Origin of the sequence: Sphingomonas sp. IC-11 (assembly GCF_021043365.1) — a bacterium.
Taxonomy (GTDB): domain Bacteria; phylum Pseudomonadota; class Alphaproteobacteria; order Sphingomonadales; family Sphingomonadaceae; genus Sphingomonas.
In genome coordinates this window covers 768,164-995,950 of sequence record NZ_JAJNDU010000001.1, presented here as the reverse complement: position 1 = coordinate 995,950, position 227,787 = coordinate 768,164, and the positions used below count along the sequence as shown (strand labels likewise).

Here is a 227,787-nt window from a genome sequence, read left to right as displayed (position 1 = left end):
GCCTGGAGGCCTGACAGCGGTCGTTGCTTCGCGAGATACAGAAAGGGTGGCTGACACAGGGTCAGCCACCCGTTTCCATATAGGCCTCACGGCCTTTCGCGCATCTGCAGTCCGGCTTTACCGTGCCATCAGCGGGCATTGTCGATGCCACGCCATCAACCTTGGCTGAGCGGACAACCACCCGGCCTCAGGCGTGCTGAGCATGCCTCCTTCGGCCGCACCGATCACCAGAAAATGTCGTTGATCACGTCCACGACTTCGCCGGAGTAAACGTCCACCAGCAGCGCATCATTGTAGTAGCGCACCCAGCGGAGGTCTCCGTCGGTCTCCGGCAAGCGATAGGACCATGGATCGTTGATCCAATAGCTCTGCGCGAACAGCAATGATGACAGGACGGCGCCTACCGAAAACCGCCGATAGCCCTGGTTCCAGCCATAAGGCGCATAATAGCGCGGCAAGCGGAAGGCATTGCGGTTCGACGCTCGCCACCGCCCCCAATCATAGCGCGAGTCGCGCCGCCAGTCGCGATTCCAGCCGCCCCGATCGTTGCGCCCATACCAGCGCCGCTGATCGCCCCAGTCGCCGCCCCGGCTGTCCCAACGTGCGTGGTCGTTCCAATCCGCGCCACTGCGGGCCCAGTTCCCCTGCGCATCGTTCCGGCGCTCCCGCGTGAAATCGCGACGATCCTGCGCACGATCACGACGAAATGCTTCGCCATCCCGCGCCCGATCACGACGAAATGCTTCGCCATCCCGCGCCCGATCCGCGCGGAAGGTTTCCCGCGTCACCGCGCCGGAGGTCAACGCTTGGCGATCACGCTGACGCTCGGCCGCAAAATCGCGACGTTGCTCGCGGCGCTCCTGCCGAAACTCTCGGCCCGCTTCCGTACCCGGAACCGCGCGCTGCTGTGCCCAGCCGCCCCGGTCCTGCGGCGCTGTACGCTGCCAGTTCCGTTCCGCGCCGCCTTGTACCTGTCGTTCAGGCGCGCGGCCCTGCGGAGCGGATCGCTGCCACCCGCCGCCCGGCTGGCGATGTCGCTGCTCGGCGCCGCCCCACTGGCGACCACCGCCGCGCTCCTGCGCAAGGCTGACACCGGGCACCAGCGCCGCCGCCGCCATCAACGCTGCCACCAATTTCCTGCCCATCTGCTGCAAACTCCACCGCCGGCGCACGAGCCGGCCCCGATGATGAAGCCCTTTTGCACCAACCGTCGAGAATACTGGCTGAATGCAACCGTCAGCATTGCGAAAGGAAAGGCGAACGTCGGACGTACCGTTTCCCAGTCGGGAAGATCACCAACCCCGTCTTGCTATGGGGAGCAGGCGTCAGGCGACCCCTGCGAGCCCCTTTGCCTTGGCATAGTCCGCCTTGCCATTAGGCGCACGGAGCGACTCGCCTGTTGCCACAATGAGCTTGGGAAGTTTGTACCCGGCCAGCTTGGTTCGCAGGACATCGCGAGCGGCGCCCTCGTCAAAGCCTTGTGCGGACTGAACAACGGCGGCGACTGCCTGGCCCCATTTCGGGTCAGGCATGCCGAATACCAAAGCGTCATCCACCTTGGGACACAGCTTGAGTGCTTCCTCCACCTCTTCCGGGAAGATTTTCTCGCCCGCGGAATTGATACAGGCTGAGCCGCGCCCGAGCAGGATGACAGAGCCGTCCTCAGCAACCTGCGCGAAATCGCCGGACACCGTATAGCGCACGCCGTCAATCAACCGGAAGGTGCGCTCGCTTTTCACCGGATCCTTATGATATTCGACCGGATTGGGGGGACCAAGCACCACCTTGCCGGTGACGCCCGAGCCGGGAACCACATCCTTGTCATCATCGTCCAGAACACGGCAACGCGGACCGACGACGAACTTGGCCGTTTCGACTGTTCCATCCTTGGTGGTCAGCGATACGCCCATACCGATCGCCTCGGACGAACTGAAATTGTCCTGGCAGGTAGCCTCCGGCATATGCCGAACCAGGCCTTCCTTCACGCCCTGCGTCCACATGACGCCCGACGAATTGATGAGACGCATCGAGGATACGTCCCACCGATCCGGCTCTGCGTCGAGTGCCTCAAGGATTGGACGCGCGAAGGCATCGCCGACAACGACCAGCCGGTTGGCCTGCCACCGATCAATCGCGTCCAGCGCTTCCTCCGGGTGGAAGCTCCGGCTGGGTAAAGTCGCAACGAACCCGCCCGCGAGCAGCGAGCCGTAGGACGTCAGGAGGCCCGTGCCGTGCATCAGCGGTGGGCCGCAAACGGTGCGCGGATAATCCGGATTGGCAGCGGCAAAAGCCGCCGCCTCTTCGACGGTCGTGGGCACCGGCAATCCGGCAGCCTCCGCTGCGGCATGGCCGATCGCGTTCAGATCGGCATGGCTCCACACCACACCTTTCGGCATGCCCGTGGTGCCGCCGGTATAAATAAAAAATCGGTCCTGCGGATCGCGCGGGATGCCGAGCGATGCGCCGTCACCCTGGACCAGATCCTCGAAGGATTCGGCAAACGCCGGCGCCGCGCCGTTGCCGCCGATCTCGACATAGCTGCGCACCAACGGGGAGCGATCGACGACTTCCTCGACGCATTCCCGAAGCCGCGCATCATAGACCAGGACCGTCGCGTCACTATCAGCAAGGATATAGGCAAGCTCGTCCGCGACATAACGGTAGTTGACGTTGACGTGGGTGCCGCGTGCCTTCCAGCACGCCATCAGCGCAACGAGATAATCCGCGGAATTATAGGCGTAAAAAGCGAAGCGGTCGCCGGGCTTGAGCCCCCGCTCCACCAATGCACGTGCGAGATTGTTCGAACGAACCCGCAGCGCGGCCCAGTCCACCACCTGATCGCCATGGGCGAGGGCCGGCCGGTCACCCGGGATCGCGGCCTCCACCGCTTCGATCAAGTCGCCGAAGTTGAAGCTCATGCGGCTTGCTCCGCGGGCGGAGCCGTCTCAGCCGGCTTCGCCTTGCCCCAATATTCGTCACGCAGCAGCCGCTTGTAGAGCTTCCCCGTGTCATGCCGCGGCAGTTCTTCGCGGAAATCCCAGCGACGTGGCGATTTCACGTGGCTGAGATTAGCGCGGGCATATTGGGACAGTTCGGCCGCCAGTGCCTCGCGATCCTCCAGTGGATCCTTCGGCTGGACCACGGCGACAACTTCCTCGCCCATTTCCTCGTGCGGTGCGCCAATCACGGCGACATCGGCAACCTTGGGATGCGTGATCAACAAATTCTCGATCTCGGCCGGGTAGATGTTCACCCCGCCCGAAATGATCATGAAGCTCTTGCGATCGGTCAGGTAGAGATACCCCTCCTCGTCCATCCAGCCCACATCACCGAGCGTCGTCCAGCCCTTGGCGTTGGTGCTGTCCTTCGTCTTCTCAGGGTCGTTGTGGTAGCTGAACGGCGCAGCCCCGGTGGGATTGAGCTCGGTCACCGGGGCTTCAAAATAGATCGTGCCCTCGGTCCGCGGTGGCACCTCCTTCCCGTCCTCGTCGCAGATATGGGTGATCGTCGTCAGATTGCGGCCGACCGACCCTTTGTGCGTCAACCATTCGGGCGAGAGGATGTTGTGGAAGCCATTACCTTCGGTCCCGGCGTAATATTCGCCGATGATCGGGCCCCACCATTCGATCATCGCCTCTTTGACGGGGATCGGACACGGCGCAGCGGCGTGCCAGACGGCCTTCAGCGACGATACGTCATATTTCCTGCGTACATCCTCGGGAAGTTTCAGCATCCGGATGAAATGCGTCGGCACCCATTGCGCATGAGTGACCTTGTAGCGCTGGATCGCCTCCAGCGCCTTTTCAGGATCGTAGCGCTCCATGACAACCACGGTACCGCCCAGCTGCTGCACCGCCATGGACCAACGAAGCGGGGCGGCGTGATAGAGTGGCGCGGGCGACAAATAGATCATGTCAGGGTTGAAGCCGTACAGCCCCTGCCCGATCATCATCAGCGGCGAAACATTCTCGCCATACGGCTCCTCCGGCAATGCGAAGCGAACGCCCTTGGGCTTGCCCGTCGTGCCGGAGGAGTAGAGCATGATCTGGCCCGGCGACGGATCGGCAATCGGCGTGGTCGGCTGCGCGGCGCAGGCCTCTTCCCAGCTCTGATATCCCTCGATCGTGCCATCGACCATGTAGCGGTCGAGATCGTCGATCAGCGGCAGCACCGCCTCCGCACAGGCAGCGCATCCCTTGGACGCGATGAACACGCGGCAGTCGCCGTCGCGGATGATATATTCCGCCTCGCCCGCCATCAGCTTGGACGAGATGCAGGTGAGATAGACGCCGGCGCGTTCGGCCGCCCAGGCGACCTCGAAATAGCGGGGCGAATTGTCCATCATCATCGCCATTGCGTCGCCACGCTTCAGGCCGAGCGAACGAATAAGATGCGCACCCTGGTTCGCGCGCGCATCGAGCTGGGCGAAAGTGACCGTCTCGCCACTCCCCGCCATGATATAGGCGGCTTTGTCGGGCGTGGCGGCGGCATGCTTGTACGGGTGCGTCATCATTCTCTCCGCCGCGGCGGGCGCTCTCGGCCCGCTCGCGGTCTTGCTTCAGCTTCGATCAGGCGGCCAAGCGCTCGACGATGATCGCCGGCGCCATGCCGCCTGCGGCGCACATGGTAACGAGGCCGTAGCGCTTTTCCTGACGCTCCAGCTCGTCCACGATGGTGCCGATCAGGATCGATCCGGTCGCGCCGATCGGGTGGCCGAGCGCGATGGAACCGCCATTCACGTTCACCTTGTCACGCGGCAGTTCAAGGTCACGGATGAACTTCTCGGAGACGACGGCGAACGCCTCGTTGATCTCCCAGAGGTCGATGTCTTCCTTCTTGAGGCCCGCCTTCTCCAGCACTTTCTTCGCGGCCGGCACCGGCGCGTTCAGCATGAGCGTGGGATCATCGCCGATGTTCGCCATGGCCACGATGCGCGCACGCGGCTTCCAGCCCATTTTGTCGGCATATTCCTTGGACGCCAGCAGCACCGCCGCCGCGCCATCCACCACGCCGGACGAATTGCCGGCATGGTGGAAATGCTGGATCTCAAGATCCGGGTACTTGCGATTGATCTGCTTGCGGAACGTGTCGCCGGACTTGTTGTACGGCATGTCCGCCAGCGCAGCGAACGACGGCTTCAGGCTCGCGAGCCCTTCCGCGGTGGTCTGCGGACGCGGGAATTCGTCATGGTCGAGAACGACATTGCCGTCATCATCGAGCACCGGCACGATCGACTTGTTGAAGCGGCCTTCGGCGATCGCCTTGGCGGCCTTCTGCTGGCTTTCGAGACCGGCCGCATCGAGCTGCTCGCGGGTGAAGCCCTCCATGCTGGCGATCGCGTCGCCGCACACGCCCTGGTGCGACTGCGGGTGGCTGAGGTTCAGCCGCTCGTTGCCCGAGCCCATGCCCAGCGGCGGCTTGCCGCTTTCCATGTCTTCCTGGCCCATTGCGGCAGTGAGGCTCATCATCTCGGTGCCGCCGGCGATGACGCAATCTTCCATGCCGCTCATGATCTGCGCCGCGGCAAAATTCACCGCCGTGATGCCGCCACCGCAGAAGCGATCCAGCGTGGTGCCGGATGCCTTGACGTCATAGCCGGCATCAAGCGCCGCCATGCGGCCCATGTCACCGCCCTGCTTGCCGCGCTGCGAGCTCGTCGACCAGATGATGTCGTCCACTTCGGCAGTGTTCAGGTTGTTGCGCTCCTTCAGCGCCTTCAGCACGGTGGCGGCGAGATGCTGCGGGTGCATGTGCGCCAGCGCGCCCTTGCCCTGCTTCCCGATTCCGCGCGGCGTACGAACGGCGTCGATGATGTAAGCGTCGGCCATTGCTTCAGAACCTCTCCAAGAATCCCACCCCAACCGGCCCTTTACCGGCGCGGATTTCCGGCATAACCTTCGTTATGGTAGAGGGGATGTCAAGCGTGCAGCCAGTAGTTTCGGGATCAACGACAGCTCCTCGAAGCCCGGACCTGACCCCGCGTGATTGGCTGGAAGCCGGCCAGTCACTCCTGAGGCGTGGCGGCTTGCGCGCGTTGAAGCTACGTCCACTCGCGGAGGAACTGAAGGTCTCGACCGGCAGCTTCTATCACCACTTTCGCGACTTCGATGACTATCAGGGCAAGCTGGCGGCCTATTTCGCCGAGGATCAGGTCAGCGACCTGATCGCCGCGCTGGGGCGCGCCACGCCCGATCCGATCGGGCGTATCCGCCTCCTGGGGCAGACGGTGCGCCGCAGGGGATCGTCCCGGATCGCAGTGGCTATGCGCGCTTGGGCGGAAAGCGACTCGCGGGCGCGCAGCGCTGTCGAACGTCACGATGAGCTCATGCTCAATTTCCTGGCCAGCAGCCTCATGGAGATCGGCTTCTCGCGCAGTGAGGCGGAGGTGCGCGCCTATGGGCTGATCACGCTGGGGCTGAGCAAGGTTCATGCGCCGCACCTCGACATGGCCACTTTGTTCGATTCGCTGCTCGACATCATGGTCGCGCGCCCGTGAAGGCCCTGGTCGTTTCCACCCTGTCGCCCGATCTTTCGGGAACTGCCCTGCTCGACTTGCCCGAGCCGACGGCTGAGCCCGGCAAGGTCCTGATCCGGGTGAAGGCCTCGGCGCTCAACTACCCCGACCTGCTGATGACGCGGGGAGAATATCAGCTGAAGCCGCCACTCCCCTTTTCACCGGGTATGGAAATTGCCGGCGAAGTGATCGCGGGCGACGGCTTCGAGCCGGGCCAAGCCGTCGTGGCAGGCACGCGGCTCGGCGGCTTCGCTGAGATCGTTTCAGTCGATGCGGCAGCCGTCCGGCATAAGCCCGCGCACCTGTCATTCGGGCAGGCGGCTGGCGTCGGCGCGGCCTACCTCACCGCATATGTCGCACTAGTGAGACTCGCAAAGGTGGAAGCGGGCGAGTCGGTGCTGATCCACGGCGCCACCGGCGGCGTCGGTCTGGCGGCGGTAGATCTTGCGACATCTCTGGGCGCCCGGGTTATCGCCACCTCCCGCTCGCCCGAAAAGCTCGCAGTTTTGATGGCGGAATATGGCGTCGAGGCCGGTCTACCCGCGCCGGGATTTCGAGAGCGAGTGAAAGAGCTTACTGGCGGTGGTGCCGACGTGATCTACGATCCCGTCGGCGGCGATGTCTTTGATGAATCGGTGCGGTCCATCGCGTTTGGCGGACGCCTTTGCGTCGTCGGCTTTACCTCCGGGCGTATCGCAACAGTTTCCACCAACATGCCGCTAATCAAGGGCTTTTCCGTGATCGGCGTGCGAGCGGGTGAGTATGGACGTCAGTTTCCAGACAAGGGACGCGAAAATCAGGACGCAATCTGGAGCCTCGCCGAGCAAGGCAAGGTCCGGCCGCGGGTTCACGCGGAATATGCGTTGGCGGACTGGCGCTCGGCATTCGAAGCCATGCAGCGCAGCGACATGGTCGGAAAGATCGTCCTGATCCCGTGAGCGGCGGCCCGCGCCGAACCAATAACATCGAATTAGCGCTGGCAATCGCCCGGTTCCCGCGCACAAGATCGCATCAACCATCCTCGGCGCGGGGATGAGAATGAGAAATGGAGAGGAAGATGGCTGGTTTCGATTACGTCATCGTCGGTGGGGGCTCCGCTGGATGCACGCTTGCGGCGCGGCTCAGTGAGGACCCGGCCGTCAGCGTCTGCCTGCTGGAAGCAGGTGGCGCCAACAAGGAGTTGCTGGTGCGGATGCCGGCGGGCGTCGGCAGCCTGATCAAGGCGAAGGGCAAACACAATTGGGGCTTCTGGACGCAGCCGGAACCACATCTAGACAATCGCCGCCTTTGGTGGCCCCGCGGCCGTGGGCTCGGCGGCTCATCCTCGATCAATGGCATGGTCTATACGCGCGGGCATCCCCAGGACTTTGACGAGTGGCGCCAACTGGGGCTCACCGGATGGTCATGGGAGGATGTGCTCCCCTATTTCCGCAAGCTGGAAGGGCATCATCGGATCCATGAGCTGCACGGGGCGGATGGACCGCTGAAAATCTCCGGGGGTGAGAGCGACAGCCCCTTCCACGACGCACTGATCGAGGCAGGACGCCAGGCCGGCTACCCCGTAACCGAGAACTTCAATGGCGCCGAGCAGGAAGGCTTCGGCCGATATGACCTGACGATCTCGGATGGTCAGCGCTGGTCCACTGCCGCCGCCTACCTGCGTCCGGTCGCCACCCGCAAAAACCTGACCGTGATCACAGACGCGCGGACCGCAGGCGTGTCGATCTCGGGCGGCCGTGCCGTGGCAGTTAGCTACATCAAGGACAATGAGATACAGCGCGTTGAGGTGGACGGAGAGGTCATCCTGTGCGCCGGCGCCGTGCAGAGCCCGCACATTCTTCAGCTCTCCGGGATCGGTAACGGCGCGTCCCTGCGCGAGGCCGGCGTGCGGCCGGTGCACGATCTGCCCGGTGTCGGCGAGAATCTGCAGGACCACCTCGACATCATCATGAGCTGGTACAGCCGTGGGCTGAAGACCGCTTTCTCCTCGACCAAAGGGCTGCGGCAGCTGCGCGTCGGCCTGGAATATCTGACCCGCGGCACTGGGCTGGGTCGTCAGCAATTCCTCGAATCTGGCGCGTTCATCTGCTCGCGCGAGGGCCTCTCGCGTCCGGACGTCCAGATCCATGGCGTGCTTGCGATCATGAAGGACCATGGCAAGACCCGGGTGAAAGCGGACGGCTTCTCCCTGCATCTGTGCCAGCTTCGTCCGGAGAGCCGGGGCCGCATTGCACTGGGATCGACCGATCCGACCGCCGATCCGTTGATCTACGCGAACTATCTGGCGAGCGAAGTCGACAGACGCGTGATGCGCGACTGCGTGCACATCGGGCGCGAAGTGGCCTATCAAGCCGCCCTCGATCCCTATCGCGGGGACGAATATGCACCGGGTCGCACGGTCCAGTCCGATGCCGAGATCGACACCTGGGTCCGCGCCAATGCGGAAACCATCTATCACCCGGTCGGCACCTGCAAGATGGGGGCCGACGGTGACAAGATGGCGGTGGTCGACGAACAGCTCCGCGTGCGCGGGCTCACCGGCCTGCGCGTTGTCGACGCGTCGGTGATGCCGACGCTGGTGGGATCGAACACCAACGCGCCGACGATCATGATCGCAGAAAAAGCGGCAGACCTGATCCGCGGAGTAGGGAAACCAGCCGCGCTGGCAGCCTGACACGAAATCGGCTCCCGCCTGCCTGGCGGGAGCCGTTCACGTCCGAATTCTCCAGGTGTTGCCCAGTGACGGGCATGCTGCCCTGTTACCGGAGGAGAGCGGCCACCCCAGGCAGTTCCCGTCCTTCCATCCACTCAAGGAAGGCGCCACCTGCGGTGGATACAAAGGTGAAGTCATCGGCAACGCCGGCGTGGTTCAATGCTGCAACGGTATCCCCACCGCCAGCCACCGAAACCAGGGTGCCCCCGATCGTCAATGCCGCCGCGGTCTTTGCCAGCGCCACCGTGGCCGTATCAAAGGGCGGCGTCTCGAATGCGCCGAGCGGCCCGTTCCACACCAAAGTGCGACAATTCTTGAGTACGTCGCCAAGCGCTTCAACTGCGGCTGGGCCGACGTCGAGGATCATCTCGTCAGCAGCGACTTCGTGCACGTTGACCGTGCGCGTTGGCGGATTGGCCTTGAACTCCTTCGCCACTACCACGTCGTACGGCAAGTGAACGGTGCAGTTCGCCCGGTCCGCCGCCTCCAGAATCTCCTCGGCCGTTCCGGTCAGATCATGCTCGCACAGGCTCTTGCCGACATCCACGCCGCGAGCCGCGAGGAAGGTGTTGGCCATGCCACCGCCAATGATGAGATGATCAACCTTGCCCACCAGGTGCTTCAGCACGTCCAGCTTGGTCGACACCTTCGCGCCGCCGACCACCGCTGCCAGGGGATGCTCTGGCTCGCCGAGCGCCTTCTGCAACGCAACTAGCTCCGCCTCCATCGCGCGGCCGGCGAATGCCGGCAGCCGGCGCGCCAGACCTTCCGTCGAGGCATGGGCGCGATGAGCGGCCGAGAAGGCGTCGTTGACGTAAAGGTCGCCAAGCGCAACGAAGCGATCGATCACTGCCGGATCGTTCTTTTCCTCACCGCCGAAGAAGCGCGTATTCTCCAGCACCGCAATGTCGCCGGGCTGCAGCGTCGCCACGTTCGCCGCGTCACCTTCCCAGTCGATGTAGCGCACCGGGCGACCAAGCACCGCTTCATAGGGCTTGGTGATCTGAGCGAGTGACATCTCCGGGCTGGGAACGCCCTTTGGTCGGCCGAAATGGGCCAGAACAAGCACGATTGCGCCCTTGTCCGACAGCTCGGTGACCGTTGGGATCGTCGCGCGCAGGCGCGTGTCATCAGTGACGGCACCGTCAGCGAAGGGGACGTTCAGATCCTCGCGGACGAGGACCCGCTTGCCGCGGACGTCGCCGATGTCGTCGAGCGTTCGGAATGACTTGGCCATGCTTCCTCAATCCTGATCTCATCACCGGCGGCGATCGCGCCGCCTTGTACAACCTTTGTGCACGCGCCCGCTCGCCAGTCCGGAGTCAGCGCCGCTTCAAGACCGGCGGCGATCGCCTCCATGCGACTGCACGGATCATTTTCGCCGGTCACTTCAAGTACGACGTCCGGGCCGATGCGGATCCTGGCTCCCGGTACCTGCGGCAGATCGACGCCATCGACCAACAGGTTGGCGCGGCGTTCCTGCCACGGGATCACCTGCCCGACCTCTTCGGTAGCGGCCTGCCAGTCGGCGCGCTCGATCAGTGTCACTTGGCGCTTGTACGGCTTGCCCCTCAGCCCACCGCGGTAATCGCCAGTGACGCCGCCTGCGAGCGTGATCTCGGCCGCCTCAATCACCTCCATGGATGCCCGGGGCCGCGCATGACGCGCGATCCCGAGAAGGCGGCCGATCTGGCTCACCCCAGCTTCGCCATCAGCGTCGCGGTGTCCACCATGCGGTTCGAGAAGCCCCATTCGTTGTCGTACCAGCTGACGACGCGAACGAGCTTGCCGTCGATCACCGCGGTTTCCAGGCTGTCGACGGTCGAGGAATATGGCGTGTGGACGATGTCGATGGAGACCAGCGGCTCGTCGGAATAGTGCAGCACACCTTCCATCGGACCTTCTGCCGCCGCCTTGAGCAACGCGTTCACTTCCTCGATAGTCGTATCGCGCTTCGGCGTGAAGGTGAGGTCGACAAGGCTGCCGTCCGGAGTCGGCACGCGAATGGCCGAGCCGTCCAGCTTGCCCTTGAGCTCCGGCAGCACTTCGCCGACGGCACGGGCAGCACCAGTGGTGGTCGGGATCATGCTCATCGCAGCCGCGCGCGCACGGCGCAGGTCCGGATGGATCTGATCGAGGATCTTCTGATCGTTGGTATAAGCATGAACGGTGGTCATCAGGCCGCGTTCGATGCCGATCGCATCGTTCAGGACCTTTGCGACCGGCGCCAGGCAGTTGGTGGTGCACGATGCGTTCGAGACGATCGCGTGGCCCGCCTCGAGCTTGTCGTGGTTCACGCCATAAACGACGGTGAGGTCCACGCCCTTCGCCGGGGCCGAGATCAGCACCTTCTTGGCACCGGCATCGATGTGCTTCTGCGCGCTGGCGCGGTCGGTGAAGAAACCGGTGCATTCGAGCACCAGATCAACACCCAGTTCCTTGTGCGGCAGGTTCGCCGGATCACGCTCCGCCGTGACGCGGATGTGCTTGCCATCAATGACGAGATCGTTGCCTTCGGCAACCACCGTGCCCGGGTACTTTCCATGGACGCTGTCACGGCTGAACAGCCAAGCGTTCGACTTCGCGTCGGCGAGATCGTTGATCGTCACCAGCTCCAGATCGCCGCCGCGCTCCAGCATCGCCCGCGCCACCAGGCGCCCGATCCGCCCGAACCCGTTGATCGCAACCTTCGTCATCTCGACCGATTCTCCCCTGATCCCGAACTATCTCGGGCGCCTTTGCGCGACGGATGCGCTGCGCGTCAACCGCACCGACCTGCCAAGTGTCGCAGCGGGGCTTGCCGATGAGCCGGCGCGATCCTAATCCGCAATCATGACAGAAAGCGACGCTGTGACGCGGATCGATGCCGCGATCAGGCGCATCGAGGAAGCAATCGAACGACGGGCGGATGACCATGCCGCCCTGCGTGAGCGCCATGCTGCCCTTCGGCAGGAGGTAGCCGATGCGATTGCCGACATGGACGCCCTTGCCACGAAAGCCACAGACTGATGGCGCGCGTAACGCTCGACGTTGGCGGCACGCCCTGGGTCGTCAACACCCGTGAAGGCGGCGAGGATGAGGTTCGACGCCTCGGGGCCATGCTGTCGGAACGCTGGCCCCAGGCGATCAGGGCGGCTGGAGATGGCGGCGTGCCACAGGCCCTGCTGCTTACCGCGTTGATGTTGGCCGACGAATTGCGAGAGGCGCAGGAAGCTGCCGCGTCTACTTCTGCCGCGGCGATGGACTCGGTGGCGCTAAGCTGGGTCGCTGAACGTCTGGAATCGTTGGCAGAGGCCCTTGAGCGTGCGCCCGGGAACGACTAGATTGTTGGTGACGGGTACTGCCCGGTACGAGCCTAGACTTATCCCTGAGGCTATTCATCATCCATGGGGGCTGTCCCTGCCCGGGCCCTGGCCCGACGCACATGGTCCCCACCTGACGTACTGGGCGTCAGTGGATATCCCGGCAAACGGCCATGGCGGTCCCGTCACCCTCCCCCGCCGCTGACAAGATCGCGGTGCGCGCCAGAGGCCGCGCTGCGAGGCGGGCGCTGCCCGAGCCGCGCCCGATCATCGCGCCGCGCCCATCGTTCTTGCAGATGCTGAAACCTGGCATGATCGTAGCAAGCTATGCGCCAGTTGGCGCCGAGGCAGATCCGGGCGCGCTGGTTGCGGCCGCACTCAAGCAGGGATGCCGCATTGCATTGCCCCATGTCGTGGATCAGCCCACGCCGCTTCGGTTTCTTGCATGGCATGACAATGCGACGTTGGTGCCCGGGCCGTTCGGACTTCTGCAACCGGACGATCACCCTGACGAGCTTGCGCCGGACTTGATCCTTGCTCCGCTGGTCGCCTTCGATCGGATGCTCGGGCGGCTTGGACAGGGCGGCGGACATTACGATCGCGCCTTTGCAGGTTTTCCGACAGCTCGCCGCATCGGGGTTGCGTTCTCTGTCCAGGAAGTCGATCGGGTCCCGACCGATCCGTGGGACATGCCGCTCCACGCCATCATCACCGAACAAGAGTGGATCGCTGCATGAGCCCGTCCTGGCGCAAACCGGCCGGCATGATTGCCATTCTGCTGCTGATCATGCTTTGGTGCGCAGTAATCTTGAGCTTTGCGGCGACCGTGAGTGGTTGGCATCCGTTGGCGCAGCTGGCGTTCTACTTGGTTACGGGGATCATCTGGATCACCCCGCTGAAGCCACTGCTACGTTGGATGGAAACCGGTCGCTGGCGGTAATTACGTAGCGTAAATCGAAGTACCTTGGACGCAGCTTGTCCTTTCGGGTCGATCAAGATTTGATTATAGTTGCCGCCCAATGCCTGTTCGCAAATTGACGGCATTCGAGAGGCCGGACGAAGATGGTTGACCAACCAGACCTATCCCGGATCGAGCACATCCTTGATAAGCTATCAAAAACAGTAGGCGAGCGCGGCCAGAACACTGAACGGCGCCCACGTACATCAGCCGAAACGAGAACAGCGTTACTCGTACGTAGCTGTATTCAGGCGCGACGTGCTCGTGACAGGGCGCTAGGGGCTGATCTATTCTCTGACCCGGCCTGGTGTATGCTGCTGGACCTGTACCTTCGGCATAGCGCTGGCGAGCCGAGCTCAGTATCGTCACTGTGCCTGGCATCTGGGATCCCACAATCGACCGGTTTGCGCTGGCTATTGATGCTGGAAAAGGCGGGCCTGGTAAGCCGCCGCTCGGACCCTGTTGATCGCCGCAGAACGCTGATTGATCTGACCAGCATCGGTGAGTCCAAGATTGAAGCAGTGTTTGCCGGAGTTGATAGCGTCAGGAGTCGAGAACGTCGGGCTTCATGAAATCGATGGCTTCGTGAACGCGAATGGCGGCAAACGAGAGGGCCCGCTGGGTAGCCTCGTCCGCCTCATTTGCGATGGCATCCAAACAGCCAAGTACCGCCACGAGTAATCCAAGGCACTCAGATGCCGTTTTGGGTCGATCGACACGTGGGGGATTGCTCATCATTGAGGCTCCATCGACCACGATCAGGGCAGCTTCGCCTGTCGGCGCCGCAAAGTCGCGGCGCAGTGCAACATGATACGCCGATCGCGTGAAAAGCCAATGACCCTCGCACGTGGCTGCTGCGCCCCTCGGACAATTGATGTTCTCCATTTGTTCGTATAGCTTAGCGTCCGCATCTGGGTGGAGACGCGGCAATGGGAACAGGACGGCCGCAACGTGGCGCGACGTCCAATGCTGTAAGCGGGCGCTTCAACCTGCCGCAGCGTGAATGGGACGGCGATTGGCTCGACGCGCGAAGCCAGATTGATGGCCCGCCATCCGCCGTGCGGACCAGTGTCGAACTTCTTCGCCCCAAGACCATCATCTCGTACAACAAGAGCCCGGACGTACCGTTCGACCGGAGTATCAACCCGATGGTTGGATGCGAGCACGGCTGCATTTACTGCTTTGCCCGCCCCAGCCACGCTTATCACGATCTGTCGCCCGGGCTCGATTTTGAAACCAGGCTGTTCGTAAAGCCCGATGCGCCGGTCTTGCTGCGGGCCGAACTCGCCAAGCCGGGCTATCGCTGTGCGCCAATCGCGATGGGAACGAACACCGATCCCTATCAGCCAATCGAATCCAAATGGCGGATCGTGCGTCAGATCATCGAAGTGCTATCGTCATGCGATCATCCGCTGATGATCACGACCAAGTCCGACCGGGTGGTGCGGGATCTGGATCTGCTGGCACCTATGGCGGCAAAGGGCCTGGTGGCGGTGGCGATCTCCGTCACGTCACTCGAGCCGAAGATCGCAATGACGGTTGAGCCGAGAGCGCCGCATCCGCAGCGCAGGCTGAAGGCGGTGCGCCAGCTGAACGAGGCGGGCGTGCCCACCTACGTGAACATGGCACCCGTTATTCCAGCCATCACCGATCACGAGGTGGAGGCAATCGTTGCCGAAGCCGCCAACGCGGGTGCCCGCGGGGTGTCGTTCATTCCGGTGCGCCTCCCCTGGGAGGTTGCGCCGCTGTTTCGCGCGTGGCTGGACGCGCACTTCCCCGATCGGGCCGCAAAGGTGATGGCTGCCATCCAATCGCTGCGCGGTGGGAAGGACAATGATCCCGGCTTCTTCACCCGTATGCGCGGCCAAGGGCCCTGGGCCGATCTGCTGCGGACGCGATTCCAGATCGCGCGACGCCGCCACGGTCTGCATGGTGGCGAGCGGGTGGCGCTGAGAACAGACCTATTTCGGCCACCGCCGGGCGCTCAAGGAGAGCTGTTCTGAACGTTGCCGGCGCGCCAGAGCTGAGGGCGCATCGGGCATAGCCACCATCAGAACCGGGTCGAAGCACCGACGAACAGGGCTGCCCGGTCCGAATTCCCGCTGAAACCAACCCGGCTACCGGCGTCCAGGATCAGGTTGTCCCGCACCTCCACGGTGAGACCAGCAGAGCCGATCGCCTGATAGTGGCTTTCCCGGCCATGGGGCGCACCAAATGGCGCCACGCCGACATATTCCACATAGCCGCTCACCGGCCCTGCAATCGAATGGCCGACGCTCGCACTGTGCACCAGATCGGTTCCATAGGCGCTTCGTGCGTCGTGGTAGACGAGATCTGCCTCCACCATGGCGTTAAAGGTGAAGTCGCCGGGAAGCTCGGCTTCCAGCGGCACGATCAGCCCTCCTTCAACATGATGGTTGGAGAGGCCGCCCGTACCGGTAGGAAGCTTCACATATGGCATGATGGCGAAGGCCGTGCCCTCGCCATCGTTACCCTGAAGATTGATCTTCAGGCGCATCAGGGTTTCGTCGCCGAAACCGCTTGAGATCGAGCCGCCGTCAGACACCCTCTGATAAGGGGTGAACAGCAGCTCCACATCGACATTGTCGAGCAAGCCAAGCTTCAGGTTCACCGGTAGCACGTCGAGGGTTCGGCTGCGGTCCCGCGCGATCGCGTACTCAGCGGCGCTCAGCTCAATCTGAACGTGCCCGGCATCCACGGTGTACGGGCTTTCGGTAACGCTCGGCCGATCGGGGGTGAATTCACGCATTGCTCCGGCCGGTACCGGATCACTTATGGAATACGTCGCGGCACGATCGGCCCCGTCTGCCTCCTGTGCGGCCGCGGCATCGGAAGTGGCGCCGGCAGCCGCAAGAAGTAGCAAGGCTGTGATCATCATGCTCTTACCCAACCAGCGCTAGCCGCGTTTCCGACTGGCGCAGGGTGACCTGCTGCACGCCGGGAAGATCCTCAATGCGCTGAACCAGTTCCAGGTCCAGCAGGAAGTCGCGTCCAAGGAGAATCTTGGCCTCGCCGCCGTCGAGCGGTGCCCGCACGATCACCTCGCCTCGTGCGCCACGCTGATGCTCGAGCAACGCCGCGAGCGCCGTCAGGGCGGTTGTTTCCGCAACCACGACCTCGATCACGAAGCGGGCCAGAGAGGCCAGCGTCTCGAACGGCTGAATCCGCTTCACTGTGACGCGGGGCGTTTCCTCGCCGGGGCGACGATCAAGCTCCACCGTGGCAAGGCCGCAGCCCCCGGCGCGCGCCGCTTCCTCGAGATCGGCAGCGACGGCATCATCGAAACAGGTCGCCATGAACTGCCCGCTCTGATCGCTCAGCGTGGCCATGAGATAGCGCTTGCCGCGCGCCGAGGTACGCCAGCGCGCCTCCTCCACCAGCACCGCCATGGTGGCTCCCGCGCGCGTACCATCGTCAGGGATCGCGAGTTCGGCGAGTGCGGTATAAAGCCGTGCCCCGTTCGCCTTTGCCAAATGAGCGTGGCGATCCACCGGATGAGAGGAGAAGTAGAAGCCGAACGCTTCCTTTTCCTGCTCCATTCTCTCCGCCATGCTCCAGCGAGCCGCCGCCGAAAGCTTGATTGCGTCGCCGGCAGGTTCCGCATCGCCGAACAATCCGCCCTGTCCGCTCGTCCGCTGCTCATGGGTTCGCGCGGCAACCGCGAGGATCGTCTCTGCGACACCATAGACGCCCGCTCGGTTCGGCTCGATCGGATCGAAGGCGCCGCCCGCGGCCAGCGTTTCCAGCTGCCGCTTGTTGATCAGGCGCGGATCCACCCGCCGGGCGAAATCGTCGAGCCTAGCGAAGGGGCCGCTCGCGTCCCGCTCCGCCACCAGCTTTTCCATCGCGCCCTCGCCGACTGACTTGAGCGCAGCGAGCGCATAGCGGACGGCAGGACCTTCTTCGTCCACCTCGACGTCAAAATCGGCCTGGCTGCGATTGATGTCGGGCGCGAGGCATCGAACGCCGAGCCGCCGCATGTCATCACAGAAGATCGCCAGCTTATCCGTCTGATGGATGTCGTAGGCCATCGACGCGGCGAAGAATTCGTGGGGGTAATGCGCTTTGAGCCAAGCCGTTTGGTAGGCGAGCAGAGCGTAAGCGGCCGCGTGGCTCTTGTTGAAGCCGTAGCCGGCGAACTTGTCGATCAAGTCGAACAGCGCATTCGCCCGGTCGGCCGGGATCTGATTATGCTCCGCACAGCCGGCGACGAAGGTGGCGCGCTGCGCGTCCATCTCCGCCTTGATCTTCTTGCCCATCGCGCGGCGAAGCAGGTCGGCGCCGCCCAGGGAATAGCCGGCAAGCACCTGCGCCGCCTGCATCACCTGTTCCTGATAGACGAAGATGCCGTACGTTTCGGCGAGGATCGGCTCAAGCAAAGGGTGCGGATAATCGATCGGCTCGGTGCCCTGCTTTCGGCGTCCGAACGATGGAATGTTGTCCATCGGACCGGGCCGATAGAGCGAGACGAGCGCGATGATGTCGCCGAAATTAGTGGGTCGTACGGCCGACAGCGTACGGCGCATGCCTTCAGATTCGAGCTGGAACACGCCCACGGTGTCGCCCTTCTGCAGAAGGGAATAGACTGCCTCGTCGTCCCAGGTCAGGGCATCCAAGTCGACATGAATGCCCCGCTTTTCCAGCAGTTGCAGGCCACGTTTCAGAACGGATAGCGTCTTCAGGCCAAGAAAGTCGAACTTCACCAGCCCGGCGCCCTCGACATATTTCATGTCGAATTGGGTGACAGGCATGTCCGATCGCGGGTCGCGATAGAGCGGCACAAGCTGGGCGAGCGGCCGATCGCCAATGACCACGCCGGCCGCGTGCGTGGAGGAATGGCGCGGCAGGCCCTCCAGCTGCATCGCGAGATCCAGCAGGTGACGAACCTGATTGTCGTTCGCGTATTCGCGATGGAGCTCAGCAACGCCGTCGATCGCGCGCTTCAGCGTCCAAGGATCAGTGGGATGATTGGGCACCAGCTTGGCCAGACGATCAACCTGCCCATAGCTCATCTGAAGCACGCGCCCGGTGTCCTTCAACACGGCGCGCGCCTTCAGCTTACCGAAGGTGATGATCTGCGCCACCTGATCGCGCCCGTATTTTTCCTGCACGTAGCGGATCACTTCGCCGCGCCGCGTTTCGCAGAAGTCGATGTCGAAGTCCGGCATCGACACGCGTTCTGGATTGAGGAAGCGCTCGAACAGCAAGCCGAGTTGCAGCGGGTCGAGATCGGTGATGGTCAGCGCCCAAGCCACCGCCGAGCCCGCGCCCGAACCACGACCGGGGCCAACGGGGATATCGTGGGACTTTGCCCATTGAATGAAATCGGCGACGATCAGGAAATAACCGGGGAAGCCCATCTGGATGATCACATCCAGTTCGAAGTCCAGCCGCTTGCGATATTCCTCCTGCCAACCGTCCGGCAGCGGCTCGGTCGCGAGTTCCTGTATGCGCTGCAGTCGTGCCGTCAGACCTTCGTGTGAGCGCTCACGCAGCATTGCGGCCTCGCCCTCGCGATCGCCGGCGAGGCTGGGCAGGATTGGCTTGCGCTTGGGTGCAGCGACGGCGCAGCGCTGGGCCACCACCATGGTGTTCGCGATCGCTTCTGGCAGATCTTCAAACAAGCGGCGCATCGCATCTGCCGGCTTCATCCAGGCGTCTGGCGAACTGCGCGGGCGATCGTCGCTTTCGACGTAGGTCGAATTCGCGATGCAAAGCATGGCATCATGCGCCTTGGCGAACGTCTGTTCGGCGAAACAACAAGGATTGGTGGCGACAAGCGGCAGATCGCGGTCGTAGGCGAGATCGACCAGCGCCTGTTCTGCGCGCTCCTCAATGTCGTCCCCGCGCCGGACCAACTCCACATATACCCGGCCCGGAAACAGAGCGGCGAGCCGGTCGGCATAAGCGCTCGCCCTGGCAGGCTGATCCTCCGCAAAAAGCCGCGCCAGTGCGCCCTCGCCGCCTGCCGTCAGCGCAATGACACCGTCCGTTTTTCCGATCAGCGCGTCAAAGCAGACGTGTGGCGGCAGGTCGATCGGCCGGTCGAGGTGAGCGGCGCTGACCAACCCGCAAAGATTGTCATAGCCCCGCTCATCCTGGGCATAGAGCGCGAGCCAGTCCACGACCGGCGCGACCCCTTCCGGCAGGTCCGGCCGCGCGATACCGAGCATGGTGCCGATGATCGGCTGCACGCCTTCGCCAAAGGCCGCGTCCGAAAAAGCCATGGCCGCATAAAGGCCGTTGCGGTCCGTCAGCGCGGCGGCCGGAAACCCGAGCTTCGCAGCTTGCTTCGCAATCGCCTTCGGGTCGATCGCCCCGTCGAGCATCGTGTACGAGGAGAAGATACGAAGCGGTACGAACCCGGAATGCGGCATCTTTTTCGCCTACCTTCCGGGGCGTGATTCGACCAGCGGAACTGCGCCATGTCCGATCCGTTTCGCGGCAGATTGACGGGAGGCTGCGCGATGACCGACACGGGCCGTGACGAAGCGCCGAGCACCGGCGCGGGATGGGGTTGGATCATCGCCTATGGCGTGAGCTCCGCGCTGTTCGGGCTGGCGGCCCTGCTCTGGCCATTCCCGGCGACAATCGCCGCCACCTTCGTCATCGGCATCGCCTTTGTGGTCACCGGCGTCTTCTCGCTCGTTGCCGGCCTTCGTGGGACCGGGGCGGAAAGCCGCGGCTATTCGCTTCTGCTCGGCGCTCTTTCGATCGTGGCCGGGGTGGTCATGATCGCGCGCCCGCTTACCGGCGCGATTTCGCTGACGATCGTGGTCGCCTCATGGTTGCTGTTGCGAGGCGGGCTGGAGATCATGCTTGGATTTCGGATGCGGAGACGCCGTTGGCTGATGGTGCTGCTCGGGCTGATCAACATTCTGCTGGCGCTGCTCATCATCGGCACCGTCCCGTTCTCGGCGCTGACGCTCCCGGGTTTCATCCTGGGTGTGAGCTTCCTGTTCGGGGGCGTCGCCGCAATCTTGGCCGGCATGGATCATCGCTCAGGCGCCTCGCCCTTTACCTTTCCGGCTTAGACGGCTCCCCAGAATTCTTCAGAGCAGCTTCTCAATGTCCTTGCGGATATCGTCCGGCTTGGTGGTTGGCGCATAGCGATCGACCACTTCGCCGTAGCGGTTGACCAAGAATTTCGTGAAATTCCACTTGATAGCTTTTGAGCCCAGTACACCCGGAGCGTCGCTCTTCAGTCGTTCGAACAAGGGATCGGCCTGCGCGCCGTTCACGTCGATCTTCGCGAACACCGGGAACGTCACATCATAGGTGAGCGAACAGAAGTTTGCGATCTCGGCTGCGTCGCCCGGCTCCTGCGCGCCGAACTGGTTGCAGGGGAAAGCGAGCACCTCAAAGCCACGGTCGCCATACTCGCGGTGAAGCGCTTCCAGCCCCTCGTATTGCGGCGTGAACCCGCATTTGGAGGCGGTGTTTACGATCAGCAGCACTTTGCCCCGATATTCCTCTAGGGAGGCTCGCCCACCGTCGGCGGTCTTCACTTGAAAGTCGGTGATCGCGGTCATGAACCCTCTCCCATTCTTCACTGGAGAGGTGTTGCCCTATATTCCATTGCGCGCAAGGCAATAACGCGCGCGCCACGCGCTGGAACACGCCCTCGCCTTTACGTCAGCACCCCGTCGTGGAGGCGCACGACCCGGTCCATCTTGGCCGCCAATCGCTCGTTATGCGTCGCGATCAGCGCGGCCGAGCCTTCCTCGCGTACTAATCGGAGAAATTCGGCCAGCACACGATCCGCCGTGCTTTCATCCAGATTGCCTGTCGGCTCGTCGGCGAGGACCAGAGCGGGGCGGTTCGCGAGTGCTCGGGCGACTGCGACGCGCTGTTGCTCGCCACCGGACAATTGGCTGGGACGGTGGGTCAGCCGGTGCCCTAGCCCCAGCGCCTGCAGCAGCGTCCGCGCACGTGCATCGGCCGCGTCGCGCTCCGCGCCATGGATGAGCTGCGGCAGGACCACATTCTCGATGGCGTTGAAGTCGGGCAGCAGATGGTGGAACTGGTATACGAACCCTAGATGATCCCGCCGAACGACGGTGCGGCCATGCGCATCAAGCCTTGCCGCTTCCTCGCCAGAAATGCGGATCGATCCTTCGAAGCCGCCTTCCAGCAGCCCGACAGCCTGAAGGAGCGTCGATTTGCCCGAGCCGGACGGGCCGAGCAACGCCACGATCTCACCCGGTGCGACGGACAGTTCAACGCCGCGCAAGACGTCGATGGTCTCCTCGCCCTGCGTGAAGCTGCGCGACAGTCCGTGTGTTTCCAGAACGGGCGTCACGACAACACCTCGCGACCCGACCACAGGATTGCGATCGCCTTATTCATAACGCAGCACCTGAACAGGATCCGTGCTCGCGGCCTTGTACGCCGGGTAGACGGTTGCCAGCAGCGTCATGAGCGCGGTGATGAGCACGATTGCGACGATCTCCACGGGGTCGGGCTTGGAGGGAAGCTCCGTGAGATAGCGGATCGATGGATCCCATAGCTCCTGCCCGGTGACGAACTGGACGAAATTCACCACTGCCTGACGATAGAACAGGAAGAGGGCACCGAGAATCAGCCCCGCAATGATCCCAAGCGCCCCGATCGTGACGCCCACCGTCATGAAGATCCGCATCATCGCGCCGCGTGTCGCGCCCATGGTGCGAAGGATCGCGATGTCGCGCGTCTTCGCCCGCACCAGCATGATGAGTGAGGAAGCGATGTTGAAGGCCGCGACCAGGATGATGATGCACAGGACAACGAACATTGCCACCCGCTCGACTGCCAGCGCCTCGAAGAGCTGGGCGTTCATCTGGCGCCAGTCGCTGACCACCGCGAACCGGCTCACCTTTTCAGCAAGGGGCGCGAGGATCTGGCCGACCTTGTCAGCGTCGACCGTTTCCAGCTCGATCATGCCGACTGCATCACCGAGCAGCAGGAGCGTTTGCGCATCCTCCATCGGCATGATCACATAAGCCTTGTCGAAATCGTAGACGCCGATCTCGAACACGGCGGCAACGGTATAGTTGACGTAGCGCGGCACCGTGCCGAACGGCGTCGTCTGGCCAGCCGGATTGATCAGCGTGATCTCCGATCCGACCGTCGCGCCGAGCGATTCGGCAAGCCGCGAGCCCAGTGCCACACGGTTCGAACCAGGCGTCAGCGAACTGATCGTGCCGGTGATGACCTTGTTGCCGATCGTCTGGTTGGAGCGCAGATCCTCCAAGCGCATGCCGCGAACCAGCACGGCCTCGACCCGACCGTTGTAGGTGGACATCAACGGCTGTTCGACCAGCGGCACCGCGCTGGTCACCCCAGGGGTCGCCTCCGCCTCGCGAACGACATCGCGCCAGTCGGTGAGGCGGCCGCCGATCCCCTGCACCACGGCATGGCCGTTCAACCCGACGATTTTGTCGAAAAGCTCGGCACGAAAGCCGTTCATGACGCTCATCACGATCACGAGCGCCGCCACCCCCAGCATCACCGCGCCCAGGCTGAAACCAGCAACAAGAACGATGAAGCGCTCGCCGCGCCCAGGAAGCAGATAGCGCCGCGCGATCATTCGTTCGTAGCGCGACAGGATCATGGCCCGCGTCTATCGACGGCTTCGCAAGCTGGCAACGGCGCTGTTGCGAAATGATCACATAGCGGGAGCAATCGGTTTAGCTGCGGTTCATTTTCGTGGACGGCCCAGTTTTGACCACCTAGCAATGATCGCACTGGCACACAGGCAAAAGGCCGTGGTTCGGGGAAAAGCTTCCAGCCCCGCCTCATAAATGAGGCGCGCGGGCGGAGGCACAAGGGGGCTGACGAGCAATCGTCACGCAGGCGCCCGGGTCGGAAACGATCCGGGCGTTTGCTTATCTACTTCCGAACTTCAACGAAAACAGCACGTTGCACTCGCACCATGCGGCCAAAGCCGATCCGGATCGTTGTTCGCTCATCGACAATTAGGTGTCTGGCATGAACGGCAAAGCTGCGATCCTCGTTATCGATCTGCTCAATACCTTTGATTTCACCGGTGGAGAAAAGCTGAAAGAGGCAGTGGCCGCCATGATCGATGCGATCAGGTCGCTGCGTCAGCAGGCCAAACACGCCGATGTGCCGGTCATCTTCGTCAACGACAATTACGGCCGCTGGCATGATGAGCCGAGCGAGCTCGTTGCGTTCGTGAGTGAAGGCGCCGGAGGAGAGCTGATTGAGCAGCTAAAGCCTGGCGGGGACGATTATTTTGTCATCAAACCGGAGTCTTCCGGATTTTACGCCACGACATTGCCGGCATTGCTACCGCGGCTCGGCGTCTCCCGATTGGTGTTGATCGGAGTCGCCGCAGACATCTGCGTGCTGTTCACGGCAGCTGATGCTCATATGCGCGAATATGATCTGTGGGTGCCTCGCGACCTCGTTGCATCCCAGCACGATGAGCGGGCAAGCTGGGCGCTCGAGATGATGGAGAACGGGATGAGCGCCGATACCCGGCCCACCAGTGAACTGACTCTGGCCGACTGGCTGGCAAGCGAGCCGAAGGTTCGCCCGGGCCGCGCCGCCTAGGTGCTGCAACGTCCCGGCTGCTGCCACGTTCACGATCGATGAACCGGCTCTCCCCCGATGAAGACGATGCCCGATATATCCGCCGATTGTTCCTGACACTCGGCGTTATTGCGCTAGCCGCGACACTGTATTTCACGGGCAACCTGCTGATCCTGGCTTTCGGTTCGATCCTGGGTGCAATCGTCATCCATGCCATCGCAGAGATCTACGAAGAGCGCCTGCATCTGCCCCCCAAGGCGGCGCTAGGCGCGGGCATTGTCACGGTTCTTGCCCTTATCATCTTCCTGGGCTGGCTGTTCGGCGTCGAGTTTCGGACTCAGGTCAACGTACTCGTCACCCGCCTGCCTGGCATATTGTCCGAGTTCGGCGCTCAGCTTTCCACCTCTCCAGTCGGCGCGAAGGTAGTGGATGCGGTGCGGGCGGCCTTCGCCGGCAGCCGCGTGGCGCAGGATATCGGAGGCCTTGCTGAAGGCGCGGGACAGTTCGTCCTCAATGCGCTCCTGGTCCTTGTCGGCGCGATCTTCTTCGCAGTGGATCCCAAGGTCTATGAACGCGGGTTCCTGCTGCTAATGCCGCCATCCAAGCGAGCCGTGATGGAAGACGCTCTGCTCGACACAGCCTCCACGCTCCGGCTCTGGTTGCGTGCGCAGTTGATCCAGATGACCACCATGGGTGTGCTCGTCGGACTCGGCCTGTGGCTGGTGGGCGTCCCCTCTTCCCCTGCGCTGGGGCTCTTGACGGGTTTGAGCGAGTTCATCCCCTATGTCGGCCCGCTCGCCGCGATGGTGCCGGCGCTTGGGCTCGCCGCAACCCAGTCGTTGCATCACGTGCTACTCACCGTGGCAGTATTCGCGGTCGTACGTGTGGTACAAACGAACTTCATCACGCCCTTTGTCACGAGCCGCGTCGTGGCCATCCCCCCGGCGGTCACTCTGTTCGCCATTCTTGCGATTGGCGCGGTGTTCGGGCTGTTCGGCCTGTTCTTCTCGGCGGCTATCCTGGTCGTAATCTACACATTGGTGCGCAGCCTGTATCTTCGGGATACCTTGGGCGAAGATATACCGCACGCCCGCCATCGGACCTTGTTCGACTCGAGCGGCACGCGGCGCGACTTTCCCGGATCCACGGATTAAGTCTCTGTTTACCTTTTACGTTCACATGTGTTTTGGTTAATGGATCGGTTGGGGCGTGACGGGGTGCCGCGCATGCTCGCAAACGGGAGGATGACGGATGCGCGTGCTGCTGATCGAGGATGAGCCGACGACCGCCAAGGCAATTGAACTGATGCTCTCTGCCGAGGGCTTCAATGTCTATTCGACTGATCTTGGCGAAGAAGGCTTGGATCTCGGCAAGCTCTACGACTACGACATCATCCTTCTCGACCTGAACCTGCCGGACATGCACGGCTATGAGGTGTTGAAGAAACTGCGCGTTGCGCGTGTCTCCACCCCGGTGCTGATCCTTTCCGGTGTGAACGAGATGGAATCCAAGGTGCGGTCGTTCGGCTTTGGTGCTGACGATTATGTGACCAAGCCGTTCCACCGTGAGGAACTGATCGCCCGCATCCAGGCAGTGGTTCGCCGCTCCAAGGGCCATTCCCAGTCAGTGATCCGCACCGGCAAACTGTCGGTCAATCTTGACGCCAAAACGGTGGAAGTGGACGGCGCACGCGTTCACCTGACCGGCAAGGAATATGCGATGCTGGAGCTTCTTTCGCTCCGCAAGGGCACCACGCTGACGAAGGAAATGTTCCTGAACCACCTTTATGGTGGGATGGACGAGCCGGAACTCAAGATCATCGACGTCTTCATCTGCAAGCTGCGCAAGAAGCTCAGCATGGCGTGCGATGGCGAGAACTATATCGAGACCGTGTGGGGTCGCGGCTATGTGCTGCGTGAACTCGACGAAGTACCGGCAAAGGTTGCCTGACGTCGTCCTGAAGTAGGGGGCGAGGCTGCGCGCGTCGGGGGGCGTCGCGTGGCTTCCAAATCAAAGGCGAGGCGCGCCTGCGCCTCTGCCATGCTTGGTCGCATATCAACGAAGCGACGACCGCGTCCTTGGGAGCGAGGCGGTATGCCATAGCCAATGCGATCTGCCCCCCTGCACCGAATTTGGGGGGAAACATGACGAGAATCGCTATTCTGATCGGCGCTGTCGCGCTCGCTACTTCGGCCGTACCGGCATCAGCCGCCCCAGAGCCCTCGCATGCGCCGACACCGAACACGCGTTGCACCGAGCAGGCGTGCTTCGTTCGCGCCCCTGCAACCTGCACGATCGATCGGGCGCAGCGCAGCATCGGCACTTGCGAGCACTCGGCTCGCGACGTGGAGGAACTTGGCCGCCGGCAACTGGATCAACTGATCGCGAGCCTGAACTGACGCTCAGCTTCCCTTCGCGACCAACACCTGCAGGTGGTCGCGCAGCGCCTCTGCGTTGGCGTCCCAAGTGAACGCCAAGGCGTGACGGCGCGTCGCTTCCGGTGCCGGTGGATCTCTAAGCAGATCGGCGATCGCATCGGCAAAGGCAGCGGCGTCGCGCGGTACGATGCGGCCGGCGGCGTCGCCTGTCACGACTTCGGCCGCACCGCCGGCCGGCGTGATCACAATCGGGGTACCGCAAGCCAGAGCTTCCACCCAGGCGTTCGCCAAGCCTTCAGAACCGGATGCGAGTGCCATAACGTCGGCAGCCGCGATCAGGCCCGGCAGATCTCCATGGGGCACGGCGCCCATCAAGCGCACTCGATCTGCCACACCGTTCCGCGCGACGGCAGCCTCGATGCTCGAGCGCGAAGGCCCCTCGCCAGCGATAAGAAGCGACACACCGGGGAGCCGGGCAATCGCCTCAACAACGATCTCATGCCCCTTTCGGTCGATCAAAGCGCCAACGGAAACGACCAGCGCCCCTTGGATGCCAAGCCGCCCTTTTGCGGTTGCGCGCTCGACCGGCGCAAAACGGGCGAGATCGACGCCGGTGTGATGCACACGAATCCGCTCGGCAGCGAGGCCGATGGCTGCCATGTCGGACTGCATCGAAGTCGAGACGGCCAGCAAGCCATCCGCTGCACGGCCTGCCTCCCGGACCTGCCCCGCCGTTGCACGCTGCCGACCCCAGAAATGAATGTCTGCCCCCCTCGCCTTGATCGACACGGGAACGCCGAAACGACGCCCGAGCGCTACGGCCGCTGGTCCATCCGGGAAAAAGAAGGACGCGTCGATCACGTCGAAGGGGAACGCGAGACGCATGTCATCAAGCACGGGGAAGAGCGCGCGCGTCAGCGACCGTGCATGAAAGCGCCCCTGCGTCCCAGGATAAACGGTGAAGCGCGGCCGCTCTACCGGCAGCCCCTTCCACAGCTCGCGGTGGGGAATGGCAGCTTGTTCGCGATAGTGCGCCAGGGAGGTCAACGGCCATGGCGGCATCCCAAAAGGGGCTACGACACGCACCTCCACATCGGGTTGCGCCGCTAGCCCCAGGGTTTGCCGTTCGACGAAGATCCCAAAGTTGGGCCGGGTCGAATCGGGAAAGAGGGTGGAAAGCGTGAGAACGCGGAGCATGACGGCGCGTGTAGCGGGAAGCTGGTTAAAGCGGCATGTCTCATCATTGAACCACTGCGGATTGTGGCGTTGCAGCCCACCTGCTGTTAACTGGCCTTCATGGCGCACGCGCATCATGGTCAGGGGCACCATCACGACCACGGCCACGATCATGGCCACCACCACCATCACGCCCCGCCCGACCGCTGGGATCGAGCGTTCGCAATCGGGATAGCGCTCAACCTCGCCTATGTGATTGCGGAAGCAAGTGCCGGCTTGTGGACCGGATCGGTGGCGCTGCTCGCCGACGCCGGACACAACCTTTCCGATGTTCTGGGGCTCGCAGTCGCCTGGGCGGGTGCAGCGCTGGCGCGCACGCCGCCATCGAAGCGCTTCACCTATGGCCTGAAGGGATCCACCATCCTTGCAGCGCTGGCCAATGCCGTGCTGCTGCTGGTCGCGCTCGGCGCCATCACGCTGGAAGCGGTGCAGCGCTTCACCGAGCCGAGCACGGTTCCGGGCCTCACCATTTCCGCCGTGGCGGCGGTAGGCATTCTGATCAACGGCGTGACCGCTTGGCTCTTTGCACGCGGGCGGGCCGGCGACGTGAACATTCGCGGCGCCTATCTTCACATGCTCGCCGATGCGGCCGTCTCTGCGGGAGTGGTGCTTGCCGGGCTTGGCATCTGGCTAACCGGGTTCGGCTGGATCGACCCGATCGTCAGCCTTGTCATCGCCGCGCTGATTTTTTGGCAGACGTGGGCCTTGTTGCGCGAGACCGTAGAGATGAGCCTGGCTGCCGTGCCTCGGGCGATAGACTATGATCGCGTCCACGCCGCGCTTGGCGGCCTTCCCGGCGTGGTCGAGGTGCACGATCTCCACATCTGGCCAATGTCGACGACCGAACCTGTGCTTACCGCTCACCTGCTGATGCCGGCGGGGCATCCCGGCGACAGGTTCCTCGTCGATGTGCAGCACATGCTTCAGCACGATTTCGGGATCGGTCACGCCACGCTGCAGGTGGAAACCGGAACCGGAACCTGCACGCTCGAGCCGGCCGACGCGGTCTGACTGGCGGTCACACCAGAGGTGCCACGCCTTCCTGATGCAGGATCAGCGGCGCTCTAAGTACCTCAGTAAACCCGCGCTACAGCAAATTCGACCGCTTCGATCATCGCGTCCTTGGCAGGCCCGTCGGCAAAGGGCGCGACTGCATCGATCGCGCGTTGCCCATAATGGCGCGCCCGAGCGATCGTATCGTCCACGGCGCGGCTGGACCGGACAAGGTCAACCGCGCGCGCGAAGTCAGCGTCGCTATCCCGGCGCCCTTCAACGGCATCCTTCCAGAACTGCCGCTCCTCCTCGTTACCGCGGGCATAAGCGAGAATTACAGGAAGGGTCATCTTCCCCTCGCGGAAATCATCCCCCGCATCCTTGCCCATGGTGCCCGCGTCAGATGTATAGTCGATTGCATCGTCGACCAGCTGGAACGCAATGCCGAGGTTGCGGCCATAAGCATCCAGCGCAGCCTCCTCGCTCTCAGGGCGGTCGGCCACCACCGCGGCAATCCGGCAAGCGGCTGCGAATAAAGCCGCCGTCTTGGCGTTAATGATCTCGAGGTAGCGATCCTCGCCCAGATCGACTCGTCGTGCGGCCGTCAGCTGGTTCACCTCACCTTCCGCAATCACGGCAGAGGCATTCGACAGGATCTTGAGCGCGCTGAGGCTGCCCGCCTCGACCATCAGTTCAAACGAGCGTGAGAACAGGAAATCGCCGACGAGGACGCTCGCCGGATTGCCCCAGATGATGTTGGCGGTGCGCTTGCCACGCCTGAGATCGGACCCGTCAACCACATCGTCGTGAAGCAGCGTCGCGGTGTGAATGAACTCAACCGCGGCAGCCAGGCCGTAATGGCGCGAGCCGTCATATTGCAGCAGGCGTGCGCTCGCGAGCGTCAGCATCGGTCGCATCCGTTTGCCGCCGCTGGCGATCAGGTGCCCGGCGAGTTCCGGAATCAGGGGGATCTGTGATTGCATGCGGCCGACGATCGCAGCGTTGACCTGATTCATGTCGTCCGCGACGAGTTGAATCATCGGGTCAAGCGAAGGCTGATGGCCGGCAAGGCGGTGGACGGTAGCGCTCATCTACAACTGCCTCTACGGACGCAGGCGCAAGGCCGCAATGGGAGGGCGTGAATGGCGGACGAGGTGTTGAAGGGTTATCGCAAAAGCATCGACAATATCGACGCCGCCCTGGTCTGCCTTCTCGCTGAGCGGTTCAAGGTCACTCAGGCGGTGGGACGCTACAAGGCCGAGTCCGGCTTGCCCCCGGCCGATCCCGGGCGGGAGGAGCAGCAGATCGCGCGGCTGCGGGCGCTCGCGGCAGAGGCCGAACTGGATCCGGAATTCAGCGAAAAGTTCCTGCGCTTCATCATCGATGAAGTGATCAGGCATCATCAGCAACTTCGCGGCTGATCCCCGCCCCCTTCCTGGGTTTCAGGAAGGGGGCCGGGCATTCACTTGCCGGTGAACTTCGCCGGACGCTTTTCGAGGAAGCTTGCCATTCCTTCGCGGAAATCCTGGCTCTGGAAGAGCGGCAGCAGCTGCAGATAGACGTGCTGCACATGGGTATCGAAGGTTTCTTCCATCCCCATGCGCATCAGCCGCTTGGCGCCCTGCACCGCCATCGGGGCGTTGGCCGCGATCTCCAGCGCGAGCTCACGCGCGCGCGCGGCGACCTGATCGGCCGGCACCACTTCGTTGACGAGCCGCTCCTTGAGGCAATCCTCCGCCGACAGCGTTCGGCCGGTGAAGACGATCTCCGCTGCCTTGGCCCAGCCGATCATGCGGGGCAGGAACCAGGTGCCACCCGATTCGGGCAAAACGCCGCGCTTCACGAACGCCGCGGCGAGCTTCGCCTCCGAGGCCATGACGCGGATGTCGCAGCCGAGCGCGAGATCCATGCCATAGCCGGCGGCCGAGCCGTTGAGCGCCGCGATCACCGGCTTGTCGAGCGCGTGGAGCACGGTGGGGGGCGTGTTGCGAAGGTCGATTGTCGCGCCGAAGGTGGCCGACGAAGATCCGATCCCCTCCCCCTTCGAGGCGGCGTTGAGATCGAGCCCGGCGCAGAAGGCGCGGCCGGTGCCGGTCAGCACGATCACGCGCACGTCGCGATCCTCGCCCGCCTTCACCAGCAGGCGGGTAAGCTCGTCCAGCATCGGGCCGGAGATGGTGTTCATCCGGTCCGGGCGGTTCAGCGTCAGCGTGGCGACGCTTTCGGAGACTTCGTAGGTTACGTCTTCGCTCATTCTTCCTCTCCCCTCACGCGGACCGCGGCAGGCGCGCGACCGTCGCTTCATATTCCGCCATCGTCTCGTCGAAGATCTGCGCGACCGGCTTCACCTCGCGGATGCGCCCCGCCACTTGCCCGGTGAGCGCAATGCCAGCCTCCAGGTCCCCACCGAAATAGACCGCCTGCGTATCGGCGAATTCGCCGAAGATGTTGGGCGTGCCTTCCTTCTCAATTCGGGTCGTCCGATCGGTGCGCAGCGCGCGGAGCGCCGGGCCAGGGCCGCTGCGGTTGAGGAACACGGTGTCGGTCGAATCCGCCTCGACGATCGCCGTCTTCCAGTTCTCGTGCACCGGGCTTTCGGCGGAGGAGAGGATGCGCGTGCCCATCAGCACGCCCTCGGCGCCGAGCGCGAAGGCCGCGGCCATGGTGCGGCCATCCATGATCCCGCCCGCGGCGACGACCGGCACGTCGACTGCCTCGACCACCTGCGGCACCAGCACCATGGTGGAGACGTCCTTGGCGTTCTTGAATCCGCCGCCCTCCCCGCCCTCGACGATCAGGCCGTCGACGCCGGCCTCGACCGCGCGGAGCGCCCCGGCCAGGTTGGGCACGACGTGGAACACGGTGAGGCCCGCTGCCTTCAGCATGGCGGTATATTTCATCGGGTCACCGGCGGAGGTGGTGACGAAGCGGATGCCCTGATCGATCACGAACTGGATGATGCCCGGATCGCGCACGAACGCCTGGGCGACGTTCACGCCGAACGGCTTGTCGGTCAGCTGCCGCATCTTGAGGATCTCGTCGCGCACCGCGTCGAGCTCACCCGACGATGTCTCGATGATCCCCATCCCGCCGGCGTTCGACACGGCCGACGACAGGTGCGACCGTGCGATCCAGCCCATCGCCGCCTGGATGATCGGCTTCTCGATCCCGAGCATCTCGGTGACGCGCGTCTTCAGCGCCATTTCCCTCTCCCGCCATTGCGATTCGAAGATCGGGTTCGCACGAGCAGCGCCTTGGCGCCAGCCCCTTTCAAACAGTGAGTGCGAGGAGCGCGTAGGTCGCCAGCCAGTGCGTCCCCATGTAATCGTCCGCGAGATGCGGCAGGCTGGCGGCGAGGTGATCGTCCGCCGCGGCGCGCGCCACCAGCGCGATCGGATGCGCCGGCAGCGCCGCGGCAATCGAGCGCCAGCACCATGCGCGGCTGAGATTGAGGCCGTCGAGATGCGCGATCTTCCCGTCGCTTCGATCCGATACCACGGCAGGGGTGAACAGGCTTTGCGGGCGACCGGCGACGGCGTCCGGCAGAAAGACGTCGAACCAGCCGGCGAAGCCGTCACCCAGCACGCGGCTCATCAGCAGCGCCTCGCACAAGGCGGGGGACAGGAACTCGTCGCCGCCCGGCTCCCATGCCTGGCAGCCGCGATCCTCGCCGAACCAGTCGCGGGCGCGGGTGTCGATCAGCGCCACCAGCGCGGGATCATGGTCGAGCGCCCAATCGCGCGCGAGCGTCAGCGCGAAGGCGGTGTTGTAATGGGTGCCGACGCGGATCGGGTAGGTGAGCTTGGGGAGGTGCTGGTGAAAACGCTCGGCAAAGGCGCGGGCCAGCGGCTCAAGCGCCGCGCCCCACGCGGCGTCATGCCGCACCGCTTCGCCATGCAGCGCTAGCGCCCAGGCCCAGCCGTACGGCCGCTCAAAACCGGCGGCGTACGGCCGCGCGAGCACCGCCAGTTCGCCGGCGACCTTGTCGGGCACCAGCATCTCGTCCGCGCGATGGCGGATCTCCGCCGCCTCGGGCAGATGGGGGAACAGCCGCGCGATCGTCAGCAGCTGCCACCAGCCGTGGACGCAGCTGTGCCAATCGAAACTGCCGTGGAAGATCGGGTGGATCTCATGCGGCTCGCGCAGATCATCGGGCCCGGTCAGCACCTGATCGAACTTGAAGGGATAACGCTGCCCGACATGGCCAAGCGTAAGCCGGGCAAAACCGGCGGCGACATCGGGCGTCAGGGTCATGCAACGATCCACCACAACAAGAGCACATTGAACACGAGCAGCGGCAGCGCCGTCGGCACCTGCGCACGGATCACGCCGTTGCGATCCTTCAGCTCAAGCAGCGCGGCGGGGACAAGATTGAAGTTCGCCGCCATCGGCGTCATCAGCGTGCCGCAGAAGCCCGCCAGCATGCCCACGGCGGCCACCGGTGCGGGATCGGCGCCATAGGCCTGGACCAGCAGCGGAATGCCGACCGCCGCGGCCATCACCGGGAAGGCCGCGAAGGCATTGCCCATCACCATCGTGAACAGCGCCATGCCAAGCCCGAAGGCAAGCACCGCGCCGAGCACGCTGCCGGTGGGGATGGCGAGGCCGACCAGCCGGCCGACCACCTCACCGACGCCCGCCAGCGCGAACACCGCGCCGAGGCTCGCCAGCATCTGCGGCAGCACCGCGGCCCAGCCGATATCGTCCATCAATGCACGGCCAGCGCGGAACGGCTCGGCGGGGGCGGGCCGGAGCCAGGCGTAGCAAAGCGCCAGCGCCAGCAGCACCCCTGCCGCGAGCGCCACCAGTGTCGCCTGCTTGCCGTCGAACACCGCCGGGAATTGCTTGAACACGAAGGTGCCGATCAGCGCGGTCGCCGGGATCACCAGCGCGGGCACGAACACCATCGCGCCGCGCGCGGCGGGCTCGCCGGCGGGTACGCGGCGCTTCATCCGCCCGCTCGCCGCGATCGCCACCAGCGCGAGGACGAGCACGCCATTGCCGATGTCGCCCAGCCAGTCGCCGGCAAGGAAGCTCGTCGCGACCAGCCCGTAGAAGCCGGTGTTCGCCCAGCGCCGCTCCGCGAGCGAGAGGATCGCGAAGGCGAGGAAGGTGAGCCCCGCGACGAGATAGACAAAATTCAGCCCGATCATGCGCGGCGCGCCTTGCGATCGAGCAGCCACAGCCGCGTGCCATGGATGGCGAAGGCGGCGATCGCGGTGGGGATCGCCCAGACCGACATGTGCAGCGGCTCGACGAAGATGCCGTAGCCTTCCAGCACTCCCTTCATCAGCAGGATCGATCCGATCGCGATGAAGATGTCCTCGCCGAAGAACAGCCCGACATTGTCGGTGGCGGCGGCCATCGCCTTCACCTTGTCGGGATCATGCGCCGCCCCCGCCGCGGCCTCCGCCATTGGCGCGATCAGCGGGCGGACGGTCTGCGCCGGACCAGCGACGGAGGTCAGACCAAGCGCGGCGGTGATCTGGCGAAAGGCGAGATAGGCCATCAGCAGCCGCCCTGTCGTCAGCCCCTTCAGCCCGCCCACCAGCGAGCGCGCGCGCGCCTGCAGGCCGTTGCGCTCCAGCAGGCCGATGACGGGAAGCACGATATAGATGGCAGTGACGTAGCGCGTGTCATTGAACGCCTTACCGAATGCGGCGAGGATGGCGAGCGGATCGATCCCGGCGGCCAGCCCGGTGACGAGGGCTGATGCCGCGATCACCAGCATCGGGTTGAAGCGCAACAGAAAGCCAAGCGCGATGATCGCGATGCCGGCGAGGACGAGCATCAGCCCATCCCCCGCGCGTCACTCCGCCGCCGCCCCGGGCGCCGCCATGTCATGGAAACCATCCGCCGATCTGTGCGGCAGCAACGGTGCGGGGACAAGTCTCAACCTAAAGCAGGCTCGTCGGATCTCCGTGCTGAAGTCACCGCAGCCTCACCTTCGATCTCATCCTCGCGTTGCCATCAGCTATCAGGTCAGCGCCATTGCCTCTTCCTCCTTCGCCAAGGTCTCGCCTGCAAAGGTGGCCACGGTCAAACCGGTCGACGCAACCTTGTCGCGTAGCAAAAATTCGCGGACCTCATGCAGCCATACTCGGCGACCCATGCGGTAATACCACCTGATGGCATGTCGTATCTTCGGTTCGCGGTTCCAGAGCAGGCGCCGCAGCGCCCTGGGCCTTAGCTGCATCGCAGCCTCGATAAACTTCACCCAAATAAATAAGCGCCAAGGCGGCATGCGCGCCATCCCGAGCACTTGATGCTTATAATCCCACTTCGTTCGATCCGATTGCACGACATCGCGTTCGGCCGCTTCCTCGAAGTACGGCGTCCAGCGGTGGGGCACGACATAGAGGGCCTGGATCTGATCTGGATCGTACGAAATGAGCTGACGAAGGGCATGCAGCATGTCGCGATCGGTCTGGTGCGAGAAGCCGGCAACCCAGGTCGCCATAGAAAGGATGTTATGCTTGCGCAGCAACCGGATCGCCTCGCGATCGGTGCTGACTGCACCGCCTTTCTTGATCAGCCGAAGAGTGTCTTCATCGGTGTTCTCGGTGCCCATTAGAAAACGCTCAAAGCCGGCTTGTTTATAAAGGTGAAGAAAGTCGGCATCGCGAACGATGTCGTCCGCGCGGGTCGACGCGACCAACGTGACGTTGATCTTCTCAGCGATCAGCGCTTCCAGAAAAGCGCGCCAGGCCTTGCGCCCGGCTGACGGGTTTTCGTCCGCGAAGTTGAAAACTTCCACTCCCTCCTCGCGATGTAGCCTGGCGATTTCGGCAGCGAAGAGTTTCGGATCGCGATGTCGCCAGCGGGTCCAAAAGCCGCGTTGTCCACAATAGGTGCAAAGATGCGGGCAACCGCGGGAGAACTGAACCACAACGGCGCGCTTGCCGCCCCAATAGCTATAGCGGCGATGGTCGATCAGCTCCCATCCGATACGATATTGGTCGAGATCTCGGATAATCGGTGCAGCCCCGGTCGCGACCGCACAGCCGGCGCGGCGAAAGGCCAAACCGCGGACGTCCTCGAGCGGCGTGTTGTCAGCAAGTGCACGCAGCAAACCGCGAGCGGTCTCCTCACCTTCCCCGCGAACGACAACATCGAGCCAAGGCTCCTGATCCAACAGATCGCGCCAGAAATAGGTCGGATGCACGCCGCCATACACGATGGTAGCCTTTGGCAAACGGGCACGTATCGCGCGTGCCATGCGGGTGATGACCGGCTGCCCCGACGATGAACCCGAATGGCCAAACATGATGACGTCGGGCGCCTTTGCCGCCGCCATCTCCACGATCTCGGCATCCGACAATGGACCCAGTTCGCCATCTATAAGGACGACCTCATGCCCATCGTCAATCAGCGGCCCCCCGACCGCTAGCAGGCCAAGCGGCGGCAGATGATCATCAGGAATCCGGCTACCGATTGCGGGATGAGGGATGTTGATAAGAACAACGCGCATCTAATTCATACCCCCATCCGCCCATTGCTACCGAATGGATCGACTGTGAATGAGCAGGCACGACTAATCTATTACACTGCGCAGGCAGCAAACCGTCGACACTTCCAAATCTTGTTCTTCGCGGTGAGCGGGTTCTCGTGGAGCTTTGCGCTGGCGCTCTTCGCGGTTCTGGCGCCCTTCGCCTTCATCGTCGGACTATCGGCGAGCGGGCTGCCGCTAATTGGTGGCAGCTTCATCGCGTGGCGGCTGCTTCTGCGCGAGCGGGCCGCTTTTGAGGCGATGATCGCTGCTTGGCGCACTATCTCGGGCCAAAAAGACACTGCCTCTGTGGGCCGCTCTAGACCCGGCGCAATGGCAATCGCCTGTGGCGCTCAGGCGATCGTTGGCTGCACCCTGATTGCTACGTCGTTGATGAGATGAGCGAGGCGATGCAGCCGATATGGATGCCTTTGAGGCGCCGGCCCACCTTGCTCGTTTGATAGCTGCGGTGATCCGTACGCCTCATCAGGATTTCCGGCAACAAGCGCCCTTATGCCGGCTGGAGCAGGCCTTCCTTGGCGATCTTCTCGCGCCAGACGAGCGGGGCGAGCTGGTGGACGTTGTTGCCCTCGCTGTCGACCGCGACGGTGACGGGGAAGTCCTCCACCTCGAACTCGTAGATCGCTTCCATTCCGAGATCCTCGAAGCCGACGACCTTCGATCCCTTGATGGCCCGGGCGACGAGATAGGCCGCGCCGCCGACCGCCATCAGATAGGCGCTCTTGGCGTCCTTGATCGCATCGGTCGCCGCTGGCCCGCGCTCGGCCTTGCCGACCATTGCGAGCAGGCCCTGGTCAAGCATCATGCGGGTGAACTTGTCCATCCGCGTTGCGGTGGTGGGGCCGGCCGGACCGACCACTTCCTCGCCGACCGGATCGACCGGGCCGACATAATAGATCACGCGGCCCTTGAACTCGACCGGCAGCTCCTCGCCGGCATCGAGCATGTCCTTGATCCGCTTGTGCGCGGCGTCACGCCCGGTCAGCATCTTGCCGTTCAGGAGCAGGCGATCGCCCTGCTTCCACGAGCGGACCATCTCGGGCGTCAGCGTATCGAGATCGACGCGGATCGCGGCCTTGTCGGGCGTCCAGTTGACCTTGGGCCATTCGTCGAGCTTCGGCGTCTCGAGATACGCCGGGCCGCTGCCGTCGAGCGTGAAATGCGCGTGGCGGGTGGCGGCGCAGTTCGGGATCATCGCCACCGGCTTGCCTGCGGCATGGCACGGCGCGTCGAGGATCTTGACGTCGAGGATGGTCGACAGCCCGCCCAGGCCCTGCGCCCCAATGCCGAGGGCGTTGACCTTGTCGAAGATCTCGATGCGCAGCGCCTCGATATCGTTCTTCGGCCCGCGTGCCTTGAGCGGGCCCATGTCGATCGGCTCCATCAGCGCCTTCTTGGCGAGGAGCACGCAATGCTCCGCCGTGCCGCCGATGCCGATGCCGAGCATGCCGGGCGGGCACCAGCCCGCGCCCATCTGCGGCAACATCTCCAGCACCCAGTCGACGATCGAGTCGCTCGGGTTCATCATCTTGAACTTGGACTTGTTTTCGCTGCCGCCGCCCTTGGCCGCGACGTCCACCGAAACCTTGCTGCCCGGCACCATCTCGACATGCAGCACGCAGGGCGTGTTGTCCTTGGTGTTGCGGCGCGTGAAGGCGGGGTCGGCGAGGACCGAGGCGCGCAGCTTGTTCTCCGGGTGAAGGTACGCGCGGCGCACGCCTTCATCGACGATTTCCTGCATCGAGCGGCCGGTGTCGTCGATGCGGCAATCCATGCCCCATTTGACGAACACGTTGACGATGCCGGTGTCCTGGCAGATCGGCCGGTGGCCCTCCGCGCACATCCGGCTATTGGTCAGGATCTGCGCGATCGCGTCCTTCGCCGCCGGGCCCTGCTCCGCCTCATAGGCGTCGCCAAGCGCACGGATGTAATCCATCGGGTGATAGTAGCTGATGAACTGGAGCGCATCGGCAACGCTCTCGATCAGGTCTGCGGCGCGGATCGTCGTGGTCATGACGCGCTGCACTATGGCGCGCTGGCGGGGAGTGCAACTGGTCTGCTTTCGCGCGCGAGCATCGTTGCAACGGCACGAGAAATCAGCGGGTGCCGGGTTCGGCTCACCGGAACATCAGGGCCGCAGAAAAATCGTCGGCCATAAACGCTTTTCCAATCCTCTTTGGACTAGCGCGGGCGGATGGGATCCGTTCGTCGTACCGCACCTGCAGCACCAGTTCGCTCCGCACGCCTGATCGAAGCATTGGGCTTGACCGCGTCGGATGACGATAGGCTGCGAGACTCGAGCAATGCCCGGCTTGCGGAAGCCGCGGCTCTGTGGCCGGTGGTGCTTGCGGTGCTTCTGCTCGGCTCGATCGCGATCACGGGTGCGCTAGCTATCTGGCACGAGCCGCTGGGCCCCGCGGCCGTTCTCGGCATCGCCATGTCCGGCGCTGGCATCGCCACTTGGGCATTGTTGTCGCTTCCGGCCGCATTAAGCCTGGCGCCACATCAGCGCATCTCGGTACTGGCGGGGCTGGCTGCGGTTCTGGCGATTACGCTGTCGCTTCAGCTGGATCTGTCGCCGGATCTCCCCAGCGGATCGTTGCGCGTCGCTGCGTTCGTTCTCGGGTTCGGCGCCATCATACTTGCCGCGATCGCGCTCCATCCGGTGCGCGCCGCCTCGCTGGCCTTCGCCGTTTCGCTGGCGCTGATGGTGCCGGTTACTGCCGGCCTCGGTATGGCGGCAATCGCAGCGGTGCTTCTGGCCGCATTGCTGGTGATCGGCGTGTTCCGCATCGCGGTGCGTGATCATGAACAACTCGCTGCCAGGGAGGCGCAGGAGCACGAGCGGCAACTCGCGACGCGGCTGGTGCGGGAATATGAAAGCCACGGAACCGGCTGGTTCTGGCAAACCGATCGCGCCGGCTGCCTCAACTATGTCAGTGCAAAGGTGGTGCAGGAGCTGACGGCGCTCGGCATGGCCCCGTCGGGACGACGGCTGGTCGACATTTTCCGGGTTGATTCCAGCATGGCGGACACGGAGCGGACGCTGACGTTCCACCTGTCGGCGCGGACAAGCTTTTCGGATTACTCGGTGCGACCGGCCTTTGACACGGGTGCAGACCGGTGGTGGTCGATATCCGGCCGGCCCATGCTGGATGATCTCGGCCGCTTTCAGGGCTTCATCGGCTTCGGTTCGGATCTGACGGAAAAGCGTCGCTCGGAAGCGGAAATCACCCGCCTGGCGCTGTTCGACAGCCTCACGGGCCTCGCGAACCGCCAGCGGCTGCGCCTGTCGCTCGATCAGGCGCTGTCGCCGGCGCAGGGGCCAAACACGACCACGGCATTGTTCCTGCTCGACCTCGATCGGTTCAAGGCGGTGAACGACACGCTTGGGCACCAATGCGGCGACGAGTTGCTGAAGCAGGTCGCGCAGCGGCTGCAGCGCACCGTCGGCGATGCCGGGCTGGTCGGCCGCCTGGGCGGCGACGAGTTTCAGGTCGTCCTGCCGCGAGAGGGCAATCGCGACCGGCTCGGCACGCTGGCGCAGTTGATCATCAACGCCTTGTCGCAGCCGTTCTTCATTGCGGGCTCCTCGCTGTCGATCGGCTGCTCGATCGGCATCGCGATCGCACCCGAACACGGCCAGGACAGCGAGACGCTGATCCGCAATGCCGATCTCGCGCTCTATGCCGCGAAAGCGGACGGCCGGGGCGTCTCCCGCTTTTTCCGTGACGAGATGCTGGCCGGCGCGCAGAAGCGAAAGCGGCTGGAGGACGATCTGCGTCGCGCGCTGGGCGAGGACGAGTTTCACCTGGTTTATCAGCCGGTGGTGTCCACCAGCGACCAGCGCATTGTCGGCTACGAAGCGCTGCTGCGCTGGGAGCATCCGACCCGCGGCGCAGTGAGCCCAGCGGATTTTGTGCCGGTCGCCGAGGAATGCGGGATGATCGAAGCGATCGGTGAATGGGTGTTGCGTACCGCCTGTGCCGAAGCCGCGAACTGGCCCGCCGATGTGCGCATCGCGGTAAACGTTTCGCCGATCCAGTTCGCCAACCCCGCCCTCCCCGCAATCGTGACGAGCGCGATCGCCTCGTCAGGTATCGCTCCGAACCGGCTGGAGCTGGAGATCACCGAGAGCGTCTTCGTCAATGACGATGCCTCGTCTAACCAGATGTTCAAGACGCTGAAGGGCATTGGTGTACGGCTGGCGCTCGACGATTTCGGCACCGGCTATTCCTCGCTTGGCTATCTCCGCAAGGCACCGTTCGACAAGATCAAGATCGACCAGAGCTTCGTCCGTGGCGCAATCCAGGCTGGCAACCGCAACGCGGCGATCATCAAGGCGATCGTCAGCCTGGCGAATACGTTGGGAATGGAAACCACCGCTGAGGGCGTGGAGCAGCAGGACGAGATCAAGCTGATCAGCGAGCTCGGGTGCAGCCACATCCAGGGCTTCGTCTATGGCCGCCCCGCCCGTGCGGAGGATGTCCGCGCGCAGCTCGCCAGCGGCCAGGGTAGTGCGACGCCGGTCGGCCATCGCTTTAGCCGGGCGAATCGCGCGACGGTGCTGCGATCGGCGCGCCTGGAGATTGGCGGCGAGTTCGGTGAGGTGCGCATCCGCAATCTCTCCGCAACCGGAGTGATGATCGACGGAGTCGACTTCACCGATGAGGCGGTCGGCGCCGAGGTGCGCATCGAACTGGTGGAAAACGAGCTGTTCCCGGCGACGATCCGCTGGATCTCGGAAGGCCGGGCGGGACTTGAGTTTACCCGCCACTTTGACATGGAGAGGCTGTCGCAAGCGCCGTCTCGGGTTGTTCGCCGCGTCAGCTGAGGCGCCATTCTCCAATCACGAAGCTCGCTATCAGCTCCGGAGCGAGCGCCAAAAGTACCAGCCCGGCCATTACTGGCGTTGCCGATTGCGAAACGGGAAAATATTTTTGCGGCGGCCGTGCCGTCTTGCAATTCATGAATCCCGCGGAAGTCCGCGCGTCGCTGCACTTAACTGGCGATGGGCCGCGCAGTCGTCGTGATGAACCGTTTCCTTGCTCAGGCGATTCACCTCTTGCCTCCGCGCGTCGCCTGCCACAATCTGTAGGGGTAATTCGCAGGGGCAGGCGCTAGCGCTGGTAAAACAGGAGCCGCGACACCGAGTGTCGGGGTATGGGGTCATGCCGCTCTTTGTTGAGAGATGGCCTCTTTTTGTTCTCACCAGCGGCCTTGCTCCGGTGTAACATGGAGGCTCGCCTCCTGATTCGAACAAGCAGAGCATTCAGGGACGGCGGCGATGGACTTTAGGGACGCAAACGAGGCGAACATGGCGACCGACGCACTGGAAGCGATCAACGGAACCGCAACGGAGCCAGCAGCCACGGAGACGACGGCAGCGGAGGCGAAGCGGCGCCCGTATCCGCTCGACGTCGATCATTCGCGCGACGCGCTGCTGACCGACTTCGGCAAGGACACGCTGAACGATCGTTACCTGCTGCCCGGTGAGACCTATCAGGATCTCTTCGTGCGCGTTGCCAGCGCCTATGCCGATGATGCGGCGCATGCGCAGCGCATCTATGATTACATCAGCCGCCTGTGGTTCATGCCTGCGACGCCCGTGCTGTCGAACGGTGGCACCGGGCGCGGCCTGCCGATCAGCTGCTATCTGAACTCCGTGCCCGACAGCCTGAACGGCATCGTCGACACCTGGAACGAGAACGTCTGGCTCGCCAGCCGTGGCGGCGGCATCGGCACCTATTGGGGCAATGTGCGCGGCATCGGCGAGCCGGTGGGCCTGAATGGCAAGACCAGCGGCATCATTCCCTTCGTCCGCGTGATGGACAGCCTGACGCTGGCGATCAGCCAGGGTTCGCTCCGCCGCGGCTCGGCCGCCTGCTATCTCGACGTGTCGCATCCGGAAATCGAGGAGTTCCTCGAGATCCGCAAGCCCTCGGGCGATTTCAACCGCAAGGCGCTGAACCTGCACCACGGCGTGCTGATCCCCGACGCCTTCATGGAAGCGGTGCGTGACGGCGGCGAGTGGGAGCTGAAGTCCCCCAAGGACGGCAGCGTCCGCGGCAAGGTCGATGCGCGCAGCCTGTTCCAGAAGCTGGCCGAAACCCGCCTTGCGACTGGCGAGCCGTACATCGTGTTCGCCGATCACGTGAACAAGAACATGCCCAAGCATCACCGCGATCTGGGCCTGAAGGTCTCCACCTCGAACCTGTGCAGCGAGATCACGTTGCCGACGGGCCGCGACCACCTCGGCAATGATCGCACCGCGGTCTGCTGCCTCTCGTCGCTCAACCTCGAGACGTGGGACCAGTGGAAGGACGACAAGCAGTTCATCGAGGACGTGATGCGCTTCCTCGACAACGTGCTGCAGGATTATATCGACCGGCACGAGCCGGGCATGGAGCGCGCGGCTTATTCCGCGGCGCGCGAGCGCTCGGTTGGCCTGGGCGTGATGGGCTTCCACTCCTTCCTTCAGGCACGCGGCCTGCCGATGGAAGGCGCGATGGCGAAGAGCTGGAACCTCAAGATCTTCAAGCACATCAACGCGCAGGTGAACCAGGCGTCGATGACGCTCGCCGCCGAGCGTGGCCCCTGCCCCGACGCCGCCGACATGGGCGTGATGGAGCGCTTTTCCTGCAAGATGGCGATCGCGCCGACCGCGTCGATCTCGATCATCTGCGGCGGCACGTCCGCCTGCATCGAGCCGATCCCGGCCAACATCTACACCCACAAGACGCTGTCGGGCAGCTTCGCGGTGAAGAACCCGTATCTGGAGAAGCTCCTCAACGAGAAGAGCAAGAATTCGGACGCGGTGTGGAATTCGATCCTCGAGCATGGTGGCAGCGTGCAGCACCTCGACTTCCTCAGCCCGGAAGAGAAGGACTGCTTCAAGACCAGCTTCGAGATCGACCAGCGCTGGCTGCTGGAGCTTGCCGGTGACCGTGCGCCGTACATCGACCAGGCCCAGTCGCTGAACCTCTTCATCCCCGCCGATGTGGAGAAGTGGGACCTGCTGATGCTCCACTTCCGCGCGTGGGAGCTTGGCATCAAGTCGCTCTATTATCTGCGTTCGAAGAGCGTGCAGCGCGCGGGCTTCGCGGGCGGCGTGGAAGCGGACAACACGATCGAGAAGCCGAAGTTCGATCTGGGCGAATCGACCGATTATGACGAGTGCCTCGCCTGTCAGTGACGGCGGCGCTGATGCAGCAGACGGGATCGTTGGAACGTCTCTCGTAGCGTTGGAATACCCGGCCGGATGACAGTCCGGTCGGGCCGATTCAGTCAGCGGCTCCTGCTCCACTCGCCTTCTTCAGCGGCGTGGCTGGGCGGGTCGGCACTGCTTCGGCCTTCAACCGCCGTGCCCGACACCAGCCAGGGTTGCGCGTGTGAATATGGGCGGGACGCTCGGTCTCCCCGAGGTCAATGCTGCTCCGTCAGGTCCAGCACGCCATCCTTGTTCTTGTCGGCGCGAGCGAAGGCCAAAGCGGCGCCTTTTTCGAGTTCCGCGCGGGTCAGCCGACCATCGTCATCAGCATCCATTCTCTTGTATCGCTTGGCGATCTTCTTCGGCAATTTGGTATATTCCACGATCTTGTCGCGGTTGTCGTCCCAACGGTTGAACTGTTGCACTTGTCCCTGGACATAAGTTTGCACCGTTGCGGACTGCCCGCTTGGACCTTCTCGTTCCGCACATCCCGAGGCAACGCCCGGGCTTACCGTCAGCGCCATGCCGGAGAGAAGCCGGGCGAGAACCCGACCGTTTGCACGTCCGCGCCCGGCGACGCCGCGGGAACTTCGCTCCGACCGGCTGCACGGCCTGCCTCTCTCCCGTTGGCTCCCTCGGTCAGAAACAGGCATTCTTTCCCCCAACATGTTGAGCCACATACGAAGCCTAACCTATCGGTTGTTCGAAGAGCGCTGGTAAGTGGTGCAAAGTGGGATCACGGGATACCCACAACGGCCGATCGGTTCGTAAGCCTTAATGCGGAAAAAAGCGGTGCCTTTCCTGCGCTTTCCCAATCACTCACGCTGAGCAGCTTCTTGGTCGCTCGCGTTCGCCCATTGAGACGCGACGCATGGGCCGCTGGAATGGGCGCGGTCTCGATCGAGAGCCTGCCATGCCGGCGGGAGACGTCCCCCACTGACTGGTTTACCAATCACAACCCGCTATCCCACGACCATGCACAACCACGCGGAGATTTCAGTGACCGCCATCCTCTACGGCATTCCCGCTTGTGACACTGTCCGGAAGGCGCGCGCCTGGCTGGAAGCGCAGGGCGTCACCTATCGCTTCCACGATTATAAAAAGCAGGGTGTCGACGCCGCCATGCTCGGCCGTGCCATTGACCGCTTGGGGTGGGAAAAGGTGCTCAATCGCCAGGGCACCACGTTCCGCAAGTTACCGGAGGCCGAACGCTCCGGGCTCGATCGGGACCGAGCGCTGGCGATCATGCAGGCGCATCCATCAGCCATCAAGCGCCCGCTGCTTGAACATGGCGGCGTGATCGAGGCGGGGTTTTCCCCTGAGCGCTACGCACAATTGTTCGATTGATTCGATCAAACCCGCGTCTCGGTTCGATCGGTCGAAGGCTGGCCGCCTGGTGGCGGCCCTTCTTACGGTTGTCGCAGCGTCTTGACAGCGACGGCCCGGTGCGGAACATTACAGGAACAACCGCGGATTGCCGGGATTGGCGCTTTTGTCAAGAACATACAAGATATGGGGGCATCACAACGTACAATATCTATATATTCGATATTGGGCGTAGTGCGCTCCTTCGGTCTGCGCTATTCTGAGCATGGCTTTACGACCCTGAATCAGGCTCAGGGAGGGGTGATGCCGGAACGGTCATGCTGGTGGGAGCGAGCGGATGGAACGGACGAAAAGCCGATGCGCCCCGTCGGCGGTCATCGAGGTGAAGGATGCCGACGCTCGCTCCCGGAACGAAGACGGACAGCGCCGGCGAACCGGCACTGTCCGCGCAATCAGGCGTCGTTCGACTGGCCCCGCTTCCCGATGGGAAGCTGGTGGTCGATCATTCCGCTTCTTCAAACATGTCGATAGCGTTTTGCGCCGTGGTGCTGAGGCGGACGGTGTCGCCTTCGATGCCAGCCACAAGGCCAGCGGGAAGGTAATGGTGCTTGGCGCCCTGTCCATCCTGCGTGGACGGACTGTCCTCCTTCGTCAGCTTGATTCGCTCGCCATCGACATGGTCCACCGTACCGACGTGGACGCCATCTGCGCCGATGACGGTCATATGTTCCTTGATGTTGCTATGGTCGTGCATGCTGGGCCTCCTTGGGGGTCGGCAAGAGAACGACACATGGCCGGAATGGATGCACGGGGAGACCTGTCGTGAGGACGGAGTGCGGGCCAACCCCTTATGACGAGCGCGTCATGCCCTTCTCGCTCGGACACCGGGCCAGTGTCGGCGCTTGCGGGGGCGACTTGTTGCGCCGGCTGTCGGCTGCGGCGGTTCGCGGCGGTCGCACGCTGGCGCTGCTGTCCCCTGCCCTCCTTCTTGCCGCATGCGCAAAGCAGGTGCCCTCTGCCGTCAACCACGCCGATGCTACGCCAGGGTTTCTGCTGGGACTGTGGCACGGCTTCATCTTCCCGGTGGCGTGGGTACTCAGCCTCTTCATGCCGGATGTCGCGATCTATGCAGTGCCGAACAACGGCGGCTGGTATGATTTCGGCTATTTCATCGGCGTGGTCTTCCTTGGCGTAGGTGCCCGCAAAACGCGGACCGTCTATGTGACGCGGCGGGCTGGCCGATGAGCTGGCAGATCATGGCCATGTACCTTGTGGCCCTGGTTTTTGCGGTAACGGGCGCCGGCCTCTTGCTCGCGCTCGCCCGCCCACGCAGCGAGGGGCAGGTCTACGCTTTCCGCATGATCGGGATCATGGCTCTCGCCGGCGGCGTCGTGCTGGCGATGAGCGCAACGGCCATGTGGCAGTGGAGCGTGGAAGGATGAGTGTCGCTGCCTTGCTTTTCCTGGCTGCCGTCGCACCGGTGTCACTGGCACTTGGCCTTTGGACTTTGCGTGCTGGTTCGTGGTACAGCGACCCACCGGCCGCGGAGATCGTGATCTTCCGTATCGGCAGCGTGGCCTTATCGGCACGCACCGCGACCGATCGCCATTTCGCCCGTCTTCACGCCTGGACGGCTGTCGTCCCGGGCGCATTGTTCCCGCCCTGCTTAACCGCAGTGTCAGTCTCGCTTCTGTCGGAGTAATCCATGCCCCTCCTCCAAGCATCCAAGCAGTACAAGCCGTTCGAATACCCCTGGGCGTTCGAATACTGGAAGCGTCAGCAGCAGCTCCACTGGCTCCCGGAAGAGGTACCGCTGGGCGAGGATTGCCGTGACTGGGCGCAGAAGCTGACCGATCACGAGCGCAATCTGCTGACCCAGATCTTCCGCTTCTTTACTCAGGCGGACGTCGAGGTGCAGGATTGCTACCACGAGAAGTACGGCCGCGTGTTCAAGCCGACCGAGGTCAAGATGATGCTGACCGCGTTCAGCAACATGGAGACGGTGCATATCGCGGCGTACAGCCACCTGCTCGACACGATCGGCATGCCGGAAAGCGAATATGGCGCCTTCCTCGAATATGCCGAGCTGAAGGACAAGCACGACTATCTGCAGCAGTTCGGCGTCGATAATGACGAGGATATCGCCCGTACGCTGGCGATGTTCGGCGGCTTCACCGAGGGCGTGCAGTTGTTCGCCAGCTTCGCAATGCTGATGAACTTCCCGCGCTTCAACAAGATGAAGGGCATGGGGCAGATCGTCAGCTGGTCGGTGCGTGACGAAAGCCTTCACTGCGAAGGCATCATCAAGCTGTTCCACGCGTTCGTGAAGGAACGCAACTGCCTGACCAAGGCGGTGAAGGACGATATCGCCGACCAGTGCCAGACGACGATCCGGCTGGAAGATGCGTTCATCGATCTCGCGTTCGAGATGGGCCCGGTGAACGGCATGACGCCCAAGGACATCAAGAAGTACATTCGCTACATCGCCGACTGGCGGTTGGGGCAGTTGGGGCTGAAGCCGATCTACATGATCGACGAACACCCCATTCCGTGGCTCACCCCGCTGCTGAACGGCGTGGAGCATGCGAACTTCTTCGAAACCCGCGCGACGGAATATTCCAAGGCCGCCACCAAGGGCCAGTGGAGCGATGTGTGGGATTCCTTTGACAAGCGCCAGAAGGCGAAGGGCGCACGCCCCGCCAACGAGGATGCCGGTGACGAAGGTGACATGTTCTCGCGCGCCGGCGTCGCGGCGGAATAAGATCGTGAGACTTCGCCGCCCCGAACACTGCCGGGGACGGTGACGGCAATTTCCGGCGACAGGGTGATGAGCAGCCTGTCGCCAAATTGCGGCCTGGAACGGAGCTAGTTACAAAGGTTACTATCTTGAAGCCCGGCTCGCCCGTGCTATGTCCGATTAATGGCTGACGCATCCAATGCCACTGTCCCGCCGCCCGGCGCCGCTGCCGACTGGACGATCCCGCAGGACTGGGCACATTATACGGCGGAGGAACATGCCACTTGGGACACGCTTTTCGCGCGACAGGCGAAGCTGCTGCCCGGCCGTGCTTCCAATGCATGGTTACGTGGGCTTGATGTCCTGAAGCTATCGAAGCCGGGAATTCCGGATTTCGCCGAATTGTCTGATCGGTTGATGGCGCTCACTGGCTGGCAGGTCGTTGCGGTGCCGGGCCTCGTTCCCGATGATGTATTCTTCGAACATATGGCAAACCGGCGGTTCGTCGCTGGCAACTTCATCCGGCGACCCGATCAGCTCGACTACCTGCAGGAACCCGACGTCTTTCATGACGTGTTCGGCCATGTGCCGATGCTCGCCGACCCGGTCTTCGCCGACTACCTGGAGGCTTACGGTCGCGGCGGCCTTCGCGCGATGGAACACGATGCGCTGAAGTATTTGGGCCGCCTTTATTGGTACACGGTTGAGTTTGGTCTGATCGCAGAGCCGGAAGGTTTGCGGATCTATGGATCAGGTATCGTTTCAAGTTATGCCGAAAGCCGCTTCGCGCTCGAGGATGCGTCTCCGCATCGACTGAAGTTCGATATCGCGCGCGTGATGCGAACTGCCTATCGGATCGACGACTTTCAACAGAATTACTTCGTCATCCCCAGCTTCGATGAGTTGCTGCGTGCGACTGTCGAGACCGACTTCGCGCCTTTGTATGAGGCGCTCAAGCAGCAGCCCGAGATCGCCGTCGCCGAGATTGTCAGCGAAGACGAGGTAATTACGCGCGGCACGCAGCAATATGCGGCGTCCAGACCAGGTGCGCTCGGCTAAATCCTGAATCGAGCGCACCCTGGGCGTTTAGATATCGAGCGCCCAGCCGTCTCGTCCCTTCGGGTCTGGCGGGCTTTGCGGCACGAAGCGCTCAGCGCCGGCCGTGAGACGCAGAACCGTCCAGTCCCCGCGGCGATCGATCTCTGCCAGCGAGCATCCGCAAGCGCCGAACGCCTCCACAACCTTTTCGCGCTGCGTCTCCAGCAGACCCGCAAGGACAATGGTGGCATTCGCATCGGCGATCGCGGCCAGCTCCGGCGCCATTGACACCAGCGGCCCTGCAAGAATGTTCGCAATGACCAGATCATAGGGGGCGCCATTGGTGATAGCCTCACTCAAGGCGCCGTCAGCGACGACGAGTTGCACCCCTTCAATGCCATTCGCGACGGCGTTCTCTGCCGTGACCTCAACCGCGGCCGGATCAATATCGGTCGCGATGATCGCAGCGCCAGGCCACAAATGGCCGGCGGCGAAGGCAAGCACGCCCGTGCCGGTGCCCACGTCAATGACGTTGTTGAAGTGACGGTCTGCCAAGCGGTCCAGCATGGCCAGGCAGCCACTGGTGGTCGCATGATGGCCAGTGCCGAACGCCCGCCCGGCATCGATCAACAGCGCTCTACCGCCATTCGGTGGAGCAGTTGGATGTGCGCTTGTATGAACAACGAAGCGGCCCTCCCGGATCGGCTCCAACCCTTCCTGTGACATCGCCACCCAGTCCTGGGGGCTCAGCGCGGTGACGACCGCGGCCGTGCCGCTCGAGCTAGGAACGAGAGCATGGAGTGCAGAAAGCATCTCCTCGTCCGGCTCACTCTCCATATAGGCGTCGAGACGCCAACGCTCGACATCGTCTTCCACTTCCTCGGTGGTCATCAGCACCGCGTCGATCGCCAGATCATCCGCAGCATCGATCGCCTCCGCTTCCGCACGCGTACACGGCAAGGTGACCCGCCAGCTGTCAGCGGACATAGCTGGCTCCATTCACGTCAAGCACAGCTCCGGTCATGGAAGCGGGCGCTTCAAGTGCCAACCAACGTGCCATTTCGGCAACTTCTTCCGGCATTGCCACCCTGCCGAGTGGAATGTCGGCCAACAATTTGTCGCCGCCGCGGCTGGCCAGATACTCATCCGCCATGCCGGTCATCGTGAAGCCCGGACAAATGGCGAAGGCCAGGATTTCGTCCTTCGCATAAGCGCGCGCAATCGTCTTGGTCATGGCGACCATGCCCGACTTGGACGCGGCGTAATGCCAGTGCGCCGGGCTGTCCCCGCGATATGCGGCGCGGCTGGCGACGTTGACGATTCGGCCGGGCACCCCGCGTGACTGCCAGTGGCGCACGGCCAGCCGACACAATTCGGCAGAGGCGGTAAGATTGATCCGCATGGTGCGCTCCCACCCGGCCAGCCAGTCTTCGTCGTTGCTGTCGATCGGGTTTGCTTCGAACACACCCGCGTTGTTGATCAGCACGTCGATGCTGCCGAGGCGTTCCATCGCGGCATGCCAGAGCGCCTGGGCGGCACCGGGCTGATCGAGATCAGCGGGAATGAGCCCATCGATTGCGCGAGTTGCCTGGCCAACAATGGACGTTGTCGGCGACAGGGTCGTCATGATCGCTGCGCCGATGCCGCGGGATGCGCCGGTGAGAAGGATGTTCGTCATGACCTCGCCATAGAAGGAGCGATGGCCGTGCTCAATTCACATGGTGCGGCGAGCCCTGTGCATTATACGCCGCCACGCACGAACAGCGGCGTGGGCGCATCAAAGCGGCTCTCATCATGCCATCTTCGCACTGAAATCCACTGCAGCATGGCGCAGGGCTGCCAATCGATCATCGATGGCGGCGAACTCGGAGCCCAGCAGCTCGAAGTCGCGAGCGAATGCCTGACCTTCCTGCATGATCGTTGCCATGTTCCCCGCGGTGGCGTCCGCCGCGAGCGCGGTCTGATCCACGGCGGCGGTGATGGCAGTGACGGTCTGCGCCTGCAGCTCCATTGCATGACGGATCCGCGTGGCGGATTGCTGCACGTCGCCAATGGTGGTCCGAATGCCAGCATTTGCGTCAACGGTGACACGCGTCGCGTTCTGGATGGCTGTAATCTGCGCGGCAATATCATCGGTGGCGCGTGCAGTCTGGCTGGCGAGGCTTTTCACCTCCTGTGCGACCACTGCGAAACCGCGCCCGGCCTCGCCCGCGCGTGCGGCCTCAATGGTGGCGTTCAATGCCAGAAGATTGGTCTGGCCAGCGATGTTTCGGATCAACGCCAGGATTGACTCGATCGATTTGGCATGCTCGCTCAACGCCTCGCTCACACCAACTGCGCGATCGGCCTGGGTGGCCGCGCGCGTTGCAATCTCGGCAGCAGCCTCCACTTCGACGCGTGCGTCCTCGATCGCACGGATCAATCCGGCAGCTGTGGAGGCAGCGTCACGCATCGCCAACGCAGATTGCTCCGCCGCTGCGGCGACCTCCGCGCCCCGCCCGATCATCGCGCTTGCCGACAAGGCGGCCTCGCTGGCCTGCGCGCGCACACGCTCTCCCAGCGAGGCGGCACCATCGATTGCGCCAGCGATATGTTGATGAAAGGAATGTGCGTGCGCGCCACGCTCTTCTGCAATCCGATGCTGGTCGGTGCGCGCGAGATGCGACGCCATCACATCCGCTTCGATCAGCGCGAGGCGCTGAACGATGTCCGCGAACCGGCGCAATCGGGCGGTATCGCCTGAAACGCGTTCTTCGATTACGGTTAGCGTCCGCGCATGGGCGAACGCCAGTGAGGCCAGCAGAGCGGCTAACGGAACGCCCGACTCGCACGAGACATCGGCATGTTTGGTGGCTGCCACCCGCCATGCCTCGTCGAACGGGGCGGCATATTTCATGCGGATGTAGCGAGCGCTGCGCGCATGTTGCCTTTCCAGCCACGCAAGATCATCCGCCATGCCCAAGTGCCGGGCGGCTGGTCCGTTCAGATAATGGGCCCAAAACTCCCGCGAGATCTGATCACAGGCATCCGGCGTGAGCAACGCAGCAATCTCGAGAGCAGCCGGCGCCATGTCGCCGTCCCAGTCATAGTCGCGGACGTGCGCGGCAATTGATCGGCTGGCATAGCTTCGCCCGGCTGCCCCGGAAGAGCCGCTATCCGTCATTTGATTCCCCCTCCCGCGCCCGTTGACGGAGCGCTCATTCTTTATCGTTCAGGCAGCCACACGCGCCGCGAAGTCGCCCGCGCTACCACTCAGCGCGCCGAGTCGTCCGGCGAGGCGATCAAAGCCGGCGCCGAGCGCGTCGATCTCGATCGCAACAGCATCGGTGTCAGCATGAATGGAAGCGATGGTGCCGGACATGGAATCAGCAGCCAACGCCGTTTCATCGACTGCCGCAGTGATGGCGGTGACTGTTTTCGCCTGGACCTCCATCGCGCTGCGGATGCGCGTGGCGGAGGCTTGGACATCACTGATGGTGGTGCGAATGCCTGCGTTTGCTTCCACCGTGACGCGAGTCGCGACCTGAATTGACCTGATCTTGGCGGCGATGTCGTCCGTCGCTCGGGCAGTCTGGTTCGCGAGGCTCTTCACCTCCTGCGCGACAACCGCAAAGCCGCGTCCCGCATCCCCTGCCCTGGCAGCCTCTATTGTCGCGTTCAACGCGAGCAGGTTGGTCTGCCCAGCAATCTCCCTGATCAGGCCCAGGATCGACTCGATCGACTTGGCATGGTCACTGAGCGCCTCGCTGACGCCCACTGCCTGATCCGCCTGATCAGCCGCGCGGGTGGCGATTTCTGCCGCGGCCTCCACTTGCACGCGAGCCTCCTCGATTGCGCTGATCAGGCCGGCCGCCGTGCCTGCGGCATCCCGCATGGCGAGTGCTGACTGTTCGGCGGCAGCCGCCACCTCGCTCGCCTTGCCCAAAACGCCGCGTGCGGAATGCGAGGCGCTGGAAGCCTGGGCGCGCAACTCTGCCCCTTCGACCGTCGCGTCCTCCGCTGTGGCCGCGATCCCGACGCGGAAATCCGCCGCGAGCCGATCTCGCGCAACCTGGGCGCTGTACAGCCGATATTCGTTGAAGATCGCACCCGTGATCTCCCCCTCCAGCGCTGACAACCGCATCAGCGTGTCGATCATGACGGGGAGCCGGGGGTCGGAAGCACCACAGCGGTTCATGAGGACGCCAAGGGCAGCACGGTCGCTAGCACTGATCATCGACAGCAGCGCGAGGGGAGACACCTGCGCCTCATAAGCCGCGGCAACGGAGCGCTCGATTGATTCGATCCAGGCCCTGCCCCGTGTTTCAAGGAACCGGTTGCGCAGGAATTCGCACCCCAGGTCGATCATCTTCGCTGTTTCGTGCGCGGCCCACACACGTCCATTGTCGAAGCAACGCTGCCATTGCTGCCAATAGGCTTCACTTATCGACCGTATCTCGGGTTCGATCAGCTCCCATGTGTCACGGCTGGAACGGCTCATGGTCCCGTCAAAGTCAAAAACGCGCAGCCGAGCCTCCAGGTCGATAGTGCGGGCGACCGTGCCCGCAGCTGGCATCTCGATAGACAAAGTGACTGCCCCCTGGGATTGAATGGTCATGACTCTAGCAGGGAGTGGTTAAGCCGCGGTTAGATTTGGGACTGGCGAACACCTGCAATCGATTCGCAGTAGGTGCCCTACGCTTGCAACATCGGCCCACCCGTCACATAGACCGCGCCAAACCGTCGGCTTACCGCAGGAAACCGTAGCCTTGGCCACAAAACGCGTCCGCCCCAGAAGTCCGCATCTCTTCAGCGGCCCGCTAGCCCTCCATTATCGATGGAGCGCCGCAATGACGGTGTCGATCCTGCACCGCGTCACCGGCAGCGGCATGGCCACCGTCGGCGCGATGCTGCTGGTCTGGTTCCTAGTCGCGCTGGCGTCCGGGGCGGAGGCCTATGCGACCTTCGTCGATGTGTTCACGCTTGCTGACGGGCGGCTCAACATCCTTGGCTGGATCGTCGGCGTCGGTCTGACCCTCAGCCTTTTTCAGCACATGATGAGCGGCATTCGTCACCTGGTGCTCGACACCGGGGCGGCGTTCGAGCTGAAGCTGAACCAGCGTCTCGCGCGGCTCACCTTCGTCGGCTCAACCATTCTGACGCTCGCCTTCTGGCTCTACGTGGGGACCAAGTGATGGGTACGGGAACCTCGATCGGCCGCGTCCGCGGCCTTGGCAGCGCGCATGAAGGCGCGCACCATTGGTGGCACCAGAAGATCACGGCGGGATCCAATATCCTGCTGATGAGCTGGCTGATGATCTCGCTCGCCCGCCGTCCGGCCTATGACTTCAGCACGATGCGCGAGTGGATGTCGTCGGCCTGGGTCGCGATTCCGATGATGCTGCTTGTCATCTCGGTCTTCTACCACTTCCGCATCGGCCTTCAGGTGGTGATCGAGGATTACCAGCGCCACGAGCGCCGAGTCGCCGCCATGGTGGTGCTGAACCTGTTCGTTGCCGCGATCGCCGGCACCGCCATCTTCGCGATCCTGAAGATCGCCTTCGGAGCAAATTGATGCCCGCCGCTTACCAGATCATCGATCATACCTATGACGCGGTCGTCGTCGGCGCCGGCGGCTCTGGCCTGCGCGCCACGATGGGCATCGCCGAGGCTGGCCTTAAGACCGCCTGCATCACCAAGGTGTTCCCCACCCGCAGCCACACCGTGGCGGCGCAGGGCGGCATCGCGGCGAGCCTGGGCAACAATTCGCCGGATCACTGGTCCTGGCACATGTACGATACCGTCAAGGGTTCCGACTGGCTCGGCGACCAGGACGCGATCGAATATATGGTGCGCGAAGCCCCGGCCGCGGTGTACGAGCTGGAGCACGCCGGCGTGCCGTTCAGCCGCAACGAGGACGGGACAATCTACCAGCGTCCGTTCGGCGGCCACATGCAGAACATGGGCGAAGGCCCGCCGGTGCAGCGCACCTGCGCGGCGGCCGACCGTACTGGCCACGCCATGCTCCACGCGTTGTATCAGCAGTCGCTGAAGTATGACGCGGACTTCTACATCGAATATTTCGCGCTCGATCTCATCATGGAGAACGGCGCGTGCCGCGGCGTGATCGCGCTGAACATGGAAACGGGGCAGATCCATCGCTTCCGTGCCCATGCCGTCGTGCTGGCAACCGGCGGCGGTGGCCGCGTGTACCAGTCGGCGACGTCGGCGCACACCTGCACCGGCGACGGCAACGGCATGGCGCTGCGTGCAGGCCTGCCGCTGCAGGACATGGAATTCGTACAATTCCACCCGACCGGCATCTACGGCGCGGGCGTGCTGATCACCGAGGGTGCGCGCGGCGAAGGCGGCTACCTCACCAATTCCGAGGGCGAGCGCTTCATGGAGCGTTATGCGCCGAGCGCAAAGGATCTCGCCAGCCGTGACGTCGTGTCGCGGTCGATGGCGGCCGAAATGCGCGAGGGCCGCGGCGTCGGCAAGGACAAGGACCACATCTTCCTTCACCTCGATCACATCGATCCGAAGGTGCTGGCGGAGCGTCTGCCGGGCATCACCGAGACGGGCAAGATCTTTGCCGGCGTGGACCTTACGCGTCAGCCGCTGCCCGTCACGCCGACCGTCCACTACAACATGGGCGGCATCCCGACGAACTATCACGGCGAAGTCGTCCAGCTGAAGAACGGTGATCCGGACGCCGTTGTGCCGGGCCTGTTCGCGGTTGGTGAGGCAGCCTGCGTGTCGGTGCACGGCGCGAACCGCCTCGGCTCGAACTCGCTCATTGACCTTGTCGTGTTCGGCCGCGCGACCGGCCTGCGCCTCAAGGAAACGTTGAAGCCGAACACGCCGCACAATCCGCTGCCCAAGGGCTCGGAAGAGATGGCGCTCGGGCGGCTCGACCACTTCCGCAACGCAAGCGGCGGCTCGCCCACGGCGAAGATCCGCGCCGAAATGCAGAAGACGATGCAGCGCCACGCCGCGGTGTTCCGCGACAGCGAGCTGCTGTCCGAGGGCGTGACCAAGATCGACGCGATCTACAAGTCGATGGAAGACGTCGGGATCAAGGATCGCTCGCTGATCTGGAACACCGACCTCGTCGAGACGCTGGAGCTGGACAACCTCATCAGCCAGGCGGTCGTCACGATGCGCGGCGCGGAAAACCGCAAGGAAAGCCGCGGCGCGCACATGCACGAGGACTATCCCGAGCGCGACGACGTGAACTGGATGAAGCACACCATCGTCACCTTCGATGGCTGGGGCGGCAAGGGCGGCAGCTGCTCGCTCGATTACCGTCCAGTGCACGATTACACGCTCACCGACGATGCCGAATACATCAAGCCGAAGAAGCGGGTGTACTGATCGCGGTGAATGATGCTCTCTCCGGGGCGCCGGCGCGCCTCGGACGCGCTCATGTGATCGCTCGCTGGTGGCGATCGCGCGTGGTTGGCGACGTCCACCACGAAGCCGTCATCACGAAGATCTCCGCCGAATCCGGCTGGAGCGGCGCATATCTCTTCGCGATCGTGATCTCCGCGGGGATCTCGATCCTCGGCCTTCTGCTGCCGTCGAGCGCGGTGCTGATCGGCGCAATGCTGATCTCGCCGCTGATGATGCCGATCATCGGCCTCGGCTTTGGCATCGCGACGTTCGACCTGAACGAGATCAAGCGTGCCGGCTGGGCCTTGCTGCTCGGCTCGCTGATCGCGGTCGGGCTCTCGGCGGCCTTCGTGGCGGTTTCCCCGATCCAGACGGTGACCAGCGAGATCGCGATCCGCACGCGGCCGAACCTGTTCGACCTGCTCGTCGCGCTGCTCTCCGCGGTCGCCGGCGGTTATGCCCTGATCCGCGAGCGTTCGACCACGGTCGTCGGCGTAGCCATCGCCATCGCGTTGATGCCGCCGCTCGCGGTGGTCGGCTTCGGCCTTGCGACGCAGAACTGGACGGTGCTGGGCGGATCGCTGCTGCTGTTCCTCACCAACCTCATCACCATCGCGCTGACTGCGGCGACGGTGGCGCGGCTCTATGGCTTTGGCGCGCACCTGTCCCCGGCGCAGACACGGCTTCAGGGTCTGTTTATCATCGTTGGGCTTGCCGCGCTGGCGATCCCGCTCGGCCTGGCGCTGAAGCAGATTGCAGTCGAGAGCCTCGCGCGCCGGCAGATCCGCGATGCCGTGCTGCAGCCGTTCGAACGCGATGCCCGGATCAGCCAGCTCGACATCAATTTCGATCGCAAGCCGGCGGTGGTTCGCGCCATCGTGCTGACATCCAAGGTGGTGCCGGGGGCGGATGCCGCGGCAGTTGCGCTGGCAAAACGGACGGTGAGCATTCCGCTGGACCTTCACGTCGACCAGATCCGGGTGGGCATGGAAAGCGGCGCGGGCGAAGCGGCGCAGATCGCCGCAGCGCAGGGCGGCACGGGCGCCAGCTCCGCCGCGCGCAACGATCGCAACGCGGTCGCCGAGCGGATCGGCCTGATCGTCGGGGTGCCGGAATCGAACGTGATCGCCGATCCGGTGCTGAAGCGCGCCACCGCCCGCCCGGCCGCCCTGCCCGGCGCAGGCTTCGCCACCTATCGCGCACTCGAACAGCGCGCCGGGGCCGCGGTGCCGGGCTGGAGCATCGAGCTCACGCCACCGGACGGAACGCTGCCGCCCGTGCCGATTGGCGAAGACGGCCCGGATGCCAAGGCGCTCGACGACGCCATCTGGGCCGCGCATCGGCTGGGCCGCGCGCTGACCGTGTCCGGCCCGGCCGAGGCCGTCGCCACCGCGATAGAGCGGCTGTCGAACGCCGGGGTGGCGGCGGAAGAAGGCGCGACGCGGCGCGGCGACACGCTGACGCTTGGGTGGCTGGAGACTCAGGCGGATCGCTGAGCCAGGATCGCCGCGCGCACCAGCGGCATCCGATCATTGCCGAAATACATGTCGTCGCCGCCAACAAAGATGGTGGGCGATCCGAAACCGCCGCGCGCGATCAGCTCGTCGGTGTTGGCGCGTAGCTGAACCTTAGGGCCGTCCCCCGCGATGGCGGCGAACAGCGCGTCCGCATCCAGGCCAGCGCGCGCCGCCACCTCGGCGATCACCGGATCCTGCGAAATGTCACAATCCTGCGTCCAGTATGCCTGGAAGGCGGCGCGCGCGAACGGCACGCAATCCTGCCCCAGCCAGCAACAGGCGCGCATCACCTTGACGCTGTTCACGGGAAACACCGCGGGTGGAAAGTTGATCGTCAGGCCCTGCAGCCGCGCCCAGTCCGCAAGGTCCTTCTGCATGTAGCGGGCCTTGGCGGGAACGGGATTCTTGCGGCCTTCATAGACGCTTGCATTCACCGCATTGAACACGCCGCCGACCAGGATCGGTCGCCAAGCGATCTCCACGCCCAGTTCTTCTGCCAGCGGCTGGATGCTTTCGAAGCCGAGCCAAGTCCACGGGCTCGAGCAGTCGAAGAAGAACTCGATCATGCCTGCTTCTCCCCGATCCCCATCATCACCCGCTTGGCATTGGCCGTGATCTCCTCCGGACGCGCCATGCGGCCCACGGCGGTACCAGCTTTGACCGCTGGTCTTTGTCGCACCTCGGCGAACCAGCGTGCCACATGGGGGAACTTGCCCATGTCGATGCCCTGGGCCTTGTGCGTGATAACCCATGGGAAGCACGCCATGTCCGCGATGGTATATTGCGCTCCGGCCACGTACGCGTTGGTCCACGCCAACTGCCGATCGAGAACGCCGTACAGCCGGTCCGCCTCGCGCCCATAACGATCGATGGCGTAGGGCAGCTTCTCCGGGGCGTAGAGCAGGAAATGGCCATTCTGCCCAAGCATCGGCCCCAGACCAGCCATCTGCCACATTAGCCACTCGGTTACCGAAATCTTTCCCCGCAGATCCTGCGGAAGAAAAAGACCGGTCTTCTCGGCAAGGTAAATCAGGATCGCTCCCGTCTCGAAGACGCTGATCGGCTCTCCCCCACCCGGTGGATCATGATCGATGATAGCCGGGATGCGGTTATTGGGACTGATCGCCAAGAACTCGGGCCGAAACTGCTCACCTGCCCCGATGTTCACTGGCTTGACGGTGTAAGGGAGCCCGCACTCCTCCAGCATGATCGTGATCTTCCAGCCGTTCGGCGTGGCGGCGAAATAGAGATCGATCATGCGGGCCCTCTCCTCTGGGCGCAGGCTAAACTCGCCGCGATCGCGCAATCAAGCAATTGACAGGTCCGCCCCGGCCGATTGTGATGCGCCCCGGGGAGGGTGCGGGGCATGAAGAGGCTGCTGACGATCCTGCTTGCGGGCCTGACGGGGGCCGCGCCGGCGCAAACCTTTCAACCACCGCAACACACACGTCCTGTGCCGCTGGTGGCCAGCGCCGGGGAGGCCGGACTGATCGACCTGGCGGATCAGGGTGGCGCCATCGAGCGTGATCGTGCGCCACATTGGCAACTTGCCGAGCATCGTCGGCTGCTCGGCGCCCTCAACGGTCTCGCTCCGCAGCGAAAAGGGACCGTGGACGCCTATGTCGTCGCGGCCGCGCTGGATAGCGATCCCGTATTCGGTCGAGAGGCGCGTGAGGCCAGCAAGGTCCTTGGTCGCCGCTACGATGCGGAGCGTCGGACTATCGTGCTAGCAGGAACAGATGGAAGCGCCCAGAGCACGCTCCCGATGGGCTCGCCGGCCAATCTTGATGCGGTTCTCGCGCGCGTGGCAGAGCTGATGGACCCAGCCGAAGACGTACTGATCCTCTACCTCACCAGCCACGGCGCGCGCTTCGGAATAGTCTACAACGACGCGGATCAGGGGTTTGGCGCTATCTCCCCGCGACGGATGTGGAGCACACTTTCGCAGTTGGGCATCCGCAATCGCCTGATCCTGATCAGCGCGTGCTATGCCGGCGTGTTCGTGCCGATCCTGTCGAGCGACACGACGGCGATTATCACCGCGGCTTCTTCAGAGCGCACGTCCTTCGGTTGCCAATCGGACAACGACTGGACCTTTTTCGGGGACGCCTTGATCAATCGAGCACTACGCAAGCCGCAGCCACTCGTCGCCGCTGCGGCGGAGGCGACGCAGACGATCGCCACCTGGGAGCGCGAGGCGAGCCTGGCCCCTTCGGAACCGCAAGTGTCGGTCGGAAAAGAGGCGATGCGGTGGCTGGCGACGCTCGATGCGCGTGCGCCGGCCGTGGTGAGCGCACCTGTCGGGCGCCCCGCCAATGCGATACTGTCTGGGTCAGGGCGGTAAGTTGGCGAAGAGCGCGGCACATATATTCGCGCCTGATCGGAACCCTCGTGCCTGCGCATGGTTCGCCGCGCCATGACCAACAGCAACGCCATCAATTATCCGCTGCTCGCCAGCCCGCAGATTCAGCTGCACGGGACGGTCGACGACGCGATGTACAACAACTTCAAGGGCCAGCTGGCTGCCGCGACCGGCGAAGGACCGCTTGTCGTGTCGATCACAACGCTCGGCGGTGATCCCGAGATGGCGCGCGCCATGGGGGACACTATTCGGCTGCTGCGCGAGTACACTGGCCGTGAGACGCTGTTCCTGGGCAAGGTCGCGGTATATTCGGCTGGCGCAACGTTCATGTCCGCATTCCCGGCCGACAAGCGTTTCCTGACGCGCGGCACGCGGCTGATGATCCACGAGCGCATCATGAACTCCACCGTGCAGCTCTCCGGCCCGCTCAACACGCTGGCGCCGGTGCTGCTGGCCAAGCTGAACGAGATCCAGGATTCGATTCGTATCCAGGACGAGGGCTTCGCGGCGCTGGTGGAGGGCACCAACGTGTCGCTCGACGAGCTGCGGGCGAAGGCGCCCTCCAACTGGTATATCGAGGCGGAGGAAGCCCGTACCCTTGGGCTGATCCTCGACATCATCTGACGGCTGCGGCACCAAGGCGGCAGAAAAGCCGAAACGAGGTGCTGCTTGAGGATCGAAGGCCCGACCCCGGGGCGCAAGTTCGGCATGGCGATCCTGATCGCCCTGCTGCTCGCGATCCCGCTCTTCGCCGTGTACCTGCTCGTGTACGATCGGCAGGAGCAGTCGAACACCGCCCGCGCCTCGATCGCGGCTGGATGGGGCGGTCCGCAGACGATCGCGGGGCCGGTGCTGATCCTCCCCTATCAGGCAGAGACGACCGAGACCGCCAACGAAGGCGGGCGACAGGTGGTGCGCACCAGCATGGTGTGGCGCGAATTGACGCTGTCGCCCGAGGTGGCCGATCTCAAGACGGAACTCACCCCGGAACGCCGGCGTCGCTCGATCTACGAAGCGGTGCTGTTCGAGGCACTGGCCAGCGGCACCGCCCGGTTCAGGCTGCCGAGCGATCTCGCGCGCTTCGGGATCACGGCGGACCGCTTGGCCTATGACCGCGCGGAGCTTCGCTTCGGCCTGAAGGATGCGCGCGGGCTGTTCGGCAAGCCGCCGGAGGTGACCGCCGACGGCCGCCGGCTGGCGTTGCAGCCCGGCAAGGGCACGCCAGCGACGAACGGCTCCGGCTTCTTCACCTGGCTCGATGCCGGCACGATCCAGAGCCGGCCGATGACGGTGAGCTTCCGCTACAGCTTCCGCGGCAATGGCTGGCTCGCGCTCGCGCCGCAGGCGGGCGATACACGGTGGCAGGTGACATCGGCATGGCCGCACCCGAGCTTCCAGGGCGGCTTCCTGCCGACCGCGCAGCAGGCAGGCGACAAGGGCTTCTCCGCCACGTGGCGAGTCGGCAACCTCGCGCTTGGCCGAAGCCTCGTCTCATCGGGAGATGTCGTTCCCGAGTCGCGCACAGAGGTGACGGATCGCTACATCACCGCCATTCCGGCCGGCGACTATGAGGCTCGGGTGGATCTCATCTCGCCGGTCGATCTCTACAGCCAGGTCAACCGATCGGTGAAATACGGCTTCCTGTTCATCGGTTTCACCTTCCTCGCCTTCCTGATGTTCGACGTGATCGGCGGCGTGCGCGTGGCAACGGTGGAATATCTGCTGGTCGGCGCGGGGCTGGTGCTGTTCTTCGTCCTGCTGCTCGCCTTTGCCGAGGTCATCGGCTTTGCCGCCGCCTATATTGTCGCGGCGGGCGCGATCATCGCCCTGTTGGCGGCCTATTCCGCCGCGGTGCTGCGCAGCTGGCGACGGGGCGGCTATATCGCCGCGCTCCTGGCCGCACTCTACGCGCTGCTCTACGTGCTCCTGAGCCTGGAGGCATATTCGCTGCTCATCGGATCGCTGCTTCTGTTTGCGGCCTTGGCCGGTGTTATGTATCTGACGCGCAACCTCGACTGGAGCGGCCTTCGTTCCCAGTCACCAACCGACTGAAGCGGGAACGGAAAATGGCCGAATTCACCCTGCCGGCGAACAGCAAGATCAAGGGAGGGCGCAAGATTCCCTCGCCCGAGCCGGGCGGGACGATGCGCAACTTCAAGATCTACCGCTACGATCCGGACAGCGGCGAGAACCCGCGCTACGACACGTTCGAGGTGAATCTCGACGAATGCGGCCCGATGGTTCTGGACGCGCTGATCAAGATCAAGAGCGAGCAGGACTCGTCGCTCACCTTCCGCCGTTCGTGCCGCGAGGGCATCTGCGGTTCGTGCTCGATGAACATCGACGGCAAGAACGGCCTCGCCTGCACCACCGCGATCGAGGACGTGAAGGGCGAGGTGAAGATCACCCCGCTGCCCGCGATGGACGTGATCAAGGACCTGGTTCCGGACTTCACGCATTTCTACGCGCAATATGCCTCGATCCAGCCGTGGCTGAAGACCGTCACCCCGCCCCCCGCCGGCAAGGAACGGTTGCAGTCGCCGGAGGACCGCGCGAAGCTCGACGGCCTGTACGAGTGCATCCTGTGCGCCTGTTGCTCCACCTCGTGCCCGAGCTATTGGTGGAATTCCGACAAGTTCCTCGGCCCGGCGATCCTGCTTCAGGCCTATCGCTGGCTGGCCGACAGCCGCGACGAGATGACCGGCGAGCGGCTCGACAGCCTGGAGGATCCGTTCCGCCTGTATCGCTGCCACACGATCATGAACTGCGCGAACACCTGCCCCAAGGGGCTGAACCCGGCGAAGGCAATCGCCGAGATCAAGAAGATGGAAGTCGAGCGCGTCCTCTGACGCGACTCGACGATCCCTCCCCGCTTGTTCCGACCGAAGTCGAGGAACGGGTTGCGAGCGCCCTGCCCTAACGCCGACTTCGCCTGCTATCCACGGAGCTGATGTGGCGGATATCGAGCCGAAGCCCGAATTCCTCTATGAGGAACATCCCGATCACCCCGGGTGGCATCGCTGGGGCCTGCGCAATTCGGATCGCTATAACACCTTCCTGGGCGATATGGTCGTCCGCGTCGAGGATGGCGTTTGCCGCGTGCGAATGCTGCCGGAACGGCGCCATTCGAACCTGGGCAACAATGTTCATGGCGGCGCGATGCTGGGGTTCATCGATGTCGCACTGTTCGCCGCCGCGCGCAGCTTTGGTCTGATCACGGCTGGAACGGCCGTCACCCTCGACCTCAACACTCATTTTATGGGCGCAGGCACGATCGGCGAGCCGCTGGAGGCACGCGTGGAATTGCTCCGCGAGACTGGCCGCCTGCTGTTCATGCGCGGCCTCGTGGTGCAGGGCGAAAGCCCGGTAGCGGAGTTTTCCGGCACGATCCGCAAGCCGACCAAGCGCTGACCTGGTTTTATCGCCCCCGGCCCTCTTGGGCACCAACAGCCTGCCGATGTGAGGCCTCGCCTTCCGCAGCGGCCTCTTAGGGTTTGAACACCCCTAAACGCTTGGCCGGTGGTGCCGATGTTCGCGCGTCAGGTGGCGGGGCCATCACGTCCCTCAATGGAGTTTGTCGTGGCCGCAGTCTTACATGCCTATGAAGCCCTGATTGCCGCGGGCGAGTTGCGCGCCGATCCGGAACAAGCGGCTGCCGCGGCACGGCTCGACGCGTTGGCCTTCGAGCTTGAAAATCCGAAAACGATCGGGTTCTTCCGCAAAAAGGTCATCCCGCCGCGCGGCATCTACATGTGGGGTGACGTCGGCCGCGGCAAATCCATGTTGATGGACCTGTTCTTCGCCAACGTCTCTGTCGATCGGAAACGCCGCGTACACTTCGGCGAGTTCATGCTGGAGGTGCACGAGCGGATCGCCGCGGAGAGGCGCAAGGAACAAGGCGATCCCATCCCGCCGGTGGCCGCGGCGCTCGCCGAGGAAGCCAGGTTGCTCGCGTTCGACGAGATGATAGTCAACAACTCGCCGGACGCAATGATCCTGTCCCGCCTGTTCACCGCGATGATCGAGGCGGGCGTCACAGTGGTGACGACGAGCAATCGAGTGCCAACCGACCTTTACAAGAACGGCTTGAACCGTGAGCACTTCCTGCCATTCATCGCACTCATTCAGGAGCGGCTGGACGTTCTCGCCCTGAATGGGCCGGTGGATTACCGGCGCGATCGCCTCGGACAGCAGAACACTTGGCTGGTCCCCAATGGCGCGGAAGCCACGGCACAGCTTTCTGCCGCGTTCTTCCGCCTCACCGACTACCCGCCCGAAGATCGCGACCACGTCCCCAGCGAGGAACTCACGGTGCAGGGCCGCGCGTTGCGTGTGCCGAAGTCGCTAAAGGGCGTGGCGGTGTTCAGCTTTAGGAAGCTGTGCGGCGAGGCACGGGGCAGCGCCGACTATCTCGCGATTGCACGTCGCTTTCATACCGTGATCCTGGTCGGCATTCCCGTTCTTGGGCCGGAGAACCGCAACGAGGCCGCGCGTTTCGTCAGCCTGATCGACGCACTTTACGAGCATAAGGTGAAGTTGCTGGCCGCGGCTGATGCAGAACCTGAGGCCTTATATCCTGCCGGCGATGGGCGGTTCGAGTTTCAGCGAACGGTCAGCCGTCTGGAGGAGATGCGCTCTGAAGACTATCTGGCACAGGGCCACGGGACCGGCTGAGCTTACTATTGCTATTGAGAACGGTTATCGTTAAAAAGGAACGAGCCTGCCTTTAGTGGCTTGTGCGGCTCGCTCAAAGGGCGTACCCGACCTCTCCAATCACGACCCACGTTACGGAAAGGGGATTGGATGGCCCGCAAGAAGATCGCGCTGATCGGCGCCGGCAATATCGGCGGCACGCTCGCGCACCTCGCTGCTCTCAAGGGGCTTGGCGACATCGTTCTGTTCGACGTGGTCGAAGGCGTGCCGCAGGGCAAGGCGCTTGACCTGTCGCAGTGCGGCCCGGTCGAAGGGTTCGACGCCAAGATCATCGGCTCGAACGACTACAAGGACATCGCTGGCGCCGACGTGATCATCGTCACCGCCGGTGTCGCCCGCAAGCCGGGCATGAGCCGCGACGACCTGCTTGGCATCAACCTGAAGGTGATGAAGGCGGTTGGCGAAGGCATTCGTGACAATGCGCCCGACGCGTTCGTCATCTGCATCACCAACCCGCTCGACGCGATGGTCTGGGCGCTGCGCGAATTCTCCGGCCTGCCGCACAACAAGGTGGTCGGCATGGCGGGCGTTCTCGACTCGGCACGCTTCAGCCACTTCCTCGCCGACGAGTTCAAGGTGTCGGTGAAGGACGTGAACACTTTCGTGCTCGGCGGTCACGGCGACACGATGGTCCCGGTGCTCGAATATTCGACCGTTTCGGGCATCCCGGTCAGCGACCTCATCGAAATGGGCTTCTCCACCAAGGAGAAGGTCGACGAGATCATCAAGCGCACGCGCGGCGGCGGTGGCGAGATCGTCGCGCTGCTGAAGACCGGCTCGGCCTATTACGCACCCGCCACCAGCGGCATCGCGATGGCGGAGGCTTATCTCTACGACCAGAAGCGCATCCTGCCGGCCGCAGCGCATCTGACCGGCCAGTATGGCGTTGACGACCTGTACGTCGGCGTTCCGGTCGTGATCGGCGCCGGCGGCGTCGAGAAGGTCGTCGAGGTGAAGCTGTCGGACGAGGCGAAGGCGAACCTTCAGGTCTCGGTTGACGCGGTTAAGGAACTGCTCGTCGCCTGCAAGGGCATCGACGAGAGCCTGGCGTAACGCCGGATTGATTACCCGGTGCGCGCCGGCATCCGGCAGCGCGCGCCGGGTTGAGGGATTGGAGAGCCAATGAGCATTCTCGTCGACAAGAATACCAAGGTCATCACGCAAGGCATGACCGGCAACACCGGCAGCTTCCACACCCAGGCGGCGCTCGATTACGGCACGCAGATGGTCGCCGGCGTTACCCCGGGCAAGGGTGGTGGCACGCACCTCGGCCTGCCGCTGTTCGACACCGTCGCCGAGGCGGTGGAGAAGACCGGCGCCGATGCTAGCGTGATCTACGTCCCGCCGCCCTTCGCCGCGGATTCGATCCTTGAGGCGATCGACGCCGAAGTGCCGCTGATCGTGTGCATTACCGAGGGTATTCCGGTGCTCGACATGGTGCGCGTGAAGCGTGCGCTCTCGGGCTCCAAGTCGCGCCTCATCGGCCCGAACTGCCCGGGCGTGCTGACGCCCGGCGAGTGCAAGATCGGCATCATGCCGGGCAACATCTTCAAGAAGGGCTCGGTCGGCGTCGTCTCGCGCTCGGGCACGCTGACCTATGAGGCAGTGTTCCAGACCTCGAACGCCGGCCTGGGTCAGACCACCGCGGTCGGCATCGGCGGCGACCCGGTCAACGGCACGAACTTCATCGACGTGCTCGAGCTGTTCCTGGCCGATGATGCGACCGAATCCATCATCATGATCGGTGAGATCGGCGGCAGCGCAGAGGAAGAAGCAGCCCAGTTCCTGCGCGACGAAGCAAAGCGTGGCCGCAAGAAGCCGATGGCCGGCTTCATTGCGGGCCGTACGGCGCCTCCGGGCCGCCGCATGGGTCACGCCGGCGCGATCGTCTCGGGCGGCCAGGGCGGCGCCGAGGACAAGATCGCGGCGATGGAAGCTGCCGGCATCAAGGTGGCGGCGAGCCCGAGCGAGCTCGGCTCCACGCTGCTGTCGGTCCTGGGCAAGTAAGGTAACATCCTCTCTCCTCAACGGAGAGGGGATACGAAGTCCCGGCAACTCGTTGCTTGGACGAACTTGGAGAGGGGTTGAGCGAGCCGCAGGCCCGCACGGCTTCTGCGATACCGTTCACCTCTCTCCCAGCTACGACCAGGGTCAGTCGGGTCCTGGTCTGCGCAACCCTCTCTCCTGCGTTCGGGAGAGAGGGAGTGGAGTAGGCAATGGGCTACGAAGGTCAGGATTTCTCGGACATCGCCGGCGGCGTATCGCCAGCGTTCATCGATGCGCTTTATGCGCGCTTCAAGGCCTCGCCCGACAGCGTCGAGCCGGGCTGGCGCGGGTTCTTCGAGGGGCTTGAAACTGGCACCTCGGGGCCAAGCTGGCGCAACGAGCGGTGGCCTTTGACCAGCACCGACGATCTGACCGCCGCGCTTGATCCGACGCAGATGGAGCCGGCGCCCAAGCCGTCAAAGGGCAAGCCCGCCCCTGCCCCGGCTGCCGCTCCCGCGCCTGCTCTGTCGCAGGAAGAAATCGTCCGCGCCGCCGGCGACGCCATTCGCGCACAGCTGCTGGTACGCACCTATCGCGTGCGCGGCCACCTTGCAGCGAACCTCGATCCACTCGGCCTGAATACGCAGCGCGAGTTGCCGGCTGACCTGCGCACCGAATACCACGGCTTCACCGAAGCCGACATCGACCGCCCTGTCTACATGGGTGGGACGCTCGGCCTGCAATGGGCCACGATCCGTGAGGTCGTCGACATCCTGCGCGCGAATTACTGCGGCAACGTCGGCCTTGAGTACATGCACATCGCCGATGTCGAGGAGCGCCGCTTCCTCCAGGAGCGCATGGAGGGCAAGGACAAGGCGATCGAATTCACGCCCCAGGGCAAGAAGGCGATCCTGAACAAGGTCATCGAGGCCGAGCAGTGGGAGAAGTTCCTCGGCCGTAAGTACGTCGGCACGAAGCGCTTCGGCCTCGACGGCGGCGAAGCGATGATCCCGGCGCTGGAAAGCGTCATCAAGTACGGCGGCGCGGCCGGCGTGAACGAGATCGTGTTCGGCATGGCCCACCGTGGCCGCCTGAACGTGCTCGCCAATGTCATGGGCAAGCCGCTGCGCGTGATCTTCCATGAATTTGCCGGCGGTTCGGCACACCCGGACGATATCGGTGGTTCGGGTGACGTGAAGTATCACCTCGGCACCTCCACCGACCGCGAGTTTGACGGCGTGAAGGTCCACATGTCGCTCGTGGCGAACCCGTCGCACCTCGAGGCGGCGGATCCCGTGGTGCTGGGCAAGGTGCGCGCAATTCAGACGATCGCAGGTGACCTTAGCGAACACAGCAAGTCCCTGCCGGTGCTGATCCACGGTGACGCCGCTTTTGCCGGCCAGGGCATCGTGTGGGAGTGCTTCGGCTTCTCCGGTATTCGAGGGTATAACACCGGCGGCTGCGTCCACTTCGTCATCAACAACCAGATCGGCTTTACGACGAGCCCGCAGTTCGCGCGCTCTTCGCCGTATCCCTCGGACGTTGCGAAGGGTGTCCAGGCGCCCGTCTTCCACGTCAATGGCGACGATCCCGAGGCCGTCACCTTCGCCACCAAGATGGCGATCGAGTTCCGCCAGAAGTTCCACCGCGATGTCGTGATCGACATGTGGTGCTATCGTCGGTTCGGTCACAACGAGGGCGACGAGCCGGGCTTCACCCAGCCGCTGATGTACAAGGCGATCCGCAATCACCCGCCGGTGAGCGAGATCTACGGCAAGCGCCTGATCGAGCAGAAGGTCGTGGACCAGGCGTGGGTGGATGAGAACGTCAAGCAGTTCACCACCGTTCTGGAGGGCGAATTCGAAGCTGGCGCCAATTACAAGCCGAACAAGGCAGACTGGTTCTACGGTCGCTGGTCGGGTCTGCATGCGCCTGCTGATGCCGAAACGGCTCGACGCAGCGTGGATACCGGTATCGAGCAGAAGCTGTTTGACTCGATCGGCCGGACGCTGACGAGCGTTCCGGAAGACCTGGCGATCCACAAGACGCTGGCACGCGTGCTTGAGGCCAAGCGGAACATGTTCACGACCGGCGAGAATTTCGACTGGGCTACCGGCGAAGCACTCGCGTTCGGCAGCCTTCTGTCGGAAGGCTTTGGCGTTCGCCTGTCCGGTCAGGATTCAGGCCGCGGCACCTTCTCACAGCGTCATGCCGTCTGGGTCGACCAGAACACCGAAAAGCGCCACGTGCCGCTTTCGAACATCGAGCACGGTCACTTCGAAGTGCTCGATAGTCCGCTGTCGGAATATGGCGTGCTCGGCTTCGAATATGGCTATGCCCTGGCCGATCCGAAGACCCTCGTGCTGTGGGAAGCGCAGTTCGGCGACTTCGTGAACGGCGCGCAGATCATGATCGACCAGTTCATCGCGAGCGGCGAGGCCAAGTGGCTGCGCGCCAACGGTCTCGTGATGCTGCTGCCGCATGGCTATGAAGGTCAGGGTCCGGAGCATAGCTCCGCCCGGCCGGAGCGGTTCCTGCAGCTTTGCGCCCAGGACAATATCCAGGTTGCGAACTGCACCACCCCGGCAAACTATTTCCACCTGCTGCGCCGGCAGATGCACCGCCCGTTCCGCAAGCCGCTCGTGATCTTCACGCCTAAGTCACTGCTGCGCCACAAGCTGGCGGTCTCTTCTGCGGCGGACTTTGTCGGTGACACGCACTTCCGCCGGATCCTCTCAGATCCGTCGGCACCGTCCGACGAAGCGACGAAGCGGCTGGTGCTGTGCACGGGCAAGGTCGCGTATGACCTGATCGAGGCCCGAGACGCTGCCGGCGACGAAACCACGCAGATCGTGCGCATCGAGCAGCTTTATCCGTTCCCGACGGAAGCGCTGGCGAAGCGGATCGCGCGGATGCCGAACCTGGAAGACGTCGTCTGGGCACAGGAAGAACCGCGCAACAACGGCTATTGGTTCTTCGTCGAACCGTTCATCGAGGAAGCGCTTGGTGACGCCGGCTGCTCGATCAAGCGTGCACGCTACGCCGGTCGTGCCGCCGCAGCTTCGCCGGCAACTGGCCTGATGAAGCGGCACCAGGCGGAACAGGGCGCGTTGATCGCCGATGCGCTTGGGCACAGCGTGCGCGAGGAGATCCGTCGCACGCGCTCCGCAGAGACGACGAAGAAGGCCGGCAAGGCGGCGAGCTGAGAGCGTCCTGTGCCGTGGCTTCCGGCGACGCCTGGAAGCCACGGAGGGCAGGCTAATGTTGATCTTGCGAGGCGTGATCCAAGACGCGCCTCGTAACTGGGCCCCAAAGCATGGCGGGGCAGAAGGAAACGGGAATGGCAACCGAAGTTCTGGTCCCCACACTGGGTGAATCGATCACCGAAGCGACCCTCGGCGAGTGGCTGAAGCAGCCGGGCGACAAGGTCGCTGCCGACGAACCGATCGCCAGCCTCGAGACCGACAAGGTTTCGGTTGAAGTGCCGAGCCCGATTGCGGGCGTGATGGGCCAGCATGCCGTCGCTGTCGGTGATACCGTTCAGGTCGGCGCGATGATCGCCACGGTGGAGGCTGGCGATGGTGCCGCCGCTGCTGCCCCGGCGGCACAGCCCGCCGCCGCGGAGAGCACCAAGTCGGAAGCCCCTGCCCCGGTCGCCGGCGGCTATGGTAATCACGGTGCAACCCCGGTCGATAGCGATGCGCCGGCTGCATTGAGCCCGTCGGTCCGCCGCGCGGTTCTGGAGCACGGCGTCGATCCCGCGACGATCAAGGGCACGGGCCGCGACGGCCGTATCACCAAGGAGGACGTCGCAGCTGCCGCGTCGTCCCGTCCCGCTGCTCCGCCGGCTGCATCTGCGGCTACGCCGACGCCGTCGGTCGCTGCATCGACGGGCCGCAAGGAAGAGCGTGTGCGCATGACGCGCCTGCGCCAGACGATCGCCAAGCGCCTGAAGGATGCGCAGAACACCGCCGCGATGCTGACGACGTTCAACGACGTCGACATGACCGCGGTCATCGAAGCGCGCGCCAAGTACAAGGACTTGTTCGAGAAGAAGCATGGCGTCCGCCTCGGGTTCATGGGCTTCTTCGTGAAGGCCGCGACGATGGCGCTGAAGGACATTCCGGCCGTCAACGCCTCGATCGAAGGCGACGAGATCGTCTATCACGATTATGCCGACATCTCTGTGGCAGTGTCGTCGCCGGGCGGCCTGGTCGTGCCGGTGATCCGTGATGCGCAGGACCTGTCGGTCGCCGGCATCGAGAAGACGATCGGCGATTTCGGCAAGCGCGCCAAGGAAGGCACGCTGAAGATGGATGAAATGAAGGGCGGCACCTTCACCATCTCCAACGGCGGCGTGTTCGGCTCGCTGATGTCGACCCCGATCATCAACCCGCCGCAGTCCGCCGTGCTCGGCCTGCACCGCATTGAGGATCGCCCGGTCGTGGTGAATGGCCAGGTTGTCGTGCGTCCGATGATGTATCTTGCGCTCAGCTACGATCACCGCCTGATCGACGGCCGCGAGGCTGTGACCTTCCTGGTCGCGCTCAAGAATGCCATCGAGGATCCGACGCGCATCCTGATCGATCTCTGATCTCCGATACCTCCCGCTGGCGCCAGTGCCAGCGGGAGTTTATGTCTGCCGGCATGTCGATGCGTCGTTTCGTGCCGTTGTTTGCCTCCGCTGCTCTCGCCCTTGCAGCAGCCGCTCCCGCCCAGATCCCGGCACCCATCATGGAGCCCGGCGCCATTGAGCGGTTGAAGCCTGGCCAGTTCTTTTGGGCGCCGCAGATCGCGCCAACCGGGCCAGTGACGATGATCGTCAGCCTGAAGACACAGCGCGCCTACGTCTATCGCAATGGCGTGCCGATCGGCGTCAGCACGATTTCCTCCGGCAAGCCGGGCCACGCGACGCCGACGGGCGTATTCACTATTTTGCAGAAGCGCGTGGATCACAAGTCCAACCTCTACAACAACGCGCCCATGCCCTACATGCAGCGGCTGACCTGGGACGGCATTGCGCTTCACGCAGGCTCGCTCCCCGGCTACCCCGCCAGTCACGGCTGCGTTCGTCTGCCGCTTGAGTTTGCCAAGCTGCTTTATGGCGTGACCGAACTGGGACTGACCGTGGTGATTACGAACGACGCCCTCGTGCCGGAGGTGTCGCCTGCGGCAAACCCGATGAAGGCGCCCGACGCAGACCTGCACGCGAGCCCGACCCGCTATAGCTGGAATCCGGAGCGAGCGCCGACTGGCCCCGTTTCCATCATCGTCAGCGGACGCGACAAAAGGATCATTGTGCTGCGCAACGGCAAGCAGATCGGATCAGCCACCGTTGTGCTTGATGAGCCGATTACGGCAACACAGGCCTTCACGCTGCGCGCCCTTGATACCGAGGGACCGCACTGGTTGCGCCTTCCGCTTCCGGGCGGTGGCTTGAACGCAACTGGTGAGCTGACCACCCACGATCTCACCAAAGGCCATGTTCCCGATGAATTTCGGTCAAAGCTGGAAGCGGTGCTGACTCCTGGTACGACGATGCTCGTTACCAGGGAAACCTTGGCAACCAGCGGGACCGGCAACAAGCTGGCCGTCCTAGTGACGGATCCCGAGTAAGTCCTTCCGCGGCGGCAACGCCCAGTTCTCACCAAAGCACGCGCCGACCCAGCGGCCAAGAGGCGACTGTTCAACCCGCTTTCGCAGGGCATTGCGCGTCGCTGCGCACGACGTAACAAGCAGTAAGTTTTAGGAGATTTCAATGCGCCATACCCTTGCCCTGATGCTCTTGCCGATGTTGCCGCTGGTGCAGGGGAATGCGCCCGCACCGGCCCCCGTCACCGCGCAGGCCGGCCAGCAGGATGCGGCGCTGCTGCAATTCCTCGATACGGCTTACGATGAACAGCTGGCGCTCAGCCCGGAGTCGCAGACCCAGTTGGGCTTCAAGACCAACTATGACCGGCTCGACGACTATACCGACGCCGCCGCGGTTCGATCGCGCGACTTGGCGGAACGCCAGCTCAAGGAAATGAAGGCGCGCTTCAAACCCGAGCAACTCGGCGAGAGTGCGCGCGTCAGCTATCGACTGTTCGAGTATGAGGTGCAGCGTGGACGTGAGTCCTTCCGCTTCCGCAAGCATCGCTTCCCGGTGTCGACAAATGGCAGCCCGGCCGGCGAGATCCCCGTCCTGCTGATCAACAATCACAAGATTGATACCGTGGCCGACGCCAGGGCCTATGTCGGCCGCCTGCGCGATACGGAACGTGTGATGGGTGAAGTGGCAGCCACCATGCGCGAGCAAGCCGCGGCGGGCATCGTGCCGAACAAGGTCAATTTCGCACCTGCTCGTAGCGACGCACGAAAGGTTATCACGGGAGCGCCGTTCGACAGCGGCGCCGACTCAACGGTGATGGCCGATTTCCGCAAGAAGGTGATGGCGCTGGACGCACCTGACGCGACGAAGCAGCAGCTCCTGTCTGAGGCGCAGGCGGCACTTACCGGCCCGTTCAAGCGGGGATACGACGTGCTCCTCGCGGCCCTGGATGAAATCGAGCCGAAGTCAAAGGGCAACTTTGGCGTCTGGAGCTTGCCCGACGGCGCCGCGCTCTACGAAGATCGCCTGAAGACCTCGACCACTACCAACCTGACCGCTGATCAAATTCACGAGATCGGCTTGAAGCAGGTGGCAGCCATTCGGCAGGAGATGGAGGCGATTAAGCGCCAGGTCGGATTCACCGGAACGCTGGAGCAGTTTTTCGACCACATCCGCACCGATCCGAAGCTGAAGTATCCGAACACTGATGCCGGGCGCGAACAATATCTCGCTGATGCGCGCGCCGTCATCGCATCAGTCATGGAGATGGCACCGCGCTATTTCAGCGTGCTTCCAAAGGCACCGCTCGAGGTACGTGCCGTGGAAAAATGGCGTGAGGGGACGGCGTCGACCGCCTTTTACAATCCACCTTCGGCAGACGGCACGCGCCCCGGCATCTACTACGTCAATCTAGTGGACATGAACCAGACGCAGAAGGTGCAGGTAGCCGGCATCTCCGTCCACGAAGGGGCGCCCGGCCACCACTTCCAGATCGCACGTCAGATGGAACTGACGGGCATTCCGAAGTTCCGTAAGTTCGGCGGGTATGGCGCCTACATGGAAGGCTGGGGCCTCTATACCGAGCGGCTTGGTGACGAGATGGGCGTCTACAAGGATCCGTACACCCGGTTCGGGATGCTTTCGCTGCAGGTATGGCGCGCGATCCGGCTTGTGCTGGACACCGGCATTCATTCCAAGCGCTGGACCCGCGAACAGGCGATCGCTTACTTCAAGAACAACAGCTCGGTATCCGATACAGATATCGCGCGCGAGGTAGACCGCTACTTCAACTGGCCGGGTCAGGCGACCAGCTACATGGTAGGCCAGCTCAAGATCGTGGAACTGCGCACCCGCGCGCAGCGTGAACTGGGTAAGCGCTTCGACATTCGCGAGTTCCACGAAGCGGTGCTGGGCCAGGGCGCGCTCCCGCTCGATCTGCTGGAGGAGCAGGTCAACCGCTACATCGCTGCCAAGCGCGGTTGAACGCAGAGTGGCTTGATCGAGGGACGTGCGTCGTTTGGATACGGCGTACGTCCCTGTCGGCGCGAACTGCTGCGCGGTTCGCAGCTCGCGCCCGCAAGTTCAATGGCTCGGCACCTTCAACCTTGGCGCTGATTGATGTCCGCGATCAGAGCCGGCAGGTCGCGCAGGTGTGACAAGCGCCGGTACCGGGGTGCGTCGGACGGCTCGGGAGCATGCTCGTGGCTCCACGCGAGGGGCTGCGGCACAAAGGCGGCCCAGGCGCCTGCCTCCAGCGCCGGCACAATATCGGAGCGCAGCGAGTCCCCTGCCATGATCGCCCCGGCGGGATCGACGCCGCGTCGGGCAAACAGGCGGTTAAACGTGTCCACCGTCTTGTCGCTCACGATCTCGACAGCGGCAAAGTAGCTACCGAGTCCAGAAGCCGCCAGCTTCGTCTCCTGATGCAAGAGATCGCCCTTGGTGAGCAGGACTAGGTCGCCCATCTCGGCAAGCTCTTCGATAGTCTCCCCCACTCCCTCGAGCAGCTCCACGGGATGACGGAGAAGTTCGCGTCCGGTCTCCAGGATCTTCGCGATGCTCTCGACGGGGAGCGCCGATCCGCCGAGCTCCACCGCTGCTTCGATCATCGACAGGGTGAAGCTTTTCGCGCCATAGCCGTAATGCTTCAGGTTGCGCTCTTCGACCTTGGCCAGTGTGGATCGCGCGATGCCAACATCGGCAAACGTCCCGATCATATCGGCAAAGGCTGCCTCGGCGACTTCGAAGTGCCGCATGTTGTGCCACAACGTGTCGTCGGCATCGAGCAGGATGAGCTTCATGGCCATGACATCTTGTAGGTGTGGCCCGGGCTGCCGGCCAAGCCTATCTGATGCGGGCCCAGCCGCTAAGGCGCGGGCTGCAGCTCACAAGCAAGGATGGCGCGGGCGCACAGCAGGGCAGCGGCGGCCAGAACGGCGCGCGCAACATCTGCGTAGCCAATGCTCTCCCAAGAAATCGAGTTACTTCGTCAGATACCTGCTCCAGACTTGGGCCTGGCTGACGTGGGTCTGACGGCAGGCCGATCGCACCCGTCAGTTCCCCGATGGATGCGCCTTGTGACCCAGGATCTCTCCGCAACGCACCGGGCCATTCCAGCCTTCCGCTCAAGTGCAACGACGACGCTGCATTTGGATTGACGCCGCCGCCCTGAACATGGCAGTGCCCTGCCAGAGCCGCTGATGAGCGGGTGTAGCTCAATGGTAGAGCAGAAGCTTCCCAAGCTTACGACGAGGGTTCGATTCCCTTCACCCGCTCCATTCCCTCGGTTCGCCCCCTTGTTTCTGCTGCATCTGGCCTGCTGAGGCGGCGATCGGTCTTGATTGACTTGCGCCTGTCGGTCGGATCTGAAAGGCGGCGCGCCTCGCTGCAGGCTGGCTTCAATGCCGGCTATTTGCCACACGCCACTTCGTCAGTCCCGATCCGCCCGAGAGATGCGCGACGAGCCGCAGTGGAAACGCCGCTGACATATATGGAGCATAGAGAAGTAGCGATGACGTCTTGCCGGAAGAAGATCGAGGTTCAGATTTTGGACCCGCGGCTGCGCGAGTGGGGCCTGCCTCGCTATCAGACGGACATGGCTGCCGGTGTCGATTTGCACGCCTGCATTGACGAGCCCCTCGTGCTTCAGCCGCAGGCTCCAGCGGTGCTTGTTCCGTCCGGCATTGCCGTGTTGATGAACGATCAGGAGATGGCGGCAATAGTCCTCGCTAGGTCCGGGCTCGGCCACAAGAAGGGGCTCATCCTTGGTCAGTCGGTCGGGTTGATCGATGCGGATTACACCGCTCAGATCTTTGTCAGCGCATGGCTTCGAACCCCACCCGGCTCGGAGACGCTCACCATCAATCCCGGGGACCGGATCGCTCAACTGGTGTTCGTTCCGATCATCCGCCCGGAACTCACCTTTGTTGATACGCTGAGCGCCACGACCGCTCGCGGCGGCGGCGGGTTCGGATCAACTGGTTTTGGCACGTCCTGACCGTCGCGCCGCGCACTGCTACGTCGCGAAGGCATCGGCTGACTTCGTGCGCCAGATCCTCGCGAAGGTCGGAGCGCAGGTGTGGAGATCGACCGTGATTGACGCTGAACCGACTGCCCTTCTGGACGAGCGCCATATCCTGCTTGATAAGACGGCGGGCGTGGGCGGACTCGGATCGTGAAGCAGTGATCGCAATTCCCCTGATGCTGGCGTTGGGCCAGACAGCTGCGGCAGTTGATGCGCCGGCGACGGCCGAACCTGCGCAGTCCGGCTCGTCGGCCAGCGGCACTGTCACGCCCCTGTCCTCACCGCCGGAGGATTGGTCGCAATTGCCCGAACTGAGGCTGAAGCGTCGCCAGCCCGATCCGGGAGCGCTGTCTTCCTACGTGCGCGACGAAGTTCGCGCCGGTCGATGCGCTGCGGAAAGTCCGCTGCGCGTCGATCTTGCCGTGTTGATCGCCCCAGCGGGTCAGTTGCGCCGGATCCGCCCCAATGCGATCGGCTGCCCGACGGTAGAGCAATATGCTTCGGGCCTCGTCATGCGCATGGCCCGCGGCAATGTGCCGCCTCCGCTGGAGGAGCGCTGGTATCGCATCTCGGTCACCTTTGCATGGCAGTGACGCTCAGCGAGGAAGAACGCGCGCGCTACGCCCGCCAGATCATCCTTCGTGAGATCGGTGGCCCGGGGCAGCGGCGGCTGAAGCGATCTACCGTGGCGGTGATTGGCGCTGGCGGCATCGGTTCGCCGGTGATCGCCTATCTGGCCGCGGCCGGTGTCGGGCGGTTGCTCCTGATCGACGATGATCGCGTGGACCTGTCCAATCTTCAGCGACAGATCCTCTTCGGCACCCCCGATGTCGGCACCCCGAAGGCGATTCAGGCGGCGAGCGCTGTTGCTCGACAGAATCCGTACGTCAGCGTGCAGACGACGGTCGCCAGGATCAGCGCGGAAAATGCTCCCGGCCTATTGGCGGGCGCAGATGTGGTGGTGGATGGGTGCGACAATTTCGCGACCCGTCTGGCGGTGGCTGATGCGGCGCTGGACGCGCGTATTCCGCTGATTTCTGCCGCCGTCGGACAGTTCGAAGGGCAACTCGCGACCTATCGGGGGTGGGAGGCTGATAAGCCCTGCTACCGCTGCCTTGTCGGCAGCGCGCCCGATCGGGACGGGGCGACTTGTGCCGAGCAGGGCGTGCTGGGCCCGGTGACTGGGATTCTCGGCAGTATGGCGGCACTTGAGGCGATCCGCGCCGTGGTACCATTCGGTCAGGATCCCGCTGGGCGCTTGACGTTGCTTGACCTTCTGGATCTCCGCTTTCGGACAATCCGCGTGCCAAAGGATTCCGGCTGCCCCGCGTGTGGGAGAAACCGGATCCAGCATATCCCGGTTTAGGCCGCCCTGATGGTGGGCTCAGCCCACCAGGCTCTTCGCGAAGGCTCTAACAGAGGGCCCGATGTCTTCACGGGCCAGCGCTAGCGCGAGGTTCGCCTGAATGAAGCCTGCTTTGTCGCCGCAATCGTAGCGCTGACCGGTGAACGTATAGCCGTGGAAAGGCTGTTTTCCGATCAGCTGCGCCATTGCGTCCGTGAGCTGGATCTCGCCCCCCGCCCCCGTCACCGGATTGTCGAGGATCTTCATCACGTCGGGTTGCAGAATATAGCGGCCCGGCGTCATGAGGTTCGACTTGGCGGTGCCCTGCTTGGGCTTCTCGATGACTTCGAGAACTTCGGTCAGCGGTCCTTCGACCTTGCCCGGGGTGATGATCCCGTACTTGTCCGTCTCTTCGGGCGCGACTTCAAGTGCGCCGATCAGGTTCCCGCCGACCTGGTGATAAGCCTCCACCATCTGCGCGAGGAAGCCCGGCGTCCCGACCATCAGTTCGTCGGGCAGCAGCACCGCGAATGGCTCGTCTCCCACAATCTCGCGTGCACACCAGACCGCATGTCCAAGCCCGAGCGGCTCCTGCTGACGAACATAAACGGGAGAGCCCGGCGTCTGCCGGATATTGTTGATGAGCGCGAGCGACTTGCCACGCGCCTTCATCGTGGCTTCGAGTTCGAACGAAATGTCGAAGTGATCTTCCAGCGCGCCCTTGCCGCGACCGGTAACGAAGATGATTTGCTCGATACCGGCCTCGATCGCCTCCTCCACCGCATATTGGATCAGCGGCTTGTCAACGACGGTCAGCATTTCCTTGGGCATCGATTTTGTAGCCGGAAGAAATCGCGTTCCAAGTCCCGCGACCGGGAAAACGGCCTTACGCAGCGGCTTGATCGGCATTGATGATCTTCTCCCGAGCATTTGCGCTGCGGGCTTAACGAGACGCTGCGTTGCGGCAAAGCAGGAATCGCGTAGATCTGCTTAGGTCGTCCTTAATCGCTCGTGTCCTATCCGTCTTGGCATGAAAACGCTGGTCATCTTTGGAACTCGCCCGGAAGCGATCAAGCTGTTCCCGGTCGTGCGCGCACTTCAGGCGACACCGGGGCTGAAGGTGCGCACCTGCGGCACCGCCCAGCACCGGGGACTTCTGGATCAGGTTCTGGCGATTGCCGGCCTGGCTCCGGACGTGGACCTCGATCTGATGGAGCCGGGGCAGACGCTTGACGGTCTTACTGCCCGGCTGCTGGTTGCGATTGGCGACGTTCTGGATAACGAGCGTCCTGATCGTGTCATCGTACAGGGTGATACTGCCACCGCCATGTGCGGCGCGCTGACAGCCTATTACCGCAAGATACCCGTCGCACATGTCGAGGCCGGGCTGCGCTCCGGCGACATTTACCACCCGTGGCCAGAAGAAGTGAACCGGCGCATCGTTGCGCCAATCGCCGATCTTCACTTTGCGCCTACGCAGACTGCGGCAGACGCCTTGGCACGCGAAAATATCCGCACAGGCGTGCACGTCACCGGCAATACGGTAATCGATGCACTGCACTGGACACGCAGCCGGATCGAGGCCGACCCGCGCCTTGCTGCACAGCTTGATGACATCGCCGAGCGCTTCTTTGGCAAGCGGATCGTGCTGGTCACCACTCATCGGCGGGAGAATTTCGGTGACGGCATGGCCGCGATCGCGCGCGCCATCGCACGCATCGGCTCACGCGAGGACGTGGCCGTCCTGTTTCCCATGCACCCAAATCCGAATGTCGCGTCGGTGATGGATGCCGTGCTGGGGAAGCAGGCCAATGTCGCCCGGATCGACCCGCTGGATTACCCGCACTTCATTCGCGCACTCGGCCTTTGCGACTTGGCGCTCACCGATTCCGGCGGCGTGCAGGAGGAAGCACCAGCGCTGGGCAAGCCCGTGTTGGTGATGCGCGATACGACCGAACGGCCCGAGGGCGTCGCCGCCGGAACCGCGAGGCTGATCGGTGCCGACGAGGACCGGATCGTTTCCGAAGTCTTCACGCTTCTTGATGACAAGGCCGCCTATGCCGCAATGGCCCGTGCCCACAATCCCTTCGGGGACGGCCACGCGAGTGAGCGGATCGCAAGGATCATCGCTGATGAAGTCGGATAACGAACTGAACGTTGTTGTGCTCGGGCTCGGCTATATTGGCCTACCCACCGCGGCCGTCATCGCGCGCACTGGCGCGCGCGTTCTGGGCATCGACGTCCACCAGAGCGTTGTGGACACGATCAACTCGGGCCGCGTCCATATCGAGGAAGTCGATCTCGATGGACTGGTCTCCGGTGTGGTGGCACGCGGGCACCTGCGCGCGTCCACGACGATCGACGTAGCAGACGTCTTCGTCATCGCGGTTCCGACACCCTTTTCGGACGATCGCTCCCCGGACATCGGCTATGTTCTCAACGCAGCCACCAGCCTCGCCACGGTACTGAAGGCGGGTGATACCGTGATCCTGGAATCCACGTCGCCGGTCGGCACGACGGAACAGGTGCGCGATTTGCTCGCGAAGCTTCGCCCCGATCTGCGAGCCCCCGGCCTGGGTGAAGGTGCGGATTATGCAGTCGCTTATTGCCCGGAACGCGTGCTTCCCGGCCGGATCCTCGTTGAATTGATCGACAATGACCGGGTAATCGGCGGGATCACGCCGCGTTGCGCTCGCAAGGCGCTGACCTTTTATCGCCGCTTCGTGCGCGGCGCCTGTGTCACCACCAACGCGCGCGCTGCGGAGATGACCAAGCTTACCGAAAACGCGTTCAGAGACGTCAACATCGCCTTCGCCAATGAGCTGAGCCTTGTCGCGGACACCATGGGCGTCGATGTGTGGGAAGTAATCCGCCTCGCCAATCGCCACCCGCGGGTGAACATCCTTCAGCCGGGACCTGGTGTCGGCGGGCACTGCATCGCCGTGGACCCCTGGTTCCTCGTTGCTGCAGATCCGGCGAATACACCACTGATCCGGACGGCACGCGAAGTAAACGACGGTAAGACGGATCATGTGATCGCGCGCGCGGCTGCTATGATCGAAGCCAATCCGGGCGTGCCGGTCGCCTGTCTTGGGTTGGCGTTCAAGGCGAACATCGACGACTTTCGCGAAAGTCCGGCGCTTAAAGTCGCAAGCGCGCTGGCAGAACGCTTTGGCAATCGCATTCGAATCGTTGAACCTTATGCATCGCAGCTCCCCGCCCCTCTGGCAGCCGCCGGCGCCTCGCTGATCGATATCGACACCGCGATTGAGCGCTGCCCCATGATGATCGTGCTGGTTGATCATGACGTGTTTCGCTCGGTGCCGCTTGAGGAGCGCAGCGAAAAGCAGGTTCTCGATACTCGAGGGATCTGGCCGGACCAGCCCCCCGCCCGATCTCCGCAGCCTCTCCGCTTAGCAGTCTGAGGGCGCGGAGATGTTGCGGGTGCGAGCGGCCTTGGATAGAGGGACCGCTCTTCCTAATATATCGGCCGCTTATGCTTTCGCGCCTTTTCACGCGCCGTCGCCCCGAACCGATCCAGGCAGAATTGCCTGAGGGCAGGCGCATCTACGCCATTGGCGATATTCACGGCCGGCTCGACCTGCTCGATCAGTTGCTCGCCCGCATCGATGAAGACGACGCGGCGCGTGGCGCAGCCGAAACTGGCATTATCTTCCTCGGCGATCTGGTCGATCGGGGCCCCGACTCGGCCGGCGTGGTCGAGCGTGTACGGAAGCTATGTGCGGAGCGCCTGGACACCCGTTGCCTCAGCGGCAACCACGAGGAGATCTTCCTCGGCGCGCATGAGGGCAACGGCGATCTGATCCGGTTGCTCCTGCGGGCAGGCGGTTTCGAGACATTGCTCAGCTACGGCCTTGATCCCGAGGAGATCGACGAGGCGAGCATTGCCGAACTCGCTGAAATGATCGAGCGCGCTGTACCAGCCGAGCACATCGATTTCTTACGCGCGCTCGACGACTACCTCGTCGAAGGCGATTATCTCTTCGTGCATGCCGGCATCCGGCCAGGTGTTCCGGTGGAGCAGCAGTCGCCGCGCGATCTTCGCTGGATCCGCCAGCCCTTTCTCGATTTCGCAGGGAATCATGGCAAGTTGGTTGTGCACGGCCACACCATCACCGACGATGTCGCGCAGCGCGATAACAGAATCGGCATCGATACCGGGGCTTATCGATCGGGCCGACTTACCGCACTCGGCCTTGAGGGGCGCGACCAGTGGTTTTTAGATACCACTGGATCTCCTGGCGGTGGCCTGGGTTGATCCGATAACGCGTTGAAATGTTGCAACACAGCGGAATTTTGCTGATCATCCACCAGTATAGTGCGCTATATGCGTTGCGTTGCGATGCGATCTCTGTCAGATCGCCGCAACGGACAAAAAAGGGAGTTCGTGATGAAGCTTCGTAACTATTTCGCGGCCGTTGCCGCTGCCTCGCTGGCGGCTGCTCCCGCCGTTGCCGCTCCGGCGACCGCCAAGGTTGCTCGCGCGAGCGCCCCGGCTGCCAAGGCTGAGCAGGCTGCTGGCGGCGGCGTGATCGTTGCCGTTCTCGCTGCTGCTGCAGTGATCGCCGGCATCGTCATCATCGCCGACTCGGACGATGAGGCCGACAGCAACTGAGCATCCGCTCTGTTGAATAAGAAATAGCGGTCTTCGGGCCGCTATTTTTTTGCCCGCGGCACGGGGGGTAGGCAGTTCGCGAGGATGGGAGAGGCGCGGCAACTCGGCGCATTCTCACCTGCAAATCGACTCAGACTCAAAAGGCGGCTTCGTCCGAATTCACGCTGTTGTGAGAATCACGACCCGAAGTGATGGCCTACGCGTCACGCGCCAAGGCCCGACACCTGCACACGCCTCATAAGAAAATTGGCAGATGCGTTGCTCAGCGCGGCGGGACCCATTCAAGCCCCATCTAGACTCTGAGGCGGGGAAGCTCCCTTCCCCGCCCGTCAACCATCAGTTGCTGTCCGCGCGGTCATCGTCGTCGTCATCAACAACCAGATAGATGCCGCCGGCGACAATCGCTGCCGCGAGGATTGCTGGGATCACGCCACCGCTCGCGGCCTTTTCCGACTGACCAACAGAGGCAGCTGCGCGTGTCGACTGCGCCACTGTCGGCTTGGCCGCAGTAGCTGCCGTAGCCGCAACTGGCGTGAGGACAACTGCGCTCGCCATCACGCCGGTGAGTAACTTTGGAACCATACCCTTTCTCCCGTTAAAGACACGCAGCGGTGCAACGCAACACTACCAACCGCCAGCAACCGAAAATACTGACTGCGCGTTCTGTTCCCTGGAGATCGTAAGAGGATCAACTGAACTTCGCCAAGTAACTGCACCAGCGAGAAGAACCAACATTAGATCGACCGGGTCACTGCAGCGCTTCACCACACCCGCAGAGCGGCCACGAGGATCGGCTGACCCTTTGGCTTTTTCGATCGCAGCTTCGCCATCGAGGATAAAACGCCTGCGACGTTTCTGCTGATCAGCCTCAGACGCGTTCCATTGCGCATCTCGCGCAATGTTTCCGCCGCCTTGTTCGTTTCACGCAAAGACTAGGCAACAACGGACAAGCGGAACTGGGCCGAGGCTCTCCCAAGCCCGGCTTGCTACTCGCCCAAGTTGTAAAACTGGCGCACCCGACAGGATTCGAACCTGTGGCCTCTGCCTTCGGAGGGCAGCGCTCTATCCAGCTGAGCTACGGGTGCCGGAAAGGAGCGCCTAGCAGCGGTCGGCGGCTGGCGCCAGCGCTTTTACGCGCTCATTGCCTCACTTCGTGAGCTTCACCGGCTGGAACGGTGCAAGACCACAGCTTGCACCCCGCATCGGTGGGTTCACCGTGAACACGGTGATGATGTCCTGCGCGCACAACTGGCTCAGCGACGTAGCGTAACTGAAGCGCCGCTCGAAGCCGAGCTGCGGACAGGATTGCGGCAGCGTCACGCGGTAATAGCGGTTTCCGTCGACGCGAAAGTCAATGACCCGATCGTTGCGAACGAGGCTCTCGCGAATGCTGCGGATTGGAATGCAGCTTTGCGGCTCGCCCGCGGGCGTCGCCGCAGGCACAGCGTTGCGGTCACGCGCGGCGCCCGGCGCGGCCACAGTCGCGATGGTGAGGGCAATGGGGAACAGGATACGCATCAACCTTCTCCTTCAGCCCTCACCTTCTTCAATCCCCCGCGAACGCATTCTTCAGGCGGGAAAAGAAGCCCTGGCTGGCGGGACATTCCTCGCCCGTCTCCGTTTCACGGAATTCCTCCAAAAGCGCCCTCTGACGCGTCGAGAGGCGGGTAGGAGTCTCAACGTCGATCTGTACCACCAGATCCCCGAAGCCCCTGCCCTGAAGCACCGGCATACCTGCACCGCGCTGACGCAGCTGCTTGCCCGACTGAATACCCGCCGGGATCCGCAGCTCATGAGTGCGACCGTCGAGCCCGGGTATGGTCAGCGATCCGCCGAGCGCCGCGGTGGTGAAGCTGATCGGCGCGCGGGCGAACAAGGTCGTGCCTTCGCGCTCGAAGAGACTGTGCCGCTTCACATGGAGGAAGATGTAAAGGTCGCCGGCTGGCGCGCCACGTGCGCCCGCCTCGCCCTCACCGGTCATGCGGACCCGCGTGCCTTCGTCGACACCCGGCGGAATCTCCACGCTCAGCGTCTTGGTGCGCTCAACCCGTCCGTCGCCGCGGCAATCCGGGCACGGATCGTCGATCACCTGGCCCGAGCCGTTGCAGACCGGGCAAGCACGCTCGACGACGAAAAAGCCCTGCTGGGCGCGCACCTTGCCGTGGCCCGCGCAGGTGTTGCAGGTGTGCGGATGGCTGCCGGCCCGTGCGCCCGAGCCATGACACGTATCGCACGCTGCCGTCACATCGACAGTGATCTCCGCGGATTTGCCGTGGTAGGCCTCCTCCAGCGTGATCTCCATGTCGTAGCGCAGGTCAGCGCCGCGGCGCACCTGCTGGCGCCCGCCGCCGCGGCCGCCCATGAATTCGCCGAACACGCTTTCGAAGATGTCGGAGAAGCCGGAGAAGTCCGCGTGCCCCTGCCCGCCGCCACCGCCGCCGTTGCGGAATGCGGCATGGCCGTAGCGATCATAGGCTGCGCGCTTCTGCGGATCCTTCAGGCAGTCATAGGCTTCGCTGACCGCCTTGAACTTCGCCTCGGAATCCTTGCACCCGGCGTTCTTGTCCGGGTGATACTTCATTGCAAGCTTGCGATAAGCGGACTTGATCGTCCCCGCATCGGCCGAGCGATCGACCTCAAGCAACTCGTAGAAATCGACTTCTGTCATTCAACGCCCCCGCGCAGCAACAGCCCGCCCATCATGCCCGGATACTCGGCACGATGGGCGGGCGACATTGCTTACGCCTTCTGGTTGTCGTCGACTTCCGAGAATTCGGCGTCGACCACGTCATCATCCTTCGGCGCGGCGCCGGCGTCCGCGTTCGGCGACGCTTCCGACTGCTGCTGCTTTTCGTAGATCGCCTGGCCGAGCTTCATCGCGACCTGCGCGAGCGCCTGGCTCTTCTCGTTCATCTGATCGACGTCACCGCCCTCGACCGCTGCCTTGGCGGCATCGATCGCGGACTGGATCTCGCCCTTCAGCGCCTCGTCCACCTTGTCGCCATTGTCGGCAAGCTGGCGCTCGGTGGTGTGGATCAGGCTCTCGGCGTTGTTCTTCGCCTCGGCGCCGGCCTTGCGCTTCTTGTCTTCCTCGGCGAACTGCTCGGCTTCCTGCACCATCTTCTCGATGTCGGCGTCGGACAGGCCGCCCGATGCCTGGATACGGATCTGCTGCTCCTTGCCGGTACCCTTGTCCTTCGCGGAGACGTTGACGATGCCGTTGGCGTCGATGTCGAACGTCACCTCGATCTGCGGCACGCCGCGCGGCGCCGGCGGGATGCCAACGAGGTCGAACTGGCCCAGCAGCTTGTTGTCGGCCGCCATCTCGCGCTCGCCCTGGAAGACGCGGATCGTCACCGCCTGCTGATTGTCATCGGCAGTCGAATAGGTCTGCGACTTCTTGGTCGGGATCGTGGTGTTGCGATCGATCATGCGGGTGAACACGCCGCCGAGCGTCTCGATGCCCAGCGACAGCGGGGTCACGTCGAGCAGCAGCACGTCCTTGACGTCGCCCTGCAGCACGCCGGCCTGGATCGCCGCACCCATCGCGACGACTTCGTCCGGGTTCACGCCGGTGTGCGGATCCTTGCCGAAGAAGTTCTTCACCGCTTCGCGCACCTTGGGCATGCGGGTCATGCCGCCGACCAGCACCACTTCCGAAATATCGCTGGCCTTGAGGCCGGCGTCGGCAAGCGCCTTCTTCATCGGCTCGATCGTGCGCTGGATCAGGCTGTCGACGAGACGCTCGAGATCCGCGCGGCTGATCGTCTTGACGAGGTGCTTCGGGCCGTTCTGATCGGCCGTGATGAACGGCAGGTTCACTTCGGTCGACGCAGCCGAGGACAGCTCGATCTTCGCCTTTTCGGCAGCTTCCTTCAGGCGCTGCAGCGCGAGCTTGTCCTTGGTGAGGTCGATGCCCTCGTCCTTCTTGAAGCTCTCCGCCAGGAAATCGACCAGCTTGTTGTCGAAGTCCTCGCCGCCGAGGAACGTGTCACCGTTGGTCGACTTCACTTCGAACACGCCGTCGCCGATCTCGAGGATCGAGACGTCGAACGTGCCGCCGCCAAGGTCATAGACCGCGATCGTCTTGCCGTCCTGCTTCTCGAGGCCATAGGCCAGCGCAGCCGCGGTCGGCTCGTTGATGATGCGCAGCACTTCAAGGCCCGCGATCTGGCCGGCGTCCTTGGTCGCCTGGCGCTGCGCGTCGTTGAAATATGCCGGGACAGTAATCACGGCCTGCGTCACGGTCTCGCCGAGATAGCTCTCGGCGGTTTCCTTCATCTTCTGAAGGGTGAAGGCGCTGATCTGCGAGGGGCTGTATTCCTTGCCGCCCGCCTGCACCCAGGCGTCACCATTGCCGCCCCGCACGATGTGATACGGAACCAGCTCCGTGTCCTTCTTGGTGATCGGATCGTCAAAGCGGCGGCCGATCAGGCGCTTCACCGCGAAAATCGTGTTGTCGCCGTTGGTAACCGCCTGGCGCTTCGCCGGCTGCCCCACCAGTCGCTCGCCATCCTTGGCGAAGGCGACGATGGACGGCGTGGTACGTGCGCCTTCCGCATTCTCGATCACCTTGGGCTTGCCGCCCTCCATCACTGCCACGCAGCTGTTGGTGGTGCCGAGATCGATACCGATAACTTTTGCCATGAGTGCTCTTCTAGCCCCTGCTCGAACAAAAAACGTGCCGCTTCGCCCCGTTACGGCGACGGAACAGCGTTGACGAAGCGCGATATAGGTGGCGGTTCCCCTGCCGCAAGACACCTGCCCAGCTTGCCGCTGGCGAGTGGGGGGCGTACCAATCTGGTATCGTTTCGCTTTGGGAGAGACCCATGTTCCGCGCCGCCGCCGCGCTCGCCATTGCCGCCGCCGCCCTCACTGGATGCGCGCCGGAAAAGCAACTGTACATCAGCGACGCGTGGGTGCGCCTCGCCGCGGTCGAAGGACGCCCGGCGGCGGGCTATTTCACCATTCACGGCGGCCCGGCAGAGGCAACTCTGGTAAGCGTCAGGACCGACATGGCCGTCCGGACGGAGCTTCACGAAAGCAAGGCGGCGGCCGGAGGCGGCATGACGATGGACTCGATCGATCAGGTTCCCGTGCCGGCCCTTCAGCAAGTGCGGTTCGTGCCTGGCGGTAAGCACGCGATGCTGTTCGGCGTGAACCCGGCGGTGAAGCCAGGAGGCACGCTCACCTTTACCTTCACGTTCGCGGATTCGACACGGATCCAGCAGAATGCGCGCGTCATCGCGGCAGGGGATCCGGCACCCGCCGGCAAGTGACGGCGCGCCGCCAGCGGTGCCGACTCACGGGTCCGTAACCTTTGCGCATCATCACGGCGCGCATGGGCAAGCTTTCAACATGGCGAAATGGGGTGATGCGACGCGTGGAGGGCCGCTCCGCGCGTGAGATCGCCACGCTCACCCTCAAGACCTTGCGCCACACTGCCCGCAGCTTCAGCCCCGCTGCCGCCCGCGCACGGCGCGCCGATCAGGCGTTTGATCGCCGTTGGGGCACCGACACAGGCGGCACAATGAACTTGTCCGCGCTGAACGTCGCGCGTGAACGTGCCTTGCTCGGCTTCGGGTATCAGGCCAGCAACGGCGTCGCGTTGAAGGACGCGATGAAGATTGCCGCCATTGATCCGGCACGCTTCACCTTCATCGACTACGGCTCTGGCAAGGGCCGGGTGGTGATGATCGCCGCCGCTACTGGATTCGGTCGGGCTATCGGCGTCGAGTTTGCTCCCGAGCTTCACGAGGTCGCGCTCACCAATGCCGATCGCTTTGCGGCTGCCGGCGGCGCAGCACGACGCTGCGAGATGGTGTTGGGCGATGCCGGCAGCTACGCGCCTCCCCGAGGTCCGGTGTTCGCTTATATCTACAACAGCTTCGGCCCCGTGATCCTGCGCGAAGTGCTGGAGCGGCTGGAACAGCGCGCCGCGGCCGGCGAGGAAATCATCGCCCTCTACGTCAATCCACGTCACCGCAACGCGTTCGAGGATGAAGACCGCTGGCATGTCGTCGCCGATCGCGAAGACTGGGTACTCTATCGCCCGGCTCCCGCCGCGCGCTGAACCGAGGCGACTAGATCGCCGGGCCGAAGTGCTTACCTAAGTCAATGATGACCATTCGGCGCCTGACCTCCGGCGAGAAGGACCTCGCCCGCTCCGTATACGGCAACGCCATCGATCTGGAGCAGGTGGAGATCTGCGACCGCCGCTGGTGGCCGCTTCAGCCGCGTCACGTCGTGATGGCGCCGCGCGGCCGCATCCACTTCCACCCGCATGGCGGCCTCTACCGTGACGATTTCGCCGCTGCGTCGCTGGGCGAGCAGGGGCTATTCATTCACGAAATGTGTCACGTTTGGCAGCATCAGCGCGGCATCTTCCTGCCGCTCGCCCGCCATCCCTTCTGCCGTTATCACTACAGCTTCGTGCCGGGTCGTCCGCTTGCCCGCTATGGGATCGAGCAACAGGCGGAGATCGTCCGTCATGCCTTCCTCCTGCGGGCGGGCGCGCGCGTCATCGGCGCCCCTGATCTTTCGGCTTACGAAAGCGTTCTGCCATTCGGCAACCGCTGAGCGGAACCCTGGTCGCCGCGACGGCTTACGCTCCTTGACGTACGATCGAGGAGAATGACCGATGGACAGGCGCAACGCGGCGATCGCCGGCGGCATCGTGGCAGGGATCGTGACCACGGCGGCAATGTGGGCAGGACGGCGCAGCGGCGTGCTTGGCAAGACGCTCGATCGCGACGCAGTGGACTGGATCGACCGCACCACCGGCTCGCGGGAGGTGATCGGGGAAGCGGGCACCAGCGCGGTTGAGTTCGCCAACCATCTCGGCGCCTCCGCGGCGTTCGGCGGCCTTTACGCACAGGTGCGGCAGTGGGCGCCCAGTATGTCGCCGGTTGCCCTCGGCGCCGCATTCGGCACTGCGCTTTACGTGGTCAACATCGCCGGCATCGCGCCGCTGCTTGGCATCACACAAGGGGAGCTCAAAGCCGGCCCGCGAAAGGCGTCCGAGCGTTGGGCAGTTCATGTGCTGCAGTCAGTCGTCGCCGCGCTGGTCGCCGAACGGCTCACGACCGAAGAGGCGGGCGCAACCGCCTGATGCAGAACGCCTGAGCTAAGACGCGGCAGCCTCCCCAGGGCCGCCACGTCCGCCCGGCCCTCACCTCACTTCATCAGCACCAGTTCTTCCGCCATGGTCGGGTGCAGTGCGACCGTGGCGTCGAACTGCGCCTTCGTGAGACCAGCCTTCACGCACACCGCCGCTGCCTGGATGATCTCCGGACAATCCGGTCCGATCATGTGAATGCCCACCACACGATCGGTCTCGGCATCGCACACCATCTTGTACAGTGACCGTTCGTCCCGGCCTGCCAGCACATTCTTCATCGGGCGGAAATCGGACGAGTAGATCCTCACGGAGCCGAGCTTCTGACGCGCCTCGCTCTCGGTCATGCCGACCCCGGCTATCGGGGGATGGCTGAAACAGGCCGCCGGCACACAATCATAATCCACCGTCACGCCGCCCCGGCCGAAGAGGTTCTCCGCGAAGGCCTGCCCTTCGCGGATCGCCACCGGTGTTAGCTGGATGCGATTGGTCACGTCGCCCACAGCGTAAATGGAGGGGCACGTCGAACGATTGTCATCATCCACCGGCACGGCGCCCTTCGCGTCCACCTCGACCCCGGCATTTTCCAGCCCCAGCCCTTCGGTGTTGGGTACACGTCCGGTGGCGTACATCACGCAATCGACCACTACGGGTTCATGGCCAGTCATGTGAACCTCCAGGCAGCCGTCGTCGCGCTTCTCGATCCTCTCGAACGTAGCGTCGAAACGGAATTCCAGGCCTTTCATCATGCTGATCTGCAACAAACGATCGCGGATCTGCAGGTCGTAGCCGCGCAGGATGTCCTTGGTGCGGTTCATGATGATGACGTGCGCGCCAAGCTGGTGAAAAATGCCCGCGAACTCATTGGCGATATAGCCGGCACCCGCGATCAGCACCCGCTTCGGAATGGCGTCGAGGTGAAATACCTCGTTGGAGGTGATGCCGTGTTCGGAACCGGGGAACTCCGGCACATGCGGCCGTGCGCCAGTGGCGACCAGGATGTGCTTGGCGGTCTTGGTGGTGCCATCCGCAAGCGTGACTTCATTCGGTCCGGTGATCGTCGCGCGCTGGTGAATGATTTCCGCGCCGTTCGATTCCAGCGTCGTCGTGTAAGCCTTGTTGATCCGGTCCACCTCGGCCAACACGTTTTCCTGCAGGCACTTCCAGTCGAAGGCGCAATCATCCGGGACGAGCCAGCCGAACCGCTTTGCGTCCTTCAGGTCCTCGGCGAAGTGCGCACCATAGACGAGCAGCTTCTTGGGCACGCAGCCGCGGATCACGCATGTCCCGCCGACGCGATATTCCTCTGCCACTGCCACGCGCGCGCCATGCGCCGCCGCTACACGCGACGCCCGGGTTCCGCCGGAGCCGGCACCGATGGTGAACAGGTCATAATCGAAATCGGGCATTACTTTACTCCACTGGCGCCGCACCGGGAAATGGGCGCACGGCGCCGCGCGGCAAATCGATCAGGATCAAAGGATCGTTCAGGCAAGCCCCGCACGACGGATCAGATCCTCCGTCGACGGATCGAAATCACCGCCGCCCTTGGCTGCTTCCTTCGCCATCTCCTTGCCCAGCTCGACTCCGAACTGGTCAAAGGAATTGATGCCCAGCAGCACGCCGTTCACGAATACGCGATGCTCGTAAAAGGCGATCAGCGCTCCCAGCGTGCGCGCATCCAACGTATCAAGCAGGATCGTCGAGGACGGGCGATCGCCCGGATACGCACGTGCGGGGTCATCGGCATTCTTGCGCCCCTTCATCAATGCTGCGCCCTGCGCGAAGGCGTTGAGCAGCAACTGGCGGTGATGCTCCTCCGCCAGCGTATCGCCAGGCTCGATCACCGCCAGAAATTCCACCGGCACCAGATGGGTGCCCTGATGCAGCAGCTGGAAGACAGCATGTTGCGCGTCCGTCCCCACCCCTCCCCAGGTGATCGGTGCCGTGGGGCGGCCGACTGGCTTGCCATCAACCGTCACGCTCTTGCCGTTTGATTCCATCTCCAATTGCTGAAGGTAGCTCGGCAGCAGGCGAAGCCGCTCGTCATACGCGAACGGTGCGCGCGTTTCGCAACCCCGCACCTGAGTGTAGTAAAGATCCGCGAAGGCGGCGAGGACGGGCGCATTTTCATGCAGCGCCGAAAGGCGGAAGTGCCGGTCCATCTCCGCGGCGCCTTCCAGCAATTCGGCGAACTGGTCCCAGCCCAGCTTGATGGCGGCCGGGAAACCGATCGACGACCACAGAGAATAGCGGCCGCCCACCCCTTCGGAAAACGGCAGAATTCGAGTTTCGTCCACGCCCCATTCGATCGCCTTCTCCGGCGACGCGGTGAGCGCGATCACACGGCCATAAGGGTCTTCGACACCATTTTCCTGCATCCAGCCGATCGCGCTGTCTGCATTCATCATCGTCTCGGTGGTGGTGAACGTCTTGGATGCGACCACCAGCAGGGTGGCCGACGGATCGAACCGGTCGAACACGTCTTCCAGGGCTACTCCATCCACATTGGATACGATCGCGACGTCATAGCGTTCACTATCGCGGCCCAGCGCATCGACCAGCAGGTTCGGTCCCAGAGCGGATCCGCCAATGCCGACGTGCAGCACGTGGCGCACCGGGCCAAATGCCTCCGCCTCGATGGCGTCGATCAGCATGCGCATGCGGGCATGATATTCCGCGGCTCGCTTCACGCTCTCCGGATTGCCCTCGCCGCGCTCGGCGGTGTGCTCCACCGGACGGTCCTCCGTTACGTTGACATGAGCGCCGCCGAACATCGCGTCGCGCTTGCCGGCAAGATCCGCTTCCTTCGCCAGCGTCTCGAACGCGGCAATCGCGTCCTGGGTCAGATGCGTCTTTGACCAGTCGAAGTGGATGCCCGACACATCCAGCGACAGCTTCGCCAATCGAACGGCATCATCGACGAAGAGCTGTTCCAGCCGGATCTGCGGAAGTGCCTCGATCCTCGACCAATCCGTCATTGTCACTTCTCCACGGTTCGAAGCAGGGCTGTTGCGGCCCGCTTGTTACGCGCCCGCGATAACACGGAACGCAGGCTTCACTACAAGCGTGACACGAACAGGAACGCACGGTGGATCGTTCCAGCGGCTTGACGCGCCGCACGCCATCGGCAACGCCGCGGGTCATGGCCGAACCTTCTCCCGCCAAGCCGGCGACCAGCCCCGCCAAACCGCGGTCTGAAACCAGCGAAACGCTCCGCTTCCTGCTGAAGCTCGCGTTGGTCGTGTGGCTGTTCCGCAGCTTCGTCTTTGCGCCCTTTTCGATCCCTTCGGAATCGATGCTGCCCCGCCTGCTGATCGGCGACTATCTGTTCATTTCCAAATGGAACTACGGCTATTCGCGCTGGTCGATGCCTTTCGGGGTTCCGCCCTTTTCGGGTCGCCTGTTCGGCAGCGTGCCGGCTCGCGGCGACACGGTGGTCTTTCGCTCAAAGGGCGAGGACGACCACGACGTGATCAAGCGGGTCATCGGCCTTCCCGGCGATACGATCCAGATGCGGCGGGGCCAACTGTTCCTGAACGGTCAGGCCATCGCCAAGCAGCGTATCGCCGACTTCGTTCTGCCGCTCTCGCCAAACTTCGATCAACGGCATTGCGATCCGAACTTCATCGCACCGGCGGCCGAAGGCCCAACCTGCCGCATTCCGCGCTTCCGCGAGACGCTGCCGGGGGGCCGCAGCTATGAGGTGCTGGACCAGCGGTATATTCCCGATGCGGACGACACGCAGGTCTTCACCGTACCGGCGAATCACGTCTTCCTGATGGGCGACAATCGCGATGACTCCGCCGACAGCCGCTTCCCGTCGGCGGACGAGGCCTTGCCGGGTCAGCCGCAGGGCATGGGTTTCATCCCGCTCGATCGTGTTCAGGGCAAGGCAGTGATCGTGTTCTGGTCCACGGATGGGTCTGCCAACTGGCTGCTGCCCTGGACGTGGTTCACCGCGGCACGCTGGGATCGGATCGGAGGCGGCTTTGACTGATCTTTCCCATTGGATCGAACGTACCTTCGGTCACCGGCCCCGCGACCTCAGTGACTGGCAGCGCGCCCTCACCCACGCCAGCCACGGCGATAATCATTACGAGCGGCTCGAGTTTCTCGGCGACCGCGTGCTCGGCCTCTCCATGGCGGAATGGCTCTACGAAACCTTTCCCGAGGAGCCCGAAGGCGCATTGTCCAAGCGCTTCAATGCGCTCGTGACGGGTGCAGTGTGTGCCGAAATCGCGCGAGAGATCGGCGTTCCCGCGCACCTGCGGCTTGGCAAACAGGCGCGCGACGATGGCGCCAGCGACAGCGACAATATCCTGGGCGACGTGATGGAGGCGCTGCTCGGCGCATTGTACCGCGACGCTGGCCTCGATCCCGCGCGCGCCGCCATCCGGCGCTTGTGGGCAGACCGGCTCCACGCCGGATCCGCGGCACCCCAGCACCCGAAGTCCGCGCTTCAGGAATGGGCGGCTGCGAACAACCGCAAGCCGCCCGTCTATGAAGTGATGGATCGCTCCGGCCCTGGTCATGCTCCGCGGTTCACGGTGAGGGCCGCGATTCCGAAGCTTGCGGAAAGCACCGCGGAGGGCGGCAGCAAGCAGGAGGCAGAAACAGCGGCTGCCGAGGCCCTGCTGCGCGAGGTACGGGTCGTTCCGGCAAAGAAGTCTCGCAAGGGATAAGGCCGGCCAGGGAGGATCGGGAACACGTCGCTGTGGCGGCTCGATCGCTCTGGCGGCTTTTCCTGTCCGTGGCCGACTTTATCCGGTATCTGGCCGAAAGTGGTTCTAAAGCGCCCCCTTCTGTCCTCGTACGGGCCGTTCGTGTCCGTTATTCGCGCCCTTGAAATCGCGTTCGGCGTTCGCTTCGCCGCGCTCACGTCAACAAAGGAAATTCGATGACCCGCTGCGGCCTTGTCGCCGTTCTCGGCGCGCCCAACGCCGGAAAGTCCACTTTGGTCAATGCCTTGGTCGGCCAAAAGGTCGCGATCGTCAGCCCCAAGGCACAGACCACCCGAACCCGCCTCTTGGGGGTCGCGATGGAGGATGACGCTCAGCTCCTCCTCGTCGACACTCCTGGCATCTTCGACCCCAAACGCCGCCTCGACCGCGCGATGGTAGCCGCTGCTTGGGGCGGCACGGAGGGTGCCGATCTGCTTGCGCTGGTGGTGGATGCAAAGGGTGGATTGGGCCCCAAGGTCACCGACATCGCAGAACGGATTTCGGATCGCCCCGAGCCTAAGTTCCTGATCCTGAACAAGGTGGATGTCGCTGACAAACCCAAGCTTTTGATCCACGCGGAAAAGTTGAACGCGCTGGTACAATTTGAAGCTACCTATTTCGTCAGCGCGTCGACCGGCGACGGCCTTCCCGAGCTCAAGCGCGCACTTGCGGCTAAGATGCCGGATGGGCCGTGGCACTTCCCGGAGGATCAGGTCTCCGATGCAAGCGAGCGGATGCTCGCTGCAGAAGTCACGCGGGAGCAGCTATATCTGCAGCTACACGCGGAGCTTCCTTATGCGGCCGCGGTGGAAACCGAGAAGTTCGTTGATCGTCCCGACGGCGCCGCCGAAATTCATCAGCAGATCCTGGTGGAACGTCCCACGCAGCGCGCAATCGTGCTCGGCAAGGGCGGTACGCGCATCAAAGAGATCGGGGCTCGCGCCCGTGCCGAACTGGCCGTTCTGCTTGACCGGCCCGTGCATCTGTACCTCCATGTGAAGGTGAAGCCTGGCTGGGACGAGGACCGCAGCGTGTATCGGGATATCGGCTTGGACTGGGTGGACTGAACCTCGCCTGGAGATAGCGGGCCCAAGCTGAGAACGGCACTGCGCCGCGACCGCGGCCCGCTATTCTAAGAGTTCATCAACCCAGTTCGGCACCAGGCTGCTGGCCGGCCCAAACCGGCTTTCCCCGAACAAATGACTGCCGGCGGAGGGTTCCAGATTGAGCTCCAGCGTCTCGGCACCATAGGAACGGGCGAACTGCACAAAGCCGGCTGCTGGATATACCGCCCCGGAGGTACCGATCGATACGAACAAGTCGCAGCCTGAAAGCGCGTCCTCAATCTGACTCATGCCATATGGCATCTCGCCGAAGAACACGATGTCGGGGCGCAGCGCGGGCTGATGGCAGGCCAGGCAGGAGCTGCCATGCGGCAGCGGATCTGACCACCCTACGCGCTCGCCGCAGGCCGCACACAAGGCAGATGTCAGTTCGCCATGCATGTGGAGCAGGCGCCGGGCCCCGGCACGCTCATGCAGATCATCAACATTCTGGGTAACGATCAACAGGTCACCTCTCCACATGTCGTCAAGGCGGGCCAGTGCCTGATGCGCCGCGTTCGGCTGCACCCCTCCCAAAGCAGCGCGACGTAGATCATAGAAGCGGTGGACCAGATCCGGATCTGCGGCCAGCGCCTCCGGAGTGCATACATCTTCGACCCGGTGACCCTCCCAAAGGCCGCCCGGTCCGCGGAAGGTAGCAAGCCCGCTTTCCGCGGAAATACCCGCACCCGTCAGGATCACAATGCTGCGAATGTCGTTCATATCGTCGGTCATAATCGATGCCGTAGAGACATGCGACGTTGATGAATGTGGCCCACTCGACGCGGGTGGTGTCGGGCGGTATCGGGGCGCTAACAAGCATTAAGGGAAACGCATGACCGCGATCGGCATCTACGGAAGCGCGGGGCGGATGGGACGCGTCATCGCTGCCATCGCCGGAGACGAAGGCGCCTCCATTGCCGGTGGTGTGGATGCCCGCGAGGATCCCGTTCCGTTGGCACATGATGCCGACGTTCTTGTGGATTTCTCGACCCCTGCGGCGCTCGAGGCTCATCTGGCCGCCGCGGTGGCGGCTGGTACCCCCATTGTGATCGGGACGACTGGCCTGAACGCAACCCATCATGCGCTCATCGATCGAGCGGCAGAAACGATCGCCGTGCTGCAGACCGGCAATACCTCTCTTGGCGTCACGTTGCTTGGCATTCTGGTGCAGCAGGCGGCGCAGCGGCTCGGCCCGGAATGGGATATTGAGATCGTCGAGATGCACCATCGGCACAAGGTGGATGCGCCCTCAGGCACCGCCTTGCTGCTCGGGGAAGCGGCCGCACGCGGGCGAGGCACCACGCTCAATGAAGAGCGTGTCGACGGACGCGCAGGGCTGGTCGGTGCGCGAACCGAAGGCACGATCGGATTTTCATCGCTGCGCGGGGGAACCGTGATTGGCGACCATCAAGTCGTTTTTGCCGGCGAAGGCGAGCGCATCGAACTTGGCCATCGGGGAGAGGATCGATCGATCTTCGCGCGTGGAGCGGTGAAGGCCGCCCTTTGGCTCGCTGGCAGGCCAGCCGGACGCTATGGAATGGCTGAGGTGCTGGGCTTTTGAAGAAGGCGGACGTCTTCGAGTTCTTCCGCCGCCTCGCCGAAGCCAATCCGCATCCCGAGACGGAACTGGAATCGGGCAATACCTATCAATTGCTGGTGGCGGTGGTGCTGTCCGCCCAAGCGACCGACGCTGGCGTCAACAAGGCGACGCGCCGCCTGTTCGCGGAAGTGACGACGCCGGCGCAGATGGTGGCGCTGGGCGAAGAGGGCCTGAAACAGCACATCAAGACGATCGGCCTGTTCAACAGCAAGGCCAAGAACGTGATCGCGCTGAGCCAGGCACTGATCGACGAGCACGGCGGCGAGGTGCCGGGCGATCGGGACGCGCTGGAGAAGCTGCCCGGCGTCGGGCGCAAGACCGCCAACGTCGTCATGAACGTGGCGTTCGGCGCGGAGACCTTCGCGGTCGACACGCATCTGTTCCGGGTGTGCAATCGCACTGGCCTTGCTAAGGGCAAGACGCCGCTCGCGGTGGAGCTAAAGCTGGAAAAGACGGTGCCGCAGCCGTTCCGCCTTCATGCGCACCACTGGCTGATCCTGCACGGCCGCTACATCTGCAAGGCGCGCAAGCCCGAATGCTGGCGCTGCCCGGTGGTTGACCTGTGCGCGTTCAAACCGAAGACGCCCCCGCCCGGAACCGAATGATGACCGAGGAGCTGCGCAAGCCCGTGCTGTTGACCGGCGGCAACCCGCAGATCCCGAAGGCGGACGGCGACGCACCGGTGCAAGCCTATATCGCCGCCATGCTTGGCTGGAAGCGCGCCGTGGGCGAGCGGATCGATGCGCTGGTCGTCGCGGCGCTGCCCGTTGTCGCAAAGGCGGTGAAGTGGAACACGCCGCTCTATGGCGTGCCCGGTCAGGGCTTCTTCCTCGGGTTCAACTGCACGACGAAATACGTGAAGGTCGCCTTCTTCCGCGGCGCCGCACTCGATCCCGAGCCGCCGGTCGGCTCGAAGGATCCGAATACGCGCTACCTGCACCTGTTCGAGGGCGAGCCGATCGACGCAGCGCAGTTCACCGCCTGGGTTAAGCAGGCGGCGGCGATCCCGGGATGGGTGCCAGGCACCTGACGCTGCGCCGTCAGGTCGCGAAAGCCGCCTTCATCCGCTTGCGCAGCCGGTTGGGCATGAAGCGGCGCGCGAAATTGGCCTGTCGCCCCGCCTTGCCGACGATATATTCGCGGTCGCGCCCGTGCGTCGCTTGCCACACGACGTTCGCCGCCTCGTCGACGGTATAGACAGGTGACTTGCCGATCGCATCGCGGATGGTGCGATTGCTGCCTTTCGAGCCGGCATCGAGGATCGGCGTTTCGACGAAGAACGGCATCACGCAGGTGACGTCGACGCCGTGGCGGGTGAACTCCGCGTCCAGCGCCTCGGAAAGGCCGCGAATGGCATGCTTCGTCGCCGAGTATACCGCCAGCCCCGGAGAGCCGACGATTCCCGCGACCGACGCGACATTCACCAGCCGGCCGCGGGTCTTCTTCAGATGATCGAGCGCGGCATAGGCGCCGTTGATCACGCCCTTCACGTTGATGTCGATCTGAAGATCGGATTCCTCGGGCGTCACTTCCTCGAACATGCCGTAGCGGGCGATGCCAGCGTTGTTCAGCAGCACGTCGATCTTGCTGGCGTGCTTCGCGAACGCCTCCAGCGCGGCCGCCCATTCCGCACGATCGCGCACGTCGAGCCGCGTCGTGAAGGCGCCCAGCTCCTCGGCCACGCGGCGCATGCCGGTGTCGTCGATGTCGCCGATGCCGACCGTCCAGCCCTCGCGCGCGAAACGGCGCGCGGCGGCGAGGCCGATGCCGGAGGCACCGCCGGTGATGAAAATCGCCCTGCTCATTTATCCTCTCCCGATATGGCTTAGGGCGGCTGGCGGAGCCTCTGGCGTGCTCCATCCACCGCCCTGCCTTTGTTGCGTGACGTCAGCCCGCGCGCACCTCGCGGAACGGTATGTTGCGATCGACTTCCGGCTCCTTGGGCAGGCCCAGCACACGCTCCCCGATGATGTTGCGCTGGATCTGGTCCGTCCCGCCACCAATCGAGGTGAAATAGGCGTTGAGGGTGAGGAAGTTCGCATCCTCTGCGCGGGGATGGTCCGGCCCTTCAAGCAGGCTTTCGGGCCCAAGCAGCATCGTGCGCAAGCGTGCTTCCTCGTGCAGGATGCGGCTCATCGCGAGCTTGCCCAGCGACATGATCGAGGATGAGGTGCCCTGCGCCAGTTCCGCCTTGGCGCGGGCGGTGTTGAGCTTGTTCAGCACGCGCCAGGCGATCACCTGCGCCACGTCCTGCCGCACGACGAGATCGTCAAGCCGTCCGGCCTCTTTCGCCAGACCGAGGAGCGAATAGTCGCCCTTCGGACCGCCGGCGCCCGAGCGCGGCCCGCGCGCCGCATCGCCCATCACGGAGCGTTCGTATGCCAGCGCAGTCTGCAGCACGCCCCAGCCGCCGTTCAGCGGGCCGAGCAGATTTTCTTCCGGGACGAAGGCATTGTCGATGAACACTTCGTTGAAGTGGGCTTCATCGGTGATCTGGCGCAGCGGGCGGACCTCGACGCCTTCCTGCTTCATCGGCAAGAAGAAGAAGCTGATGCCGCGGTGCTTGGGCACGTCCCAATCCGTGCGGGCGATGAGCATCCCATAATCCGCCACGCGCGCGCCGCTGGTCCACACCTTCTGCCCGGTGACGCGCCAGCCGCCATCAACCTTGTCGGCGCGCGTGCGCACTGCCGCGAGATCCGATCCCGCACCGGGCTCGGAATAGAGCAGGCACATGCCAACTTCGCCGGCGAGAAGTTGCGGCACGATCTTGCGCTTGAAGCTGTCGGTCGCATGCGCGAGCGCGGTGTTGGCCCAGAGGTTGGAGCGATCCTGCCCGGCACCGGGCGCGCCCAGCTTCGCAAAGGCGCGCTCGACGATCTTTGCCTGATCGTTCGTAAGGCCGCGGCCCTGCCATTCCGGCGCCCAACGGGGAACGGCCCATCCAGCGTCGCGCACTTTCGCCAGCCACTCGCTGCGCGGATCACGGCCGAAGCTTTCGTGATGCGCCGGCACGCCCTTCCAGTTTTCTGCGAGCCAGGCCTCGACCTCGGCCTGAAGCTGTTCGTCGGTCATGCTCATGCCTGCGCCTCCAGCGCCCGGATGTAGTTTTCGCGCCAGGTGTTGCTGTCACCGAACAGCTGCGCGCCCGATCGGGCACGGCGCAGATAAAGATGGGCGGGATGGTCCCATGTGAAGGCGATGCCGCCGTGCATCTGGATGCCATCCTTCGCTACGCGCACGAAGGCATCGGCGCAGGCGAAGGCGGCAAGGGCTACCGCGGCATCGACGGTGGCCGTCCCCTCCGCCAGCTGCCGCGCTGCGTCGCGCGCGGCGGAGGTGGCGGATTCGCTTTCTAGCAACAGGTCCGCCGCCATGTGCTTGATCGCCTGGAAGCTGCCGATCGCGCGGCCGAACTGGTGGCGATCAGTGGCGTAGGCGACGGTGATTTCCAGCATCCGGCGCGCACCGCCGGCCTGCTCGCCCGCCAGCGCCACGATGCCGAGATCGCGTGCCGCCTTGATGCGCGATGCGTCGCCGATCTGCGTCGCGGGGCCGCGGAAGGCGACATCCGCCATCCGCCGCGTGCGATCGAAGACGGGCAGCGGCGTCACCTCTACGTCGCTCCGCTCGACCGCGAACACGCCATCGTCGCTTGCCACGATGATAACGTCAGCAATTGCGGCATCGGGCACGAAGCGTGCCGTGCCCGTCAGACGATCGCCGTCTAGCCGGACATCGCTTCGCCCCGTCCAGTCATGACTGCCGGTGAAAGCGACCGCGGCGATGCGCGATCCGTCGGCGATCCCGGGCAGATCCGGCGCGAGGGTGATCGCGATGGCGGCGGAGATGAGCGGCGCGGGAAGCAATGCAGCCCCGGCCTCTTCCATCACCAGCCCAAGCTCGATCGGGCCCAGCCCTGCCCCGCCCGCGGCTTCGGGCGCGACCAGGCCGACGACGCCCAGGTCGGCAAGCGCCTGCCAAAGCGCGGGATCATGCCCGGTGTCACTATCCATGATCCGGCGCACGTCGGCTTCGGTGCAGCGGTCAGCCAGCAGCCGGCGGACGCTGTCGACCAGCGCAGCCCGATCGTCCGCGTCCAGCATGGTGGGTGATGCGGGGGGACGCACCAGCGTATCGGTCATGCAGCCTGCTTCCCTGTCTGCGCCTTCGCGCGGCGTTCGCCCTTGGCGATTTCCTTGTGAAGATCCGCGACATAGCGCGCAAAATCGACCTGGATCGTGTGCCGCTGCGACTTGTAGTAATCGCCGAGTTCGCGATCCTCGTCTTCCTTGGTGATCCGCTCCATGTCTGCGACCGAGGGAAGCGCGTACCGCCCAGTCATGAACCCGGCGACCAGCTTCGACTGCTGCTCCGCGAAGTTAACCAGCGTCGGCAGCGGCTGCGCCAACCCCATGAAGAACAGATCATGCACGCCGGGGATCACCATGCGTTTGAACAGCGGGAAGCGGTTCTGCGCATCGGGCAGCAGCTTGGGATCATCGAAGAACGGGAAGCTGATCCTGTAGCCGGTGGCGTAGATGATCGCGTCCACTTCCTCGACGCTATCATCTTCGAAGCGGACGCGCGTGCCCTCAAGCGCCTTGATGTTCGGCTTGAACTTGATGTCGCCACAGCTTGCCCGGGTCAGGAACTCGCCCGAGACGCTGGGGTGCGCGTCAAGCGGTTCGTGATCGGGCTTGGGCAGGCCGTAATCCTCCATCCGCCCGACCAGCTTCTTCACCGCGCGCCGCGCGAGTGCCTTGCCGATCTTGCGCGGGATCCAGGTGGGCATGGCCGATTTGTCCATCGGTTTGCCGCCCGCCATCTTGGGGAGAACCCACACGCCGCGGCGGGCTGAGACCCACAGGTTCCTGGCGAGGTGCCGCTGCGACAGTTCGCTCGCGACGTCCATCGCCGAATTGCCCATGCCAACGACGACGACGTTCTTTCCGCGAAGGTCCACCGGATCGTACGGATCGCGATAGCTGTGGACGTGGAAATGCGGGTTGTCGAAGCTGCCCGGGTAGCTCGGGACGTTCGGATCCCAATGGTGGCCGTTGCACACGAACAGCGTCTCGTATTCGCGCGTCTCGCCGGTCGACAGCGTCACCAGCCAGCCGCCGCCGGCCTTGCGCTCCGCCTTCTTCACTTCGGTGTTGAAGGTGATGAGCGGACGCAGGCCGAAATGATCGACATAGTCGCGGAAATATTGCCAAAGCTGCGCGTGGCTCGGGAAATCGGGCCAGTCGGCGGGCACCGCATAATCCTCGAACGCCAGCCGCCACTTCGACGTGTCGATATGCAGGGACTGGTAACAGGCTGATTTTCCGTTGGGATTCTTATAGTACCAGTTGCCGCCGATATCGTCCGACATCTCGAAGCAATCGAACGAGATACCTTCGTCCTTCAGCCGCTTTGCGGTCGTGAAGCCCGAGCAACCCGCGCCGATGATGCAGGCGCGTTTCCTCTCCACCATGTCCGTCTCCCCAGCCGCCCTCTTCCCGCGGCCATAACCAAAGTTATGATGGCCTGAAGCGAGCGCCGAATCAACCGGCCCGCACGAGGGGAGAGCAGGATGCGGTTCAAGGACAAGGTGGCGCTGATCACCGGTGGCGGCTCCGGCATCGGCGCCGCGACGGCGCGCCTGATGGCCAGCGAAGGCGCGCATGTCGTGGTGGTCGATCTCGTCCCGGAGGCGGCAGCGGCCGTTGCACGGGAAACCGGCGGAATGGCGCTCGCCGCCGACGTGGCGGACCGCAGCGCAGTAGAGAGTGTGGTGGCAAAGACCGTGGAAGCGCACGGCCGGCTTGACGTTCTCGTCAACAATGCTGGCATCGGATGCTTCGGACGGACGCCGGATCTCGAGCCCGAGACCTGGGAGCGGGTCATCGCGATTGACCTGAATGCGGTGTTCTACGCCTGCCGCGCGGCGATCCCGCACATGACGGGTCGGTCGACCGCGATCGTCAACACCGCGTCAATTTCCGGCATGGGCGGCGACTATGGCTTCACGGCCTACAATGCCGCCAAGGCGGGCGTGATCAATTACACCCGCAGCCTTGCGGTCGATCACGCGCGCGAAGGCATCCGCGTGAACTGCCTCTGCCCCGGCCTGATCGCCACGCCGCTCACGGCCAGCGCCAAGACGATTCCCGGCCTTGAAGCAGGCTGGCACGATACCATCCCCATGGGCCGCGCCGGCACCCCGGAGGAAATGGCCGAGGTGATCGCCTTTCTCGCCTCCGACGCCGCCTCCTACGTCACCGGCGCTGCGTTCGTCGCAGACGGCGGCCAGACCGCCTGGACGGGCCAGCCGAACCTGTATCGCTACGCCGCCGCCGCAGCGGAGGGAGCCGCCGCATGACCCCGAGCTGGAACCCGCCCGCCGATAGCGGCATCACCATCCGCGAGGTCGCCGCCAACGGCCGTGTCTTCGAGGTGGCCGAGGCAGGAAGCGGCGACCACCTGATCCTGTGCCTTCACGGCTTCCCGGAGCTGAACTTCTCCTGGCGCTACCAGATGCCGCTGCTGGCGGAGATGGGCTATCGCGTCTGGGCCCCCAACCAGCGCGGCTATGGCGCCTCCTCGCGCCCCAAGGGTGTTGCCGCCTATCGTTCCGACCAGATCGTGGAGGACGCGGCCGCGCTGTTCGACGCGAGCGGCGCCAAAAAACTGACGCTGATGGCGCACGATTGGGGCGGCGCAATCGCCTGGCTGTTCGCAATCGGCAAGAAGCGGCCGATCGAGCGGCTGGTGGTGATGAACCTGCCCCACCCCCTGTGCTTTGCGGAAGCGCTGAAGCACGGGCCGCAGCGCAAGCGCAGCTGGTATGTCGCCTTCTTCCAGCTTCCGTTCCTGCCCGAATGGTCGCTCGGGCGGAACGATGCGCGCGGCATCCGCGAAGCGTTCCGCGGCATGGCCGTCGACAAGAGCCGCTTCCCGGACGAGGTGCTCGACGTCTACGCCAAGGCGGCGCAGCGCCCTGGCGCCTTGACCGCGATGGTCAACTGGTACCGCGCTGCCCTGCGCAACCGCGGCGCGATGGAGCTTGGCGACGGCAACGTGGATGTGCCGACGCTGATCGTCTGGGGCGAGGAGGACAAGGCGCTCGGGCTTGAGACGCTCGACGGCACCGAGCGTTACGTGAAGGACCTGACGATCCGGCGCCTCCCCGGTGTTTCCCACTGGGTGCAGCAGGAAGCGCCCGAAGCGGTGAACGAGATCATCAAGGAGTGGCTGCCGAAGGCCTGACCCGCGCCGCAAGAGAACGGTCACTGAAAAACCTACGCCCGGGATAAGGCGTCAGGTCTTCGTTCGATCAGGCCCGTTCCCGGTGTGGCCGCCGAATTGCATTCCCATTCATTTGCTGCTCCCTTGCAGCCCCATAGCGGCGGGCGGCTGATCCATGCCCGCCGCGCCTTACCTCATGCCATCAATGCCAGCGCATCGCAGTCGATCGCTTGGGCGCAACCGCCACGGGCCATGGCCAGGAACATCGCATCACCGCGTTCCGTCCGCTTGGTGGAGGCGGAGGCGAAAACCGCGGTGGAGACGCCGGACAACAAGGTCAGCCGATAGTCGCGGTAGAGATCGTCATAGCCATAGTCGCCTACGCCATATCCGCGCAGCTGATCGAGGTAATATTCCAGCAGATGCCGCTCATGCGCCCGACGATCCTCGATCGATAGCGCGAGGCCAAGGAAATACGCGACGTCGACTGCGCCAAGGCCGATCGCCGGCGACTGCCAGTCGAGCACCGCCAGCGGCACCTCTCCGCCTCGCGCGTCGAACAGCATGTTGTCGAGCCGGAAGTCGCCATGCGTCAGCGTGAAGTTCGCCGGTTGGTGCGTCGGGGCACTGGCAATGAGCGCACCATAGCGGTCGCACACTGCCATATATTCTGGCTCCAGCACGCCATCGTAGCGGCGGTGAAACTCGGCCAGGCAATCCGGAAACACGCTGATAACGAAGTCGCGTGCGCCGCTTGTGTCTAAAAATGCATGCTGACGCAGCGTCGCATCATTCCACCGCGGCCCGTGCAAGGCTGCCGCCTGCTCCATCGCCCGCTCGGCGTCAGCCAGTCCGCAACCAGTCAGTTGGTTGCCCGCCCGTGCCGGCGTCAAATCCTCCAGCAGCAGCGCGAAGGTGCCATCGGCCGGATCATGCTCTGCGGACACACATTTGGGCGAACGGACCGCCACCGTATCAGCGACGTGACGGTAAAAGCCGACTTCGCGTTCGTAGAGGCCGAAGCCCGCACCCGTTTGCCGACTGGTAGGATCGGCGCTCGCAAACTTTCCGACGAATGACGCGGGCGCACCTTCTTCAATGTCATAATTCACCGCGAAGCGAATGGAATCTCCGAGCATGCCGACGCCGACCGGCGTAGCGTCGACCGCAATCACGCGTGCGTCCCTCAGCACGCCGGCATTGCGCAGCCGGGTGGTTAGCCATGCCGCATCAACGGCCCCTGCCTCCAGATCCGCCGCCATCAGCAGCCACCGTCACAGCGGATCACGGTGCCAGTGACGAAGCTCGACGCCGGGCTCGCGAGATATAGCGCGCTCGTCACGATCTCCTCGGGGCGCCCGGGCCGGCCTGCGGCGCTATCTGTCTTCTCGCGCGCTTCCTCGGTCCACGCTTTGGAGATGTCGGTAAGGAACGGGCCAGCGGCGATCGCATTGACGCGCACCTTTGGTCCGTATTCATGGGCCATGCTGGAAACCATCGCGTTCAGTGCTGCCTTTGCCCCGGCATAGGGCACCACCATCGGCGTCGGACGCAGCGAGGCGATTGACGAGGTCGCTAGGATTGTGCCGCCTTCCCCCTGCGCCATGCGGTGCGCAATGTTCGCCATCAGGCGGAACGGCCCTTTGAAATTCAGCCCGACGACACTGTCAAACAGCGCCTCGGACACCTCATGGCTCGGCACCAGCGGCCCCATGCCGGCATTCGCAACCAGGATGTCGATTTTGCCGAACGCCTCCCAGGCCGCGTCCGCCAGCCGATCCATTTCGTCCCATTTGGCCGCGTGCGCCGGAATGGCCGCAGCACGGCGGCCTTTCGCCTCGATCTCTGAAACCACCGCCTCGCACGCTTCTGCCTTGCGGCTGGAGACGATGACGTCCGCGCCGGCGTCTGCGAAGGCGAGCGCCATCTCACGACCCAGCCCACGAGAGCCCCCGGTAATCAGCGCGACCTTGCCCGTCAGATCGAACAAGGGGTGAGGTTCGGCCATGCATCTTCTCCTGGTGTCGCCGATCGTAAGCCGGCTGACTTAACCGTTGTTATGCCGATTGCGCCGCCCGCTGCAAGCGGCTGTCCAAGACACTACATGAAGCCTCGATGGGACGGGTCAAACGCAAGATCGCTATGGCTGCAGCGGAGGCTCGCATCGCTCCGCCACCTCCTGCGGAATGCGCGCTGTGCGGCCGCCTGTTTGGCGCGCGGGTCGAGTGGCACCATGTCGTTCCGAAAAGCAAGGGTGGCACTCAGACGGCGCCAGTCCACCCGATCTGCCATCGCGCTATTCACGCCGCGGCGGACAATAACACGCTGGCACGCCTTGCCGATCTGGAGGCGGTGCGAGCACTGCCGGCCATGTCCCGCTTTCTGCGCTGGATTGCAAACAAGCCGCCCGACTTCCACGCGCCGACCCGACGACCGCGCTAGCGCGCCTCGGGCGTTCGGGCGCGTGGCGATCTCGCCAGTCGCCACCAGCTGAAGCCAGTCACCGCCCCGCTCAGGGCTCCTAGCAACGCCGCCCATGTCAGGTCCGGGAGGTCGAACAGCAGCCCCAGAATCAACGCCACCAAGGCTCCCGAGCCGCCCCCGGCACCCGTATAGGTAAAGCCGTTCTCCTTGTTCCACCGCTTCAATAGGCGCGATGTGGGCAATCCGATCATGAGTCCGCCGGCTGTGACGATCGGAACAGCAACGATCATCGGAGAGGCAGCGAGCAAGAAAAGCGATGCGAACTCACGCATGCTGGTGAAGGCACGCGGAATGGCCACCAATGTGAACAGGAGCGACGCGAGCAGATAAGGCGCCGCGCCGGCCAGAGCGCCCAGCAGAACGGATTTGAGGAACGGGCGCATGAAGCGCCCTTACCGCACCGGCTGTCTCGGACAATAAGCGGAAGCAGGCACTAACACGCCGACGGGATCCCACCGTCATCCGCTTGCCAGCAAGGCATCTGCGCGCACCAGTGAACGCAGCGCCAATCCCGCCCCCTCCGCCCGCTCCACGGCAAGCCGGGTGGGAGCCGAAATGGTGGCGAGCATCGGACATCCGGCGAGAACCGCTTTCTCGACCAGTTCGAACGAACAGCGCGAAGTGAGCAGGGCAAAGCCGCCGCCCCACTCCTGCCGCGCAAGCAGCATGGACCCGATCAATTTGTCGAAAGCGTTGTGCCGGCCCACGTCCTCGTACACGGCCCGGATTGCGCCCTCGCGCGTGCAGGACGCCGCTGCGTGAACCGCGCCCGTCTCCGCATTGAGCGGTTGATGATCCCGCAGGGCGTGAAAGGCCGCGAAAACCGCCGCGTCGTCACCATCCCAAGGCTTTGCGGCAGGCAATGGCCGCAGCGCCTGCGCAAGCGTCTCCACTCCGCACAGGCCACATGACGCGTCCGAGCTCCTATGGCGAACCCGTTCGGTGATGCGTTCGGCCACCCGTCTGGCAAGACTGAGCCGGACGAGGATCCCCTCCCCTGTATCATGCACGTCGATACCGCGGAGGTCGTCCACGCCGTCGATCAACCGCTCGCCAAGAGCAAAGCCGGCGGCGAGTTCCTCCACGGCAGCGGGCGTCGCCATCAGCACCGCATAGGCAACGCCGTTGCACTCAATGGCGATTGGCACTTCATCCGCCAGCGCTCGCGACACCGGCACCGCAGGCCCGCTCGCAGGCACTCGCTTGAAGTGGCTTGTGATCGCCGCCGGTCGCACCTCGCTCGTCATGCGCGGCATCGTGCGGCGCGCATGCGTGAGGGACAAGCCGTTATTCGGTGAGTTCATCCTCCAGCGCAGCGATCAGCGCACGGTTGAATGCGGGGATATCGTCCGGCTTGCGACTAGTGATCAGGTTTTCGTCGATCACCACCTCCTCGTCCACGACATTACCGCCGGCATTTTCCAGGTCGGTTCGAACCGACGGCCAGCTCGTGACGCGGCGCCCGTCCACTACGTCCGCTTCCACAAGCAACCACGGGGCGTGGCAAATGGCGGCGACGATCTTGTCGTCATCCATGAACTCACCAACGATCGCTACGGCGCGATCCTCCATGCGCATCTTGTCGGGATTGCCGACGCCGCCGGGGAGCAGCAGCGCATCGTAATCCTCGGTGTCGACTTGATCCAGCGTGAGATCCGGCGTGATGGTGCGCGTCGGGTCCGTGTCCCCCTTCACGCCCTGGATCGGATCGGTCTTGATCGAGGCCAGCGTCACTTGCGCGCCGGCGTCGAGCAGCGCCTGGCGAGGCTCGAACAGTTCAGCATCCTCGAAGCCATCGGTTGCGAGGATGAGCACGCGTGCTTGAGATAGGTCGGCCATGTCGCTGGAACTCCGATATGCAGGTTTCCCTCCATAACCGGCGGGGGACTGGCCCGTTCCGGAACCCGCGCGGCTGCCCACGCATTTCCGGGGATATGTGGAGGTTGCCCAGTGGCGTCGACGAAGATCGTATACCACGACGATGAGGAGCCGGGGATTACCCGGAAGAAGATGCGCCATGGCTGGGCCTATTTCGATCCCCAAGGTAGCCGCATCACCGATCGTGATGAAATTGACAGGCTGAATGCCATCGGCCTGCCGCCCGCGTACCGCGACGCATGGTTCTGCCCGGACCCGGCGGGTCACATTCAGGCCGTCGGCTGGGACGAAAAAGGCCGCAAGCAATATCGCTATCACCCGGAATTCCGCGCCGCGCGGGAGGATGAGAAGTATAATCTGTGCGCCGCGTTTGGCAGGGCGCTTCCCCGGCTTCGCGAGCGGGTTGAGGCCGATCTCAAAACCCGCGGTCATTCCAAGGAAAAGACGATCGCGGCCATCGTCAAATTGCTAGACATCGCGCACCTGCGGATCGGCAACGAGACGTACGCCAAGAGCAACAAGAGCTTTGGGGTCACGACGCTGCGTGATCGGCACGCAAAGATCCGCGGCAGCACGTTGAAGCTTCAGTACAAGGCGAAGTCCGGCAAGCTGCGGATGCTAACCATTACCGATGGCAGCCTCGCCCGCTTTGTGAAGCGGTGCCAGGATCTACCCGGTCAGAAGCTGTTTCAATATGTCGATGACTGCGGGGAAGCTCGCCCGATCACGTCCTCGGACGTAAACGCTTATATCAAGGAAGCGATGGGCGAGGACTTCACCGCCAAGCATTTCCGCACTTGGGGGGCGAGCGTGATCGCGTTCGAAACCCTGGCGCATGCGAAAAAGGACATCAGCCTCAAGACCTTGCTTGCGCCCGTGACGGAACGGCTCGGTAATACCCCTGCTATCGCGCGCAAATCCTACGTCCATCCCGCCTTGATCGCGCTAATCAAGGATGGGCAGGAAGCCTTCCGGAGCGCCTTGCATCTTCCCCGTACCACTCGGTGGCTCAGCCGCGCCGAGCGAGGACTAATCGCCTTTCTGGAAACCGGCGAAAATGGAAGCGCGCGAGAGGCGGCGTGAACGCCGCATCCCGCGAAATCATGAGGGCGCCCGTTCCATGCACGTTCGCCGTCTGCGCATCGACTGACGTACCTCCGGGATCGACAGGACAATCTCCGCTGGCGCAGCGGCTATTTAAATATCGTAGAAGGATCGGATGACAGCGAAGAACAGCGCGGCACCCCTGCCGAAAATATCGGCCGACGACGTTCAGCAGCAGATATCCACCTTCTGGATCTCCAGCGTCGACTGGTTCGGCGCGCATTGGCTGCAAATCGCGATTGCATTGGCGATCGGCACCACCATCGCCCTTGCCCTTTTGTGGCTTCGCGGCCTCGGACCGCGGCTCGCCGGCCGGTCGCACACCGGCAAAGGTTGGTCAGCCGTGTTCGGCCGGGCGATCGAGCGCACCAGCACCTTCTTCATCATCATGGTCGCCGCCCAGTTGGTGGCAGGCTATGCCGATCCACCGGTTATAGTCGCGACCACGATCAACTTCCTCTTCACCCTGGCCGCCGTCTTCCAGGCGGCGACATGGGCACGCGAGTTGATCCTGGGCGCCATCGAGCATCGCACCCGGGCGGAAAACTACTCCGGCGAAGCGCTGATGAACGCGATGGGGCTCATTCGCCTGCTGGTGACCATCGTGGTCTTTGCCATCGCGCTGGTCGTCGTCCTCGACAATCTTGGCGTGAACGTCACCGGCCTTGTCGCTGGTCTTGGCGTCGGCGGCATCGCCATCGGCCTTGCGGCGCAAGGGATCTTTGCCGATCTTTTCGCGGCGCTCGCGATCATCTTCGACCGGCCATTCCGTCGCGGCGATTCGATCACCTACGATTCCAGTTCCGGCACCGTGGAGGAGATCGGCCTCAAGTCCACGCGCATCCGAGGTGTTAACGGGGAGCAGCGGATCATCTCGAACCGCAACCTTCTGGACAAGGAGATCGTCAACAATACGCAGCGCGATCGTCGCCGAACCAAGCTCGCCATCGGTGTCGCCTATGAAACCAGCCGCGATCTGCTGGATCGCCTCCCTCAAATCCTCAAGGAAGAGGTGGAGCGCAACGATCAGGTTTTCGTGCGCGCAGGTTTCGTCAGCTTCGGCGCATCATCGATCGACTTCGAACTCGAATTCGAATCAACGACTGCGGATTACCAGACCGCCTATGATGCCCGGCATGCCGTTGGCCTCGCCATTTACCGCCGTTTCGATGCCGAGGGGATTGCGATCCCCTATCCCACGCAGACCACGTTTACCGCGGCTCCGGACGGCAAACTGATCATGCCCTATCCCGAGGTGCAGGCCGTTCATGAGGTTGCGTCAGCTTCCCGGGATCGTAACGATCCCTGATCGCTGCCTCATCAACTAAGCAGGGCGTGCAGTAGGTGAATGGCCTCCGTTTCCTTCTTCACGCCCAGCTTGGAAAACAACGATCTTAGGTGGCTGCGCAGGGTCTCGCGCGTGATGGCACGCACCGCGCATATCGCTTCTCGTGTTCGCCCTGCCCTCAACAGCATCGCAATCTCCGCCTCGGCCACGGTCAACCCGTAGGCGTCGCGAAGAACCGCAACATCCGCGTCGCTCCCGCCCGGCGGGCGTTTGGCGATCAGGATGGCAAACGGCGCAAAGCCCATATTCCATTCGCGCGACGGCAGGCGGTGCACCTTCAGCATCAACATGCCGGCGGCGTCCGGCGCGGCGACACTGGCAGCGGCAGCCCGGCCCTCCATCACCGCTGTCGTAGCCGACCCGATCCGGCGCTGGGCGCCGGGAGATGAGGCAGTCACACGGCCATCCACCAACTGCAGCGTACCATCTGAAAGCAATTGTTCGGCCGCGCGGCTCATCGCCCGAACGGACATGGACCGATCCAGCACGAAACACGCGACGCTCATCACTTCGAAAGCGCCGGCCACTAGCTGATATCCCTCACGCTCGAGCCCCGCCTGAAGCGACACAGCGGCGGCGGCAGGTGCGCACGCGCTGGCGAATAAGGCGCGCGTCTCTGCGTCCGTGGGCCCGTTTCGATCCGACCGCAAAAGCGCAAAGCCGATCAATCCGTCTGCTTCGACAAGCAGATTGGTCTGGCAACCAAAGGGTATCCGCAGGTCGTTGCACATGTCGAGGTAAGCGTCGTCGGTCAGGTGCGGCTTGATCGCCTCGTATCGGTCTTCCCAGGAAATCGTCCGAGAGGATTGGGTGAGCCCCGCAGCGACACGATAATTGGTCGCCGGCGTCATCAATTCTGCGCGGTCGGCAACAGCATGGGCCGAAGCATCCATGTCGTTGACCCAGTTGAACTCAAGTGAAAAGCTTGGCCCCACACCGATGATCTGAGCATGATCGGAGCCGGTTTCATGCGCGAGACGCTCCAGCACGTCCATCCAACGTGCCGGGTCGACTGCGGCCTCCAGGAACTGGTTCGTTATGTCCTTCGTCCCGGCCACTCACTGCGACTCTGTTGCTTCAACAGAGCGTTACCGTAGCGTCTGCCACTTAGGAAGCGGCGGCGCTGACGTTTCCCTCAGCGCTGTGTGACTACTTTTGGCCGAAGATCCGGTTCATGAACGCGTTCGCCGCCTCACCGATGGCGTCTGCTACCCGGTTGGCGTCCGTGCCACCGGCGCCCGGCCCTTCCTTGGCGGAGTCCGACTTAGAAGAGCTATCATGGTGACGCGTCTGCCGCGCCGCCGCTGCCGCGGCAACGGTCGCCGCCATCGCGAGACCCGAGGCGAGCGCCTGACGCCCTGCGGGGCTGTTGGCCCTGTCGATCAAGGCTTCACCGGCGCGGCGCGCCTCTTTCGGCACTTTCACGCCGCCGATTTCCTTCGGAATTCGGAAGCCGCTCTTCTTGCCTTTTTTCGCCATTGCCGTCCCGCCAGTAGGTGTGTGGGCGATATAATACACGGCGCGACGCGTTCAATAGTCGCGGATCTTCCCGCGTCCCGCCTTCACCGCACCGCGGCCTTTCTTCTCATCGAGCCGCTTGGCCTTGGCCGCGCGCGTCGGCTTTGTCTTCACCCGCCGCGCGTCGCGCTCCTCCGCCTTGGCGAGCAGCTCCGCCAACCGTTCGCGAGCGTCTGCGCGATTGGCTTCCTGCGTGCGGTACCGGCGAGCGGTGAGAACAAGCGTGCCTGACGTCGTAAGCCGGGATCCCGCCAGCAGCTTCAGCCGCCGGTAAGTCTCAGGATGCAGGCCCAGCCGGAACACGTCGACGCGCAGCTGGCACGCTGTCGCCACCTTGTTGACGTTCTGCCCACCGGGGCCGGTCGCCGCGAGGAAACGCTCTTCCAGCGCGTCCTCGGGTACATCAATCATCGAAGCCTACGTCCCGGAACCGAGACGGCCAGGGCGCCTGCGCAGCGGCATCAGGCTTTCCGGGCCGGGGCACGATTAACTCGGCTGCGTGCAGCATCATGCCCGAACGATGACTGCTCCCATAGGTCGGGTCACCCAGGACGGGTATGCCCAGCCCTTCGAGCGCATGGACGCGGATTTGGTGTGTACGTCCCGTCGCCGGTCGAAATTCCACCAGCGCCCGGCCGTCTTGTACCTTGATCACGCGCCATCCCGTGCGCGCCGCCTTGCCCGCCGGGTCGTGGTGCATGCGCCAGCCCTGCTCCGCCGACGAAATCTTCGCCAGCGGCATATCGATCGTCCCTTCTTCGCCTGATGGCACCCCATCGAGAATGGCCAAATAGCGCTTCGTCACGGCACCCGTTTCGAACGCCTGCTGGAACCGCGCGTGGGCCTTGGGATTGCGCGACAAGAGCAGACAGCCGCTGGTATCGCGATCCAGTCGATGCACCGGCTGGGGCCAGCGACGAAAACCGAAGGTGAGATTCGAAAGGTGATTCTCCAGGCTGATCGCGCCGTCGCGCGGCCGATCCACCGGCAGGCCCGCCGGTTTATCGATTATCAACGCCTCGCCATCGAGGAAGAGCACTCGGTCTCCAAGCATGTTACCGCCCTTGCCATCCCGAGCCTCCCGAGGCCAGAGTGACAAGGATGCGCGCTCACTTTCCGCTCCTTGTTCTGCTCGCCGCCGCGCCGGCCGAGGCTCAATTATGCAACGGCGTGAGCGTCGCCATCGGGACTGACGGGCGCGCGCTTGGCCACCTTCCCTATGGCGATGCTGCGCCCGGGACGCTTGTGGCAGTTCCGTCTCACCTCGCGGTCGGCGCATGCCGATTGCGGCCGGAGGTAGCGGCCGATCTCGAACGCCTCATCACCGCCGCCGCTGGCGACCCCGCCGTGCAGGGGCGATTGTACGCTTTTTCATGCCACCGCTCGCTTTCGTATCAGCAAAGCACATTCTGTCGCACACGAGAGAGTGAGAGCGGCGCCGACCGGGCGATCTCAGCGGCGCCGCCCGGGCACAGCGAGCATGCGACCGGCTATGCGCTCGATTTCACCGTTCGCCCGGCTGACGGCTGCCCCGATGCGGAGGCGTGCATGGCCGCGAAGCCGGCCTTCCGCTGGCTCGCGGCGAACGCCACGCGCTTCGGCTTCGAAATGTCTTTCCCGCCCAGCAACAAACAGGGCGTCAAATGGGAGCCATGGCATTGGCGCTGGGTAGGCGTATCCGGCAGCGCGCCCGGAGCCGCTCGCGCCCGCTTCCTGTTCGCCAGAGCGCGCAAGGAGTTTGCCGCTGATCCGGCGGTCGATCCAGCGCCGCTGATCACTCCGCCGCCGGTCGTCCGGACCCTGACCCCGGCAGCACCGGAGGAGCCGAAGAAGGGCAAACGCAAGAAGAAGGACAGGCGCGGGGATCGGACCGTCAGCTAAGCGGCACGGGCGCACAGACCTGCCGTGAGGAACGGCAGGTCTGCGCGAGGCGCTCTTGGGCGCCGGCTCCCGCTACGGCTCACCCGATCCGCGAGGAGCCGTGAGCGAGAAGGTCGACAATCAGGCCGAAAGCTTGGCCGCGGTCTCGGCGATCCGCTTGCCCTGGTAACGGGCGCCGCCCAGGTCGACATCGCTCGGCTGACGGCTGCCATCCCCGCTCGCCAGCGTGGTCGCGCCATAAGGCGAGCCGCCGTGGATCGCCTCCATCGTCATTTGCGCCTGATAGCCATAGTCGAGACCAACGACCGTCATGCCGAAGTGCAAAAGGTTCGTGATGATTGAGAACAGGGTCACTTCCTGGCCGCCGTGCTGGGTGGCGGTAGAGGTGAAGGCGCCGCCGACCTTGCCGTTCAGCGCGCCGCGCGCCCACAGCCCGCCGGCCTGATCGAGGAACGCTGCCATCTGGCTCGGCATACGGCCGAACCGCGTCGGCGCGCCGATAATGATGGCATCGTATTCCGCCAGAGCGTTCACGCCTTCGATCACGGGATGCGAATCATCGACCTGGAAACCGGCAGCGACGGCGACTTCTGCGGGAGCTATTTCCGGCACACGCCGCACGTCGACCTGAGCCCCCGTTTCGCGCGCGCCCTCAGCCACGGCGTCGGCCATTTTGGCGAGGTGCCCGTAGGATGAGTAATAAAGAACGAGAACCTTGGTCATGAATACCTCCTTTTGATTGGCCCGTAGGGAAAAGTGTCGGTGGAAAATGCCGGCCCCGCCCAAGACTGGCGGGGCCGGCTTCATTCATTCGGCGTCGACGAGAACAAGCTCCGAGTCCGCAGTGGCGAGGATCTCATAGGAGCCGCCGCCCAGGGCGACCCCGTCACGCGTCGCTACCGGTTCGCCATCAATCGTAATCGCCCCCGCAGCCGCGACCAGATACGCATGGCGGCCGTCCCCGACCACGTAGGTGACGCGCTCGCCTTGCTTCAACGTCGCACCCATGACCCGAGCATCGGCACGGATCGGCAGCGCGTCGTTATCCTCGGCGAACCCGCTCGCCAGCGTCACGAACCGGCCAGACCGATCGTGCTTGGGAAAGGGCTTCGCACCCCAACTCGGGCTGCCGCCACTGCTCCGCGGGTGGATCCATATCTGGAACAAGGTGGTCGGCTCGCTTTCCAGATTATACTCGGCGTGGCGAACGCCCGAACCGGCGCTCATCACCTGAACGTCGCCGGCTGCGGTACGCCCCCTGTTTCCCATCGAGTCCTGGTGAGTGATCGCGCCACTGCGGACGTAGGTGATGATCTCCATGTCGCTGTGCGGATGTGGGGGAAAGCCCGTCTGCGGCGCGATGGTATCGTCGTTCCAGACGCGGATTGCGCCCCAGCCCATGCGCGCGGGATCGTGATAGCTGGCGAAGCTGAAGTGGTGCCGCGCATCCAGCCAGCCGTGATCGGCATGTCCAAGGGTTGCGAAGGGCCGAATGTCGATGTGAGTGCGAGTGTCGGTCATGATGAACCTCCGTCTGTTGCAACACAGGTAAGAGCGTTGGTTCGCCACATAAACAGAAACGATTGAAACGGATTGTTTCTACCTGTAAGCAGGCGGCGGTAGAGACAGCGAGTACCGCCTTTATGCGCCTGCCCGATCTTGAAGCCTGGGCCATCTTCGCCACGGTGGCCGAGCACCGCTCCTTCACTGCTGCTGCCGAGGCGCTCGGGCTGAGCAAGGCCACGATCTCGAAAGCCATCTCCCGGCTTGAGGCTGATCTTGGCCAGTCGCTGTTTCACCGAACCTCGCGCCGCCTGGCATTGACCGAGGCAGGACGGCCGCTGGCCGAACATGCGGCCATGATCCTTGCCTCGGCGCACGCGGCGGAGGAGGCCGCGCGTGACGCAGCTCACGCCCCCACGGGCCGGATCCGCCTTGCCGCTCCGATGACCTTCGGCGTCAGCAAGGTTGCCCCTCTCCTCACCAATTTCCTCGCCGCCCATCCCGGCATTGAGGTCGAACTTCACTTGTCCGACGCGCGGGTCGACATCGTCGCGGAGGGTTTCGATATTGCGCTGCGCATCGCGGATTTGCCCGACAGCTCGCTGCGAGCACGCCGGCTCTGCTCCATCCAATCCTATCTCGTGGCAGCGCCGGCCTATCTGGAACGGCACGGCACGCCGACGCATCCGGGCCAGCTCGGTGATCACCAGCTGCTCGGGTACACGAACCTCATTGGCCCATGGCGTTTCCGTGGTCCCGGCGGAGCGGAAATTTCGGTCAAGGCTCAAGGCCCGCTGGCGGCCAATAGTGGCGAAGCGCTGATCCCCGCGCTTGTCGGCGGGCTCGGAATAGCGCGCCTGCCCGCCTTCATCCTGGGGAATACGCTCCGCGATGGAGCCGTGGTGGAGCTGCTGCCGGACTGGCGCCCGGAGCCGATCGGTTTGCACCTTCTGACACCGCCCAGCCCGCTACGCCCCGCCAGAGTGGAGGCGTTGATCGCGTATCTCAGCGATCATTTGCGGGACTGAGCGACACCAATCAGAACCGCGCTGACAGGGTCACGCCGTAAGTACGCGGATCGCCCGGCTGGCCGACGATGAGGCCAGTTGACCCGGACTGAGTGGCAAGCAGCTCGAAATAATCCTCGTCGAACGCATTGCGCAGCCAGGCGAAGACATTCAGCCCATCGTCATTCTTGAAGCCCAACCGGAAGTTCGACAGGGCGTAGCCATCCACCCAGGTATAGCGCGACGGCGACGGGTTCGACGAGAACCGCGAACGGTAGCTGCCGTCATAGCCGATATACACCTGGCCTGACAGGCCACCGATCTGGGTCGGGATGCCATATTCGGCGCCATAGCTGAACGCCCATTTGGAAACGCCCGGCAGCACTTGTCCGGAAATGTTGCAGGATTGCGGGCTGATCCCCCCCGGCGTGCCCGGCGCGCTCGCCGCCTGCCCCGCCGCGGCCGTCGTACCACCCGACAGTTCCGGCGGGCACGGTGCGTCCACAAAGCGGACGTATTTGGCGTCAGTATAAGCGCCGTTGACGTACAGGTTCAGCCCGTCGAACGGCCGAAACGCGCTATCCACCTCGACGCCCCGCGTGCGCACCTTGCCGGCATTGGCGAGATAGCCGCGCAGAACGCCCACTTGCTGGTTGTTCACCGTCGCCTGATAATCGTCGATCTCGGTCCAGAATGCGGCGACGTTCACGGTCGCACGCCGGTCCCAGAACTGCGTCTTCAAGCCCAGTTCGAAATGGTTCACCGTCTCTGGATCGATCGTCTGAACCGCCAGGATCGGATTGTTCGCGCCGTCCAGCGGAAGCCCGGACAAGTTGATCCCACCGGACTTATAGCTGTGGGCATAGGTGGCATAGTAATGGATGTCCGGCGCGAACTCATAAGACACAGTGATGTCGCCGGAGATATTCCAGTTGTCGAACTCGGGCCTGTAGCTCTGGGGGGCAAGAACACCGCGTTGATCGTTGGTCAGCGTCGTGCTGCCGGCTCCGGTCGTGACCGTGGCGATATATTGCCCTTCTTTCTTGTCGTAATTGACGCGCAGGCCTGGTGCGATCTCCAACTGCTCCGTGGGCCGCCAGGTCAGCTTGCCGAACAGCGCAGCCGATGTGTTCTTGAAGCTGATCTGGTTGCGTGACGTGAGGCCGTTCAGGATAGCCGGGTTGCAGGCTGCCGCCGTCGCGGTGGCGCAACCATTCGGGCCAAACGGCGGGTTGCCGGGATTGAGCAGGAAGCGGCTCGCGGCCGGGCCCTGCACCTGCAGGCCCTGGGTATCCAGCGTCTGATAAAAATAGAACGCGCCGACGGTGTAATCGACGGACCCCTTGGTATCCGAGGCGAAGCGCAGTTCCTGCGTGAACTGGCTCTGCTGAGACGGATTGGCGGAAACTGGCGTCACGGGAAGGCCAATGAAGTCGCGATCATTGGACGGACCCCAATGCCAGAAACGCCACGCCGTTACCGACGTCAGCGTTCCCGCTCCCAAGTTCCAGTTCGCCAGCGCCGACGCACCGCCAAGCTCCTGCTTGGCTTGCAGGTCGGTGTCGACATCCGTCAGCCGATCAAACGCATTGGTCGAAGGGGGGGCATAGCCGAATGCCGCGGCAAGTGCCGCATATTGGCGTGCCAGCGGCCGCTGCGTGGCGCCCACCCGGGCATAATATTGCACGCAGCAATTCGGGTTCTGCCGGTTGTAGTCGGCATAAAGCGTCACATCGAAGTTGGGCGCTGCCTGGAACAGCATCTGACCGCGCAGGCCGATATTGTCCTGACTGTTCTGCCACTCACGCTGCAGCGTGTTGTAAACCGTGCCGCGGCGGGTGGTCACCGATCCTGAAATGCGCGCGGCGACCACATCGTCCACCAGCGGCCCCGAAAGCGAGAACTTGCCCTGGAAGAACTCGTAGTTGCCGCCGGTCACTTCTACGCGCGCTTCGGTCTCGAAGCTCGGCTTACGCGTCGTGATGTTGATGGCGCCGGCGGTCGTGTTCTTGCCATAGAGCGTGCCTTGCGGCCCGCGCAGGATCTCGATCCGCTCCGTGTCGGTGAAGTCGAACGTCGCGGACGCGATGCGGCTGTAATAAACCTGGTCGACATAGATGCCGACACCTTGCTCGATGCCGTCGTTCGTCAGACCGAACGGCGCACCCAATCCGCGGATATTGGCAGCCGAATTGCGCGGATTGGTGGAATAGAATTGGAGCGAGGGTTGCAGCTGCGTCAATCGGTTGACGTTGTACGCGCCAGTCTCCGCCAATGCCGTGCCGCCAATAACCGACATGGCGATCGGCACGTCCTGCACCGTCTCTGCCCGGCGCCGCGCGGTCACGACGATGTCACCGCCCCCTTGCTGGGCCGGCCCCAGGCGCCCGACCTCCTCCGCTGGCTCCCCAGGCTGATCGGCTGGCGTTTGGCCCGCCTGATTGGTGGAGACTTGGCTTTGCAATTCCACCGGCTGCTGACCGGCCTCGGCAGCGGCGGCCTGAGCGAGAATGATGGCAAGAGTTATCGACATGGTCGCCCCCTAAGAAGAGCATGCCTTCTCCCATCGGAAAAGTAGGGAATCAATACCCCATCAGCCTAGTGGATTTTGATCTCGCCTCTTGAAAAGTCACTTGACCTTACCAGATTTCCCCGCGTGCGGTGCCGCGTACGGGCCGCACAGACGGTGACGTGGCAACATGCACGCCGCCGCTTTTCAACTCGCTCAATGGAGGAATTGAAGATGCGTCTGGACCTTACCCCCTATCGCCGCTCGACCATCGGCTTCGATCGTCTGTTCGACCTTATTGAGGCGAATGCCCGCTCGTCGTCCGAAAACTATCCGCCCTTCAATCTCGAGCGTCTTGCCGAGGATCGTTACCGTATCACGCTTGCCGTGGCCGGCTTCTCCCGCGACGAGATCGAGATCACGGCGCAGCAGAACCTTCTGCTCGTTGCCGGCAAGAAGGACGATAAGGCGACCGGCCCGAACTTCCTGCATGTCGGCATTGCGACCCGCAGCTTTGAGCGCCGCTTCGAACTCGCTGATTTCGTGTTCGTTGAGGATGCACGGCTGAACGACGGTCTGCTCGTGATCGATCTGGTGCGCGAAGTGCCTGAGGCGATGAAGCCGAAGACCATCTCGATCAAAAGCGGCTCGAAGCCGACTGTGGTTGAGGACAAGCGTGACGAGAACGAGGCGCAAGCCGCCTAACTGCTCGGCGCCTCTTTGCTCCCTTTCGAGGCGTCGTGGGGCGTCCGGGCCGATGGGCCCGGGCGCCTTCATCTTTTCCGAACACCCGCGCCGCCTCTGGCGGCATCAGCGCTCACTGCTCCAACGAGCCGGCAATGCCATAGCGAGCGCGGCGACATGCATGGCTTGTACAATCCCCCCCGACCGCGCGATCGCCAGTGCTTGGGGCACCGGGACCGCGGAAAGCCGCAGGCGCTCCGTCGGCTCGTCCTTTGGCTCGGCGAGCTTACTGACGCCGCTGGCGAGTAGCGCGTAGCAGCGGTTCGACTGATTGGCGGGATTGGGCGCCAGGGTGGCGACAAGCGTCCACTCGCCGCCGCCATAGCCTGTTTCCTCGATAAGCTCGCGTTGCCCGGCCGCAACAGGGTTTGCATCGTCCGGATCGATGGCACCGGTCGGCAGCTCGCGACTCGTGATGCCCCATCCGTGGCGATATTGATCGACCAGCAGCAATCGGTCGTCTTCATCGATCGCGACCACGATCGCCCAGTCGGGGTGCTCCGTAATGAAGAAGGGGGCGATCCGCACCCCTTCCGCGGTTACGCAATCGTCTGCGCGCACCCGAAGCCAGGGATCATCGATCACCCGGCGGGAGGACACGACCTGCCACGGCGGCAGGTCGCCTTCTTCCTGTTCAGACAAGCCGGCTCTGCTTCACCGCAGCGCCAATGAAGCTGGCGAACAGCGGGTGCGGGTCGAACGGCTTCGACTTCAGTTCGGGATGGAACTGCACGCCAACGAACCAGGGATGGTCCGGCCGCTCGACGATCTCGGGCAGCATGCCGTCTGGCGACATGCCCGAAAACACCAGGCCGCCCTTCTCCAGCGCGTCCTTGTAAGCGGTATTCACTTCGTAGCGGTGACGATGCCGCTCATGGATGGTGGTGTCGCCGTAGATCGAGGCAACGACGCTGTTCCCGGCGAGCTTCGCCTCATAGGCGCCAAGCCGCATCGTGCCGCCAAGATCGCCTTCCGCTTCGCGCTTCTGCAGCCCGTCGCGGCCCATCCACTCGGTAATCAGGCCGACCACTGGCTCCGTGGTGGGGCCGAACTCCGTGGAGGATGCTTCCTTGATGCCGGCGAGATCACGCGCGCCCTCGACGCACGCCATCTGCATCCCGAAGCAGATCCCGAAATACGGGATCTCACGCTCCCGCGCGAAGCGGACGCTGGCGATCTTCCCTTCGGCACCGCGCTCGCCAAAGGCGCCGGGCACGAGAATGGCGTCGCACGGCTCAAGCTGCGCCGCGATCTCCGCGTCGTCATTCTCGAACAGTTCCGCGTCGATCCAGCGGATATTAACCTTCACCTTGTTGGCGATGCCACCGTGGACCAGCGCTTCGTTGAGCGACTTATAGGCGTCTTGCAGGCCGACGTATTTGCCGACCACGCCCACCGTCACTTCGCCTTCCGGATTGGTCAGGCGGTCCACGATCTCGGTCCAGCGCGACAGGTCCGGCGGCGAAGACGGCGTGATGCCAAAGGCGCGCAGCACCTCCGAGTCGAGGCCCTCGGCGTGATACTGAAGCGGCACCGCATAGATGCTCTTGGCATCCAGCGCCGGGATGACGGCGCCTTCCGGCACATTGCAGAACAGCGCGATCTTCGCGCGTTCGGACGGCGGCAACGGCTTTTCGCAGCGGCAGACCAGCACATCGGGCTGAACGCCCAATGCCGCCAGCTCGCGCACCGAATGCTGGGTCGGCTTCGTCTTCAGCTCACCGGCTGCCGCGATATACGGCACCAGCGTCACGTGAACGCTGATGGCGTTGCCACGGCCTACTTCGTTCTTCAGCTGCCGAATCGCCTCGATGAACGGGAGCGACTCGATGTCGCCCACGGTGCCGCCGATCTCGCAAAGCACGAAGTCCAGATCGTCCGTCTGATCGCGCGCGAACGCCTTGATCGCGTCGGTAACGTGCGGGATCACCTGAACCGTCGCACCCAGATAATCACCGCGACGTTCGCGCTGAATGATCTGTTGATAGATCCGGCCAGAGGTCACGTTGTCGCTCTGCCGCGCAGCCACGCCGGTGAAGCGTTCATAGTGGCCAAGGTCGAGATCGGTCTCCGCCCCATCGTCGGTCACATAGACTTCGCCATGCTGGTACGGGCTCATCGTGCCCGGATCGACGTTCAGGTAAGGATCGAACTTGCGGATCCGCACGCGATAACCGCGCGCCTGCAGGAGAGCCGCGAGGCTCGCCGCCATAAGACCCTTGCCGAGCGAGGAGACCACGCCGCCGGTGATGAAAATGAACCGCGCCATGGGAATATCGGATTAGCCTCTAACATGCACAAAGGACAAGCGCCCGCGTTACCACGGGCGCTACGAAACCGGCGAACCGGGTGGATCAGCGGGCGAGCGGAACGCCGTTGTCGGCCGGTGCTGCCTGATTGGCCGCTGCTGCGGCTGCGGCCGCTTCCGCGCCGGACAGTGCCGCGCCATCTGCCTGCGGCTGCGGCGCGGTCTGGCTCACCGGCGCGGTCCGCTCCAGCGACGTGTCGACGCTAGTGCCGCCGCGCGTCGCTGCCAGTACCGCCAGCGTGATCGACAGGACAACGAACAGCGCCGCCAGCACGGACGTCGCGCGGGTCAGGAAATCCGCCGCGCCGCGTGCTGACATCAGGCCGGACGGGCTGCCGCCGCTGGTAAGCCCGCCGCCTTCCGACCGCTGCATCAGGATCACCGTCACGAGGGCGGCTGCGATGATCGCCTGAACGACGAGAAGGAAGGTGAACATGCTGAACCCGATATGATGCCGGCCCTGCCGGCGGATGCGCGCACATAGGGCGCACCAGCCCGGCGATCAACCGTCGTGGATTTCGTGACAGTACTGAAACCAGCCGCGCGGGCAGACGTTATCAGTCGCGAATGGCACGCATCAGCGGCCTGGTATCCGGATGACGCATCGTGGCAAGCTTGGCGAATTCCGATCTTAGTTCGTGGATGAACACCCTGGTGGACTATGTCCGCTCGGGGGAACCCGATCTGACCAACCGGCAAATGGCATTGCTGCTGGTGGTTTACCTGAAGCCAGGGCCCCATACTGTCCGCGGATTGGCTCGGATATTGAACGTTTCGAAACCGGTTGTGACACGCGCCTTGAACAGACTTGGTGCGCTCGGCTATCTGCGCCGCCAACGCGATGATAGCGACAAGCGCAACATCTTCGTCGCGCGCACTTCCGAAGGGGCAAATTTTCTTGAGGAGTTCGGCCAGTTTCTCGGCGACGGCGAGCAGCCCGTCCCCGCTCGTGCCACCGCATAAGACGTTCGCGCTCGTCGGAAGATCACGTGCGCTTGATCCGACGCGCCACGCGGTACGCGGTGATCTCGCCGACGTTCGCCTCGCCGATCAGGTGTTTGCGCCACATTATGCTGCGCCGCTGGTCCGGTCCGTCGTGGCAGCGGCGCCGCTTCGCGCCGCGCGCACGCCTGACTCCGACGTGCTCGTCTCATTGACTCCCGGTGACACGTTTGAGCTGCTCGACGTGACCGGAGACCTCGCCTGGGGCGTGGCGCCGGTCAGCGGCTTCGTCGGCTATATCAAAGCCGATGTGCTTGGCCTCGGCGCCGCTGACGGCAATACCTTGGGCGATGCGGCATGACGGCAAGCATCTTCATCGATGGCGCCGCCGGCACGACAGGTCTCGAAATCCGCGAGCGGCTGGAGCCGCGCACGGATCTGACGCTGGTTACCCTGCCGGAGGATCGGCGCAAGGATGCAGACGCTCGCCGCGAAGCGATCAACGCCGCTGACGTGGTCATTCTCTGCCTGCCGGACGATGCCGCGCGCGAGGCAGTGGCGCTGATCGACAATCCCGACACGCGGGTGATCGACGCGTCCAGCGCGTTCCGGGTGGCTGACGGCTGGACCTATGGCTTCCCGGAGCTTGGCTTCGACGTTGCCGCCGCGGATCGGGTATCCAATCCGGGCTGTTACCCGACCGGGTTCCTTGCGCTGGTGGCGCCATTGGTGCGCGCAGGCGTCCTGCCGGCAGATTGGCCGCTCACCGTCAATGCGGTGTCCGGCTACTCCGGTGGCGGCAAGGCGCTGATCAACCGCTTCGCCGACGAGCCGGATCTCGCCTTCCGGGGCTATGGCTATTCGCTAGAGCACAAGCATGTGCCGGAGATGCAGCGTCACGCTGGGCTGGTGCATCCGCCCTTGTTCGCGCCTTCGGTGGCGCGCGCGTTTCGCGGCATGATCGTCGAAGTGCCGGTGCCGCTCGCCGCGCTGCCTACGGCACCGTCGCGCTCCGCAATGTTGGACGCGCTGCACGCCACGTTTGACGCTGCGCCGCTCATTACCGTTCATGATGATCAGCCCGATGAGTTGCTGATGCAGGTCGACGCCGCGCCGAATGATCGCCTGGACCTGTGGGTGTTCGCCGATCCGGCCGGCCGTCAGGCGCGCCTTGTCGCGATGCTGGACAACCTCGGCAAGGGCGCGTCGGGGGCTGCGGTGCAAAACCTCAACCTGATGATCGGCGCTGATCCGCTCGCTGGCCTGGTTTACTGAACCGGAGCAGCGACGCGATCTGCCGGCGCCCATAGCCGCAGCGACAAGTCAGAAGGAGGAGCACCCATGCAGCGCAATCCCGTGGGTAAACTATTGTTGTTCGGCGCAACGGGCGACCTCGCCCAGCGCATGCTGCTGCCTTCGCTCTATGGCCTTCACGCGGACAAGCTGCTCCCGGAAGGGCTCACCATCACCGGCACGGCCCGCTCCGATCACGACGACGAAAGCTTTCGCGACTTCGCGAAAAAGGCGCTTGAGGAATATCTCCCGAAGGATCGTAAGGACGCGGATGCGATCCAGTCCTTTCTCGGCCGCCTGCAATATCAGGCGCTCGATGCCACGACGATCGAGGGCTATGCTGCGCTGGCCAAGAAGGTCGGCGACGTCTCCGGCGGCTTGGCGATCTTCCTATCCACTGCCCCGTCCCTGTTTGAACAGGTAATCCGCGGGCTGGAAAGCGCTGGCCTTGCCGGAGAGACGGTGCGCATCGGCTTGGAAAAGCCGCTCGGCTATGATCTCGCTTCCAGCCGGGAGATCAACGATTGCGTGGCCACCGCCTTTCCGGAGGAGCGCACGTTCCGCATCGACCATTATCTCGGCAAGGAGACGGTGCAGAACATCCTCGCGCTGCGCTTCGGCAATTCTTTCTTCGAGCCGGTGTGGAATGCCCAGGGCATCGACAATGTCCAGATCACCGTCAGCGAGACGGTCGGCCTGGAGGATCGCGCTGGCTATTACGACGACGCCGGCGCCTTGCGGGACATGGTCGCAAACCACATCCTGCAGCTCGTCGCGCTGATCGCGATGGAGCCCCCCGCGCGCTACGACGTCACTGAGATCCGCGACGAAAAGGCCAAGGTCTTCCGCTCGCTGCGCCAGTTGAAGCCGGAGGAAGTGCCGCAGAACAGCGTCATCGGCCAATATGTCGGCGGCGCGGTAAAGGGTGAGATCGTCAAGGGCTATGACGAGGAACTCGGCCGCGATTCGAACACGGAGACGTTCGTCGCGCTGAAGGCGCATGTCGATAACTGGCGCTGGCAAGGCGTGCCCTTCTACCTGCGCACCGGCAAGCGGATGCCCACCCGGCGCAGCGAGATCGCCATCCAGTTCAAGCCCGTGCCGCATTCCATGTTCTCGGGCCGTGGTGGGCTGCTGCAGCCCAACATGCTGATCATCCGCCTACAGCCGGAAGAATATATTCAGCTGCTGGTGATGGCGAAGGAGCCGGGTCTGGACCGCGAGGGCATTCGCCTGCGCGAAGTGCCGCTGAACCTCAGCTTGGATGCCGAATTCGCCGGCAAGCGTCGCCGCATCGCCTATGAACGCCTGCTGCTCGATCTCATCGAGGGCGATCAAACCCTGTTCGTCCGCCGCGACGAGGTGGAGGCCCAGTGGACCTGGATCGACGCTATCCGCGAGGGCTGGAAGGCGAACGACATGAAGCCGAAGCATTATAGCGCCGGCACCTGGGGCCCCGCCGCTTCGATCGCCTTGACCGAGCGCGACGGCGTCAGCTGGCAGGACGATTGATAAACTAGCCCGTCATGCCGGCCTGGTGCCGGCATCCACCGCGCCGCATACCCGCGGCCGGTGGAGTTGCGGACGGGTCGATGCCGGGGCAAGTCCGGCATGACGGAGAAGAACATGAGCGAAGAAATCGAATGGTGGGAATATGACGACGCCGCGGAGATGGCTGAGGCTGTCGCTGGCGACGTACAGTTCATCATCGAAAGTGCTATCGATGCGCGTGGCGCAGCGGTCATCGCGCTGCCAGGCGGCAAGACGCCGATCCCGATCTATCAGAAGCTGGCCGCTGCCAAGCTCGACTGGAAGCGTGTCACGATCGTGCCGACCGACGAGCGCATCGTGCCGCTGGGCGATCCGCTCAGCAACGTGACGCTGATCGGCAAAACCTTCATCCCGAAGGGCGCGCGCGTCATCCCGATCGTGCCGCAGGCGACCGCGGACTATAAGGCTGCCGGCCGCTCCGCCGATGCGCTGATGCAGGATCTGCACTGGCCGCTGGACCTTTGCCTGCTTGGCGTCGGCGCGGACGGGCACACCGCCTCGATCTTCCCCGGCCCCGATTTCGACGAGGCGCTGAACGGCCCGCGTGAGCGCCGCGCACTCGGCGTGATGCCGGAGCCGCTTCCCGAAGAGGCTCCGGTACCCCGCGTCACCTTGTCGCGCGCTGGCATCATTTCCGCCAAGGCGCTGATGATCGCCGTCACCGGCGCGAAGAAGCGCAAGGTGCTGGAGGACGCCATCGCTCAGGGCGCCGGTTCCGCCTATCCCATCGGCCGCGTGCTGGCGGATGCAGAGCTGCCGGTCGACATCCACTGGGCGGAATAGCCGAACTTCACGCGATCTGGACCGTTCATTCCGGGCGGGGCGGACACATGTTTCGACACGCTGGGGATGAACGGAGTAGAGTATCGACATGCCTTTGAACGCTACCGTCTCCGCCGTTACTGACCGGGTGATCGAGCGCTCGCGTGAAAGCCGCGGGCGCTATCTCGATCTGCTCACTCGCGAGCGAGACCAGTGGATCGGTCGGCCGATGCTGGGCTGCGCGAACCTCGCCCATGCCTATGCCGGAACGGAGGAAGATCGCCCCGCGATGAAGGCCGGCGGCGGGATGAACATAGGCGTTGTAACCGCTTACAACGACATGCTCTCCGCCCATGCCGTCTATTATCGCTATCCCGAGCAGATGAAGATCTGGGCGCGTGAGGTCGGCGCGACGGCGCAGGTGGCCGGCGGCGTGCCGGCGATGTGCGACGGCGTGACGCAGGGTTATGCCGGCATGGAGCTGTCGCTGTTCAGCCGCGACACGATCGCACTGGCGACCGCCATCGCCCTAAGCCACGGGACGTTCGAAGGCGCATTGCTGCTGGGCATCTGCGACAAGATCGTGCCCGGCTTGCTGATGGGCGCACTGCGCTTCGGTCACTTGCCGATGCTGCTGGTCCCCGGTGGCCCGATGCCCTCCGGCCTCCCCAACAAGGCGAAGGCCGCGGTACGCGAACGCTATGCCAGCGGTGAGGCGAGCCGGGAGGAACTGCTCGACAGCGAGATCGCGGCCTACCACACCCAGGGCACCTGCACCTTCTTCGGCACGGCGAATACCAACCAAATGATGATGGAGGTCATGGGCCTCCACATCCCAAACGCCGCCTTCGTCAATCCAGGCACGAAGCTCCGCCAGGCATTAACCCGCGCGGCCGTTCATCGGGTCGCCGAACTCGGCTGGCGCGGCAACGATTATCGGCCGATCGGCCACTGCGTCAATGAGCGCGCGATCGTGAATGCGGCGGTCGGCCTGCTCGCGACCGGCGGCTCGACCAACCACCTGCTTCACTTGCCTGCGATCGCCCGCGCCGCCGGGATCGTGATCGATTGGGAAGACCTTGATCGCCTGTCCAGCGCGGTGCCGCTGATCGCGCGGGTCTATCCCAATGGCGCGGCCGACGTGAACGGCTTCGAGGCTGCCGGCGGCATGGCGTTCGTGATCCGCGAGTTGCTCGCGAGCGGGCATCTCCACGGCGACATCCTCACTGCCGGAAGCAATTCGCTTGCCGATGCTGCGGCGAAGCCGGTCCTCGAGAATGACGCGCTCGTCTGGCGCGATCCGGGGCCAAGCGGAGACAACACGATCCTGCGCATGCCGGCCGATCCGTTCGCGCCCGATGGTGGCATGCGGATCCTCGCCGGCAATATCGGCCGCGCCTGCATCAAGGTGTCTGCCGTGGAGCGTGACCGCTGGATCGTCGAGGCGCCCGCACGCGTGTTTGCCGACCAGGCCGAGGTGCTCGCCGCCTTCCAGAATGGCGAGCTCGATCGTGATGTGGTGGTGGTGGTCCGCTTCCAGGGGCCGCGCGCCAACGGCATGCCGGAACTTCACAAGCTGACGCCGCCGCTCGGCGTGCTGCAGAACAAGGGCTACCGGGTCGCGCTGGTTACCGATGGCCGCATGTCGGGCGCGTCGGGCAAGGTGCCGGCCGCGATCCATGTCTCGCCCGAGGCATTGCCGGGCCCGGATGGCGTCGGCGGCGCCATCGGCCTCATTCGCGACGGTGATCTGATCCGAGTCGATGCTGTCGCCGGCACGCTCGATGCGCTGGTGGATGCGCAGGAATGGGCCGCGCGCACGCCCGCGGAGGCGCCGCCGGCTGCCAGCGGCTTCGGGCGCGAGCTGTTCAGCATGTTCCGTGGCCTTTCCGATGAGGCGGAGCGCGGCGCGTCCGCAATGCTGGCGGCGGCCGGCCTGTAGGGAAATCGCGGCTGCTCTTGTCGGCTGAATGGCCAACGGAGCGATAGACGGCGCATAAGCAACGAACGGGCCGGCTGCGAGAGACTGCCCCCTCTCCCCGGCCCTCTCTCTGTGGTGGGGAGAGGGAGAAGAAGATGGAACTGGTAACGGTCGATATCGGCGGCACGCACGCCCGCTTTGCCATCGCCGAGGTGGAAAATGGCCGCGTTCTCTCGGTTGGCGAGCCCGTCACCCTGAAAACGGCGGAGCATGCAAGCCTTCAGACCGCGTGGCAGTCGTTCGAGAAAAAGCTCGATCGGCCGATCCCGCGTGCCGCCGCCATTGCGGTCGCTTCGCCCATCACCGGCGACGTCATCCGCCTGACCAACAACCCCTGGGTAATCCGCCCGTCGTTGATCCCGGAGCGGCTGGGCGCGGAAACCTACACGATCATCAATGATTTCGGCGCGATCGGCCATGCTGTGGCGCAGCTGCCGAACGAGCATTTCGATCATTTGTGCGGCCCGAACGTGGCACTTCCCGCGAAGGGCGTCACCACCATCTGCGGGCCGGGCACGGGGCTTGGCGTCGCTCAGGTGTTCAAGACCGACAGCCGCTACCATGTCCTTCCCACGGAGGGGGGCCATGTCGACTATGCTCCGCTGGACGGCATCGAGGACGCGATTGTGAGGCGCCTCCGCCGCACCTTCACCCGCGTCTCCGCTGAGCGGATCTGCGCGGGGCCGGGCATCGTCGCCATTTACGAAACCCTGGCGGAAATGGAGGGACGGTCTGTTCCCACCCGCGACGACAAGAAAATCTGGACCGAGGCGCTCGACGGCACCGATTCGATCGCGCTCGCCGCGCTTGACCGCTTTTGCCTCGCGCTTGGCGCGGTCGCAGGGGACCTAGCGCTGGCGCATGGCGCGAATGGCGTCGTGATCGCCGGCGGTCTTGGCCTTCGCATCAAGGACAAGCTGATCCGCTCCGGCTTCGATCAGCGGTTCGTCGCCAAGGGTCGGTTCCAGTCCATGATGGCCGGCCTTCCGGTAAAGCTCATCACTCATCCGCAGCCGGGCCTGTTCGGCGCCGCGGCTGCCTTCGCTCAGGAGCATACGGCATGACCACCATTGGCGAGATCATGCAGACCAGCGCAGTAATTCCCGTGCTCGTCATTGATGACGTGGCAAGTGCACGCCCGATCGCGCAAGCGCTTGTCGCCGGCGGGCTCAAGGTGCTGGAGGTGACATTGCGCACCCCGGCGGCGCTGGATGCCATCCGCGAGATGAAGCAAGTGCCGGGTGCCATCGTCGGTGCCGGCACGGTGGTATCAACGGCGCAGTTCCAGGAAGTGATGGATGCCGGCGCCGAGTTCATCGTCTCCCCCGGCCTCACGGAGCGGCTCGCCGATCCGATCATCGCCAGCGGCATCCCTTACCTTCCCGGCGTCGCCACGGCGGGGGACATCATGCGCGGGCTCGATCTCGGCCTAACGCACTTCAAGTTCTTCCCCGCGGAAACCTCGGGCGGGCTGAAGGCGCTGAAGGCACTTGCCGCCCCGTTCCACCAATGCCGCTTCTGCCCGACCGGCGGGATCACCGAAGCCAGTGCCCACGACTGGCTGGCCTTCGATCCGGTGCTTTGCGTTGGCGGCAGCTGGGTTGCGAGCGGCACCCCGGCGGACATCGAGGCCAAAGCCCGCGCAGCGGCAGCGCTGCGGCCGTAGACGGGAAGCGGCTAGACGAACCCGCCGCTTCGCCGACGCGGTCCCGTCATCCCCACTTGCGCCGGAATGACGGGACCCCGCCACTCTGTTCAGCGCGCGGCCGCCGACGCGCCCGGCAGACCGGATCTCCGTCCGAGATGCCCCGAATCAAACGTGTCCCAACCGCCCGTCGTCGCGTTCTGGCACGTTCGGCACGCGGCGAGGTTTAGTAAGCCGCAGCCTTAGTAGCCGGGGCGCACGGATTGCGGCTATGCTCTACCACTGAGGTCGGACCAGGAGGGCCGGCGCCTCATCCCAAGCGCGCCCACGATTGTGCAGCCGGTGCGACCGAAGACAGGCACCCGGTGAACGAAGAGGCCGGCGCCCGCGGCGCCCGCCTACTGATCGCGCCCACGCAAACAGCACCCGCGCCCGGCTGTGCGCTATTCCGCCGCCTCGCTTGCGATCAGCTTGGTTAGCGGCCGCGCGCTTTGCTCGCTCACCGGTGGCGCCTCGATGCTCTTGCCCGCCGTATCGATTTTCAGCGCCTCGAACCGGCGTGCCTGTGTCAGCACCTGCGATTCCAGGCTGCCGACAAACTGGTTGTACGCTCCCATTGCCGTGTCGAGGTTCTTGCCCAGCTTTGCGACATGTCCGCCCATCACTGACAAGCGCGCGTACAGATCCTTGCCAAGCTGTGCGATTTCCCGCGCCTGTTCGGCCAGCAGCTCCTGCCGCCACACCGCTGCGACCGTGCGCGCGATGGCGATGAGGTTGGTCGGCGTTGCCAGCAGCACCCGGCGCTCGAAGGCATAGTCCCACAGCCCCGGATCATGCTCCAGCGCGGCCGACAGGAAATGCTCGCCCGGCACGAACATGATGACGTAATCCGGCGCGTCATCGAACTGGCTCCAATACGCCTTCGCGCCCAGACCGTTGACGTGCGCGCGCATGGCCGCGGCATGGGCGGTCAGGCCCGACACGCGCTCTGCCTCGTCCACCGCGCCAAACGCGTCCTGATAGGCATTGAGCGAAACCTTGGCGTCGATCACCAGCGATTTCCCGCCCGGGATCCGCACGATCACATCCGGGCGAAGCCGCCCGCCCTCGCCATCCGCCACCGAAACTTCGGTTGCGAAATCGGCATGTTCGGACAGGCCGCAGCTTTCCAGCACGTTGCGTAGCTGCTGCTCGCCCCAGCGGCCGCGCGCCTTGGGGGCATTGCGCAGCGCATTGACCAGCTTGGCGGCTTCGCTGCGCACGCTTTCCTGGCCGACGCGCATCTGCTCGATTTGCCCGCGCAACTCGCCAAAGGCATCGCGCCGCTCCGCTTCGACCTTCGCGACACCTTCTTCATACCGCTGGAGCCGCTCGCTGACCGGCTGCAACATGGCGCGCAGGTTCGCGCCCGCCACTTGTTCCGATTCCCGGAAGCGCTCGTCGGCACGTTGCAGGAAGCGGTCCTGCGCGTCGGCAAGCAGCTTCTGCCCCACCTGGCTGAATTGCGCCGCCAGCGCATCCTTCGCCTCGCGCATTTCGGCCAGTCGTGCGTCGAAGCCACGCGCTTCCGCCTCCAGACGCGCCACATCGGCACGCACCGCGTCCCGGTCGGCGCGCAATGCCGTCAGCTCCTGGCGCAGCGCGTCTGCTGCCCGCGCCCGCTCCTCGGCACCGGCCAGGTCGACGATCGCCTTCTTGAACTCTTCGGCCCGCGCGTCACGCTCGGCCCGGATCGCCGCCACATTGCGCTGCGCAAGCCACCAGCCGACGGCCAGGCCCAACAGCAAGGCGATGACGACGAACAATGCGGCAATCGGCTCCACGCTTCCTCCTCACGAGAACGAAGCGCGAACCTAGCCCCCGCAACGTCGCGGGGCAAGCGATCTCAGGCGGCGCTCTTGCGCGCCTTGGCCAGCTTCTTCAGCAGCATGTCGCGCTTCAGGCGCGTGATATGGTCAATGAAGAGTACGCCGTTCAGATGGTCGATCTCGTGCTGCATGCAGGTGGCGAGCAGACCGCCCATCTCCTCCTCATGCCGCTGACCGTCCAGGTCCATCCACGCCACGCGGCAACGTGCGGGGCGCTCCACCTCGGCATATTGCTCCGGGATCGAAAGGCAGCCCTCCTGATATCGGGAGGTCTCGTCGGAAACCCACAGGATCTCCGGATTGATATACGTCTTGGGATCGCGAACCGCCTCGGGCGCCTCCGCCTCTTCGACGGGCTCCTCGGTCTCACGCTCCTGAAGGTCGATCACGACGACGCGGCGGGCTACACCCACCTGGATCGCCGCAAGACCGATGCCGCGCGCCGCGTACATCGTCTCGATCATGTCGGTGGAAAGCTGACGCACCTCGTCGTCGATCGCGTCGACGGGTTCGCACATCAGGCGAAGGCGGGGATCGGGAATCTCGACGATGGGAAGAACGGCCATTGCGAGCAGATATTGGCGTGACCGCGTCGAATCAAGCCGCTCCGCTCCGCGCGCTTGTCACGCCACCGGGCGGCGGGCACGCAGCGCCTGCGCCAGTGTCCCCTCGTCGAGGTAATCGAGTTCGCCGCCCACCGGTAGGCCGTGCGCCAATTGCGTGATCCTCACCGGAAACCGCTCCAGCCGCTCTGCGATGTAATGCGCGGTCGTCTGCCCCTCCAGCGTGGCATTCATCGCCAGCACCACTTCGTCGATACCGCCCGCTTCGATCCGCTGCACCAGCGCGTCGATCGCCAGATCCTCCGGCCGCACTCCCTCCAGCGCCGAAAGCCGCCCGCCCAGCACGTGAAAGCGCCCCGGAAACAGGCGCGATCGATCGAGCGCCCACAGGTCGGCAACTTCCTCCACCACGCACAATGCCCGCGCGTCCCGGCGCTGATCGGCGCAGATCGCGCAGGGGTCGGTCGTGTCCACGTTGCCGCAGGTGGAACACGTGGCAAGCCGCTCCTCCACTGCCTGCAAGGCGGCGAGCAGCGGGACGAGCGCACCCTCGCGCTTCTTCATCAGGTGCAACACGGCCCGGCGAGCCGATCGTGGGCCCAGGCCGGGCAGCCGCGCCAGCGCGCCCGTCAGCGCCTCGATCTCCTGCGATGCCATCGCCGGAACAGATAGGGGGTTGCGCCCGCCCGCGCCAGCGCGTTGAAGCGCGCCCCATGCGGATCGTCTTCATGGGAACGCCTGACTTTGCCGTGCCTGCGCTGGACGCGCTGGTCGCCGCCGGGCATGAGATCGTCGCGGCCTACAGCCAGCCGCCCCGACCGGGCGGCCGCCGTGGTCGCGCTCTGGTGCCCTCGCCCGTGCATCAGCGCGCCGAGGCGCTCGGCATCGAGGTGCGGACCCCCGTGTCGCTGAAGGGTGCGGATGAGCAGCAGGCCTTCGCCGCGCTCGGCGCTGATGTCGCGGTGGTGGCGGCTTATGGCCTGATCCTGCCCCGCCCCGTCCTCGATGCCCCGCGCTACGGCTGCCTTAACATCCACGGCTCGCTCCTCCCGCGGTGGCGCGGCGCTGCCCCGATTCAGCGCGCCATCCTGGCTGGCGACGAGGAAACCGGCGTCGGCATCATGCAAATGGAGGCCGGGCTCGATACCGGCCCCGTCCGCCTGGAAGGACGCACCCCGGTCGCTGGCAAGACGGCGGGCGAGTTGACGCGGGAACTCGCCGATCTCGGCGCTCGGCTGATGGTGCAGGTGCTGGCTGATCTCGACGGTCACCCCGCGACGCCGCAGCCGGAGGACGGCGTCACTTATGCGGCGAAGATTGCCAAGGACGAACTGCGCCTCGATTTCGCGCAGGAGGCGACTGCGGCGGAGCGCCAGATCCGCGCTTTCAACCCGCCCGGCGCCTGGGTTGAGGTGAATGGCGAGCGCCTTCGCGTCCTGTCAGCCGAGGTTTGTCCGGCGACCACGGGCGAGCCCGGCGAGGTCATTGACGATCACCTCACCATCCGCTGCGCCAGCGGCGCGATCCGCCCCACCTCGGTTCAGCGCGCCGGCCGCGGCGTCATGACCGTCGCCGATCTGCTGCGCGGCTTCCCCATTCCGTCCGGCGCCCGCCTGTGACGCGTTTCGCGCTGACGGTGGAATATGACGGCCGCCCCTTCATGGGGTGGCAGCGGCAGGATCATGGCCCCAGCGTTCAGCAAGCGATCGAGGATGCCGCCTTCGCCGTAACGGGGGAGCGTACCGCGGTGCACGCCGCTGGTCGCACCGATGCCGGCGTTCACGCCACGGCGATGCGCGCGCATGTCGACATTGCCAAGCCGATCACCGCCTTTCGCCTTGGCGAGGCATTGAACGCTCGCCTGCGGCCAAACCCGGTGGCCATTCTTGCTTGCGAGGAGGTGCCCGGCGATTGGCACGCGCGCTTCTCCTGCGTCGGCCGGTTCTACGAATATCGCATCATCAATCGCCGGGCTCCGCTCACCTGGGAGAAGGGCCTGGCCTGGCAAGTCGCGCAGCCGCTCGATGCCGCCGCCATGCACGAGGCGGCGCAGCTCCTCGTCGGCAAGCACGATTTCACCACCTTCCGCTCGGTCCATTGCCAATCGGCCAGCCCGCTCAAGTCGCTCGACGTGCTGGACGTGACGCGCAGCGGCGATCACCTGTCGGTCGTCGCGGAGGCGCGCTCCTTCCTCCACCATCAGGTGCGCTCGATGGTCGGCTGCCTGGCATTGGTCGGGCTCGGCCGCTGGACGGTTGCCGACATGGGCGACGCCCTGCGCGCCGCGGACCGCTCGCGGCTGGGACTGAACGCCCCGCCGGACGGCCTGTTCTTCATGGGCGCCCGCTACCCCCGTTGAGCGCGGGCGCCGCGCCGGCCCGATCAATAAGCCAGAGCACACCCATCGGCGCGCATTTCGCTGGCCGCCGCATAGACCCGCGTCGCCCCATCCATGCGGTGCTCCACGCATTCGTACCGGCCAAAGCCGCCATCCGGGTCGCCCAGCTTCCAGCCCAGTTCCGCCAGCCGCTTGCGCGTCTCCATCGGTACCCCGCTCTCCAATCGCAGTCGGCCGGTCGGCCCCAGATCGGGATCATCCTCGCCCATCGACTGCGACGATCCCTCGTGGTGCCAACGCGGCGCATCGCCGGCGGACTGGATCTCCAGCCCATAGTCCACCCGGTTGACGATGATCTGCGTCTGTCCTTGCGGCTGCATGTCGCCGCCCATCACGCCAAAGCTCATCCACGGATCATTGCCGCGCGTGGCAAAGCCCGGAATGATCGTCTGGAACGGCCGCTTGCCGGGCGCATAGACATTGGGGTGCCCGTCCTTCAGGCTGAACAGCTGACCGCGATCCTGGAACATGAAGCCCAGACCATCAGCCACCAGCCCCGATCCCATGCCGCGGAAATTGGACTGGATCAGCGACACCATCATTCCGTCCTTGTCGGCGCACGAGAAATAGGTCGTGTCACCCTGGCTCGGCGCCTGCCCCGGATAAATTGGGGTGAGCAGGCGATCAGGCCGGATCAGCTTCGCGCGCTGGGCGGCATATTCCTTGGAAATCAGCCACTCGACCGGCACCTTGGAGAACTTCGGATCGCCGTAGAAGCGCGCCCGATCCTCATAAGCGAGCCGCTTCGCTTCGGCCTGAAGGTGGATGGACAGCGCGGACTGGAACCCTGCGCCCTTCAGGTCGAAATGCTCGAGGATGTTGAGCATCTGCAACGTGGCGATGCCCTGCGTATTGGCGCCAAGCGCATGAACGGTGGTGCCGCGATAATCGGTGCGGCTCGGCTCGATCCATTCCGAATGGTGGGCCGCCAGATCCTCGTACCGCAGCCAGCCGCCGATCCGCTTGAAATAGCGGTCGATCGTCCGCGCGATCTCGCCCGAATAGAAAGCGTCGCGCCCGCCCTTGGCGATCGCGCGATACGTCCGGGCGAGATCGGGATTGCGAAACACCTGCCCCGCCGCTGGCCCCTTGCCGTCTGCCATGCCCCAGGTCTTCAGCGCGTTGGCGGTTTCCTCCACGCCATTCCCGGGGCGCGCGAAATTGGCCATGCTGCGGCGGATGTAAAAAGCGATGATGTCGGGCACCGGCGTCCCCGCCTCGGCCATGGCAATCGCCGGTTCGAACAGCGTCGCCCAGGGTAGCCTCCCGTAGCGCTGGTGCATGGTCCACCAGCCGTCGACCGTCCCCGGCACCGAAACGGTGATCGCGCCGAGCGGCGGCAGCGCCCCGTTCTTCGCCCGTCCGCGCACCGTTTCCAGCGACAGGCCGCGCGGGCTGGCGCCCGACCCGGCCATCCCCACCACCTTCTTCTGCCTGGGGTCCCAGATCATCGCATAGATGTCGCCGCCGATACCGTTGGCGGTCGGCTCCAGCAGGCCGAGGCAGGCGTTGGTGGCGATAGCCGCGTCAACGGCCGATCCGCCACGCTTAAGAATGTCGATGCCAGCCTGCGTCGCCATCGGATGCGCCGTGCCCACTGCGCCGTTCAGGCCGTAGACTGCAGTGCGGGAGGCGAAGCTTGCCCCCACCGGACGATCGCCGGCGTGAACGTCAGGCCGGATAAACCGGTCCTCGCCGGCCGCCCAATGGCCCGGCAACGCCGCACCTTTGGCGGTCGCCGGTTGGGGGGCACCGCCTTGTCCCGGTCCTTCGGTGCCCTGCGCCCCGCCGGCCGCGCCTTGTTGTGCCCGGGCCAGGGCTGGCGCCATCGCAAGCGCAGGCAAAGTGGCGACAAAGGTCCGACGGCGCATCATAGGCTCCTATTTTCAGACCCTTGTTGCGGCAAAACAAGGACAGGACAAGCGCCACATCGTCACCGATCCGGATCAAGGCGCCGGTCACCTGCTGCCCTGCCTCGATCCGCAGCCACGATGCCCGCCGCCACCGACGGGGTTCAGCTTGATCGCGCGAGCCGACTTTCCAGCCGATCGGCCACGGAACGGCGGATCGGCTGGCCCTCGCGCACCTTGCGCCAGGTGTTGTAGCTGATGCCGAACTGCCGCATCAGCAGCTCGTCGGTCTGCCCGATCATCTCGCGCTTCATCAACGCCACTGCCCGTTCATTGACGGGGCGCATGCCCGCCTTTGCCCCGGACGGGACGATGTTCATTTCCATCGTTGCGACCCCTCGCCTGTGTTGAAGTTTCAGTCCGTTCCCGCACCGGCAGGCGCGCCGGCGCTCAGGTGATCCCAGTTCAGGATGGCGTTGAAGCCGAGCATGTAGCTGCCCTGCGTCTGCCACCGCCAGAACGGCCGCAGCGCAAACAGCACCATGTGGCCCCGCCCGTGCGGCACGTCGACGACCAGCGGCTTGCCGGTCAGCGCCTCCCCGCCACTCAGCATCCCGCTCAACAGGATGTCGTTCGCTTTCGCGGGGAAGTTCATCACCACGCGCGGCAACTGCGTTGGCTCTGCACCACTGGAACGTGACGCCGGCTCGCGTGACCCAAACGGGCTGCTCGGATCGACCTCGTTCTTCGGCGCCGACGCGGCCGCCGCTTCTGCCCCCGGCCATGGCGACACAGGCGCAGGCGCGGCATTGGGCGTCGTGTTCTGGGCCAGCTTCACCCCCGGGCCGTTGGGGTCGAAATACCCCATCCGGCCGCCGCCGCGCGACACGTTCAGCACCGGCGACTGCGAGAAGTAGATCGGCAGCTGCTTGCCGTCATAGCCGTAGACGATCGGGCTGCTCTGGTCGGCAATCATGCCGCGCATGATCGCACCTTTGTTGTATAGCTCCGACGGCTTGCTGACCGACACGTTCGGCGCGACCCCGAACTCCGCCAGCATCTCCACGGTGGATCCATCGCCGATCAGCGTGCCGCCCTCGGCCACGAACCGCTTCAGCGCGTCCAGGCCGGCGCCGCCGATACCGCCGCGAATGTCCTCGGCGGAATCCAGCGCGCCAAGGTTCGGGGTCAGCGCCGACTTCTTGTACGGGATCTTGTCGCTGCCGTTCATCGGCACGCCGACGAACTGGTCCTTGGCGTTGTTCGCGACGGTGGGATAGATCAGCACGTCATATTTGCCGCGCAGGTTCTGCGCCTTCAGCGTGGTGTCCGCGAAATAATCGTATGGGATGCCGTAATGGTCCAGCGCGGCGCGCCACCATCCCTCGTCCTGCGTGCGCAGCCATGAATGGACATAGCCGATGCGCGGCGCGGTCAGCATATGGGTGGCGACATTCGGCACGCCTGACACCGCCTCGCCCTGCACGCCCAGCGCCTCGGCTATTGCGGCAACAGTGGCGCGGTTGGCCGACGGCAGGATGAAGCTGCCCGCGGCATAACGCTTGCCATTGATCTCGAACGGCGCCTCGGCCGCCAGCATGCGCTGCCCCTTCAGCTTGAAGCGCAGCGACACCAGCGCATTGTCGCCATTGTGGTTGAAGACGATTGTTGATCCTTCGCCGCTCACCCCACCCCGCGGCGAGACGTCCGCCGTTACCGGCGCGAGCTGCTGGGAGAAGACGGCCGTGTCCTTTATCGTCTTCAACTCGACGTTGTGCATATACTGCATCGTCCAGCCGGTGTCGTCATACGGGCGCGGGTTGCTGGTCGGATAGGTCTGCACGCTCAGATACATGTCCAGCAGCGTGCGATACGGCTGGTCCGCGCGGATCACGTAATCGCCCGGCGCCACCGATACCCCGCCGGCCGTGAACGCCTGGGTGGCGGTGGTAACCTCCACGCCCTGCTTGCGCAGCATGTTCACCATGTCCGCCGCGTTCTTCGGCGCATGCTGCTGCGCCGGCACGACCCACGCATTGATCTCGCCAGTCCGCTGCCCGGTCTCGATCGCGTTGCGGCTCTTGGTCCAGTAGTTTTCGAGATACTGCGCGCCGTCATTGGCGACGCGGTTCATCGCGATCAGCAAGGCCGACTGCTGGATGTTGGTGTTGTTGCGCGGCCCCCAGTTCACCGACGGCAGCGGCGGATTGGGGCGATACCATTCCTTGCTGGTCACGGTCGACGCAAGCTTCAGGTCGTTCTGAATGTCGGGGCCATAGCTTTGCACTTCGTAGAAGCGGCCAAAGCTGTTGTGCGTATGCGCGATCCAGAACAGATAGTTGGGCACCCAGCCGTCGTAGAAGCCATAGGTCCAGACGCCCGGAACCCCGCGCTTCGTCATCTCCAGCACTTCGGTTTCGGCCAGCAGCCACCATTCGTTCGACTGGATCGGATCCAGCGACGGATTGTACGGCCCCGTTCCCGTCGAGGTGTAGAGATAGGATTGTGCTTCGTGCAGGTCGTGCAGCACCGTCGGATGCCAATCGAGCAAGCCGTTGGTGATGTTCTGGGTCAGCTTCAGATACTGGCCCAGGCCGTCGCGGTTGTTGTCATGCGCAACATATTTGCCCCAATAAACCAGCGGCGGCTTGGGCTTGCCGGTCTTCTTGCCGTAATAATAAGTGTCGACCATCTTCTCGCGCCCGTCGACTTCGACGACCGGGGTGATGAAGGTGATCATCTTTTCGCGGATGTCGCGAATGAAGGGCGTGTCCTCCACGGCCAGCCGGTAGGCCAGCTCGATCAGCATTTCTGGACCGCCCGTTTCCGGCGAGTGGATGCCGCTCGTCACCCAGTAGATCGGCTTGGCCGTCTTGATGATCTCGGCCGCTTGGCGCGCATCGGTGCGCCGCGGATCGCCAAGCGCAGCCAGCTTCGCCTTGTGCTCGTCCAGCGAGGCCAACGTCGCCTCGTCGGCGATGGCGAGGACCACCTGCTCGCGCCCTTCTTCGGTGGTGCCCAGCGTCATGTACTTCACGCGCTTCGACGTGCGCGCCAACTCGCGGTAATAACGATGGATGTCCGCGGCATAGGTCAGTTCGCCGGGCGTGCCGGGGATCCGGCCGAAGAACTTCAGCGGCGAGGGCACCGTGTCGGACAGCGGCATGTGGTCCACCAGTTCGGTGGTGAACCTCTTGTCCACCAGATGCTGGTCGATCAGCCGGCCGTATTCGGCGTCCTGTGGCTGGGTCAGCGGCTGGGCAGCGGATGGCAGGCGCGGCGCGGATGGAGCCGGTGCCGGTGCCGGTGCCGGTACGGTCTGGGCGATGGCGACCGCCCCGCCCAGCATCGTCGCCGCCAGCGCCCCCGCGCGGACCGCTATCCCGGCCCGCTTCCTCACGTTGCCGGTCGCCGGACGCACCCGCCCCTGATTGAACAGCCGCAGCCCCATCATGCCCCCCATTTGTTACGTTCTTTATTGGTGTCGGGCGGCAGCGACGGGCTGCCGCCGGCACATCGTCAGAAGCGCGTGCGCGCGCTGATGCCGATGACCCGCGGCGCGCTCGCCGTCAGGTAGATGCTGGGATAGGTCACGCCATTGTCCACCACCGGGCGCAGCGTGGAGCTGGTCGCGCTGGTCGACTTGCCGACCGCGCCAACCACGTCGAACAGGTTATTGGCGAAGGCATAGACGCCCCAGCTGTCGCCGTTCTGGATGCCGAACCGCAGGCCGACCGTGGCAAAGCCCGGCAGGCGCATGCCCTCTGGCGTGATGTTTGCCGCCGTCCGGTCGTACACCGTCCACGCCGCGCTGCGGTAGCTCACGTTGCCGTGGTAATAGAGCTCCAGGTCGCCTCCCAGCGGCTGGGTGTAGTCGGCCGACGCCTGCGCGGTCCACTCAGGCGAATAAGGCACCGTGTTGCCCTTCTTCCCGATGCCCGCCAGCACCGCGCAACCGACATAGGGCGGCGTTCCGGTGCACAGGTTGATGCCCGACGGCAAAGAGACGTTACCTTGCAGCTTCGCCGAGGTGTAGCTACCCGACGCCCGCAGCGCGAGGCCGTCCAGCGGATAGTAAGCCGTGTCCAATTCCACGCCGCGGATGCGGGTCTTGCTGGGCGTATTGGTGATGAAGCTGAACGCGCCCTGGTACGAGGCGGAAATCTGCACGTTGCTCCAATCCATCTGGAACACGTCGACGTTGAACGTCACCTTGCGATTGAACAGCGAGCTCTTGAGACCAAGCTCATAATTCCACAGCTGGTCGGAATCGTACGTCGTGGCATAGCTCGGCAGGCCAAGCGTCTGGTTCACACCGCCCGGGCGATAACCCTGCGACGCAAGACCATAGACCATCACGTCGCGATTGAACTTGTAGCTGGCGTTGAACTTCAGCAGCGTGCCGCTTTCCTTGCCCGACAGCTCCGAATACGGCAGCCGCACGTTGCCGGCGACATAGTTGGGGATGACCACCTCGGCGCCCGTCACCTTCTTATATTCGAACCAGCGGCCGCCGACGCTCAGCTCCAGCTTGTCGTTCACGTCCCACGCCGCTTCGCCGAAGAAGGCGATTTGCTTCAACGTGTCGTCGATGGTGCGATCGAGATGGGTCCGCGACGCGAAGCCATATGGGTTCGCCTGATAGCCGGCCGGGAAATATTGCAGCCCCGTTGCCGGGTCGACCGTGTTCAGCAGGCTCTGCGTATGATTGTCGCGATTGCTGTGGAAGAAGCCGACCGTCCACTTCACCGCATGCTGTGCATCGGCAAGCCGGATCTCCTGCGTCGTCGTCTTGGTCGATTGCGGCTGATACGCCGACAGGATGCCCCATTGCGTGACGAAGCGCTGATATTCCTCACGGCTGCACGAGGTGACGCCGGCGACATTGCCCGCGTTACAATCGTTGAGGAAGTTGGCGTAGCCCGGCACGCTGGTCGGCGCCGTTGCGCCCGTCCAGTAGCGGGAGAAATAGGGCGAATAGTCGAAGTTGAACGCCAGATCGCGCTTCGAATACGACGCAATCGCGGTCAGCGTCGCGAACTGGAAGTCCCAGTTCAGCGTTCCGCTATAAAGCTCGAACGTGTCCGACTGCGGCGTCTGGATACGCAGATCCTGGTCGAACTTGTCGCCATATAGCTCATAGCGGGTCTGGTTCCACGTCGGGCTGAAGCTGTTGCGGTCCTGATACACCGCCAGGCCGTCGATCGTCAGGTTCTCCGCCGGGCGGAAACGCACCATCAACCGCCCGCCATAGGTGCGGTTCTTGTTGAAGTCTTTCAGCCCAAGGACGGAATTGTCGATATAGCCAGCCGTCCGATCCCAGAATGCCACGGCGCGAACGGCCAGCACGTCATCGATCAGCGGCACGTTGATCATGCCGTCCAGGTTCGTGCCAACGCCGCTGCCGTGCTTCACCGTGGTCAGCTGACCATTCACGGCGCCTTCGAAGTCGTTGAGGTCGGGCTTGTTGAAGATGAGGCGGATCGTGCCGCCCATCGAGCTGGCGCCGTACAGCGTGCCCTGCGGGCCGCGCAGCACCTCGGCGCGCTCCACGTCGAACAGGCGGATGCCGGGCTGCGTCCCGCCGGCGTCGTTGCTGACGCCGCTGGTGCCGGTGATCGGCGTTTCGTCATAATACAGGCCGACCAGCGGCTCGCCGGATGCGTAGAGATTGCGGATGATGACGCGGCTGCCACCATTCGCGCTTTCGTTGATGATGAGGTTCGGCGTTGTCCGCGTCAGCTGCTGGGAATCCGTGATCCCCTGCGCCACGAGAGATTCCGCCGTCACGGCAGAAATGGCGAGCGGGGTCTGCTGGATGCTGGTGGCCCGTTTCAGCGCGGTGACGACGATCTCGCCCGGATTGCTGTCATCCTCGGGCAGCGCTGGGGCACTGCCACCCGCCACTTCGGACGGCGATTGGGTCTGCGTTTGCGCAGGAACCCCGCTCGCTTCCTGGGCAAGCGCGCTTGTCGCCGCCGCCAGCATCGAGACACCAAGCAACAATCGTCCGCCACGCAAGGCCCGCGCTGATCCCACCCTCATTTATACGCCCCCTCATTTTGGAAGCAGGCCGTTCCCGCCCCGCAATCCAACTCAATGGACGGCGCGTTTGGAACTAACCTGAGGCTCCCATATCCCCCGGACGATCCCGCCGCCGTCCTTTCAAACTATAAAAGTGTGTTGCCACAAGGATGGCAATCCTAATTTTCATGCGGTTTGTATCACCTTTTGGAATGTTTGTTCCACGAAGCGGTTTTAGTCGACTATCTTGAACCATAATCAGCGATGCTAACGATTGATACTATCTGACCCAGGCGATCCGTCCCCAGGCGCACACCGCGTCCGCGCGCGCATTCAGTGCCGAGATCCCGCGCGTTCATCCTGAAAAATTGCAGCCGCGCCCCGACTGTGCAAACCTCGCCATTCGCTTGAAGAAGCGGTGTTTGGGGGGGCACATGACAACAAAATCAAAATTGGACGCATTCGACACCCGCATTCTTCAGATACTGACGGCGAACGGCCGCATATCCTGGCGCGAACTCGCCGATGAAATTGGCCTTTCCCTGACACCAACGCTCCGTCGTGTGCGTCGCCTGGAAGGTGAAGGATACATCCTCGGGTACACGACCCGCCTGAACGAACGTATTTTGAGCGGCGCTATTGAGGCGATGATCTCCGTAACCCTCGATCGTCAGTCGGATGAGGCGCTGACAATATTTGAACGTAGCATTCGGGATGTTGAGGAAGTCACCGATTGTTACCAGATGACCGGGGATTATGATTATCTGCTCCGCGTTGTCGTCAACGACCTCGAACATTATCAAGTGATGCTGGGCACTCTCTCCCGCATCCCGATGCTGTCGCGAATCAACTCCAGCTTCGTGCTGAAGACGGTGCTGCGTCGTACCGCGAAAGTGACGTGATCCCGCCCCCTGACCTCCTTCTCGGAATCTCCCGACAGGTTGGAGGGCACAGCCGGCCGTCGCCGACCCAAACGACCATCAATGCCAGCCACCATCGACAGCGTAGATGCTTTGCACCAAGCTATAGCTTTGATGCATGATTAATGGTCTAAATTGACCGGTAAATACCGGCCACTTTGGTATTGCGTCAGTGATGGTTCCGTGATCGTATTTCACGGCAATGACAGTTGCTCGGCCGACGACTGCCGGAGACAGCGCAGATCAGACGTGAACAGGGGGGTTACATGCGAAAGAAGCTTCTGGCGGCAGGCGCGGCGCTTGCTGCGCTTCAGGCCGTGCCGGCCTATGCAAAGGATGTGGTAATTCACGCCGGAACGCTGATCGACGCGGTCGGCAACACGCCGCGCCGTCAGGCCAGCATCGTCATCAAGGACGACCGCATCGTTAGCGTCGAGAACGGCTTCGTGCCCGGTCCGGCCGGCGCCGAGGTAATCGACCTGTCGAACAGCACGGTCATGCCGGGCTTCATCGACGTTCACGATCACATCACCGGCGGCGGTTCGCGTCGTGATCGCCTGCGCGGCACTGCGGCGCAGCAGGGCATGCAGTCGGTCTGGAACGTGCGGGAAATCCTGAAGGGCGGCTTCACCTCCGTTCGCGATCTTGGCGGCAACATCGAAGTGCTCACCGCGCTTCAGGGCGCGATCAACGAAGGGCTTGTCCCCGGCCCCCGCCTCACCATCTCCGGCCCGGCGATCAGCCCGACGGGCGGTCACTCCGATCCGTCCAACGGCATTGATCCCGCCTGGGATCGCCATGATCAGTGGAAGATGACCGTCATCGACGGCCCAAGCGAGGCGATGCGTGCCGTGCGCGAACTGCGCAAGCGCGGCGCACAGGTGATCAAGATCCACTCGTCCGGCGGCGTCGCCAGCGTCGGTGACGATCCCACGCTTCAGCTGCTGAACGACGATGAGCTGAAGGCGATCGTCACCACCGCTCACTCGCTGGGCATGAAGGTGGCAAGCCACGCCCATGGCAAGGCCGGCGTTGACGCGGCGATCCGTGCCGGCGTGGATTCGATCGAGCACGGCACCTATGCCGACGACGAAACCTACCGCCTGATGAAGGAGCGCGGCACGTTCATGGTGCCGACCCTGTTCGCCGGTCGCGAAATCTATGACGTGGCGAAGGCGACGCCGGACAAGCTGCCGCCGACCGTTGCCGGAAAGGCGATCGCGGTCACGCCGACGATGACCCAGAATGCGCTCGGTGCCTACCGCGCCGGCGTGAAGATGGCGCTTGGCACCGATCAGCTCGGCTGGCGTCCGCATGGCGAGAATGCGAAGGAGTTCGAATATCTCGTCACTGCCGGCGTCAAGCCGATGGATGCGATCATGATGGGCACCCGCAATGCGGCGGAGCTGCTGGGCAAGAGCGGCGAGGTCGGCTCCATCCAGAAGGGACGATATGCCGATATTGTTGCGGTGGAAGGCGATCCGCTGCAGGATATCAAGATCCTGCAATCGGTCCGCTTCGTGATGAAGGGCGGCAAGGTCTACAAGGCGAACGGGGAAATGCTCGCGGACAAGTGAGCCTGCGGCGGCGCCGGGGTTCATCGCCCCGGCGCCGCTTTCCCGTTGCGGCACAGATAGACACAGGCGCACGATTGCTACTGGGGAGGATGCCGGTCACCAATCGGGATCCTGATGCCAAAACAGCCTGTCGCCAACGGTCCGGCCACTACCTCACACACCAGTTTCGAGGACGCTTACGCGTTATGCATCGGCTGCATCCTGATCGCGGTCGGTCTGGCGATGCTTCGCGCCGCGCATCTGGTGACGGGCGGCACGGCCGGCCTCGCGCTGCTGATCTCCCGTTTCGTCTCGGTCAGCCCGGGCGTGCTGTTCGCCATCCTCAACCTGCCCTTCTTCATCCTGGCGGCGCGGGTGATGGGCAGCTGGTTCACCGCGCGCACGATCCTGGTCAGCCTGGGCATCGCTGGCATGTCGGTGGTGATCGACGCGACCACCAGGATCGCCAGTGGCAATCCAGCGGTGGCCGCAGTGGCCGGCGGCACCCTGCTTGGCATGGGGACGTTGGCGCTGGCGCGTCACGGCGCGGGTGTCGGCGGCGTCGGCGTGGTCACCTTGTGGCTGCAGAACGCCCGTGGCTGGAACGCCGGCCGGACGCAGATCGCCATCGACGCGCTGGTGCTGGCTGCGGCTGGCATCTACCTGCAACCCGATCGCCTGCTCTGGTCGGCGGTCAGCGCGCTGATGATGGCCTCGGTCGTGTACCTCTGGCACCGGCCGGGCCGGTACACGGGCGTATCGCCGACGCGACGGCGCTCGCGGCGATGAGGCAGCCGCCAAGAAAGATCAGCATTGCTGACCTATTTGGCTTGAACACCGAAACTTCGTGCCGCTATGCTGCAAAGCGGGAGGCGCCCGGCGCTCCTTCCGTTCAACAAAACGATCATTCGGGGGCGTGCACATGATCGGCATCGTTCGCGTTGCGCTGTCCCGTCCGCTCACCTTCATCGTCATGGCGATCCTCATCGCCATCCTGGGCTTGCTGGCGGCAGTGCGGACGCCGGTCGACATCTTCCCCGAGATCCGCGTACCGGTGATCGCAACGGCGTGGCAATATGCCGGCCTTCCGCCCGAAGAGATGGCGGGCCGGATGCTCGTTCCGTTTGAACGGACGCTCACCACCACCGTCAACGACATCGATCACGTCGAGAGCCAGTCCATGCAGGGCATGGGCGTGGTGAAGATTTTTCTTCAGCCCGGCGCCGACGTCCGCACGGCAACCGCGCAGGTCACGTCTGTGTCGCAAACGATGCTGCGCCAGATGCCACCCGGCGTTACCCCGCCGATGATCGTGAACTACAGCGCGTCGACCGTGCCGATCCTGCAGTTGGCGCTGCAAGGCCGCGGGATGTCGGAGGCGCAGCTGTTCGACCTGGCGCAGAACCAGCTTCGCCCGCCGCTCGTCACCGTGCCCGGCGCCGCCGTCCCGCTTCCCGCCGGCGGGCGCCAGCGGCAGATCCAGATCGACCTCGATCCGCAGGCGCTCCAGTCGAAGGGCCTGTCCGCGCAGGACGTCGCCAATGCCATCGCGGCGCAGAACCAGATCAATCCGGTCGGCTTCGTGAAGATCGGCACGCTGCAATATGCCGTCCGGCTGAACAACGCGCCGCGCTCGGTCGAGGAGCTGAACAACATCCCCGTGCGCACCATCAATGGTGCCACCATCTACCTGCGCGATGTCGCCAATGTCCGCGACGGCGCCGCGGTTCAGACCAACGTCGTTCACGTCGATGGTGGCCGGTCTGTGCTGATGACGGTGATGAAGAACGGCGCCACCTCCACGCTCGACATCGTGGAGGGGATCAAGCGCAAAGTCGCGCAGGTGCAAAAGACGCTGCCCGACGCCGTAAAGGTCATTGAGCTTGCCGATCAGTCGATCTTCGTCCGCGCCGCAGTGATGGGCGTCGTGGTCGAAGGCGCGATCGCCGCCGCCCTCACCTCCGCCATGATCCTGCTCTTCCTCGGCTCGTGGCGCTCCACCGTGATCATCGCCATCTCGATCCCGCTCGCCATTCTCTTCGCGATCATCGGCCTCGCGCTTACCGGCAACACGCTGAACGTGATGACGCTGGGCGGCCTTGCGCTCGCCGTCGGCATCCTTGTCGACGATGCGACCGTCACGATCGAGAACATCAATTGGCACCTGGAGCAGGGAAAGCCGGTGCAGCAGGCGATCCTCGACGGTGCGCAGCAGATCGTGGCGCCCGCCTTTGTCGCGTTGCTCTGCATCTGCATCGTGTTCGTGCCGATGTTCTTCCTGCCCGGTGTCGCCGGCTTTCTCTTCGTGCCGATGGCGCTGTCGGTCGTGTTCGCGATGGTCGGCTCGTTCATCCTGTCACGCACACTGGTACCGACGCTCGCCGCCTATCTGCTGAAGCCGCACGCGCCCGGCCACATTCACGAGGCGGGTACGCCGGGCAGCCGCAACCCGCTGGTTCGTTTTCAGCGCGCGTTCGAGGCCCGGTTCGAGCGGCTGCGCAGCGGCTACGGCGCGATGCTGGGCAACGTGCTGGCCGCGCCCCGTCCCTTCATCATCGGCTTTCTCGGTCTGATCGCCGCCTCGTTCCTGCTGGTGCCATTCCTGGGCCAGAACTTCTTCCCCAGCGTCGACGCCGGCTCCATCGCCATCCACGTCCGCGCGCCTGTCGGCAGCCGGATCGAGGAAACCTCCGCCCAGCTCGACCGCATCCAGCGCACCATTCGCCAGATCATCCCGGCGAAGGAGCTCGTCTCGGTGGTCGACAACATCGGCCTGCCGTCCAGTTCGATTAACAACATCTACCTGAACTCCGGCACGTTCGGGGCGCAGGATGGCGACATCCTGATCCAGCTCAGCCACGATCACGCGCCCACCGCCGATTACGTGGCGGCGCTGCGGGAGGCGCTGCCTCGCGCTTATCCGGGTACCAGCTTCGCCTTCCTTCCCGCCGACATCACCAGCCAGATCCTGAACTTCGGCGCCCCCGCCCCGATCGACATTGCCATTGCCGGAAAGAATGCGGCGGCCAATGCCGATCTCGCGCAGCAGATCCTGCGCCGTATCTCGCGCATCCCCGGCGTTGCCGATCCGCGCATCCAGCAATCGACCCGCCTGCCGCAGCTCAATGTTGACGTGGACCGCTCGCGCATCGGCCAGTTCGGCCTAACGGAACGCGACGTGACTACCAGTGTCGGCGCTTCGCTCGCGGGAACCCAGCAAAGCGCCCCCGTCTTCTTCCTCAATCCCGAAAACGGCGTCAGCTATCCAGTGGTTGCCCAGGCGCCGGAATATCGCGTCGGCTCGCTCACCGATCTGTCGAACATCCCGGTGACGGCGAGCGCACAGGGGCGCCCCTCCCAGGTGCTCGGCGGCATCGCCACCATCCGGCGCAGCAACGCCCCCGCGATCGTCTCCCGCTACAATATCGAACCGGTCACCAACGTCTTCGCCACTACCAGCGGCCGCGATCTCGGCGCGGTATCGGCCGACATTCTTGCCGTGATCCGGGAAATGGAAGCGAAAGCGCCGCCGGGAACCAGTATCACCCTGCGCGGTCAGTATCAGACGATGCGCGACGCCTTCACCGGCCTCGGTTTCGGTCTGCTTGGCGCGATCGTGCTGATCTACCTGCTGATCGTGGTGAACTTCCAGAGTTGGCTGGACCCGTTCGTGATCATCACGGCCCTGCCCGGCGCGCTTGCGGGCATCGTGTGGACGCTGTTCGTCACTGGTACCACGCTGTCCGTGCCTGCCCTGACCGGCGCGATCATGTGCATGGGCGTGGCCACCGCCAATTCGATCCTGGTGGTCAGCTTTGCGCGCGAACGGCTCGCCGTGCTGGGGAATGGCGTCGCCGCTGCCCTGGATGCCGGAATGACTCGCTTCCGCCCCGTGCTGATGACAGCGCTCGCCATGATCATCGGCATGTTGCCGATGGCGCTGGGCCTTGGCGAAGGCGGGGAGCAGAATGCGCCGCTCGGCCGCGCGGTCATCGGCGGCCTGGTGGTCGCCACCTTCGCGACGCTGATGTTCGTTCCCGTGATCTTCAGTCTCGTTCACCGCCGCACGCAGGCAGCGGCGCCCCAATCCGATGCCATGGAGCCTTCTCATGCCTGATGCCCCCGCCGCACCTCGCCGCTCGCGGTGGGTCGCAGTGACTGCCGGGGTCGGTGCGCTGGCGCTGGTCGCCGCTGGCGGCATCGTCAGCCGCATGAGCAACGAAAGCCGCCTCACCACCCTTGCCGCGGAATCGGCGGTCCCTACCGTCCGGGTCATCCGGCCGGAAACCGGCACCGGCGCTGGCGAGCTTGTCCTGCCGGCGGATCTTCGCGCGCTGAACAGCGCGCCGATCTACGCCCGCACCTCGGGCTATGTGCAGCGGTGGCTGGTGAACATCGGCGAAACGGTGCGCCGGGGCCAGGTACTGGCCGTGCTCGACGCGCCGGAGGTGGAGCAGCAACTCGCGGCCGCTCGCGCCGATCTGGAAACCGCACAGGCCAATCGCCGCCTCGCCGCCACCACGTCTAACCGTTGGGACCAGATGCTCGCCAAGGACGCGGTCTCCCGGCAGGAGGCGGATGAGCGCCGCGGCGAGCTTGCCGCCCGCACGGCGGTCGCGGCGGCCGCCGCCGCCAACGTCCGCCGGCTCGAAACCATGATCGGCTTCACGCGTCTGCGCGCCCCCTTTGATGGCGTGGTGATCAGCCGCAATGCGGAAATCGGGGCGCTGGTCACCGCCGGCAGCGCCAGCGCGCAGCCGCTTTTCACCATCGCTGACGTGAAGCAGATCCGTGCGCTCGTCCGCGTGCCTCAGGCTTTTTCCGCGCAGGTAACCCCCGGCATGCCCGTTACGCTCGGCCTGCCGGAATATCCGGGGCGAAGCTTCACGGCGACCACCACGCGCAGCGCGGGTGCCGTAGACCCCACTTCGGGCACCGTGCTGGTCGAATTGCAGGCCGCGAATGGCGATCGCGCGTTGAAGCCGGGCGCTTATGCCCGCGCCACTTTCCCCATTCAGAATGCGCCGGGCGGCGTGATGGTGCCTCCCGGCGCGCTCATCTTCCGCCCGGAGGGGGCACAGGTCGCCGTGCTGGACGCAAATGGCCGCGCCCGGCTTCGCGACGTCGCCATTGGCCGCGATCTCGGCAAGTCGGTGGAGATCACGAGCGGGCTCACCATCCGGGATCGGGTCATCGACAGCCCGCCGGACTCGTTGGCCAATGGCGACCAGGTCCGGATCGCTGCGGCGGATACCGATGGCTCCCGCTAAGCTTTTCCTCTTCGCCGGCGTCGCGCTGCCGGGCCTTGTGCTTGCCGGCTGCGCCACGGCGCCCGATTACCAGCGTCCCGAAGTACCCGCCGCCGTTGCCTTCAAGCAGGTAGACGGCTGGGTGCCTGCCGCTGCCGAGGCGCGACCGGCGCAGCAATGGTGGCAGGTCTTCGACGATCCCGCGCTATCCGCGCTGATGCCCCGCGTTGCGTCGGACAATCCCGATCTCGCCAGCGCGGTCGCTCGTTATGAGCAGGCGCTTGCCGCTGTCGGCCAGGCTCGCGCGCCCTTGTTACCGCAGGTCGATGCCGGCGCTGATCTTTCCCGCGAACGCCTCTCCGCCGCACGCCCCCTCGCCTCTTCCTCGGCGCTTTACACCGAACGGCAGGTCGGCGCGTCTTTGTCCTATGAGCTGGATCTGTTCGGGCGCATCCGCAACCAGCTCCGCGACGCCCGCGCCCGGGCGGAGGCGAGCGACGCCGATACCGCTGCGCTGCGCCTCGGCCTGGAGGCGCAACTCGCCGGCACCTATTTCGACATGCGAGCGCTCGACGCCCGGCTCGTGCTGTTGCGCGAGACCGTCACTGCCTTTCAGCGCGCCTATCAGCTCACGGATACCCGGCACGGCGGCGGCATCGCGTCCGGTCTCGATGTCAGCCGCGCGGCCACCGTACTCGCCAATGCGCGCGCCGAACTCGATACCGTTGCTGCCGCTCGGGCGCGAAACGAACATGCCATCGCCATTCTGATCGGCGAAAACCCGGCCACCTTCTCCATCCCTTCGGCTCAGCAGGATGTGCTGCCCCCGACCATACCCGTTGGCCTCCCTTCGACGTTGCTGCGCGATCGCCCGGACGTGATCGCGGCAGAGCGCAGGGTCGCGGCGGCCAACGCCGGCATCGGCGCGGCTCGCGCTGCCTTGTTCCCGCAAGTCACTCTTGGCGCTGCCGGCGGCTTCCAGGCGGTGCGTGGCGACATTCTGGGCGCATCGAGCACCTTCTGGGCACTGGGCCCGCTCTCCGCACTCGCCTCCGTGTTCGACGGCGGCGCCCGCCGTGCCGCCGTGCGGTCGGCACGCGGCCGGTTTGACGAGGCAAGCGCCACCTATCGCGCGACCGTGCTCAACGCCTTTCGCGAGGTGGAGGACGATCTGGCGACCGGCCGTCATCTCGCCAACCGTTCCGTCAACCTGCTCACCGCCGCTCGTGCTGCCGAACGCACCCGTGAGCTTGCCCTCACCCGCTATCGCGACGGCGCGTCGGATTATCTGGAGGTCGTTACTGCCCAGACCGCCGCTCTGGATGCGCAGCGCGCGTTGATCCTGAACCGTAGCGAACAGATGCGCATCGCCGTCGATCTGGTCCGCGCACTCGGCGGTCTATATCCGGCCGCCCCTCCAACCGGCTGAGCCGAACCGCGGGCGATGCGCGCCGCTCCTGGTTTGGTCCGCGACAGCAGTCCTTGTTCGTGCGGTTGTGAGCAGCGCCCCACCACGGCAGCGCCTCGCAGCCCGTGCACGTCTCACGCTTCAGCCATCATTTTCCCGAACTGGCCGTTCGCCTCCAGAACCAGGCCAATTTTCGCCAGCGCTGATCCGCTCGCGTAACGTCGGCGGCCGTTCGTCTCCGCGCGGCGGCCAGTTAATCAGCTCGTATGCGGGCCATTCGGGCCCTGCGTGGAACGAAGCACGCATCTCGGGCAATCCACCTGCATGACGGTCACCGATCTCGCCACGCGCACCTACAACCATAGCTTCCGGCTCGATCCGATCGTCCGCAGCCTCCTCGATACCGACTTCTATAAGCTGTTGATGTTGCAGCTTATTCAGTCCCGCCATCCCGACACTCAGGTTACCTTTTCACTGATCAATCGTACGCGCACGGTGCGATTGGCGGACGTCATCGATGAAGCGGAATTGCGGGAACAGCTCGATCACGCCCGAACGTTGCGGTTTTCCAAGAAGGAATTGATATGGCTCGCAGGAAACACCTTCTACGGCGTAGAGCGAATGTTCCGCCCCAACTTCTTGAAATGGCTCGCAGAGTTTCAGCTTCCTGAGTACGAGTTGCACAAGGTCGACGGCCAGTTCGAACTCACCTTCTCCGGGCCATGGGCGTCCACCACCATGTGGGAAATCCCTGCCCTCTCGATCGTCAACGAACTCCGCTCCCGTGCCGCCCTGCGCCACCGCGGCCGGTTCGCGCTTGATGTCCTCTACGCTCGTGCCAAGGCGCGGCTTTGGGCAAAGGTCGAGCAATTACAGAATCTTCCCGATCTCGCCCTGTCAGACTTCGGCACCCGCCGGCGCCACGGATTCCTTTGGCAACGCTGGTGCGTGGAGGCGCTGAAGGAAGGGCTCGGCTCGCGATTTATCGGCACCTCGAATGTGTTGCTCGCGATGGACGCCGATCTCGAGGCGATCGGCACCAACGCCCACGAACTCCCCATGGTGGCCGCCGCCCAGGCCCGCAATGATGACGAACTCGCGCGCGCGCCCTACCGGGTACTCGAAGAATGGCAGGAAGATTATGCCGGTAACCTGCTGATTGTACTACCAGATACCTATGGCACCGCATCGTTCCTTGAAGCCGCGCCCGACTGGGTGGCGAACTGGACCGGCTTCCGCCCGGACAGCGCCCCACCAATTGAAGCGGGGGAGCAGATCATCCGTTGGTGGCAGGAAAAGGGCCAGGATCCCCGCGGCAAGCTGCTGATCTTCTCCGATGGTATGGACGTCGATTCCATCGGAGCGACCTATCGCCACTTTCATGGCCGTGTGCGGATGAGCTTCGGCTGGGGCACGAACCTCACCAACGACTTCAGGGGCTGCGACCCGGAGGGAGACGCACCGCTCGCTCCCTTATCGCTGGTGTGTAAGGTCGTCCGCGTCGATGGCCGGCCCGCCGTCAAGCTCTCCGATAATCCGGCGAAGGCGACGGGAGAACCATCGGAAATCGATCGGTATCTTCGCGTGTTCGGCGGTGCCGGGCGGGTGTCGGCACCCGTCCGGGTCTGATCGCCGCGCCTCGTCAGAAGCTGCGCGGCATGCCCAGAACGTGCTCACTGACGAAGCTCAGGATCAGGTTCGAGCTGATCGGGGCAACCTGATAGAGCCGCGTTTCCCGGAACTTGCGCTCCACATCATAATCGGCCGCGAACCCGAACCCGCCGTGCGTTTGCAGGCAGGCATTGGCCGCTTTCCAGGACGATTCCGCGGCAAGATGCTTGGCCATGTTTGCCTCCGCACCGCACGCCTGGTGCGCATCGAACAGCCTGCACGCCTCGTAACGCATCAGGTCAGCGGCGCGCACTTCCATATAGGCCTGGGCGATCGGGAACTGGACGCCCTGGTTCTTCGCAATCGGCCGATCAAAGACGATCCGCTCCGATCCATATTGAACGGCACGCTCCACGAACCAGTAACCGTCGCCAATGCACTCGGCGGCGATCAGTGCACGTTCTGCATTAAGTCCGTCCAGGATGTACCTGAAACCTTTACCTTCTTCGCCAATCAGGCAGTCCGCCGGCAACGCCAGATCGTCGAAGAACACTTCGTTTGTCTCGTGGTTCACCATGTTGCGGATCGGCCGGATCTCCATGCCGTTCCCGATCGCCGCCTGAAGATCGACCAGGAAGATCGAAAGCCCGTCCGCCTTCTTCTTCACCTCTTCGAGCGGGGTAGTTCTCGCCAGCAGGATCATCAGGTCCGAATGCTGGATGCGGCTGATCCAGACTTTCTGGCCGTTCACGACATATTTGTCGCCGCGCCGCTCGGCTCGCGTCTTTAGCTCGGTCGTGTTGGTGCCCGTGGTGGGCTCCGTCACCGCCATGGACTGAAGGCGAAGCGCACCGCTCGCGATATCCGGCAGGAAGCGCCGCTTCTGCTCCTCCGAACCATGCCGCAGCAGCGTGTTCATGTTGTACATCTGCCCGTGACACGCGCCCGAATTGCCGCCCGCGCGGTTGATCTCTTCCATGATGATCGAGGCCTCGGTCAGGCCGAGCCCTGCCCCGCCGTAGCTTTCCGGGATCAGCGCCGCCATCCAGCCTGCCTTGGTCAGCGCCTCAACAAAGCTCTCGGGATAGGCACGTGCCTCGTCTACTTCGCGAAAGTAGCTGTCACCGAACTCGCGAACGAGCGCACGAACAGCATCACGGATCTCGGGAAAGTCGTCGCGAGCGGCGGGAATCATGATCGGACCTTTCTGATCGGCGAAGATTGCTTCTGGTCGAGCGCGGCGATCTCGTCGGCAAGCTCCACAAGCCCCCGGGCGACATCGGCGAATTCCTGGTCAGTGATCGAGCCGGCGAATACGGAAGCCGAGACGCACAGCGAATGTGTTTCGTCCGGCAGGCAAACGGCTATCGAGGCGATCCCGGCGTAGCTGAAGCCGTCGTCCACGCCAAACCCTTGCGCCACCGCCTGATGAACTTCGTCCACATAGTCATCGAAGCTGATAGGTCGCTGCCAGCGCACGGCGGCGAACCGACGCGCAAGCTCGTCGCGGCTCACGCGCTGCCCTGCCGCGAGTGCCCGGCCAACGGCACCACTGCCGATCGGCTGGCGCTGCCCCTCTTCCATGTGAATGCGGGTGGCAGCGACGCTCTGGCCCAATGCTACCAGTTGCAGGCGATCGCGCCCTGTCACGCGCCACAGGCCGACCGGTGCCCCCCATGTCCGCGCCGCTCGCTCGAGAAGCGGCCGCGCGCGGGCAACGAGCCGTGTTGCACGGTCAAGGTCACCCGCCGCCAGCTCCGACCATGGCGCCGCCAAGGCATAGCGTTTGCCCTCGCCAAGCGAGAGCACCCCTTCCCCCACCAGCGTTCGCAGAAGGCCAAGGCAACTCGATGGGCTGATGCCGCAGGTCTGCGCGATCTCTGACAGCGTCAAGGCGCGACCATTCGCCAGCGCGCGCATGATCGCGAAAGCCTGAACGACAGACGGCACCGGAGAACCCATATCGACCTTCTAGTCTTCATCAGACTGAAACCGCAATGCGCCACCTTGAAATGAGCGCTGGCGCGCCGTAACCCGTGCATCCGCAGTTCAAGGAGAGCGGAATGGCGGGTATTCTCGAGGGCAAGGTCGTCGCGGTGACTGGCGCCGGGCGCGGCATCGGGCGTGAGATCGCCTTGCTCTGCGCCCGCGAAGGCGCGTCGGTCGTGATCAACGATCCGGGCGTCGGCGGTGGCGGCGAAGGCGGCGAACCGGGCCCTGCCGAACAGACCGCGTCGGACATCGTCGCCGCGGGCGGCAAGGCCGTCGCCAATCTCGCCAGCGTCGCCGATCCCGCCGCAGCCGCCACCATCGTCGAGGATGCGGTGAAGCATTTCGGCCGCATCGACGCGGTGGTGAACAACGCCGGCATCCTGCGCGATTCGATCTGGCACAAGATGAGCCACGAGGATTGGCGCGCGGTGATCGACGTTCACCTCAACGGCGCGTTCAACGTCTCCAAGGCGGCCACGCCCTATTTCCGCGAGCAGCAGTCCGGCAGCTTCGTCCACTTCACCTCGACGAGCGGCCTGATCGGTAACATCGGTCAGGCGAATTACTCCGCCGCTAAGGCCGGCATCATCGGCCTGTCCCAGTCAATCGCGCTCGACATGGCGCGCGCCGGCGTCCGCTCGAACTGCATCGCGCCGTTCGCGTGGAGCCGCATGACCGCCTCGATCCCGGCCGAAACTCCCGAAGCCAAGGAGCGTGTCGCCCGCCTCCAGACGATGAGCGCCGACAAGATCGCGCCACTGGTCGCGTTCCTCGCCTCCGATCTGTCGAAGGACGTCAGCAACCAGATCTTCGCGGTGCGCAAAAACGAGATCGTGCTCTTCTCCAAGCCGCGCCCGATCCGCTCGATGACGAAGCTGGAAGGCTGGACGCCGCAGTCGATCGCCGACGAGCTGATCCCCTCCTTCCGCCCGAGCTTCGCCCGCGCCGACGAAGTCTCCGCCCACGTCTTCCCCTACGATCCGATCTGAGGCCACTGCCCATGTCCAATCTCAACCCCGGCATGGATGCCGAGACGTTCGAACAGTTCATCGATCAGCTGCGCCGCTACGTGCGTGATCGGCTGATCCCGGCCGAACGCGACATCATCGAGAGCGACTGCATCCCGCCCGAGATCATCGACGAGCTGCGCGAGATGGGCCTGTTCGGCATCACCATCCCGGAGGAATATGGCGGCGCGGGGATGAACATCTCCCAGTACACGCGCACGATCCGCGAACTGGCCTATGCCATGCCGTGCTTCCGCTCGATCATCTCGATCACGATCGGCATGTTCACCTCGGCTATGAAGAACGGCGCGACCGAGGCGCAGCGGCAGGAATGGCTGCCCAAGCTCGCCGCCGGCACGATCACCTCCTTCGGCCTGACCGAGCCAGGCTCCGGCAGCGATTCAGCCGGCATGCAGACGATGGCGGTCCGCAGCAGCGATGGCGGCTGGGTGCTGAACGGCACGAAGCGCTACATCACCAACGCGCCGCAGGCGGAGGTGGCGCTGATCATGGCGCGCACCTCGAAGGAGCCGCTGCCGAAGAACGCGCACGTCTCGGCCTTCATCGTCCCGATGAACACACCGGGCGTCAGCGTCGGCAAGTCCGACAAGAAGATGGGCCAGGCTGCGAGCCACATCGCCGACATCATCCTCGAGGACGTGCACCTGCCCGCGGACGCGTTGCTCGGCGGCGAGGAAGGCAAGGGCTTCATCACCGCGATGAAGAGCCTCGACAACGGCCGCCTCTCGGTCGCCGCCGCCTCGATCGGCTATGCCCAGCGCGCGCTCGATTCGGCGCTCCGTTACGCCAACGAGCGCAAGGCGTTCGGCGAGCCGATCGCGAATTTCCAGCTGATCCAGCAGATGCTGGCCGACAGCGATATCGAGATCTACGCCGCGACGACGATGCTGGAAGACGCGGCGCGCCGCGCGGACGCTGGCGAGAACGTGCTGCGCAAGGCCGCCGCCGCCAAGGTCTTCGCCTCCGAGGCATGCGGCCGGATCGTCGATCGCGTGGTGCAGGTCTATGGCGGTGCCGGCTATCTCGCCGAATATGAGGCGGAGCGCTTCTTCCGCGATGCGCGCGTCTATCGCATCTACGAAGGCACCACCCAGATCCTCCAGCTCCAGATCGCCAAGCACATGCTGCGCGAGTTCAACGCCGGAGTGAATTGAGATGTACAACCTCCTCCCCGGCCTGACCGTGATCGAGGCGTCGTCCTTCGTCGCCTCGCCCACCGCCGGGCTCTATCTCGCGCAGATGGGGGCGGAGGTGATCCGCGTGGACCAGATCGGCGGCGGCCCTGATTTCCGCCGCTGGCCGGTCACGCAGAAGGGCGACTCACTCTATTGGGAGAACCTCAACCGCGCCAAGAAGAGCCTCGCGCTCGATCTCGGCCGGCCGGAGGGGCGCGAATTGCTGCAGGCGCTGGTCCGCGCGACCGGGCAGTTCGTCACGAACTTTCCGGTAAAGGGCTTCCTCGCCCATGAGACGCTGGCGCAGGGCCGCCCCGATCTCATCACCGTGCGCGTGATGGGCTGGCCCGACGGCAGCCCGGCGCTTGACTATACCGTCAACAACGCGGTCGGCTATCCGATGCTGACCGGGCCGGGTCCGGACCCGGTAAACCACGTCCTCCCCGCCTGGGATCTGCTGACCGGCGCCTATGCTGCCTTCGCGCTGATGGCCGCGCTGCGCCGCCGCGACGCCACCGGCGAAGGTGGCGAGATCCGCGTGCCCTTGTCGGACGTCGCAATCGGCACCGTCGCCAATCTCGGCGGTATCGCCGAGGTGATGGACACCGGCGCTGACCGCCCGCGCCTGGGCAACACCGTCTTCGGCCTGTTCGGGCGCGATTTCACGACGCGCGATGGAAAGCGGACGATGCTTGTCGTCGTCACCCATCGCCAGTGGGCGAACCTCATTGCAGCGCTGAACCTCCGCGACGCGATCGCGCGCGTCGAGGCGGAACGCGGCGTCAGCTTCGCAAATGACGATGGCCTGCGCTTCACCCACCGCGATGCGCTGTTTCCGCTGTTCGAGGCTGCGATCGCCGCGCGCGATCATGCCGATCTAGCCGCCGCCTTCGACGCCGGCGGCATCGTCCACTCCGCCTACGGCACCATGGCCGATGCGGTGCGCGATCCCCGCCTCGTCACCGAAAACCCGATCTTCGGCACCGCCGACGATCCCAGCGGCACGCGCTATCCCGCGGTCGGTGCCTTCGCCACGCTGCCGGGCGAGGAACGCCGCCCACCCGCTCCCGCGCCGCGCAACGGCCAGCACAGCGAACAGGTGCTCGCCGAAACCCTCGGCCTGTCATCGGGTGAGATCGCGCGGCTGTTCGACGCCGGTATTGCCGGAGGTTCTGGGCGCTAAAACAAATACGAATGTGCCTTGGTCACCTGAGCGGTTGCGCGTGAGCGGGAACAGGTCAAACATGATGTCCTATCTCCCGCAAAAATGAGTTGTTCGTGACCAAGCACTTCCTTCTCGCGCTCATCGCCAGCTCCGCGCTTTCCGCCCCCCTCGCCGCCCAGGAAAAGCCTGACGCTAAGCAGCCGCCCGCACGCACGCACGCCGAGGCGGTGAAGGCCGAGGCGGAAGCTGCCTGGGCCAAGGCGCCGATCGAAGAGACCGAGACTCGCACCCGCGACAGCGTCACGATCAACGGCAAGCGCTACAATTACGTCGCATCGGCCGGCACGCTGACAACGCGTGACAACGAGGGGAAGCCGACCGCCTCGATGTTCTACACCGCCTATACGCTGGACGGGACGAAGCCGGGCACGAAGCGGCCGATCACGTTCCTGTTCAACGGTGGTCCGGGCTCGCCCTCCTTCTGGCTCCGCATGGGATCGTTCGCGCCCGTCCGCATTCGCACCACCAGCCCTGAGTTCGTGCGCCCCGCGCCCTATGATGTCGGGCCGAACCCGGATTCGCTGCTCGACAAGACCGACCTCGTCTTCCTCGACGCGATCGGCTCGGGCTATTCGCGCCCCCTGGGTGATGCGAAGCCGGGCGACTTCTATGGCGTGGACGAGGACGTCGACGTTTTCGCCCGCGCGATCATGCGCTACGTGACCAAATACGGCCGCTGGATGAGTCCCAAGTTCATCCTGGGCGAAAGCTACGGCACGCTGCGCGCTGGCGCTCTGGCTTATCAGCTGCAGGACCGCGGCATGGCGCTGAACGGCGTGATGCTGCTCAGCTCGATCATGAACTACGGCTATCGCCAGCCGGGTCTGGACCAGGTCTATATCAATTATCTGCCCAGCTACGCCGCGACTGCCTGGTATCATAATCGCCTGCAGAACCGCCCGGCAGACGTCGCCACGATTGTCGCTCAGGCGCGCGCCTTTGCCACCGGGCCGTACATGGCCGCGCTCGCCAAGGGCCAGCTGATCTCTCCGCAGGAGCGCGATCAGGTTGCCGAGCAGATGAGCCAGCTGACCGGGCTCAGCCCCGACTTCATCAAGCGGGCAAACCTGCGGATCGATCTTCCGCGCTTTCAGAAGGAATTGCTGCGCGGGTCAAACCGCACGGTCGGCCGGTTCGATTCTCGTTACCTCGGCGTGGACACCGATGCGGCGGGTGAGCGCCCCGAAACCGATGCGTCGTCGGACGCGGTATCAGGCGCGTACATTGCCTCGTTCCAGGACTATGTGCACTCGACGCTCGGCTACAAGACCGACCTGCCGTACCGCTTGTCGGCCCGCGACGGCGCCGGTTGGAAGTGGAACTGGGCGCATAAGGCACCGGGTGGCGGCTATGGCAGCCAGAACAATCCTAATACCGCGATCGATCTCGCCGCCGCGATGCGTACCAATCCGTATCTCAAGGTGCTTTCGCTGAACGGCTATTACGACATGGCCACGCCCTTCTTCGGCACCGAGAACGATCTTGGCCACATGATGCTGGAGGCGGCGCTTCAAGCGAACCTGACGTACACCTACTATCCCGCCGGGCATATGACGTATCTGAACCCGGACGCGCTGCGTCAGATGAAGCGCGATCTGGCCGGCTGGTATGACGAAGCGGTGAGCGATGCCCGCTCCGCAACCCCGCCTGTGCCACCCTCAGGGCAGGCCGGCACGGTGACCGGCCAGACGCCGAACTGATCGACAGGCCCGCAGCGCGCCCGAGTGGCGCGCTGCCACCCCGTAACTCGCAATGCTGGAACGACGAACGTCCACTTCCTGCATCCCGCTCAGTCCGTCGCGCCGCCGCGCCTTGTCCCGTCGCATCGGGTCCACCGCTCCCCTTGAACGATCGTAAATTGGCGGGTTACGAGAACAGTTAAACACGCGGCACGCCTTTGTTGGGGCAGATGGTCGCGGCTGATCGGGGAGACGGATAGTGTTGCAAGGCATTCGGGTGGTGGAGCTGGCCACCTATGTCGCTGGGCCCGGCGCGGCCGCTTTACTGGCGGATTGGGGCGCGGAGGTGATCAAGGTGGAGGCGCCCGGGGGCGATCCGATCCGCACTTTCTATGCGTCGGTCGGCCGTGACGATGCCGAGAACCGCGTTTTCGAGAACGACAATCGCGGCAAACGCTCGATTGTTCTCGACTTGTCCACTCCGGACGACGCAGAGGTGTTGCGCCGCCTGCTTGCCACCGCCGACGTGTTTGTCACGAATACGCGACCGCAAAGCCTGGAGCGGCTCGGCATTTCGTGGGAGCAACTTCGCGCCATCAAGCCGGATCTGATCTTCGCGAACTTCACCGGATATGGCCCAGTGGGCGTGGATGCGGACAAGCCGGGCTTCGACATCACCGCCTTTTGGGCACGATCAGGGCTTTGCTGGCTGACCACGGTGAAGGGCGGCGATCCAGCCCAGTTGCGCACGGGCATCGGTGATCACATGTCCGCCATGGGGCTCGCCGCCGGGATCATGGCCGCCCTGTTCCACCGCGAGCGGACTGGTGAGGGTCAGAAGATCGAAACCTCGCTGCTCCGCATGGGCATCTATGCCGCGAGCAGCGAACATTCGGTTCAGTTGCAGCTCGGCAAGCTCGCGTCCCCTCGCCCTCGTGCCCAGGCGCAAAATCCGCTCAACAATTTCTTCAAGACCTCCGATGACCAGTGGTTCGTCGCCGTCCCTCGGCAAGGGGCGGATGACTGGCCACGCTTCGCCGCCGCGATCGGCCGGACTGATCTGGTCGATGATCCCCGCTTCAACTCCATCCGCGCCCGTCGTACCAATGCGGCGGAAGTAGTGGCGCTACTGGACGAAGCCTTTGGGCAAATGACCTGGGAGGAAGCGCGTGCCGTTTTGACAAGGGAGAAGCTGGTCTTCTCTCCCGTCCTGTCCGTGGCGCAGGCAACACAGGATGCACAGGCGAACGCCGCCGGCTGCTATGTTGACGTTGCCGACGAGGCCGGAGAAACGATCAGGGTGCCCGCATCCCCCATCGACTTCGGTGTACCTCGCCCGGCGCTTCGCCGCGCCCCGGCCCTTGATGCTGACGGGGCAGCAATCCGCGCCGAGCTCAAGGTCGGCCCCGGTGGAAGTGCCGCGTGAGCAAGCTCGTTCATGCTCAGCAGGAAAGCACTGAGCTTGCGTTGACCGGTTCCGGCCGCGCCGCGCCACTGGCCCGCGATCTCCTGCTGCAGGCAGCCAGCGATCTGATGATCGAACTCGGCACGCCCGATGTGTCGCTGCATGCCATCGCTCGTCGGGCCGGCGTCACTGCGCCGTTGGTCAAATATTATTTCGGCGGCAAGGAAGGGCTGCTGCTGGCGCTGGTGGAGCGGGACACGGCGCGTTCGCTCGCCCAATTGGAGGCGCTGAACACCCTCGAGCTCGATCCACTTTCCAAGCTCAAGCTTCACATCAACGGGATTGCCCGGACCTATAGCCGCTATCCGTATCTTGTCGGCTTGCTCAATCACCTGTTGCGGGAGTCCCGCACGGAGGCTTCGGAGCAGATCAAGACGAGCTTCGTCACGCCGCTGATCGACGCGCAGCGACGGATTGTAGAGGACGGCATCGCAGCCGGACAGCTGCGCCCGATCGATCCTGACCATATCTACTACATGATTGTCGGCGCGTGTAATTACCTGTTCTCGTCACGCGTGGTCTTCGCGAACATCATGGGCGAGAAGCTGAATGGCCCTGAGTTCGAGCGCGATTTCGCTCACTCCGTGATCGACGTCATTCTGCATGGACTTCGCGTCTGAGCTTACCAGGCGCGGTGAACCTTTTCGCCGCCGCGAAGGCTGATAGAGTTGGACCATCTCCATGCGAACTGCATACAGGAGGGCCTGAGGTGAAGATCCACCGCTATGTGCTTAACCTGGAATGGACCGGCAACCGCGGTGAGGGCACACGCACCTTGTCCGGGTACGGGCGAGAACACCGGATATCCGCCGGGGCCAAGCCACCGATCAACGGATCATCAGATCCCAGCTTCCGCGGAGACCCAACATGCTGGAATCCGGAGGAGTTGCTCGTTGCGTCAATCGCGGCCTGTCACAAGCTCTGGTACCTTGGCCTCTGCGCAGAGGCTGGCGTGATCGTTCAGGGCTACACGGATCAGCCCGAGGGCCTGATGGTCGAGGAGGCCGGTGGGGCGGGTCAGTTCGAGAGCGTCACCCTGCGTCCGTGCGTCACCATCGCCGCCGGATCAGATCCCGAGCTCGCCGTGGCCCTTCACGATAAAGCGCACGCCATGTGCTTCATCGCGCGATCAGTGAACTTTCCTATCCGGAACCTGCCGACCGTACGCACCGGCTGACATCGAACTTGGCCACCGGCCGAACGTAGCGTCGGATGACGTGACGCAGATGACCGGTGGTCGAGATCGCGCCCCGCACTGACGGTGCGTTTCATCAAGCGCGATGCCGATCCGGGCGTTCAGTCCTTCTTGGCGGACAGGTGCTTGCTGAGGTGCTTGTTCATCTCGAACATAGTCACGGATTTCTTGCCGAAGATCTTCTCCAGCTTGTCGTCCGCGTTGATCTGGCGGCGGTCCTTGGCGTCCTGCAGATCGTTTTTCTTGATGTAATCCCACACCTTGCTGACGACTTCGCTGCGGGGCAGGTCGTTCTTGCCGACGATTTCGGCCAGTTCAGGGGAGGGCGTCACCGGAGCCGTGATGCCGCCGCGAGCACCGCCGGCAGGCTTCCCGGTGGCCTTCACCTTCTTTTCCGCCGCCTTGGTTTCGTCTTTGCCACGCTTTTCTGCGGTCCGCGCCATCGGTCTCTCCTCTTTGTTGCCGGATCCTAACACCGGATAGCCGCCAATCCAGCGTGTTTAAGCGACACGGCTTGGCGAAGTTCCGCGATAGGTGCGCAATCGCGCAAACGCGCCCGCCCTGAACCTGTCAGCCGATCGCTCGTTTGCCGATGATGGACTCGCTTGCCGCTGCCTCAGTCGAACCGCGCGGCCGTCCCGGATGGCGCCCTCACCGGCTTCTTGTCACTCGCTCGGCACGACAGTTCGACCATGCACGCGCGATCATGGAACGGGCATCCAGCTTCGGCGTCCCAATCGTCGAACTCGCCGGTGATCGACTGAACCTCGATTTGGCGCCCGATCCCCGGCGCGCCTACACGGAGGCAAAGGCGACCCTCGCGGTGGTGGTGGCGCCGCCATCGAAGCGCCGCCTTCAGCCCATCGCTCCCAGTGCCGACTGGCGTGTGGACCTGGCAGAAGGCTGCCCGGCGCATTGCAGCTATTGCTATCTTGCGGGCTCGTTGAAGGGGCCGCCGATCACGCGTGTGTACGCCAACGTGGACGAGATACTCGAAGGGGTGCCAGCCTATCTCGGACAAGGCACCGTCACGTCACGCAGTCGTTTCAGGGCGCATGAAGGGACCACCTATGAAGCATCCTGCTATACTGACCCCCTTGCACTGGAGCCGCTGACCGGGTCGCTCTCCGCTGCGATCCGCTGGTTCGGGCGCTGGGAAGCGCCAGCGCAACTCCGCTTCACCACCAAGTTCGCCGACGTCGAGGCGTTACTGGCGCTCGATCACGGTGGCCGCACCCGAATGCGCGCGTCGATCAATCCCGCCGCCTTCGCGCGCTTCGAAGGGGGCACGGCGCCGGTTGCTGCCCGGCTGGCGGCACTCGGCCGGATGGCGCGCGCCGGCTATGCCGTGGGTCTCACGATTGCGCCCATCATTGCAGCGGAAGGCTGGGAGGAGGCGTACGGCACGCTCATCGAGCAGGCCGCTGCCGCTCTCGGCGATACAGGATCGCTCGATCTGACGGTCGAATTGATCACTCACCGCTTCACGCCGGGATCGAAGGCGATCCTGGAAAGCTGGTACCCGGGCGCAGGGCTCGACATGAGCTACCGCCACCGGACCACAAAGCGCACGAAGTTCGGCGGGGAAAAGCAGGTCTATGATACCGAGACGATGCGGATGCTGCGCACGTTCTTCGAGGATAACATCGCTCGCGTCCTTCCGTCAGCGCGGATCCTCTACTGGACATGACGATCTTCTTCACCGCCGACACCCACTTCGGCGACCATCGCACGATCAACATCTGGCGGCGCCCCTTCAGCAGCGTCGCTGATATGGACGCTGCGCTCATCCAGCGCTGGAACGCTGTTGTCGAGCCGGGCGATACTGTCTGGCACCTCGGCGATGTTGCGCGGCGAGCATCAGATGTTCCGGCTTTGCTCGCCGCCTTGAACGGCACCAAGCATCTCATCCGCGGCAACAACGATCCTGATGGTACGGTCGCCGCCAGGCACTGGGCAAGCACGGCCGACTATGCGGAACTGGAGGTCGACGGACATCGCCTCGTTCTGTGTCACTATCCCTTTCGCTCGTGGAACGGCCAGCACCGCGGCGTCATCAATCTCCATGGGCATAGCCATGGCCGGCTGGCCCCTATGCGCCGCCAGTTCGACGTGGGCGTCGATGCCAATGATTTTGCGCCCGTATCGATGAGCGATCTCCTGGCAAAGCCGCGCCCGCGGGAACGCAGTGGCGTGCCGCCCGTTCGACCGGCCTCATCATAGTGGATCTTGCTCCTGAATGTCCCGATCTCCTGATGCGGAACGTGCCGCCTTGCCGCCGTTTGGCGAACTGCCGCCCTCGCCGATGAGCATTGCGGAAACCGCAGCCGGGGTCGCCCCCCTACTCGCGTCGCGCGATGTGATCGTGGCCGTCGCCGACGAAACTCGTGCCTTGGCCCTGGCACGAACGTTAGCTGCCATGATGCCTGGCGCGGATGTTCTGTTCTGCCCCGGCACCGACGCGCTACCCGGCGACGAAGCTCCTCCCTCCCCCGCCAATGTCGGCCAGCGCGTTTCGGCGCTTCGAGCTATTCGCCGGAACAGTGGCGCCGACGACGGTGCCCAAATTGCGCTGGTAACATCTGGAGAAGCGCTGGCTCGCGCCTATCCCCCGCCAGCAGCCTTCGATGCCGAACCTCCATCCGTGACGGTTGGCGGGGCGTGCGACCTTGCCCAGTTGAACGAGGAACTTCTCGGTCTTGGCTACGTCACTGACGAGCGCGTGGATGAACCCGGCGAAGTGGCGCTGCGGGGCCAAGTGCTGGATGTGTTCCCAGCCGACGTCGAGGCGCCGCTCCGCATCGAGGTGGCGGATGGCAAGATCGCAAGCCTCCGCTTCTACGATCCGTCTGATCAGCGCAGCATGGAGGACGTCGAAGCGCACGAACTCGGCCGCGTCGCCGAACCGGCGCTCGACGACAACCGCGTCACCTTGATCGACCATCTGCCTGACGCGGTGCTCGCCATCACCGACCGGGCTGACGAACGTCGCCGTCGCCTTCTCGCCCTTAGCCACGATGCGGGACGGCGGGGTAGCCGTCGCGCAGCCCGCGACATCGTCGACGACAACGCCTGGTCCAAAGCGCTTACGGGTCGCGAAACGCAGCCTCTCGGTCAGGAAGCAGCGCCGCCCGCCCGTTTTGTCGAGCAACGTGCCCCCTTGGCTGCCTTCGCGAAGGTCGCGAAACAGGCGCTCGCAAACGGTGAACGGCTCGTCTTGTTGGGCAGCGAGCGCGATCTGCGGTTCCTGACGCGCCGCATCGAAAAGCGGTTGGACCTCGCGGCGCAATCTGCAGAGAGTTGGCAGACGGTGCTGGAGGCACCCGAAGGCACGTTCCTCACGCTCGCCGCGCCGGCAGACCGCGGTTTTCGCCGCGACGGCATATTGGCGGTTGCCGCGGCCGATCTGCTCGGCAGCCGCGCGGAGCGTGAAGATGGCGCCGCTCACCGGGTCGATCTGTCGTTCGTGCAGACGGCCGAAATCCGCGTTGGCGACACGGTCATCCATGAAGATCACGGCATCGGCGTGGTTGCCGGGATTGAGCCTCTGCCGAGTGTGGATGGCAGCGGCGGGGACACGATCAAGCTCACCTACGCCAAGGACGCCGTCCGTCTGGTGCCGGTTGCCGAGGCGGATCGCCTGTGGCGCTACGGCGCGGAAGATGATGCGGTGACGCTCGACACCCTGGACGGTCGGACCTGGCTGGAGCGCCGCGGCGAGATCGCTGAGGCGATTGCCGAAACTGCGCGTCAGCTCACGCAGCTTGCCGCAGAGCGCGAGGCACGCACCGCGCCGGTGCTGGACCCGACGCCAGCCGCCTATGAGCGGTTCGCTGCCGGTTTCCCCTTCTCCGAGACGGCCGATCAGCTTGCTGCTATTGAGGCCGTTCGAAGCGACCTTGCTTCCGGGAAGCCGATGGACCGCTTGGTTATCGGTGATGTCGGTTTTGGCAAAACGGAAGTCGCCTTGCGCGCGGCCGCCATCGCGGCTCTCTCCGGCAAGCAAGTCGCCTTGGCAGCGCCCACCACCGTCCTCGCACGGCAGCATCTGGAGAGCTTCACCGAGCGATTCGAAGGCACTGGCATCAACGTCGCCGGCCTGTCGCGTCTGTCCAGCGATGCGGAGAAGAAGCGCGTGAAGGCCGCGCTCGCCGATGGCAGCGTTCAGGTTGTGATCGGCACCGGCGCCGTCGCGGGCAAGGGCGTGAAGTACAAGGACCTCGCGCTGGTCATCATCGATGAAGAGCAGCGGTTCGGTGCAGCCGACAAGAAGAAGCTGCAGGATCTCTCCGCCGGACACCTCCTCACGCTATCCGCAACGCCGATCCCCCGTACGCTGCAATCGGCGCTGGTAGGGTTGCGGCAATTGTCGGTGATCGCCACGCCGCCGGCCCGTCGCCAGCCGATCCGCACGGCGGTTTCGACCTTCGCGCCCGCTACCCTGAGGAGCGCCTTGCTTCGTGAACGCGCCCGTGGCGGCCAGAGCTTCGTAGTCGTTCCCCGAATTTCGGACATGCAGCCGTTGGCGGAACAACTCACCAAGCTCGTGCCAGAGCTCGAGCTGCTGCAAGCCCATGGCAAGATGCCCGCTGCCGAGATCGACGAGACAATGGTGCGCTTCGGCCGCGGCGACGGAGACGTGTTGCTAGCCACCAACATCATCGAAGCCGGCCTCGACGTGCCGCGCGCGAACACCATGGCGATCATTCACGCCGATCGCTTCGGCCTGTCGCAGCTTCATCAGCTTCGTGGACGGGTAGGCCGCGGGCATCGGCGCGGGCAGGTATTGCTGTTCACCGAAGCTGATGATGCCATCTCGCCGCGCACTTTGAAGAGGCTTCGTACGCTGGAGGCGTTTGACCGGCTGGGCGCAGGTTTTGCGATCAGCGCACGTGATCTCGACATGCGCGGGGCCGGAGACCTGCTTGGCGATACCCAGGCTGGTCACATGCGGTTGATCGGCGTCGAACTCTATCAGCAGTTGCTGGAAGATGCGCTTCGCACGGAGCGGGGGGAGACGGTGGAGCGCTGGACGCCAGAGTTGCAACTGGGCATCGAAGGACGGCTTTCAGCGGAATGGATCCCGGAAGAGGATCTGCGCATCACCCTTTATGCTCGTCTCGGGCGCCTGCGTAGCGATGCGGAGCTCGATGCCTTTGAAGCAGAGCTGGAGGACCGGTTTGGCGAGCTGCCCGAGGAAGCGCTTCTTCTCATGTCGATCGCACGCGTGCGGGAGCGCGCGCGGGCGCTCAACATCGCCCGGATCGACGCGGGTCCCGCCGCAATGGCGCTGACGCCGCGCAGCGGTGGCTCGGAGGCGTCGCAGATCGACGGCTTGATCGAGAAGGATGGGCGCTTGCTGCTCAAGGAAGCATTGGAAGACCCGTCCGCCCGGCTGGACAGGTTGGCGGCCCTACTCGCATAGCGCCGCCGTCTGCTGGTCAGGGGTTTCCCTTGCCGCCATGGGCACCCACCACCGTACCGGTCGAGAAGCTTGCGTCATCGGCGGCCAGCGTCACATAGAGGGAGGCAAGCTCGGCCGGCTGACCCGCACGTCCCAATGGCGTGTCCTGTCCGAACTCACCCATTTTGCCCGGCAATTGCCCGCCAGCGACCTGTAGCGGTGTCCATACCGGTCCGGGCGACACGGCATTCACCCGGATCCCCTTCTTGGCCAGCTGCTTTGCCATTCCTTTGGTCAGGTTCAGGATCGCTGCCTTGGTGGACGCATAATCGATCAGCTCTTCCCCCGGGTCATAGGAATTTACCGACACCGTGTTGATGATCACGGCGCCCGGCGGCAGCGACGGGATCGCGGCCTTGCTGAACCGGAACACATGGTAGACGTTCGTCTCGTACGTCCGCACGAACTGTTCGTCCGTTATCTCCATGATATCAGCCTTGCTCTGCTGATAGGCAGCATTGTTGACCAGGATGTCCAATCCTTCCAGCCCCGCGATGGCCTTGCGCACGGTATCCTCGCACGCCTTCTGCGTGCGGATATCGGCGGGAAGCAGGACAGCCTTGCGGCCTGCCTGTTCGATCAGGGCCTTCACCTCGCGTGCGTCGGGCTCCTCGGAGGGATGATAGTTGATCGCGACGTCTGCGCCTTCTCTGGCAAAGGCGATCGCCGCGGCACGGCCTATTCCGCTATCTCCACCGGTGATCAGCGCGCGGCGGCCGTTCAGCTTTCCTGATCCGCGATAGGTCGTTTCGCCGTGGTCCGGCCGTGGGTTCATCTTGCTGGCGAGTGCCGGCCATGGCTGCCGCTGTTCCGGGAAGGGCTCACGCCGGAACCGGGTCCGGGGATCGCGCAGACCGCCGCTGCGCGGTGTCCCACCCGCTTCGCTTCCCTGTGCTGTGGCGGATGTTGAGGCCGCCGCCAGGCCCAGCACGGCGCCGCCCAGCAGGCCTCGCCGCGAGGCATCAAAATCACCCATCCACCGTCTCCCGATCGAACGTAGTCCCCAACGCCCGACGCGCCGACAACGCCGGCGTTCCCCCGCAACCAAGCCCGTTCTGCAAAATAACTTGCCGCGCCATTGGCGGCACCCGGCGCTCTTTCCTCGACAACTCGGCCCGATGGGGGGAAAGGGCAGCAGTCGTTGCCTACCACAACAAACGAGTCTCGTGTGTCCGACCGTATCGCATCCGCCGCTCTCCGCTCCCGCATCACTGATGCCGATACAGCCGCAGCTCTCATTCAACCCGGCGACACGGTGGGCATGAGCGGTTTCACCGGATCAGGCTATCCGAAGGCCGTGCCACAAGCGCTCGCACGGCGCATGGCGGCGGAGCGCGCCCAAGGGCGGCCGTTCCGTATCAATCTGTGGACCGGCGCATCGACGGGGCCGGAGCTGGACGGCGCCCTCGCGGCGGTGGACGGCATCGCTCAACGACTGCCCTATTCCTCTGATCCGGTTGCGCGCGAGAAGATCAACCGGGGCGAGATTGATTATCTCGACATGCACCTCAGCCAGGTCGCGCCCATGGCTTGGGAGGGCGTCATCGGCACGCTCGACACAGCCGTTATCGAGATCACCGGCATCCGGCCAGACGGATCGCTTATCCCCTCCTCGTCCGTCGGCAACAACAAGACATGGCTGGATCGCGCAAAGCGCGTGATCCTGGAGGTCAATCGCTGGCAGAATGCGGCGCTCGAGGGCGCGCACGACATCTATTACGGCACCCGATTGCCCCCGGAGCGTGTTCCCATCCCGCTTGTCCGTCCCGACGACCGCATCGGCACGCCTTATCTCGCGTGCGATCCGGAGAAGATTGTCGCGATCGTCGAAACGGACGCACCCGATCGCAACCTGCCGTTCGCTGCCCCTGATGAGACGGCCCTGGCGATCGCCGGCCACATCATCGACTTCCTCGACCATGAGGTGAAGCGCGGCCGCTTGCCAGCCTCGCTGCTCCCTATTCAGTCAGGCGTGGGCAACATCGCCAATGCGGTGCTTTCCGGTCTCGTCGACGCCCCTTTCGAACCGATGACCGCGTTCACCGAAGTGATCCAGGACGGCATGCTGGATCTGCTCGACGCCGGAAAGCTGCGCATGGCATCGGCCACCGCTTTCTCGCTCAGCCCGTCGGCGGCCGATCGCCTGAACGCGAACATGTCGTCCTACGCCAGCCGGATGATCCTGCGCCCTCAGGAGATCAGCAACCATCCGGAGCTCGTTCGCCGGCTCGGCTGTATCGCGATGAATGGACTGATCGAAGCCGACATCTACGGCAACGTCAATTCCACGCTGGTGATGGGCTCACGGATACAGAACGGGATTGGCGGCTCGGGTGACTTCGCGCGTAACGCCTATGTTTCGATCTTCATGACTCCTTCCACGGCGAAGGGCGGCCGCATCTCTGCCATTGTGCCGCAGGCGAGCCATGTCGATCACATCATGCAGGACGTTCAGGTGATCGTCACTGAACAGGGGCTAGCCGATCTTCGCGGCCTCAGCCCGCGGCAGCGAGCCGCCGTTGTGATCGAGCGTTGCGCCCATCCCAGCTACCGGCCGTTGCTCGCGGATTATGCTGCACGGGCACAGGGCGGCGCGTACGGCCTTCATGCCGCCTCGCTGCCGGGCGAAGCGCTGTCCTGGCATCAGCGGTTCATGGAAACGGGAACCATGCTGCCCGCCTGAACCCGCACAGCGGCGTCCGGCTTTGAGGCGCGGGCGCCGCCGGCCTGCGTCACGAACGGTGGCCGGGGATCGTCGGAAAGGCTACGCCTTCTTCAGCGCTTCCGGCTTGTGAACAGCCTCCTTGCCGGATTTGTCGCTCTTCACGCGAAACTGCGGTTCGTCCTTGGTTGCTTTGGCAACATGGCCGCCGGCCTTCGTGCTGCTTGTCTCCTTGCGCACCACCTTGCCGGAAGTTTCCCCTTGCGGCGTATCCCATTTCACATGGTCGCCGGCCTTGAAATTCTTGGTCATGGCATTCTCCCAAGCCGGCATGATCGCGGCTTTCAGCGCCGGCTGCGAATGATCGTATCGCTTGCCCAGCATACGGCAGGAACGCGCCGGATGAGCGCGTGGTTGCCGCTGCCTACCAGTGCTTCACAATGGTTTCATTGGAACGTCATCCGCCCGAACATGTTCGATAGGAACGATGATCCGGAGGAACGATGGCAACGACTAGCCCAGCGACGGTTCCGTCAGAGCGCGGCCGTGACGCGGCAAGTCCATGGGCAATTCCGCCGCGTGGCTGGAAGGATGTCGCGCTGCGCAGCTGGAAAGAGGCGGGGCAGGACAACATCAGCCTCGTGGCGTCCGGCGTCGCATTCTGCGGCGTGCTTGCCATGGTGCCGATGCTGGGCGCGATCGTGCTCAGCTATGGTCTCGTTGCCACGCCTGAGACGGTGATGGACAATGTTCGTTCGCTCACGACGCTCATGCCAGCGGACGCGGCCAGGCTGATCGGCGAACAATTGGCCAATGTGGTTTCCACCTCGGACGGCAAGAAGGGGTTCGGCCTGCTGATCGCGCTCGCGATTGCCCTTTACGGGGCGATGAAGGGCGCATCGGCGATCATCACGGCGCTCAACATCGCTTATGATGAGGAAGAAACCCGCAGCTTCATAAAGCTGAACCTGATCGCACTTGCGATCACGGCGGGCGCCGTCGTGAGCGCCATCCTGGCCGTTGTCGCGATCGCAGCGATGAGTTCGCTGGAACATCTGTTCCCATCGCTGCCGGCCCCGTTGCTGATCCTGGGTAAAATCCTCTCCTATCTGATCATGGCAGCGGTCGGCGCCGCCGCTGCCGCAACGCTATATCGGTTCGCCCCCAACCGGGACGGCGCCAAATGGGTATGGTTGACCCCCGGTTCGGCTCTCGCGTCCCTGTCCTGGTTGCTCATGACCATCGGCTTCGGCATCTACGTCGCCAACTTCGGCAGCTATGACGCCACTTATGGCTCGCTCGGCGCGGCCGTGGTGTTGCTGACGTGGCTGTATCTTTCGGCCTACGTCCTGCTTCTGGGGGCCGAGTTCAATTGCGAGTTGGAACGCCAGACCGCTCGAGACACGACCACGGGCAGCGAACAGCCAATGGGCACGCGCGGCGCCTATGCCGCCGATACCGTCGCCGGAGGACCGCAAACGGGTGACGAACCTACCTCCGGCTTGAGGGGGAGCGGGGTCGCGGAAGACAAGCACCCAGTCACCGGCACCGCCAGAAGCGAGCTTGCCCTCAGCCGCAATCTCGCCCGCGCCTTGCGGATCGGCACGATCGGCAAGGTAGGCCTGCTCCCCTCACTTTTTGCGACGCTCGGACTGACCATGATGGGCAAGCGGGACAAGACCGCGCTTGGCATCACCTTCATGGCCGCGGCCGGCGGACTGAAGTGGCTCACCCGCCCAGGCACGCCGCGGAACAAGCCCGCCAGGGGGTGAGCCTGATCTGACCCGCTCCGGCGGTGCTGCCGCGGGTCAGTCCGCCATCTCCTGATGAGCCGCCACGAGCGCCCGCGAAACGTCGCCCATCAGCCGCATCCTCGCCGGGATCGGCTGCCGCGTGCTCGCGATCATGACCGCGACGGCATAGCGGTGGCCATCCGGCGCGACGATCAGGCCTACGTCATTATAACCGGTCGACAGATTCCCGAGATCCTGACCGGTGCCCGTCTTGTGAGCAAGGCTCCAGCCGGGCCGCAGACCGGACTTCAACCGCAAGGCGCCGGTCTTGCTGGCCCGCATCAGCGACAGCAGCTTCTCCGTCGACGCAGCACTGAGCAGCTTGCCTTGTGCCAGCAGCGCCACTCCCAAGGTGACGCCATTGGCAGAAGCGCCGTCCTCGGGATCGGCGAGATAGCGGTCGAGTGCGCGGCGGCGCGCCTCGTAGGTCATCGCCGCGCGGGCCTGCAAAAAGCCCCATCCCCCTGCCCATTCTGGGCGCCAGGTCAGACCGGCCGTTCGGGCCTGAAGCAGGCGCTCACCTGGGCCGAATGTTACTCCCGCGACACCTTTTTCGGCCAAAATTCTCCGGACGGCATCCGGTCCGCCGACGCGCCAGAGCAATACATCGTTTGCCGTATTGTCACTGCGGGTCATGGCACCGTTCAGCAACTCGCCAATGGTCGTACGATAGCCATCTTTGCCAACAAGCGGTCGGATCGGCTGGTGGAACAACGTCAGATCCGACCGACGCACTGTCACCGGGTCACCAAGGCTTATTCGCCCCTTGTCCACCGCATCCATCACGGCGATGCCGACCCACAACTTGCTGACGCTCTGTTGCGGGCGCCGCTTGTCGCCAACCCATGCGACCGTCCAGCCTTCGTCCACGTCGCGAATGGAGATGCCGACGTCCCCGTTGAAGCTGCGCCCGAGTGCCTGAACAGCATTGAGGAGCGCCGCAGGCGGCTGTGGCCGAATTGACATCGGCCGCGGCGGAATTTGCTGGGGAGTCGGCTGCCGCACGGGCGGCGGGACGGGCGTGGAGACCGGCGGTGCCGCAGGAACGCAGGCGGCGATCAGGCTCGTGAGGGCAAATGCGCCGAGCCGGCGGACGAACAAAGCAGACATGAAACTCCCTTTGCGCACCTGCTAAGGGCCGGAGCCCGCAGGAGAAAGGCTGTCTGCTCAGTCCATCGCGATTTGGCGCTCATTCACCGCACACATGTCCTCGCGGTTACCGCGACATGCTCTCCGTCCAGGGCCGCAGGCGCCCTAGCGTTGACGGCATCCTCGCCCTGCCGTCACGCGGCGAGAACTTCGCCGGCCCTCGCTGCTCCTCGGGCGGGGATGATCAGCTGCAGGCCGGCGTAGATCCGCCGCGATCCTAAAAAGCGCTCGTCCTCAAGACTTGCTGCCGCCCGAAGAGCCGCCGCCGCTATTCCCGCCGCCGCCACCTTTGCTCCCGCCGGATCGGCCACCTCCGCCCTTGCCGCCGGTGCTCTTGCTCTTCGCGCCCGATCCCGGATCGCCACCTTTGCTGGTGATCGCTCCGGGGTTACCGCCTGCGCCTTTCTGAGACATGGTCTTGCTCCTCTTGCCTGATCATGGCCGCGCCGCACCCCGGCGACGCAGAAAGTGAATGAGGAAGCCGGCAACGCCGCCCACGATGACGTAAATCACCGCTTGGTCATGCTCACCCGGCGCGAGGCTCAGCTTGAGCACCAGCAGGATCAACGCCGCGCAAACACCGCCGACAATCCACACGAGTGGACCCGATCCGTCTCGCGGCCCTGGCTTTGCAGGATCTCTCGCCATGCTCTCCTCCTTCAGGCCGCCGCCGCAGCTGCTGTACCGACCGATGGTTCGATGCCTGCCACCTGAAGCCGCGGGATAAGCCGCCGCGCCGTCGCGAGTGCCTGCCCCACGACCTGATCCATATTGTAATAGCGGTAGGTCGCGAGGCGGCCGACGAAGGTGACATTCTCCTCCGCGATGGCCAGTGCTTCGTATCGCTTGAACAGCGCTTGGTTCTCTTCGCGCGGAATGGGATAATAGGGATCCCCCTCCGAGGCTGGATATTCGTAAGTTATGCTCGTCACCGGCGAGCTGTCCCCGGTCAGGTGCTTGTACTCGGTCACGCGCGTAAAAGGCACTTGTTCATCGGGGTAGTTCACGACGGCGACCGGTTGCAGCCATTCGCGATCAAGCGTCTCGTGCCGGAAATGCAATGACCTGTACGGAAGCCGGCCGAGCCGGTAACCGAAATATTCGTCAATCGGCCCGGTGAACACCAGATGATCGTGGGGATAGCCGCTGCGCACCTGGCTGAAGTCCACCCCAAGCAGTAACTCGATGTTGGGGTGATCGAGCATCTTCTCGAACATGCGCGTATACCCCTCAGCCGGCATCGCCTGATGCGTATCCGTGAAGTACCGATCATCTATACTGGCCCGCGTCGGCACGCGCGCCGTTACCGACTTGTCGAGTTCGCTGGGATCAAGCCCCCATTGTTTGCGCGTATAGCCGCGGAAGAACGTCTCGTAGAGCTCTCGGCCGACGCGCGAGATGACGACATCCGCCGAACTGCGGATGGGCGTGATCGGCTCCGCCCGATCAGCCAGAAATGCCTCGACATCATCCTCGCTCGCCAGCCCGGCATCATACAGGATGTTCAGCGTCGTGCGATTGATCGGCATCGGCACCAGCTTGCCACTGACGTCCGCAAGCACGCGGTGCTCATACGGCCGCCACGCCGTGAAACGCGAAAGGTAAGCGAACACATCATCTGAGTTCGTGTGGAAGATGTGCGGCCCATATTGATGGATCAGCAAACCCGCCGCGTCGCGCCGATCATAGGCGTTGCCGGCGATGTGGGGCCTGCGATCAACCACCAGCACCTTGAAGCCGGCGTCCGCCAGCCGCTCCGCCATAACGGCGCCGGCAAAGCCGGCTCCCACCACCATCACGTCGTGGTGTGACTGGGGAGCCGGCCAGCGCGTCGGGGAGACAATCGGTTCGATATTGGAGTGCGTCGCCCGCTCCACCGCGATCAGCGCCGCCATGCTCAGTGCGGTGCTCGCCCAGGAACCGCGCGCGAGCTGCTCGTCTGCCGCGGCGCGCCATGAGATGTCGTTGTGCTTTGCGATCGCCCTTTCGCACGCCTGGACGAATTGCTCAGCCGTATCAGCAATCTGGACAGCCTCTAGAGCGCCATAGTGCCGGGCGACATCGACGATCCGGGTGGAAATGACCGGCAGGCCCGCGGCCAGATATTCCGGTGTCTTGGTGGGGCTGATGAACCGGGTGGCTTCGTTAAGCGCGAACGGCATCAGCGCCGCGCTCCACCCGCTCATATAGGCTGGCAGATCAGCGTAATCGCGGGCGCCCAGAAAATGGAGATTGTCGCGCTTGGGAAGTGAGGCAGGATCGATCTTCACGACTGGCCCGATGATCACAATGGACCAATCGTCCCTTGCGTCGGCAAGTGCAGCAAGCAGATCGATGTCCATCCGTTCATCGACAACGCCGCAAAAACCGAGCTTCGGCCCGGCAATATCCGCTTGGTCGCTGGGCTCGATGACGCCCTTTCGCGCCGATTCGAAGTGAGCGACATCGATGCTGGAAGGAAAGGCATGGACGTTGTCGTGCCGATCCTTTTTTGCCTCGTAGAGGCTGGAGCCACCGGTAAACACGACGTCTGCAGCCGCGAGTAATTCGCGCTCCCGGTCCAGCAAGCCCTGTGGCGGGTTCTTGAAAGCCGACAGCTCGTCCATGCAGTCGTAAACGATGCATTCAGCCGGCACGTGCGCCGAAAACGGCAGCATCATGGGCGTGTAGTACCATCGCACCGCCACCGGTGGCAGGGCGGCAAGTTGCTGATCGAGGAGAGAGCGCACCGCTGTCTCTTCCTCGCTGGCGGAAAGACCGCGGGGGAGTTCAGGTGTAATTACTCGGACCTGATTCACGTCGTCCTGATCGATACTCACCCTCGGGGCTTCACAACCGTCCGGATAGATCGGCTCCTCCCAGAATATCACCTGGTAAGAGGCAGAAAACCGCGACATGAGATGCTGAGGACGCTGAAATACAAATCGCCAGCGCAGGTGGCTGAAACAGATCAGCGTGGCGCCAGAACCGCCCTGCTGCCCCAGATCGACGTCGGTCCTGCTTGCCTCTCCCGTCCCGTGCATAGCCGCCTCTCTCTTTGTTCTCTAAGAGGCAAGTCACGAACCAACCCGGCTGTTCCGTAAAACAATCACGCTCTGATCTAGGTTATGACGATTTGTCCGCGCACAAGTGCAACAACTTTCGTCGGCAGGCGCTTTAATTTGTTCCGACAGGCGGAGAGCAGTCGTGCCCGGAATCGAGCGCTGGTGCGGGGTGGAGTGTACCGTCAATCGGGTCGGCGACAGCTTCCACGATCAACTTCAGCGATCTGGCCATCACGACAGGATCGGTGATCTCGAGATTATCGCTGATCTCGGTTTTCAAGCGATCCGTTACCCCCTGCTGTGGGAGCGCATATCGCCCCACTCCGCTGATCTCGCCGACTGGGCTTGGTGCGACGAAAGGGTGTCACACCTGCAACGACTGAACCTGCGCATCATCGCAGGGCTTGTTCACCACGGCAGCGGACCGCGCTACACGGATCTGCTGGACCAGAACTTCGCACCGGGTCTTGCCCGGCACGCTCGGGCAGCGGCAGAGCGTTATCCGTGGATCGATGACTGGACGCCGGTCAACGAGCCAGTGACAACCGCCCGCTTTTCCGCGCTGTACGGACATTGGTACCCGCATGCTCGGGACGAACGCTCGTTCTGGCAGGCGCTTCTGAACCAGGTGGACGCGACCCGCCTGTCGATGCGCGCGATCCGCGAGGTTAATCCGGCCGCGCGATTGATCCAGACCGATGATCTGGGGCGGACATGGGCAACTGCGCCGCTCGCCGACCAGGCAGCCTTCGACAATCAACGTCGCTGGGCCGGTTGGGATCTGCTTTGTGGCAGGATAGTCGCAGGACATCCGCTCTGGCACCGATTGTGCGCCATGGGCCTTGGAGAACGGCTGCGGATCATCGCCGATGACCCCTGTCCGCCCGACATCATCGGGATCAACCACTACCCGACAAGCGATCGATTCCTTGACCACCGCGTTCAACTGTACCCCCGCGATGCACATGGGACGAACGGCAACCAGGCCCTCGCGGACGTCCCGGCAGTACGGACGCTCGATCCCGCACCCGAACCTTTCGCCGCAGCTTTGCGGGAGGCATGGACGCGCTACACCCTGCCGCTTGCGCTGACGGAGGTACATATCGGCTGCACCCGGGAGGAGCAGTTACGATGGGCAAAGGCGGCCTGGAACGCCGCTCACGATAGCAAAAAGGCCGGCGTGGACGTGCGCGCGGTGACGGCATGGTCTCTGATGGGTTCGCACGACTGGGACACGCTGGTGACTAGCCCCGGCTCCTACGAACCAGGATTGTTCGACCTTTCCAGCGGCCATCCCCGGCATACGGCGTTGGCGCGCCACTGGCAGATGCTCGCAGAGGCGGGCACCCATGATGTGGCGGAGCAACCCGGCTGGTGGCAACGCGGCGAACGAATGATTTTCCCTCGGGCGCCCCGGGTGTCTGCGATCGCCAGCTATGTAGAGGCCAGGGCCGGCCGCGCACGGCCTGTGTTGATCTGCGGTGCGACCGGGACATTGGGCCAGGCACTCGGCCGGGCTTGTCAGTCCCGCGGCATCAGCTTCCGGCTCTGCAGCCGGGATGATTGCGACCTGCTTCATCCCGCCTCGGTGGACGCGGCGCTTGATCGCTTCGCTCCATGGGTGGTCATTAATGCCGCGGGTTGGGTGCGCGTGGACGACGCGGAACATGAAGAGGAAGCCTGCAGCGCGATCAACGCCGCGGCGGCCGTACGCCTCGTGGAGGCGTGCGCCAGCCGCCAGATACCCGTGGTATCCATCTCGACGGATCTCGTCTTCGATGGAACTGACGGGCCGATCTATTACGAAGACGACACGCCCTCGCCCCTGAACGCTTATGGGCGCAGCAAGCTGGCCATGGAACACGGGGCACTTGAGCGCGGATTTCGCCCGTTGGTGATCCGCACCGCCGCTTTCTTCTCTCCGTTCGATCGGTATAATTTTGCGCACGCGGTCACGCAAACCCTTAGCGCCGGCAAGCACTTCCAGGCTGCCGCCGATCAATATGTATCCCCCGCCTACGTCCCCGCGCTGGCGCAGGCCATTCTCGACCTCGCCATCGACGGTGAAAGCGGGATCCGGCATCTGGCAAACGACACCTGCCTGTCCTGGGCGGACTTCGCGCGGGAGATCGCGCGTGCCATCAACCGCGATCCTGCGATGATCGAGGGTGTGCCCGGGGCCGTTTTCGGATGGGCCGCTCCCCGCCCGGCGCGATCGGGCCTCGGCAGCCGCCACGTCGCCTCACTCGGCTCGCTCACCTCGGCAATCGCGGACTTCGCGGCACATTGGCGTGGCCACCCAAACACGCCAACCCCTGCCCCTTCGGACTCGATACTGCCACTCTGAGCGAGAGCTGATCAGGGCTCCTCCTGAGCTAGGAGACGCTCGCCGCAGTGTCCCAGCTCCGGCGGTGCTTTGTGGAGGAGGAACAATCTTCCAACATGATCGTGATTAGCTTAGGCATGTGATCAGATGATGCTGCCGCTCGTCCGGCGCGGCGTCGCCAGCAGGCGCAACCGACTTACTTGGGAGACCCACGATCGCCGGATTGAGCAACGTGATTTTGTGGGTTGCCCTGCTCCTGCCGTTCGTCGGCAGCTTAGTCGTTTCCTTCTTCCCCTCGCGCGCCCGTGACGCTGCCGCCCTCCTTGCTGCGGCTATCGCCCTGACGGGAGCGATCCTTGTCGGCCTTCTGTTCCCGTCCGTGTCGGCCGGCGTGATCCCTCGGCAAGAGATTGCCTGGCTGCCGGCGCTTGGCCTCAATCTCGTTCTTCGGCTCGACGGGCTGTCATGGGCTTTCGCGCTGATGGTCTTGGTCATCGGCTTTCTGGTGGTGGTGTACACGCGCTACTACATGTCGGCCGAAGACCCGGTTCCCCGTTTCTTCGCCTTTTTGCTTGCGTTCATGGGCTCGATGCTCGGGCTCGTCGTGTCCGGCAATCTGGTTCAGATCGCGTTCTTCTGGGAACTTACCAGCCTCTCCTCCTTCTTGTTGATCGGCTATTGGCACCAGAACGAAGCCGCACGCAGCGCAGCGCGTGTGGCTCTCATCGTGACGGCTGCCGGGGGTCTGTGCCTTCTGGTGGGTTTGCTGCTGATCGGAAAGATCGTCGGCAGCTACGAGCTCGATGCGGTGCTGTCCGCTCGCGACAGGATCCAGGAGAGCCCCTTCTATACACCCGCCCTCCTGTTCATCCTGATTGGCGCCTTCACGAAGAGCGCCCAGTTTCCGTTCCATTTCTGGCTCCCGCACGCGATGGCGGCGCCCACCCCTGTCTCGGCCTACCTTCACTCCGCGACGATGGTGAAAGCGGGAATCTTCATCCTGATCCGCTTCTGGCCCGTCCTGGCGGGGACCGACATCTGGTACTTCGTCGTCACGACCACCGGATTGCTCACGCTGGTCGTCGGCGCATGGTCGGCAATCTTCCAGCAGGACCTGAAGGGTTTGCTGGCCTATTCCACCATCAGCCACCTTGGCATCATCACGTTGCTGCTTGGCATCGGCAGCCCGCTGGCCGCGGTCGCCGCGATCTTCCACACGATCAATCACGCGACCTTCAAGGCTTCGCTGTTCATGGCTGCCGGTATCATCGATCATGAGGCAGGCACGCGTGATCTTCGCCGGCTCAGCGGGCTGTTTCGCAACATGCCGATCACTGCCACGCTGGCGATGGTCGCGGCGGCGGCGATGGCTGGCGTACCGCTCCTGAACGGCTTCCTCTCAAAAGAGATGCTGCTGGCCGAGGCGCTCGAGGATTACAACGATACCTGGCTGGACCAGGCGCTGCCTTATGTGGCGACATTGGGCCTGACGTTCAGTGTGCTCTATTCAATCCGGTTCATTCATCAGAGCTTCTTTGGCCCCCCATCTCAGCAACTGGAGCGTCAACCCCAAGAGGCACCCCATTGGATGCGCCTGCCGATCGAGGTGCTCGTCGTGGCGTGCGTGGTGATCGGCATCTTCCCGGCTGCGACCATCGCCCCTTTCCTTGCCACCGCTGCCCATGCGGTGCTGGGGGACCAGACGCCTTATTACAGCCTTGCTATCTGGCACGGTTTCACCAAGCCGCTGATGCTCAGTGTTTTTGCGTTGGTCGCAGGGGCGGCAGGCTACTTTATTTTCAGCGATCGGCTGAATGCGATCGAGGCCGCGCCACTCGTTGGCCGGCTGAAAGGCCGGCGCATGTTCGAAACCGTCTTGTCGCTGATCATCAGGGGCGCACGCCGCCTGCAAAGGGTGGTGGATACGGAGCGTTTGCAGCCGCAGCTTCGCGTGTTGGTGCTGATCGTTGGCCTTGCCGGCCTGCTGCCGTTTCTGCGTTATCCCTATACGCTGGGAAACCAGACCGGCACGATTCTGGATCCCGGGTTCGGCGTATTGTGGCTGATCGGATGTGCTTGTGCGATCACGGCTGCATGGCAGGCCAAATTTCACCGCCTGGCGGCCGTTGTTGCTGCGTCCGGGGCCGGTTTGGTTAGCTGCATCAGCTTCGTATGGCTGTCGGCGCCCGACCTCGCGCTCACCCAGTTGCTGGTTGAAGCGGTCACCACCGTGCTGCTGCTGCTGGGGCTGAGATGGCTGCCGAAGCGAAATCCGGTCATCCGGCTGAACCGCGCGCCGCCACCAAGGGTCTGGCTGCGCCGATCAACTGACCTTGCCATCGCGGCGGCCGCCGGGCTTGGCATGGCGCTTCTATCCTATGCCGTGATGACCCGGCCGCTACCCAGCACCATTTCATCTTTCTTCGTCGAACGCTCCTATCCAGAGGCCGGCGGCCGAAACGTCGTGAATGTCGTTCTCGTGGACTTCCGCGCCTTTGACACGCTGGGCGAAATCACTGTTCTCACGATCATCGCGCTGACGGTGTTTTCGCTGTTGCGTCGCTTCCGCCCCGCGAGTGAAAGCGTGCGCGATCCTCTTCAGCAGCGTCAGCAGAATGCTGCTGACGAGGCGAGCGAAGGCCGTACGCCAGGCGATACGCTGGCGGATTACCTGCTGGTGCCGCGGGTCATCATGGAATGGGTGTTCCCGGTGATTTTCGTCTTTGCCATCTATCTGCTGATGCGCGGACATGATCTGCCCGGCGGGGGGTTCGCGGCCGGTGTCGCCATGTCGATCGGTCTCATCCTCCAGTATATGGCGGCCGGCACGCGCAGCGTTGAGGGGCGATTGCGCGTTCGTCCCATTCGGTGGATAGGTCTCGGCCTGCTGATCTCGGCTGCCACTGGTGCAGGCGCCTTTTTCTTCCAGCATCCCTTCCTGACCTCCTGGTTCCGCTACCTTGAGCTGCCGGTGATCGGGAAAGTCCCGCTGGCAACCGCGTTGCTGTTTGACGTCGGCGTCTTCGTGCTCGTGGTCGGCGCCACCGCTCTCATCCTCATCTCCATTGCTCATCAATCGATCCGGGCGCCCAGCCGGCGCGGCAGAAAGGCGGTCGTCGAGGTGGAGCAGGAGGTTCTCTGATGGAAATTGTTCTCGCCATTGGGATCGGCGTCCTGACCGCTTCGGGTGTGTGGCTGATCCTGCGCCCGCGCACGTTCCAGGTCATCCTGGGCCTGTCGCTCGCATCCTATGCGGTGAACCTGTTCATCTACGCGATGGGCCGGCTGAAGGTCGACGCGCCGCCGATCGTCGGGTCGGGCACACCCAATCCGACCCATTTCGATGATCCCCTGCCCCAGGCACTGGTGCTGACCGCGATCGTCATCTCCTTCGCCATGACTGCGCTGCTGCTGGTCGTGCTGCTTGCCTCGCGCGGACTTACGGGAACCGATCACGTTGACGGGGAGGAAGACGAATAATCGTGCCTTTCTCTCAGCATCTCATCATCGCGCCGATCCTCCTTCCGCTCGTTGCGGGGGCAGCGATGCTCCTGCTCAACGAACGCCGCTTGATCGCCAAGCGATCGATTGCGCTCGTCGCCACGTCGGCGATGCTGGCCATTGCGATCCTGCTCCTTGGCCAAGTGGCGGCGCGGGGATTCGGCGGCGCGCGCGCTACCACCGCTTATCTGGTGGGCAATTGGCCAGCGCCGTTTGGTATCGTGCTCGTTCTCGACTGGCTGTCGGCCCTGATGCTCGTGCTGACGGCGGTTCTTGGCCTAAGCTGCCTCGTCTTTTCTTTTGCCCGTTGGGATCGGGCCAGCCCCCGTTTTCATGCCCTGTTCCTTTTCCAGTTGATGGGGCTGAACGGCGCGTTTCTCACAGGGGACCTCTTCAACCTCTTCGTCTTCTTCGAGGTGCTACTCGCGGCTTCGTTTGCCTTGTTGCTGCACGGCTCGGGAGAGGCGCGAGTGAAAGCAGCGCTCCATTACGTCTCGATCAACGTGGCCGCGTCGTTGCTCTTCCTGATCGGTGCAGCGCTGATCTACGGGGTCACCGGCACGCTTAACATGGCCGACCTCGCCGCGCGCATCCCCGCTCAGGCGGAGGCCGGGATCGGCCTCTTGCAGAGCGGGATGGCCGTGCTGGGGATCGCCTTCCTGATCAAGGCAGGGATGTGGCCGTTGGGTCTTTGGCTGCCGCGCACCTATGCGGCGGCAGCGCCGCCAGTGGCCGCCCTCTTCGCCATCCTCAGCAAGGTCGGCGTTTACGCGGTTCTGCGGGTCTACCTCCTGCTGCTCGGTCACAACACCGGCTGGACCGCGAATTTCGGGGAAGAATGGCTGCTGCTCGGGGGCATAGCGACGCTAGCCTTTGGCACTATCGGCATGCTGGCCGCGCGAACGCTGTCGAGAGTGGCTGGCTATGCGCTGCTCATTTCCGCCGGCACTCTGTTGGCGACGATCGGCGCTGGCGAAGGCGCAGTGCTGGGCGGCGCCCTGTTCTACCTGGTCAGTTCGACCCTCGCCATCGCCGCATTCTACCTGTTGATCGAGCTTGTCGAACGGCGTGAGGCGGATGCGCGCACCGTTACCGAGCCAGTATTTGACGATGAATATACCGGGGTGACCGAGGAACAGGAAAATGAAGTCGGGATCGTGATACCTGCGACGATCGCTCTGCTGGGCGGCGGGTTCGCCTTTTGCGCGTTGCTGATCGCCGGCCTGCCGCCGCTCTCCGGCTTCATCGCCAAGTTCGCGATCATTGACGGCTTGCTTAACCTTCGTGACAGCATTGGTGCGCCGGTCTGGTGGCTGATCGCCCTCATCATCGGCTCCGGACTGGCCACGCTGATTGCTACGACCCGGGCCGGCATCGACCTGATCTGGACACCATCGGAACGGCCACCGCCTGCCCTGCGGCTTACAGAAGCGCTGCCGGTCGGCGCGCTGCTCGCCGTTTGCCTGGCGCTCATGATCTTCGCCGGGCCCGCGATGCGCTACATGGAGCGGACCGGGAATTCGCTGGGAGATCGACAGGGCTATATTGAATCCGTGCTCGGCGCTCAGCGCGTCACCTCGTCGGCGAAAACGCGATGAGGCGCTGGTTCCCGCATCCGCTGATCACGGGCGGCTTGTTCGTGATGTGGCTGCTGCTCACGCAGTCTTTCTCGCCGGGACAGATCCTGCTGGGGGCCGCTGTCGCGGTCCTCGGGGGCGGAGTGATGAACGCTTTGCGGCCCCAACGACATCGGGTCGCCCGGTTGCGCGTCATTGTGGCGTTGGCATGTGCAGTGCTCGCGGACGTGCTCCGCTCCAACTTCGCCGTCGCGGCGATCGTCGTCGCTCGCCGCCGTCCCTATACGTCCGGCTTCATGAGCGTGCCGATTGCACTCACCAATCGTCACGCCCTCGCCGTGCTGGCGATCATCATCACTGCCACCCCCGGCACGATGTGGGTGGAGTTCGATCGACGCCAAGGCATGCTGTTGATCCACGTTCTGGATCTTGTGGACGAGGAACGCTGGGTTCGCGTCATCAAACAGCGTTACGAGGCGCGGCTGATCGAGATATTCGGCGAATGACGACGACCTATCTGGCCTGGGCGATCACCGCCGCGCAGGTAATGCTCGGCCTGGCGATCGCGTGCGCCGCGTACCGCATGATCAGCGGACCGCGTGCGCAGGACCGTGTCCTCGGCCTCGACACCTTCTACACCAATTCGATGTTGATCTTGCTGACCTTCGGGATTCAGACAGGTCGCACGATCTACTTCGAAACTGCGCTTGTCATCGCGCTGCTTGGCTTTGTCGGCACGGTGGCCCTGGCGAAGTTCCTCATGCGCGGCGAGGTGATCGAATGAACCAGGCACCGGACCTGCCCGCATGGGCCGCCATTATCGTGGGTCTTCTGACGCTGCTCGGCGCTGGCTTCGCGCTGGTCGGGTCTGTCGGGTTGATCCGTCTGCGCACCTTCTATGATCGTATTCACCCGCCCACGCTGGTCAGTTCGCTGGGCATGATGCTGATCGTCACCGCCTCGATCGTCTGCTTCTCGGTTCTTCGGTCGAGAGTTTCCGTCCACGAGATCCTGATCGCGGTGCTGATCACCTCCACCACGCCAGTGGCATTCATGCTTCTCGCCCGCGCCGCGCTTTATCGCGATCGCGTGGAAAGCGAACGTGACCCGCCGGCCTGAACTTCAGCGCCAGCAGCCCAGACCAGTCGACATCGCTATGCGGGGACAGCCTGACAGATCAGCGGCGCTCCAGCACCAGCGATTGCACCGCACGCGCAAACGGCCCCTGCTCGTCCGACAATTGGGTCATCGCCAGCCCAGCGCCATCCTCACCGGCCCAGGTCTCTGCGTCGGAAAACAGCCACTCGCCGACAGGTGTGCGCGCGAAGTTGACGGTCAGGTCAGCATTGATGAACGTCCACTCGTCAAATGGGAGAGTGGGAGCGATCCCGTTCGAGAAGTCGGCCACTGCCATTGCCCGCGCCACCGGAGAAAGCGGTTCGCCGTCGATCAGTGGCCGATGCTGACGAAACCAGACCTGCCCTGGGCCGAGCTGACGGAAGCCGCCTCTTATGCGGCGCATGTCGAAATTGGCGCCGAAGTTCACGGCGCCCGGCAGGCTATCGCGAAACTGGTCGTCTTCCGCCACGTCATCAGGGGAACTGGTAGCGCGAGGCATCTGTGATCCGGCAGGAAGCGGCTCGTCAGCCACCCGCACCCGCAGCACATTGGCACGAGTGACTTCCTTGCCTTCATGTAGCAACTGGACCTGAACAAGCTGGATCTTTCGCCCGTTTCGGATCACCTCAGTCGCGACCTCCAGCCGATCCACGGGCACAGGACGCAAAAGTTCCACTGTCACCCGAGCAACCCGCATCGGAACTGCCGTTTCCACCTGCTCGGCCGCCCATGCGACCAAGGCTGATGGCGCGCCGCCGTGCTGGAGTTCAGGGTGCCACGGCCCCGCGGCAAAGGGCGTCGCCAGAAAAGCCGTTCCTTCTCGTACGAAAATGGCGTTGCTCACCGGCGCTCCTCCTTTGTCATCGAGGGCGGGCACTTACTGGCCCAGTGCCGGCGTGCGCAACGCGCAATCCGCACCCGCTTCTGACACGAGAAAGCCGCGGATCTGTCGTCAGCCCCTTGTCCCTGTAAGCGCAGCACCGGCGTCAACAATGTTGTTTTCAAACAATACCCTAGCAACGAACGGACAAAGTGTCCGGGAACAACACTCGGCGCCTTTTGAAGGACAGATCAGTTGCCGAGGTTGCCGCGCCCCGGCCAACCCTGCTGACAACCCTTCAAGATGGCTATTGGTGAAGACGAATGCTGCGCGGACTAGGCCAATTCATCCCACCCCATCAAAAAGTATAACGAGTATGGGTTTTTTGTTTGGGTCGCGGAATTCACGATCCTTCAAAAGTGACAGAGGTGTCACCCCAGCATCAAGATTCGTCGCACCAGTATCAATGTCTATTAAACTCCAATACCGTGTAAGTCCGTACTTCCCGGCTTGCGCATCATCCGGTAGAAAGAGCTATGACTGATAAGCCTGACGACGACAGCACCCTCTTGGCAACTGAGCTAACCATCGCTTGGCTTGCCAATCCGAACACGCGCGTTAACCCTGACGATGTCCCCGGCGTTCTCGCATCCATGTATGAAGCGGTGCGGAACCTCGGAAAGAGCGCAGCTCCCGAGGAAGCTGAGGTGCCAGAGGCTCCGGAACACAAGCCTGCGGTCAGCATCCGCAAGTCCCTCGCGGATCCGGACTTCATCGTCTCCCTTATCGACGGGAAAAAGTACCGCAGCTTGCGCCGGCACCTTAATGCGCACGGCCTGACCCCTGAAGATTACCGCCAGCGTTATGGCCTGAAGCCGGACTATCCGATGGTGGCGCCGGGCTATTCTGCCGCACGCCGCGCCGTTGCGAAGAAGCTCGGTCTTGGGCGTAAGCCAGGTACCAAGATCACCAAGTCCCCCGACCAACAGGGGGCGGCTCGCCGCGCGCGCAAGTCGAAGAACGGGGATGCAGTAACGGAGGAATGACCTGACCCATGATCGGACCGGGACAATCGCGCCGGTCCGATCATGCTTCGATCACGGCTGCTGCGTCCGCCGGACGAGCGAGAGATCGTAGCCGAGTTCGCGCGCGCGAGTTTCAAGCATTTTGATCATCGTCGGATCAGGGTTTCGCTCACGAGTGAGCGCCCAGAGATACCGGCCAGACGGTTCGCCTACGATCGACCATTCATAACGATCGCCGTGATCCAGCACCCAATAATCACCATAGAACGGGCCAAAGAAGGACACCTTCAGCTTGGCGTTGGTGGCCTCATCGACGATTTTTGCTTTGCCGGTGGATGATTTTTCCTTGCCGGTCACGCTTCCCTTTCGGCCACGATTGACTACCCGGATCGATCCGTCGCTATTGCGGGAATAATCGGCGGTGACCGCCTCCATTCCCTTCTGGAATGATGCCTCGTAACGGAATTGCTCGTACCAGCGGCCGATATACTGCTGTAAATCCACAGACTTGGCTGGCTCGGGAACAGATCTGTTACCTACTGGCCCGGGGCGTGGTATTGAAACACAAGCCGCCAGCAACACGGGTATACCGATCGCCGCCGCGGCCACTACAACCTTTCTCATCTTACTCTCTCACTTGTCGGAGCCGGCTACATTCCGGCCGCCTTGGACCGCAACGCGCGAATGTCCGCGAACGTTGCTGTTGACGCTCCGCGCCATGTGGATGACGCTACGGCAATGGATCTATCGCTCTCCCCTGCCGAACAGGCGTTTGCTGCCGAAATCCGACAGTTCTTCAAGAACGAGTATCCGCAAGACGTGCTTGCCCTTGTTCGGGAAGGGCGAAAGCTATCGCGCGAAGATCACGTCCGCTCGCAACGCGCGCTGAATGCAAAGGGGTGGTTGGGGGTTGGTTGGCCAGCGGAGCACGGCGGACCAGGCTGGTCACCGGTCGAGCGCTACCTGTTCGAGCAAGAGCTGGAATTGGCTGGTGCGCCTTCGATCATTCCGATGGCGGTAATTTATATCGGCCCAATCATCTGCGCGTTCGGTACGCCGGAACAACAAGCACGCTGGTTGCCCGACATCCTGGACTCACGCGCCATGTGGGCGCAGGGTTATTCGGAGCCTGAATCTGGATCCGACCTCGCCTCCCTGGGGATGAGCGCGGTCCGCGACGGGGAAGATTACGTGCTCAACGGCACCAAGATCTGGACGTCCGGCGCACATTGGGCCGACTGGATTTTCTGTTTGGTGCGCACGGAAAAGTGCGAGCGCAAACAGGATGGCATTTCGATGATCTGCGCGGACATGCGCACGCCTGGCATCACCGTGCATCCGATCATCTCGATCGACGGATCACATGAACTGAACCGGGTCGAGTTTGACAACGTGCGCGTGCCAGCGGCGAACATGATCGGTGAGCCCGGCAAAGGCTGGCATTACGCAAACGTGCTGCTTGCTGCCGAGCGAGTGTCCTATGCTCATATCGGACGCAAGCGCGCCGATTTGGCCGAGCTTCGCCGTGTGGCGGCGACCATTGCCGGCAGCTTCGCGGAAAACATGGCACAGGAACCGTTGTTCGCGCGCCGCCTGGCGCTCGCGGAAATCAGGTTGAACGCAGTCGAACTGTCAGTGCTTCGGGTACTCTGCGGAGATGCGGCTCCTGCCGCCGTTTCCGCTTTGAAGATCGCCTGCACGGAACTCGCGCAGGAGATTACCGAATTATGGGTCGAGCTCGCCGGCCGCGACCGCGCAGTCGTGGCCGATCGAACCCGCGCCGATTGGCGCGACATGGCGCCCGAGGTCGCCAGCTTTGCGGTGCCACGAACCGCATCCTACCTCTTCGAACGGGCGCAGACGATCTACGGCGGCGCAACGGAGATCCAGAAGACGATTGTCTGGCGCGCGCTAGATCGTGCCAATGCATCGCTTGCCTGAACGGCATTGGAGCAGGCTTGAACCGGAGAACTCATGATCAAAATGATCTTCTGTCTTCGCCGTCGTCCGGAGCTAAGCCTGGAGGAATTTCAGACCTATTGGCGTGAACGCCATGCACCCCTGGTGGCGGAAGTGGCGCCCTTGCTGCGGATCCGCCGTTATGTGCAGAGTCACAGCTTCGAACATCCGCAACTCGCTGGGCCGGTGGCGGCTCGCGGCGCGACGGTGCCACCATATGATGGTATTGCGGAGCTGCACTGGGACAGCATCGATGATCTGGTCGCGGTGAACGACAGCAAGGAAGCACGAGACGCTGGCCGCCGGTTGCTGGAAGATGAGCGCAACTTCATTGATCTGTCGCAGTCGCCGCTGTTCTGGGTTCGCGAAAATCACGTCATCTGACCGGCCGCAAAGCAGCGGATAAGGCATAAGGAGAGGCCGCTTGGATTTCAGCTTTACGCCCGAGCAGGAACAGTTGCGCGCATCTCTATCCGGCTATCTGCGCGATCATCACGATTTCGCCGCCCGCCAAGCGGCCGTTGCAACGGAAGACGGTCGCAATCGAGCCATTTGGCACGGCTTCGTGGATCAGCTTGGTATCCTTGGATTGTCGGGCCCGGAAGCACCGGACCCCTTCGACCTGCTGGTCGTGATGCAGGAACTCGGCGCCGCCTTGGTGGCCGAACCGTTCCTGGAAACGGCGATCACCAGCGCAACCCTGCTCCGTGCCAGCAGCACAGCGGCTGCCACCGGGTTGCTGCATCGAATAACGACGGGCGAAGCGATCGTCGTCTTCGCCGACACCGAGCCAGGGGCGCGGCTGGGGACATCTCCCGCCAACATGCAGACCGAACCGGTGTCGGATGGCTGGTGCCTCAGCGGCGCCAAGTCCATGATTATGGGTGCGCCATGGGCAACCACGTTGCTGGTCAGCGCCAATACGCCAGACGGCCCGGCCGTGTTCGCCGTTGATCCGGATGGTTCGGGCGTCGCGCTTCACCCGTATCGTACGATCGACGGGCGACGCGCGGCGGACATTCGGCTGGAGGGCGTAGTGGTGCCTTCTGATCAGATTGTCACCCTGCCCGGCAGCGCGGCCACAGCAATCGAAGCGGCGACCGACGCAACCATCGTCGCGCTCGCCGCTGAAGCACTCGGCATCATGCGCCGGATCCTCGATGACACCATCGCCTACACCTGCCAGCGCCGGCAGTTCGGGCAGTCGATCGCGAACTTCCAGGCGCTTCAGCATCGTATGGTCGACATGTTCATGAAGATCGAAGCTGCAACGTCCGCGACCTATCTCGCCACCATGAAGCTCAGCGCACCGCCGCGTGAGCGCGCGCTCGCGATCTCCGGCGCGAAGGTTCTCGTCGGTGAGGCCTGCCGCTTCGTTGGCCAGAATGGAGTCCAGCTTCACGGGGGCATGGGCATGACGGAGGAACTGACGGTCGGACATTATTTCAAGCGTGCTACGGTTATCGAAGGGCTGTTCGGGACCAGCGATGACCATCTCGCCCGCTACATGACAATCAGCGCAGCACCATCTCTACTGCGTGCAACCGCGGCCTGACCACTCAGTGCGAGCGGCTAACGAAGGAACCGCGCGGTATCCCGCACCTCGATCGCTCTAACCGGAACAAAGGCGGCATCCCCCGGTTCAATGACGTCAGGACGTAATTGGCCGGGTAAAATCATGAACTTAACGCAGATCAGCCAGCTTGCCGAAGGCCGTGATTCCGTTCCACTTGTAGCCGGTCAGGAACCTCGGGCCGCCCTTCTCCACCTGCTCGCTCGGCTGCGCGACGAGAATTATGATTTCATCGCGCCAACTCCTGCATCGCACAGCCGCGTACTGCAGCGTCCCGATCGCCAGGTTGGCGCCACCACGGCGGATCTGCTCGGCTGGTCGCTCCCCTGTAATGCGGACCGGCTTCCGTCGAACATCGTTCACGATCTGGAGCGGGCAGCCCTCCTCGAGCGACGCCCCGATGGCCTGGTGAAAGCCGCAATCCGGGTGTCGAATGTCTTCGGCCAGTTGTTCGTGCACTCGCGATTCCCGACGCAGGAGCAGGACTCCATATTCCTCGGGCCGGACAGCTACCGGTTCGCCGATTACATCTCGCGCAATCTGTCGGGCCTGCCCTCCACCGCCCGGATCCTAGACTATGGCGCCGGCGCAGGTGTCGGCGGGATTGTCGCCGCTTCGCTGCATGGCAATGCACGCCTGACCTTGGCTGACATCAACCCTAAGGCACTCTCGCTCGCCTCAGTAAACGCGACCTTCGCCGGGATCGATCATCAAACCGCCCTGGCACAGACACCGCAAGATGTTGACGGCCCGTTCGACCTTATCGTCACTCACCCGCCCTTCATGATCGATCCAGATCGTCGCGCCTACCGCGATGGGGGAGACCTGTACGGCGGCAAGCTCTCTCTGGATTGGACGCTTGCCGCGATCACCAAGCTGGCACCTGGTGGGCGCTTCATCATGCACACCGGTGTCTCGATCGTTGGCGGTCGCGACGTGGTTCGCGAGGCGCTGCGTGAAGCGATGCCGACCGACGGCTTCGACTATGACTATCGCGTGCTCGATCCAGACATCTTCGGCGATGAACTGGAGAAGGAGCCATATGCAGAGGTCGACCGGATCGCCGCCATCGGCCTTTGTGTATCCCGCAAGCAGGAGGCGTGATTTGACGCTTGGTCGGCGCTCACCCGCCGATCAGGGTTGCGGCCCCGGTTCCCCCTAGCATCGAGGGGTGTGATCAGGCCGCTTGACGGCACCAATGTTTTCCAACTCCCGCGCGCCGCGAGGACGCGCAGGAATTATGGTTTCGTTGCACGCCTACCGCTTGTGCATGAGGAACAGCGGCACCGGCGATTCCTTCAGCATCGATCGGGTCGCGCCGCCGAATATCTCCTCGATCACGCGCCCGCGTCCATATGCTCCCATCACGATCCAGTCATGCCCTCCGCTTCGGCACTCTGCCAGGATTGCCTCGGCGGGGCGACGCGATCCCGCTGGCTCGCTGTTGATGATAGGTTCAATTCCATGGCGGGCGAGGTAGCGGGCCGCGTCATCGGGGGGGATGCGCAGTGATCCATCTTCGTTATGGTAGATGGTGACCGTCTCCGCCTTGCTCAGCAGCGGCGCGGCAGCTTGCAAGGCTGCCTCCGCGTCGTCGGAACCGTCCCACGCCACCAATGCCCGGCCGCACAAATTGAAGCGCGGTGCATTCATCGGCACCGCAAGGACTGGCTTGCCCACCTGCAGCAACGTGTCGCCGATTGCGACGCTCATCTGCTCTGACATTTGCCCGCCCCCGCTGCAGCTCAACACCACGAGATCGGAGAGGCCGCCATGGTCGCGGATCGTCTGGGCGGTGAAGCCGGTACGGTCGATCCAGTCAAAGGAGACGTCCTCGCGTTGCAGACGTGCCAGCATGCGGGTCTTGTTGGCCGCTTCATCCGCCTGTTCGTCGGCAAGGATCGCACCGGTCGCGCCAACATAGTCACCGACGAACTCCGGGATCATCGTCAGATCGACACAGGTCAGGTGCCCACCAATCGCGCGCGTGACATCCAGCGCGGCTTGGTAGCGGCTTTCCTGACCCCGGTCGTGGTGGATCAGCAGAAGCACGTTCCTCATGGCAACCTCCGTCGTTGTAACTGGCTTTTTGGGTACGGAATGCGTGCTTCGCTCCCCATTAGCAAAGGTACGTAGAAACGGGAGAAGCACCGGTCGGGAGTGCTGCCGATGATCCGCCGATCATCTTTGGTGTTTCAGCGAGTTAGCCGATCCGCGCTCGACGGGATGACTGCGACAACTTTTATAGCAGCAGAACGATCGCGTTATTGCTCGGCCTGACAGCGCGACTCGGCAGAGCCGAGACCAAGAAAGGCGGCAAGCGCCGTCATCCGCGTCGCTCTGATCGCTTGAGATCCAGCCACTCCGAAACAGCGTTCGGTACGTCGCCAGCCTTTCAAGACCGGCTCGTGTTCGAACAGGAAGACCTCAGGCCTTTTCCGTGCCCAGTCCCGCCGCAAAGGCGATGCGCAATGCTTCGGAGAGGCTTCGTGCGCCCAGCTTGGCCATGACGTTCGCGCGATGCACCTCAACAGTGCGAGCCGAGATCCCCATGTCGTACGCAATGGTCCGGTTGGGCAGGCCTTGGGCCAAGCCATCCAGAACCTCGCGCTCGCGCGCGGTCAGCGCCGCAATGATGACGGCGGCTTCTTCCGCCCGACTATCGGCGTGGTGGATCGCATCCAGCCTCTCGAAGGCGGCCGTGATTGCTCGGATCAAGACCTCCTTCTCGAACGGCTTCTCGATGAAATCGACCGCTCCTTGCTTCATCGCCCGCACGGCAGTCCCCACATCGCCATGGCCAGTCAGGATGATCACCGGCATCGTCACGCCGCGCTCCTGCAGCGTGCGTTGAACCTCCAGCCCGTCCATCTCCGGCATCCGAACATCCAGCAGGATGCAGCCGGGATCAACGTGCCGCACTTCCTTGAGGAATTCGACACCCGATCGCCAGGCTTTCACGGCGTAACCCGACGTCTTCAGGATGAAGCTCGCGGAGCGCCGCACCGCGTCTTCATCGTCGATGATGTGGATCAGTCGTGCGTCGCTCATTCGTCCTCCTCCGCCCGGGCCAGCGGAAGGGTGAAGTGGAACAGGGTTCCCCCACCCTCGCGCGGCTCCATCCAGATCCGTCCTTCGAGCCCCTCCACGATGGTGCGGCAAATCGAAAGGCCCAGCCCCATGCCGTCAGCCTTGGAGCTGTTAAAGGCGCTGAACAGGTTGGCCGCCACATGCTCGGGCACGCCCGACCCGGTGTCCGCAATTGTCACCTGCACCATAGCTTTCGGTGCCTGGGAAGTCGCCACCTGCAATTTCCGGACAGGGGCGCATTCCATCGCCTCCACCGCATTGCGCATGAGGTTGATCAGCACCTGCTGACACTGCACCTTGTCCACCAGCACGGGCGACGCTTGCGGATCGATATCGAACGACACGGCGACGCCCTTCTCGCCGGCACCGATCAGCGCGAGCTTCGACGCTTCCTCGATCAGCGCGGGCAGATCCTCGACGCTTCGTTCCACCTCGCCGCGCGCCACGAACTCACGCAGCCTGCGCACGATATGGCCGGCGCGAAGCGCTTCGTTCTTCGCATCATCCAGCGCCTCGATGATCATCGGGAAATCTTCCGGATCGGGCTGCTCCAGCAGGTCCCTCACTCCGCGAACGTAGTTGGCAACGGCTGTAATCGGCTGGTTCAGCTCGTGCGCCAGGGTGGAAGCCATGGTGCCCATCGCGCTGACCCGCGAAACATGGATCAGATCGGCACGAAGCGCCTCGATCCGCTCGTCGGCCGCCTGCTTTTCGGAAAGGTCACGGATGAAGCCGGTGAAGATCCGCTCTCCTTCCGTGATCGCCTCACCCACGGACAATTCCATCGGAAACGTGGTGCCGTCCCGCCGCTGCCCCACCACCGTTCGCCCGCGTCCGATGATCCGACGTTCGCCCGTGGCAAGATAGCGGGCGATGTAGCGATCATGATTTTCGCGGTCGGGCGACGGCATCAGCATGCTGACATTTCGACCACGCATCTCCGCTTCGCTGACACCGAAAAGCCGCTCCGCCGCCGCGCTGAACGACAGGATCTCTCCAACGTCGTCGATCACGATCATCGCGTCAGGTACGGTGGCGAGGATGGAGCGAAACTGATTGGCGCTGGCCAGAAGCTGGCGTTCACGGGCGCGCTGCTCCGTCACGTCCCGGATCACCTTCCCGAACCCGCGAAGCTTGCCTGAAGCATCGTGAAGGGCGGTCAGCGCGATATGGGCGAGGAATTCGGATCCATCCTTGCGGATCCGCCAATCCTCTTCTTCCAGCTTGCCGTGCTGGCGTGCCGTTTCCAAATCCTGCTTTGGCTTGCCGGCGGCGCGCGCCGCCGCCGGATAGAATAGCTCGGCGGACTCGCCGACGATCTCCTGGGCGGACCAGCCCTTCAGCCGCTCCGCGCTGCGGTTCCACAGCGTTACCCGGCCATCGGGATCGAGCATGTAGATCGCGTAGCCGGTGGCACCGTCGATCAGCAAATTCAGCTCGTCGGCCAGCTCCTTGGCCTCTTCAGCGCGAAGCGTCGCTCGCTGTTCACTATCGGCCGACGCCCGGCGCAGCTTGCTGATGTGACTGGCGACCCAGATCAGGACCGCCGACGTGCCCCAGAATGCCAGCAGCTCGACCAGCGGGGCGGCACCGCCGGGCCCGCCCAGCAGTTGCGCAGCCAGCGTCGCCAACAACGTGGCGAAAACCGCCGGCCCCACACCGCCAAAGACTCCGACGACGACCACCGCCGCGGTGAAGAGCAGGTAATGCGCCGTACCTGCCAGCCACAGGTCCAGCGCCAGCCGAAGCGCCAGCGCGGCTGCCACGGCAAGCACGGCAACACCGAACCTTGCAACATCGCGCTGCATCTTTCCGGACCAGAATGCCGCCACTTAAGCTCCACACGCCATATCAACACCGGAGCCGCCCGGCGCATTCATCATGCTAATAGCACCTCCGCGCCTGGTGTCAGCGTTCGCCGCCCTCCAGCGCGCTCAGCAGTTGCTGGTGTCGCAGCGGCTTGCCCATCAAGGTCTCGAACCCAGCCTCGCGCGCCAGGCCTTCCAGCTCTTCGCAGCCGTGGCCGGTCATCAGGATCGCGCGGCCGCGCCAGCCGCGCTGGCGCATGGTCGTCAGCAAGCGTATCCCGCTGCTGTCCGGAAGCCGATAATCCGCGACAAGCAAGCCCGCACCATCCAGCGATTTGTCGGCGAGCAGGGTCGCTGCCGCCGAATAGGCCCGCACATGATACCCACGGCCGGTCAGAAACAGCTGCAGCGAGCGGCGCACCGCATCTTCGTCCTCGACTAGCAAGACGACCCGCCGAAGATCTTGCGCAGCGTCACCGGAAGCGGTCATCGACATGCCAAACTACCGGCGAAAACATGCCCGAGTGCATCATGCGCGCCGGATCGCCCCTTTATCATGTCAGTCGTCCTCTCCTGCACGGTTCAAGCGTTTTCGCCGCAAGTGACCTGCAGTCCCATTGGGACTTCTACGGATAAACATGGCCTTACGTCTCCGGCCTGCTGAAGCGCCGTAATCAGGCGGGCTCCACCGACCGGCTCTGGGCGCATAGCCGGTGCGGCAGCGGACGATGGCTGGCCAGCAACAAGCCCTGCCCCGTCCGCTGCAGCCGGCGCTCCAGCCGGTCGATCACTTCTGCCTCTGTAGCGGCATCAAGGCTCTCGGTCGGCTCGTCCAGCAACAGCCAGGGCGCGGGACGCAGATACGCACGCGCCAGCGCGATTCGCCGACGCTCCCCCCCGGACAGACGCTCGCCATTCTCGCCGATCCAGGTGTCCAGGCCACGGGGCAGCGCGCGGACCCGTGCCTCGATGGCCGCATCCGCCAGCACAGCCCACAGCGCGTCTTCGCTGGCGCGCGAGTCGGCGATCAGCAGGTTGTCGCGAACAGTGCCCGAAATCAGCGCCGCATCCTGCGGAAGCCAGGCGAACGCGCTGCGCAGCGTCTCTGGCGCGACATATGCGATGTCCACCCCGTCGATCCATGCGGTTCCAGCCTTTGCCGGCCGCAGCCCCACCAGCGTCTCGATCAAGGTCGTCTTGCCGGAGCCGGACGCTCCAGTAATCGCCATCCTGCCAACTGAGGACAGGGGAACACCGGTCTCGAATGCCAGCGCGGGAGAGGCAAGCCGCATCGATCCTGCACCCTCCTCATTTCCGAGCAGATCGTTCAGCCGAGTCTCGGCGGATCTCACTTCGGGGCGGGCAGCGATCCTCCGGATCAGTGGTGCCAGCCCATCGATCGTCATCGCTGCGGCCAGCGCCGCCATTGCCGCGATCGGCGCCCCCGCACCTGCGGTCAGAACGAACACGACTGCAGCGCTACTGCCGATTGCCACGACGTGTAGCAGCGACACGCGCGCATGGACGTCAGCGCAGGCAAGCTGCGCTTCGCTCAGCGCATCTGCCACCCGGCGGATCTCCTCGCCGGCCTGCTGCTCGAGCCCGAAGCAGCGCAGTTCCGGCGCGGATTCCAGCAGATGACCCATGCGGTCTTTCAAATCGCCATTGTGCGCCTGCGCTGCTGCGGCGTGCTCAACCAGCGGTCGGACCAGCCGGCGCATGATCAGCAGCACGCCCGCCGCAATCGCGACGATCAGCACACCGGGCATGATGCCGCCGATCGCTGCCAATGCGGCGCCCGACAGCAAGGCGGATACTGCGGCTGGCCCGGCACTGCGGCGCACGAGGTCATGTTCTATCGCGGTGAGATCGTTCACCGCGCGCGCAGTTGCTTCGCCACCGGTCACCGCCAACGCCTGCCGGATCGGCAGTGCAGCGATCCCGCGGTAAATCGCCGGCCGAACGCCGGCCACAGCGCCAAGTGCCGCCGCGTGGCTCGCCAGTGCCTCGCCGTAACGTGCGCCGGTCCGCATGATCGCCAGCAAGCGGATCGTGGCGCTGGGCAACATGTAGTTGAACGCCATCGCGGCTGCGGTTCCAGCGGCGCCCGCCAGCGCCGCTGCGGTGATGAACCAGCCGGAGAGGCCCAGCAGGGCGACCGAAGCCGCGGCGACCAGCGATGCGAGTATCGCCGCACGCACGAGGGAACGACGCTCGCGCGCAGATTCGCCGGCGATCAGGGCAGCAAGCTCAGTCATGCCAGTCGCTCCAAAGGGATGATCCGATCTGCAATGGCCGCCAGCGCTTCGCTGTGGGTAGCCATCAATATGGTTCGCCCCTTCGCGACGCTGGCGATCGTCTCGATCATTGCGTGCTCAGCAGCCGCATCGAGGTGCGCGGTGGGCTCATCCAGCAACAGCAGCGGCGCAGGCTTAAGGATTGCCCGGGCAAGGCCGATGCGCCGCCGCTCGCCACCCGACAGGCCACTGCCGCGTGCATCGAGCAGCGTGTCCAACCCATCGGGCCGCCCCTTAATCATAGGGATCAGTCCGGCTTGCCGCGCCGCTTCCTCGATCCGGGCGCGGCTGGCGTGCGGGTCGGCAAGGCCGATGTTCTGCGCTATCGTCTTCGGCAGCAGCAACGTCCCCTGCCCCAGCCAGGATGCGCCGGCGGCGATGCTTCCGCACGGGGGCAGCAACTCGCCGTTGACACGCACCGCCCCTGCGGCCAGCGGCGCAAGGCCCAGCAGCACCCGCAACAGGCTTGTCTTGCCGCTGCCCGACGGTCCCCACAATGCGACGATCTCGCCCGGCCGAACGGCGAACGTCACGTTCGCAACCGCCGCAGCGTCGGTGTCATCGTAACGGATCGAAACACTCTCGAAGCTCAGCCCCGGTGCTTCGCCGGCGACGGGCAGGGCAGAGGCGGAAGTGGCTTCGCGCTCAACCGCCGAAAGCCGGTCGACCGCTGTCTCGGCCGCCTGCTTGTCATGGTAAGCAGCAGCTAGCCGGCGGAGCGGCGCATAGAACTCGGGCGCAAGGGCCAGTACGAAAAAGGCGCTGGCGAGGTCGAGTGTCTCGGGCACCGGAAAGGGTAGCAGGCCGAGCAGATTGAAGCCGCAGTAAACCGCCACTAATGCGACGGAGAGGGCGGAGAAAAACTCGAGCGCTCCAGACGACAGAAACGCGACCCGAAGCACCCGCATCGTGCGACTGGCGACGTCCTGCGCAGCGATGCCGAGCCGCTCCGCCTCCCGCTCGGACGCCTCGAATGCGAGCACAACCGGCAGCGCCCGTAGCCGATCGGCAAACAATCCGGAAAGGCGGGCGAGCGCCGCGAACTGCCGCCGCGACTGATCAGCTGCGGCGCCGCCAGCCAAGATCAGTGCAAGGATGAACGGAACAAGCGTTGCGAACAGGATCGCAGCTGACACAGGGCTCGCGACGGCAATGGCAGCCATCACGATCATCGGCGAAAGCCCGGCCGCCTGCCGCGCGGGTAGGAACCGCGCGACATGGCCGTCGATGGCTTCCACTTCGTCGACAGCCGCCTGCAGCAATTCGCCGCTGGTGCGCATGGCACCCGGCGCGCGATGGAGCGCAGCCGTTACGATCCGTTCACGCAGCTGGCTCTTCGCCGCTCTGGCACCCCGCGCACCGACCCGTGCGCTGCCCCACACGCAGAGGCCGCGCGCCAGGCCGGACAGGCCCGTCAGCGTCACCCAGCCCCAGATCGCCGACCCTGCGACCAGAGCACTAGCTGCCCCCGCGAGCCCCGCGGCAAACCCGATTGCGGCGACGCTATCCAGCAGAAGCAGGCTGGTGGACAGCCGCACGCGCCCGCCGTCGCCCACTACCTCTTTCAGATAGGCGCGACGCTCAGCAGCGGCGCTTCGATCTATTGCAAGAACAGCCATGCCGGGCGCCGCTACCGATTGCTGCACCGCAACCGAATACGGGATGTCCACAATGCCGCCGCGGTTCGCGCGCTCCTAACGAGCGCCGCCAGAACGAGCCGGCGTGACCGGCATCAGGGAGAAACCGGGCATGGACGCCGGCGTCGTAGACTTATCGCGGCTGCAGTTCGCACTGACCGCATTGTACCATTTCCTGTTCGTGCCCCTCACGCTGGGGCTCAGCTTCATGCTGGTCATCATGGAGTCCGTCTATGTGATGACCGGGCGCGAGATCTGGCGCCAGGTGACGCGATTCTGGGGCAAGATCTTTGGGATCAATTTCGTGCTGGGGGTCGCCACCGGGCTGACCATGGAGTTCCAGTTCGGCACCAACTGGTCCTATTTCTCGCATTATGCCGGCGACATTTTCGGCGCGCCGCTGGCGATCGAAGGGCTCATGGCCTTCTTCCTCGAAGCGACGTTTGTCGGCCTGATGTTCTTCGGCTGGGACCGCCTGTCGAAGCTCGGGCACCTCTTCGTCACCTTCCTGGTCGCGCTGGGAACCAACCTGTCTGCGCTGTGGATCCTTATCGCCAACGGTTGGATGCAAAATCCCGTCGGCGCGACGTTCAACCCCGAAACCATGCGCATGGAAGTGTCGGACTTCGGCGCCGTGCTGTTCAACCCTGTGGCTCAGGCGAAGTTCGTCCACACCGTCAGCGCCGGCTATGTTGCCGCCTCTGTCGTGGTGCTTGGCGTCTCCGCTTTTTATCTGCTGAAGGGCCGCTGGATCGAATTCGCCCGTCGCTCGATGGTGGTCGCCGCGGCTTTCGGCCTCGCTTCCTCGCTGTCCGTCGTCGTGCTGGGTGACGAGAGCGGCTACGCGCTCACCGACAACCAGAAGATGAAGCTGGCGGCGATCGAGGCGGCCTGGCACACGCAGGAAAGCCCTGCTGGCCTGACGCTGCTCGGCATGCCTGACACTGCCGCCCGCACCACTCGCTATTCGGTCGAGGTGCCATGGGTATTGGGTCTCATCGCCACCCGCAGCCTCGACAAGGAAGTCACTGGCATGTCGGAGCTGGTGCTGAAGGCGCAGGAGCGGATCGCTTTGGGCATCAAGGCTTATGATGCCGTGGAAACGCTGAAGGCCGATCCATCCAACGTCGCTGCTCGTACCCAGTTCGAAGCGCACAAGCGCGACCTTGGCTACGCGCTGCTGCTGAAGCGCCACCTGGCCGATCCGCGCGCCGCTACCCCGCAACAGATCGAGGCAGCCGCCTGGGACACGGTGCCCAGCGTCCCGCTGATGTTCTGGAGCTTCCGCCTGATGGCCATGATCGGCTTTCTCATGATCGCGCTGTTCGCCACTGCCTTCGTGGTCGCCAGCCGCCGCAAGCATCTGACGACCAAGTGGTTCCTGCGCCTCTGCGTCGCAGCCATCCCGCTGCCGTGGGTCGCCATTGAACTCGGCTGGGTGGTCGCGGAAATGGGGCGTCAGCCCTGGGCGATCGAGGGCGTACTGCCGACCTTCCTGGCGGCATCGTCGCTCAGCCGCTCTGCCCTTTGGACCACGATCATCGGCTTCACCGCGCTCTACGGCACACTCGCCGTGATCGAGATCCGCCTGATCCTGGCCGCCATCAAGCACGGCCCCGTCGAACATCAGGAGCCCACCCCCGAGCCCGGGCGCATCGCCGCCCTGCCGCTGGCCGCCTGAAGGAGGCACGAACATGGAATTCTTCGATTATGAAGTGATGCGCGTGATCTGGTGGGCGCTGCTGGGCGTACTCCTGATCGGCTTCGCACTTACCGACGGCTTTGACCTGGGCACGGCCGCGCTGCTGCCGTTCGTCGCCAGGACCGATGCCGAACGCCGCATGGTGATCAACTCGGTCGGGCCAACCTGGGAAGGCAACCAGGTGTGGTTCATCCTCGGCGGCGGCGCCATCTTTGCCGCCTGGCCCTTCGTCTATGCCGTCAGCTTCTCGGGCTTCTATCTAGCCATGTTCCTCGTGCTGGCGGCGCTGATCCTGCGTCCGGTCGGGTTCAAATATCGTTCCAAGCGGCCGGACCCCGCCTGGCGAACCCGTTGGGACTGGGCGCTCTTTGTCGGCGGCATCGTGCCCGCGCTGGTCTTCGGCGTGGCGGTCGGCAACGTCCTGTCGGGCGCGCCCTTCCGCCTCGACAGCGACCTTCGCTCCTTCTTCGAGGGCGGCCTGCTCGACCTGTTCACGCCATTCACGCTGGTTGCCGGTCTGCTGTCGGTCGCCATGCTCGTCCTGCACGGCAGCGCATGGCTCGCGATCAAAGCTGAACATGGCCAGGTCCGTGATCGCGCCCGGCGCTTCGGCGCCATGGCCGCGGTCGCGTCGATCCTGCTCTTCGCAATCGGCGGAGCCTTCATGGCCTGGGGCGATTATGGCTTCCGAATCGTCGGCGCCGCTGACCCGCTCGGCGCTTCCAACCCGCTGCGTACGGTCACGGAGGCAGCGCCCGGCGCCTGGCTCGACAATTATGATCGTCACCACTGGATGATGATCGCCCCGCTGCTCGGCTTTGCCGGCCCGGTGCTGGCGTTGGTCGGCATCGCGACCCGCAAGGAATGGGCGGCCTTTGCCGGCTCTTCGCTGGCTGCGGCCGGCATCATCGCCACCGTTGGCTTGTCGATGTTCCCGTTCATCCTGCCGTCCAGCATCGATCCGCATTCCAGCCTCACGCTGTGGAACGCGTCCTCCAGCCACCGCACGCTGCAGATCATGCTGTTCGTGACGATCGTCTTCCTGCCGATCGTGCTCGCTTACACCGCCTGGGTGTACCGCGTGCTCTGGGGCCGGGTCACCACTGCCCAGGCGACCACTCATCCTGACTTTTACTAAGGAATTGCCGTCATGTGGTATTTCACTTGGGTTCTCGGCCTTGGGCTGGCGGTGGCGTTCGGCGTCTTGAACGGCATGTGGCACGAATTCGATCTCGCCGATGAGGTCGAAAAGGCACCGGAGGCGCACGGGCGCCCGTGAGCGAGCATCTCTACCTCCCTGAACTCGCAGCGCGTCCTGCGCCGCGATACACCAGCTACCCGACCGCGCTGGAATTCTCTCCCGCGGTCGGCGCAGCGGACCAGGCGGCCGCCCTACGCGGACTGGAGGCGGGAACCAGTGCCTCGCTCTACGTTCACGTGCCTTATTGCCAGGAGATCTGCTGGTATTGTGGCTGCAACACCGGCGCGACCGGCCGTCCCGAGCGGCTTGCTGCCTATGTCGCGGCACTGGCGCGGGAAATGCGCACCGTCGGCGCCTTGTACCAGGGCCGCATCAGCCGCGTGCATTTTGGCGGGGGCAGCCCCAATGCCTTGTCCCCTGCGCAGCTCGCATCGGTGGCAGAGACGATCCGGTCCTGCTTCCTTGTGGACGAGGATGCCGAATGGGCGGCGGAGCTCGATCCGCGGTTGCTCTCGGACGATCACGCCGCGGCCCTAGCCGAAGCGGGGATCACCCGCGTCAGCCTGGGCGCGCAGACGTTCAATCTCGGCATCCAGGCTCGGATCAATCGGATACAGCCGTTCCGCCAGGTCGCGGAGGGCGTTTCGGCGCTGCGCCGTCACGGTATTGAGCGCATCAACCTGGACCTTATGTACGGGCTGCCGACGCAGGAACTGGGCGACATCGTCGAGACGATCGCCAAGGCTCGGCAGCTCGAGCCGGATCGCGTGGCGATGTTCGGTTATGCTCATTTGCCGTCCATGTTGCCGCGTCAGCGGATGATCGACGCCTCCACCCTGCCCGATGCCAAGGCGCGCTTCTGGCAATCGGCGCTCGCACACGATCTGCTGTTGGAGGCAGGCTTTGCCGCCGTCGGCTTCGATCACTTCGCCCGGCCGCAGGACTCGCTCGCCATCGCCGCACGTACCGGTCGCCTGCGTCGCAACTTCCAGGGGTTCACCGATGATCAGGCGGATGTGGTGATCGGCCTCGGCGCATCATCGATCAGCCAATTTCCGGGCTTGCTGGTCCAGAACGAGAAGCATGTCGGCGGATGGCGGATGCGCGCGTTGAACGATACGCTCTCGGGCGTTCGGGGCTGCCGACGCTCCGCGGACGACCGCTTGCGCGCCGAGATCATCGAGCGGATCCTGTGCCACGGCGCGGTGGATTTGGAGGAGGTCGCAATGCGCCGCGGCGCCAGCACCGCACAATTGTCAGGCGCGCTCCCGATCATCGACGGTCTTGCAGGAGCCGGCGTTCTGGAACGCAGCGAATGGCGCATCCGCATCACATCGATCGGCCGCCCCTATGCGCGGCTGGCCGCAGCCGCCTTCGACCGGCGTTTGCGGGCCCAGGCACGTCGGACCAGCAAAGCGGTCTAGCGCCGCACGACCCGATCAGCCGGGTCTCCTTCCCAAATACATTGTAGCCGATGGCGGAGTTCCCGCCATCGGCTACTTGCCGTTCAACTTCCCAAACGAACGTGGAAGGGGGCGACGCCTGCCCCCCCATTCCGTTCAGAACCGCATGCCCAGTCCGATCGAGGGAACGATGGGATCCACGCTGACGCTCACGCGATTGACCGCGCCGCCAGTGGTCAGCCGCGCTGCCGTGTCGATGTCGATGTATTTGACGTCCAGGTTCAGAAACACGCGCTTGGTCAAATCGACGTCCACGCCTGCCTGCAGCGCATATCCGAAACTGTCCTTCAGCTTCACATTCGTCTTGCCAATCGCGCTCTCCAGCGAGCGGCTGGCGTCGGCGGAGTAGAAGATCGTGTAGTTCACGCCGGCGCCCACATACGGCCGAACCTTGGCCTTTGGCGCAAAGTGATATTGCAGCGTCAGGGTCGGCGGCAGCACCCAGGTGCTCGCCAAGTTACCTAGTGGCGACAGCGCGCCGCGCCCGCCGATGTCGTGCTTGGTCGTCCCCAGGATCAGCTCGGTGCCGATATGGTCCGTCCACATGTAGGTGAAGTCGATCTCCGGGGCGACGCTGTCGGAAACGCTGACCGAACCGGTGGGGAACCCCGGTTTGACCGGCCCGGCCTTTTCGGTGGGCGAGACGACAATGGCACGAGCCCGGACCAGCACGTCGCCCGCTTCCACCTGCGCCTGGGCGGGTGAAGCGATCGCGAGTGCAAGAAGGCTAGCGCCGATAACGAATTTCATGGCCAACTCCTTGTGTTCTGCTTGGCGAGTTGGCGGCTAGAGCGGGATCGTAACGGCCGCTGTACGCAAAGTCCCGCTTGGGACTTGTACGGAGAGACTGGCACGATCGCCTCCTGCAATCCTGCGGAGGGGCGTGCCTGCTATGTCGCCGGGCTGCAGCGCAAGCGGGTCAAACGACGCCGGCCGCGCAGCGTGTTGGTACTGGCCATCAACGGCGCGGGCGCAAGGTCCGCGGCGCGGCCGCCCCTCGCCGCGCCGCGAATTTTGCGGATCAGTTCGGTCGCGCGTGCGCCACCTTCAGCCGGGCACGGCCCGACGCCCCGCCTTCGTCTCCGCGTCCGAGCGTTGGCGATGCGGCCCGGTTGCGCATCTTGGCGCGGTGAAGCGCCATATCGGCGACCTCCAGCAGTTCCGAAAGCGTGCCGTCATGATCGTCGGAAAGCGCAACGCCAATGCTTGCACCGACATGCACATTCTGCCCGGCGACCAGATAAGCGTGGCCCGCTATTGCCTGGCTGATCCGCTCCTTCAGCTGCTCCGCGCCGTCGCGGTCGATATCCTCCGCAACGAGCACGAATTCATCGCCGCCGATCCGGGCCACGCGCACATTGTTGCCGCCGATCTCCTGCAGGCGTTTGCCGACCGCCACCAGAACCGCGTCGCCTGCCTTGTGGCCGAGCGTGTCGTTGATGGTCTTGAACCAATCGAGATCAAGGTACAGCACCGCCAGCCCCGCCTCGGGCCGCGCCGCGCTCTCCTCGGCCCAGCGCGACAAACCATTGCGGTTGAGAAGGCCGGTAAGCGGATCGTGGCGCGCGTGATGATCATTGATCATCTCCGCCCGCATGGTGCGGACAAGCAGCCGGTTCAGCTGAAACGCTGCCGAACTCATGCTCACCAGGTAGAAGGGGATCTGGAACATCACGAGCAGCAGGATCGGCTGCCCGGACAGAACCGCCGCGACGGCGCACGGGCCAAGGCTCAGCGCGATCATCACCGCCACCAGGCGCGGCGCCCCGAAGTTTCGAAAGCAGATGCCGCCCACCATCGCGGCAGCCGACAAACAGGCGAGCGCCGCCGCAACCCAGTCGCCGCTTATGACGCACATGAAGGTGCCGTAGCCGACGCTGGCGGCCCACATCACGGCAAGGGTAATGTAGAAGTCGGTCGGCCCGCGCCGGCCCTCCATCACTGCCTTGCGCCCGAAGTACAGCGCTGGCAGCCGCAGCGCCGCCAATATCACTTCCATGGCGACCCACAGATAGGCCGCAGGCGTCTGCATGCGCGCTGCCACGACAGCGGATACGGCAATGGTGTTCAGCACGCCCCCCGCGAAGATCGGGAGCGTGCTGTACAGGCTGCGCAGCAGAGTCCTGCGCGTGCTGTCGGGAATGTCGCCACCCGGATCGACCAGCCAGCGCGTCATTGACCAGGCGGGCAAAGCGCGCCCCAGGTCGTGTCGTCCACTCATATGCAGATTCGCGGCATCAGTTCCCCCCGCCCCTCGCGCGCCCTGTACAGCATCCTCGTTAATGGAAGGTTCCGGGCGCACGCCCCCGGACGGCAAGCGCCATACCCTGAATCCTAACGGTTGACGATGTCCGTCACACAGTTTATTTACAACCGTGTCAGTAGGGAGTCGACTAACATGGCCGCTAAGCTTCCCCCCTTTCCCGGCAGTACCGGTCGTCGCGACTGGAATACGGCGTTCGACGCCATCAAGAAGCTGCTGAACAACGGTGACGACACGGTTCAGGTGTTTCGCATCATGCGCGCGCTGAACGTCGGCAGCACCGAGTGGGGCTATGCAAAACTGCTTGGAACCGAGGAAGGTGGCCGCATCGCTCGCGAGCAGGCCGAACTGGCCGAGCGCTTCTCCGATCGCACCTGGGTGGACAGCTTTGCGCCCGGTACCGTTGGCGCCGCTTACCGCGACTTCCTCGATAGCACCGGCTATTCCGCCGACGGTCTCGTCGCGGTCAGCCGTGAAGGCAACGACAATGTCGAGATCGATCATCCTTATGCATGGTTCGGCCGGCGCACGCGCGACATTCACGACATCTGGCATGTTCTGACCGGCTACAAGGCTGACGAAAGCCTGGGTGAAGCAGCGCTGGTGGCGTTCAGCTACGCGCAGGTTGGTGGCGCCGGCTGGGCCTTTATCGGCTCTGCCGCCGCGCTCAAGAGCCTGCGCATTACCAAGGGCACGTTGTTCGCCCGGGCCGTCATAGAGGGCTACCAGCGTGGCAAGGCCGCGAAGTGGCTTGCCGGTGAGGATTACATCAAACTGATGGATGAGCCGCTGGGCGCAGCGCGCAAGCGCCTCGGTCTGACGGAGCCGGTACTGTACAAGCGCGCTCAGGCTGAGCTTGGCGAAGAGATGGCGTCATATCTCAGCCAGCGTCGCGAAGAAGCAGCGGCCGAGCCGCAGCCGCTCGCCGCCTGAGCCACGGTGCGGGAGGGAAAGCGTTTCCCTCCCGGCCTCCTGTAGGCTCCCTCCCGAATAGCCGACGTGTTCTTCAGCGTTGAGGAGGTTGAGCGACGAAGGCAGCGTCTTCGTCTCCGACATGCCTCGCGCGGTACGACCGGCGTGAGTCACGGCTCTACGCTGGCGAGATCCGTCGCCATTGCCCGTGCAAACCGCCGCGGGTGCGCAGGCGGCGTTTCGCCAGATCCTGCACGCACGAAGCGGCTAGTGCTTCTGCCTCTTGGGCATCCACCAGTCACCCGCGATCCGTTCGGCCACTCGAAATCGCTCAGCCTCCTCCAGAAGGCGCATCGCCTTGCCCAGGCTGCGTGCTTCGCGGGCTCGCCGTTCAAGGTCTTCCCACCGCTGAGCCAATGACCGTCTCCATCTGGCATCCCCTGCGATTATTCTCGCGATCGGGCGGGCTGGGATCGAGATGGGTGCGACGAAGAGTCGACAATCTTGCAGTTCGGCCTCGTTCCGCTCGCGGCGACGGATCACGTCTGCTCGCCCGCAAAGCACGTTCCTGCGAACGGAGCTGACTGGAGGATCGGGGCCAACCATTGAAAGCCACTCTGCCCGGGGTCCAAGCTGGCTGCCACCGGCTTTGGCACCGTCCCACTTCCGCCACGCCCGAACCCACAGTAAAGCCGCCGTCAATGATCTGCCGGCTCGTGCTGACCAACGTCCGCAACCATGCGACACTGACGCTTTCGCCCGGGCCCGGCTTTGTACTGCTCACCGGACCGAACGGCGCCGGCAAGACGAACGTGCTGGAAGCGGTCTCGCTTCTCGCTCCCGGCCGCGGGCTGCGGCGCGCAAGCCTTTCCGAAATCTCCCACCGTGACTCGTCCGGCGGGTTCGGCATCGCCGCCACGCTGGACGACACCACAGAAATCGCCACTGGCGCCCTGCCGACCGCACCGGAACGGCGGGTGGTACGGGTCAATGGTGCCACCGCTGCGGCGAATACGCTCGCCGAGTGGCTTTCCGTGCTGTGGCTTACCCCGGCGATGGACCGCTTGTTTGTGGAGCCGGCTGGCGAACGTCGTCGCTTTCTCGACCGGCTGACGCTGGCCCTCGCACCCGCCCACGCCACAGAGACGAGCCGATACGAGGCCGCCATGCGCGCCCGCAACAAGCTGCTGGCGGAACCCGCTCCCGATCGCGAATGGCTGTCCGCGCTGGAAGCGCAGATGGCGCAGCACGGCGCCGCCGTCGCTGCCGCCCGCGCCGAGACGGTGGCCGCCCTCTCCGGGCGCCTTGACCAGTCGGCAATGGGCGATTTCCCGCGCGCTTCGCTGTCGCTGGAGGGCTGGAGCGATGAAGCCGGCGTGTTGCTCGACGCACTGCGCACCGGCCGGGCGCGCGATGCAGCCGCTGGTCGAACGCTGGTTGGTCCGCATCGCACCGATCTGCATGTGCGCCATCTCGACAAGAACATTGCTGCCGCCCAGGCCTCGACGGGCGAGCAAAAAGCGCTCCTGCTCGCCATCGTACTGGCTCACGCGGATCTCGTCGCAGAGCGTCGGGGACAGCTTCCGATCCTGCTTCTGGACGAAGTCGCCGCCCATCTCGATCCTGACCGCCGGGCAGCATTGTTCGCCCGGCTGAGCGGTCACGCCCAGGTCTGGATGACGGGTACCGAACCGGCGCTGTTCGCCGCCATCGGCGACGATGCGACCCGCATCGATCTGGGCTGAACCGCCGAGCTTTGAAGCAGACGCGGTGCGGGCTGGACGGGGCGACACAGTGCGCTACGATCCCGGCATGGAGAGACAACCACAGCGACCGGTATCTGCCGGCGAGTGGCACCGCGGCTGGCCCGTCGTCGCCGCAGCCATGATCGGCATTGGCACGGGGCCGGGGCTGTTTCAAAACCTGTCCAGCCTGTTCATCGTCGGGCCGATCGAGGAATTCGGGTGGAGCCGCGGCGATATCGCGACGGCGGCAGGGCTCGGGCTACTGGGCGGCCTGGCTGCACCGTTCCTCGGCCGGCTCGCCGACCGGATCGGCGCACGGGCGATCATCCTGTTGGCCATGGTCCTTCTCGGGCTGGTCTATGCCGGCATGGCATCGCTGAGCGGGCCGCTCTGGCAATATCAGCTGTTGATCTTCGGCCTTGCGCTGACCGTCCCGGGCACCAGCGCCATTGTGTACGGCAAGCTGATCTCGCAGCGCTTCCACGCCCATCGCGGCATCGCGCTGGGCATTGCCACTTCCGGCATCTCGTTGTCCTCGCTCGCGCTCGCACCGGTGCTGGGCGCGGTGATTACCGCTTATGGCTGGAGGATCGGCTTCCTCGCCCTCGGAGCGGTCGTGTGCGGACTGGCGCTTCCTGCCGTCCTGATGCTCCTGCAGGGCGAGCCTGGTCAGATGGTTCGTCCTGATCCGAATGGCGCATCCCCGATTGTCGTCGAGGGAATGACGGGTGCGGAGGCGCGGCGCGACAGCCGCTATTGGCGGCTCGCGCTGACAGCCGCGCTGATCAACGTCGCCAGCGTCGGGCTGGTCACATCACTGGTGCCATTCGGCATGGACCGCGGCTTTGGCGCAACTGAGGCCGCCCTTCTGGTAACCAGCTTTGCCGCCAGTCAGGTGGTGGGCCGGCTTGTCATGGGCGCCATGGTTGACCGTTTCCGGCCACAGCTGACCGCGGCGGCCTTTGCGCTGGTCTCCGCCCTCGCCTTCGTCGTCCTGCAAACGCCGACACCGGGCCTGCCTTTGTTGGTTGCGGCCGTCTTCTTCGCCGGGCTGATGAATGGCGCCGAGCATGACCTGCTGCCGTTCCTCGCCGCGCGCCTGTTCGGGCTGCGCGCCTATGGTGAAGTTTACGGGCTGCTCGTCATGATCTCGCTGTTTGGCACCGCCATCGGTGTCACCGCCTTTGGACGTTTGCACGACGCAACCGGCGATTATAGCGCCGCCTTGACGATGGCCGCGGTGGCGCTGGGTGGTGCGGCCATGCTGTTCGCGACGCTTCGTGAACGCCCGCTGCCGCACGTCCAGGTCGCTGCCCAACCCGTCTGATGGCACATGCCTGAGATCCGCCTGCGGAGCGCCTATGGTCCGATCGGCTGCGCGTGCCGCCTCCGCGCGCAGATCGGCGCCTAACCGGCCTGAACGAGCGCCATTTCGCTTTCGTTGCAGCGCCGCAATGCCTATATGATTGGCATGGCAGATCAGCAGAATTCGAACGACTACGGCGCCTCCTCGATCAAGGTGCTGAAGGGCCTGGACGCGGTGCGCAAGCGGCCGGGCATGTACATCGGCGATACCGACGACGGATCGGGCCTCCATCACATGGTGTTCGAGGTTTCGGACAATGCGATCGACGAGGCGCTGGCCGGCCATTGCGACCGGATCGACATCACGCTGAACCCCGACGGCTCGGTCAGCGTCACCGACAACGGCCGCGGCATCCCCACCGGCATCCATCCGGAAGAGGGCGTGTCGGCGGCCGAGGTCATCATGACCCAGCTTCACGCCGGCGGTAAGTTCGAAAACACCTCGAACGACAATGCCTACAAGGTCTCGGGCGGCCTCCACGGCGTCGGCGTCTCGGTCGTCAACGCGCTGTCCGAATATCTCGATCTGACCATCTGGCGCGACGGGGAGGAGCATTACATGCGCTTCACCCACGGCGATGCCGTCGCCCCGCTGAAGGTCGTCGGCAAGGCGCCCGAGGGCAAGAAGGGCACCCGCGTCACCTTCCTCCCCTCGCCTGCCACCTTCAAGATCACCGAGTTCGACTTCGAGAAGCTGGAGCACCGCTATCGCGAGCTCGCCTTCCTCAACTCGGGCGTCCGCCTGTTCCTCACCGACGCCCGGCACGAGGAGCCCAAGACCGTCGAGCTCTATTACGAGGGCGGCATCGCCGCGTTCGTGAAGTGGCTCGATCGCACCAAGGCCGCGCTGTTCCCGGAGCCGATCGCCATTTCCGGCCAGCGTGACGACATCGGCATCGACGTCGCGCTGCAGTGGAATGATTCCTATTACGAAAACGTCCTCTGCTTCACCAACAACATCCCCCAGCGCGACGGCGGCACCCACCTCGCCGCGTTCCGCTCGGCACTGACGCGCACGCTCAACGCCTATGCCGACAAGTCGGGGATGCTGAAGAAGGAGAAGGTCTCCCTCACCGGCGACGACATGCGCGAGGGCCTGACGGCGATCGTCTCGGTCAAGCTGCCCGACCCCAAATTCTCGTCGCAGACCAAGGACAAGCTGGTCAGCTCCGAGGTTCGCCAGCCGCTCGAAAGCCTGCTCGCCGACAAGATGGCCGACTGGCTGGAGGAGAACCCCCAGAACGCGCGCCAGATCATCCAGAAGGTGATTGACGCCGCGGCGGCGCGCGAGGCTGCGCGCAAGGCGCGCGACGCCAGCCGCAAGACGGTGATGGGCTCGATGGGCGGCCTTCCGGGCAAGCTGCACGATTGCCGCGAGAAGGATCCGGCCAAGTCCGAACTGTTCATCGTGGAGGGCGATTCGGCCGGCGGCTCGGCCAAGTCGGGCCGCAACAGCGAGTTCCAGGCGATCCTGCCGATCCGCGGCAAGATCCTGAACGTCGAGCGCGTGCGTGAGGATCGCATGCTCTCGTCGAAGGAGATCATCTCGCTGATCCAGGCGATGGGCACCGGCATCGGCCGCGACGAGTTCAACCTCGAGAAACTGCGCTACCACAAGATCGTCATCATGACCGACGCAGACGTGGACGGCGCACACATCCGCACGCTGCTGCTGACCTTCTTCTACCGCCAGATGCCCGATCTGATCAGCGCCGGGCACCTCTATATCGCCCAGCCGCCGCTCTATAAGGCGACGCGCGGCAAGGCGGTCGAGTATCTGAAGGACGAGGCGGCGCTCGACGATTACCTCGTCCGCAACGGCACGCAGGCGACGACGCTCGACGGCGTCGGCACCGGTGCGCCGCTGTTCAGCCTGGTCGATCACGCGCGCCGCATGCGCACGCTGATGCGCTACGTGCCGCGCCGCTACGATCCGGTGATCATCGAGACGCTGGCACTGGGCGGCGCGCTCGATCCGCAGATCGCGCCGGAGGAACGCGCCACCCGCCTCGCGCAGGTGACCCGCCGGCTCGACCAGGGCGATCCCGAGGCACGCTGGACGGCGCAAATGACGCCGGAGGGCGGCTTCCACTTCCAGCGCTTCTGGCGCGGGGTGACCGATCACCACATCGTGGAGGCAGCGTTCGTCTCCTCGGCGGAGGCGCGCAAGCTCCACGGCCTCGCCGCCGAGCATGCCGACCTCTACGACACCGCGCGCAAGCTCATCTCGCTCAAGGCCGGCGACCGCACCGAGGAGCCCGCGCCCGACGCGACGCTCGATGGCGCGATCGTCGATGAGGGCGAGGCGGACGAGGCGCTGGTGATCGGCAAGGGCGAAACGCTCGTCGCGCGTCCGTCACAGCTCCTAGAGGCGATCCTCGCCGCCGGCCGCAAGGGCCTCGCGATCCAGCGCTACAAGGGCCTTGGCGAAATGAACGCCGAGCAATTGTGGGAAACGACGCTCGATCCCAACAACCGCTCGATGCTGAAGGTCGCGATCGACCAGGCGGATGTCGCGGACGAGATCTTCACCCGCCTGATGGGCGACGTGGTGGAGCCGCGCCGCGAGTTCATTCAGGAAAACGCGCTGAGCGTCGCCAACCTCGACGTCTGACGAAATCCTGAAGCAAAGCGACTGATCAGTCGCCCGGGGCCGCACCTGCATGTCAACGATCGTGACATGCGGGTGCGGCTCTAGTGCTTTCAGGGGCAAACGTCGGACCATGCGCGCTGAAGACCGGCGTTGATCCTGCCCCTCCCGCCCGCGCACAGCTGCAAACCGCGGGTGAGCAGCGGCAGCACGGCTAGCGCCGGCGGCACAGGGCCTTCCGGTCCACTTTCCACATTGTTGCGAACTCTTCGTCCTATGCTTCTCCACCCCGATCGCGCATGATCAAGCGCTGGCGCATTCCGTTGGCACATGTTCAAGGCGGCTTGTTCGCGCACTCCCGGGAGAGGCGACGATGCTGGTTCTGCGAATGGCTGGAGCCCTGTGTGTCGTCGTAGTGGCGCCGTCGATGCCGGCGGCGGCAGCGTGGACGGCAGCTAACCCAGACGTCGCGAAAGCCGCGAGGGATCCTCGCATCGCGGCGGCGCTTGCGGCGGTGAACGAGATTGATCGGGCTGCTGTCCAAGAGGATCATCGGGCATTCGCCCGGCTGCTGGCTGATGACCTCGCCGTCAATAATCCTCAGAACGGCGTGTCCGTGCGGGCGCGACTGGGCAGCGCAGCGCCGCCGCTCGGATCAGTTACCTGCGCTACGATCGTGTGATCGAATATGCTGGTCTGCGCGGAGACATGGTAGTCCTGATGGGGGAAGAGATCGTCCTGCCCAGGTCGCCTCGGCGCGCCGCGGACGGTGAGATGCGGCGTCGCTTCACCGATCTCTGGATGCCCACGACCACTGGCTGGAAGCTGACCGTGCGACAGGCCACGATTATCAAACGTCCAAAGCCATAAGCTTCACGTCACAGACGTATCGAATGCGATTGCCAGGAACCGCTCCAGCGTCGCCGGCATGTAATCACGCCGCCACGTGATGCCAGTTTCAAGGCATGGTGCATCAAGCAGTTCGGCATATCGCACCCCCGTCCGGGCCAGATTGCGCAAGGAGGCGGGTACCAGCGATATGCCCATTCCTGCCGAGACGAGACTGATGATCGTCTGCATCTGGATGGCTTCCTGAACGATGCGCGGTGCACTGCGTCTTTTGGCGTAATAGCCGGTGACCAGATCGTGGAACGCAGGCGCCACTCGCCGCGGAAAGATGATGAGCGGCTGCTCCACGACAGTGCTGGCTGGGATCCGCCCATCGGCGAGGGCGATCCGCCCGTCGGCAATCCACGCCTCCGGGACGGCCGCGACCAGTGGCTCGGAGACAAGCAGTCGATAGGCGAGCGTCGCCGGCAAGGCGCTATCCGCCGGCGCGATGATGATTCCGGCATGGCCCCGCCCCTCGCAGAGCGCCGCGATCTGCACGTCGCTGGTCGCTTCCGTCAGCGCAATCTCCACGTCCGGGAACAAGGTAGCGTAGCGCCGCACCAGAGCCGGCAGGATACTGTAATCGGCCGTGCTGACGAACGAGAGCTCCAGTCGGCCCGCCTCCCCCCGGCGCAAGTGACGCGCGATTTCGGGCAGGCTGTTGACGCGATCAAGCGCCTCCCGGACATGGCCAAGCCATTGCTCTCCGAAAGGCGTCAGCGACACGCTCCGCTTCGTCCGGGTGAACAGGGCCGCCCCCAACTCGCGCTCAAGTGTCTGGATCGATTGGCTCAACGGCGGCTGAGTCATGCCCAGCCGCTCGGCGGCGCGACCGAAGTGCAGCGTTTCCGCCACCGCCGCGAAATGCTTCAGCTGGCGCAGGTCCATCTCATATCTCCGCCGACCTATTTGGCCGAGACTAAGATATTTCTCATCCTAGTGATACCCGATTATCCTGGCGCCTGAACAACAGCCGAGATCTGCGCCATGCCCGCCTATCGCTCCCGCACCACCACCCACGGCCGCAACATGGCGGGCGCGCGCGGCCTCTGGCGCGCGACGGGGATGAAGGACGAGGATTTTGGCAAGCCGATCATCGCGGTGGTCAACAGCTTCACCCAGTTCGTCCCCGGCCACGTCCACCTGAAGGATCTCGGCCAACTGGTCGCGCGGGAGATCGAGGCGGCGGGTGGCGTCGCCAAGGAGTTCAACACCATCGCAGTCGATGACGGTATCGCGATGGGCCATGACGGCATGCTGTACAGCCTGCCCAGCCGCGATCTGATCGCCGACAGTGTCGAATATATGGTCAACGCGCATTGCGCCGATGCGATGGTCTGCATCTCCAACTGCGACAAAATCACCCCCGGCATGTTGATGGCCGCCCTGCGGATCAACATCCCGGTGATCTTCGTGTCCGGTGGCCCTATGGAGGCCGGCAAGGCGGACATCCGCGGCAAGACGGTTGCGCTGGATCTGGTCGACGCCATGGTCGTCGCGGCTGACGAGGCCTACACGGACGAAGAGGTGCAGGTGATCGAACGGTCGGCCTGCCCGACCTGCGGTTCGTGTTCGGGCATGTTCACCGCGAACAGCATGAATTGTCTGACAGAGGCACTCGGCCTCTCTCTGCCTGGCAACGGATCAGTGCTCGCCACCCATGCCGATCGCGAACGGCTGTTCCGTGAGGCAGGCCACACCATCGTTGATCTCGCCAAGCGCTGGTATGAGCAGGACGACGCATCCGCTCTGCCTCGCTCGATCGCCAGCTTTGCCGCCTTTGAAAATGCGATGAGCCTCGACATCGCCATGGGAGGCTCCACCAACACCGTGCTTCACCTGCTCGCCGCGGCGTATGAGGGCGAGGTGCCGTTCACCATGGCGGACATCGATCGGCTGTCCCGGCGCGTTCCTTGCCTGTGCAAGGTCGCCCCCGCCAAGCAGGACGTGCACATGGAGGATGTCCACCGCGCCGGTGGCATCATGGCGATCCTTGGCCAGCTCGACCGCGCCGGGCTGCTCGATACCAGCCTGCCAACGGTTCACGCGCCGACGCTGGGCGATGCGCTGGAGCGTTGGGACATCAGCCGCACCACCAGCGAGAGCGTTCGGCAATTCTACAGCGCGGCGCCAGGCGGTGTCCGCACCACGCAGGCGTTCAGCCAGAGCAATCGGTGGAAGGAGCTCGATACAGATCGCACCGCCGGCGTGATCCGCGATGCCGAACACCCCTTCTCACACGATGGCGGCCTCGCCGTGCTGTACGGCAACCTCGCACCCGAAGGCTGTATCGTGAAGACGGCGGGCGTGGACGAAAGCATCCTCACCTTCCACGGCACGGCCCGCGTTTATGAAAGCCAGGACGCAGCGGTTGCCGGCATCCTCGGCAATGAGGTGAAGGCGGGCGACGTAGTGGTGATCCGCTACGAAGGGCCGAAGGGCGGACCGGGCATGCAGGAAATGCTCTATCCTACCAGCTACCTGAAATCGAAGGGGCTCGGAAAGGCTTGTGCCCTCATCACTGACGGGCGCTTCTCCGGCGGCACTTCCGGCTTGTCGATCGGCCACGTCTCGCCTGAGGCGGCGGAGGGCGGCCTGATCGCACTGGTGGAAACCGGGGATCCGATCGTGATCGACATTCCCAATCGCGGGGTTCGGCTGGACGTCGACGATGCGGTCCTCGCCGCTCGGCGGGAGGCGATGCAGGCACGCGGCACCGCCGCCTGGAAACCGTTCGGCCGAAAGCGCAACGTCTCACCCGCGCTTCGCGCCTATGCGGCGCTCACGACCAACGCGGCTCGCGGCGCGGTGCGCGACGTGGCCCAGATCGAGCGGCAGTAGACCCAGCCGAAAGCGGGGTGCGCGAGAGCTCGCCACCCCACCACAGCCGAGCAAAACCGGCCGCCCGCCCGCCCACGCGCTTCCCGGAACGGCTGATGACGATCGTCCCGCGCGATCGTCATCGGCGGTGACTGATCAGTCCCCGTCATCCACAATAACGTGCGGAACGAAGCGGGCACCGTTGCCAGTGATCAGCCCGTCCTCCCTGATGCCGAGCCCTGCGGCGGCACCGTCGACGATCCATGCGCCCAGCACGGGATAATGCCCGTCGAAGTCCGGCGTGTAGCACCGCTGCTGGTACAGCGTCTTTCCATCCACGTATTTCCCGCCCGATCTCGCAACAACCGCGTCGTCCTCCACGATCTCGATATTGGCGCCTTCGCGCGCGAGAAACGGCTTCGCCACATAGCTGTCGCCAATCGCCCGCCGATCGCTCGATGCGGCAAGCAGATTGGGGTGCCCCGGAAACATCTGCCACAGAACCTCAAGGATCGCCTTGTTGCTCCAGATCATCTTCCAGATCGGCTCGATCCATGCCGTCTCGCTGAGGTGACGCACAATATCGGGACCATAGGTTTCGTCGACGATCCACTCCCAGGGATAGAGCTTGAAGATCGCGCTGATCAGATGATCGTCGAGATCGACGATCCGGCCATGAGCATCAACGCCGATGTCGTTGATCAAAATGGCTTGGGTCACAATCCCCGCCTCTTCCGCCAGGTCGCGCAAGTAGGTCGTCGTGATCGTATCCTCGTGCGAGGGATCGGCATCGTGCGTGAACCAAAGGCGGTTGCCGGTCAGTCGCGGGCGAAGCTCACGCCAGCGTTCGATCAGCCTTTCGTGCAGGCTGTTGAGCTGGTCGAGGTGCGGAAAGCATTGCTCCTTCCACTCCCACTGCACCACCGCCGCCTCGATCATGCTCGTCGGGGTGTCGCAGTTGAACTCAAACAGCTTGGGCGTGCCTTGCGGGTCAAGACCGAAATCGAAACGCCCGAAATTGAGCGCCGGCGGCTCCGAGTACCAGGCGTGACGCACTGCGCCGTGGCAATATTCCGGTATACCGAAGTGCTTCATCAGCACCGGATCGTTCACCACGCGCTCGCCCGCCTCCAGCAGCAGCGCGTAAGCCGTCTCCGTGGCGCGTTCGATCCGCGCCACCTCTGCGGCATTCAAAGCATAATAGCGGCTTTCGTCCCAATAAGGCTCCGCACCATTGCTGTGCCAGATCAACCCCATCCGCTCGACCCGCTCGCGCCAGTCCGGCCGGGGGTCGATATTGCGCCGCTTCACGGGTTTAGCTCCAACCGCCGCCGAACCGGCGCCCTCTTGATCCGAGCCCACCGCGCGAGACCGCTTGCGATCTCGTCATGCGGGTTGTCTCGGGTGCCAGGTAATATTGCGTACCTAGCACGGGTCTGAACGAGCCTGCCGCAAACCGTTGGTCACGGATCGTCTCGCCATAGAAGGGAACAGGGCTGTTGCGAGGCAGATAGTACCAGGAAGCCCGTCGGCCATACGTACCGCCGCTTCCGCTTGCGCTATCTATGCAGCGATCATCCTCGATGCGACGACCGGATTGATCGACGCATACCGACGTGTCGTTTTCGGGCACGACCTCTTCCCACTCGTTCCCGGAGGACGAGCATAGGGAGAGCGACAGCAACGTCGCTGCCATGCCAACTGTGAGTGGGATCTCCTTTTTCATCAGGCGCGCGTCGTTACGGTACGAGGCAGGCGGACTGAAGCACGCCCACACCGATGCCCATGCCGCCGACGAAGATGCCAGAGGCAACGCACCCGTCGCCGATCTTCTTTTCAATCGCGCGGAATAACAGACGCGAGATGGCGAAGAACACCAACAGCTGCACCAAGGCTGCGACCGCACTCCACATCAGCATGTCCGGGATGCTCACCGAATGGCTGATCACCATGGCGACTGGCAGCGCGAAACCGAGGAACGTGCCGACCAACTGGATAGAGGCCGCCGCATTGCCGTCGCGGATCAGGGCAAATTCTCGATGGGGCGTAATTGCCACATAAACTGCGAGAAAAGCCAACGCCAACCCGATCGCCGCCGTGAAGTAGGCAAGGAAGTGCGGCAATGTGCCAATGAAATATGCGAACATGATCCCCCCGGATGCGGGGCGTAGACTTTCTATTCGCCGGGCGAAAGAGCCCACCGCGCGATCGGTAATGCTTCACCTTCTTTTCGGTCTAAACGACCGGCTGATCCCCAATCAAAAGCAGCAAAGCAAAGCCCTCGCTGGAAGCGAGCGCTTGAATTCCTAGTCGTAAATGATCACGGCCCCGGTCAAACTGCGGCACCGATCACAAAAAGCTGATCAACGGGAATTAACTGCAGTCAGTCGGGCGTTGCCATCACGCGGCGCGCTTGCCGCCGGATCCTCCGACTGATCTCCCGGCAGCCAGCGGCTGAGATCGCGGTTCAGCATCTTCGAAAGCTCCTCGACCTCCGGCGCATAATAGTCCTTGAGGCGCGCGCGAAGATCGGGGGACAAGGGCGGATACTCCACTGGTCGCGCCAACAGGCCCCGAAAACGCTCGAACATCCGCGTTCCCCGCAGCGGCTTGACCAGATTCTTGGCGGGCTGCGCGAACCGCCGGATCGCCAGCGGCAGCAAGGGTGCCGCGCTATCGTTTACCTTGGTGGCAAGCGCGACACCTTGGGCCATTGGCGCCAGCCCCAGGTGGCGACAGGTTTCGTCGAGTACTGAAGACGGACGAGCCCGGATATCCTCGAACAAAAACACCAGCATCTGCTTTCGGTCGAATACGGACAACCATCGGCGCAGGTGAGTGGCGTAGAGCCCGTTGTCCAGAAACCTGCGGAAGGTCGCCTCCGTTGGATCAAGATAGTCCTCCGGTGCGCCCCTGATCGTTCCGCGCCGATACAGCATGCAATAATCGGAATAGGCGCGATCGACGGGATCTCTTAGCTGGGCGATGAAAGGGATCGACGGCAATACGCGGGATATTCGTTCCGCGGCGTGGGGGTCGGAAAGATAGTCGGCGGATTTCTCCCCGACCAGTTGCCCGGGCTGCGCATCGTTGAAGAACTCGGCATACCATTCCGGTCCCCGAGCGAATTCACGACTGAAGTAATGCGGTTCGGGGTCGGGAAGGTAAACGTCAGGATGGTTCTGTATCTGGACGTTCAGCCAGGTGGTGGCCGCCTTGATGGCGCCGATAATCATGAAATCCGGCAACAGGGTCTGGGATTCCTGGTCTTTCATCTCACAGCCTTCCCTTGATTGTCATTCACCCCGAGCAGACGACCGGACCCATCGAGAACGCCGTGCGGCCGCTCTGCGGGCGGGTGCGCGCCTTTGCTGGCCCGTGCTCGCGCCGCGACGCTCCTGATCAGCCCGTCCCATTGCATGATGATCCGCTCCGGCAGGAACCGCTCCATTGCCTGCTTGCCGGCCGATCCCAGTCGCTGTCGAAGCACGGGATCGGCCATGGCGGTGGCCATCTGCTCGGCTAGGCCGCTCACGTCCTGATCCGGCGCCAGAAGCCCGGTTTGCTCATGCTCGATCATCTCGGCCGGCCCCCAGGGACAGTCAAAGGCGATCGTCGGGATGCCCGCTGCCATCGCCTCGCCCACGACGATTCCCCAGCCCTCGTAACGAGACGACAGAACGAAAAGGTCGGCATCCGCCGTCCATCGGCCCGGCTCGCGCGTCACGCCGGGAAAGCTGACCCGCCGATCGAGACCGAGTGCCGATCGCTGGCGCTCGAGGGAGCGTCGCAGCGGCCCCTCACCCCAGATCGTCAGGCGCCAGTCGGGGAACCTCGGAGCAATCGCTGCAAAGGCCTGAAGCAGCAGATCAAAGCCTTTCTGCTCGACCAGTCGCCCGACCGCGACGAGATTGCGCCCGCTGGCGTCGAACTCGCGGATCCATCGGGTCGCGACGGCATGATTGGGGATAACAACGTCCGCCCGTCGACGTGCCGGCGCGAAATAGGCGCTGGCTCCGCGCGTCATCGTCACCAGCGCGTCCGATCGCCGATACGCGTAACGGCGGATGGCGCTCCAGGTCGCGCCCACCCGCTGGCGATCGGGATTGTTTCGCTCGGACACGATGACCGGGATATTCAGCGCGGTTGCGGCAAGCGAAGCGAGCACATTTGTTCTGGTCAGGAATGATACCACGACGTCGGGCGGATTGTCGCTCAACTCGTTCTTCAACAAACGGTAGCGACGGGCCATGGTAAGTGTTCGCCCAATGAAACCTCTATCTTGGGACGCACTTGCCAGGTTAACCAGTCGGACATCGGGATCTAGCGCATAATAAGGCTTGGTCTCGAATGGCTGGAAACAGACCAGCCTCACTCCCACAGCTTTTGAAACATAATGGTTTGCCAGCATCGATACCACGTGCTCGGAACCGCCCGCCCCCAGCCCCGGCATGACGAAGGTCAGTCTCGACAGGATAACATCGTCCGATGGCACCGACGGCGCTGACGGCACAGATCCGCTAAGCACTGTCTAATCTCTGGCGGAAAGAAGAAACGCTTTCCCGGTCCTCGTTACCTGCCAACAGAAACTGTACCTGCGGTCGCGACATTCTGCGGGCATGGCCGAACTTGTCCTGCGGTGGCACTTTCCAAGTGCACTGGTGGGTATTCGGTCATAGCGGCCGCTCCAGCATGGGCGAATGGCGCAACGGAGTGACGCGCCAAGCCTGAATCGTCTGCGGCTCTGTAATTTCGGCTTGGCTTGGTCCGGACGTATGCCGTGTCGAGGAATTTTGATTATGCCTCGAACCGCTTTGGCGATCGGCGTTTATTCTTGAGGAGCAGGAAACACCCCACTGGATTACGACCAAGGGATCATCGGCGGTAGTAAACGCCCGGCCAGCACACGCGGGATATAGCCGCCCGGTCGCCTGTAACCGGTCCAGAAGCCGTGCTGCGTGGTCGCCGAACCTCGTCAAAAGCCACTTTGGACACTTCCCAAATCGCCGAACAGCCCGGAACCGGCTAGAAGCCCCATGGATAATATTGCGGCAGCATCGGCGACGGGTACCCGGTTCTCTCCGCCGGCGAATTGCCAACGGCTATCAAGGCTGCGCAGGAAGGATCGCGATCATTACTCCGGACCAGATGTGAAATCGAACCAGCGGCAAAGTGAGACTTACGTGCAATCGACGCGCCCCGGCGGCAATTTAACCTCGCTCGCCGGCACACCGGCAGATGTCGCGCGTTCCCCTGCCATGCCGCCATTCAGCCCGTCGCCGCTTGCCGCATCTCCCCCCATCGACCGTTCCGCCACCATTCGGCCAGATACGGCCCGCAATGCCCGTCTGCGCATGGTTGACGCCGCGCTCGATGGCGCGTGGCGGCGCGGCTGGGCGGAGCGCCCGACGCTTGATCCAGACGAACTGATCGCGAAGGCGACGGTGAAGACCGGTCATCCCGCCGATGCAGGCGAAAGCGGCTGGCGCGAGCGGCTGGCCGTGCTGTGCGCCGATCTGGAAGATGTCGCGACCCTCACCCCATTGGGCCGCACCATCGCGCATGGCCAGCTCGTCGCCGCCTTGTGCAACCGCATCCGGTTCCAGGCACTGTGGCACCGCCACCCTGAAATCGCGGAACAGCCAATCGCCGCACCGATCATCATCGTCGGTCAGATGCGATCAGGCACGACGCGGGTCCAGCGCCTGCTCGCCTGTGATCCGCGACTGACGTTCACGCGATTTTTTGAAAGCTGGAACCCCCTGCCGCGGAACAGTGCCCGCAGCAGGTTCGACGATCGCAAACTGCGCGGGTGGCTGGGCACGTTGAGCGTACGCCTGCTTAATCCCGCCTTTGATGCCATTCATCCCACCCGGTGGGATGCTGCCGATGAGGAGATCGGGCTACAGAGCGTGTCGATCTTCGGCTCCGCCTTTGAGGCACAATGGCGAATCCCCGGCTATACCGCCGCTGTCGAAGCGGATGACGGCATCGCCGCTTATGCCGAGTTTCGCCGCCTGCTGCAGACGGTTGCATGGCTCCGGCGGGATGACGGCACACGCCCCTGGATCCTGAAGGTCCCGCAGTTCAGCCAGGATCTCGCCGCCGTTCTTCACACATTCCCCGATGCACGTCTGGTCTGCCTCAGCCGCGATCAGCATCAAGTGATCGCCTCATCCGCCTCGCTGGTCTGCAATCAGATGATGGTGCAATCGTCTTCAGTCGATCGCGAATGGATCGGCCGCGAATGGACTCGCAAGGTCGCGTTGCGTGACCGGCGAACCGCCAACGCCCGCGATCGCAGCGATGCGCCGCAAGTCGACCTCGCCTATGACGACGTGGAGCGTGATTGGCAGCGCGAGATAAGCCGCGTGTACCGCATGCTGAACATGCCGCTGCCGGAGAGCGTGCTGGCCCGGATGCGCGACTATGTCCGCCGATCCCGCAGCGGGAGCCATGCACGACACCGCTATCGTGCCGAGGACTTCGGACTTGCTAAGGGGACAGCGGCAGCCCCGTCGCGTTGCACCGTCCTTTCCTGCGGCGAGCTGAGACCCTGCGCCTTGCACCCTGCATAGTGGCGGAAGAAGTGCGCGGCCAGTTAGCCAACGCGCTCAGCCGCTGGCCGACAGCGCCCGCGCCTCTCTCCTGCTCGCCGCATGATCATCAAGGAAGTCGGCGATTGCGCCGACGGGCATCGGCTTTCCGATGTGATAACCTTGTGCGAGATCACATCCGACGCTCCGCAGAAACGCCAGGCAGGCTGCATCCTCGACACCCTCAGCCACCACGCGCAGGCCCAGTTCATGCGCCAGGTGAACGGTTGACCGTACCAGCGCGGCGTCGCCTCGGTCCTCATGTGCGGATTGAACGAAGCTGCGGTCGATCTTCAATTCGCTGAGCGGCAGCTCCTTCAGATAGCTCAGGGTGGACTGACCGGTGCCATAATCGTCCATGGAGATCGCAACGCCCAGTTCCCGGAAAGATTCCAACGCGCGGGCCGCCTGAACGGGATCACTGACTGCCGCGGTTTCTGTCACCTCGAAAATCAGCCTCTCCGGCTCGAACCCGCTCCCCTGAATGAGCGCCCGCAACTGGCCCAGGAACTCGCCCGAATTCAGCAACTTCGCCGAAATGTTTGCCGCCCCTGCGATCCGGTGGCCCGCCGCTTGCCACGTCCGCAGGTCCATGATCATCCGCTCAACCACATGCAGAGTCAGCGCCGCGATCCGGTTGTTCCGCTCGGCGAGCGGAATGAACAGATCCGGCCTCAGGAACCCGCGCGTCGGATGATGCCAGCGCACCAGTGCTTCCACGCTGGTCACCACGCCCCGCTTCAGGTCGAGCTTGGGCTGGTAATGAACGTCGATCTCACCGCCGCCAATCGCCACGTCCAGCTCGCCCAGCAGCGAAAGCTCGCGCTCCACGACGTCATGATCGTCCTGCTGATGGGCATACCAGTCCACCCCATCACTCTGTGCCCGATCGGCGGCCAGAACGGCCTGCGCGATGGCCCGCTCGGTTCCCTCGCTCTCGCACGTCCGCACAAACCCAAAGGCCAGGGTCACGTCCACGCGCCTTCCCGCCACTTCGACAGGGGTGAGCATCAGGCTGCGAAGACGCAGCAGCGACGGCTCCAGGGCCTCCTCGTCCGCTACCCGCCAGGCCAGCACGCGGTCCTCGATGCGAAAGATCCGCTCGCTTCCCATGGTGGTGGCGATGCGGTCACGCACGCGATGGATCAGGTCCACCATTGCCTGGTCGTTGAGCCCGGCGCCGAGCTTCTCGAAATCGGCGATACGCGCCGCGGCAATGCCGGGGGCCTGCCGCTCCCGCATGTCTTCGCGTAGCGCGATCCGGTTCGGCAGCCCGCTCTCCCGATCGATCCCGCGGCGGCGATGCGCCGCATTCAACCAGCGTACCGCGAGCGCTGCGGTGCTGATCGTGCCCAAAGCGGCCCAGGCAGGCGCCAGAGGGAACGACCAGCCGGCCGCATGATCGATCAGGACGGCGACGGCAAACAGGATGATCGGGATTGCAACAATCGCCGCCACTAGGTCCTTGCGTGAACGAACCACGAGTATCGGCACCGCTAGTGCAAGCGCCAGCAGCAGCGGCAGGAGCCATCCTGCCTCGCGCGGAACACCGCGGATCAGCGTCTCGACACCCAGAGCCTGGATCACCACGCCCGCGATCACGCCATGATTCGGCACGGCATAGCGGTCGCCCAGCTCCACCGCTGTCGCGCCGATCAGGATCGTCTTGCCCTTCAACGATCCCGGGGCGAACCGCCCGTCGCGAATGTCGATGAAGCTGTGCCGCGGCACGGTTGCCGGGTCGATCGAGAAGTCGATGGGAAAGTGCTGGCCGGCGCTGCCACTTCGGCCGGACAGGATCGCGGAAAACGACGGCCGCGCCATGCCCTTGGTGATCGTTCCCATCGGGGCGTGCCGCACATAACCGTCGGGGTCGGGAAGGATGCTCACCGCCGCCAGCGTCGAATGGGCCCGCAAGGCCGGGATCGGCACCGCATCGCGCCATCCATCGGAGGCGCCGCTGGCGGTCTGACCGAACGTGGGAAGGACGACCTGGCCGCCGCTACGCTTCAACGCATCGGCAAAGGCGGCGTCTTCCGCAGCGGTGGAGGGGGAGGAGAAGTCGATGTCGAAGGCAATCGTCGCTGCCCCTGCCCGGCGCAGTTGATCCAAAACCTTGACATAGTTGCTTCGCGGCCATGGCCATTGCGGAATGGCCGCGATGCTGCGTGCATCGACCTCGACGACATGAACACTCCCGCTTGCCGGCTGGCTGCGCAGCTCCCATGCAACCGAGCGAAGCGAGCGATCGATCGACACGCCGATATTGCCCAGCCCGACCAGCACACCCACGACGGCGCCGACCGCCAGCGCGATCAATCGCCAGCGGATGCCGGAAACACGAGCCGAGTTCATAACCGGAACCCCCATCAGACGGCGGTAGCGGGGTCGTGCTAATGGACCGTCAACGACGGATCACACCTCACGAATTCCCCCGCCCAGGCCCGCCATTTCCCGGAGTCCCGTTACCGGGAGCACCACCGCCTGGGTTCCCGTTCCCGGGACCGCCCGGCTCAGGCTTGCCATTCCCAGGTCCAGCGTCCCCCGGATTGCCATTCCCCGGAACACCAGCGCCCGGGTTCCCGTTGCCAGGACCGACCGGCTCAGGCTTGCCATTCCCAGGGCCAGCGTCCCCCGGATTGCCATTTCCCGGAACACCACTGCCGGGGTTCCCGTTGCCAGGATCGCCAGCACCTGGGTTCCCGTTCCCGGGACCACCCGGCTCAGGCTTGCCATTCCCGGGGCCAACGTCGCCGGGATTGCCATTTCCCGGAGCACCATTGCCCGGGTTCCCGTTGCCAGGATCGCCGGCACCCGGGTTCCCGTTCCCAGGACCGCCCGGTTCAGGCTTGCCATTCCCGGGGCCAACGTCGCCGGGATTGCCATTTCCCGGAGCACCATTGCCCGGGTTCCCGTTGCCGGGACCGCCACCGCCTGGGTTCCCGTTCCCGGGACCGACCGGCTCAGGCTTGCCATTCCCAGGCCCACCGTCCCCCGGATTGCCATTCCCCGGAGCACCATTGCCCGGGTTCCCGTTGCCAGGATCGCCAGCGCCAGGGTTCCCGTTCCCAGGACCGACCGGCTCAGGCTTGCCATTCCCGGGGCCACCGTTCCCGGGCTTGCCGTCACCCGGAGTACCATTGCCCGGGTTCCCGTTGCCGGGACCGCTAGCGTCCGGGTTGCCATTCCCAGGAACGCCCGGCTCAGGCTTGCCATCGCCGGGCCCACCGTCCCCGGGTTTGCCGTCACCCGGAGTACCATTGCCGGGATTCCCATTGCCAGGTCCGCCAGCGCCCGGGTTCCCGTTCCCAGGACTACCCGGCTCAGGCTTGCCATTCCCGGGACCACCGTTCCCGGGCTTGCCGTCACCCGGAGTACCATTGCCGGGATTCCCATTGCCGGGACCGCCAGCGCCCGGGTTCCCGGTCCCAGGACCGCCCGGCTCAGGCTTGCCATCCCCGGGCCCACCGTTCCCGGGCTTGCCGTCACCCGGAGTTCCATTGCCGGGATTCCCATTGCCGGGACCGCCAGCACCCGGGTTCCCGTTCCCAGGACCGCCCGGCTCAGGCTTGCCATTCCCAGGGCCACCGTTCCCGGGCTTGCCGTCACCCGGAGTACCATTGCCGGGATTTCCATTGCCAGGTCCGCCAGCGCCCGGGTTCCCGTTGCCAGGACTACCCGGCTCAGGCTTGCCATTCCCCGGGCCACCGTTCCCGGGCTTGCCGTCACCCGGGGTACCATTGCCGGGATTCCCATTGCCGGGACCGCCAGCGCCTGGGTTCCCGTTGCCAGGACTACCCGGTTCAGGCTTGCCATCGCCGGGCCCACCGTTCCCGGGCTTGCCGTCACCCGGAGTACCATTGCCCGGGTTCCCGTTGCCGGGAGCGCTAGCGTCCGGGTTCCCGTTCCCAGGACCGCCCTGCTCAGGCTTG

General features: G+C 64.2%; 209 protein-coding genes and 2 tRNA genes (1 of these 211 running past the window's edge). 120 read left to right on the top strand and 91 right to left on the bottom strand.

Annotated features, from left to right (window positions below):
- Positions 1 to 14, top strand: the 3' end of a protein-coding gene (locus LQ954_RS04735; protein ID WP_231022179.1) for an SDR family oxidoreductase. It extends 775 nt beyond the left edge of the window; 14 of the gene's 789 nt are visible here — the last part of the coding sequence; its start codon lies off the left edge, out of view; the stop codon is at positions 12 to 14.
- Positions 15 to 224: 210 nt separating this feature from the next.
- On the opposite strand, the gene LQ954_RS04730 is transcribed toward LQ954_RS04735, so the two are convergent.
- The 4 genes from LQ954_RS04730 to LQ954_RS04715 form a co-directional block, all read right to left on the bottom strand.
- A complete protein-coding gene (locus LQ954_RS04730) occupies positions 225 to 1,130 on the bottom strand; it encodes an RcnB family protein (RefSeq protein WP_231022178.1) in 906 nt (301 codons plus the stop codon).
- Between the two features lie 195 nt (positions 1,131 to 1,325).
- Positions 1,326 to 2,918, bottom strand: coding sequence for an AMP-binding protein (locus LQ954_RS04725; protein WP_231022177.1), 1,593 nt, complete (start codon positions 2,916 to 2,918; stop codon positions 1,326 to 1,328).
- Positions 2,915 to 4,510 carry an acyl-CoA synthetase gene (locus LQ954_RS04720; protein WP_231022720.1) on the bottom strand — a complete coding sequence of 532 codons (1,596 nt, stop codon included), beginning with the start codon at positions 4,508 to 4,510 and terminating at the stop codon, positions 2,915 to 2,917. The genes LQ954_RS04725 and LQ954_RS04720 overlap by 4 nt, the downstream gene beginning before the upstream one ends.
- Before the next feature lie 58 nt (positions 4,511 to 4,568).
- On the bottom strand, positions 4,569 to 5,828 hold the full coding sequence (locus tag LQ954_RS04715) for an acetyl-CoA C-acetyltransferase (protein WP_227770610.1): 1,260 nt from the start codon (positions 5,826 to 5,828) through the stop codon (positions 4,569 to 4,571).
- A 74-nt stretch (positions 5,829 to 5,902) separates the two neighbouring features.
- Between LQ954_RS04715 and LQ954_RS04710 the strand changes: the two genes are divergently transcribed.
- The 3 genes from LQ954_RS04710 to LQ954_RS04700 all read left to right on the top strand — a co-directional run bounded on the left by LQ954_RS04710 (position 5,903) and on the right by LQ954_RS04700 (position 9,188).
- Positions 5,903 to 6,496, top strand: a complete 594-nt coding sequence (locus LQ954_RS04710; RefSeq protein ID WP_330999937.1) for a TetR/AcrR family transcriptional regulator — start codon at positions 5,903 to 5,905, stop codon at positions 6,494 to 6,496.
- Positions 6,493 to 7,452 (top strand): NADPH:quinone oxidoreductase family protein, encoded by a 960-nt coding sequence (locus tag LQ954_RS04705; protein ID WP_231022175.1) that lies wholly within the window; start codon positions 6,493 to 6,495, stop codon positions 7,450 to 7,452. The genes LQ954_RS04710 and LQ954_RS04705 overlap by 4 nt, the downstream gene beginning before the upstream one ends.
- A 119-nt stretch (positions 7,453 to 7,571) precedes the next feature.
- On the top strand, positions 7,572 to 9,188 hold the full coding sequence (locus LQ954_RS04700) for a choline dehydrogenase (protein ID WP_227770613.1): 1,617 nt from the start codon (positions 7,572 to 7,574) through the stop codon (positions 9,186 to 9,188).
- A gap of 85 nt (positions 9,189 to 9,273) precedes the next feature.
- Here LQ954_RS04700 and LQ954_RS04695 read toward each other — a convergent pair whose 3' ends face one another.
- From LQ954_RS04695 to gap, 3 genes are read right to left on the bottom strand one after another with little or no spacing between them, the layout of a single operon-like run.
- Entirely contained in the window at positions 9,274 to 10,464 is a 1,191-nt protein-coding gene (locus LQ954_RS04695; protein ID WP_231022174.1) for a phosphoglycerate kinase, read from the bottom strand.
- The gene (locus LQ954_RS04690; RefSeq protein WP_330999936.1) at positions 10,389 to 10,925 is read right to left on the bottom strand and encodes an MOSC domain-containing protein; all 537 of its coding nucleotides are present in this window, start codon (positions 10,923 to 10,925) and stop codon (positions 10,389 to 10,391) included. Before LQ954_RS04690 ends, LQ954_RS04695 begins: the two co-directional genes overlap by 76 nt.
- Positions 10,922 to 11,923 carry a type I glyceraldehyde-3-phosphate dehydrogenase gene (gene gap, locus LQ954_RS04685; RefSeq protein ID WP_227770615.1) on the bottom strand — a complete coding sequence of 334 codons (1,002 nt, stop codon included), beginning with the start codon at positions 11,921 to 11,923 and terminating at the stop codon, positions 10,922 to 10,924. Before gap ends, LQ954_RS04690 begins: the two co-directional genes overlap by 4 nt.
- A 136-nt stretch (positions 11,924 to 12,059) precedes the next feature.
- Here gap and LQ954_RS04680 point away from each other — a divergent pair, with 136 nt between their 5' ends.
- From LQ954_RS04680 to LQ954_RS16305, 5 genes are all read left to right on the top strand, one after another.
- Positions 12,060 to 12,236 carry a hypothetical protein gene (locus LQ954_RS04680; RefSeq protein WP_227770616.1) on the top strand — a complete coding sequence of 59 codons (177 nt, stop codon included), beginning with the start codon at positions 12,060 to 12,062 and terminating at the stop codon, positions 12,234 to 12,236.
- Complete coding sequence (gene zapA / locus LQ954_RS04675; RefSeq protein ID WP_231022173.1) at positions 12,236 to 12,550, top strand: cell division protein ZapA; 315 nt, start codon at positions 12,236 to 12,238, stop codon at positions 12,548 to 12,550. Before LQ954_RS04680 ends, zapA begins: the two co-directional genes overlap by 1 nt.
- 152 nt (positions 12,551 to 12,702) lie before the next feature.
- Complete coding sequence (locus LQ954_RS04670; protein ID WP_231022172.1) at positions 12,703 to 13,266, top strand: 5-formyltetrahydrofolate cyclo-ligase; 564 nt, start codon at positions 12,703 to 12,705, stop codon at positions 13,264 to 13,266.
- On the top strand, positions 13,263 to 13,469 hold the full coding sequence (locus tag LQ954_RS04665) for a DUF2842 domain-containing protein (RefSeq protein WP_227770619.1): 207 nt from the start codon (positions 13,263 to 13,265) through the stop codon (positions 13,467 to 13,469). Before LQ954_RS04670 ends, LQ954_RS04665 begins: the two co-directional genes overlap by 4 nt.
- Before the next feature lie 122 nt (positions 13,470 to 13,591).
- Positions 13,592 to 14,059, top strand: coding sequence for a winged helix DNA-binding protein (locus LQ954_RS16305; protein WP_443026601.1), 468 nt, complete (start codon positions 13,592 to 13,594; stop codon positions 14,057 to 14,059).
- Here LQ954_RS16305 and LQ954_RS04660 read toward each other — a convergent pair.
- Positions 14,031 to 14,372 carry a hypothetical protein gene (locus LQ954_RS04660; RefSeq protein ID WP_231022171.1) on the bottom strand — a complete coding sequence of 114 codons (342 nt, stop codon included), beginning with the start codon at positions 14,370 to 14,372 and terminating at the stop codon, positions 14,031 to 14,033. The genes LQ954_RS16305 and LQ954_RS04660 overlap by 29 nt on opposite strands.
- A 44-nt stretch (positions 14,373 to 14,416) precedes the next feature.
- Here LQ954_RS04660 and LQ954_RS04655 point away from each other — a divergent pair, with 44 nt between their 5' ends.
- Entirely contained in the window at positions 14,417 to 15,490 is a 1,074-nt protein-coding gene (locus tag LQ954_RS04655; RefSeq protein WP_231022170.1) for a PA0069 family radical SAM protein, read from the top strand.
- A gap of 47 nt (positions 15,491 to 15,537) precedes the next feature.
- Here the strand turns inward: LQ954_RS04655 and LQ954_RS04650 are convergent, their stop codons facing one another.
- Positions 15,538 to 16,257: a transporter gene (locus LQ954_RS04650; RefSeq protein WP_231022169.1), complete on the bottom strand. Its 720-nt coding sequence runs from the start codon at positions 16,255 to 16,257 to the stop codon at positions 15,538 to 15,540.
- Between the two features lie 133 nt (positions 16,258 to 16,390).
- A complete protein-coding gene (gene dnaE / locus LQ954_RS04645) occupies positions 16,391 to 19,885 on the bottom strand; it encodes a DNA polymerase III subunit alpha (protein WP_231022168.1) in 3,495 nt (1,164 codons plus the stop codon).
- 90 nt (positions 19,886 to 19,975) lie between these two features.
- Between dnaE and LQ954_RS04640 the strand changes: the two genes are divergently transcribed.
- Positions 19,976 to 20,542 carry an HdeD family acid-resistance protein gene (locus LQ954_RS04640; protein WP_227770624.1) on the top strand — a complete coding sequence of 189 codons (567 nt, stop codon included), beginning with the start codon at positions 19,976 to 19,978 and terminating at the stop codon, positions 20,540 to 20,542.
- 18 nt (positions 20,543 to 20,560) lie between these two features.
- On the opposite strand, the gene LQ954_RS04635 is transcribed toward LQ954_RS04640, so the two are convergent.
- The 3 genes from LQ954_RS04635 to LQ954_RS04625 form a co-directional block, all read right to left on the bottom strand.
- Positions 20,561 to 21,040: a glutathione peroxidase gene (locus LQ954_RS04635; protein WP_231022167.1), complete on the bottom strand. Its 480-nt coding sequence runs from the start codon at positions 21,038 to 21,040 to the stop codon at positions 20,561 to 20,563.
- Positions 21,041 to 21,138: 98 nt separating this feature from the next.
- On the bottom strand, positions 21,139 to 21,810 hold the full coding sequence (locus tag LQ954_RS04630; RefSeq protein ID WP_227770626.1) for an ABC transporter ATP-binding protein: 672 nt from the start codon (positions 21,808 to 21,810) through the stop codon (positions 21,139 to 21,141).
- Between the two features lie 39 nt (positions 21,811 to 21,849).
- On the bottom strand, positions 21,850 to 23,100 hold the full coding sequence (locus LQ954_RS04625) for a lipoprotein-releasing ABC transporter permease subunit (protein ID WP_231022166.1): 1,251 nt from the start codon (positions 23,098 to 23,100) through the stop codon (positions 21,850 to 21,852).
- Between the two features lie 377 nt (positions 23,101 to 23,477).
- On the opposite strand from LQ954_RS04625, the gene LQ954_RS04620 reads away from it, so the two are divergent.
- The 4 genes from LQ954_RS04620 to LQ954_RS04605 all read left to right on the top strand — a co-directional run bounded on the left by LQ954_RS04620 (position 23,478) and on the right by LQ954_RS04605 (position 26,443).
- On the top strand, positions 23,478 to 24,065 hold the full coding sequence (locus tag LQ954_RS04620; RefSeq protein WP_231022165.1) for an isochorismatase family cysteine hydrolase: 588 nt from the start codon (positions 23,478 to 23,480) through the stop codon (positions 24,063 to 24,065).
- Positions 24,066 to 24,103: 38 nt separating this feature from the next.
- Complete coding sequence (locus tag LQ954_RS04615) at positions 24,104 to 25,198, top strand: AI-2E family transporter (protein WP_227770629.1); 1,095 nt, start codon at positions 24,104 to 24,106, stop codon at positions 25,196 to 25,198.
- A 97-nt stretch (positions 25,199 to 25,295) separates the two neighbouring features.
- The gene (gene ctrA, locus LQ954_RS04610) at positions 25,296 to 25,994 is read left to right on the top strand and encodes a response regulator transcription factor CtrA (protein ID WP_227770630.1); all 699 of its coding nucleotides are present in this window, start codon (positions 25,296 to 25,298) and stop codon (positions 25,992 to 25,994) included.
- Between the two features lie 194 nt (positions 25,995 to 26,188).
- Positions 26,189 to 26,443, top strand: coding sequence for a hypothetical protein (locus tag LQ954_RS04605; protein ID WP_231022164.1), 255 nt, complete (start codon positions 26,189 to 26,191; stop codon positions 26,441 to 26,443).
- Between the two features lie 3 nt (positions 26,444 to 26,446).
- On the opposite strand, the gene LQ954_RS04600 is transcribed toward LQ954_RS04605, so the two are convergent.
- Positions 26,447 to 27,619 (bottom strand): glycosyltransferase, encoded by a 1,173-nt coding sequence (locus LQ954_RS04600; protein ID WP_231022163.1) that lies wholly within the window; start codon positions 27,617 to 27,619, stop codon positions 26,447 to 26,449.
- A gap of 99 nt (positions 27,620 to 27,718) precedes the next feature.
- Between LQ954_RS04600 and LQ954_RS04595 the strand changes: the two genes are divergently transcribed.
- Positions 27,719 to 28,669: a cation diffusion facilitator family transporter gene (locus tag LQ954_RS04595; protein WP_227770632.1), complete on the top strand. Its 951-nt coding sequence runs from the start codon at positions 27,719 to 27,721 to the stop codon at positions 28,667 to 28,669.
- 62 nt (positions 28,670 to 28,731) lie between these two features.
- Here the strand turns inward: LQ954_RS04595 and LQ954_RS04590 are convergent, their stop codons facing one another.
- On the bottom strand, positions 28,732 to 29,742 hold the full coding sequence (locus LQ954_RS04590) for a polyprenyl synthetase family protein (protein ID WP_227770633.1): 1,011 nt from the start codon (positions 29,740 to 29,742) through the stop codon (positions 28,732 to 28,734).
- 51 nt (positions 29,743 to 29,793) lie between these two features.
- On the opposite strand from LQ954_RS04590, the gene LQ954_RS04585 reads away from it, so the two are divergent.
- Positions 29,794 to 30,072, top strand: coding sequence for a chorismate mutase (locus tag LQ954_RS04585; RefSeq protein WP_227770634.1), 279 nt, complete (start codon positions 29,794 to 29,796; stop codon positions 30,070 to 30,072).
- 41 nt (positions 30,073 to 30,113) lie between these two features.
- Here LQ954_RS04585 and LQ954_RS04580 read toward each other — a convergent pair whose 3' ends face one another.
- The 6 genes from LQ954_RS04580 to bchE all read right to left on the bottom strand — a co-directional run bounded on the left by LQ954_RS04580 (position 30,114) and on the right by bchE (position 36,122).
- Positions 30,114 to 30,905 carry an enoyl-CoA hydratase/isomerase family protein gene (locus LQ954_RS04580; protein ID WP_231022162.1) on the bottom strand — a complete coding sequence of 264 codons (792 nt, stop codon included), beginning with the start codon at positions 30,903 to 30,905 and terminating at the stop codon, positions 30,114 to 30,116.
- A 13-nt stretch (positions 30,906 to 30,918) separates the two neighbouring features.
- Positions 30,919 to 31,884 (bottom strand): NAD(P)H-dependent flavin oxidoreductase, encoded by a 966-nt coding sequence (locus tag LQ954_RS04575; protein WP_330999954.1) that lies wholly within the window; start codon positions 31,882 to 31,884, stop codon positions 30,919 to 30,921.
- Positions 31,885 to 31,921: 37 nt separating this feature from the next.
- A complete protein-coding gene (locus LQ954_RS04570; protein ID WP_231022160.1) occupies positions 31,922 to 32,905 on the bottom strand; it encodes a DUF2891 domain-containing protein in 984 nt (327 codons plus the stop codon).
- Positions 32,902 to 33,804: a DUF979 domain-containing protein gene (locus LQ954_RS04565; protein WP_231022159.1), complete on the bottom strand. Its 903-nt coding sequence runs from the start codon at positions 33,802 to 33,804 to the stop codon at positions 32,902 to 32,904. The genes LQ954_RS04570 and LQ954_RS04565 overlap by 4 nt, the downstream gene beginning before the upstream one ends.
- Entirely contained in the window at positions 33,801 to 34,442 is a 642-nt protein-coding gene (locus LQ954_RS04560; protein WP_231022158.1) for a DUF969 domain-containing protein, read from the bottom strand. Before LQ954_RS04560 ends, LQ954_RS04565 begins: the two co-directional genes overlap by 4 nt.
- A gap of 186 nt (positions 34,443 to 34,628) precedes the next feature.
- On the bottom strand, positions 34,629 to 36,122 hold the full coding sequence (gene bchE, locus LQ954_RS04555; RefSeq protein WP_231022157.1) for a magnesium-protoporphyrin IX monomethyl ester anaerobic oxidative cyclase: 1,494 nt from the start codon (positions 36,120 to 36,122) through the stop codon (positions 34,629 to 34,631).
- Between bchE and LQ954_RS04550 the strand changes: the two genes are divergently transcribed.
- Positions 36,060 to 36,542 carry a hypothetical protein gene (locus LQ954_RS04550; protein ID WP_231022753.1) on the top strand — a complete coding sequence of 161 codons (483 nt, stop codon included), beginning with the start codon at positions 36,060 to 36,062 and terminating at the stop codon, positions 36,540 to 36,542. The two genes, bchE and LQ954_RS04550, sit on opposite strands and share 63 nt — an antisense overlap.
- A 109-nt stretch (positions 36,543 to 36,651) precedes the next feature.
- Here the strand turns inward: LQ954_RS04550 and LQ954_RS04545 are convergent, their stop codons facing one another.
- Complete coding sequence (locus tag LQ954_RS04545; RefSeq protein ID WP_231022156.1) at positions 36,652 to 38,175, bottom strand: fumarate hydratase; 1,524 nt, start codon at positions 38,173 to 38,175, stop codon at positions 36,652 to 36,654.
- A gap of 180 nt (positions 38,176 to 38,355) precedes the next feature.
- Here LQ954_RS04545 and LQ954_RS04540 point away from each other — a divergent pair, with 180 nt between their 5' ends.
- Both LQ954_RS04540 and LQ954_RS04535 read left to right on the top strand, forming a co-directional pair.
- Positions 38,356 to 40,995, top strand: coding sequence for an EAL domain-containing protein (locus LQ954_RS04540; RefSeq protein WP_231022155.1), 2,640 nt, complete (start codon positions 38,356 to 38,358; stop codon positions 40,993 to 40,995).
- Between the two features lie 453 nt (positions 40,996 to 41,448).
- Positions 41,449 to 43,356 carry a ribonucleoside-diphosphate reductase subunit alpha gene (locus LQ954_RS04535; protein ID WP_231022154.1) on the top strand — a complete coding sequence of 636 codons (1,908 nt, stop codon included), beginning with the start codon at positions 41,449 to 41,451 and terminating at the stop codon, positions 43,354 to 43,356.
- 230 nt (positions 43,357 to 43,586) lie between these two features.
- Here the strand turns inward: LQ954_RS04535 and LQ954_RS04530 are convergent, their stop codons facing one another.
- Positions 43,587 to 43,895, bottom strand: a complete 309-nt coding sequence (locus LQ954_RS04530; protein ID WP_231022153.1) for a hypothetical protein — start codon at positions 43,893 to 43,895, stop codon at positions 43,587 to 43,589.
- A 451-nt stretch (positions 43,896 to 44,346) separates the two neighbouring features.
- On the opposite strand from LQ954_RS04530, the gene LQ954_RS04525 reads away from it, so the two are divergent.
- Entirely contained in the window at positions 44,347 to 44,718 is a 372-nt protein-coding gene (locus LQ954_RS04525) for an ArsC family reductase (protein ID WP_269142123.1), read from the top strand.
- 481 nt (positions 44,719 to 45,199) lie between these two features.
- Here the strand turns inward: LQ954_RS04525 and LQ954_RS04520 are convergent, their stop codons facing one another.
- Positions 45,200 to 45,451: a DUF2171 domain-containing protein gene (locus LQ954_RS04520; RefSeq protein ID WP_227770647.1), complete on the bottom strand. Its 252-nt coding sequence runs from the start codon at positions 45,449 to 45,451 to the stop codon at positions 45,200 to 45,202.
- 110 nt (positions 45,452 to 45,561) lie between these two features.
- Here LQ954_RS04520 and LQ954_RS04515 point away from each other — a divergent pair, with 110 nt between their 5' ends.
- The 4 genes from LQ954_RS04515 (at position 45,562) to phhA (ending at position 48,493) form a co-directional block, all read left to right on the top strand.
- Positions 45,562 to 45,942, top strand: coding sequence for a hypothetical protein (locus tag LQ954_RS04515; RefSeq protein ID WP_443026600.1), 381 nt, complete (start codon positions 45,562 to 45,564; stop codon positions 45,940 to 45,942).
- Positions 45,939 to 46,139, top strand: coding sequence for a hypothetical protein (locus LQ954_RS04510; RefSeq protein WP_227770648.1), 201 nt, complete (start codon positions 45,939 to 45,941; stop codon positions 46,137 to 46,139). The genes LQ954_RS04515 and LQ954_RS04510 overlap by 4 nt, the downstream gene beginning before the upstream one ends.
- Positions 46,140 to 46,402: 263 nt before the next feature.
- Entirely contained in the window at positions 46,403 to 47,458 is a 1,056-nt protein-coding gene (locus LQ954_RS04505) for a ribonucleotide-diphosphate reductase subunit beta (RefSeq protein WP_227770650.1), read from the top strand.
- Positions 47,459 to 47,617: 159 nt separating this feature from the next.
- Positions 47,618 to 48,493, top strand: a complete 876-nt coding sequence (phhA, locus tag LQ954_RS04500; RefSeq protein ID WP_227770651.1) for a phenylalanine 4-monooxygenase — start codon at positions 47,618 to 47,620, stop codon at positions 48,491 to 48,493.
- A gap of 27 nt (positions 48,494 to 48,520) precedes the next feature.
- Here the strand turns inward: phhA and LQ954_RS04495 are convergent, their stop codons facing one another.
- From LQ954_RS04495 to LQ954_RS04480, 4 genes are all read right to left on the bottom strand, one after another.
- Entirely contained in the window at positions 48,521 to 49,459 is a 939-nt protein-coding gene (locus LQ954_RS04495; protein ID WP_227770652.1) for a 50S ribosomal protein L11 methyltransferase, read from the bottom strand.
- Positions 49,449 to 50,150: an SDR family NAD(P)-dependent oxidoreductase gene (locus tag LQ954_RS04490; protein WP_227770653.1), complete on the bottom strand. Its 702-nt coding sequence runs from the start codon at positions 50,148 to 50,150 to the stop codon at positions 49,449 to 49,451. Before LQ954_RS04490 ends, LQ954_RS04495 begins: the two co-directional genes overlap by 11 nt.
- A 114-nt stretch (positions 50,151 to 50,264) precedes the next feature.
- Complete coding sequence (locus LQ954_RS04485) at positions 50,265 to 51,635, bottom strand: methyl-accepting chemotaxis protein (RefSeq protein ID WP_231022152.1); 1,371 nt, start codon at positions 51,633 to 51,635, stop codon at positions 50,265 to 50,267.
- Between the two features lie 48 nt (positions 51,636 to 51,683).
- A complete protein-coding gene (locus LQ954_RS04480) occupies positions 51,684 to 53,027 on the bottom strand; it encodes a methyl-accepting chemotaxis protein (protein ID WP_231022718.1) in 1,344 nt (447 codons plus the stop codon).
- A gap of 193 nt (positions 53,028 to 53,220) precedes the next feature.
- Here LQ954_RS04480 and sdhC point away from each other — a divergent pair, with 193 nt between their 5' ends.
- The 4 genes from sdhC (at position 53,221) to LQ954_RS04460 (ending at position 57,342) form a co-directional block, all read left to right on the top strand.
- Complete coding sequence (sdhC, locus tag LQ954_RS04475; protein WP_231022151.1) at positions 53,221 to 53,646, top strand: succinate dehydrogenase, cytochrome b556 subunit; 426 nt, start codon at positions 53,221 to 53,223, stop codon at positions 53,644 to 53,646.
- On the top strand, positions 53,646 to 54,026 hold the full coding sequence (gene sdhD, locus LQ954_RS04470) for a succinate dehydrogenase, hydrophobic membrane anchor protein (protein WP_227770656.1): 381 nt from the start codon (positions 53,646 to 53,648) through the stop codon (positions 54,024 to 54,026). Before sdhC ends, sdhD begins: the two co-directional genes overlap by 1 nt.
- Positions 54,026 to 55,828, top strand: coding sequence for a succinate dehydrogenase flavoprotein subunit (gene sdhA, locus LQ954_RS04465; protein WP_231022150.1), 1,803 nt, complete (start codon positions 54,026 to 54,028; stop codon positions 55,826 to 55,828). The genes sdhD and sdhA overlap by 1 nt, the downstream gene beginning before the upstream one ends.
- Before the next feature lie 80 nt (positions 55,829 to 55,908).
- A complete protein-coding gene (locus tag LQ954_RS04460; protein WP_231022149.1) occupies positions 55,909 to 57,342 on the top strand; it encodes a DUF389 domain-containing protein in 1,434 nt (477 codons plus the stop codon).
- On the opposite strand, the gene LQ954_RS04455 is transcribed toward LQ954_RS04460, so the two are convergent.
- Together LQ954_RS04455 and LQ954_RS04450 are read right to left on the bottom strand one after the other, a co-directional pair.
- Entirely contained in the window at positions 57,327 to 57,929 is a 603-nt protein-coding gene (locus LQ954_RS04455) for a 2-hydroxychromene-2-carboxylate isomerase (RefSeq protein WP_231022148.1), read from the bottom strand. The genes LQ954_RS04460 and LQ954_RS04455 overlap by 16 nt on opposite strands.
- Entirely contained in the window at positions 57,926 to 58,621 is a 696-nt protein-coding gene (locus LQ954_RS04450; protein WP_231022147.1) for a glutathione binding-like protein, read from the bottom strand. Before LQ954_RS04450 ends, LQ954_RS04455 begins: the two co-directional genes overlap by 4 nt.
- 108 nt (positions 58,622 to 58,729) lie before the next feature.
- Between LQ954_RS04450 and LQ954_RS04445 the strand changes: the two genes are divergently transcribed.
- The 12 genes from LQ954_RS04445 (at position 58,730) to LQ954_RS04390 (ending at position 73,997) form a co-directional block, all read left to right on the top strand.
- The gene (locus LQ954_RS04445) at positions 58,730 to 59,707 is read left to right on the top strand and encodes a C13 family peptidase (protein WP_227770661.1); all 978 of its coding nucleotides are present in this window, start codon (positions 58,730 to 58,732) and stop codon (positions 59,705 to 59,707) included.
- 72 nt (positions 59,708 to 59,779) lie between these two features.
- Positions 59,780 to 60,349: a ClpP family protease gene (locus LQ954_RS04440; RefSeq protein ID WP_231022146.1), complete on the top strand. Its 570-nt coding sequence runs from the start codon at positions 59,780 to 59,782 to the stop codon at positions 60,347 to 60,349.
- A gap of 45 nt (positions 60,350 to 60,394) precedes the next feature.
- Positions 60,395 to 61,777 carry a cell envelope integrity protein CreD gene (gene creD / locus LQ954_RS04435; protein ID WP_231022145.1) on the top strand — a complete coding sequence of 461 codons (1,383 nt, stop codon included), beginning with the start codon at positions 60,395 to 60,397 and terminating at the stop codon, positions 61,775 to 61,777.
- A 14-nt stretch (positions 61,778 to 61,791) separates the two neighbouring features.
- Positions 61,792 to 62,574: a succinate dehydrogenase iron-sulfur subunit gene (locus tag LQ954_RS04430; RefSeq protein WP_294444193.1), complete on the top strand. Its 783-nt coding sequence runs from the start codon at positions 61,792 to 61,794 to the stop codon at positions 62,572 to 62,574.
- A gap of 103 nt (positions 62,575 to 62,677) precedes the next feature.
- The gene (locus LQ954_RS04425; protein WP_231022144.1) at positions 62,678 to 63,136 is read left to right on the top strand and encodes a PaaI family thioesterase; all 459 of its coding nucleotides are present in this window, start codon (positions 62,678 to 62,680) and stop codon (positions 63,134 to 63,136) included.
- 168 nt (positions 63,137 to 63,304) lie between these two features.
- On the top strand, positions 63,305 to 64,399 hold the full coding sequence (gene zapE / locus LQ954_RS04420) for a cell division protein ZapE (RefSeq protein WP_231022143.1): 1,095 nt from the start codon (positions 63,305 to 63,307) through the stop codon (positions 64,397 to 64,399).
- A 129-nt stretch (positions 64,400 to 64,528) separates the two neighbouring features.
- The gene (gene mdh, locus LQ954_RS04415) at positions 64,529 to 65,491 is read left to right on the top strand and encodes a malate dehydrogenase (RefSeq protein ID WP_227770666.1); all 963 of its coding nucleotides are present in this window, start codon (positions 64,529 to 64,531) and stop codon (positions 65,489 to 65,491) included.
- A 69-nt stretch (positions 65,492 to 65,560) separates the two neighbouring features.
- On the top strand, positions 65,561 to 66,445 hold the full coding sequence (gene sucD / locus LQ954_RS04410) for a succinate--CoA ligase subunit alpha (RefSeq protein WP_227770667.1): 885 nt from the start codon (positions 65,561 to 65,563) through the stop codon (positions 66,443 to 66,445).
- Positions 66,446 to 66,654: 209 nt separating this feature from the next.
- Positions 66,655 to 69,630 carry a 2-oxoglutarate dehydrogenase E1 component gene (locus LQ954_RS04405; protein WP_231022142.1) on the top strand — a complete coding sequence of 992 codons (2,976 nt, stop codon included), beginning with the start codon at positions 66,655 to 66,657 and terminating at the stop codon, positions 69,628 to 69,630.
- Positions 69,631 to 69,764: 134 nt separating this feature from the next.
- On the top strand, positions 69,765 to 71,018 hold the full coding sequence (gene odhB / locus LQ954_RS04400) for a 2-oxoglutarate dehydrogenase complex dihydrolipoyllysine-residue succinyltransferase (protein WP_231022141.1): 1,254 nt from the start codon (positions 69,765 to 69,767) through the stop codon (positions 71,016 to 71,018).
- A 53-nt stretch (positions 71,019 to 71,071) separates the two neighbouring features.
- Complete coding sequence (locus tag LQ954_RS04395; protein WP_231022140.1) at positions 71,072 to 72,040, top strand: L,D-transpeptidase; 969 nt, start codon at positions 71,072 to 71,074, stop codon at positions 72,038 to 72,040.
- A gap of 142 nt (positions 72,041 to 72,182) precedes the next feature.
- The gene (locus LQ954_RS04390) at positions 72,183 to 73,997 is read left to right on the top strand and encodes a DUF885 domain-containing protein (protein WP_231022139.1); all 1,815 of its coding nucleotides are present in this window, start codon (positions 72,183 to 72,185) and stop codon (positions 73,995 to 73,997) included.
- Positions 73,998 to 74,113: 116 nt separating this feature from the next.
- On the opposite strand, the gene LQ954_RS04385 is transcribed toward LQ954_RS04390, so the two are convergent.
- On the bottom strand, positions 74,114 to 74,821 hold the full coding sequence (locus tag LQ954_RS04385; RefSeq protein WP_231022138.1) for an HAD family hydrolase: 708 nt from the start codon (positions 74,819 to 74,821) through the stop codon (positions 74,114 to 74,116).
- 397 nt (positions 74,822 to 75,218) lie between these two features.
- Here LQ954_RS04385 and LQ954_RS04380 point away from each other — a divergent pair.
- The 5 genes from LQ954_RS04380 (at position 75,219) to LQ954_RS04360 (ending at position 77,404) form a co-directional block, all read left to right on the top strand.
- A tRNA-Gly gene (locus tag LQ954_RS04380) sits at positions 75,219 to 75,292 on the top strand.
- Positions 75,293 to 75,525: 233 nt separating this feature from the next.
- Positions 75,526 to 76,011: a dUTP diphosphatase gene (gene dut, locus LQ954_RS04375; RefSeq protein WP_231022137.1), complete on the top strand. Its 486-nt coding sequence runs from the start codon at positions 75,526 to 75,528 to the stop codon at positions 76,009 to 76,011.
- A complete protein-coding gene (locus tag LQ954_RS04370) occupies positions 75,998 to 76,192 on the top strand; it encodes a hypothetical protein (RefSeq protein ID WP_231022136.1) in 195 nt (64 codons plus the stop codon). Before dut ends, LQ954_RS04370 begins: the two co-directional genes overlap by 14 nt.
- Before the next feature lie 4 nt (positions 76,193 to 76,196).
- Entirely contained in the window at positions 76,197 to 76,631 is a 435-nt protein-coding gene (locus LQ954_RS04365) for a hypothetical protein (protein WP_231022135.1), read from the top strand.
- Positions 76,628 to 77,404 (top strand): HesA/MoeB/ThiF family protein, encoded by a 777-nt coding sequence (locus LQ954_RS04360; RefSeq protein WP_227771077.1) that lies wholly within the window; start codon positions 76,628 to 76,630, stop codon positions 77,402 to 77,404. Before LQ954_RS04365 ends, LQ954_RS04360 begins: the two co-directional genes overlap by 4 nt.
- Positions 77,405 to 77,422: 18 nt before the next feature.
- Here LQ954_RS04360 and galU read toward each other — a convergent pair whose 3' ends face one another.
- Positions 77,423 to 78,292, bottom strand: a complete 870-nt coding sequence (gene galU / locus LQ954_RS04355) for a UTP--glucose-1-phosphate uridylyltransferase GalU (protein WP_227770679.1) — start codon at positions 78,290 to 78,292, stop codon at positions 77,423 to 77,425.
- Positions 78,293 to 78,413: 121 nt separating this feature from the next.
- Between galU and wecB the strand changes: the two genes are divergently transcribed.
- The 4 genes from wecB (at position 78,414) to LQ954_RS04335 (ending at position 82,019) form a co-directional block, all read left to right on the top strand.
- Positions 78,414 to 79,529, top strand: a complete 1,116-nt coding sequence (wecB, locus tag LQ954_RS04350) for a non-hydrolyzing UDP-N-acetylglucosamine 2-epimerase (protein WP_231022134.1) — start codon at positions 78,414 to 78,416, stop codon at positions 79,527 to 79,529.
- Complete coding sequence (wecC, locus tag LQ954_RS04345; RefSeq protein ID WP_227770681.1) at positions 79,516 to 80,808, top strand: UDP-N-acetyl-D-mannosamine dehydrogenase; 1,293 nt, start codon at positions 79,516 to 79,518, stop codon at positions 80,806 to 80,808. The genes wecB and wecC overlap by 14 nt, the downstream gene beginning before the upstream one ends.
- A gap of 71 nt (positions 80,809 to 80,879) precedes the next feature.
- Positions 80,880 to 81,662: a metallophosphoesterase family protein gene (locus LQ954_RS04340; RefSeq protein WP_227770682.1), complete on the top strand. Its 783-nt coding sequence runs from the start codon at positions 80,880 to 80,882 to the stop codon at positions 81,660 to 81,662.
- 132 nt (positions 81,663 to 81,794) lie between these two features.
- On the top strand, positions 81,795 to 82,019 hold the full coding sequence (locus LQ954_RS04335) for a hypothetical protein (protein WP_227770683.1): 225 nt from the start codon (positions 81,795 to 81,797) through the stop codon (positions 82,017 to 82,019).
- A gap of 336 nt (positions 82,020 to 82,355) precedes the next feature.
- Here LQ954_RS04335 and LQ954_RS04330 read toward each other — a convergent pair whose 3' ends face one another.
- The 5 genes from LQ954_RS04330 to dnaK all read right to left on the bottom strand — a co-directional run bounded on the left by LQ954_RS04330 (position 82,356) and on the right by dnaK (position 86,666).
- The gene (locus LQ954_RS04330) at positions 82,356 to 82,601 is read right to left on the bottom strand and encodes a hypothetical protein (RefSeq protein WP_227770684.1); all 246 of its coding nucleotides are present in this window, start codon (positions 82,599 to 82,601) and stop codon (positions 82,356 to 82,358) included.
- A 426-nt stretch (positions 82,602 to 83,027) separates the two neighbouring features.
- Positions 83,028 to 83,104, bottom strand: a tRNA-Arg gene (locus tag LQ954_RS04325).
- A gap of 61 nt (positions 83,105 to 83,165) precedes the next feature.
- Positions 83,166 to 83,537: a hypothetical protein gene (locus tag LQ954_RS04320; RefSeq protein WP_227770685.1), complete on the bottom strand. Its 372-nt coding sequence runs from the start codon at positions 83,535 to 83,537 to the stop codon at positions 83,166 to 83,168.
- A 28-nt stretch (positions 83,538 to 83,565) separates the two neighbouring features.
- Positions 83,566 to 84,687, bottom strand: coding sequence for a molecular chaperone DnaJ (gene dnaJ, locus LQ954_RS04315; protein ID WP_227770686.1), 1,122 nt, complete (start codon positions 84,685 to 84,687; stop codon positions 83,566 to 83,568).
- Between the two features lie 71 nt (positions 84,688 to 84,758).
- Complete coding sequence (dnaK, locus tag LQ954_RS04310; RefSeq protein WP_231022133.1) at positions 84,759 to 86,666, bottom strand: molecular chaperone DnaK; 1,908 nt, start codon at positions 86,664 to 86,666, stop codon at positions 84,759 to 84,761.
- A 182-nt stretch (positions 86,667 to 86,848) separates the two neighbouring features.
- Between dnaK and LQ954_RS04305 the strand changes: the two genes are divergently transcribed.
- From LQ954_RS04305 to LQ954_RS04290, 4 genes are all read left to right on the top strand, one after another.
- On the top strand, positions 86,849 to 87,298 hold the full coding sequence (locus LQ954_RS04305; protein ID WP_231022132.1) for a copper chaperone PCu(A)C: 450 nt from the start codon (positions 86,849 to 86,851) through the stop codon (positions 87,296 to 87,298).
- Positions 87,299 to 87,360: 62 nt separating this feature from the next.
- Positions 87,361 to 88,092, top strand: a complete 732-nt coding sequence (locus tag LQ954_RS04300; protein ID WP_231022131.1) for a hypothetical protein — start codon at positions 87,361 to 87,363, stop codon at positions 88,090 to 88,092.
- Between the two features lie 47 nt (positions 88,093 to 88,139).
- Positions 88,140 to 88,598: a vgr related protein gene (locus LQ954_RS04295; RefSeq protein ID WP_227770690.1), complete on the top strand. Its 459-nt coding sequence runs from the start codon at positions 88,140 to 88,142 to the stop codon at positions 88,596 to 88,598.
- Between the two features lie 61 nt (positions 88,599 to 88,659).
- Positions 88,660 to 89,130 carry a hypothetical protein gene (locus LQ954_RS04290; RefSeq protein ID WP_231022130.1) on the top strand — a complete coding sequence of 157 codons (471 nt, stop codon included), beginning with the start codon at positions 88,660 to 88,662 and terminating at the stop codon, positions 89,128 to 89,130.
- A 65-nt stretch (positions 89,131 to 89,195) separates the two neighbouring features.
- Here the strand turns inward: LQ954_RS04290 and gorA are convergent, their stop codons facing one another.
- Positions 89,196 to 90,545, bottom strand: coding sequence for a glutathione-disulfide reductase (gene gorA / locus LQ954_RS04285; protein ID WP_231022129.1), 1,350 nt, complete (start codon positions 90,543 to 90,545; stop codon positions 89,196 to 89,198).
- A 78-nt stretch (positions 90,546 to 90,623) separates the two neighbouring features.
- Positions 90,624 to 92,117, bottom strand: a complete 1,494-nt coding sequence (pgi, locus tag LQ954_RS04280; RefSeq protein ID WP_231022128.1) for a glucose-6-phosphate isomerase — start codon at positions 92,115 to 92,117, stop codon at positions 90,624 to 90,626.
- A gap of 164 nt (positions 92,118 to 92,281) precedes the next feature.
- On the opposite strand from pgi, the gene lepB reads away from it, so the two are divergent.
- The 3 genes from lepB (at position 92,282) to era (ending at position 94,927) form a co-directional block, all read left to right on the top strand.
- Positions 92,282 to 93,136 carry a signal peptidase I gene (gene lepB / locus LQ954_RS04275; RefSeq protein WP_231022717.1) on the top strand — a complete coding sequence of 285 codons (855 nt, stop codon included), beginning with the start codon at positions 92,282 to 92,284 and terminating at the stop codon, positions 93,134 to 93,136.
- Positions 93,129 to 93,821, top strand: coding sequence for a ribonuclease III (gene rnc / locus LQ954_RS04270; RefSeq protein WP_231022127.1), 693 nt, complete (start codon positions 93,129 to 93,131; stop codon positions 93,819 to 93,821). Before lepB ends, rnc begins: the two co-directional genes overlap by 8 nt.
- Positions 93,822 to 94,036: 215 nt before the next feature.
- Entirely contained in the window at positions 94,037 to 94,927 is an 891-nt protein-coding gene (gene era / locus LQ954_RS04265) for a GTPase Era (RefSeq protein ID WP_231022126.1), read from the top strand.
- A gap of 60 nt (positions 94,928 to 94,987) precedes the next feature.
- Here era and LQ954_RS04260 read toward each other — a convergent pair whose 3' ends face one another.
- The gene (locus tag LQ954_RS04260; protein ID WP_231022716.1) at positions 94,988 to 95,686 is read right to left on the bottom strand and encodes an NAD-dependent deacylase; all 699 of its coding nucleotides are present in this window, start codon (positions 95,684 to 95,686) and stop codon (positions 94,988 to 94,990) included.
- A gap of 112 nt (positions 95,687 to 95,798) precedes the next feature.
- Between LQ954_RS04260 and dapB the strand changes: the two genes are divergently transcribed.
- From dapB to LQ954_RS04245, 3 genes are read left to right on the top strand one after another with little or no spacing between them, the layout of a single operon-like run.
- Complete coding sequence (gene dapB, locus LQ954_RS04255; protein ID WP_227770696.1) at positions 95,799 to 96,527, top strand: 4-hydroxy-tetrahydrodipicolinate reductase; 729 nt, start codon at positions 95,799 to 95,801, stop codon at positions 96,525 to 96,527.
- Positions 96,524 to 97,171 carry an endonuclease III gene (gene nth, locus LQ954_RS04250; RefSeq protein ID WP_231022125.1) on the top strand — a complete coding sequence of 216 codons (648 nt, stop codon included), beginning with the start codon at positions 96,524 to 96,526 and terminating at the stop codon, positions 97,169 to 97,171. The genes dapB and nth overlap by 4 nt, the downstream gene beginning before the upstream one ends.
- On the top strand, positions 97,171 to 97,596 hold the full coding sequence (locus LQ954_RS04245; RefSeq protein WP_231022124.1) for a DUF1801 domain-containing protein: 426 nt from the start codon (positions 97,171 to 97,173) through the stop codon (positions 97,594 to 97,596). Before nth ends, LQ954_RS04245 begins: the two co-directional genes overlap by 1 nt.
- Positions 97,597 to 97,606: 10 nt before the next feature.
- Here LQ954_RS04245 and LQ954_RS04240 read toward each other — a convergent pair whose 3' ends face one another.
- The 4 genes from LQ954_RS04240 to LQ954_RS04225 form a co-directional block, all read right to left on the bottom strand.
- Positions 97,607 to 98,371: an SDR family oxidoreductase gene (locus tag LQ954_RS04240; protein ID WP_231022123.1), complete on the bottom strand. Its 765-nt coding sequence runs from the start codon at positions 98,369 to 98,371 to the stop codon at positions 97,607 to 97,609.
- 82 nt (positions 98,372 to 98,453) lie between these two features.
- Entirely contained in the window at positions 98,454 to 99,647 is a 1,194-nt protein-coding gene (locus LQ954_RS04235; protein WP_231022122.1) for an acyl-CoA dehydrogenase family protein, read from the bottom strand.
- Complete coding sequence (locus tag LQ954_RS04230; protein WP_231022121.1) at positions 99,644 to 100,711, bottom strand: acyl-CoA dehydrogenase family protein; 1,068 nt, start codon at positions 100,709 to 100,711, stop codon at positions 99,644 to 99,646. Before LQ954_RS04230 ends, LQ954_RS04235 begins: the two co-directional genes overlap by 4 nt.
- Positions 100,708 to 102,045 carry a flavin-containing monooxygenase gene (locus LQ954_RS04225; RefSeq protein ID WP_231022120.1) on the bottom strand — a complete coding sequence of 446 codons (1,338 nt, stop codon included), beginning with the start codon at positions 102,043 to 102,045 and terminating at the stop codon, positions 100,708 to 100,710. Before LQ954_RS04225 ends, LQ954_RS04230 begins: the two co-directional genes overlap by 4 nt.
- 99 nt (positions 102,046 to 102,144) lie before the next feature.
- Here LQ954_RS04225 and LQ954_RS04220 point away from each other — a divergent pair, with 99 nt between their 5' ends.
- Both LQ954_RS04220 and LQ954_RS04215 read left to right on the top strand, forming a co-directional pair.
- The gene (locus tag LQ954_RS04220) at positions 102,145 to 102,933 is read left to right on the top strand and encodes an SDR family NAD(P)-dependent oxidoreductase (RefSeq protein ID WP_231022119.1); all 789 of its coding nucleotides are present in this window, start codon (positions 102,145 to 102,147) and stop codon (positions 102,931 to 102,933) included.
- On the top strand, positions 102,930 to 103,820 hold the full coding sequence (locus LQ954_RS04215) for an alpha/beta fold hydrolase (RefSeq protein ID WP_231022118.1): 891 nt from the start codon (positions 102,930 to 102,932) through the stop codon (positions 103,818 to 103,820). The genes LQ954_RS04220 and LQ954_RS04215 overlap by 4 nt, the downstream gene beginning before the upstream one ends.
- 173 nt (positions 103,821 to 103,993) lie before the next feature.
- On the opposite strand, the gene LQ954_RS04210 is transcribed toward LQ954_RS04215, so the two are convergent.
- Both LQ954_RS04210 and LQ954_RS04205 read right to left on the bottom strand, forming a co-directional pair.
- Complete coding sequence (locus tag LQ954_RS04210; protein ID WP_227770705.1) at positions 103,994 to 105,061, bottom strand: ecdysteroid 22-kinase family protein; 1,068 nt, start codon at positions 105,059 to 105,061, stop codon at positions 103,994 to 103,996.
- On the bottom strand, positions 105,061 to 105,807 hold the full coding sequence (locus LQ954_RS04205; protein ID WP_231022117.1) for an SDR family NAD(P)-dependent oxidoreductase: 747 nt from the start codon (positions 105,805 to 105,807) through the stop codon (positions 105,061 to 105,063). The genes LQ954_RS04210 and LQ954_RS04205 overlap by 1 nt, the downstream gene beginning before the upstream one ends.
- 134 nt (positions 105,808 to 105,941) lie before the next feature.
- On the opposite strand from LQ954_RS04205, the gene LQ954_RS04200 reads away from it, so the two are divergent.
- Complete coding sequence (locus LQ954_RS04200) at positions 105,942 to 106,241, top strand: HNH endonuclease (protein WP_227771080.1); 300 nt, start codon at positions 105,942 to 105,944, stop codon at positions 106,239 to 106,241.
- On the opposite strand, the gene LQ954_RS04195 is transcribed toward LQ954_RS04200, so the two are convergent.
- From LQ954_RS04195 to LQ954_RS04185, 3 genes are all read right to left on the bottom strand, one after another.
- Entirely contained in the window at positions 106,238 to 106,666 is a 429-nt protein-coding gene (locus LQ954_RS04195; protein WP_231022116.1) for a hypothetical protein, read from the bottom strand. The genes LQ954_RS04200 and LQ954_RS04195 overlap by 4 nt on opposite strands.
- Positions 106,667 to 106,741: 75 nt before the next feature.
- Positions 106,742 to 107,530 carry a formate dehydrogenase accessory sulfurtransferase FdhD gene (gene fdhD, locus LQ954_RS04190; protein WP_231022115.1) on the bottom strand — a complete coding sequence of 263 codons (789 nt, stop codon included), beginning with the start codon at positions 107,528 to 107,530 and terminating at the stop codon, positions 106,742 to 106,744.
- A 40-nt stretch (positions 107,531 to 107,570) separates the two neighbouring features.
- Positions 107,571 to 108,122 carry a type 1 glutamine amidotransferase domain-containing protein gene (locus tag LQ954_RS04185; RefSeq protein WP_231022114.1) on the bottom strand — a complete coding sequence of 184 codons (552 nt, stop codon included), beginning with the start codon at positions 108,120 to 108,122 and terminating at the stop codon, positions 107,571 to 107,573.
- Between the two features lie 171 nt (positions 108,123 to 108,293).
- Here LQ954_RS04185 and LQ954_RS04180 point away from each other — a divergent pair, with 171 nt between their 5' ends.
- Both LQ954_RS04180 and LQ954_RS04175 read left to right on the top strand, forming a co-directional pair.
- Positions 108,294 to 109,244, top strand: a complete 951-nt coding sequence (locus LQ954_RS04180; protein WP_227771081.1) for a DNA topoisomerase IB — start codon at positions 108,294 to 108,296, stop codon at positions 109,242 to 109,244.
- A 136-nt stretch (positions 109,245 to 109,380) separates the two neighbouring features.
- Positions 109,381 to 110,574, top strand: coding sequence for a mechanosensitive ion channel family protein (locus LQ954_RS04175; RefSeq protein ID WP_231022113.1), 1,194 nt, complete (start codon positions 109,381 to 109,383; stop codon positions 110,572 to 110,574).
- Between the two features lie 11 nt (positions 110,575 to 110,585).
- On the opposite strand, the gene LQ954_RS16215 is transcribed toward LQ954_RS04175, so the two are convergent.
- The 4 genes from LQ954_RS16215 to LQ954_RS04155 form a co-directional block, all read right to left on the bottom strand.
- Entirely contained in the window at positions 110,586 to 111,671 is a 1,086-nt protein-coding gene (locus LQ954_RS16215; RefSeq protein ID WP_231022112.1) for a helix-turn-helix transcriptional regulator, read from the bottom strand.
- A gap of 91 nt (positions 111,672 to 111,762) precedes the next feature.
- Complete coding sequence (locus LQ954_RS04165) at positions 111,763 to 112,131, bottom strand: hypothetical protein (protein ID WP_231022111.1); 369 nt, start codon at positions 112,129 to 112,131, stop codon at positions 111,763 to 111,765.
- Between the two features lie 12 nt (positions 112,132 to 112,143).
- Positions 112,144 to 112,542, bottom strand: coding sequence for an alternative ribosome rescue aminoacyl-tRNA hydrolase ArfB (gene arfB / locus LQ954_RS04160; protein ID WP_231022110.1), 399 nt, complete (start codon positions 112,540 to 112,542; stop codon positions 112,144 to 112,146).
- On the bottom strand, positions 112,535 to 113,185 hold the full coding sequence (locus tag LQ954_RS04155) for an RluA family pseudouridine synthase (RefSeq protein ID WP_231022109.1): 651 nt from the start codon (positions 113,183 to 113,185) through the stop codon (positions 112,535 to 112,537). The genes arfB and LQ954_RS04155 overlap by 8 nt, the downstream gene beginning before the upstream one ends.
- Positions 113,186 to 113,232: 47 nt before the next feature.
- Between LQ954_RS04155 and LQ954_RS04150 the strand changes: the two genes are divergently transcribed.
- Positions 113,233 to 114,012, top strand: coding sequence for a M15 family metallopeptidase (locus LQ954_RS04150; protein WP_231022108.1), 780 nt, complete (start codon positions 113,233 to 113,235; stop codon positions 114,010 to 114,012).
- A gap of 120 nt (positions 114,013 to 114,132) precedes the next feature.
- On the opposite strand, the gene wrbA is transcribed toward LQ954_RS04150, so the two are convergent.
- Positions 114,133 to 114,735, bottom strand: coding sequence for an NAD(P)H:quinone oxidoreductase (gene wrbA, locus LQ954_RS04145; RefSeq protein ID WP_231022107.1), 603 nt, complete (start codon positions 114,733 to 114,735; stop codon positions 114,133 to 114,135).
- An 84-nt stretch (positions 114,736 to 114,819) separates the two neighbouring features.
- The gene (locus LQ954_RS04140) at positions 114,820 to 115,533 is read right to left on the bottom strand and encodes a pirin family protein (protein WP_231022106.1); all 714 of its coding nucleotides are present in this window, start codon (positions 115,531 to 115,533) and stop codon (positions 114,820 to 114,822) included.
- Positions 115,534 to 115,655: 122 nt separating this feature from the next.
- Between LQ954_RS04140 and LQ954_RS04135 the strand changes: the two genes are divergently transcribed.
- Positions 115,656 to 116,543, top strand: a complete 888-nt coding sequence (locus LQ954_RS04135; protein ID WP_227770718.1) for a LysR family transcriptional regulator — start codon at positions 115,656 to 115,658, stop codon at positions 116,541 to 116,543.
- Positions 116,544 to 116,553: 10 nt separating this feature from the next.
- Here the strand turns inward: LQ954_RS04135 and LQ954_RS04130 are convergent, their stop codons facing one another.
- Positions 116,554 to 119,055, bottom strand: coding sequence for a TonB-dependent receptor (locus LQ954_RS04130; protein ID WP_231022105.1), 2,502 nt, complete (start codon positions 119,053 to 119,055; stop codon positions 116,554 to 116,556).
- Positions 119,056 to 119,265: 210 nt separating this feature from the next.
- Here LQ954_RS04130 and LQ954_RS04125 point away from each other — a divergent pair, with 210 nt between their 5' ends.
- Positions 119,266 to 119,736, top strand: coding sequence for an Hsp20 family protein (locus LQ954_RS04125; RefSeq protein ID WP_227770720.1), 471 nt, complete (start codon positions 119,266 to 119,268; stop codon positions 119,734 to 119,736).
- A 105-nt stretch (positions 119,737 to 119,841) separates the two neighbouring features.
- Here the strand turns inward: LQ954_RS04125 and LQ954_RS04120 are convergent, their stop codons facing one another.
- The 3 genes from LQ954_RS04120 to secG form a co-directional block, all read right to left on the bottom strand.
- Positions 119,842 to 120,417: an NUDIX hydrolase gene (locus tag LQ954_RS04120; RefSeq protein ID WP_227770721.1), complete on the bottom strand. Its 576-nt coding sequence runs from the start codon at positions 120,415 to 120,417 to the stop codon at positions 119,842 to 119,844.
- Positions 120,410 to 122,044 (bottom strand): CTP synthase, encoded by a 1,635-nt coding sequence (locus tag LQ954_RS04115; protein ID WP_227770722.1) that lies wholly within the window; start codon positions 122,042 to 122,044, stop codon positions 120,410 to 120,412. The genes LQ954_RS04120 and LQ954_RS04115 overlap by 8 nt, the downstream gene beginning before the upstream one ends.
- Positions 122,045 to 122,129: 85 nt before the next feature.
- A complete protein-coding gene (gene secG / locus LQ954_RS04110; protein ID WP_227770723.1) occupies positions 122,130 to 122,519 on the bottom strand; it encodes a preprotein translocase subunit SecG in 390 nt (129 codons plus the stop codon).
- A 206-nt stretch (positions 122,520 to 122,725) separates the two neighbouring features.
- Between secG and LQ954_RS04105 the strand changes: the two genes are divergently transcribed.
- The 8 genes from LQ954_RS04105 (at position 122,726) to eda (ending at position 130,278) form a co-directional block, all read left to right on the top strand.
- Positions 122,726 to 123,046 (top strand): MarR family transcriptional regulator, encoded by a 321-nt coding sequence (locus LQ954_RS04105; protein WP_088334508.1) that lies wholly within the window; start codon positions 122,726 to 122,728, stop codon positions 123,044 to 123,046.
- Entirely contained in the window at positions 123,033 to 123,386 is a 354-nt protein-coding gene (locus LQ954_RS04100) for an SH3 domain-containing protein (protein WP_231022104.1), read from the top strand. The genes LQ954_RS04105 and LQ954_RS04100 overlap by 14 nt, the downstream gene beginning before the upstream one ends.
- Complete coding sequence (argC, locus tag LQ954_RS04095; protein ID WP_231022103.1) at positions 123,383 to 124,300, top strand: N-acetyl-gamma-glutamyl-phosphate reductase; 918 nt, start codon at positions 123,383 to 123,385, stop codon at positions 124,298 to 124,300. The genes LQ954_RS04100 and argC overlap by 4 nt, the downstream gene beginning before the upstream one ends.
- A 66-nt stretch (positions 124,301 to 124,366) precedes the next feature.
- Positions 124,367 to 125,830, top strand: a complete 1,464-nt coding sequence (gene zwf / locus LQ954_RS04090; RefSeq protein ID WP_227770726.1) for a glucose-6-phosphate dehydrogenase — start codon at positions 124,367 to 124,369, stop codon at positions 125,828 to 125,830.
- Positions 125,831 to 125,944: 114 nt separating this feature from the next.
- Positions 125,945 to 126,652, top strand: coding sequence for a 6-phosphogluconolactonase (pgl, locus tag LQ954_RS04085; protein ID WP_231022102.1), 708 nt, complete (start codon positions 125,945 to 125,947; stop codon positions 126,650 to 126,652).
- 88 nt (positions 126,653 to 126,740) lie between these two features.
- The gene (edd, locus tag LQ954_RS04080; RefSeq protein ID WP_231022101.1) at positions 126,741 to 128,573 is read left to right on the top strand and encodes a phosphogluconate dehydratase; all 1,833 of its coding nucleotides are present in this window, start codon (positions 126,741 to 126,743) and stop codon (positions 128,571 to 128,573) included.
- 134 nt (positions 128,574 to 128,707) lie between these two features.
- The gene (gene glk / locus LQ954_RS04075) at positions 128,708 to 129,676 is read left to right on the top strand and encodes a glucokinase (RefSeq protein WP_231022100.1); all 969 of its coding nucleotides are present in this window, start codon (positions 128,708 to 128,710) and stop codon (positions 129,674 to 129,676) included.
- On the top strand, positions 129,673 to 130,278 hold the full coding sequence (eda, locus tag LQ954_RS04070) for a bifunctional 4-hydroxy-2-oxoglutarate aldolase/2-dehydro-3-deoxy-phosphogluconate aldolase (RefSeq protein ID WP_231022099.1): 606 nt from the start codon (positions 129,673 to 129,675) through the stop codon (positions 130,276 to 130,278). The genes glk and eda overlap by 4 nt, the downstream gene beginning before the upstream one ends.
- Positions 130,279 to 130,700: 422 nt before the next feature.
- Here the strand turns inward: eda and rmuC are convergent, their stop codons facing one another.
- The 3 genes from rmuC to recR all read right to left on the bottom strand — a co-directional run bounded on the left by rmuC (position 130,701) and on the right by recR (position 133,345).
- A complete protein-coding gene (gene rmuC, locus LQ954_RS04065) occupies positions 130,701 to 132,080 on the bottom strand; it encodes a DNA recombination protein RmuC (protein ID WP_227770731.1) in 1,380 nt (459 codons plus the stop codon).
- A gap of 62 nt (positions 132,081 to 132,142) precedes the next feature.
- Complete coding sequence (gene def / locus LQ954_RS04060) at positions 132,143 to 132,691, bottom strand: peptide deformylase (RefSeq protein ID WP_231022098.1); 549 nt, start codon at positions 132,689 to 132,691, stop codon at positions 132,143 to 132,145.
- 57 nt (positions 132,692 to 132,748) lie between these two features.
- The gene (gene recR / locus LQ954_RS04055) at positions 132,749 to 133,345 is read right to left on the bottom strand and encodes a recombination mediator RecR (protein ID WP_227770733.1); all 597 of its coding nucleotides are present in this window, start codon (positions 133,343 to 133,345) and stop codon (positions 132,749 to 132,751) included.
- A 56-nt stretch (positions 133,346 to 133,401) separates the two neighbouring features.
- Here recR and fmt point away from each other — a divergent pair, with 56 nt between their 5' ends.
- Together fmt and truA are read left to right on the top strand one after the other, a co-directional pair.
- The gene (gene fmt / locus LQ954_RS04050; protein ID WP_231022097.1) at positions 133,402 to 134,307 is read left to right on the top strand and encodes a methionyl-tRNA formyltransferase; all 906 of its coding nucleotides are present in this window, start codon (positions 133,402 to 133,404) and stop codon (positions 134,305 to 134,307) included.
- On the top strand, positions 134,304 to 135,047 hold the full coding sequence (gene truA, locus LQ954_RS04045; protein WP_231022096.1) for a tRNA pseudouridine(38-40) synthase TruA: 744 nt from the start codon (positions 134,304 to 134,306) through the stop codon (positions 135,045 to 135,047). The genes fmt and truA overlap by 4 nt, the downstream gene beginning before the upstream one ends.
- Positions 135,048 to 135,070: 23 nt before the next feature.
- Here truA and LQ954_RS04040 read toward each other — a convergent pair whose 3' ends face one another.
- The 4 genes from LQ954_RS04040 to LQ954_RS04025 all read right to left on the bottom strand — a co-directional run bounded on the left by LQ954_RS04040 (position 135,071) and on the right by LQ954_RS04025 (position 142,981).
- Positions 135,071 to 136,957: a gamma-glutamyltransferase family protein gene (locus LQ954_RS04040; protein WP_231022095.1), complete on the bottom strand. Its 1,887-nt coding sequence runs from the start codon at positions 136,955 to 136,957 to the stop codon at positions 135,071 to 135,073.
- A 143-nt stretch (positions 136,958 to 137,100) separates the two neighbouring features.
- Positions 137,101 to 137,322, bottom strand: a complete 222-nt coding sequence (locus LQ954_RS04035) for a hypothetical protein (protein ID WP_227770737.1) — start codon at positions 137,320 to 137,322, stop codon at positions 137,101 to 137,103.
- Between the two features lie 29 nt (positions 137,323 to 137,351).
- A complete protein-coding gene (locus tag LQ954_RS04030; protein WP_231022094.1) occupies positions 137,352 to 140,399 on the bottom strand; it encodes a M14 family zinc carboxypeptidase in 3,048 nt (1,015 codons plus the stop codon).
- 56 nt (positions 140,400 to 140,455) lie between these two features.
- Positions 140,456 to 142,981 carry a TonB-dependent receptor gene (locus tag LQ954_RS04025; protein WP_231022093.1) on the bottom strand — a complete coding sequence of 842 codons (2,526 nt, stop codon included), beginning with the start codon at positions 142,979 to 142,981 and terminating at the stop codon, positions 140,456 to 140,458.
- 431 nt (positions 142,982 to 143,412) lie between these two features.
- Between LQ954_RS04025 and LQ954_RS04020 the strand changes: the two genes are divergently transcribed.
- The 7 genes from LQ954_RS04020 to pncB all read left to right on the top strand — a co-directional run bounded on the left by LQ954_RS04020 (position 143,413) and on the right by pncB (position 153,722).
- The gene (locus LQ954_RS04020; RefSeq protein ID WP_231022092.1) at positions 143,413 to 143,862 is read left to right on the top strand and encodes an Lrp/AsnC family transcriptional regulator; all 450 of its coding nucleotides are present in this window, start codon (positions 143,413 to 143,415) and stop codon (positions 143,860 to 143,862) included.
- 284 nt (positions 143,863 to 144,146) lie between these two features.
- Entirely contained in the window at positions 144,147 to 145,457 is a 1,311-nt protein-coding gene (locus tag LQ954_RS04015; RefSeq protein ID WP_227770741.1) for a metal-dependent hydrolase family protein, read from the top strand.
- A 114-nt stretch (positions 145,458 to 145,571) separates the two neighbouring features.
- A complete protein-coding gene (locus LQ954_RS04010; RefSeq protein WP_231022091.1) occupies positions 145,572 to 146,225 on the top strand; it encodes a YitT family protein in 654 nt (217 codons plus the stop codon).
- A gap of 133 nt (positions 146,226 to 146,358) precedes the next feature.
- Positions 146,359 to 149,553, top strand: a complete 3,195-nt coding sequence (locus LQ954_RS04005; protein ID WP_231022090.1) for an efflux RND transporter permease subunit — start codon at positions 146,359 to 146,361, stop codon at positions 149,551 to 149,553.
- On the top strand, positions 149,546 to 150,706 hold the full coding sequence (locus LQ954_RS04000) for an efflux RND transporter periplasmic adaptor subunit (RefSeq protein WP_231022089.1): 1,161 nt from the start codon (positions 149,546 to 149,548) through the stop codon (positions 150,704 to 150,706). Before LQ954_RS04005 ends, LQ954_RS04000 begins: the two co-directional genes overlap by 8 nt.
- Positions 150,693 to 152,114, top strand: a complete 1,422-nt coding sequence (locus tag LQ954_RS03995) for an efflux transporter outer membrane subunit (protein ID WP_231022088.1) — start codon at positions 150,693 to 150,695, stop codon at positions 152,112 to 152,114. Before LQ954_RS04000 ends, LQ954_RS03995 begins: the two co-directional genes overlap by 14 nt.
- 303 nt (positions 152,115 to 152,417) lie before the next feature.
- A complete protein-coding gene (pncB, locus tag LQ954_RS03990; protein WP_231022087.1) occupies positions 152,418 to 153,722 on the top strand; it encodes a nicotinate phosphoribosyltransferase in 1,305 nt (434 codons plus the stop codon).
- A 13-nt stretch (positions 153,723 to 153,735) separates the two neighbouring features.
- Here pncB and LQ954_RS03985 read toward each other — a convergent pair whose 3' ends face one another.
- Both LQ954_RS03985 and LQ954_RS03980 read right to left on the bottom strand, forming a co-directional pair.
- Positions 153,736 to 154,899 carry an acyl-CoA dehydrogenase family protein gene (locus tag LQ954_RS03985; protein ID WP_231022086.1) on the bottom strand — a complete coding sequence of 388 codons (1,164 nt, stop codon included), beginning with the start codon at positions 154,897 to 154,899 and terminating at the stop codon, positions 153,736 to 153,738.
- On the bottom strand, positions 154,896 to 155,666 hold the full coding sequence (locus tag LQ954_RS03980) for an IclR family transcriptional regulator (RefSeq protein ID WP_231022085.1): 771 nt from the start codon (positions 155,664 to 155,666) through the stop codon (positions 154,896 to 154,898). The genes LQ954_RS03985 and LQ954_RS03980 overlap by 4 nt, the downstream gene beginning before the upstream one ends.
- Positions 155,667 to 155,767: 101 nt before the next feature.
- On the opposite strand from LQ954_RS03980, the gene LQ954_RS03975 reads away from it, so the two are divergent.
- The 7 genes from LQ954_RS03975 (at position 155,768) to LQ954_RS03945 (ending at position 163,445) form a co-directional block, all read left to right on the top strand.
- The gene (locus tag LQ954_RS03975) at positions 155,768 to 156,685 is read left to right on the top strand and encodes an SDR family NAD(P)-dependent oxidoreductase (RefSeq protein WP_231022084.1); all 918 of its coding nucleotides are present in this window, start codon (positions 155,768 to 155,770) and stop codon (positions 156,683 to 156,685) included.
- 11 nt (positions 156,686 to 156,696) lie between these two features.
- A complete protein-coding gene (locus tag LQ954_RS03970; protein WP_231022083.1) occupies positions 156,697 to 157,878 on the top strand; it encodes an acyl-CoA dehydrogenase family protein in 1,182 nt (393 codons plus the stop codon).
- A 1-nt stretch (position 157,879) separates the two neighbouring features.
- Positions 157,880 to 159,082, top strand: coding sequence for a CoA transferase (locus LQ954_RS03965; RefSeq protein ID WP_231022082.1), 1,203 nt, complete (start codon positions 157,880 to 157,882; stop codon positions 159,080 to 159,082).
- Positions 159,083 to 159,177: 95 nt separating this feature from the next.
- The gene (locus LQ954_RS03960) at positions 159,178 to 160,824 is read left to right on the top strand and encodes a S10 family peptidase (RefSeq protein ID WP_231022081.1); all 1,647 of its coding nucleotides are present in this window, start codon (positions 159,178 to 159,180) and stop codon (positions 160,822 to 160,824) included.
- A 238-nt stretch (positions 160,825 to 161,062) separates the two neighbouring features.
- Positions 161,063 to 162,229: a CaiB/BaiF CoA transferase family protein gene (locus LQ954_RS03955; RefSeq protein WP_231022080.1), complete on the top strand. Its 1,167-nt coding sequence runs from the start codon at positions 161,063 to 161,065 to the stop codon at positions 162,227 to 162,229.
- On the top strand, positions 162,226 to 162,888 hold the full coding sequence (locus tag LQ954_RS03950) for a TetR family transcriptional regulator (RefSeq protein ID WP_231022079.1): 663 nt from the start codon (positions 162,226 to 162,228) through the stop codon (positions 162,886 to 162,888). The genes LQ954_RS03955 and LQ954_RS03950 overlap by 4 nt, the downstream gene beginning before the upstream one ends.
- Positions 162,889 to 162,977: 89 nt before the next feature.
- A complete protein-coding gene (locus tag LQ954_RS03945; RefSeq protein ID WP_231022078.1) occupies positions 162,978 to 163,445 on the top strand; it encodes an OsmC family protein in 468 nt (155 codons plus the stop codon).
- A gap of 119 nt (positions 163,446 to 163,564) precedes the next feature.
- On the opposite strand, the gene LQ954_RS03940 is transcribed toward LQ954_RS03945, so the two are convergent.
- On the bottom strand, positions 163,565 to 163,906 hold the full coding sequence (locus tag LQ954_RS03940) for an SWIB/MDM2 domain-containing protein (protein ID WP_415837082.1): 342 nt from the start codon (positions 163,904 to 163,906) through the stop codon (positions 163,565 to 163,567).
- Between the two features lie 149 nt (positions 163,907 to 164,055).
- On the opposite strand from LQ954_RS03940, the gene LQ954_RS03935 reads away from it, so the two are divergent.
- From LQ954_RS03935 to LQ954_RS03925, 3 genes are all read left to right on the top strand, one after another.
- Positions 164,056 to 165,153 (top strand): SPL family radical SAM protein, encoded by a 1,098-nt coding sequence (locus LQ954_RS03935; RefSeq protein WP_231022077.1) that lies wholly within the window; start codon positions 164,056 to 164,058, stop codon positions 165,151 to 165,153.
- Positions 165,150 to 165,686: a metallophosphoesterase family protein gene (locus LQ954_RS03930; protein ID WP_227770756.1), complete on the top strand. Its 537-nt coding sequence runs from the start codon at positions 165,150 to 165,152 to the stop codon at positions 165,684 to 165,686. The genes LQ954_RS03935 and LQ954_RS03930 overlap by 4 nt, the downstream gene beginning before the upstream one ends.
- A gap of 82 nt (positions 165,687 to 165,768) precedes the next feature.
- A complete protein-coding gene (locus LQ954_RS03925) occupies positions 165,769 to 168,888 on the top strand; it encodes a helicase-related protein (protein WP_231022715.1) in 3,120 nt (1,039 codons plus the stop codon).
- A 16-nt stretch (positions 168,889 to 168,904) separates the two neighbouring features.
- Here the strand turns inward: LQ954_RS03925 and LQ954_RS03920 are convergent, their stop codons facing one another.
- Positions 168,905 to 169,903 (bottom strand): SDR family oxidoreductase, encoded by a 999-nt coding sequence (locus LQ954_RS03920; protein WP_231022076.1) that lies wholly within the window; start codon positions 169,901 to 169,903, stop codon positions 168,905 to 168,907.
- Between the two features lie 192 nt (positions 169,904 to 170,095).
- Here LQ954_RS03920 and LQ954_RS03915 point away from each other — a divergent pair, with 192 nt between their 5' ends.
- Positions 170,096 to 171,610, top strand: a complete 1,515-nt coding sequence (locus LQ954_RS03915; RefSeq protein ID WP_231022075.1) for an acetyl-CoA hydrolase/transferase family protein — start codon at positions 170,096 to 170,098, stop codon at positions 171,608 to 171,610.
- Positions 171,611 to 171,691: 81 nt separating this feature from the next.
- Here the strand turns inward: LQ954_RS03915 and LQ954_RS03910 are convergent, their stop codons facing one another.
- Entirely contained in the window at positions 171,692 to 171,901 is a 210-nt protein-coding gene (locus tag LQ954_RS03910) for a DUF2945 domain-containing protein (RefSeq protein WP_231022074.1), read from the bottom strand.
- A 191-nt stretch (positions 171,902 to 172,092) separates the two neighbouring features.
- Here LQ954_RS03910 and LQ954_RS03905 point away from each other — a divergent pair, with 191 nt between their 5' ends.
- On the top strand, positions 172,093 to 173,361 hold the full coding sequence (locus LQ954_RS03905; protein ID WP_231022073.1) for a YihY/virulence factor BrkB family protein: 1,269 nt from the start codon (positions 172,093 to 172,095) through the stop codon (positions 173,359 to 173,361).
- A 36-nt stretch (positions 173,362 to 173,397) separates the two neighbouring features.
- On the opposite strand, the gene LQ954_RS03900 is transcribed toward LQ954_RS03905, so the two are convergent.
- From LQ954_RS03900 to glf, 3 genes are all read right to left on the bottom strand, one after another.
- Positions 173,398 to 174,492, bottom strand: coding sequence for a serine hydrolase (locus LQ954_RS03900; RefSeq protein WP_231022072.1), 1,095 nt, complete (start codon positions 174,490 to 174,492; stop codon positions 173,398 to 173,400).
- 474 nt (positions 174,493 to 174,966) lie between these two features.
- Positions 174,967 to 175,179: a hypothetical protein gene (locus LQ954_RS03895; protein WP_227770762.1), complete on the bottom strand. Its 213-nt coding sequence runs from the start codon at positions 175,177 to 175,179 to the stop codon at positions 174,967 to 174,969.
- Between the two features lie 11 nt (positions 175,180 to 175,190).
- Complete coding sequence (gene glf, locus LQ954_RS03890; RefSeq protein WP_231022071.1) at positions 175,191 to 177,329, bottom strand: UDP-galactopyranose mutase; 2,139 nt, start codon at positions 177,327 to 177,329, stop codon at positions 175,191 to 175,193.
- Positions 177,330 to 177,717: 388 nt separating this feature from the next.
- Here glf and LQ954_RS16210 point away from each other — a divergent pair, with 388 nt between their 5' ends.
- The 7 genes from LQ954_RS16210 to mnhG all read left to right on the top strand — a co-directional run bounded on the left by LQ954_RS16210 (position 177,718) and on the right by mnhG (position 186,098).
- Positions 177,718 to 179,922: a family 1 glycosylhydrolase gene (locus LQ954_RS16210; RefSeq protein WP_231022070.1), complete on the top strand. Its 2,205-nt coding sequence runs from the start codon at positions 177,718 to 177,720 to the stop codon at positions 179,920 to 179,922.
- Positions 179,923 to 180,133: 211 nt separating this feature from the next.
- Positions 180,134 to 183,043: a monovalent cation/H+ antiporter subunit A gene (locus LQ954_RS03880; RefSeq protein WP_231022714.1), complete on the top strand. Its 2,910-nt coding sequence runs from the start codon at positions 180,134 to 180,136 to the stop codon at positions 183,041 to 183,043.
- Positions 183,043 to 183,381 carry a Na+/H+ antiporter subunit C gene (locus tag LQ954_RS03875; RefSeq protein WP_227770765.1) on the top strand — a complete coding sequence of 113 codons (339 nt, stop codon included), beginning with the start codon at positions 183,043 to 183,045 and terminating at the stop codon, positions 183,379 to 183,381. The genes LQ954_RS03880 and LQ954_RS03875 overlap by 1 nt, the downstream gene beginning before the upstream one ends.
- Before the next feature lie 2 nt (positions 183,382 to 183,383).
- Positions 183,384 to 185,000, top strand: coding sequence for a monovalent cation/H+ antiporter subunit D (locus LQ954_RS03870; protein WP_231022069.1), 1,617 nt, complete (start codon positions 183,384 to 183,386; stop codon positions 184,998 to 185,000).
- Positions 184,997 to 185,485, top strand: coding sequence for a Na+/H+ antiporter subunit E (locus tag LQ954_RS03865; RefSeq protein ID WP_231022068.1), 489 nt, complete (start codon positions 184,997 to 184,999; stop codon positions 185,483 to 185,485). The genes LQ954_RS03870 and LQ954_RS03865 overlap by 4 nt, the downstream gene beginning before the upstream one ends.
- Complete coding sequence (locus LQ954_RS03860) at positions 185,482 to 185,763, top strand: K+/H+ antiporter subunit F (protein ID WP_227770768.1); 282 nt, start codon at positions 185,482 to 185,484, stop codon at positions 185,761 to 185,763. Before LQ954_RS03865 ends, LQ954_RS03860 begins: the two co-directional genes overlap by 4 nt.
- Complete coding sequence (gene mnhG / locus LQ954_RS03855; RefSeq protein WP_231022067.1) at positions 185,760 to 186,098, top strand: monovalent cation/H(+) antiporter subunit G; 339 nt, start codon at positions 185,760 to 185,762, stop codon at positions 186,096 to 186,098. The genes LQ954_RS03860 and mnhG overlap by 4 nt, the downstream gene beginning before the upstream one ends.
- A 58-nt stretch (positions 186,099 to 186,156) precedes the next feature.
- On the opposite strand, the gene LQ954_RS03850 is transcribed toward mnhG, so the two are convergent.
- Entirely contained in the window at positions 186,157 to 186,942 is a 786-nt protein-coding gene (locus tag LQ954_RS03850; RefSeq protein ID WP_227770770.1) for a thioesterase family protein, read from the bottom strand.
- A gap of 512 nt (positions 186,943 to 187,454) precedes the next feature.
- On the opposite strand from LQ954_RS03850, the gene LQ954_RS03845 reads away from it, so the two are divergent.
- The gene (locus LQ954_RS03845; protein ID WP_227770771.1) at positions 187,455 to 187,964 is read left to right on the top strand and encodes a MucR family transcriptional regulator; all 510 of its coding nucleotides are present in this window, start codon (positions 187,455 to 187,457) and stop codon (positions 187,962 to 187,964) included.
- Positions 187,965 to 188,015: 51 nt separating this feature from the next.
- On the opposite strand, the gene LQ954_RS03840 is transcribed toward LQ954_RS03845, so the two are convergent.
- Positions 188,016 to 188,567: a lipocalin family protein gene (locus LQ954_RS03840; protein ID WP_231022065.1), complete on the bottom strand. Its 552-nt coding sequence runs from the start codon at positions 188,565 to 188,567 to the stop codon at positions 188,016 to 188,018.
- A gap of 60 nt (positions 188,568 to 188,627) precedes the next feature.
- On the opposite strand from LQ954_RS03840, the gene LQ954_RS03835 reads away from it, so the two are divergent.
- The 4 genes from LQ954_RS03835 to LQ954_RS03820 all read left to right on the top strand — a co-directional run bounded on the left by LQ954_RS03835 (position 188,628) and on the right by LQ954_RS03820 (position 192,579).
- Entirely contained in the window at positions 188,628 to 189,884 is a 1,257-nt protein-coding gene (locus LQ954_RS03835; RefSeq protein WP_231022063.1) for an acyl-CoA dehydrogenase family protein, read from the top strand.
- 33 nt (positions 189,885 to 189,917) lie between these two features.
- Positions 189,918 to 190,286: an EthD domain-containing protein gene (locus LQ954_RS03830; RefSeq protein ID WP_231022061.1), complete on the top strand. Its 369-nt coding sequence runs from the start codon at positions 189,918 to 189,920 to the stop codon at positions 190,284 to 190,286.
- Positions 190,287 to 190,326: 40 nt separating this feature from the next.
- The gene (locus tag LQ954_RS03825; protein WP_231022059.1) at positions 190,327 to 191,457 is read left to right on the top strand and encodes an acyl-CoA dehydrogenase family protein; all 1,131 of its coding nucleotides are present in this window, start codon (positions 190,327 to 190,329) and stop codon (positions 191,455 to 191,457) included.
- A 123-nt stretch (positions 191,458 to 191,580) separates the two neighbouring features.
- Positions 191,581 to 192,579, top strand: a complete 999-nt coding sequence (locus LQ954_RS03820; protein ID WP_231022057.1) for a methyltransferase — start codon at positions 191,581 to 191,583, stop codon at positions 192,577 to 192,579.
- 153 nt (positions 192,580 to 192,732) lie between these two features.
- Here the strand turns inward: LQ954_RS03820 and LQ954_RS03815 are convergent, their stop codons facing one another.
- From LQ954_RS03815 to cydD, 6 genes are all read right to left on the bottom strand, one after another.
- Positions 192,733 to 193,536 carry a universal stress protein gene (locus tag LQ954_RS03815; RefSeq protein ID WP_231022055.1) on the bottom strand — a complete coding sequence of 268 codons (804 nt, stop codon included), beginning with the start codon at positions 193,534 to 193,536 and terminating at the stop codon, positions 192,733 to 192,735.
- Between the two features lie 366 nt (positions 193,537 to 193,902).
- Entirely contained in the window at positions 193,903 to 194,526 is a 624-nt protein-coding gene (locus LQ954_RS03810) for a response regulator transcription factor (protein WP_227770778.1), read from the bottom strand.
- The gene (locus LQ954_RS03805) at positions 194,523 to 196,373 is read right to left on the bottom strand and encodes a PAS domain S-box protein (RefSeq protein ID WP_269142191.1); all 1,851 of its coding nucleotides are present in this window, start codon (positions 196,371 to 196,373) and stop codon (positions 194,523 to 194,525) included. Before LQ954_RS03805 ends, LQ954_RS03810 begins: the two co-directional genes overlap by 4 nt.
- Before the next feature lie 100 nt (positions 196,374 to 196,473).
- Positions 196,474 to 196,863, bottom strand: coding sequence for a response regulator (locus LQ954_RS03800; RefSeq protein ID WP_231022048.1), 390 nt, complete (start codon positions 196,861 to 196,863; stop codon positions 196,474 to 196,476).
- Between the two features lie 184 nt (positions 196,864 to 197,047).
- Positions 197,048 to 198,631 carry an ATP-binding cassette domain-containing protein gene (locus LQ954_RS03795; RefSeq protein WP_231022046.1) on the bottom strand — a complete coding sequence of 528 codons (1,584 nt, stop codon included), beginning with the start codon at positions 198,629 to 198,631 and terminating at the stop codon, positions 197,048 to 197,050.
- Positions 198,628 to 200,289, bottom strand: coding sequence for a thiol reductant ABC exporter subunit CydD (gene cydD / locus LQ954_RS03790; protein ID WP_231022044.1), 1,662 nt, complete (start codon positions 200,287 to 200,289; stop codon positions 198,628 to 198,630). Before cydD ends, LQ954_RS03795 begins: the two co-directional genes overlap by 4 nt.
- 130 nt (positions 200,290 to 200,419) lie before the next feature.
- Between cydD and LQ954_RS03785 the strand changes: the two genes are divergently transcribed.
- Genes LQ954_RS03785 through hemN form a run of 4 tightly spaced genes read left to right on the top strand, consistent with a single transcriptional unit; the run spans position 200,420 to position 204,634 of the window.
- Positions 200,420 to 201,988: a cytochrome ubiquinol oxidase subunit I gene (locus tag LQ954_RS03785; protein WP_231022042.1), complete on the top strand. Its 1,569-nt coding sequence runs from the start codon at positions 200,420 to 200,422 to the stop codon at positions 201,986 to 201,988.
- A gap of 13 nt (positions 201,989 to 202,001) precedes the next feature.
- On the top strand, positions 202,002 to 203,147 hold the full coding sequence (cydB, locus tag LQ954_RS03780) for a cytochrome d ubiquinol oxidase subunit II (RefSeq protein WP_231022040.1): 1,146 nt from the start codon (positions 202,002 to 202,004) through the stop codon (positions 203,145 to 203,147).
- Positions 203,148 to 203,159: 12 nt separating this feature from the next.
- The gene (gene cydX / locus LQ954_RS03775; RefSeq protein WP_231022039.1) at positions 203,160 to 203,288 is read left to right on the top strand and encodes a cytochrome bd-I oxidase subunit CydX; all 129 of its coding nucleotides are present in this window, start codon (positions 203,160 to 203,162) and stop codon (positions 203,286 to 203,288) included.
- A complete protein-coding gene (gene hemN / locus LQ954_RS03770; RefSeq protein WP_231022037.1) occupies positions 203,285 to 204,634 on the top strand; it encodes an oxygen-independent coproporphyrinogen III oxidase in 1,350 nt (449 codons plus the stop codon). The genes cydX and hemN overlap by 4 nt, the downstream gene beginning before the upstream one ends.
- 135 nt (positions 204,635 to 204,769) lie before the next feature.
- On the opposite strand, the gene LQ954_RS03765 is transcribed toward hemN, so the two are convergent.
- A complete protein-coding gene (locus tag LQ954_RS03765) occupies positions 204,770 to 205,423 on the bottom strand; it encodes an OmpW/AlkL family protein (protein ID WP_227770786.1) in 654 nt (217 codons plus the stop codon).
- A gap of 271 nt (positions 205,424 to 205,694) precedes the next feature.
- Positions 205,695 to 206,849: a GGDEF domain-containing protein gene (locus LQ954_RS03760; RefSeq protein WP_231022035.1), complete on the bottom strand. Its 1,155-nt coding sequence runs from the start codon at positions 206,847 to 206,849 to the stop codon at positions 205,695 to 205,697.
- 222 nt (positions 206,850 to 207,071) lie between these two features.
- Here LQ954_RS03760 and LQ954_RS03755 point away from each other — a divergent pair, with 222 nt between their 5' ends.
- The 5 genes from LQ954_RS03755 (at position 207,072) to LQ954_RS03735 (ending at position 214,230) form a co-directional block, all read left to right on the top strand.
- Positions 207,072 to 207,869 carry a Coq4 family protein gene (locus LQ954_RS03755; RefSeq protein WP_227770788.1) on the top strand — a complete coding sequence of 266 codons (798 nt, stop codon included), beginning with the start codon at positions 207,072 to 207,074 and terminating at the stop codon, positions 207,867 to 207,869.
- Between the two features lie 680 nt (positions 207,870 to 208,549).
- Positions 208,550 to 209,593: a DNA replication/repair protein RecF gene (recF, locus tag LQ954_RS03750; RefSeq protein WP_231022033.1), complete on the top strand. Its 1,044-nt coding sequence runs from the start codon at positions 208,550 to 208,552 to the stop codon at positions 209,591 to 209,593.
- Positions 209,594 to 209,660: 67 nt separating this feature from the next.
- Complete coding sequence (locus LQ954_RS03745) at positions 209,661 to 210,920, top strand: MFS transporter (protein ID WP_231022031.1); 1,260 nt, start codon at positions 209,661 to 209,663, stop codon at positions 210,918 to 210,920.
- A gap of 144 nt (positions 210,921 to 211,064) precedes the next feature.
- Positions 211,065 to 213,572, top strand: coding sequence for a DNA topoisomerase (ATP-hydrolyzing) subunit B (gene gyrB, locus LQ954_RS03740; RefSeq protein ID WP_231022029.1), 2,508 nt, complete (start codon positions 211,065 to 211,067; stop codon positions 213,570 to 213,572).
- A gap of 349 nt (positions 213,573 to 213,921) precedes the next feature.
- On the top strand, positions 213,922 to 214,230 hold the full coding sequence (locus LQ954_RS03735) for a hypothetical protein (protein WP_231022028.1): 309 nt from the start codon (positions 213,922 to 213,924) through the stop codon (positions 214,228 to 214,230).
- Positions 214,231 to 214,421: 191 nt separating this feature from the next.
- On the opposite strand, the gene LQ954_RS03730 is transcribed toward LQ954_RS03735, so the two are convergent.
- Entirely contained in the window at positions 214,422 to 215,327 is a 906-nt protein-coding gene (locus LQ954_RS03730) for a LysR family transcriptional regulator (protein ID WP_231022026.1), read from the bottom strand.
- Between the two features lie 99 nt (positions 215,328 to 215,426).
- Here LQ954_RS03730 and ilvD point away from each other — a divergent pair, with 99 nt between their 5' ends.
- On the top strand, positions 215,427 to 217,280 hold the full coding sequence (gene ilvD, locus LQ954_RS03725) for a dihydroxy-acid dehydratase (RefSeq protein ID WP_227770794.1): 1,854 nt from the start codon (positions 215,427 to 215,429) through the stop codon (positions 217,278 to 217,280).
- Between the two features lie 135 nt (positions 217,281 to 217,415).
- Here ilvD and LQ954_RS03720 read toward each other — a convergent pair whose 3' ends face one another.
- From LQ954_RS03720 to LQ954_RS03705, 4 genes are all read right to left on the bottom strand, one after another.
- Positions 217,416 to 218,570: a glutathionylspermidine synthase family protein gene (locus LQ954_RS03720; protein WP_231022024.1), complete on the bottom strand. Its 1,155-nt coding sequence runs from the start codon at positions 218,568 to 218,570 to the stop codon at positions 217,416 to 217,418.
- 428 nt (positions 218,571 to 218,998) lie between these two features.
- Positions 218,999 to 219,406 (bottom strand): DUF350 domain-containing protein, encoded by a 408-nt coding sequence (locus LQ954_RS03715; RefSeq protein WP_227770796.1) that lies wholly within the window; start codon positions 219,404 to 219,406, stop codon positions 218,999 to 219,001.
- Between the two features lie 216 nt (positions 219,407 to 219,622).
- Positions 219,623 to 220,534, bottom strand: a complete 912-nt coding sequence (locus LQ954_RS03710; RefSeq protein ID WP_231022022.1) for a sulfotransferase family protein — start codon at positions 220,532 to 220,534, stop codon at positions 219,623 to 219,625.
- Positions 220,531 to 221,712 (bottom strand): glycosyltransferase family 4 protein, encoded by a 1,182-nt coding sequence (locus LQ954_RS03705; RefSeq protein ID WP_269142190.1) that lies wholly within the window; start codon positions 221,710 to 221,712, stop codon positions 220,531 to 220,533. Before LQ954_RS03705 ends, LQ954_RS03710 begins: the two co-directional genes overlap by 4 nt.
- A gap of 730 nt (positions 221,713 to 222,442) precedes the next feature.
- Here LQ954_RS03705 and LQ954_RS03700 point away from each other — a divergent pair.
- Entirely contained in the window at positions 222,443 to 223,837 is a 1,395-nt protein-coding gene (locus tag LQ954_RS03700; RefSeq protein ID WP_231022021.1) for a sulfotransferase family protein, read from the top strand.
- Positions 223,838 to 223,873: 36 nt separating this feature from the next.
- Here the strand turns inward: LQ954_RS03700 and LQ954_RS03695 are convergent, their stop codons facing one another.
- On the bottom strand, positions 223,874 to 226,225 hold the full coding sequence (locus LQ954_RS03695; RefSeq protein WP_231022017.1) for an EAL domain-containing protein: 2,352 nt from the start codon (positions 226,223 to 226,225) through the stop codon (positions 223,874 to 223,876).
- Between the two features lie 45 nt (positions 226,226 to 226,270).
- A partial coding sequence (locus LQ954_RS16205; protein ID WP_330999935.1) for a hypothetical protein occupies positions 226,271 to 227,787 on the bottom strand: 1,517 nt, incomplete at its 5' end.

Excerpts from the sequence above, each read along its gene's own strand:
- def (WP_231022098.1), bottom strand. The coding sequence starts at position 132,691 with ATGGCCGTTCTTCCCATCGTCGAGATTCCCGATCCCCGCCTTCGCCTG.
- fmt (WP_231022097.1), top strand. The coding sequence starts at position 133,402 with ATGCGGATCGTCTTCATGGGAACGCCTGACTTTGCCGTGCCTGCGCTG.
- LQ954_RS03760 (WP_231022035.1), bottom strand. The coding sequence starts at position 206,849 with ATGACGCGCTGGCTGGTCGATCCGGGTGGCGACATTCCCGACAGCACG.
- LQ954_RS04655 (WP_231022170.1), top strand. The coding sequence starts at position 14,417 with ATGGGAACAGGACGGCCGCAACGTGGCGCGACGTCCAATGCTGTAAGC.
- LQ954_RS04000 (WP_231022089.1), top strand. The coding sequence starts at position 149,546 with ATGCCTGATGCCCCCGCCGCACCTCGCCGCTCGCGGTGGGTCGCAGTG.
- LQ954_RS04295 (WP_227770690.1), top strand. The coding sequence starts at position 88,140 with ATGACCATTCGGCGCCTGACCTCCGGCGAGAAGGACCTCGCCCGCTCC.
- ctrA (WP_227770630.1), top strand. The coding sequence starts at position 25,296 with ATGCGCGTGCTGCTGATCGAGGATGAGCCGACGACCGCCAAGGCAATT.
- LQ954_RS04175 (WP_231022113.1), top strand. The coding sequence starts at position 109,381 with ATGACAGCGAAGAACAGCGCGGCACCCCTGCCGAAAATATCGGCCGAC.
- LQ954_RS03980 (WP_231022085.1), bottom strand. The coding sequence starts at position 155,666 with ATGGGTTCTCCGGTGCCGTCTGTCGTTCAGGCTTTCGCGATCATGCGC.
- LQ954_RS04625 (WP_231022166.1), bottom strand. The coding sequence starts at position 23,100 with ATGATCCTGTCGCGCTACGAACGAATGATCGCGCGGCGCTATCTGCTT.
- LQ954_RS03910 (WP_231022074.1), bottom strand. The coding sequence starts at position 171,901 with ATGACCAAGAATTTCAAGGCCGGCGACCATGTGAAATGGGATACGCCG.
- gap (WP_227770615.1), bottom strand. The coding sequence starts at position 11,923 with ATGACGAAGGTTGCGATCAACGGGTTCGGGCGGATCGGGCGCCTGGTG.
- LQ954_RS04335 (WP_227770683.1), top strand. The coding sequence starts at position 81,795 with ATGAAGCTTCGTAACTATTTCGCGGCCGTTGCCGCTGCCTCGCTGGCG.
- LQ954_RS04040 (WP_231022095.1), bottom strand. The coding sequence starts at position 136,957 with ATGCGCCGTCGGACCTTTGTCGCCACTTTGCCTGCGCTTGCGATGGCG.
- LQ954_RS03830 (WP_231022061.1), top strand. The coding sequence starts at position 189,918 with ATGATCAAAATGATCTTCTGTCTTCGCCGTCGTCCGGAGCTAAGCCTG.
- LQ954_RS04485 (WP_231022152.1), bottom strand. The coding sequence starts at position 51,635 with ATGACGGATAGCGGCTCTTCCGGGGCAGCCGGGCGAAGCTATGCCAGC.
- LQ954_RS04680 (WP_227770616.1), top strand. The coding sequence starts at position 12,060 with ATGACAGAAAGCGACGCTGTGACGCGGATCGATGCCGCGATCAGGCGC.
- LQ954_RS04515 (WP_443026600.1), top strand. The coding sequence starts at position 45,562 with ATGCCCTTCTCGCTCGGACACCGGGCCAGTGTCGGCGCTTGCGGGGGC.
- LQ954_RS04300 (WP_231022131.1), top strand. The coding sequence starts at position 87,361 with ATGGGCAAGCTTTCAACATGGCGAAATGGGGTGATGCGACGCGTGGAG.
- LQ954_RS04305 (WP_231022132.1), top strand. The coding sequence starts at position 86,849 with ATGTTCCGCGCCGCCGCCGCGCTCGCCATTGCCGCCGCCGCCCTCACT.
- LQ954_RS03710 (WP_231022022.1), bottom strand. The coding sequence starts at position 220,534 with ATGAAAGACCAGGAATCCCAGACCCTGTTGCCGGATTTCATGATTATC.
- LQ954_RS03975 (WP_231022084.1), top strand. The coding sequence starts at position 155,768 with ATGGCGGGTATTCTCGAGGGCAAGGTCGTCGCGGTGACTGGCGCCGGG.
- sdhA (WP_231022150.1), top strand. The coding sequence starts at position 54,026 with ATGCCCGCCGCTTACCAGATCATCGATCATACCTATGACGCGGTCGTC.
- dnaE (WP_231022168.1), bottom strand. The coding sequence starts at position 19,885 with ATGCCGCATTCCGGGTTCGTACCGCTTCGTATCTTCTCCTCGTACACG.
- wecB (WP_231022134.1), top strand. The coding sequence starts at position 78,414 with ATGAAAACGCTGGTCATCTTTGGAACTCGCCCGGAAGCGATCAAGCTG.
- pncB (WP_231022087.1), top strand. The coding sequence starts at position 152,418 with ATGACGGTCACCGATCTCGCCACGCGCACCTACAACCATAGCTTCCGG.
- LQ954_RS04590 (WP_227770633.1), bottom strand. The coding sequence starts at position 29,742 with ATGAGCGCTACCGTCCACCGCCTTGCCGGCCATCAGCCTTCGCTTGAC.
- LQ954_RS04650 (WP_231022169.1), bottom strand. The coding sequence starts at position 16,257 with ATGCGTGAATTCACCCCCGATCGGCCGAGCGTTACCGAAAGCCCGTAC.
- LQ954_RS04725 (WP_231022177.1), bottom strand. The coding sequence starts at position 2,918 with ATGAGCTTCAACTTCGGCGACTTGATCGAAGCGGTGGAGGCCGCGATC.
- LQ954_RS04490 (WP_227770653.1), bottom strand. The coding sequence starts at position 50,150 with ATGACGAACATCCTTCTCACCGGCGCATCCCGCGGCATCGGCGCAGCG.
- LQ954_RS04635 (WP_231022167.1), bottom strand. The coding sequence starts at position 21,040 with ATGACCGCGATCACCGACTTTCAAGTGAAGACCGCCGACGGTGGGCGA.
- LQ954_RS04535 (WP_231022154.1), top strand. The coding sequence starts at position 41,449 with ATGGACTTTAGGGACGCAAACGAGGCGAACATGGCGACCGACGCACTG.
- LQ954_RS03875 (WP_227770765.1), top strand. The coding sequence starts at position 183,043 with ATGGAAATTGTTCTCGCCATTGGGATCGGCGTCCTGACCGCTTCGGGT.
- cydB (WP_231022040.1), top strand. The coding sequence starts at position 202,002 with ATGGAATTCTTCGATTATGAAGTGATGCGCGTGATCTGGTGGGCGCTG.
- LQ954_RS04480 (WP_231022718.1), bottom strand. The coding sequence starts at position 53,027 with ATGCCAGCTGCGGGCACGGTCGCCCGCACTATCGACCTGGAGGCTCGG.
- gyrB (WP_231022029.1), top strand. The coding sequence starts at position 211,065 with ATGGCAGATCAGCAGAATTCGAACGACTACGGCGCCTCCTCGATCAAG.
- dnaJ (WP_227770686.1), bottom strand. The coding sequence starts at position 84,687 with ATGACAGAAGTCGATTTCTACGAGTTGCTTGAGGTCGATCGCTCGGCC.
- LQ954_RS04585 (WP_227770634.1), top strand. The coding sequence starts at position 29,794 with ATGGCGGACGAGGTGTTGAAGGGTTATCGCAAAAGCATCGACAATATC.
- zapA (WP_231022173.1), top strand. The coding sequence starts at position 12,236 with ATGGCGCGCGTAACGCTCGACGTTGGCGGCACGCCCTGGGTCGTCAAC.
- LQ954_RS04240 (WP_231022123.1), bottom strand. The coding sequence starts at position 98,371 with ATGAGCAGGGCGATTTTCATCACCGGCGGTGCCTCCGGCATCGGCCTC.
- arfB (WP_231022110.1), bottom strand. The coding sequence starts at position 112,542 with ATGATTGATGTACCCGAGGACGCGCTGGAAGAGCGTTTCCTCGCGGCG.
- LQ954_RS04125 (WP_227770720.1), top strand. The coding sequence starts at position 119,266 with ATGCGTCTGGACCTTACCCCCTATCGCCGCTCGACCATCGGCTTCGAT.
- LQ954_RS16305 (WP_443026601.1), top strand. The coding sequence starts at position 13,592 with ATGGTTGACCAACCAGACCTATCCCGGATCGAGCACATCCTTGATAAG.
- fdhD (WP_231022115.1), bottom strand. The coding sequence starts at position 107,530 with ATGACGAGCGAGGTGCGACCGGCGGCGATCACAAGCCACTTCAAGCGA.
- LQ954_RS04010 (WP_231022091.1), top strand. The coding sequence starts at position 145,572 with ATGCCAAAACAGCCTGTCGCCAACGGTCCGGCCACTACCTCACACACC.
- LQ954_RS04200 (WP_227771080.1), top strand. The coding sequence starts at position 105,942 with ATGGCTGCAGCGGAGGCTCGCATCGCTCCGCCACCTCCTGCGGAATGC.
- LQ954_RS04595 (WP_227770632.1), top strand. The coding sequence starts at position 27,719 with ATGGCGCACGCGCATCATGGTCAGGGGCACCATCACGACCACGGCCAC.
- LQ954_RS03820 (WP_231022057.1), top strand. The coding sequence starts at position 191,581 with ATGAACTTAACGCAGATCAGCCAGCTTGCCGAAGGCCGTGATTCCGTT.
- LQ954_RS04005 (WP_231022090.1), top strand. The coding sequence starts at position 146,359 with ATGATCGGCATCGTTCGCGTTGCGCTGTCCCGTCCGCTCACCTTCATC.
- LQ954_RS04105 (WP_088334508.1), top strand. The coding sequence starts at position 122,726 with ATGAACACCCTGGTGGACTATGTCCGCTCGGGGGAACCCGATCTGACC.
- LQ954_RS03705 (WP_269142190.1), bottom strand. The coding sequence starts at position 221,712 with ATGCCGGGGCTGGGGGCGGGCGGTTCCGAGCACGTGGTATCGATGCTG.
- LQ954_RS04405 (WP_231022142.1), top strand. The coding sequence starts at position 66,655 with ATGGGCTACGAAGGTCAGGATTTCTCGGACATCGCCGGCGGCGTATCG.
- LQ954_RS04450 (WP_231022147.1), bottom strand. The coding sequence starts at position 58,621 with ATGATCGATCTCTATTTCGCCGCCACGCCGAACGGCTGGAAGATCACG.
- LQ954_RS04150 (WP_231022108.1), top strand. The coding sequence starts at position 113,233 with ATGCGCGCTCACTTTCCGCTCCTTGTTCTGCTCGCCGCCGCGCCGGCC.
- LQ954_RS04025 (WP_231022093.1), bottom strand. The coding sequence starts at position 142,981 with ATGAGGGTGGGATCAGCGCGGGCCTTGCGTGGCGGACGATTGTTGCTT.
- LQ954_RS03730 (WP_231022026.1), bottom strand. The coding sequence starts at position 215,327 with ATGGACCTGCGCCAGCTGAAGCATTTCGCGGCGGTGGCGGAAACGCTG.
- LQ954_RS03745 (WP_231022031.1), top strand. The coding sequence starts at position 209,661 with ATGGAGAGACAACCACAGCGACCGGTATCTGCCGGCGAGTGGCACCGC.
- LQ954_RS04180 (WP_227771081.1), top strand. The coding sequence starts at position 108,294 with ATGCGCCATGGCTGGGCCTATTTCGATCCCCAAGGTAGCCGCATCACC.
- era (WP_231022126.1), top strand. The coding sequence starts at position 94,037 with ATGACCCGCTGCGGCCTTGTCGCCGTTCTCGGCGCGCCCAACGCCGGA.
- LQ954_RS03905 (WP_231022073.1), top strand. The coding sequence starts at position 172,093 with ATGGCAACGACTAGCCCAGCGACGGTTCCGTCAGAGCGCGGCCGTGAC.
- LQ954_RS04115 (WP_227770722.1), bottom strand. The coding sequence starts at position 122,044 with ATGGCGCGGTTCATTTTCATCACCGGCGGCGTGGTCTCCTCGCTCGGC.
- LQ954_RS04700 (WP_227770613.1), top strand. The coding sequence starts at position 7,572 with ATGGCTGGTTTCGATTACGTCATCGTCGGTGGGGGCTCCGCTGGATGC.
- LQ954_RS03815 (WP_231022055.1), bottom strand. The coding sequence starts at position 193,536 with ATGAGGAACGTGCTTCTGCTGATCCACCACGACCGGGGTCAGGAAAGC.
- LQ954_RS04130 (WP_231022105.1), bottom strand. The coding sequence starts at position 119,055 with ATGTCGATAACTCTTGCCATCATTCTCGCTCAGGCCGCCGCTGCCGAG.
- LQ954_RS04615 (WP_227770629.1), top strand. The coding sequence starts at position 24,104 with ATGAACCGGCTCTCCCCCGATGAAGACGATGCCCGATATATCCGCCGA.
- LQ954_RS04505 (WP_227770650.1), top strand. The coding sequence starts at position 46,403 with ATGCCCCTCCTCCAAGCATCCAAGCAGTACAAGCCGTTCGAATACCCC.
- LQ954_RS04030 (WP_231022094.1), bottom strand. The coding sequence starts at position 140,399 with ATGGGGGGCATGATGGGGCTGCGGCTGTTCAATCAGGGGCGGGTGCGT.
- LQ954_RS03795 (WP_231022046.1), bottom strand. The coding sequence starts at position 198,631 with ATGACTGAGCTTGCTGCCCTGATCGCCGGCGAATCTGCGCGCGAGCGT.
- dut (WP_231022137.1), top strand. The coding sequence starts at position 75,526 with ATGACGTCTTGCCGGAAGAAGATCGAGGTTCAGATTTTGGACCCGCGG.
- LQ954_RS04560 (WP_231022158.1), bottom strand. The coding sequence starts at position 34,442 with ATGCTCGTCCTCGCCGGCATCGCGATCATCGCGCTTGGCTTTCTGTTG.
- LQ954_RS03970 (WP_231022083.1), top strand. The coding sequence starts at position 156,697 with ATGTCCAATCTCAACCCCGGCATGGATGCCGAGACGTTCGAACAGTTC.
- LQ954_RS04720 (WP_231022720.1), bottom strand. The coding sequence starts at position 4,510 with ATGACGCACCCGTACAAGCATGCCGCCGCCACGCCCGACAAAGCCGCC.
- LQ954_RS03900 (WP_231022072.1), bottom strand. The coding sequence starts at position 174,492 with ATGTCTGCTTTGTTCGTCCGCCGGCTCGGCGCATTTGCCCTCACGAGC.
- LQ954_RS04495 (WP_227770652.1), bottom strand. The coding sequence starts at position 49,459 with ATGTCCGCTGACAGCTGGCGGGTCACCTTGCCGTGTACGCGTGCGGAA.
- sdhD (WP_227770656.1), top strand. The coding sequence starts at position 53,646 with ATGGGTACGGGAACCTCGATCGGCCGCGTCCGCGGCCTTGGCAGCGCG.
- odhB (WP_231022141.1), top strand. The coding sequence starts at position 69,765 with ATGGCAACCGAAGTTCTGGTCCCCACACTGGGTGAATCGATCACCGAA.
- LQ954_RS04215 (WP_231022118.1), top strand. The coding sequence starts at position 102,930 with ATGACCCCGAGCTGGAACCCGCCCGCCGATAGCGGCATCACCATCCGC.
- LQ954_RS04235 (WP_231022122.1), bottom strand. The coding sequence starts at position 99,647 with ATGAGCATGACCGACGAACAGCTTCAGGCCGAGGTCGAGGCCTGGCTC.
- LQ954_RS03925 (WP_231022715.1), top strand. The coding sequence starts at position 165,769 with ATGAGCATTGCGGAAACCGCAGCCGGGGTCGCCCCCCTACTCGCGTCG.
- LQ954_RS04320 (WP_227770685.1), bottom strand. The coding sequence starts at position 83,537 with ATGCGTATCCTGTTCCCCATTGCCCTCACCATCGCGACTGTGGCCGCG.
- LQ954_RS04195 (WP_231022116.1), bottom strand. The coding sequence starts at position 106,666 with ATGCGCCCGTTCCTCAAATCCGTTCTGCTGGGCGCTCTGGCCGGCGCG.
- LQ954_RS04140 (WP_231022106.1), bottom strand. The coding sequence starts at position 115,533 with ATGACCGACACTCGCACTCACATCGACATTCGGCCCTTCGCAACCCTT.
- LQ954_RS04540 (WP_231022155.1), top strand. The coding sequence starts at position 38,356 with ATGGGATCCGTTCGTCGTACCGCACCTGCAGCACCAGTTCGCTCCGCA.
- LQ954_RS03920 (WP_231022076.1), bottom strand. The coding sequence starts at position 169,903 with ATGGGTGATTTTGATGCCTCGCGGCGAGGCCTGCTGGGCGGCGCCGTG.
- LQ954_RS03985 (WP_231022086.1), bottom strand. The coding sequence starts at position 154,899 with ATGATTCCCGCCGCTCGCGACGACTTTCCCGAGATCCGTGATGCTGTT.
- LQ954_RS04600 (WP_231022163.1), bottom strand. The coding sequence starts at position 27,619 with ATGCTCCGCGTTCTCACGCTTTCCACCCTCTTTCCCGATTCGACCCGG.
- pgl (WP_231022102.1), top strand. The coding sequence starts at position 125,945 with ATGAGCGAAGAAATCGAATGGTGGGAATATGACGACGCCGCGGAGATG.
- LQ954_RS04710 (WP_330999937.1), top strand. The coding sequence starts at position 5,903 with ATGGTAGAGGGGATGTCAAGCGTGCAGCCAGTAGTTTCGGGATCAACG.
- LQ954_RS03695 (WP_231022017.1), bottom strand. The coding sequence starts at position 226,225 with ATGGGGGTTCCGGTTATGAACTCGGCTCGTGTTTCCGGCATCCGCTGG.
- LQ954_RS04015 (WP_227770741.1), top strand. The coding sequence starts at position 144,147 with ATGCGAAAGAAGCTTCTGGCGGCAGGCGCGGCGCTTGCTGCGCTTCAG.
- LQ954_RS04665 (WP_227770619.1), top strand. The coding sequence starts at position 13,263 with ATGAGCCCGTCCTGGCGCAAACCGGCCGGCATGATTGCCATTCTGCTG.
- LQ954_RS03930 (WP_227770756.1), top strand. The coding sequence starts at position 165,150 with ATGACGATCTTCTTCACCGCCGACACCCACTTCGGCGACCATCGCACG.
- LQ954_RS04605 (WP_231022164.1), top strand. The coding sequence starts at position 26,189 with ATGACGAGAATCGCTATTCTGATCGGCGCTGTCGCGCTCGCTACTTCG.
- mdh (WP_227770666.1), top strand. The coding sequence starts at position 64,529 with ATGGCCCGCAAGAAGATCGCGCTGATCGGCGCCGGCAATATCGGCGGC.
- cydD (WP_231022044.1), bottom strand. The coding sequence starts at position 200,289 with ATGGCTGTTCTTGCAATAGATCGAAGCGCCGCTGCTGAGCGTCGCGCC.
- LQ954_RS03845 (WP_227770771.1), top strand. The coding sequence starts at position 187,455 with ATGACTGATAAGCCTGACGACGACAGCACCCTCTTGGCAACTGAGCTA.
- zwf (WP_227770726.1), top strand. The coding sequence starts at position 124,367 with ATGCAGCGCAATCCCGTGGGTAAACTATTGTTGTTCGGCGCAACGGGC.
- lepB (WP_231022717.1), top strand. The coding sequence starts at position 92,282 with ATGGCCGAACCTTCTCCCGCCAAGCCGGCGACCAGCCCCGCCAAACCG.
- LQ954_RS03840 (WP_231022065.1), bottom strand. The coding sequence starts at position 188,567 with ATGAGAAAGGTTGTAGTGGCCGCGGCGGCGATCGGTATACCCGTGTTG.
- LQ954_RS04525 (WP_269142123.1), top strand. The coding sequence starts at position 44,347 with ATGCACAACCACGCGGAGATTTCAGTGACCGCCATCCTCTACGGCATT.
- LQ954_RS04545 (WP_231022156.1), bottom strand. The coding sequence starts at position 38,175 with ATGACCACGACGATCCGCGCCGCAGACCTGATCGAGAGCGTTGCCGAT.
- LQ954_RS03965 (WP_231022082.1), top strand. The coding sequence starts at position 157,880 with ATGTACAACCTCCTCCCCGGCCTGACCGTGATCGAGGCGTCGTCCTTC.
- LQ954_RS04520 (WP_227770647.1), bottom strand. The coding sequence starts at position 45,451 with ATGCACGACCATAGCAACATCAAGGAACATATGACCGTCATCGGCGCA.
- wecC (WP_227770681.1), top strand. The coding sequence starts at position 79,516 with ATGAAGTCGGATAACGAACTGAACGTTGTTGTGCTCGGGCTCGGCTAT.
- recF (WP_231022033.1), top strand. The coding sequence starts at position 208,550 with ATGATCTGCCGGCTCGTGCTGACCAACGTCCGCAACCATGCGACACTG.
- argC (WP_231022103.1), top strand. The coding sequence starts at position 123,383 with ATGACGGCAAGCATCTTCATCGATGGCGCCGCCGGCACGACAGGTCTC.
- LQ954_RS04670 (WP_231022172.1), top strand. The coding sequence starts at position 12,703 with ATGGCGGTCCCGTCACCCTCCCCCGCCGCTGACAAGATCGCGGTGCGC.
- edd (WP_231022101.1), top strand. The coding sequence starts at position 126,741 with ATGCCTTTGAACGCTACCGTCTCCGCCGTTACTGACCGGGTGATCGAG.
- LQ954_RS04230 (WP_231022121.1), bottom strand. The coding sequence starts at position 100,711 with ATGACCGATACGCTGGTGCGTCCCCCCGCATCACCCACCATGCTGGAC.
- LQ954_RS04570 (WP_231022160.1), bottom strand. The coding sequence starts at position 32,905 with ATGACCCTGACGCCCGATGTCGCCGCCGGTTTTGCCCGGCTTACGCTT.
- galU (WP_227770679.1), bottom strand. The coding sequence starts at position 78,292 with ATGCCGATCAAGCCGCTGCGTAAGGCCGTTTTCCCGGTCGCGGGACTT.
- LQ954_RS03715 (WP_227770796.1), bottom strand. The coding sequence starts at position 219,406 with ATGTTCGCATATTTCATTGGCACATTGCCGCACTTCCTTGCCTACTTC.
- LQ954_RS04510 (WP_227770648.1), top strand. The coding sequence starts at position 45,939 with ATGAGCTGGCAGATCATGGCCATGTACCTTGTGGCCCTGGTTTTTGCG.
- ilvD (WP_227770794.1), top strand. The coding sequence starts at position 215,427 with ATGCCCGCCTATCGCTCCCGCACCACCACCCACGGCCGCAACATGGCG.
- LQ954_RS04205 (WP_231022117.1), bottom strand. The coding sequence starts at position 105,807 with ATGGCCGAACCTCACCCCTTGTTCGATCTGACGGGCAAGGTCGCGCTG.
- LQ954_RS04565 (WP_231022159.1), bottom strand. The coding sequence starts at position 33,804 with ATGATCGGGCTGAATTTTGTCTATCTCGTCGCGGGGCTCACCTTCCTC.
- eda (WP_231022099.1), top strand. The coding sequence starts at position 129,673 with ATGACCACCATTGGCGAGATCATGCAGACCAGCGCAGTAATTCCCGTG.
- LQ954_RS04715 (WP_227770610.1), bottom strand. The coding sequence starts at position 5,828 with ATGGCCGACGCTTACATCATCGACGCCGTTCGTACGCCGCGCGGAATC.
- LQ954_RS03810 (WP_227770778.1), bottom strand. The coding sequence starts at position 194,526 with ATGAGCGACGCACGACTGATCCACATCATCGACGATGAAGACGCGGTG.
- LQ954_RS03935 (WP_231022077.1), top strand. The coding sequence starts at position 164,056 with ATGATGGACTCGCTTGCCGCTGCCTCAGTCGAACCGCGCGGCCGTCCC.
- LQ954_RS04695 (WP_231022174.1), bottom strand. The coding sequence starts at position 10,464 with ATGGCCAAGTCATTCCGAACGCTCGACGACATCGGCGACGTCCGCGGC.
- LQ954_RS04290 (WP_231022130.1), top strand. The coding sequence starts at position 88,660 with ATGGACAGGCGCAACGCGGCGATCGCCGGCGGCATCGTGGCAGGGATC.
- LQ954_RS04035 (WP_227770737.1), bottom strand. The coding sequence starts at position 137,322 with ATGGAAATGAACATCGTCCCGTCCGGGGCAAAGGCGGGCATGCGCCCC.
- bchE (WP_231022157.1), bottom strand. The coding sequence starts at position 36,122 with ATGCGCGTTGTTCTTATCAACATCCCTCATCCCGCAATCGGTAGCCGG.
- LQ954_RS03895 (WP_227770762.1), bottom strand. The coding sequence starts at position 175,179 with ATGGCGAGAGATCCTGCAAAGCCAGGGCCGCGAGACGGATCGGGTCCA.
- wrbA (WP_231022107.1), bottom strand. The coding sequence starts at position 114,735 with ATGACCAAGGTTCTCGTTCTTTATTACTCATCCTACGGGCACCTCGCC.
- LQ954_RS04440 (WP_231022146.1), top strand. The coding sequence starts at position 59,780 with ATGACCAACAGCAACGCCATCAATTATCCGCTGCTCGCCAGCCCGCAG.
- LQ954_RS04210 (WP_227770705.1), bottom strand. The coding sequence starts at position 105,061 with ATGGCGGCGGATCTGGAGGCAGGGGCCGTTGATGCGGCATGGCTAACC.
- secG (WP_227770723.1), bottom strand. The coding sequence starts at position 122,519 with ATGTTCACCTTCCTTCTCGTCGTTCAGGCGATCATCGCAGCCGCCCTC.
- LQ954_RS04640 (WP_227770624.1), top strand. The coding sequence starts at position 19,976 with ATGACCGACACGGGCCGTGACGAAGCGCCGAGCACCGGCGCGGGATGG.
- pgi (WP_231022128.1), bottom strand. The coding sequence starts at position 92,117 with ATGACGGATTGGTCGAGGATCGAGGCACTTCCGCAGATCCGGCTGGAA.
- LQ954_RS04530 (WP_231022153.1), bottom strand. The coding sequence starts at position 43,895 with ATGGCGCTGACGGTAAGCCCGGGCGTTGCCTCGGGATGTGCGGAACGA.
- LQ954_RS03755 (WP_227770788.1), top strand. The coding sequence starts at position 207,072 with ATGGCCGCTAAGCTTCCCCCCTTTCCCGGCAGTACCGGTCGTCGCGAC.
- LQ954_RS03860 (WP_227770768.1), top strand. The coding sequence starts at position 185,482 with ATGACGACGACCTATCTGGCCTGGGCGATCACCGCCGCGCAGGTAATG.
- LQ954_RS04620 (WP_231022165.1), top strand. The coding sequence starts at position 23,478 with ATGAACGGCAAAGCTGCGATCCTCGTTATCGATCTGCTCAATACCTTT.
- LQ954_RS03835 (WP_231022063.1), top strand. The coding sequence starts at position 188,628 with ATGTCCGCGAACGTTGCTGTTGACGCTCCGCGCCATGTGGATGACGCT.
- LQ954_RS03865 (WP_231022068.1), top strand. The coding sequence starts at position 184,997 with ATGAGGCGCTGGTTCCCGCATCCGCTGATCACGGGCGGCTTGTTCGTG.
- LQ954_RS04385 (WP_231022138.1), bottom strand. The coding sequence starts at position 74,821 with ATGGCCATGAAGCTCATCCTGCTCGATGCCGACGACACGTTGTGGCAC.
- LQ954_RS04580 (WP_231022162.1), bottom strand. The coding sequence starts at position 30,905 with ATGAGCGAAGACGTAACCTACGAAGTCTCCGAAAGCGTCGCCACGCTG.
- LQ954_RS04430 (WP_294444193.1), top strand. The coding sequence starts at position 61,792 with ATGGCCGAATTCACCCTGCCGGCGAACAGCAAGATCAAGGGAGGGCGC.
- dnaK (WP_231022133.1), bottom strand. The coding sequence starts at position 86,666 with ATGGCAAAAGTTATCGGTATCGATCTCGGCACCACCAACAGCTGCGTG.
- gorA (WP_231022129.1), bottom strand. The coding sequence starts at position 90,545 with ATGCCCGATTTCGATTATGACCTGTTCACCATCGGTGCCGGCTCCGGC.
- LQ954_RS04225 (WP_231022120.1), bottom strand. The coding sequence starts at position 102,045 with ATGGTGGAGAGGAAACGCGCCTGCATCATCGGCGCGGGTTGCTCGGGC.
- LQ954_RS04660 (WP_231022171.1), bottom strand. The coding sequence starts at position 14,372 with ATGGAGAACATCAATTGTCCGAGGGGCGCAGCAGCCACGTGCGAGGGT.
- LQ954_RS03785 (WP_231022042.1), top strand. The coding sequence starts at position 200,420 with ATGGACGCCGGCGTCGTAGACTTATCGCGGCTGCAGTTCGCACTGACC.
- recR (WP_227770733.1), bottom strand. The coding sequence starts at position 133,345 with ATGGCATCGCAGGAGATCGAGGCGCTGACGGGCGCGCTGGCGCGGCTG.
- LQ954_RS04340 (WP_227770682.1), top strand. The coding sequence starts at position 80,880 with ATGCTTTCGCGCCTTTTCACGCGCCGTCGCCCCGAACCGATCCAGGCA.
- LQ954_RS04390 (WP_231022139.1), top strand. The coding sequence starts at position 72,183 with ATGCGCCATACCCTTGCCCTGATGCTCTTGCCGATGTTGCCGCTGGTG.
- LQ954_RS03735 (WP_231022028.1), top strand. The coding sequence starts at position 213,922 with ATGCTGGTTCTGCGAATGGCTGGAGCCCTGTGTGTCGTCGTAGTGGCG.
- mnhG (WP_231022067.1), top strand. The coding sequence starts at position 185,760 with ATGAACCAGGCACCGGACCTGCCCGCATGGGCCGCCATTATCGTGGGT.
- LQ954_RS03800 (WP_231022048.1), bottom strand. The coding sequence starts at position 196,863 with ATGACCGCTTCCGGTGACGCTGCGCAAGATCTTCGGCGGGTCGTCTTG.
- LQ954_RS04185 (WP_231022114.1), bottom strand. The coding sequence starts at position 108,122 with ATGGCCGACCTATCTCAAGCACGCGTGCTCATCCTCGCAACCGATGGC.
- phhA (WP_227770651.1), top strand. The coding sequence starts at position 47,618 with ATGGCTGACGCATCCAATGCCACTGTCCCGCCGCCCGGCGCCGCTGCC.
- LQ954_RS04445 (WP_227770661.1), top strand. The coding sequence starts at position 58,730 with ATGAAGAGGCTGCTGACGATCCTGCTTGCGGGCCTGACGGGGGCCGCG.
- sucD (WP_227770667.1), top strand. The coding sequence starts at position 65,561 with ATGAGCATTCTCGTCGACAAGAATACCAAGGTCATCACGCAAGGCATG.
- LQ954_RS04260 (WP_231022716.1), bottom strand. The coding sequence starts at position 95,686 with ATGAACGACATTCGCAGCATTGTGATCCTGACGGGTGCGGGTATTTCC.
- LQ954_RS04395 (WP_231022140.1), top strand. The coding sequence starts at position 71,072 with ATGTCGATGCGTCGTTTCGTGCCGTTGTTTGCCTCCGCTGCTCTCGCC.
- LQ954_RS03805 (WP_269142191.1), bottom strand. The coding sequence starts at position 196,373 with ATGCAGCGCGATGTTGCAAGGTTCGGTGTTGCCGTGCTTGCCGTGGCA.
- LQ954_RS03765 (WP_227770786.1), bottom strand. The coding sequence starts at position 205,423 with ATGAAATTCGTTATCGGCGCTAGCCTTCTTGCACTCGCGATCGCTTCA.
- LQ954_RS04330 (WP_227770684.1), bottom strand. The coding sequence starts at position 82,601 with ATGGTTCCAAAGTTACTCACCGGCGTGATGGCGAGCGCAGTTGTCCTC.
- LQ954_RS04155 (WP_231022109.1), bottom strand. The coding sequence starts at position 113,185 with ATGCTTGGAGACCGAGTGCTCTTCCTCGATGGCGAGGCGTTGATAATC.
- cydX (WP_231022039.1), top strand. The coding sequence starts at position 203,160 with ATGTGGTATTTCACTTGGGTTCTCGGCCTTGGGCTGGCGGTGGCGTTC.
- LQ954_RS04135 (WP_227770718.1), top strand. The coding sequence starts at position 115,656 with ATGCGCCTGCCCGATCTTGAAGCCTGGGCCATCTTCGCCACGGTGGCC.
- LQ954_RS04245 (WP_231022124.1), top strand. The coding sequence starts at position 97,171 with ATGACCGAGGAGCTGCGCAAGCCCGTGCTGTTGACCGGCGGCAACCCG.
- dapB (WP_227770696.1), top strand. The coding sequence starts at position 95,799 with ATGACCGCGATCGGCATCTACGGAAGCGCGGGGCGGATGGGACGCGTC.
- LQ954_RS04455 (WP_231022148.1), bottom strand. The coding sequence starts at position 57,929 with ATGATCGAGTTCTTCTTCGACTGCTCGAGCCCGTGGACTTGGCTCGGC.
- LQ954_RS03940 (WP_415837082.1), bottom strand. The coding sequence starts at position 163,906 with ATGGCGCGGACCGCAGAAAAGCGTGGCAAAGACGAAACCAAGGCGGCG.
- LQ954_RS04550 (WP_231022753.1), top strand. The coding sequence starts at position 36,060 with ATGATCATCAGGAATCCGGCTACCGATTGCGGGATGAGGGATGTTGAT.
- LQ954_RS03995 (WP_231022088.1), top strand. The coding sequence starts at position 150,693 with ATGGCTCCCGCTAAGCTTTTCCTCTTCGCCGGCGTCGCGCTGCCGGGC.
- glk (WP_231022100.1), top strand. The coding sequence starts at position 128,708 with ATGGAACTGGTAACGGTCGATATCGGCGGCACGCACGCCCGCTTTGCC.
- LQ954_RS04220 (WP_231022119.1), top strand. The coding sequence starts at position 102,145 with ATGCGGTTCAAGGACAAGGTGGCGCTGATCACCGGTGGCGGCTCCGGC.